The sequence below is a fragment of the Streptomyces boninensis genome, from assembly GCF_048572725.1.
Taxonomy (GTDB): domain Bacteria; phylum Actinomycetota; class Actinomycetes; order Streptomycetales; family Streptomycetaceae; genus Streptomyces; species Streptomyces boninensis.
In genome coordinates this window covers 5971212-6197047 of sequence record NZ_CP183837.1, presented here as the reverse complement: position 1 = coordinate 6197047, position 225836 = coordinate 5971212, and the positions used below count along the sequence as shown (strand labels likewise).

At 71.1% G+C, this 225836-nt stretch carries 209 protein-coding genes and 2 pseudogenes (2 of these 211 cut by a window edge); 101 read left to right on the top strand and 110 right to left on the bottom strand.

Annotated features, from left to right (window positions below):
- The 4 genes in view from ACNNMR_RS28470 to ACNNMR_RS28455 are tightly spaced (at most 19 nt apart) and all read left to right on the top strand, a layout consistent with a single transcriptional unit that may run on beyond the window.
- Window positions 1-1028, top strand: the 3' portion of a protein-coding gene (locus tag ACNNMR_RS28470) for a pyridoxal phosphate-dependent decarboxylase family protein (protein WP_419997531.1). 415 nt of this gene lie to the left of the window's left edge; 1028 of the gene's 1443 nt are visible here — the last part of the coding sequence; the start codon falls outside the window, past its left edge; its stop codon occupies window positions 1026-1028.
- A 19-nt stretch (window positions 1029-1047) separates the two neighbouring features.
- On the top strand, window positions 1048-2289 hold the full coding sequence (locus tag ACNNMR_RS28465) for a lysine N(6)-hydroxylase/L-ornithine N(5)-oxygenase family protein (RefSeq protein WP_420000505.1): 1242 nt from the start codon (window positions 1048-1050) through the stop codon (window positions 2287-2289).
- A complete protein-coding gene (locus ACNNMR_RS28460; RefSeq protein ID WP_419997530.1) occupies window positions 2286-2813 on the top strand; it encodes a GNAT family N-acetyltransferase in 528 nt (175 codons plus the stop codon). Before ACNNMR_RS28465 ends, ACNNMR_RS28460 begins: the two co-directional genes overlap by 4 nt.
- Window positions 2810-4603, top strand: coding sequence for an IucA/IucC family protein (locus tag ACNNMR_RS28455; RefSeq protein WP_419997529.1), 1794 nt, complete (start codon window positions 2810-2812; stop codon window positions 4601-4603). Before ACNNMR_RS28460 ends, ACNNMR_RS28455 begins: the two co-directional genes overlap by 4 nt.
- A 10-nt stretch (window positions 4604-4613) precedes the next feature.
- Here ACNNMR_RS28455 and ACNNMR_RS28450 read toward each other — a convergent pair whose 3' ends face one another.
- From ACNNMR_RS28450 to ACNNMR_RS28440, 3 genes are all read right to left on the bottom strand, one after another.
- Complete coding sequence (locus tag ACNNMR_RS28450; protein WP_419997528.1) at window positions 4614-5435, bottom strand: alpha/beta hydrolase fold domain-containing protein; 822 nt, start codon at window positions 5433-5435, stop codon at window positions 4614-4616.
- A 92-nt stretch (window positions 5436-5527) separates the two neighbouring features.
- The gene (locus tag ACNNMR_RS28445; RefSeq protein WP_419997527.1) at window positions 5528-6367 is read right to left on the bottom strand and encodes an SDR family NAD(P)-dependent oxidoreductase; all 840 of its coding nucleotides are present in this window, start codon (window positions 6365-6367) and stop codon (window positions 5528-5530) included.
- A gap of 113 nt (window positions 6368-6480) precedes the next feature.
- The gene (locus tag ACNNMR_RS28440; protein ID WP_419997526.1) at window positions 6481-7413 is read right to left on the bottom strand and encodes an IclR family transcriptional regulator; all 933 of its coding nucleotides are present in this window, start codon (window positions 7411-7413) and stop codon (window positions 6481-6483) included.
- Window positions 7414-7503: 90 nt separating this feature from the next.
- Here ACNNMR_RS28440 and ACNNMR_RS28435 point away from each other — a divergent pair, with 90 nt between their 5' ends.
- Complete coding sequence (locus tag ACNNMR_RS28435) at window positions 7504-8619, top strand: LLM class flavin-dependent oxidoreductase (RefSeq protein ID WP_419997525.1); 1116 nt, start codon at window positions 7504-7506, stop codon at window positions 8617-8619.
- On the opposite strand, the gene ACNNMR_RS28430 is transcribed toward ACNNMR_RS28435, so the two are convergent.
- Entirely contained in the window at window positions 8620-10494 is a 1875-nt protein-coding gene (locus ACNNMR_RS28430) for a S9 family peptidase (RefSeq protein WP_419997524.1), read from the bottom strand.
- Window positions 10495-10811: 317 nt separating this feature from the next.
- Here ACNNMR_RS28430 and ACNNMR_RS28425 point away from each other — a divergent pair, with 317 nt between their 5' ends.
- The 3 genes and pseudogenes from ACNNMR_RS28425 to ACNNMR_RS28415 all read left to right on the top strand — a co-directional run bounded on the left by ACNNMR_RS28425 (window position 10812) and on the right by ACNNMR_RS28415 (window position 13241).
- Window positions 10812-12077 (top strand): ATP-grasp domain-containing protein, encoded by a 1266-nt coding sequence (locus ACNNMR_RS28425; RefSeq protein WP_419997523.1) that lies wholly within the window; start codon window positions 10812-10814, stop codon window positions 12075-12077.
- A pseudogene (locus tag ACNNMR_RS28420) lies at window positions 12074-12550 on the top strand (MFS transporter); the annotation flags it as partial. The gene ACNNMR_RS28425 and the pseudogene ACNNMR_RS28420, both read left to right, overlap by 4 nt.
- 172 nt (window positions 12551-12722) lie before the next feature.
- Entirely contained in the window at window positions 12723-13241 is a 519-nt protein-coding gene (locus tag ACNNMR_RS28415) for an MFS transporter (protein ID WP_419997522.1), read from the top strand.
- Window position 13242: 1 nt separating this feature from the next.
- Here the strand turns inward: ACNNMR_RS28415 and ACNNMR_RS28410 are convergent, their stop codons facing one another.
- Window positions 13243-15669 (bottom strand): PQQ-binding-like beta-propeller repeat protein, encoded by a 2427-nt coding sequence (locus ACNNMR_RS28410; protein ID WP_419997521.1) that lies wholly within the window; start codon window positions 15667-15669, stop codon window positions 13243-13245.
- Between the two features lie 197 nt (window positions 15670-15866).
- On the opposite strand from ACNNMR_RS28410, the gene ACNNMR_RS28405 reads away from it, so the two are divergent.
- Window positions 15867-16610: an oxidoreductase gene (locus tag ACNNMR_RS28405; RefSeq protein WP_419997520.1), complete on the top strand. Its 744-nt coding sequence runs from the start codon at window positions 15867-15869 to the stop codon at window positions 16608-16610.
- A gap of 6 nt (window positions 16611-16616) precedes the next feature.
- Here ACNNMR_RS28405 and ACNNMR_RS28400 read toward each other — a convergent pair whose 3' ends face one another.
- The gene (locus ACNNMR_RS28400; RefSeq protein WP_419997519.1) at window positions 16617-17510 is read right to left on the bottom strand and encodes a LysR family transcriptional regulator; all 894 of its coding nucleotides are present in this window, start codon (window positions 17508-17510) and stop codon (window positions 16617-16619) included.
- Between the two features lie 74 nt (window positions 17511-17584).
- Window positions 17585-18364: a GTP pyrophosphokinase gene (locus ACNNMR_RS28395; RefSeq protein WP_419997518.1), complete on the bottom strand. Its 780-nt coding sequence runs from the start codon at window positions 18362-18364 to the stop codon at window positions 17585-17587.
- Between the two features lie 137 nt (window positions 18365-18501).
- Here ACNNMR_RS28395 and ACNNMR_RS28390 point away from each other — a divergent pair, with 137 nt between their 5' ends.
- The 5 genes from ACNNMR_RS28390 to ACNNMR_RS28370 all read left to right on the top strand — a co-directional run bounded on the left by ACNNMR_RS28390 (window position 18502) and on the right by ACNNMR_RS28370 (window position 23262).
- On the top strand, window positions 18502-19077 hold the full coding sequence (locus ACNNMR_RS28390) for a snapalysin family zinc-dependent metalloprotease (RefSeq protein ID WP_419997517.1): 576 nt from the start codon (window positions 18502-18504) through the stop codon (window positions 19075-19077).
- A gap of 160 nt (window positions 19078-19237) precedes the next feature.
- Window positions 19238-20167 (top strand): U32 family peptidase, encoded by a 930-nt coding sequence (locus tag ACNNMR_RS28385; protein ID WP_419997516.1) that lies wholly within the window; start codon window positions 19238-19240, stop codon window positions 20165-20167.
- Window positions 20168-20300: 133 nt separating this feature from the next.
- The gene (locus tag ACNNMR_RS28380) at window positions 20301-21440 is read left to right on the top strand and encodes a sugar ABC transporter substrate-binding protein (protein ID WP_419997515.1); all 1140 of its coding nucleotides are present in this window, start codon (window positions 20301-20303) and stop codon (window positions 21438-21440) included.
- The gene (locus ACNNMR_RS28375; RefSeq protein ID WP_419997514.1) at window positions 21437-22495 is read left to right on the top strand and encodes an ABC transporter permease; all 1059 of its coding nucleotides are present in this window, start codon (window positions 21437-21439) and stop codon (window positions 22493-22495) included. The genes ACNNMR_RS28380 and ACNNMR_RS28375 overlap by 4 nt, the downstream gene beginning before the upstream one ends.
- A complete protein-coding gene (locus ACNNMR_RS28370; RefSeq protein WP_419997513.1) occupies window positions 22492-23262 on the top strand; it encodes an ATP-binding cassette domain-containing protein in 771 nt (256 codons plus the stop codon). The genes ACNNMR_RS28375 and ACNNMR_RS28370 overlap by 4 nt, the downstream gene beginning before the upstream one ends.
- Here ACNNMR_RS28370 and metC read toward each other — a convergent pair.
- The 6 genes from metC to ACNNMR_RS28340 form a co-directional block, all read right to left on the bottom strand.
- Window positions 23259-24398, bottom strand: coding sequence for a cystathionine beta-lyase (gene metC / locus ACNNMR_RS28365; protein WP_419997512.1), 1140 nt, complete (start codon window positions 24396-24398; stop codon window positions 23259-23261). The genes ACNNMR_RS28370 and metC overlap by 4 nt on opposite strands.
- Complete coding sequence (locus ACNNMR_RS28360; protein ID WP_419997511.1) at window positions 24395-25639, bottom strand: MFS transporter; 1245 nt, start codon at window positions 25637-25639, stop codon at window positions 24395-24397. The genes metC and ACNNMR_RS28360 overlap by 4 nt, the downstream gene beginning before the upstream one ends.
- Window positions 25636-26859, bottom strand: a complete 1224-nt coding sequence (locus ACNNMR_RS28355; protein WP_419997510.1) for an ATP-grasp domain-containing protein — start codon at window positions 26857-26859, stop codon at window positions 25636-25638. The genes ACNNMR_RS28360 and ACNNMR_RS28355 overlap by 4 nt, the downstream gene beginning before the upstream one ends.
- Before the next feature lie 8 nt (window positions 26860-26867).
- On the bottom strand, window positions 26868-28112 hold the full coding sequence (locus ACNNMR_RS28350) for a radical SAM protein (RefSeq protein ID WP_419997509.1): 1245 nt from the start codon (window positions 28110-28112) through the stop codon (window positions 26868-26870).
- A 13-nt stretch (window positions 28113-28125) separates the two neighbouring features.
- On the bottom strand, window positions 28126-29313 hold the full coding sequence (locus tag ACNNMR_RS28345) for an ATP-grasp domain-containing protein (protein WP_419997508.1): 1188 nt from the start codon (window positions 29311-29313) through the stop codon (window positions 28126-28128).
- A 71-nt stretch (window positions 29314-29384) separates the two neighbouring features.
- Entirely contained in the window at window positions 29385-29990 is a 606-nt protein-coding gene (locus ACNNMR_RS28340; RefSeq protein ID WP_419997507.1) for a TetR family transcriptional regulator, read from the bottom strand.
- 107 nt (window positions 29991-30097) lie between these two features.
- Between ACNNMR_RS28340 and ACNNMR_RS28335 the strand changes: the two genes are divergently transcribed.
- A complete protein-coding gene (locus tag ACNNMR_RS28335; protein WP_419997506.1) occupies window positions 30098-31123 on the top strand; it encodes an NAD(P)-dependent alcohol dehydrogenase in 1026 nt (341 codons plus the stop codon).
- Window positions 31124-31154: 31 nt separating this feature from the next.
- On the opposite strand, the gene ychF is transcribed toward ACNNMR_RS28335, so the two are convergent.
- A complete protein-coding gene (gene ychF, locus ACNNMR_RS28330) occupies window positions 31155-32243 on the bottom strand; it encodes a redox-regulated ATPase YchF (RefSeq protein WP_419997505.1) in 1089 nt (362 codons plus the stop codon).
- A 187-nt stretch (window positions 32244-32430) separates the two neighbouring features.
- Here ychF and ACNNMR_RS28325 point away from each other — a divergent pair, with 187 nt between their 5' ends.
- The gene (locus ACNNMR_RS28325; protein WP_419997504.1) at window positions 32431-33087 is read left to right on the top strand and encodes a DUF6542 domain-containing protein; all 657 of its coding nucleotides are present in this window, start codon (window positions 32431-32433) and stop codon (window positions 33085-33087) included.
- On the opposite strand, the gene ACNNMR_RS28320 is transcribed toward ACNNMR_RS28325, so the two are convergent.
- A complete protein-coding gene (locus ACNNMR_RS28320) occupies window positions 33011-34012 on the bottom strand; it encodes a 4-hydroxy-3-methylbut-2-enyl diphosphate reductase (protein ID WP_419997503.1) in 1002 nt (333 codons plus the stop codon). The two genes, ACNNMR_RS28325 and ACNNMR_RS28320, sit on opposite strands and share 77 nt — an antisense overlap.
- 210 nt (window positions 34013-34222) lie before the next feature.
- On the opposite strand from ACNNMR_RS28320, the gene ACNNMR_RS28315 reads away from it, so the two are divergent.
- The 4 genes from ACNNMR_RS28315 (at window position 34223) to ACNNMR_RS28300 (ending at window position 37737) form a co-directional block, all read left to right on the top strand.
- A complete protein-coding gene (locus ACNNMR_RS28315) occupies window positions 34223-35539 on the top strand; it encodes an APC family permease (protein WP_420000504.1) in 1317 nt (438 codons plus the stop codon).
- 10 nt (window positions 35540-35549) lie between these two features.
- Window positions 35550-36761, top strand: a complete 1212-nt coding sequence (gene xseA, locus ACNNMR_RS28310; RefSeq protein WP_419997502.1) for an exodeoxyribonuclease VII large subunit — start codon at window positions 35550-35552, stop codon at window positions 36759-36761.
- A 10-nt stretch (window positions 36762-36771) separates the two neighbouring features.
- The gene (locus tag ACNNMR_RS28305; protein WP_419997501.1) at window positions 36772-37044 is read left to right on the top strand and encodes an exodeoxyribonuclease VII small subunit; all 273 of its coding nucleotides are present in this window, start codon (window positions 36772-36774) and stop codon (window positions 37042-37044) included.
- Between the two features lie 99 nt (window positions 37045-37143).
- Window positions 37144-37737: a malonic semialdehyde reductase gene (locus ACNNMR_RS28300; protein WP_419997500.1), complete on the top strand. Its 594-nt coding sequence runs from the start codon at window positions 37144-37146 to the stop codon at window positions 37735-37737.
- Window positions 37738-37779: 42 nt separating this feature from the next.
- Here the strand turns inward: ACNNMR_RS28300 and ACNNMR_RS28295 are convergent, their stop codons facing one another.
- Complete coding sequence (locus ACNNMR_RS28295) at window positions 37780-38334, bottom strand: DUF4245 domain-containing protein (RefSeq protein ID WP_419997499.1); 555 nt, start codon at window positions 38332-38334, stop codon at window positions 37780-37782.
- 197 nt (window positions 38335-38531) lie between these two features.
- On the opposite strand from ACNNMR_RS28295, the gene glpX reads away from it, so the two are divergent.
- Window positions 38532-39584, top strand: coding sequence for a class II fructose-bisphosphatase (glpX, locus tag ACNNMR_RS28290; RefSeq protein WP_419997498.1), 1053 nt, complete (start codon window positions 38532-38534; stop codon window positions 39582-39584).
- A gap of 59 nt (window positions 39585-39643) precedes the next feature.
- Here glpX and ACNNMR_RS28285 read toward each other — a convergent pair whose 3' ends face one another.
- Together ACNNMR_RS28285 and ACNNMR_RS28280 are read right to left on the bottom strand one after the other, a co-directional pair.
- Window positions 39644-40006, bottom strand: coding sequence for a WhiB family transcriptional regulator (locus ACNNMR_RS28285; RefSeq protein ID WP_419997497.1), 363 nt, complete (start codon window positions 40004-40006; stop codon window positions 39644-39646).
- Window positions 40007-40156: 150 nt separating this feature from the next.
- Window positions 40157-40867, bottom strand: coding sequence for a DUF1707 SHOCT-like domain-containing protein (locus ACNNMR_RS28280; RefSeq protein WP_419997496.1), 711 nt, complete (start codon window positions 40865-40867; stop codon window positions 40157-40159).
- A 134-nt stretch (window positions 40868-41001) separates the two neighbouring features.
- Between ACNNMR_RS28280 and ACNNMR_RS28275 the strand changes: the two genes are divergently transcribed.
- Both ACNNMR_RS28275 and ACNNMR_RS28270 read left to right on the top strand, forming a co-directional pair.
- Window positions 41002-42663, top strand: a complete 1662-nt coding sequence (locus ACNNMR_RS28275; protein ID WP_419997495.1) for a fumarate hydratase — start codon at window positions 41002-41004, stop codon at window positions 42661-42663.
- A gap of 118 nt (window positions 42664-42781) precedes the next feature.
- Window positions 42782-44806: a flavin monoamine oxidase family protein gene (locus ACNNMR_RS28270; RefSeq protein ID WP_419997494.1), complete on the top strand. Its 2025-nt coding sequence runs from the start codon at window positions 42782-42784 to the stop codon at window positions 44804-44806.
- 46 nt (window positions 44807-44852) lie between these two features.
- Here ACNNMR_RS28270 and ACNNMR_RS28265 read toward each other — a convergent pair whose 3' ends face one another.
- Complete coding sequence (locus ACNNMR_RS28265) at window positions 44853-45743, bottom strand: trypsin-like serine peptidase (protein ID WP_419997493.1); 891 nt, start codon at window positions 45741-45743, stop codon at window positions 44853-44855.
- Between the two features lie 100 nt (window positions 45744-45843).
- On the opposite strand from ACNNMR_RS28265, the gene ACNNMR_RS28260 reads away from it, so the two are divergent.
- From ACNNMR_RS28260 to ACNNMR_RS28250, 3 genes are all read left to right on the top strand, one after another.
- Window positions 45844-47235 (top strand): class II fumarate hydratase, encoded by a 1392-nt coding sequence (locus ACNNMR_RS28260; protein WP_419997492.1) that lies wholly within the window; start codon window positions 45844-45846, stop codon window positions 47233-47235.
- A 75-nt stretch (window positions 47236-47310) separates the two neighbouring features.
- Window positions 47311-48003, top strand: a complete 693-nt coding sequence (locus ACNNMR_RS28255) for a DUF402 domain-containing protein (RefSeq protein ID WP_419997491.1) — start codon at window positions 47311-47313, stop codon at window positions 48001-48003.
- 107 nt (window positions 48004-48110) lie between these two features.
- Entirely contained in the window at window positions 48111-50060 is a 1950-nt protein-coding gene (locus ACNNMR_RS28250; protein ID WP_420000503.1) for an ATP-binding SpoIIE family protein phosphatase, read from the top strand.
- Here the strand turns inward: ACNNMR_RS28250 and ACNNMR_RS28245 are convergent.
- Together ACNNMR_RS28245 and ACNNMR_RS28240 are read right to left on the bottom strand one after the other, a co-directional pair.
- Window positions 50057-51265 carry a hypothetical protein gene (locus ACNNMR_RS28245; RefSeq protein WP_419997490.1) on the bottom strand — a complete coding sequence of 403 codons (1209 nt, stop codon included), beginning with the start codon at window positions 51263-51265 and terminating at the stop codon, window positions 50057-50059. The two genes, ACNNMR_RS28250 and ACNNMR_RS28245, sit on opposite strands and share 4 nt — an antisense overlap.
- Window positions 51249-52091, bottom strand: coding sequence for a hypothetical protein (locus ACNNMR_RS28240; protein WP_419997489.1), 843 nt, complete (start codon window positions 52089-52091; stop codon window positions 51249-51251). The genes ACNNMR_RS28245 and ACNNMR_RS28240 overlap by 17 nt, the downstream gene beginning before the upstream one ends.
- Window positions 52092-52291: 200 nt before the next feature.
- Here ACNNMR_RS28240 and ACNNMR_RS28235 point away from each other — a divergent pair, with 200 nt between their 5' ends.
- From ACNNMR_RS28235 to ACNNMR_RS28210, 6 genes are all read left to right on the top strand, one after another.
- Complete coding sequence (locus ACNNMR_RS28235; protein ID WP_419997488.1) at window positions 52292-53224, top strand: SPFH domain-containing protein; 933 nt, start codon at window positions 52292-52294, stop codon at window positions 53222-53224.
- A complete protein-coding gene (locus ACNNMR_RS28230) occupies window positions 53170-53439 on the top strand; it encodes a hypothetical protein (protein WP_419997487.1) in 270 nt (89 codons plus the stop codon). Before ACNNMR_RS28235 ends, ACNNMR_RS28230 begins: the two co-directional genes overlap by 55 nt.
- Window positions 53440-53496: 57 nt before the next feature.
- Window positions 53497-54024, top strand: coding sequence for a PadR family transcriptional regulator (locus ACNNMR_RS28225; protein ID WP_419997486.1), 528 nt, complete (start codon window positions 53497-53499; stop codon window positions 54022-54024).
- The gene (locus ACNNMR_RS28220) at window positions 54021-54701 is read left to right on the top strand and encodes an ABC transporter ATP-binding protein (protein WP_419997485.1); all 681 of its coding nucleotides are present in this window, start codon (window positions 54021-54023) and stop codon (window positions 54699-54701) included. The genes ACNNMR_RS28225 and ACNNMR_RS28220 overlap by 4 nt, the downstream gene beginning before the upstream one ends.
- The gene (locus tag ACNNMR_RS28215; protein WP_419997484.1) at window positions 54698-57016 is read left to right on the top strand and encodes an FtsX-like permease family protein; all 2319 of its coding nucleotides are present in this window, start codon (window positions 54698-54700) and stop codon (window positions 57014-57016) included. The genes ACNNMR_RS28220 and ACNNMR_RS28215 overlap by 4 nt, the downstream gene beginning before the upstream one ends.
- Before the next feature lie 70 nt (window positions 57017-57086).
- Window positions 57087-58826 carry an alpha/beta hydrolase gene (locus ACNNMR_RS28210; RefSeq protein WP_419997483.1) on the top strand — a complete coding sequence of 580 codons (1740 nt, stop codon included), beginning with the start codon at window positions 57087-57089 and terminating at the stop codon, window positions 58824-58826.
- A 17-nt stretch (window positions 58827-58843) separates the two neighbouring features.
- Here ACNNMR_RS28210 and ACNNMR_RS28205 read toward each other — a convergent pair whose 3' ends face one another.
- From ACNNMR_RS28205 to ACNNMR_RS28190, 4 genes are all read right to left on the bottom strand, one after another.
- Complete coding sequence (locus ACNNMR_RS28205; protein WP_419997482.1) at window positions 58844-60181, bottom strand: AI-2E family transporter; 1338 nt, start codon at window positions 60179-60181, stop codon at window positions 58844-58846.
- A gap of 73 nt (window positions 60182-60254) precedes the next feature.
- Window positions 60255-60956, bottom strand: a complete 702-nt coding sequence (locus ACNNMR_RS28200; protein WP_420000502.1) for a transglycosylase SLT domain-containing protein — start codon at window positions 60954-60956, stop codon at window positions 60255-60257.
- A gap of 420 nt (window positions 60957-61376) precedes the next feature.
- Window positions 61377-62693 carry a PhoH family protein gene (locus tag ACNNMR_RS28195; RefSeq protein WP_419997481.1) on the bottom strand — a complete coding sequence of 439 codons (1317 nt, stop codon included), beginning with the start codon at window positions 62691-62693 and terminating at the stop codon, window positions 61377-61379.
- A 230-nt stretch (window positions 62694-62923) separates the two neighbouring features.
- Complete coding sequence (locus ACNNMR_RS28190; RefSeq protein ID WP_419997480.1) at window positions 62924-63724, bottom strand: isoprenyl transferase; 801 nt, start codon at window positions 63722-63724, stop codon at window positions 62924-62926.
- A 143-nt stretch (window positions 63725-63867) separates the two neighbouring features.
- On the opposite strand from ACNNMR_RS28190, the gene mgrA reads away from it, so the two are divergent.
- From mgrA to ACNNMR_RS28165, 5 genes are all read left to right on the top strand, one after another.
- Complete coding sequence (gene mgrA / locus ACNNMR_RS28185) at window positions 63868-64902, top strand: L-glyceraldehyde 3-phosphate reductase (RefSeq protein WP_419997479.1); 1035 nt, start codon at window positions 63868-63870, stop codon at window positions 64900-64902.
- Between the two features lie 438 nt (window positions 64903-65340).
- Window positions 65341-65883, top strand: coding sequence for a hypothetical protein (locus ACNNMR_RS28180; protein ID WP_419997478.1), 543 nt, complete (start codon window positions 65341-65343; stop codon window positions 65881-65883).
- A gap of 9 nt (window positions 65884-65892) precedes the next feature.
- Entirely contained in the window at window positions 65893-66663 is a 771-nt protein-coding gene (locus ACNNMR_RS28175) for a hypothetical protein (RefSeq protein WP_419997477.1), read from the top strand.
- Window positions 66664-66712: 49 nt separating this feature from the next.
- Window positions 66713-67114: a hypothetical protein gene (locus ACNNMR_RS28170; RefSeq protein WP_419997476.1), complete on the top strand. Its 402-nt coding sequence runs from the start codon at window positions 66713-66715 to the stop codon at window positions 67112-67114.
- A gap of 21 nt (window positions 67115-67135) precedes the next feature.
- Entirely contained in the window at window positions 67136-68137 is a 1002-nt protein-coding gene (locus ACNNMR_RS28165) for an NAD-dependent epimerase/dehydratase family protein (RefSeq protein ID WP_419997475.1), read from the top strand.
- A 13-nt stretch (window positions 68138-68150) separates the two neighbouring features.
- Here the strand turns inward: ACNNMR_RS28165 and ACNNMR_RS28160 are convergent, their stop codons facing one another.
- Window positions 68151-69260 (bottom strand): mandelate racemase/muconate lactonizing enzyme family protein, encoded by a 1110-nt coding sequence (locus tag ACNNMR_RS28160; RefSeq protein ID WP_419997474.1) that lies wholly within the window; start codon window positions 69258-69260, stop codon window positions 68151-68153.
- 15 nt (window positions 69261-69275) lie between these two features.
- Window positions 69276-69983 (bottom strand): creatininase family protein, encoded by a 708-nt coding sequence (locus ACNNMR_RS28155; protein WP_420000501.1) that lies wholly within the window; start codon window positions 69981-69983, stop codon window positions 69276-69278.
- Between the two features lie 77 nt (window positions 69984-70060).
- Between ACNNMR_RS28155 and ACNNMR_RS28150 the strand changes: the two genes are divergently transcribed.
- A complete protein-coding gene (locus ACNNMR_RS28150) occupies window positions 70061-71023 on the top strand; it encodes an ROK family protein (protein ID WP_419997473.1) in 963 nt (320 codons plus the stop codon).
- Here ACNNMR_RS28150 and ACNNMR_RS28145 read toward each other — a convergent pair.
- From ACNNMR_RS28145 to ACNNMR_RS28125, 5 genes are read right to left on the bottom strand one after another with little or no spacing between them, the layout of a single operon-like run.
- Window positions 71010-71843 (bottom strand): ATP-binding cassette domain-containing protein, encoded by an 834-nt coding sequence (locus ACNNMR_RS28145; protein ID WP_419997472.1) that lies wholly within the window; start codon window positions 71841-71843, stop codon window positions 71010-71012. The genes ACNNMR_RS28150 and ACNNMR_RS28145 overlap by 14 nt on opposite strands.
- Entirely contained in the window at window positions 71840-72652 is an 813-nt protein-coding gene (locus tag ACNNMR_RS28140) for an ATP-binding cassette domain-containing protein (protein ID WP_419997471.1), read from the bottom strand. The genes ACNNMR_RS28145 and ACNNMR_RS28140 overlap by 4 nt, the downstream gene beginning before the upstream one ends.
- Window positions 72649-73497, bottom strand: a complete 849-nt coding sequence (locus tag ACNNMR_RS28135) for an ABC transporter permease (RefSeq protein WP_419997470.1) — start codon at window positions 73495-73497, stop codon at window positions 72649-72651. The genes ACNNMR_RS28140 and ACNNMR_RS28135 overlap by 4 nt, the downstream gene beginning before the upstream one ends.
- Window positions 73494-74426: an ABC transporter permease gene (locus tag ACNNMR_RS28130; protein ID WP_419997469.1), complete on the bottom strand. Its 933-nt coding sequence runs from the start codon at window positions 74424-74426 to the stop codon at window positions 73494-73496. The genes ACNNMR_RS28135 and ACNNMR_RS28130 overlap by 4 nt, the downstream gene beginning before the upstream one ends.
- Window positions 74423-75955 carry an ABC transporter substrate-binding protein gene (locus tag ACNNMR_RS28125; protein ID WP_419997468.1) on the bottom strand — a complete coding sequence of 511 codons (1533 nt, stop codon included), beginning with the start codon at window positions 75953-75955 and terminating at the stop codon, window positions 74423-74425. Before ACNNMR_RS28125 ends, ACNNMR_RS28130 begins: the two co-directional genes overlap by 4 nt.
- A gap of 95 nt (window positions 75956-76050) precedes the next feature.
- Between ACNNMR_RS28125 and ACNNMR_RS28120 the strand changes: the two genes are divergently transcribed.
- Complete coding sequence (locus tag ACNNMR_RS28120) at window positions 76051-76875, top strand: IclR family transcriptional regulator (protein ID WP_419997467.1); 825 nt, start codon at window positions 76051-76053, stop codon at window positions 76873-76875.
- Complete coding sequence (locus tag ACNNMR_RS28115) at window positions 76872-77993, top strand: serine hydrolase domain-containing protein (RefSeq protein WP_419997466.1); 1122 nt, start codon at window positions 76872-76874, stop codon at window positions 77991-77993. The genes ACNNMR_RS28120 and ACNNMR_RS28115 overlap by 4 nt, the downstream gene beginning before the upstream one ends.
- Here ACNNMR_RS28115 and ACNNMR_RS28110 read toward each other — a convergent pair.
- Window positions 77920-79017 carry a DUF4185 domain-containing protein gene (locus tag ACNNMR_RS28110; protein ID WP_419997465.1) on the bottom strand — a complete coding sequence of 366 codons (1098 nt, stop codon included), beginning with the start codon at window positions 79015-79017 and terminating at the stop codon, window positions 77920-77922. The two genes, ACNNMR_RS28115 and ACNNMR_RS28110, sit on opposite strands and share 74 nt — an antisense overlap.
- 256 nt (window positions 79018-79273) lie before the next feature.
- Here ACNNMR_RS28110 and ACNNMR_RS28105 point away from each other — a divergent pair, with 256 nt between their 5' ends.
- From ACNNMR_RS28105 to ACNNMR_RS28095, 3 genes are all read left to right on the top strand, one after another.
- The gene (locus tag ACNNMR_RS28105; protein WP_420000666.1) at window positions 79274-80431 is read left to right on the top strand and encodes a hypothetical protein; all 1158 of its coding nucleotides are present in this window, start codon (window positions 79274-79276) and stop codon (window positions 80429-80431) included.
- A gap of 65 nt (window positions 80432-80496) precedes the next feature.
- Window positions 80497-81090 carry a Uma2 family endonuclease gene (locus tag ACNNMR_RS28100; RefSeq protein ID WP_420000500.1) on the top strand — a complete coding sequence of 198 codons (594 nt, stop codon included), beginning with the start codon at window positions 80497-80499 and terminating at the stop codon, window positions 81088-81090.
- Between the two features lie 13 nt (window positions 81091-81103).
- Window positions 81104-81514, top strand: a complete 411-nt coding sequence (locus ACNNMR_RS28095; RefSeq protein WP_419997464.1) for a DUF192 domain-containing protein — start codon at window positions 81104-81106, stop codon at window positions 81512-81514.
- Here the strand turns inward: ACNNMR_RS28095 and ACNNMR_RS28090 are convergent.
- The 3 genes from ACNNMR_RS28090 to ACNNMR_RS28080 form a co-directional block, all read right to left on the bottom strand.
- Window positions 81462-82214 (bottom strand): prepilin peptidase, encoded by a 753-nt coding sequence (locus tag ACNNMR_RS28090; RefSeq protein WP_419997463.1) that lies wholly within the window; start codon window positions 82212-82214, stop codon window positions 81462-81464. The two genes, ACNNMR_RS28095 and ACNNMR_RS28090, sit on opposite strands and share 53 nt — an antisense overlap.
- 191 nt (window positions 82215-82405) lie before the next feature.
- A complete protein-coding gene (locus ACNNMR_RS28085) occupies window positions 82406-83197 on the bottom strand; it encodes a DUF222 domain-containing protein (RefSeq protein WP_419997462.1) in 792 nt (263 codons plus the stop codon).
- A 49-nt stretch (window positions 83198-83246) separates the two neighbouring features.
- Complete coding sequence (locus tag ACNNMR_RS28080) at window positions 83247-83867, bottom strand: DUF222 domain-containing protein (RefSeq protein ID WP_419997461.1); 621 nt, start codon at window positions 83865-83867, stop codon at window positions 83247-83249.
- Window positions 83868-84938: 1071 nt separating this feature from the next.
- Here ACNNMR_RS28080 and ACNNMR_RS28075 point away from each other — a divergent pair.
- A complete protein-coding gene (locus ACNNMR_RS28075; protein WP_419997460.1) occupies window positions 84939-85325 on the top strand; it encodes a hypothetical protein in 387 nt (128 codons plus the stop codon).
- A gap of 37 nt (window positions 85326-85362) precedes the next feature.
- Here ACNNMR_RS28075 and ACNNMR_RS28070 read toward each other — a convergent pair whose 3' ends face one another.
- From ACNNMR_RS28070 to ACNNMR_RS28010, 13 genes are all read right to left on the bottom strand, one after another.
- Window positions 85363-86082, bottom strand: coding sequence for an OmpA family protein (locus tag ACNNMR_RS28070; protein ID WP_419997459.1), 720 nt, complete (start codon window positions 86080-86082; stop codon window positions 85363-85365).
- Between the two features lie 13 nt (window positions 86083-86095).
- Complete coding sequence (locus tag ACNNMR_RS28065; protein ID WP_419997458.1) at window positions 86096-86686, bottom strand: hypothetical protein; 591 nt, start codon at window positions 86684-86686, stop codon at window positions 86096-86098.
- Window positions 86687-86703: 17 nt separating this feature from the next.
- Window positions 86704-87300: a pilus assembly protein TadG-related protein gene (locus tag ACNNMR_RS28060; RefSeq protein ID WP_419997457.1), complete on the bottom strand. Its 597-nt coding sequence runs from the start codon at window positions 87298-87300 to the stop codon at window positions 86704-86706.
- Window positions 87301-87311: 11 nt separating this feature from the next.
- Entirely contained in the window at window positions 87312-87548 is a 237-nt protein-coding gene (locus tag ACNNMR_RS28055) for a hypothetical protein (protein WP_419997456.1), read from the bottom strand.
- 374 nt (window positions 87549-87922) lie between these two features.
- Complete coding sequence (locus ACNNMR_RS28050) at window positions 87923-88810, bottom strand: DUF5936 domain-containing protein (RefSeq protein ID WP_420000499.1); 888 nt, start codon at window positions 88808-88810, stop codon at window positions 87923-87925.
- A gap of 34 nt (window positions 88811-88844) precedes the next feature.
- Window positions 88845-89783 (bottom strand): type II secretion system F family protein, encoded by a 939-nt coding sequence (locus tag ACNNMR_RS28045; RefSeq protein ID WP_419997455.1) that lies wholly within the window; start codon window positions 89781-89783, stop codon window positions 88845-88847.
- Window positions 89784-89817: 34 nt separating this feature from the next.
- Window positions 89818-91158: a CpaF family protein gene (locus ACNNMR_RS28040; protein ID WP_419997454.1), complete on the bottom strand. Its 1341-nt coding sequence runs from the start codon at window positions 91156-91158 to the stop codon at window positions 89818-89820.
- Window positions 91155-91562, bottom strand: a complete 408-nt coding sequence (locus ACNNMR_RS28035; RefSeq protein WP_419997453.1) for a TadE/TadG family type IV pilus assembly protein — start codon at window positions 91560-91562, stop codon at window positions 91155-91157. Before ACNNMR_RS28035 ends, ACNNMR_RS28040 begins: the two co-directional genes overlap by 4 nt.
- Window positions 91559-93226 carry an AAA family ATPase gene (locus ACNNMR_RS28030; protein ID WP_419997452.1) on the bottom strand — a complete coding sequence of 556 codons (1668 nt, stop codon included), beginning with the start codon at window positions 93224-93226 and terminating at the stop codon, window positions 91559-91561. The genes ACNNMR_RS28035 and ACNNMR_RS28030 overlap by 4 nt, the downstream gene beginning before the upstream one ends.
- A gap of 12 nt (window positions 93227-93238) precedes the next feature.
- Entirely contained in the window at window positions 93239-93949 is a 711-nt protein-coding gene (cpaB, locus tag ACNNMR_RS28025) for a Flp pilus assembly protein CpaB (protein WP_419997451.1), read from the bottom strand.
- Entirely contained in the window at window positions 93946-94860 is a 915-nt protein-coding gene (locus tag ACNNMR_RS28020; protein WP_419997450.1) for a hypothetical protein, read from the bottom strand. Before ACNNMR_RS28020 ends, cpaB begins: the two co-directional genes overlap by 4 nt.
- 107 nt (window positions 94861-94967) lie before the next feature.
- Window positions 94968-96275 carry an Nramp family divalent metal transporter gene (locus ACNNMR_RS28015; RefSeq protein WP_419997449.1) on the bottom strand — a complete coding sequence of 436 codons (1308 nt, stop codon included), beginning with the start codon at window positions 96273-96275 and terminating at the stop codon, window positions 94968-94970.
- Window positions 96276-96372: 97 nt separating this feature from the next.
- The gene (locus ACNNMR_RS28010; protein WP_419997448.1) at window positions 96373-96561 is read right to left on the bottom strand and encodes a hypothetical protein; all 189 of its coding nucleotides are present in this window, start codon (window positions 96559-96561) and stop codon (window positions 96373-96375) included.
- Between the two features lie 93 nt (window positions 96562-96654).
- Here ACNNMR_RS28010 and ACNNMR_RS28005 point away from each other — a divergent pair, with 93 nt between their 5' ends.
- A complete protein-coding gene (locus tag ACNNMR_RS28005) occupies window positions 96655-97626 on the top strand; it encodes a GlxA family transcriptional regulator (RefSeq protein WP_419997447.1) in 972 nt (323 codons plus the stop codon).
- Window positions 97627-97647: 21 nt separating this feature from the next.
- Window positions 97648-98667: a DUF3558 family protein gene (locus ACNNMR_RS28000; protein ID WP_419997446.1), complete on the top strand. Its 1020-nt coding sequence runs from the start codon at window positions 97648-97650 to the stop codon at window positions 98665-98667.
- Between the two features lie 21 nt (window positions 98668-98688).
- On the opposite strand, the gene ACNNMR_RS27995 is transcribed toward ACNNMR_RS28000, so the two are convergent.
- The 4 genes from ACNNMR_RS27995 to ACNNMR_RS27980 form a co-directional block, all read right to left on the bottom strand.
- Window positions 98689-100143: a GntP family permease gene (locus tag ACNNMR_RS27995; protein WP_419997445.1), complete on the bottom strand. Its 1455-nt coding sequence runs from the start codon at window positions 100141-100143 to the stop codon at window positions 98689-98691.
- 103 nt (window positions 100144-100246) lie between these two features.
- Window positions 100247-100651 carry a RidA family protein gene (locus ACNNMR_RS27990; protein ID WP_419997444.1) on the bottom strand — a complete coding sequence of 135 codons (405 nt, stop codon included), beginning with the start codon at window positions 100649-100651 and terminating at the stop codon, window positions 100247-100249.
- Window positions 100648-101400, bottom strand: coding sequence for an IclR family transcriptional regulator (locus ACNNMR_RS27985; RefSeq protein ID WP_419997443.1), 753 nt, complete (start codon window positions 101398-101400; stop codon window positions 100648-100650). The genes ACNNMR_RS27990 and ACNNMR_RS27985 overlap by 4 nt, the downstream gene beginning before the upstream one ends.
- Entirely contained in the window at window positions 101397-102488 is a 1092-nt protein-coding gene (locus ACNNMR_RS27980) for a sugar kinase (RefSeq protein ID WP_419997442.1), read from the bottom strand. The genes ACNNMR_RS27985 and ACNNMR_RS27980 overlap by 4 nt, the downstream gene beginning before the upstream one ends.
- Before the next feature lie 124 nt (window positions 102489-102612).
- Here ACNNMR_RS27980 and ACNNMR_RS27975 point away from each other — a divergent pair, with 124 nt between their 5' ends.
- Window positions 102613-103875 carry an alanine racemase gene (locus ACNNMR_RS27975; RefSeq protein ID WP_419997441.1) on the top strand — a complete coding sequence of 421 codons (1263 nt, stop codon included), beginning with the start codon at window positions 102613-102615 and terminating at the stop codon, window positions 103873-103875.
- A complete protein-coding gene (locus ACNNMR_RS27970) occupies window positions 103875-105434 on the top strand; it encodes an N-acyl-D-amino-acid deacylase family protein (protein ID WP_419997440.1) in 1560 nt (519 codons plus the stop codon). The genes ACNNMR_RS27975 and ACNNMR_RS27970 overlap by 1 nt, the downstream gene beginning before the upstream one ends.
- Here ACNNMR_RS27970 and ACNNMR_RS27965 read toward each other — a convergent pair.
- Window positions 105431-106999, bottom strand: coding sequence for an FMN-binding glutamate synthase family protein (locus ACNNMR_RS27965; protein WP_419997439.1), 1569 nt, complete (start codon window positions 106997-106999; stop codon window positions 105431-105433). The genes ACNNMR_RS27970 and ACNNMR_RS27965 overlap by 4 nt on opposite strands.
- Window positions 107000-107118: 119 nt before the next feature.
- On the opposite strand from ACNNMR_RS27965, the gene ACNNMR_RS27960 reads away from it, so the two are divergent.
- The gene (locus tag ACNNMR_RS27960) at window positions 107119-108333 is read left to right on the top strand and encodes a pyridoxal phosphate-dependent aminotransferase (protein WP_419997438.1); all 1215 of its coding nucleotides are present in this window, start codon (window positions 107119-107121) and stop codon (window positions 108331-108333) included.
- A gap of 11 nt (window positions 108334-108344) precedes the next feature.
- Here ACNNMR_RS27960 and ACNNMR_RS27955 read toward each other — a convergent pair whose 3' ends face one another.
- Complete coding sequence (locus tag ACNNMR_RS27955) at window positions 108345-108884, bottom strand: potassium channel family protein (RefSeq protein WP_419997437.1); 540 nt, start codon at window positions 108882-108884, stop codon at window positions 108345-108347.
- A gap of 95 nt (window positions 108885-108979) precedes the next feature.
- Between ACNNMR_RS27955 and ACNNMR_RS27950 the strand changes: the two genes are divergently transcribed.
- The gene (locus ACNNMR_RS27950; RefSeq protein WP_419997436.1) at window positions 108980-111028 is read left to right on the top strand and encodes a thioredoxin domain-containing protein; all 2049 of its coding nucleotides are present in this window, start codon (window positions 108980-108982) and stop codon (window positions 111026-111028) included.
- 65 nt (window positions 111029-111093) lie between these two features.
- Here the strand turns inward: ACNNMR_RS27950 and greA are convergent, their stop codons facing one another.
- Entirely contained in the window at window positions 111094-111591 is a 498-nt protein-coding gene (gene greA / locus ACNNMR_RS27945; protein WP_419997435.1) for a transcription elongation factor GreA, read from the bottom strand.
- 184 nt (window positions 111592-111775) lie between these two features.
- Window positions 111776-112195, bottom strand: a complete 420-nt coding sequence (locus tag ACNNMR_RS27940) for a DUF4307 domain-containing protein (RefSeq protein WP_419997434.1) — start codon at window positions 112193-112195, stop codon at window positions 111776-111778.
- A gap of 118 nt (window positions 112196-112313) precedes the next feature.
- Here ACNNMR_RS27940 and mca point away from each other — a divergent pair, with 118 nt between their 5' ends.
- Both mca and ACNNMR_RS27930 read left to right on the top strand, forming a co-directional pair.
- Window positions 112314-113186, top strand: coding sequence for a mycothiol conjugate amidase Mca (gene mca, locus ACNNMR_RS27935; RefSeq protein WP_419997433.1), 873 nt, complete (start codon window positions 112314-112316; stop codon window positions 113184-113186).
- Between the two features lie 13 nt (window positions 113187-113199).
- A complete protein-coding gene (locus tag ACNNMR_RS27930; RefSeq protein ID WP_420000498.1) occupies window positions 113200-113430 on the top strand; it encodes a hypothetical protein in 231 nt (76 codons plus the stop codon).
- On the opposite strand, the gene ACNNMR_RS27925 is transcribed toward ACNNMR_RS27930, so the two are convergent.
- Both ACNNMR_RS27925 and ACNNMR_RS27920 read right to left on the bottom strand, forming a co-directional pair.
- Window positions 113417-116716, bottom strand: coding sequence for a tetratricopeptide repeat protein (locus tag ACNNMR_RS27925; protein WP_419997432.1), 3300 nt, complete (start codon window positions 116714-116716; stop codon window positions 113417-113419). The two genes, ACNNMR_RS27930 and ACNNMR_RS27925, sit on opposite strands and share 14 nt — an antisense overlap.
- Window positions 116717-116928: 212 nt before the next feature.
- On the bottom strand, window positions 116929-118752 hold the full coding sequence (locus ACNNMR_RS27920; RefSeq protein WP_420000497.1) for a phosphoenolpyruvate carboxykinase (GTP): 1824 nt from the start codon (window positions 118750-118752) through the stop codon (window positions 116929-116931).
- Between the two features lie 262 nt (window positions 118753-119014).
- On the opposite strand from ACNNMR_RS27920, the gene trhA reads away from it, so the two are divergent.
- The 3 genes from trhA to ACNNMR_RS27905 all read left to right on the top strand — a co-directional run bounded on the left by trhA (window position 119015) and on the right by ACNNMR_RS27905 (window position 122036).
- On the top strand, window positions 119015-119701 hold the full coding sequence (gene trhA / locus ACNNMR_RS27915; protein WP_419997431.1) for a PAQR family membrane homeostasis protein TrhA: 687 nt from the start codon (window positions 119015-119017) through the stop codon (window positions 119699-119701).
- Window positions 119702-119887: 186 nt separating this feature from the next.
- Window positions 119888-121372, top strand: a complete 1485-nt coding sequence (locus tag ACNNMR_RS27910) for an MFS transporter (protein WP_420000496.1) — start codon at window positions 119888-119890, stop codon at window positions 121370-121372.
- A 4-nt stretch (window positions 121373-121376) separates the two neighbouring features.
- Window positions 121377-122036, top strand: a complete 660-nt coding sequence (locus ACNNMR_RS27905; protein ID WP_419997430.1) for a TetR/AcrR family transcriptional regulator — start codon at window positions 121377-121379, stop codon at window positions 122034-122036.
- A gap of 20 nt (window positions 122037-122056) precedes the next feature.
- Here ACNNMR_RS27905 and ACNNMR_RS27900 read toward each other — a convergent pair whose 3' ends face one another.
- The 3 genes from ACNNMR_RS27900 to ACNNMR_RS27890 form a co-directional block, all read right to left on the bottom strand.
- Window positions 122057-122329 (bottom strand): hypothetical protein, encoded by a 273-nt coding sequence (locus tag ACNNMR_RS27900; RefSeq protein ID WP_419997429.1) that lies wholly within the window; start codon window positions 122327-122329, stop codon window positions 122057-122059.
- Complete coding sequence (locus tag ACNNMR_RS27895; RefSeq protein ID WP_420000495.1) at window positions 122326-122679, bottom strand: DUF6247 family protein; 354 nt, start codon at window positions 122677-122679, stop codon at window positions 122326-122328. Before ACNNMR_RS27895 ends, ACNNMR_RS27900 begins: the two co-directional genes overlap by 4 nt.
- Window positions 122680-122804: 125 nt before the next feature.
- A complete protein-coding gene (locus ACNNMR_RS27890; protein WP_420000494.1) occupies window positions 122805-123524 on the bottom strand; it encodes a GNAT family N-acetyltransferase in 720 nt (239 codons plus the stop codon).
- Window positions 123525-123656: 132 nt separating this feature from the next.
- On the opposite strand from ACNNMR_RS27890, the gene ACNNMR_RS27885 reads away from it, so the two are divergent.
- Entirely contained in the window at window positions 123657-124127 is a 471-nt protein-coding gene (locus ACNNMR_RS27885) for an SRPBCC family protein (RefSeq protein ID WP_419997428.1), read from the top strand.
- Window positions 124128-124238: 111 nt separating this feature from the next.
- Window positions 124239-125121: pseudogene (locus tag ACNNMR_RS27880) on the top strand (serine hydrolase domain-containing protein).
- A gap of 11 nt (window positions 125122-125132) precedes the next feature.
- On the opposite strand, the gene msrA reads toward ACNNMR_RS27880, so the two are convergent.
- Both msrA and ACNNMR_RS27870 read right to left on the bottom strand, forming a co-directional pair.
- Window positions 125133-125801 (bottom strand): peptide-methionine (S)-S-oxide reductase MsrA, encoded by a 669-nt coding sequence (gene msrA / locus ACNNMR_RS27875; RefSeq protein ID WP_419997427.1) that lies wholly within the window; start codon window positions 125799-125801, stop codon window positions 125133-125135.
- Window positions 125802-125826: 25 nt separating this feature from the next.
- Window positions 125827-126951, bottom strand: a complete 1125-nt coding sequence (locus ACNNMR_RS27870; RefSeq protein ID WP_419997426.1) for a hypothetical protein — start codon at window positions 126949-126951, stop codon at window positions 125827-125829.
- Between the two features lie 80 nt (window positions 126952-127031).
- Here ACNNMR_RS27870 and ACNNMR_RS27865 point away from each other — a divergent pair, with 80 nt between their 5' ends.
- The gene (locus ACNNMR_RS27865; RefSeq protein WP_419997425.1) at window positions 127032-128180 is read left to right on the top strand and encodes a cystathionine gamma-synthase; all 1149 of its coding nucleotides are present in this window, start codon (window positions 127032-127034) and stop codon (window positions 128178-128180) included.
- Between the two features lie 19 nt (window positions 128181-128199).
- On the opposite strand, the gene ACNNMR_RS27860 is transcribed toward ACNNMR_RS27865, so the two are convergent.
- The 3 genes from ACNNMR_RS27860 to ACNNMR_RS27850 are packed head-to-tail and all read right to left on the bottom strand — an operon-like array spanning window position 128200 to window position 129510.
- A complete protein-coding gene (locus ACNNMR_RS27860; RefSeq protein ID WP_419997424.1) occupies window positions 128200-128451 on the bottom strand; it encodes a hypothetical protein in 252 nt (83 codons plus the stop codon).
- On the bottom strand, window positions 128448-128954 hold the full coding sequence (locus ACNNMR_RS27855; protein WP_419997423.1) for a sigma factor-like helix-turn-helix DNA-binding protein: 507 nt from the start codon (window positions 128952-128954) through the stop codon (window positions 128448-128450). Before ACNNMR_RS27855 ends, ACNNMR_RS27860 begins: the two co-directional genes overlap by 4 nt.
- 31 nt (window positions 128955-128985) lie before the next feature.
- On the bottom strand, window positions 128986-129510 hold the full coding sequence (locus ACNNMR_RS27850) for a MarR family winged helix-turn-helix transcriptional regulator (RefSeq protein WP_419997422.1): 525 nt from the start codon (window positions 129508-129510) through the stop codon (window positions 128986-128988).
- A gap of 100 nt (window positions 129511-129610) precedes the next feature.
- Between ACNNMR_RS27850 and ilvA the strand changes: the two genes are divergently transcribed.
- The 3 genes from ilvA (at window position 129611) to ACNNMR_RS27835 (ending at window position 132859) form a co-directional block, all read left to right on the top strand.
- Window positions 129611-130882, top strand: a complete 1272-nt coding sequence (ilvA, locus tag ACNNMR_RS27845; protein WP_419997421.1) for a threonine ammonia-lyase — start codon at window positions 129611-129613, stop codon at window positions 130880-130882.
- A 127-nt stretch (window positions 130883-131009) separates the two neighbouring features.
- Window positions 131010-131993 carry an ATP-binding cassette domain-containing protein gene (locus ACNNMR_RS27840; protein WP_419997420.1) on the top strand — a complete coding sequence of 328 codons (984 nt, stop codon included), beginning with the start codon at window positions 131010-131012 and terminating at the stop codon, window positions 131991-131993.
- Window positions 131990-132859, top strand: coding sequence for an ABC transporter permease (locus ACNNMR_RS27835; protein ID WP_419997419.1), 870 nt, complete (start codon window positions 131990-131992; stop codon window positions 132857-132859). Before ACNNMR_RS27840 ends, ACNNMR_RS27835 begins: the two co-directional genes overlap by 4 nt.
- 15 nt (window positions 132860-132874) lie before the next feature.
- Here the strand turns inward: ACNNMR_RS27835 and ACNNMR_RS27830 are convergent, their stop codons facing one another.
- The 5 genes from ACNNMR_RS27830 to ACNNMR_RS27810 all read right to left on the bottom strand — a co-directional run bounded on the left by ACNNMR_RS27830 (window position 132875) and on the right by ACNNMR_RS27810 (window position 142262).
- Entirely contained in the window at window positions 132875-135160 is a 2286-nt protein-coding gene (locus ACNNMR_RS27830; RefSeq protein WP_419997418.1) for a glycoside hydrolase family 3 N-terminal domain-containing protein, read from the bottom strand.
- A 131-nt stretch (window positions 135161-135291) separates the two neighbouring features.
- On the bottom strand, window positions 135292-138672 hold the full coding sequence (locus ACNNMR_RS27825; RefSeq protein WP_419997417.1) for a S8 family peptidase: 3381 nt from the start codon (window positions 138670-138672) through the stop codon (window positions 135292-135294).
- Between the two features lie 128 nt (window positions 138673-138800).
- The gene (locus ACNNMR_RS27820; RefSeq protein WP_419997416.1) at window positions 138801-139481 is read right to left on the bottom strand and encodes an ABC transporter ATP-binding protein; all 681 of its coding nucleotides are present in this window, start codon (window positions 139479-139481) and stop codon (window positions 138801-138803) included.
- A gap of 15 nt (window positions 139482-139496) precedes the next feature.
- Window positions 139497-140936, bottom strand: a complete 1440-nt coding sequence (locus ACNNMR_RS27815; protein ID WP_419997415.1) for an ABC transporter permease — start codon at window positions 140934-140936, stop codon at window positions 139497-139499.
- A 75-nt stretch (window positions 140937-141011) separates the two neighbouring features.
- Window positions 141012-142262, bottom strand: coding sequence for an Ig-like domain-containing protein (locus ACNNMR_RS27810; protein ID WP_419997414.1), 1251 nt, complete (start codon window positions 142260-142262; stop codon window positions 141012-141014).
- A gap of 238 nt (window positions 142263-142500) precedes the next feature.
- On the opposite strand from ACNNMR_RS27810, the gene ACNNMR_RS27805 reads away from it, so the two are divergent.
- Entirely contained in the window at window positions 142501-142863 is a 363-nt protein-coding gene (locus tag ACNNMR_RS27805) for a hypothetical protein (RefSeq protein WP_419997413.1), read from the top strand.
- On the opposite strand, the gene hutH is transcribed toward ACNNMR_RS27805, so the two are convergent.
- From hutH to ACNNMR_RS27765, 8 genes are all read right to left on the bottom strand, one after another.
- The gene (hutH, locus tag ACNNMR_RS27800; RefSeq protein ID WP_419997412.1) at window positions 142813-144357 is read right to left on the bottom strand and encodes a histidine ammonia-lyase; all 1545 of its coding nucleotides are present in this window, start codon (window positions 144355-144357) and stop codon (window positions 142813-142815) included. The two genes, ACNNMR_RS27805 and hutH, sit on opposite strands and share 51 nt — an antisense overlap.
- A 69-nt stretch (window positions 144358-144426) precedes the next feature.
- Window positions 144427-145488: a diguanylate cyclase domain-containing protein gene (locus ACNNMR_RS27795; protein WP_420000493.1), complete on the bottom strand. Its 1062-nt coding sequence runs from the start codon at window positions 145486-145488 to the stop codon at window positions 144427-144429.
- A 167-nt stretch (window positions 145489-145655) separates the two neighbouring features.
- A complete protein-coding gene (locus ACNNMR_RS27790; RefSeq protein ID WP_419997411.1) occupies window positions 145656-146456 on the bottom strand; it encodes an enoyl-CoA hydratase/isomerase family protein in 801 nt (266 codons plus the stop codon).
- Between the two features lie 19 nt (window positions 146457-146475).
- Window positions 146476-147570 (bottom strand): adenylate/guanylate cyclase domain-containing protein, encoded by a 1095-nt coding sequence (locus ACNNMR_RS27785; RefSeq protein ID WP_419997410.1) that lies wholly within the window; start codon window positions 147568-147570, stop codon window positions 146476-146478.
- Window positions 147571-147729: 159 nt separating this feature from the next.
- Window positions 147730-148566 (bottom strand): biotin--[acetyl-CoA-carboxylase] ligase, encoded by an 837-nt coding sequence (locus ACNNMR_RS27780; protein WP_419997409.1) that lies wholly within the window; start codon window positions 148564-148566, stop codon window positions 147730-147732.
- Between the two features lie 30 nt (window positions 148567-148596).
- Complete coding sequence (locus ACNNMR_RS27775; protein WP_419997408.1) at window positions 148597-149535, bottom strand: alpha/beta hydrolase; 939 nt, start codon at window positions 149533-149535, stop codon at window positions 148597-148599.
- Complete coding sequence (locus ACNNMR_RS27770; RefSeq protein ID WP_419997407.1) at window positions 149532-150305, bottom strand: glucose 1-dehydrogenase; 774 nt, start codon at window positions 150303-150305, stop codon at window positions 149532-149534. Before ACNNMR_RS27770 ends, ACNNMR_RS27775 begins: the two co-directional genes overlap by 4 nt.
- Window positions 150302-151432, bottom strand: coding sequence for an LLM class flavin-dependent oxidoreductase (locus ACNNMR_RS27765; RefSeq protein ID WP_419997406.1), 1131 nt, complete (start codon window positions 151430-151432; stop codon window positions 150302-150304). The genes ACNNMR_RS27770 and ACNNMR_RS27765 overlap by 4 nt, the downstream gene beginning before the upstream one ends.
- Window positions 151433-151497: 65 nt before the next feature.
- Between ACNNMR_RS27765 and ACNNMR_RS27760 the strand changes: the two genes are divergently transcribed.
- The 5 genes from ACNNMR_RS27760 (at window position 151498) to ACNNMR_RS27740 (ending at window position 154881) form a co-directional block, all read left to right on the top strand.
- On the top strand, window positions 151498-152079 hold the full coding sequence (locus tag ACNNMR_RS27760; protein ID WP_419997405.1) for a PadR family transcriptional regulator: 582 nt from the start codon (window positions 151498-151500) through the stop codon (window positions 152077-152079).
- A 150-nt stretch (window positions 152080-152229) separates the two neighbouring features.
- Entirely contained in the window at window positions 152230-153819 is a 1590-nt protein-coding gene (locus tag ACNNMR_RS27755) for an acyl-CoA carboxylase subunit beta (protein WP_419997404.1), read from the top strand.
- A gap of 10 nt (window positions 153820-153829) precedes the next feature.
- Window positions 153830-154066: an acyl-CoA carboxylase subunit epsilon gene (locus ACNNMR_RS27750; protein ID WP_419997403.1), complete on the top strand. Its 237-nt coding sequence runs from the start codon at window positions 153830-153832 to the stop codon at window positions 154064-154066.
- A 61-nt stretch (window positions 154067-154127) separates the two neighbouring features.
- Window positions 154128-154265, top strand: a complete 138-nt coding sequence (mmpB, locus tag ACNNMR_RS27745) for a morphogenic membrane protein MmpB (protein WP_419997402.1) — start codon at window positions 154128-154130, stop codon at window positions 154263-154265.
- Window positions 154266-154281: 16 nt separating this feature from the next.
- Window positions 154282-154881, top strand: coding sequence for a Maf family protein (locus ACNNMR_RS27740; protein ID WP_419997401.1), 600 nt, complete (start codon window positions 154282-154284; stop codon window positions 154879-154881).
- Here the strand turns inward: ACNNMR_RS27740 and ACNNMR_RS27735 are convergent.
- Window positions 154862-155314 (bottom strand): hypothetical protein, encoded by a 453-nt coding sequence (locus ACNNMR_RS27735; protein ID WP_419997400.1) that lies wholly within the window; start codon window positions 155312-155314, stop codon window positions 154862-154864. The genes ACNNMR_RS27740 and ACNNMR_RS27735 overlap by 20 nt on opposite strands.
- 357 nt (window positions 155315-155671) lie before the next feature.
- Here ACNNMR_RS27735 and ACNNMR_RS27730 point away from each other — a divergent pair, with 357 nt between their 5' ends.
- Window positions 155672-157429 (top strand): acetyl/propionyl/methylcrotonyl-CoA carboxylase subunit alpha, encoded by a 1758-nt coding sequence (locus tag ACNNMR_RS27730; protein ID WP_419997399.1) that lies wholly within the window; start codon window positions 155672-155674, stop codon window positions 157427-157429.
- A 71-nt stretch (window positions 157430-157500) separates the two neighbouring features.
- Here ACNNMR_RS27730 and ACNNMR_RS27725 read toward each other — a convergent pair whose 3' ends face one another.
- Window positions 157501-158922: an MFS transporter gene (locus tag ACNNMR_RS27725; RefSeq protein ID WP_419997398.1), complete on the bottom strand. Its 1422-nt coding sequence runs from the start codon at window positions 158920-158922 to the stop codon at window positions 157501-157503.
- Window positions 158923-159039: 117 nt separating this feature from the next.
- On the opposite strand from ACNNMR_RS27725, the gene ACNNMR_RS27720 reads away from it, so the two are divergent.
- The gene (locus ACNNMR_RS27720) at window positions 159040-159609 is read left to right on the top strand and encodes a TetR/AcrR family transcriptional regulator (RefSeq protein ID WP_419997397.1); all 570 of its coding nucleotides are present in this window, start codon (window positions 159040-159042) and stop codon (window positions 159607-159609) included.
- Here the strand turns inward: ACNNMR_RS27720 and ACNNMR_RS27715 are convergent.
- Together ACNNMR_RS27715 and ACNNMR_RS27710 are read right to left on the bottom strand one after the other, a co-directional pair.
- On the bottom strand, window positions 159606-160580 hold the full coding sequence (locus ACNNMR_RS27715; RefSeq protein WP_420000492.1) for a DeoR/GlpR family DNA-binding transcription regulator: 975 nt from the start codon (window positions 160578-160580) through the stop codon (window positions 159606-159608). The two genes, ACNNMR_RS27720 and ACNNMR_RS27715, sit on opposite strands and share 4 nt — an antisense overlap.
- Before the next feature lie 161 nt (window positions 160581-160741).
- Window positions 160742-162193, bottom strand: coding sequence for an NAD(P)H-quinone dehydrogenase (locus ACNNMR_RS27710; RefSeq protein ID WP_419997396.1), 1452 nt, complete (start codon window positions 162191-162193; stop codon window positions 160742-160744).
- A 142-nt stretch (window positions 162194-162335) separates the two neighbouring features.
- Between ACNNMR_RS27710 and ACNNMR_RS27705 the strand changes: the two genes are divergently transcribed.
- The 7 genes from ACNNMR_RS27705 to ACNNMR_RS27675 all read left to right on the top strand — a co-directional run bounded on the left by ACNNMR_RS27705 (window position 162336) and on the right by ACNNMR_RS27675 (window position 169511).
- On the top strand, window positions 162336-163136 hold the full coding sequence (locus ACNNMR_RS27705; protein ID WP_419997395.1) for a purine-nucleoside phosphorylase: 801 nt from the start codon (window positions 162336-162338) through the stop codon (window positions 163134-163136).
- Between the two features lie 40 nt (window positions 163137-163176).
- Window positions 163177-164889, top strand: coding sequence for a phospho-sugar mutase (locus ACNNMR_RS27700; RefSeq protein WP_419997394.1), 1713 nt, complete (start codon window positions 163177-163179; stop codon window positions 164887-164889).
- Window positions 164886-165536 (top strand): PH domain-containing protein, encoded by a 651-nt coding sequence (locus ACNNMR_RS27695; protein ID WP_419997393.1) that lies wholly within the window; start codon window positions 164886-164888, stop codon window positions 165534-165536. The genes ACNNMR_RS27700 and ACNNMR_RS27695 overlap by 4 nt, the downstream gene beginning before the upstream one ends.
- Window positions 165537-165610: 74 nt before the next feature.
- A complete protein-coding gene (gene deoC, locus ACNNMR_RS27690; RefSeq protein WP_420000491.1) occupies window positions 165611-166579 on the top strand; it encodes a deoxyribose-phosphate aldolase in 969 nt (322 codons plus the stop codon).
- 7 nt (window positions 166580-166586) lie between these two features.
- The gene (locus ACNNMR_RS27685) at window positions 166587-168026 is read left to right on the top strand and encodes an aldehyde dehydrogenase family protein (RefSeq protein ID WP_419997392.1); all 1440 of its coding nucleotides are present in this window, start codon (window positions 166587-166589) and stop codon (window positions 168024-168026) included.
- A complete protein-coding gene (locus ACNNMR_RS27680; protein WP_419997391.1) occupies window positions 168019-168906 on the top strand; it encodes an aldehyde dehydrogenase family protein in 888 nt (295 codons plus the stop codon). Before ACNNMR_RS27685 ends, ACNNMR_RS27680 begins: the two co-directional genes overlap by 8 nt.
- A gap of 5 nt (window positions 168907-168911) precedes the next feature.
- Entirely contained in the window at window positions 168912-169511 is a 600-nt protein-coding gene (locus tag ACNNMR_RS27675; protein WP_419997390.1) for a uridine kinase family protein, read from the top strand.
- A gap of 93 nt (window positions 169512-169604) precedes the next feature.
- Here ACNNMR_RS27675 and ACNNMR_RS27670 read toward each other — a convergent pair whose 3' ends face one another.
- Complete coding sequence (locus ACNNMR_RS27670; RefSeq protein WP_419997389.1) at window positions 169605-170372, bottom strand: SigE family RNA polymerase sigma factor; 768 nt, start codon at window positions 170370-170372, stop codon at window positions 169605-169607.
- 178 nt (window positions 170373-170550) lie between these two features.
- Here ACNNMR_RS27670 and afsQ1 point away from each other — a divergent pair, with 178 nt between their 5' ends.
- From afsQ1 to ACNNMR_RS27645, 5 genes are all read left to right on the top strand, one after another.
- On the top strand, window positions 170551-171231 hold the full coding sequence (gene afsQ1, locus ACNNMR_RS27665) for a two-component system response regulator AfsQ1 (RefSeq protein WP_419997388.1): 681 nt from the start codon (window positions 170551-170553) through the stop codon (window positions 171229-171231).
- Entirely contained in the window at window positions 171215-172765 is a 1551-nt protein-coding gene (locus ACNNMR_RS27660) for an ATP-binding protein (protein ID WP_419997387.1), read from the top strand. Before afsQ1 ends, ACNNMR_RS27660 begins: the two co-directional genes overlap by 17 nt.
- Window positions 172762-173352: a GerMN domain-containing protein gene (locus ACNNMR_RS27655; RefSeq protein WP_419997386.1), complete on the top strand. Its 591-nt coding sequence runs from the start codon at window positions 172762-172764 to the stop codon at window positions 173350-173352. Before ACNNMR_RS27660 ends, ACNNMR_RS27655 begins: the two co-directional genes overlap by 4 nt.
- A gap of 85 nt (window positions 173353-173437) precedes the next feature.
- Window positions 173438-174022 carry a VanZ family protein gene (locus ACNNMR_RS27650; protein WP_419997385.1) on the top strand — a complete coding sequence of 195 codons (585 nt, stop codon included), beginning with the start codon at window positions 173438-173440 and terminating at the stop codon, window positions 174020-174022.
- A gap of 20 nt (window positions 174023-174042) precedes the next feature.
- Window positions 174043-174252 carry a PspC domain-containing protein gene (locus ACNNMR_RS27645; protein ID WP_419997384.1) on the top strand — a complete coding sequence of 70 codons (210 nt, stop codon included), beginning with the start codon at window positions 174043-174045 and terminating at the stop codon, window positions 174250-174252.
- Window positions 174253-174322: 70 nt separating this feature from the next.
- Here the strand turns inward: ACNNMR_RS27645 and ACNNMR_RS27640 are convergent, their stop codons facing one another.
- Both ACNNMR_RS27640 and ACNNMR_RS27635 read right to left on the bottom strand, forming a co-directional pair.
- Window positions 174323-174610 (bottom strand): hypothetical protein, encoded by a 288-nt coding sequence (locus ACNNMR_RS27640; protein WP_419997383.1) that lies wholly within the window; start codon window positions 174608-174610, stop codon window positions 174323-174325.
- A gap of 144 nt (window positions 174611-174754) precedes the next feature.
- Window positions 174755-175912, bottom strand: a complete 1158-nt coding sequence (locus ACNNMR_RS27635) for an adenosine deaminase (protein ID WP_419997382.1) — start codon at window positions 175910-175912, stop codon at window positions 174755-174757.
- A 157-nt stretch (window positions 175913-176069) separates the two neighbouring features.
- Here ACNNMR_RS27635 and ACNNMR_RS27630 point away from each other — a divergent pair, with 157 nt between their 5' ends.
- A complete protein-coding gene (locus ACNNMR_RS27630; RefSeq protein ID WP_419997381.1) occupies window positions 176070-176813 on the top strand; it encodes an alpha/beta hydrolase in 744 nt (247 codons plus the stop codon).
- Here ACNNMR_RS27630 and ACNNMR_RS27625 read toward each other — a convergent pair.
- Window positions 176802-178094, bottom strand: a complete 1293-nt coding sequence (locus tag ACNNMR_RS27625) for an MFS transporter (protein WP_419997380.1) — start codon at window positions 178092-178094, stop codon at window positions 176802-176804. The genes ACNNMR_RS27630 and ACNNMR_RS27625 overlap by 12 nt on opposite strands.
- 63 nt (window positions 178095-178157) lie before the next feature.
- On the opposite strand from ACNNMR_RS27625, the gene ACNNMR_RS27620 reads away from it, so the two are divergent.
- Complete coding sequence (locus ACNNMR_RS27620; protein WP_419997379.1) at window positions 178158-179147, top strand: LysR family transcriptional regulator; 990 nt, start codon at window positions 178158-178160, stop codon at window positions 179145-179147.
- Here ACNNMR_RS27620 and ACNNMR_RS27615 read toward each other — a convergent pair.
- From ACNNMR_RS27615 to ACNNMR_RS27550, 14 genes are all read right to left on the bottom strand, one after another.
- Window positions 179101-181797, bottom strand: a complete 2697-nt coding sequence (locus ACNNMR_RS27615) for a PEP/pyruvate-binding domain-containing protein (protein ID WP_419997378.1) — start codon at window positions 181795-181797, stop codon at window positions 179101-179103. The two genes, ACNNMR_RS27620 and ACNNMR_RS27615, sit on opposite strands and share 47 nt — an antisense overlap.
- Window positions 181798-181928: 131 nt before the next feature.
- A complete protein-coding gene (locus ACNNMR_RS27610; protein WP_419997377.1) occupies window positions 181929-182408 on the bottom strand; it encodes a phospholipase in 480 nt (159 codons plus the stop codon).
- A 197-nt stretch (window positions 182409-182605) separates the two neighbouring features.
- Window positions 182606-183883, bottom strand: coding sequence for a thymidine phosphorylase (locus ACNNMR_RS27605; protein ID WP_419997376.1), 1278 nt, complete (start codon window positions 183881-183883; stop codon window positions 182606-182608).
- A gap of 57 nt (window positions 183884-183940) precedes the next feature.
- Window positions 183941-184372: a cytidine deaminase gene (locus ACNNMR_RS27600; RefSeq protein ID WP_419997375.1), complete on the bottom strand. Its 432-nt coding sequence runs from the start codon at window positions 184370-184372 to the stop codon at window positions 183941-183943.
- The gene (locus tag ACNNMR_RS27595) at window positions 184369-185631 is read right to left on the bottom strand and encodes an ABC transporter permease (protein ID WP_419997374.1); all 1263 of its coding nucleotides are present in this window, start codon (window positions 185629-185631) and stop codon (window positions 184369-184371) included. The genes ACNNMR_RS27600 and ACNNMR_RS27595 overlap by 4 nt, the downstream gene beginning before the upstream one ends.
- On the bottom strand, window positions 185628-186743 hold the full coding sequence (locus ACNNMR_RS27590) for an ABC transporter permease (protein ID WP_419997373.1): 1116 nt from the start codon (window positions 186741-186743) through the stop codon (window positions 185628-185630). The genes ACNNMR_RS27595 and ACNNMR_RS27590 overlap by 4 nt, the downstream gene beginning before the upstream one ends.
- Window positions 186740-188398, bottom strand: coding sequence for an ABC transporter ATP-binding protein (locus ACNNMR_RS27585; RefSeq protein ID WP_420000490.1), 1659 nt, complete (start codon window positions 188396-188398; stop codon window positions 186740-186742). The genes ACNNMR_RS27590 and ACNNMR_RS27585 overlap by 4 nt, the downstream gene beginning before the upstream one ends.
- A 139-nt stretch (window positions 188399-188537) precedes the next feature.
- The gene (locus tag ACNNMR_RS27580; protein ID WP_419997372.1) at window positions 188538-189602 is read right to left on the bottom strand and encodes a BMP family lipoprotein; all 1065 of its coding nucleotides are present in this window, start codon (window positions 189600-189602) and stop codon (window positions 188538-188540) included.
- A 203-nt stretch (window positions 189603-189805) separates the two neighbouring features.
- On the bottom strand, window positions 189806-190864 hold the full coding sequence (locus tag ACNNMR_RS27575; protein WP_419997371.1) for a BMP family lipoprotein: 1059 nt from the start codon (window positions 190862-190864) through the stop codon (window positions 189806-189808).
- 89 nt (window positions 190865-190953) lie between these two features.
- Window positions 190954-192201: an amidohydrolase gene (locus ACNNMR_RS27570; protein ID WP_420000489.1), complete on the bottom strand. Its 1248-nt coding sequence runs from the start codon at window positions 192199-192201 to the stop codon at window positions 190954-190956.
- 116 nt (window positions 192202-192317) lie between these two features.
- Window positions 192318-193394: a hypothetical protein gene (locus tag ACNNMR_RS27565; protein ID WP_419997370.1), complete on the bottom strand. Its 1077-nt coding sequence runs from the start codon at window positions 193392-193394 to the stop codon at window positions 192318-192320.
- Window positions 193391-194329 (bottom strand): N-acetylneuraminate synthase family protein, encoded by a 939-nt coding sequence (locus ACNNMR_RS27560; RefSeq protein WP_419997369.1) that lies wholly within the window; start codon window positions 194327-194329, stop codon window positions 193391-193393. Before ACNNMR_RS27560 ends, ACNNMR_RS27565 begins: the two co-directional genes overlap by 4 nt.
- Before the next feature lie 17 nt (window positions 194330-194346).
- The gene (locus ACNNMR_RS27555) at window positions 194347-195669 is read right to left on the bottom strand and encodes a cytidylyltransferase domain-containing protein (protein WP_419997368.1); all 1323 of its coding nucleotides are present in this window, start codon (window positions 195667-195669) and stop codon (window positions 194347-194349) included.
- A gap of 38 nt (window positions 195670-195707) precedes the next feature.
- Complete coding sequence (locus ACNNMR_RS27550) at window positions 195708-197015, bottom strand: DUF6716 putative glycosyltransferase (RefSeq protein WP_420000488.1); 1308 nt, start codon at window positions 197013-197015, stop codon at window positions 195708-195710.
- A gap of 235 nt (window positions 197016-197250) precedes the next feature.
- Between ACNNMR_RS27550 and ACNNMR_RS27545 the strand changes: the two genes are divergently transcribed.
- A complete protein-coding gene (locus ACNNMR_RS27545) occupies window positions 197251-198231 on the top strand; it encodes a glycosyltransferase family 2 protein (protein WP_419997367.1) in 981 nt (326 codons plus the stop codon).
- Window positions 198228-199583 (top strand): polysialyltransferase family glycosyltransferase, encoded by a 1356-nt coding sequence (locus tag ACNNMR_RS27540; protein ID WP_419997366.1) that lies wholly within the window; start codon window positions 198228-198230, stop codon window positions 199581-199583. The genes ACNNMR_RS27545 and ACNNMR_RS27540 overlap by 4 nt, the downstream gene beginning before the upstream one ends.
- Before the next feature lie 145 nt (window positions 199584-199728).
- Here the strand turns inward: ACNNMR_RS27540 and ACNNMR_RS27535 are convergent, their stop codons facing one another.
- Complete coding sequence (locus tag ACNNMR_RS27535; RefSeq protein ID WP_419997365.1) at window positions 199729-201309, bottom strand: acyl-CoA mutase large subunit family protein; 1581 nt, start codon at window positions 201307-201309, stop codon at window positions 199729-199731.
- A gap of 263 nt (window positions 201310-201572) precedes the next feature.
- Between ACNNMR_RS27535 and ACNNMR_RS27530 the strand changes: the two genes are divergently transcribed.
- Entirely contained in the window at window positions 201573-202382 is an 810-nt protein-coding gene (locus tag ACNNMR_RS27530) for a L,D-transpeptidase family protein (protein WP_419997364.1), read from the top strand.
- Window positions 202383-202634: 252 nt separating this feature from the next.
- On the opposite strand, the gene ACNNMR_RS27525 is transcribed toward ACNNMR_RS27530, so the two are convergent.
- Together ACNNMR_RS27525 and ACNNMR_RS27520 are read right to left on the bottom strand one after the other, a co-directional pair.
- Entirely contained in the window at window positions 202635-203669 is a 1035-nt protein-coding gene (locus tag ACNNMR_RS27525; RefSeq protein ID WP_419997363.1) for a hypothetical protein, read from the bottom strand.
- Window positions 203669-204322, bottom strand: coding sequence for an RNA polymerase sigma factor (locus tag ACNNMR_RS27520; protein ID WP_419997362.1), 654 nt, complete (start codon window positions 204320-204322; stop codon window positions 203669-203671). Before ACNNMR_RS27520 ends, ACNNMR_RS27525 begins: the two co-directional genes overlap by 1 nt.
- A 313-nt stretch (window positions 204323-204635) precedes the next feature.
- On the opposite strand from ACNNMR_RS27520, the gene ACNNMR_RS27515 reads away from it, so the two are divergent.
- Both ACNNMR_RS27515 and ACNNMR_RS27510 read left to right on the top strand, forming a co-directional pair.
- Entirely contained in the window at window positions 204636-206087 is a 1452-nt protein-coding gene (locus ACNNMR_RS27515) for a VCBS repeat-containing protein (protein WP_419997361.1), read from the top strand.
- A gap of 118 nt (window positions 206088-206205) precedes the next feature.
- Window positions 206206-208695 (top strand): FG-GAP-like repeat-containing protein, encoded by a 2490-nt coding sequence (locus tag ACNNMR_RS27510; protein WP_419997360.1) that lies wholly within the window; start codon window positions 206206-206208, stop codon window positions 208693-208695.
- 36 nt (window positions 208696-208731) lie between these two features.
- Here ACNNMR_RS27510 and ACNNMR_RS27505 read toward each other — a convergent pair whose 3' ends face one another.
- Window positions 208732-210435 carry a beta-N-acetylhexosaminidase gene (locus ACNNMR_RS27505; RefSeq protein ID WP_419997359.1) on the bottom strand — a complete coding sequence of 568 codons (1704 nt, stop codon included), beginning with the start codon at window positions 210433-210435 and terminating at the stop codon, window positions 208732-208734.
- Window positions 210436-210626: 191 nt separating this feature from the next.
- Here ACNNMR_RS27505 and ACNNMR_RS27500 point away from each other — a divergent pair, with 191 nt between their 5' ends.
- The 5 genes from ACNNMR_RS27500 (at window position 210627) to ACNNMR_RS27480 (ending at window position 214693) form a co-directional block, all read left to right on the top strand.
- Window positions 210627-211109: a 2-oxo-4-hydroxy-4-carboxy-5-ureidoimidazoline decarboxylase gene (locus ACNNMR_RS27500; RefSeq protein WP_420000487.1), complete on the top strand. Its 483-nt coding sequence runs from the start codon at window positions 210627-210629 to the stop codon at window positions 211107-211109.
- Between the two features lie 170 nt (window positions 211110-211279).
- Window positions 211280-211675 carry a succinate dehydrogenase, cytochrome b556 subunit gene (gene sdhC / locus ACNNMR_RS27495; protein WP_420000486.1) on the top strand — a complete coding sequence of 132 codons (396 nt, stop codon included), beginning with the start codon at window positions 211280-211282 and terminating at the stop codon, window positions 211673-211675.
- 8 nt (window positions 211676-211683) lie between these two features.
- The gene (locus tag ACNNMR_RS27490; RefSeq protein ID WP_419997358.1) at window positions 211684-212151 is read left to right on the top strand and encodes a succinate dehydrogenase hydrophobic membrane anchor subunit; all 468 of its coding nucleotides are present in this window, start codon (window positions 211684-211686) and stop codon (window positions 212149-212151) included.
- A 26-nt stretch (window positions 212152-212177) separates the two neighbouring features.
- Complete coding sequence (gene sdhA, locus ACNNMR_RS27485) at window positions 212178-213932, top strand: succinate dehydrogenase flavoprotein subunit (protein ID WP_419997357.1); 1755 nt, start codon at window positions 212178-212180, stop codon at window positions 213930-213932.
- Entirely contained in the window at window positions 213932-214693 is a 762-nt protein-coding gene (locus tag ACNNMR_RS27480; RefSeq protein WP_419997356.1) for a succinate dehydrogenase iron-sulfur subunit, read from the top strand. The genes sdhA and ACNNMR_RS27480 overlap by 1 nt, the downstream gene beginning before the upstream one ends.
- Before the next feature lie 74 nt (window positions 214694-214767).
- On the opposite strand, the gene ACNNMR_RS27475 is transcribed toward ACNNMR_RS27480, so the two are convergent.
- A complete protein-coding gene (locus tag ACNNMR_RS27475) occupies window positions 214768-215349 on the bottom strand; it encodes a hypothetical protein (RefSeq protein ID WP_419997355.1) in 582 nt (193 codons plus the stop codon).
- A gap of 88 nt (window positions 215350-215437) precedes the next feature.
- Here ACNNMR_RS27475 and ACNNMR_RS27470 point away from each other — a divergent pair, with 88 nt between their 5' ends.
- From ACNNMR_RS27470 to ACNNMR_RS27460, 3 genes are read left to right on the top strand one after another with little or no spacing between them, the layout of a single operon-like run.
- The gene (locus ACNNMR_RS27470; RefSeq protein WP_419997354.1) at window positions 215438-216028 is read left to right on the top strand and encodes a hypothetical protein; all 591 of its coding nucleotides are present in this window, start codon (window positions 215438-215440) and stop codon (window positions 216026-216028) included.
- Between the two features lie 22 nt (window positions 216029-216050).
- Window positions 216051-218024 (top strand): M13 family metallopeptidase, encoded by a 1974-nt coding sequence (locus ACNNMR_RS27465; RefSeq protein WP_419997353.1) that lies wholly within the window; start codon window positions 216051-216053, stop codon window positions 218022-218024.
- Window positions 218025-218050: 26 nt separating this feature from the next.
- A complete protein-coding gene (locus tag ACNNMR_RS27460) occupies window positions 218051-218818 on the top strand; it encodes an SDR family NAD(P)-dependent oxidoreductase (RefSeq protein ID WP_419997352.1) in 768 nt (255 codons plus the stop codon).
- Here the strand turns inward: ACNNMR_RS27460 and ACNNMR_RS27455 are convergent, their stop codons facing one another.
- Window positions 218819-219718, bottom strand: a complete 900-nt coding sequence (locus tag ACNNMR_RS27455) for a transglutaminase domain-containing protein (protein WP_419997351.1) — start codon at window positions 219716-219718, stop codon at window positions 218819-218821.
- Window positions 219719-219846: 128 nt separating this feature from the next.
- Between ACNNMR_RS27455 and ACNNMR_RS27450 the strand changes: the two genes are divergently transcribed.
- From ACNNMR_RS27450 to ACNNMR_RS27435, 4 genes are all read left to right on the top strand, one after another.
- The gene (locus ACNNMR_RS27450) at window positions 219847-220251 is read left to right on the top strand and encodes a hypothetical protein (protein WP_419997350.1); all 405 of its coding nucleotides are present in this window, start codon (window positions 219847-219849) and stop codon (window positions 220249-220251) included.
- Window positions 220252-220255: 4 nt separating this feature from the next.
- Window positions 220256-220723 carry a thiol-disulfide oxidoreductase DCC family protein gene (locus ACNNMR_RS27445; RefSeq protein WP_419997349.1) on the top strand — a complete coding sequence of 156 codons (468 nt, stop codon included), beginning with the start codon at window positions 220256-220258 and terminating at the stop codon, window positions 220721-220723.
- 10 nt (window positions 220724-220733) lie between these two features.
- Entirely contained in the window at window positions 220734-221495 is a 762-nt protein-coding gene (locus ACNNMR_RS27440) for a TetR/AcrR family transcriptional regulator (protein WP_419997348.1), read from the top strand.
- A 130-nt stretch (window positions 221496-221625) separates the two neighbouring features.
- Window positions 221626-222123, top strand: coding sequence for a hypothetical protein (locus tag ACNNMR_RS27435; protein ID WP_419997347.1), 498 nt, complete (start codon window positions 221626-221628; stop codon window positions 222121-222123).
- 2 nt (window positions 222124-222125) lie between these two features.
- On the opposite strand, the gene ACNNMR_RS27430 is transcribed toward ACNNMR_RS27435, so the two are convergent.
- Window positions 222126-222650, bottom strand: a complete 525-nt coding sequence (locus ACNNMR_RS27430; protein ID WP_419997346.1) for a MarR family winged helix-turn-helix transcriptional regulator — start codon at window positions 222648-222650, stop codon at window positions 222126-222128.
- 79 nt (window positions 222651-222729) lie between these two features.
- Between ACNNMR_RS27430 and ACNNMR_RS27425 the strand changes: the two genes are divergently transcribed.
- Window positions 222730-223971 (top strand): MFS transporter, encoded by a 1242-nt coding sequence (locus tag ACNNMR_RS27425; protein ID WP_419997345.1) that lies wholly within the window; start codon window positions 222730-222732, stop codon window positions 223969-223971.
- Here ACNNMR_RS27425 and ACNNMR_RS27420 read toward each other — a convergent pair.
- Window positions 223958-225836 carry the 3' portion of a ThuA domain-containing protein gene (locus tag ACNNMR_RS27420; RefSeq protein WP_419997344.1) on the bottom strand. 1607 nt of this gene lie beyond the right edge of the window, so 1879 of the gene's 3486 nt are visible here — the last part of the coding sequence; its start codon lies beyond the right edge, outside the window; it ends in the stop codon at window positions 223958-223960. The two genes, ACNNMR_RS27425 and ACNNMR_RS27420, sit on opposite strands and share 14 nt — an antisense overlap.

Genomic DNA, 225836 nt, shown 5'->3' with positions numbered 1-225836 from the left:
CCGACGGCGTCTTCACCTCCGGCGGCACCCAGTCCAACCTCCAGGCACTGCTCCTCGCCCGCGAGGAGGCCAAGGCCGAAAACCTCTCCGACCTGCGCATCTTCGCCTCCGAGGCAGCCCACTTCTCCGTACGGAAATCCGCGAAGCTGCTCGGCCTCGGCCCCGAGGCGGTGATCCCCGTCCCGGTCGGCCCCGACCGGCGGATGCGGACGGTGGCGCTCGCCCGCGAGCTGGAGCGCTGCGCCGCGGACGGCCTGGTCCCCATGGCCGTCATCGCCACCGCCGGCACCACCGACTTCGGCTCCATCGACCCGCTGCCGGAGATCGCCGGGCTGTGCGAGCAGTACGGCACGTGGCTGCATGTGGACGCGGCGTACGGCTGCGGGCTGCTGGTCTCGCCGAAGCGCCGCTCGCTGCTGGACGGCATCGAGCGGGCCGCCTCGGTGACGGTGGACTATCACAAGTCCTTCTTCCAGCCGGTGAGTTCCTCCGCGGTGCTGGTACGGGACGCGGCGACGCTGCGGCACGCCACCTACCACGCGGAATACCTCAACCCGCGCCGCATGGTCGCCGAGCGCATCCCCAACCAGGTCGACAAATCGCTCCAGACCACCCGCCGCTTCGACGCCCTCAAGCTGTGGATGACGCTGCGGGTGATGGGGGCGGACGGAGTCGGCGGCCTCTTCGACGAGGTCTGCGACCTCGCGGCGGAGGTGTGGGAGCTGCTGGCCGCCGACCCGCGCTTCGACGTCCTGGTGCAGCCGCAGCTGTCGACGCTGGTCTTCCGCTACATCCCGGCCGACGCCACCACCCCCACCGAGATCGACCGGGCCAATCTGCACGCCCGCAAGGCGCTCTTCGCCTCCGGCGCGGCCGTGGTCGCGAGCACCGAGGTCGACGGCCGCCACTATCTGAAGTTCACCCTGCTCAACCCCGAGGCCACGGTCGCCGGCGCGGCCGCCGTGCTCGACCTGATCGCCGGCCACGCCGAGCAGTACCTGGGGGATTCCCTTGACCACGCATCCTGAGCCCGCGACGTACGACTTCATAGGCATCGGCCTCGGCCCCTTCAATCTGGGCCTCGCCTGCCTCAGCGAGCCGATAGCCGACCTGAACGGCGTCTTCCTCGAATCCAAGCCCGGCTTCGAATGGCACTCCGGGATGTTCCTGGACGGCGCCCACCTGCAGACCCCGTTCATGTCGGACCTGGTCACGCTGGCCGACCCGACGTCCCACTACTCCTTCCTCAACTACCTGAAGGAGAGCGGGCGGCTGTACTCCTTCTACATCCGCGAGAACTTCTATCCGCTGCGGGTCGAGTACAACGACTACTGCCGCTGGGCGGCGGAGCAACTCGGCGACAGCATCCGCTTCGGCACGACGGTGACGGAGGTGACGTACGAGAACGAGCACTACCTGGTCCACACCCGCGAAGGCGATACGTACCGCGCCCGCCGCCTCGTCCTCGGCACCGGCACCCCGCCGCACATCCCGGCCGCCTGCCGCGGCCTCGGCGGCGACGCAATCCACAACTCCCGCTATCTCACGCACAAGCGCGACCTGCAGGCCAAGGAGTCGATCACCATCGTCGGCAGCGGCCAGTCCGCCGCCGAGATCTACTACGACCTGCTCGGCGACATCGACACCCACGGCTACCGGCTGAACTGGGTCACCCGCTCCCCGCGCTTCTTCCCGCTGGAGTACACGAAGCTCACGCTGGAGATGACGTCACCGGAGTACATCGACTACTTCCACGCGCTGCCCGAGGAGACCCGCTACGGGCTCACCGCCGGGCAAAAGGGGCTCTTCAAGGGCATCGACGGCGATCTGATCAACGAGATCTTCGACCTGCTGTACCAGAAGAACCTGGGCGGGAAGGCGCCGACGCGGCTGCTGACGAACTCGGCGCTGACGGGGGCGACGTACGAGGACGGCACGTACACGCTCGACTTCCGACAGGAAGAGGCGGAGCGGGACTTCTCGCTGCGCACCGAGGGACTGATCCTCGCCACCGGCTACGCCTACACCGAGCCCGAATTCCTCAAGCCGGTCCGCGACCGCCTCCGCTACGACTCCCGCGGCAACTTCGACGTCGCCCGCAACTACGCGATCGACACCACCGGCAGCGGCATCTTCCTGCAGAACGCCGGCGTCCACACCCACAGCATCACCTCGCCCGACCTCGGCATGGGCCCGTACCGGAACAGCTGCATCATCCGCGAGCTGTGCGGCGGCCGGGAGCACTACGCCGTGGAGAAGGCCATCGCATTCCAGGAGTTCGCCCCGTGATATCCATCCGCCCCCTCGACCCGCTGACCGACTCCGAGCTGGTGCACGCCTGGGTGACGCACCCGAAGGCGGCGTACTGGCTGATGCAGGACGCCCGCCTGGAGGACGTCGAGCGCGAGTACCTGAACATCGCCGCCGACGAGCACCACGACGCCTTCCTCGGCCTGCACGACGGCGAGCCCGCCTTCCTGATGGAGCGCTACGACCCGGCGCACCGGGAGCTCGCGGGCCTGTACGAGGCCGAGCCCGGCGATGTCGGCATGCACTTCCTGGTCGCCCCCACCGACCGGCCGATCCACGGCTTCACCAGGGCCGTCATCACGGCGGTGATGGAGCAGCTGTTCGCCGACCCGCGCACCCGGCGGGTCGTGGTCGAGCCGGACGTACGCAACACCGCGGTGCACGCACTGAACGAGGCCGTCGGCTTTGTCCCCGCCCGCGAGATCGACAAGCCGGAGAAGCGCGCGCTGCTGAGCTTCTGCACGCGCGCGCAGTTCCTGGCCGCACGAGGAGTATCGACATGAGCCTTACGGGCATCTCCGCCGCCGTCGCCCACCTGACCCCCGAGCACTGGGAGCGGGCGAATCGCCTGCTTGTCAGGAAGGCGCTCGCGGAATTCGCGCATGAGCGGCTGCTGGCCCCGTCGCCGGCGGGCGGCAAGGTGGGCGCCTATGTCGTCCGCAGCGACGACGACCGCACCACGTACCACTTCACCGCCACCCGCCACGCCCTGGACCACTGGCAGATCGACGCCGACTCGATCACGCGCACACGGGATGGCGCTGACCTCCCGCTCTCGGCCCTGGACTTCGTCATAGAGCTGCGGACGGCCCTCGGCCTGACCGACGAGATCCTCCCGGTGTACCTGGAGGAGATTTCCTCGACCCTCTCCGGCACCTGCTACAAACTCGCCAAGCCCGACCGGCTCTCGGCCGCCGAGCTGGCGCGCGGCAGCTTCCAGGCGATCGAGACCGGCATGACCGAGGGCCACCCGTGCTTCGTCGCCAACAACGGCCGGCTCGGCTTCGGCATCCACGAATACCTCTCGTACGCCCCCGAGACCGCCTCCCCGGTCCGCCTCGTCTGGCTGGCCGCGCACCGCGACCGGGCGGCCTTCACCGCGGGTACGGGCATCGAGTACGAGTCCTTCATCCGCGCCGAGCTGGGCGCGGGCACGGTCGCCCGCTTCCGCGCCGGACTGCGCGACCGCGGCCTGGACCCGGCCGACTATCTCCTCATCCCCGTCCACCCCTGGCAGTGGTGGAACAAACTCACCGTCACCTTCGCGGCGGAGATCGCCCGCGGCTACCTGGTCTGCCTCGGCGAGGGCGACGACGAATATCTTGCCCAGCAGTCGATCAGGACCTTCTTCAATACGACCGCCCCGGAAAAGCACTACGTCAAGACGGCCTTGTCCGTCCTCAACATGGGCTTCATGCGCGGCCTCTCGGCGGCGTACATGGAGGCGACCCCGGCGATCAACGACTGGCTGGCCGACCTGATCGCGAGCGACGCGACGCTGAAGTCGACCGGCCTGTCGATCATCCGCGAGCGGGCGGCGGTCGGCTACCGCCACCTGGAATACGAGACGGCGACCGACCGCCACTCCCCGTACCGCAAAATGCTCGCCGCGCTGTGGCGGGAGAGCCCGGTGCCGGGCCTGGACGAGGACGAGCAGTTGGCGACGATGGCGTCCCTCCTGCACGTGGACGACGAGGGCGCCTCGCTGGCCGCCGCCCTGATCACCCGCTCGGGCCTGCCCCCGGCGGAGTGGCTGCGTCGCTACCTCCACGCCTACTTCACCCCCCTCCTCCACAGCTTCTACGCCTACGACCTGGTCTTCATGCCGCACGGCGAGAATGTGATCCTGGTCCTGAAGGACGGCGCGGTCCAGCGAGCGATCTTCAAGGACATCGCAGAGGAGATCGCCGTCATGGACCCGGACGCGGCACTGCCGCCCGAGGTCCGCCGCATCCGGGTCGAGGTCCCGGAGGGCCAGAAAATCCTCTCCCTCTTCACCGATGTCTTCGACTGCTTCTTCCGTTTCCTGGCGGCGAATCTCGCCACGGCGGGGATATTGGCGGAAGAGGCCTTCTGGCGGACGGTGTCGGAGTGCGTACGCGACTATCAGCAGGCACACCCGGAATTGGCAGATGCATTCGAACGCCACGACCTCTTCGCATCCGAATTCACCCTGTCCTGCCTCAACCGCCTCCAACTGCGCAACAATCAGCAGATGGTCGACCTGACAGACCCGGCTGGCGCACTCCAGCTGATCGGCACCCTGCGGAATCCCGTCGCGCACCCCGGCTGATCAGTCGCCTTCAGGCCCTCCGCCCCACGAAAGCGGCGACCCGGCTCAGCGCCGCCGCCGACCGCGGGTCGCCGTCGAGCAGCACCGGCCAGACGTGCGGGACGTCGGGTACGTAGTGCGCCTCCACCCGCACCTGCGCCCGGGCCGCGCGGGCGGCGAAGGCGGTGGCGTCGTCGAGGAGCGTCTCGCCCGTGCCGGCGAAGAGGAGCACCGGGGGCAGTCCCGCCGGGTCGGCGAGGAGCGGGGAGGCGAGGGGGGTGGAGTCGGCGGGCAGGCCCTGGAGGTAGGCATCGGCTGCCTCCAGGGCGGAGGTGCGGGACCAGAGTTGGTCGCGTTCGGCGTTGGTGCGGTAGGAGTCGGCGTCGGCCCGCAGGCCGAGCAGCGGCGAGAAGAGCGCCAGCCGGTCCGGCAGCGGGGCGGCGACGGTCCCGTCCCGTAGCGCGAGGGCGAGGGCGACGGCGAGCCCGCCGCCGGCCGAATCGCCGGTGAGTACGGGGGCTGCCCCCGCACCCGCACCCGCCGTCACCGCACGCCACACCGCGGCCGCATCGCGGAGCGCCGCCGGGAACGGGTGCTCCGGCGCCAGGCGATACTCCGGCACGACCACCCGCCGCCCGGTCGCCGTCGCCAGCCGGTGCGCGAAGCCGACCCAGCCCGCAGCCGCCCCCAGCCGATACCCGCCGCCGTGCAGATGGACGATCGGGGCCGCCGTCGCAGCCGTATCCGCCACGGGGCCCGGACCCACCCCCGGGTGCACCACCGCCGCCGGGACACCCCCGAACTTCTCCATCGCCCATGTCACATCCGCGGGCGGCGGGGTCGCCTGCGCCACAGCCCGTCGACGTACCAGCAGGTCATCGGTGGCCGGCCGCCCCGTGCGCTCAGGCGGCAGCCCCGCCCCCTCCGACGACGCCCCTGCTCCCCTCACCCCGACACCGCCCCCAAATCCGGCATCGGATACGGGAACTTGGCCCCCACTCCCCCGTCCACCGTCAGCACCTGCCCGCTCACGCACGCCGCCAGATCGCTGCTCAGGAACAGCAGCCCAGCCGCGATGTCCGACGGCAGCGCGACCCGGCGCAGCGGCGTATTCGCCACATTCTTCCGATAGCCCTCCTCCCCCAAGAAGGCCGACACCCGCGGCGTCCACACGATCCCGGGCGCGATCGCGTTGACCCGCACCCCGTACGGCCCCAGCTCCACCGCCGCGGACCTGACCAGCGACATCAGCCCGGCCTTCGCCGCCCCGTAGGCCGCGTGCTGCGCGGCGCCCGTCTCGCCCGACACCGAGGAGACGAACGTGAGCGCCCCGCCGCCGTGTTCGGCCAGGTGCCGGCCGCCGTACTGGACCGCGAGGAAGGCGTGGCGCAGCACGATGTTCTGCTGCCAGTCCCAGTCCTCGTCGCTGAGGTCGAGCAGGCTCCCGTAGCGGCTCATCCCGATCACATCGACGACGCCATGCACCCGCCCGAAGCGGTCCTCGGCCTCCGACCACAGCCGCGCGGCATCCTCCCGTACGGTCGCATCCGCCGCCCACGGCACCGCGCCGGTCTCCTTCCCGACCCGCGCCACCCGCGCCTCGTCCACATCCACGGCGAGCACCCGCGCCCCGCACTGCGTGAGCGCGTGCACGATCTGCCGGCCCATCCCCTGCCCGGCTCCCAGCACAACCACCGCCCGGCCGTCGAGGCGCAGCGCGCCGCCGTAGTCGGGGACTTCGTCCCCGTCGGGCACGGGCGGTACGGGCGTCTGGGACAGGTTCACGGTGCGCCTCCGCTTTCGAAATGCCGAAAACTCCGCAGAAGTTCCACGGGAGAATGAGGCAGCCGCCCTCAAGCCGCAAGAGCCGGGACGCGAAGAGCCGAGACGCGAAGACGCTACGACAGGGCCACGATCCGCCCCCCGGTCTGCTTCGTGATCCCCTGCGCGATCCCCGCCAGCCGCTCCCCCACCTCCGCGACCCGCCGCCCCGTCGCCCGCCGCAGCCCGTTCACCATCAGCGCCAACGCCACCGCCCCATGCGGATCATGCACGGCCGCGACCACCGACGCGATGCTGTACTCCCCCTCCGCATCGAGATCCACCAGCCCGTAGTCGCTGTCGACCAGCCCCATCGCCGCCTCGTCCAGCTCCCCGAGCAACCGCCCCGCATCGGCCGGCGCCTCAGCGAGCAGCCCCAGCACCGTCCCGATCTCCATCCGCGCGGGCCGGTCCACCGCCACCGAGTAGCCCCGTTCCCGTACCGCCGCAAGCGCCGCAAGCAGCCGCCCCCGCACCGCCTCCCGCGTGCCGGGCTCGAGCCGCGACAGCCACGACTCGATCCGCCCCTCGGGCGCCCAGGCGTAAAAGACCTGCCCCAACGGCGGTACCAGCGGCACCCGCTGCCCGGGCCGCACATCGGCGGTCGGAATCTGCGGCGTCCCCTCGGTGGCCAGGATGACCACGTGATCGCCGCCCCGGCCGTCCCGGCCATCCCGGCCACCCCTCACCAGCGCCGATATCACCGTCTCGCTCCCCAGCTCCCGCGCCAGCCGCGCCAGCTGCCCGCGCGCCAGATCCACCGCCGGGTTGCCGCGCAGCGCGGCATCGCCCAGGGCTACGGGACAGGCGCCGAGTTCGTACGTCTTCCGCGTCGGATGCCGGACCAGATACCCGGCGTCCTCCAGCGCCCGCAGCACGGACAGCAGCGACGCCAGGTTCACGCCGAGCGAGGACGACAGCTCGGAGAGCGTGAAGGAGCCGCCGGGGTGGGCCGCGAAGAAGTTCAGTACGGCGACGGCGCGGGTGGCGGCGAGTGCTGGACGAACCATGGGCGTGCCCCTTGCGGTTGACGGACCGACTCCCCACAATCCTTCCGCTCTCCGAAGCCACTTTCCATATGTCAAAAGTGAGGAGGCACCATGAAGCTCGACGTCCTGTACGAGGTCGACGTCCCCCGCCCCTGGCCAGCCCCGCACCCGCAGGGCCAGCGGCAAGCCGAGCAGCGCGCCTACCGGGAGGCGGTCGAGCAGATCAGGCTCGCGGACCGGGTCGGGTTCCACACCGTGTGGGCCGTGGAGCACCACTTCCGCGAGGGCCGGTCCCACATGCCCGCCTCGGAGGTCTTCCTCGGCCATCTCGCCGGGCTGACCGAGCAGATCAGGCTCGGCTTCGGCGTCACCCTCACCCCCTTCGGCTTCACGCCGCCGCAGCGCATCGCCGAGAAGGTCGCAACCGTCGACATCCTCTCCGGCGGCCGGGTGGAGTGGGGCACGGGACGCTCCACGCCGATGGAGCAGACGGCCTTCGGGGTGGACATCGCCACGTCGCGGGACGACTGGCGGGAGGCGATCGAGATCGTCTGCGGGATGTGGCGGGAGGAGTATTTCGCGTACGAATCCGAGCGCTTCAGCTTCCCGCGCCGCATGGTCACCCCGAAGCCCGCGCAGGACCCGCACCCGCCCGTGTGGATGGCGGCGACCTCCAGCGGCTCCTCGCAGGTCGCCGGGGCCAACGGGCTCGGCCTGCTGTCCTTCTCCATCATGCAGCCGCTGGAGGCGATGGCCGCACAGATCGCGGCGTACCGGGAGGCGGCCGCGGCCGTGCGGCCGCTGACGGATGTGACCACCAACAAGGTCGCCGCGTACACCCTCGTGCACTGCCCCGGCGGCCGCGGGCCCGTGCATCCCAAGGTCTGGGATTCGGTGGCGTGGTGGTACAAGAACCTCGCCATGTTCACCCTGGAATGGGAGCTGCACCACCTCACGGAGGAGGAGCAAAACCGGACCTTCCCGCTGCTCAAGCCGATCATCGAGGGCGATGTCCCGGTCGAGCGCTTCGACGCCGGGGACATGATCATCATCGGCGACACCGAGACCTGCGTCGAGAAGATGAAGCGCTATGCGGATCTCGGCGTCGACGAGCTCATCTGTTACGTGCAGTGGGGCTATCTGGAGCACCAGGACATCCTGCGGACGATCGAGATCCTGGGGAAGGAGGTGATTCCGGAAATGGAACGGTACCGGCCCGCGCGCTGATCAGAGCAGCTCCGGCCGCTGCCAGTCCGCCCCCAGCACATGGTGGTCGAGGAAGTTCAGGAAGGTCCCGTACCAGACGCGGGCATGGTTCGGTGTCAGGATCCAGTGGTTCTCATCCGGGAAGTACAGGTACTTCGCCGGGACTTCGTAGCGCTGCAGATCCTGGAAGAGCGCCGAACCCTGGCCGACCGGGACGCGGTAGTCCTTCGCGCCGTGGATCACCAGCATGGGGGTCCTGATCTTCTCCGCACCCAGGTACGGGTTGTTGGCCTCGTACCGGTCGGGGCTGGTCAGCGGGTCGCCGAAGATGCGCTGGAAGTACCAGGGGGCGTCCGTGTCGGCCTGGAAGGCCCGCAGGTCCCACAGGCCCGCGTGCGAGACGATCGCCTTGAAGCGGTCGGTCCGGGTGGCGACGCGGTTGGCCATGTAGCCGCCGTACGAGCCGCCGCCCAGCGCCGTACGCGAGGCGTCGATGTCGGCGCGGGCCTCGGTGGCGTCGGTGAGCGCCATGACGTCGTCGTACGGGCGGATGCCCCACTGGCCCCAGCCGCGCTCGTGGTTGTGCAGGCCGTAACCGGTCGACAGGGCCGGGTCGGGGAGCAGCACGGCGTAGCCGCGGGCGGCGAAGGGCCAGGGGTTCCAGCGCCAGGTCCAGCCGTTCCAGCTGCCCTCGGGGCCGCCGTGGACGGCGACGAGCAGCGGGGCGGGCTCGGCGGCCGACGCGCCTTCGGGGAGGACGAGCCAGCCGCGCAGCGCGAAGCCGTCGTCCGCCTCCGCGTGCACTTCGGTGAGGGTGCCGGGGAGGGCGTCGATGCCGCCGGGGGCGGGGAGGGCGACCGGCTCCTGGTCGGCGGCGGCGGCGTCGAGGCGGACCGGGCGGGGCGGGGAGTCGATGGCGTTGCGCAGCGCGTAGAGGGTGCGGCCGTCGGGGGCCACGCAGAGTGCGGCGTACGAGCCGGCGGCGGTCAGCCGGGTGACCGTGCCGTCGGGGTCGCGGCGGAAGACGGGGGCGTGGCCCTTCTCCGACGAGGTGAACCAGAAGGTGTCGTCCACCGGCGAGACCGCCACCCCGCCGGGGAAGTTGTCGAAGCCGGGCAGCAGGTCGGTCTCCTCGCCGCTCGTCAGGTCGATGCGGACGAGCGTGATGTCCCAGGGGGCTTCGTACGCGGGGACGGTCATCCGGGCGCAGGTCACCCCCGTGCCGTCGTACGTGAACTCCGGGCCCACGTACTCGTACCCATGCTGCTCGACGACCCGCAGCTGCTTGCCGGTCGCCGCGTCGGCGACCACGACCACGGTGCCGTTCTCGCCCGGCACCCGGCCGGGGACGAAGCGCGTGTACGCCACCCGCGTGCCGTCGGGCGAGAGCACCGCGTCCGCCGGCTCCTCCTGCCCGACGCCGTGCCCGCCGGCGTCGACCACGGGGCCGCCGGCGGCGGCGCGGACGAAGGCGTGCGGCTCGTCGGGGCCGAGGTCGCGGTCCCATACGCGGGTCGGGCCGGCCTCGTACAGGATCGCGGTCACCTTCGCGTCCTTGCGGGCCTTGTGGAGCTTCCCGTGCGCGGCCGGGTCGGCGGCGCCGGGGAGGAGCCCGGCGGTGTACGTGAGGGTGCCGGTGTCCCGGGCGGCGGCGAAGCCGGCGATGCCGCCCGGGTGGCGGGCGATGAGCTCGGCTTCGCCGTGGGCGGGGAGGGACCAGAGGGCGGCGCCTTCATCGTCGCCGTTGCTCTTGCTGTCGCCCGCGCCCGGATCGCTGTCCGGCCGCCCCGACAGGAACAGCAGCGCACCGTCCGCCGCAAACGCCGGCGCCGACTCCCCTTCTCCGACCGGGTCAGCCGCCGCGCCTCCCGCTCCCCCGCCGGATCCAGCTCCCACAGCCCGGACACGAACCGCGTCCCGTCCCCGGCGAGCGTCTGCACCGCGGCCACCAGCCGGGTGCCGTCGCGGGAGAGGGTCAGCGAGTTGACGCGGGGCTGGGCGACGAAGGCGGACAGGTCGTGGAACGCGCGTGAGGCGCTGGAGGACTCAGGCATGCGTGCGATTCTGCCTCAGTTGAGGCCCCCTTAGACGGCGGTCCGCGCGATGAGATCGGGCGGCTGCCGGAAGCGCCGCTCCCCCCTTAGAGATCAGGCTGAGTCATGCCCGGCGACCCAGGCGACCCCGGCGACCGGAACGCGCCCGAAGGAGCCACCATGTCCGACAGCCTCACCCCCACCGCACGCCCCCGCGTCCTGCTCATCGGCGGCAAGCCCGCGCATGTCCGCAAGGCCCTGGAGCTCGGCCTCGACGTGGTGCTCGCCCAGTACCCCGACGCGTACGAGAACGACCACTGGCCGCCCGGCGTGGAGAAGGTGCTGCGGCTCGATTACGGCGATCTCGACCAGCTCGTGCCGCTGGTACGGGAGTTGCACGAGCAGCGCCCCTTCGCGGCGGCCGTGTCGCTCTTCGAGCTGGGGCTGCTGCCGGCGGCGCGGGTGAGCGAGGAGCTGGGCCTCGGCGGTGAGTCGGTCGCCACTGTGGAGCTGCTGCTGGACAAGGGGCGGATGCGGCGGCTGCTGGAGGCGAAGGGCATCAGCCCGGTGGCCTCGGCGGTCGGCCGGTCGGCGCGGGATGTGCGGGCGTTCGTGGCGGTGCACGGGCTGCCGGTCATCGTCAAGCCGGTGCGGGAGTCGGGGAGTCTGGGCGTGCTGCGCATCGATGACGAGGCGGGGGTCGAGGCCGCGGCCGACCGTTACCGCTCGATCGACGACGGCCACTGGAACCCCGGGGACCTGGCCTTCGCCGACTCCTTCGACGAGTTCCTGATGGAGGAGTACCTGGACGGCCCGGAGATCAGCGTGGAGACGCTGTCGTCCGCGGGCCGGCACGTGATCATCGCCGTCACCGACAAGGAGATCGGCGGCGCCGGCTTCGTGGAGACCGGGCACTCCCAGCCCAGCCGGCACCCGGCCGCGGCGCTGCGCGAGGCCGCCCGGCTGGTGACGGACTTCCTCGACGCGGTCGGCCTGCGGAACGGCCCCGGCCACACCGAGGTCAAGCTGACCTCGCGCGGTCCGCGGATCGTCGAGTCGCACAACCGCGTCGGGGGCGACCGGATCAACGAACTCACCGAGATCACCACCGGCGTGGACATGGAGCGGCACGCGCTGGCCGCCGGGCTCGGCCTGCTGCAGCCGCCTGCCACCTCCCCGTCGCCGCGGGGCGGCGCGGCCATCCGCTTCCTCACGCCGGAGCCGGGCCGGGTCGCGGAGGTGACGGGCAGCGACGCGGTACGCGCGGACCCCGTCTTCGTCGAGCTGCAGCTGAAGGCCGGGCCCGGCACCGTAATCCCGCCGCTGACCTGGAACGAGGAGAAGACAGGTCACGTCATCGCCCGCGGCGCCACCGCCACCGAAGCACTCACCAACGCCGGTCGGCTGGCCGCGGCGATCCGCATACGGACGGAGCCAGTCGCATGAGCACGGCACCGCCGGGCGGGCGCGGCCCGGCCACCGACGAGCCGCAGCCGCGCTTCCGCGACGCCCTGCGCGGCCTGCCCGCCCGGGTGTGGGTGGTCAGCCTCGGCATCCTGGTCAACCGGGTCGGCAACTTCCTGCCCGTCTTCATCGTGCTCTACCTGACCGGGCGCGGCTATTCCGCAGGCGCCGCCGGCTTCGTGCTGGGCGTCTCCGGCCTCGGCAACGTCCTCGGCAACACGCTCGGCGGCTACTTCGCCGACCGCCTCGGCCGCCGCCCGACCATCGTCCTGTCGGCCACCAGCACCGCCGCGCTGACGGCGCTCGTCCCGTACCTCACCGGCCTCCCGGCCATCGTCACGGTGGTCGGCCTCATCGGCGTGACGTCCCAGATCTACCGCCCGGCGGCGGCCGCGGTGCTGCTCGACGCGGTGTCGACGAACCAGCAACGCCTCGCCGCCTTCGGCGTCTTCCGCTTCGCGATGAACGTCGGCGCGGCGCTGGGCGGCGTCATCGGCGGGGTGCTGGCGGGGACGTCGTACACGGCGGGGGCCGCGGCCGTCCGGCAAGGAGCAGGGGGCCGCGCCGCCCCGCCCGCCCGGCTACCGGCAGGCGCTCACCGACCGCGCCCTCCTCCGTTTCCTCCTCATGACCGTGGCCGCCGAATTCGTCTACATCCAGTCCACCGTCGGCCTCCCCCTCCACGTCAGCGGCGCAGGCCTGACCGAACGCGACTTCGGCCTCCTCATCGGCCTCAACGGCCTGCTGGTCCTGACCCTGGAGCTCCCCACCACCGCCGCGATCGCCCGCTACCGCCCGGAACGCGTCCTGGCCATCGGCAACCTCCTCATCGGCGCGGGCCTCGCCCTGACCGGCCTGGTGACCGACTTGCCCCTGCTGGCGACCACGGTCCTGATCTGGACCCTCGGCGAGATGCTGACCAGCTCCGTCTCCATGGCCTACCTGGGCAGCCTGACTCCCCCGCACCTGACCGGCCGCTACCAGGGCCTGTACGGCGCCGCGTACACGATCGGCACCGGCACCGGCCCGCTCCTCGGCGGCGCCGCGTACGCCTTCGCGCCGTGGACGCTGTGGGCGCTGGTCGCCGCGGCCGCGGTGCTGGCCGCACAGCTCAGCCTGCCGCGCCGCCGGTCCGCGGCGGGCTGAGCTAGTACGCGCTCAGCACCCGCCGCGCCACCCGCCGTACGTCCGCGTCGAGCTGGGACTTGGACGGGTGGTGCCAGCGCTTGTGGTCGACGTACAGAAGCAGGTTGCCCTGGCGGACGGTCAGCGTGTGGTGCCGGCTCTTCTCCCCGGTGTGCTCGAAGGTGAAGGTGTCGAGGCGGGCCTCGTCGCCGAAGCCGGAGAGCTTCTCGCCGTCCGTCGAGGCGATCTCGTCCTTGGCCTGCTTCTCCGCGCTCTCCCCGGTCAGCGGCGAGTCCGGCACCGCCTTCACCCGTACGGTCAGGCTCGGCGCCCCGTCCGCATCCGACTCCCAGACGCAGCCGCTGACCCGGCCGTCGGCCCCGCCCTTGGACGTGGTGTCCAGCGCCTTGATCCCCGGCACCAGCGCGGCACTCTCCGAACGCAGCCGAGAACAGACGGACTTGACCTCATCGATCTCACCCCCGACCGGCTCCGCGAGCCGCCGCGCGGCCGCGGGCACATCGGCGCCGAGCCGCTCCAGCACATCGGCCGCCGCCACCCGCGCCGCCGCCTCCACGCGGTGCTGCGGCGGCACTTCACCCCGCCGGTAGTCCAACGACGCCTCCGTCATTGCCTTCACCCGCACGGTCACATTGCGGTAGCGAACCAGGATGTCGGCGCGGGATATACCGTCCTCCACCGTGCCGTACGCATTCGACTTCGCCTCGTCACCCAGGCCCGTCAGCGGGTGCGCGTCGGCGAGGATCTTGCCGGCGTCGCGCTCAATCTTGACCTTCCCTTTCCCGGTCCCGGTGGCCCGGAACGCCTTCTTCGCCACCGCGACCGCAGGCGTCAGCTTGCGCGAACTGCCCGGTGACGGCACGGTGTCGGGATCCTTGTCCCCGCCTGGCTGGTGCGCGGTGACCGTCACGTCCAGCTCCCGGTCCGCGCCATCGGGCGCGAACCGCTCCACCCAGGCGCAGCCTTCGGGCGGCGGCAGCTTCTTGCGGTAGACGAGCATCGCCTTCCGCGCCGTGGGCGAGACGGCCTCGCAGGCGTTGGCGACCGCATCAGGACGCAGGTCGCCCTTGCGCCAGCCGCGCTTCTTGGTTTTGGTCCCGTCCCACTGCCGTATCGTCTCGGCGTCGTACTTCCGGCTGTCGCCGCCCGAGCGCGGCAGCGGATACGCGACGACGCTCACCTTGCCCGACGGCTCCGGGCGGCGGAGGTAGATCCGGTCGTCGTCCCAGGCCGCGAACATCGTCTGCACCCGAGCGTCCGGAATCCGGCCGATGATGCGCTCCTTGCCGTCCCGCAGCCCGTACGTCATCAGCCACGACACCGTCCGCCCCGGCTTCGCTCCCTTCACCTCCCGCGCGGCCAGCAGCTTGTCCTTCCAGACCCCGAGCACTGTCGCCTCGTCCTGACGCTGCTGCCACCGCACCTTCCCGGTGCGCAGGTCGTACGCGTACAGCGCGGGGTCTCGCGCATAACCCATGACCAGCGTGTTCCCCTTGATGAACGGGCCGACGGTCCCGCGGCTGCCGGCGGCCCCCTGGCTCGCATCTCCCTGGCCCGCAGCGGACGAGTACGTCAGCTCCTTGCCGATGGTGTGCACGGGCTTGCCGTCGCCGTCGTACGTCTGCATGACCCGGTGGCCCTCCCGGCTGACGTCCAGGACCAGCGGGTCGTCGGAGACGATGCCGTGCAGATCGTCGCCGTCGGCCCGGTCCGCCTCCGTGCGCCATACGGGCTTGGCGCCCGCTCCCTCGTACAGCACCAAGTGGTCGGGGGCGCCGTCGTCGGCGGCGGTCCCCCGCGAGGCCTCGCGGATGGCGAGATGGGTGCCGTTGTGGTCCACCTGGTCCACGCACGCCTCGCTGCTCTTGAGCCGGGTGCCCAGCGACTTGCCGTCCCGCGGGCGGAATTGCTGCACGCTGTAGCAGTCGAGGGTGACGGTGAGGGCCTCGTCGCCGAGGCTGACGCTCCACTCCGTGTATTCACCCGCATTGCCGACCCGCTTCGCCCACTTGACCTTGCCGTCCTCAAGGTCCACCACACCGGCGTACGTGCATCCGCCCTTCCCCTCGGCGTCGAAGAGCATCCCGACGAGCCCGCCCTCGCTGGGCTTCCCCGACGTTACGCAGACGCCGCTCGTCCCCTTGGGCAGCTCAAACGTCCACCGCTTCTTGCCCGTATGCGAGTCGTATCCGAGCAGGTCACCGTCGTCCTCCACGCCGAGGACGCCGCGCCCGACCAGCACGATCCCGCCGTCGTCCTCCGACGCGACGCGCCTCTCCCACACCTTCTTCAGCGCCTTCGGCTGCGTGGGCCGGTCCGGGCCCTCCTCCCCGCCTCCGCCGCCGGTGCAGGCACCGCCCGCCAGCAGCGCGCACAGCATCGCGATCGCCGTGGCCGCCTGGCTGCGCGTACGCGCGCGTCGAGCCATGAGTGATGTCCCCCCGATTCCCCCTGGTGTTGCGGCCGGAGGGTAGTGGGGGCGCGGGCTCGGCCGTCAACCTCCTTCGGCCTCAGCCGAATAGGGACTCCCTATAGCAGCTGCTGCATTTTCGTCTTTGCCCCTACCGAATTCCCATACGTACCGTGAAACAGCTCGACGGATACGTAAGGGAAAGGACCGGCAGAATGCAAGAACTCGCTGGAAAGCGCGCCTTGATCACGGGCGGCTCCCGCGGAATCGGCGCGGCCATAGTGCGCCGGCTCCTCGACGCGGGCTCCGAGGTGCTCACCACCGCCCGGTCGGCGACGGGCACGGTCCCGGATGGTGCCGCCTTCGTCGCGGCGGATGTACGGACCCGGGCCGGTGCCGAAGCGATCGCCGCCGCCGCGCGGGAGACGCTCGGCGGCGTGGACCTGCTGGTCCACAACGCGGGTGGGGCGGGTCCGTACCCGGGCGCGCTGGCCATCACCGACGACGTCTGGCAGGACGCGCTCGACCTGAACTTCCTCGCCTCGGTGCGGCTCGACGCGCTGCTGGCACCGGAGCTGCGGGAGCGGCGCTCGGGGGTCATCGTGCACGTCTCGTCGGCCGCGGTCCCCACCTCCGCGCCGCCGTTCCTGCACTACACGGCGGCGAAGGCGGCGCTGGAGAACTACAGCCGGGGGCTGGCGGCGGAGTTGGCCCCGTTCGGGGTCCGGGTCAACACCGTGTCTCCCGGCCGCACCGCCACCCCCGGCGGCGAAGCCACCCGGGAGCAGTGGGCGCGCCTGAACTCGGGCCCCGGCCAGGACGTCACCAGCCCGCCGCTGGGCCGGGACGGCCTGCCGGGCGACATCGCCGACGCGGTGCTGTTCCTCATGTCGGACCGGGCGGGGTGGCTGACCGGGAGCAATCTGGTGGTGGATGGCGGCGAATTCCCGCGGGGCTGAATTAATTCAGGCAAAGGCAGGAGACTCGGCGGCGGACCAATTCTCCTGCCGCAGGAATTCGAGCAGCGCGCTCTCCGCCGGACCAGCGGCCTGCCGCAGCACCGCAATGACGGGCTGGGACACCGCCGGCGTCACCGGCCGTACGAAATCCTCATAGCCGTGCGGCACCGCGGACGCCGGCACCAGCGTGACCCCGATCCCCTGCGCCGCCCACCGCGCCGCCGTCGCCGTCTGGGACACCCGCGCGGCCGTGGCGGGGGTCAGGTCGCCCGCCCGCAGCACGCTCTGCAGTACGGCGTCGAGCGCACTGTCGCGGTCGAACCGCACCCACGGCTCCCCCGCCAGCTCCCGCAGCCCGACCCGCTCCGCGGCGAGCAGCGGATGCCCGGCGCCCAGCACCACGACGAACTCCTCGTCGCCCAGGTGATGGGCGTCGGCCGGGCTCTGCTCGCACGCCGCCATCAGGGCGAGGTCCAGCACGCCGCGGCGCCCCAGCTGCTCCAGCTCGGCGGAGCTCGGCTCCTCGAAGACGGTGACCTCAAGACGCGGCGAACGCCGCCGCAACGCCGCCAGCGCCCCCGGCAGCTGCCGCGTGCCGAAGCCCATCTGCACCGCGACCACCAGCTCACCCACCAGCTCGTCGGCCCCAGCCCGCGCCGTCGCCCGCGCCCGCCGCGCCGCACTCACCGCGACCTCGGCCTCCCGCAGGAAGGCCCGCCCGACCACAGTGGGCACCAGCCCGCTGGGCGTACGGGCGAAGAGCTGCACCCCGAGCTCCCGCTCGAGCCCGCGGATCTGCTGCGATACGGACGGCTGCGCCACCCGCAGCACCTCGGCGGCCGCGGTGACCGAGCCTTCGGCGGCTACGGCGAGCGCGTACTCGTACTGTCGGAGGCTCATCGACGTCCGTCCCTCTGTCATGGCTGCTGTAAGCGTGACAACAGGGGACGCCCCGCGATTACTCCACGCCACCCTCACCTACCGGCGCGCCCCTCGCCGCCGGCGTCCGCGCGGACGGTGTCCCACAGGCGCATCAGGAGCTGCTCGTCCTGGTCGGGTGCGTCGTCCTCGGCGCGCTCGCTCTCGGCGCCGCGCACCTCCGTGTGCAGCTCCTCCATGCGCTGGTCGAGCTGTTCGGCGAGGTGGGCGGCCTCGGTGAGGCTGGCGACCAGGCCGGGTGGGACGTGGCCGTCGTACTTGTAGTAGATCTTGTGTTCCAGGCTGGCCCAGAAGTCCATGGCGATCGTCCGGACCTGCACCTCGACCGTTACGGGGACGGGGCCGGTGCTGAGGAACACCGGGATCTCGATGAGCGCGTGCAGGCTCTTGTAGCCGTTGGGCTTCGGGGCGGCGATGTAGTCCTTGACCTTGAGTACGCGCACGTCCGTCTGTGAGGTCAGCGCCTCCATGACCCGGTACGTATCGGCGATGAAGCTGCACGTGACGCGCACCCCGGCGATGTCCTGGATGCCCGCCCGGATCGCCTCGGGCGTGGGCTCGATGCCGAGCCGTGCCACCTTCCGCAGGATGCTCTCCGGCGACTTGACCCGGGAGCCGACGTGCTCGATCGGGTTGTACCGGTGCAGGTGCAGAAACTCCCGGCGCAGGATCGACACCTTGGTCAGCACCTCGTCGACGGCGAACTCGTACTCCATCTCGATGCGCTGGAAGTCCTTGCGCAGTCGGCGCGCGAACGCCACATCCGCGGGCTTGGGCGGCCCACCGCCGGAACGCTGCGTCGGGTCGTCGGCCACGGAGGGCTGCTCCTCACGGTCTGGTGGACGTCGAGTCGCGACCGTACACTCGCTCCGGCTCTGACCCACAAGTCATCAGGGCCATCCGCAGTAACCCTCGGAACACACGGACTTCAGACCACAGGAGGGCACCCCCCATGCTGCGCAAGCTAGGACTCGGCATAGCCACCGCTGTCGCCGCGCTCACCCTCACGGCGACCGCCACCGCCGCACCTGAAACCGCACCGGAAGCCGCACCCGCCCCCGCCGCCCCGACCGTGCTGCATTACGACGACAGCCAGGCCGCGGAGTTCAAGGACGCGGTGGCCGCGGGCGTCAAGGTGTGGAATGACAACCTCGAGAACGTCCAGCTGGAGAAGGCCGGTTCGGGCGAGCAGGCGGAAATCAAGATCGTCGCCGACGACGGCTGGCCGCGCGCCGAGCTCGGCCCCGTACGCCCGGGCGGGCAGGCCACGGTGTGGTTCGGCCGCCAGGCGGTGAACGAGGGCTACGACACCACCCGCATCGCCTCCCACGAAATGGGCCACAGCCTGGGCCTGCCGGACATGAAGCCGGGCCCCTGCTCATCGCTGATGTCCGGCTCCACGGCGGGCGTGGACTGCACCAACCCCCAGCCGAACGCGGAGGAAAAGGCGGAGGTCGAGGCCAACTACGGCAGCGGCGCCGCGGCAGACACCCCGTTCAGCGGCCGGATCGTGGTGGACGGCCCGTAAAGCGCAATGGATAGTCCCGGTGGTGGTGACGGCCGCCCACTGGCCGCCACCACCACCGCTTCCCTCTTCTCCGCACGTTGACGGGCCGTCATTCGCTGCCTACCGTCCAAACTCGTCAATGTCGAACAAAGTTCGACATGTCGAACGAAAGAAGGCCCAGATGGACGGCATGGAGAAGGCCCGGCAGTCGCTGTCCGCGCTCGGGCTGCCGGAGCGGGATCTCGGGGAGTTACCCGACTCGGGGAAGCGGTTCGCGGATGGCGCGCAGTTCCGGGTGGAGATCCCGTCGGTCGAAGGACCGGGGCCGTTCCAGGCGGTGCTGGAGGAGGCCGAGCGGCTGAGCGTGCGCGTACACCGCATCAGTCAGGGCAGCGGCATGATGCTGCTCTCCGACGCGGAGATCGGGGAGATGGTGGCGCTCGGCCGCCGCCGCCAGGTCGAGGTGTGCCTCTTCGTCGGGCCGCGCGGCGGCTGGGACATCGGCGTGCAGGCGGCGTCGGCCGCGGGCGGCGGCGCGGCGGCGGTGCTGCGCGGCGCCGACCAGCTCGCGTACGGGATCGAGGACGTCATCCGCGGCTGCGAACTCGGCGTGCGCAGCGTGCTCGTGGCCGACATCGGGCAGCTGTGGGTCCTCGGCCGATTACGGAAGTCCGGGGACCTGCCGCAGGACCTGGAGATCAAGGCGTCGATATCGATGCCGACCGCCAACCCGGCGGCCGCCCGGGTCCTGGAGGACCTCGGGGTCACCACGATCAATCTGCCGGTCGACCTCACCCTCGCCCAGATGGCGGCGATCCGCGGCGCCGTCGACGTACCGCTCGATGTCTACGTGGAGGGCGCCGACGACTTCGGCGGCGTGGTCCGCTACTACGAGATCCCGGCACTCGTGCGGGTGGCGGCTCCCGTGCACCTCAAGTTCACGGTACGGAACGCGCCGTCGCTGTATCCGTCCGGCGCGCACCTCGCCGACGTGGCCGTGGCGACCGCCCGGGAGCGGGTACGGCGGGCGGCGATCGGGCTCTCCGTGCTGCGCCGGCACTATCCGGAGGCCGCGGACGTAGGCGCGGTGGGGCAGACGGCGGAAGCCTGAATAGGGGCTGAGCCGTAGCCAATTCAGTGTCTTGACGGCCCATCAGGCCAGCCTTACGTTCAGGTCCACCAAACCTGCCGAACGATGTCCGAAATATCGGACAGCGTGGGTGGCCAAGCACGCCGGAGTGGTCATGAAGAAGATCGATCCGCAGGTGGAAGAGGCCGTAGACACCCTCGGCCTGAACGGTCTGGCCAGACGGCGGCTGCTCACCGGCGCCGGAATGATGAGCGCCTCAGCGGCCGCCGCGGCCTTGCTCTCCGCCTGTTCGTCCAGCAACAAGAGCGACGACGAGAAATCGGGCGGCGGCGTCGGGGATTTCCCGAAGACGCCGAAGTGGCGGTTCGTATTCGTCAATCACGTCACCACGAATCCCTTCTTCACCCCCACCCAGTACGGCGCCGCCGACGCCTGCGCGCTCCTCGGCGCCTCGTACCAGTGGACGGGCTCGAAGGACTCCAGCGTCCCGGAGATGGTCAGCGCCATGTCCTCGGCCGTCTCCGCGAAGGCCGACGGCATCGCGGTCGCGGTCGTCGACAAGAACGCCTTCAAGTCGCCCGTCGACAAGGCCCTGGACGCCGGCATCCCGACGGTCTCGTACAACGCCGATGGCGCGAAGGGGAATCCGGGCACCAACCGGCTCTGCTACATCGGCCAGGACCTCTACGAATCCGGCGTCCAACTCGGCAAGCGCATCGCCTCCGTGATGCCGGACGGCGGCGACGCGGTCGGCTTCATCGCCACCCCCGGCGCGCTCAACATCCAGCCGCGCATCGACGGCGCCACCGACGCCATCAAGGCCTCCGGCAAGTCCATCGACTTCAAGTCGGTCGCCAGCGGCGCCGAGCTTCCGAAGGAGCTGTCGACCATCGATGCGTACGCCCAGGGGCACAAGGACCTCAAGGGCATGTTCGCGGTCGACGCGGGCTCGACGGAGAGCATCGGCAAGGTCGTCAAGAAATACGGCCTCAAGAAGAAGGGCGTGGTCGCGGGCGGCTTCGACCTGAACCCGAACACCCTCACCGCCATCAAGGCGGGCGACCTCGACTTCACCATCGACCAGCAGCCCTACCTCCAGGGCTTCCTGACGGTCCTCTACCTGTGGACGTACAAGCTGTCCGGCGGCCTGGTGATGCCGAGCATCACCGACACCGGCCTGCTCTTCGTGACCAAGGACAACGTCGACCCGTATCTGAAGACCAAGACGCGATTCGAGGGATCCAGCACCAAGCAGCAGCTCCTCAAGCGCTCCGGCGCCATCGGGCACGCATGAGCGAGAGCGCGACCCGGGAGACCATCGGCGGGGAGCCGCCCGTAGCGGCGGCCGGCACCCCGCCGATACGGCAGCACGGCCCGCTCCGCCTCGCCTTCGAGGCCTTCGTCATCCGCCGCGAGGCCACCATCCTGATCGTCGCGGTGGGCCTGCTGCTGTACTTCTGGTCCAACAACTCGGACTTCCTGGCCCGCAACAACCTGGTCAACCTCTCCCAGCAGACCGCCCCGTACGCGATCATCGCGGCGGGGATGGTGCTGCTGCTGGTGAGCGGCGAGATCGACCTGTCGGTGGGCGCCGTCTTCGCGCTGTCGCCGTTCCTGATGCACTACATGGTCGACTATTACGGGGTGTATCCCCTGGTCGCGATCATCGGCTCGGTGCTGGCCGGGGCCGCGATCGGGCTGGTCAACGGCTTTGTGGTGGTCGTGCTGAAGGTGCCGTCCTTCGTCGCGACGCTGGGCATGCTCTTCCTCGTCCTCGGCATCATGCTGACCACGTCGCACGCCTACCCCGCGCAGATCCCGGAGGCGGCGCACGGGATACGGGGCTGGTTCGGGCAGTCGGACTGGGCGGAGCTGATCTGGTGCCTGATCATCGTCGCCTTCTTCCACGTGGTGCTCACCCGCTCGCGCTGGGGCCTGCACACGGTGGCCACCGGCGGCAATCCGCTCGGGGCGAGTGAGGCGGGCATCAAGACCGGCCGTATCAAGACGGGGAACTTCATGGCCACGAGCGCGCTTGGGGCCTTCGCCGGGATCCTCGAGGCCTTCCGCGTCGATTCGATCGACCCGACGTCGGCGGGTGCGGATGGCGCGGCGCCGATGTTTGCGGCGGTCTCGGCGGCGGTGATCGGCGGTACGGCGCTGGCGGGCGGCTCGGGAACGGTGGTGGGGGCGCTGCTGGGGGCGCTGGTGCTGGCGGAGCTGCGCAACGGCTTCAACCTGATCGGCATCAACGCCAATCCGTTCAACATCATCCTGGGCGCGGCGATCATCCTGTCGATGGTGCTCAACGTGTATCTGTCGAGGCTGCGAAGGGCGGGGAGACGATGACGCTGACGACGCCGGACCCGCCACCGGCCCTCTCCGTAGAACACATGGCGAAGGGCTTCGGTGCGGTGACGGCGCTACGGGACGTGAACCTGCGCCTGCACCGGGGCGAGGTGCTCGCGCTGGTCGGCGACAACGGCGCCGGAAAATCCACCCTGTTGAAGATCCTCTGCGGCTTCCACCGTCCCGACTCCGGCCGCATCCTCCTGGACGGCGAGGAGGTGACGCTCAAGTCGGTGGACCACGCCCGCTCGCTGGGCATTGACGCGGTGTATCAGGACCTGGCGCTGGTGAATGAGCTGACCGTCTACCACAACATGTTCCTGAACCGGGAGAAGATCCACCGCACCCGCCTTCTCCACAACCGCGCCATGCGCAAGGCAGCCCAGCGGCACCTGGACGCGATGGGCGTGAACATCCCGTCGGTGGATGTCGAAGTGGCGAAGCTCTCCGGCGGTCAGCGCCAGGCGATCGCCGTGGCCCGCTCGGTCTACTCGGAGGCGCGGATCCTCCTCCTGGACGAGCCCCTGGCGGCGATGGGCGCCAAGGAGGGCGCCCTGATCCTCGACCTGGTCAACGACCTCAAATCCCGCGGCGAGGTTTCCGTCATCATCATCGCCCACAACTACGCCCAGGTCTTCGAGGTCTGCGACCGCGTCAACCTCCTCCAGCACGGCGAAATCACCTTCGACAAGCACACCTCGGAGACCTCGGTGGCCGAGCTGACCGACCTGGTGGTGGAGGAGTACCGGAGGTCGCGCACGACCTAGCCCGATCTCCCCGGACTTATGGCACGCAGCCCCGCATCCAGGTCCGCCTTCAGCTCGTCGAGATCCTCGAAGCCCGCGTGGATACGCAGCAGCGGCCCCTGGCCCGACCACGTGCCCGGCAGCCGGTGCCCGGCCGGGTCGGCGGGGACGATCAGGCTCTCGAAGCCGCCGTAGCTGTGGCCGATCCCGAACAGCCGCAGCCGCGCGAGCATGGCTTCCGTCGCGGGTTTGCCGAAGCCGCGGTCCAGCTCGACTCCGAACAGCCCGGCCGCGCCGGTGAAGTCGCGGCGCCACAGTTCATGGCCGGGGGCGCCGGGCAGGCCGGGGTGGAGCACCCGCGCCACTGGTGGCTGTTCGCGCAGCCAGCGGGCGAGTTCGAGCGCCTGATCGTGGTGCGCCCGCATCCGTACGGCCAAGGTGCGCAGGCCTCTCAGGCCCAGGTAGGTGTCGTCCGCGCCGGCGCACTGCCCCAGCCTGATCGCGGAGCTACGGACGGCGGCGAAGGTCTCCTCGGTGCACACGATGGCGCCGAGAACGCTGTCGGCATGCCCGGTCAGATACTTGGTGGCGGAGTGCACCACCACGTCCGCGCCCAGGCTGAACGGCTGGAGGAAGACCGGTGTGGCCCAGGTGTTGTCGACGATCGTGACGATGCCGCGGGACCGGCAGACGCGGGTGATCGCCGGGAGGTCCTGGATCTCGAAGGTGAGGGAGCCCGGGGATTCGAGGCAGACCAGGCGGGTCTCCGGCCGGAGCAGACCTTCGATATCCGCACCGATGGTGGGGGGATACGGCTCGGCCACCACATCGAACGCGGCCAGGGACTCGCAGAACCTTCTCGTGGGCTGGTAGGCGGAGTCAGGCACAAGAACGTGGTCCCCGCTTCGTACGAAAGCCAGGATCGCCGTCGTGGCGGCGGCCAGGCCCGAGCAGGTGGCCACGGCCGCCCAGCCGCCTTCGAGCTCCGCCAGCGCCTCCTCGAAGGCGCGGGTGGTCGGGGTGCCGAAGCGTCCGTAGACGGGCATGTTGCGCTTGAGCGGGTCGGCCTGGGAGGCCTCCAGTTGCGCCAGGCTCTCGTACAGGACCGTCGAGGCGCGGTGCACCGGCGGATTGACGTAACCGTGCTGCTCCCTCACCGCGCCACCCCGACTCCGGCGGCCTGCCCCTGCCGTACGGGACCCGCCGGTCCGCGGCCGCCGAACACCAGCGCCCCCAGGGCGGCCAGCGCACACTGCAGCGCCACCGCCAGCCAGAACCATCCCAGCCGGTCCGCGGCCTTGCTCTGCGCGAAGACGAACCCGCCGACGACTCCCGCCAGCATGCCGCCCACACCGGCGGTCAGCCGCTGGACGCCGAAGGCGAAGGCGGGGCTGTCGGGCAGCCGCTCCAGCAGCTCCAGGTCGCTGCGCAGGAAGAGGAAGACCTCACCGAGGGAGAACAGGACGGTGCCGGCCAGGAGGGCCGCCAGGTGTCCTGCCGACATCGCCGCAGCTCCGGCTCCCATGAGGGCGAAGGAGCCGGACAGCAGGCGGCGGTAGCCCGCGCGGGCGATCAGCCCGGAGAGCGGTGGCTGGAGCAGCACCACGATGGCGCAGTTGACCAGCAGGACCCAGCCGAGGGATCGCAGGGCCGAGGTCTCCGCGGCGTACAGGCCGATGAAGCTCTGGAAGAAGAAGTACAGATAGAAGGCCAGGACCGTGAAGACCATGGGCTGCAGCGCGCCGCGCAGCTGCCTGACCGAGGCGCCCGTACGGGACGGAGCACTCCGCTCGGCTGCGGTCAGGTCGGCGGAGGTCCGGTCGAGCGGACGGGGGCGCAGGGTGACCTGGTGCGCGACGGTGATCACCGCGAACAGCGCGGCCACCGTGCACAGCATCATCAGCGGGTCGCTCTCCAGCAACAGCGCGGCGAGCAGCGGGCCGAGGCCCATCCCGGCGTTGAGCGCGGCGGAGCTGACGCCGAGGAACAGCGGCCGTTTCTCGTCCGGCACGGAAGCGACGATGTAGGCCTTGTTCGCGGGGAGGTAGAGCGCGGGCCCCGCGGCCACCAGCAGCACGGCCGGATAGGCGATGGCGGGCAGCCGGTCCGCCAGGCCGAGCAGGAGCAGACCCGTGGTGCGCAGCAGGAGCGCACCGACCATCGTCCGCTTGAGCCCGATCCGTGCGACCACCCAGCCGCCGGCGATGCTGCCGGCGAACTGGATGAAGGTGGCCGCCGCCACCAGCCCCCCGGCGAGCCGGATGTCGAAGCCGGCCCACTTGACCATGAGCACGCCCAGAAAAGGCGTGACCATGTAGCTGCCGAGCGCCACGACGAAGGAGAGCACGATCAGGGACTTCAGGCTCCGCGGGAGGGCGGCGAAGGCCCGCCGGTTCACCGCCGCCACCCGGTCGCACCGGCGAACCAGGCGGCCACCTTCTCGACATTCGCCTCGACATCGTCCTCAGTGGCGCCGTCGACGACGTAACCGGCCAGGTACAGCCCCGATTTCACCCCACCCTGGAACACCTCGCCGACCCGGCCGGTCAGCGACGCCTCGCGCACACACTCCGGCTCGCCCCCCTCGGGCAGACTGATCAGCGTGCCGTTCGACGGCGGGATGCAGAGGCCGCCCACCGGCGTATAGCGGTGGTCCGTGACGGACGGCGGCAGGCCGCACTCGGCGTACAGCCACTCCTTGTCGGGGTCGACGCCGAACGAGTGCCGGACCACCGAGCCCATCACGCCGCCGCCGGTACGGCTCGCGATCTCGCAGAACACCACCCGGTCCTCGGGCGTGATCCACAGTTCGCAGTGGAACGCGGTGTTGGCCGGGGTCGGGAGGGTCCCCAGCACCGCTGCCGCCGCGTCGACCAGCGGCCGGTACCGCGGGTCCTGGGGCGACAGCGGGATATTGGCCACCCAGTCATTGCTGCGGAACGACAGGCAGTCGTTGAGATAGCGGTAGGGGTGGGCGAGGACCAGCTGCCCGTGCAGCACGAGGCCGTCGACGTGGTACATCTGGCCGGGCACGAAGGACTCGATCTCACTGGCCCCCCGCCATGGACTGGCCAGATAGCGGTCCAATTCCCGCTCGCTGTGGATGATCCGGGCCCCCAGCGAGCCGGACTCCGACACCGGTTTGATCACTACGGGATAGCCGTGCGCCTCGGCGAACTCGACCGCCGTGTAGGCGGAGTCGAGGAGCCGGTAGGCGGGCAGGCCCACCGGGCCCGGCGCGTGGACAGCGGCCAGATGGTCCTTCATCAGCACCTTGTCGCGAAAGGCCAGGGCGCTCTCCGCCCGCTGGCCGGGCAGGTCGAGGAGGTCCCGCAGCTGGGCCGCCCGCAGCACGTCGGCCTCGGCGCGGGCGAAGACCGCTCGGGCGCCGTGCGCGCGGGCCAGCCGCAGCGCCGTCTTCTCGACGAGCTGGTTGACGTCGTAATCGTCGAATCCGTAGACGTGCGCGTGCGGCAAATGGCGGCGGTAGCCCTCCTCGTAATCCCGGGTCGTCAGGATCAGCGGTTCGATCCCGGATCCCGCGAGCCACTGGTCGTAGGGGGTTCTGTGGTGCGGAGTCTTGGCGAAGATGACCACACTGCCCATGGATGAGCTCATGAACTCCCTCAGCGCGCGGTCTCGACGATGGGCAGCCGGCGCCGCTCGGGAACCCGGGCGACCAGCCCCAGCTCCTCCGAGAGCTCGCGGGCGAAGCAGCCGTTCTTGTACGTGCCCGCGAGCCGCTTCGCCGTGAACGCCTCGATCGCCTCGTGGTCGAACTCCAGGTCGTACGTCACGTCCTGGCCGTCCGCCGAGGTCGTACGGGTGAGGATGCCGAGGTGCGGCTCGAAGGTGTTGACGCAGCCGACGACGTCACCGATCCGCTCCCGGAGCCCGTCGGCCGACTCCTCAAGGGTCCTGACCTCGCCGGGGATGGCCGCGAACAGCTGCCGCCCGGCCCGGCACCAGCCGACCTCCCCGGGGAACTCCATGACCTTGACGCCGAAGGTGCCGAAGTCCTCGCTGACGCCGAGCTGGAAGTCGAACCGCACATTCTCGTGCAGCCACTTGAAGTCCCGATAGGCCTGCTCGATCTCCACGCGCTCCAGCTGGAGGTCAGGATGCCGGCCGCCATGGTCGGCGAAGTTATTGAACCGGACCGTCTCCACGCCCAGCTTGCTGAAGTACTGCGCGTAGCGGAGCAGCGCCTCCCGCCCGTTGTTGTGGCGGCCTATGGTGACCCCTATATTCACGCGGAACGGCTGCCCCGGGTGATTCTGGTTGTATTCCTCGATCCGCCGCAGGACCTCCTCGGTGTTCGCGCCGGAGAACACCCCCTTGATGGGATAGCTGCCGTCGTCGATCACCGCGAGGTTCTCGTCGATCACGCCGTGATAGGTGATGGAGATCGTGCCGTAACCGCTCTCGCGAGCCAGGTCGAGGAGCTCGACGTAGTTGTCCGCGAGCAGCGGCCGACCGCTCGTCCAGGCGTCCCCATTGGCCATCGTCTCGGTCGGCGTGTGGTCCTCCTCCTGCCGGAACTCCCGGTTGTGGGCGGGTCCGTACAGGCGCATGAAGGCGCCGTCGTACGCGAAGCTGTCGACGTACCGCGGATAGACCTGGTATCCGCGGGACTGCAGGCCGGAGAGCAGTAACGGACCCTCCTCCATCGAAAACGACTTGTCGTAGACCTTTTCGTAGTTCACGAACCAGCAGTGCGTGCACTTCTGCCCGCACGTATTCTTTCCGACCTTGGTGTCGAGGTCGAGGTAGATGTGGATGTCCTCGGGGCGGAGCGAGCGGAAGGGTGTGGTGAAGGGCGTGTCACCATGGAAGTCATAGGCGATGGGTAAGTTTCCAGCGGAAGCCAAGGCACTTTCCTCTCTATTGTGTGGTGACGATCCGGAGGGCGATGAGTTCTTCGACGGCCGCACGGCAGGCTGCGGCGTCCGCCGCGATGACGGTGGCGTGACCGAGCCGGTTCGCGGAGGAGCTCAGGGGTGCGACGGTGTCTCCCGGCCGCACCGCGACGTCCCATTGCACGATGGCTCCGGCGGCCAGTTCCGGCTGCGCGGCGACCCGGGTCACCCGGCCGGGCGGTGCGGTGATGAACACGGTGGCCGCGGCCAGGGTCCCCGCCGCTGCCGTCGGCTTCGGCAGCTCGGCGTCCAGGGGCCAGCCAACGGCCACCCGCCGCCAGTCGACCCCGGTGGTCAGCCGCACCAGATCCGCGATCCCGTCCCCGCCCAACCGGGTGTGGGTCTCGATGACGGTCACCTTGCCGCCGTCCAGCTTGACCTCGGTGTGGCTCGGCCCGTCGGTGACGCCGAGGACGTCGAGCAGCTCCACGACCGCCGCCCGGACGAGCTGCTCGCCCGCCGGGTCCAGCGACGGCGCCGGCATCGTGTGGCTGAGCTCGACGAAGCCGGCGGTCGTCCGCTTCTCGGCGATCCCGGTCACGGAGTGCCGCCCGTGCCGGGAGAGCACCTCGACGCTGAACTCCGTACCGGCGACGAAGCCTTCGAACAGGGTGGCCGGGCCCAGGCGGCCCGGCGGGAAGCCGACGAGGGAGGAAAGGAGCGTCACGGACTGGCTGCCGACGCCGTCCACCGGCTTCGCGATCACCTGCGCCCCGCCGTCGAACAGCCGGGCCACGGCGCGCCGGTCCGCGCCCGAGGCGAACGGCGGATTGAGGTGGGGCGCATGGCGCTCAAGGATCTGCCGCATCCGCAGCTTGTCCCGGGTGGCCCGGACGGCATCAAGCGCCGTCCCCGCGACACCGAGCCGCGCCGCCGTAACGGCGGCGGGTTCCAGCCCGAGCTCGGTCAGCGAGACCACGGCCATGACATCGAGCGGCCGCAGCACGCGGCGGGTGAAGGCGAACAGCGTGGCCGGGTCCTGGAAGTCGACGAAGTACGCGGTGCGGGTGCCGGGTCCCGACCACGCCCGCCGACCGAGCCCCGAAGCGCCTGGCTCCTGCATATGCAGCACATTCACCGGAAGCGCGGCAGCAGCCTCGGCCACGACCGGATTGGCCCCGACCACGACCAGGAGGGGCTCAGGAGTGGGCACGATACGACCTCGCCTTCGGCTGCTGCACTCCCTCCGTTCGGAGCCGGCTCCCGAGGCGGTTCGGTCCTATTTCAGACAGGCCGGCACGTGCCGGTCCCCGCGGTGGCGCTCTGGACGACGTCGCGGAGCAGGGTGCGGCGCTGGTCGTGTACGTCATCAGGTTCTTGGCTGCTGGCCGCGTATACGTTGCTGACCGGCGACCAGGCCATGGACATGGCGATGACCATGGCCATGATGTCGAACGGGTCACCTGCGCGGACCCTCCCGGCGGCCTGGGCCTCGGCGATGGCCGCGAGTTTGCGGTCGTCGTAGTGCTGGTGGGTCTCGACGAGGTGCCCCGCAGGCCGGCGCTCCAGTCGGGTCCAGGTCGCCAGTCGGATGAGGTCGGGGCGGCGCAGGTATTCGTCGTAGAGACGGACGGCCCAGTCCGCGAGATCGTCGGCGTCGATGGGCACGACGTTGGTGATGCGCTCAAGCGAGCCGAGGAAGATCGCGTCGAAGAGCCGTTCTTTGTCTCCGAAGTAGGCGTAGAGCTGCGCCTTGTTGGTGCGCGCTGCCTTCACGATGCGCTCGATGCGCGCCCCGGCGATGCCGTGCTGGGCGAACTCTTCGGTGGCGGCGTCCAGGATGCGCTGGTAGGTCGCGGCGCCGCGCGCGGTCTGGGGCTGTTCCGGCATGCCGGCAGCTTACCAAACAGAACAGTTGGTTTGCCTTGCCGTACGGACGTGCTTAGACTCCGGGACAGACCGAACAGTCTGTTTAGAAGGAGTGAGAAGGAGTGAGCATGCGAATCACCACCGGATGGCAGGCGTCCGGCCCGACGACGGCACTGCGGCGCACGTCACTGGAGCGCCGCGACCTACGCCCGGATGACATCGCGGTGCGGGTCGACTATTGCGGCGTGTGCCACAGCGACCTGCACGCCTTGACGGAAGCGCCCGTGGTGCCCGGCCACGAATTCACCGGCGTGGTGACCGGCATCGGACGAGAGGTGACCGCCTTCTCAGTCGGCGACCGCGTCGCGGTGGGCAACATCGTCGACTCCTGCGGCGAGTGCCCCATGTGCGAAGCCGGACAGGAGAATTTCTGCCACTCCTTCCCGACTCTGACCTACGGCGGCACCGACCGGCAGGACGGGTCGACCACCCTGGGCGGCTACTCCCGTGAGTACGTCGTACGCGACACATTCGCCTACCCGCTCCCCGCCGGCCTCGACCCGGCCGCGGCCGCCCCGCTGATGTGCGCCGGCGTCACCGTCTGGGAACCCTTGCGCCACCTCGGCGTGGGCCCCGGCAGCCGCGTCGCCGTGGCCGGGCTCGGCGGCCTGGGCCACCTCGCCGTCAAGATGGCCGCGGCACTCGGCGCCACCACGACCGTCATCAGCCGCACCCCGGGCAAGCGTGCCGACGCCCGCAGGCTCGGCGCTCACGACCTCATCGACTCCACCGACACCCAGCACATGGCCACGGCCCGCGACACCTTCGACGTCGTCCTCGACACCATCTCCGCCCCGCACGCCCTCGCCCCGTACCTGAAGCTGGTGGCGCTGGACGGCACCCTCAGCCTCCTAGGGCACCTGGGCCCGGTCACCGTCGAGACCACAGACCTGCTCATCGGCCGCAAGAAGCTCAGCTCCGCGGGCAGCGGCGGCCGCGCGGCGACAGCCGAGATGCTCCAATTCTGCGCCGACAAGAGCATCTCCGCCGATGTCGAAGTGCTCCCGTCAGCACAGGTGAACACGGCCCTCGACCGCCTCCGCCGCAACGACGTCCGCTACCGCTTCGTACTCGACATGTCCGACCTGGACTGAAGGGCGCGCAGACGGATCCCCCCGTCAGCCACTACACATTGAACCGGAACTCCACCACATCCCCGTCCTGCATCACGTAATCCTTCCCCTCCATGCGCGCCTTCCCCGCCGCCCGCACATCCGCCACCGAGCCCGCGGCGACCAGGTCCTCGTACGAGATGACCTCGGCCTTGATGAAGCCCTTCTGGAAGTCCGTGTGGATGACGCCCGCCGCCTCGGGTGCCGTGGCGCCCTTGCTGATGGTCCAGGCGCGGGCTTCCTTCGGGCCGGCGGTGAGGTAGGTCTGCAGGCCCAGGGTGTCGAAGCCGACGCGGGCCAGCGTGGCCAGGCCGGGCTCCTCCTGGCCCACCGACTGGAGCAGCTCCAGGGCCTCGTCCTCCTCCAGCTCCGCCAGGTCGGCCTCCAGCTTGGCGTTGAGGAAGATGGCCTCCGCCGGGGCGACCAGGGCGCGCTGCTCGTTCTTGAAGGTCTCGTCCGTCAGCTCGTCCTCGTCGACGTTGAAGACGTAGAGGAAGGGCTTGACCGTCAGGAGGTGGAGGTCGTGGAGGGGCTCTGCCGGCTCCGTGCCCTGCCTGATGCCCGCCGAGAAGAGGGTGCGGCCGTCCTCCAGGATCGCCTGGGCCTCCTCGACCGCCTTGACCTTGGCCGCCAGGTCCTTCTTGATACGCGACTCCTTCTGCAGCCGCGGGAGCACCTTCTCGATCGTCTGGAGGTCCGCCAGGATCAGCTCGGTGTTGATCGTCTCGATGTCGTTCTTCGGGGAGACCTTGCCGTCGACGTGGACGACGTTCTCGTCCTCGAAGGCGCGGATGACCTGGCAGATGGCGTCGGACTCGCGGATGTTCGCCAGGAACTTGTTGCCCAGGCCCTCGCCCTCGCTCGCGCCCCGCACGATGCCCGCGATGTCGACGAAGTCGACCGTGGCGGGGAGGACGCGCTGGGAGCCGAAGATCTCGGCCAGCTTCGTCAGGCGGGCGTCCGGGACGCCGACCACGCCCACATTCGGCTCGATGGTGGCGAACGGGTAGTTGGCCGCCAGCACGTCGTTCTTGGTCAGGGCGTTGAACAGGGTCGACTTGCCGACATTCGGCAGACCGACGATTCCGATCGTGAGCGACACGTTGGCGACTTCCCGGAGAGTGGATGAGGAGAGTGGATGAGATTCGAGGGAGCTCATTCAGTTCGAGCAGTCCTTCATTCTACGGGCGCGCCGTATCCCCTTCCCCGGGTGACCCCACCCCCGACACAGCGGGTGCAATTCGTGCATGTCAGAGGTTTCCCGGCATCCCGCGGCCTACGGTGGGGAGGTGCAGCATCACAGTACGGGTACGCGCAAGCACGGAACGCAGTCGAACCCCGGCCACGAAGCGGGTTCCCGGCTGCCCCGGCAGGCGCCGCCGCAAGCATCCCCACCTTCCCCCGCTCCGTCGCCCACCACCTACCGCGCCGCCCGCCAGCGCCCCGTCCCCACCGCCATCGAGCGGGTCCTGCACCCGCCCGGACCCCGCCTCACCGCGCTCGGCAGCGGGCTGCTCGCGGTCGGCGCGATGCTGCTGACCGGGCTGCTGGTGCAGTGGTCGGGCGAGCGGCTGCCGGTCTTCTACGGGTGCGTCTTCGTGCTGGTCACAGGCGCCGCGGCCGTCTGGGTACGGCCCGCCGACCTGGTCACGGCGCCGGTGGCGGCGCCGATCGCGTTCGCGGCCGGGCTGCTGGCGGCGCAGGGCAGCGGCGCCGGCGGGATGGTCGACCGGGTCATGGCGATCGGCACCGACCTGGCGCTGCAGGCGCCGTGGCTGTACGCGGGGACGATCACGTCCGTGGGCGTGGTGTTCGTGCGCTGGCTGGCGCTGCTGGCCGTACGGCAGGCCCGCAGGCGCCAGCGGTCCGCTACGAGTCGCCGCTCACCCGCTCCGCGGCCTCCGCGCGAAGGTCACGGCGGAGCTCCTTCGGGAGCGAGAAGGTGATCGACTCCTGGACCGGCTGGACGATCTCCACGTCGCCGTAGCCACGCTCGGCCAGCCAGTCGAGGACGCCGTCGACCAGGACCTCCGGCACCGACGCGCCGGAGGTCACGCCGACCGTGCGGACGCCGTCCAGCCAGGCCTCGTCGATCTCGTCGGCCCCGTCCACCAGGTACGAGGCCGAAGCCCCGGCGCCCAGCGCGACCTCGACCAGGCGCTTGGAGTTCGAGGAGTTCTGCGAGCCGACGACGATCACCAGGTCAGAGTCGGCGCCGACCTGCTTGATCGCGACCTGCCGGTTCTGGGTGGCGTAGCAGATGTCGTCGCTCGGCGGGCTGAGCAGGTTCGGGAACTTCCGCTCCAGCGCGTCGACCGTCTCCATCGTCTCGTCCACGGAGAGCGTGGTCTGCGACAGCCAGACGACCTTGTTCTCGTCGCGGACCTGCACGTTCTCCACGTCGCCGGGGCCGTCGACCAGCGTGATGTGGTCCGGGGCCTCCCCCGACGTGCCGATGACTTCCTCGTGGCCCTCGTGGCCGATCAGGAGGATGTCGTAGTCCTCCTTGGCGAAGCGGACGGCTTCCTTGTGCACCTTGGTGACCAGGGGGCAGGTGGCGTCGATGGACGCGAGCTTGCCGCGCTCGGCCTCCTCGTGGACGACCGGCGCGACGCCGTGCGCGGAGAAGACGACGATGTTGCCCTCCGGCACCTCCTCCGTCTCCTCGACGAAGATGGCGCCCTTCTTCTCCAGGGTCTTGACGACGTACTTGTTGTGGACGATCTCGTGGCGGACGTAGACCGGCGCCCCGTACTGCTTCAGGGCCTGCTCGACGGCGATGACCGCGCGGTCCACGCCGGCGCAGTAGCCGCGCGGGGCGGCCAGTAGGACACGGCGGGCTTCAGCGGCGGGAGCACTCATGCTGCCCATGGTACGGAAGGCCGCGCCGCTACCGGGCCGCCCCACCCGGCCGGCTCACCAACCCCCCAGCGGCCCACCCGGCGACCACCCAACGGCCCGCCCGGCGTTGCCGCCCCCGCCCCCGCATCCCATGATCAAGGAGTGCCGCCCCGTACCCACCAGCCGCCGCAGCCAGGCCTCCACCGCGAGCTCACCTTCCGCGACCTGGTCGTCTACGGCATGCTCTTCATCGCCCCGATGGCCCCGGTCGGCGTCTTCGGCGCCCTCGACGCCGTCAGCGGCGGCGCGGTCGCGCTCGTCTATGTCGCCGCCACCATCGCGATGGGCTTCACCGCCTACTCGTACGCGCAGATGGTCCGGGTCGTGCCCTCCGCCGGCTCGGTCTTCGCGTACGCCCGCGTGGGCCTCGGCCCGGGGCCCGGCTTCATCGCCGGCTGGATGGTGATGCTCGACTACCTGCTCATCCCGGCCGTCGCCTACCTCTTCTCCGGCATCGCGATGAACGCCCTCGTCCCAGCCGTGCCCGCCTGGGCGTGGACCGCGGCCGCGATGGTCATCACCACCGCGCTGAACATGGCAGGCGTGCGCACCGCCGCCAAGGTCGGCTTCGCCGTCCTGGCGATGGAGGTGCTGGTGCTCGCCGTCTTCGTGGTCTCCGCCCTGGTGGTGCTGGCGCGCGACGGCGCGCAGCGCGGGTGGCTCACGCCCCTCGGCGGCGGCAGCGGCTTCGAGATCGGGGCGGTGCTGACGGGCGTGTCGGTGGCGGTGCTGTCGTACCTGGGCTTCGACGCGATCGCGGGCTTCGCCGAGGAGGCCCGCGGCGGCTCCCGGCGGGTCGCGCGGGCGCTGCTGGTGTGCCTCGTCTTCACCGGGCTGCTGTTCGTGCTGCAGACCTACCTCGCCGCGCTGCTCGCCCCCTTCGACGCATCCGACCTGCAGAAACACCCGGACCGGCAGGACACCGCCTTCTACGACGCGGCCGAGGCCGGCATCGGCCACTGGATGCACAACCTCGTCGCGGTCAGCAAGGCCATCGGCGCCGCCTTCGCCGCGCTGGCCGCGCAGGCGGCGGCGTCCCGGCTGCTGTTCGCGATGGCCAGGGAGCGGCGGCTGCCGGCCGTGCTGTCCCGGGTGGACGCCGGGTCCGGGACGCCGCGCCGGGCGCTGGCCGTGTCGGCGGTGCTGGCCGCGGTCGCGGCGATCTGGGCGTCCCGTACGGGCGACGGGCTGTCCCGGCTGGTGACGCTGGTGGACATCGGGGCGCTGTCCGCCTTCGCGCTGCTGCACGCCTCCGTCATCGCGTACTTCTACGGCCGCAGGACCGCCGAGCGCTCCCCCGACGCGCCGCCCACGCACCTGGTCAAGCACGCGCTGATCCCGGTCGCCGGCATCGTCATCTGCCTCGCGGTGATCACGAAGGCCGCGTTCGAGGCGCGGGTGGTCGGCGCCTGCTGGCTGGCGGTGGGCCTGGTCGTACTGGCGCTGCAGCACACGCGCCGCGCCAAGCCCGGCGGGAGTGTCGGCGCCGGCGACTAGCCTTCGGTGCATGGCTCTGAACACGCCCGAGACCGCGATGCCCGTCGGCGAGGTCTCGCGGAAGATCGGCGGCTGGATCGACCGGCTCGGCGCGGTCTGGGTGGAGGGACAGATCACCCAGCTGTCGCCGCGCCCGGGCGCGGGCGTGGTCTTCATGACGCTGCGCGACCCGTCGCATGACATGTCGCTGTCGGTGACCTGCTATCGGCAGGTGTACGACCAGGTCGCCGATCTCGTACGGGAAGGCTCCCGGGTCGTCGTCTTCGCCAAGCCGGTCTGGTACGCGCCGGGCGGGCGGCTCTCGCTGCGCGCCGCCGAGATCCGGCCGGTGGGCGTCGGCGAGCTGCTCGTACGGCTGGAGCAGCTGAAGAAGGCGCTCACGGCGGAGGGGCTCTTCGAGCCGTCCCGCAAGAAGCCGATCCCCTTCCTCCCCCGCCTGATCGGACTGGTCACCGGGCGGGCGAGCGCCGCCGAGCGCGATGTCATAGAGACCGCGAAGCACCGCTGGCCGGCGGTCCGCTTCGAGGTGCGCCCGGTGCCGGTGCAGGGCGTGCACGCGGTCACGCAGGTGGTCAAGGCCGTGCAGGACCTCGACGGCCATCCCGACGTGGACGTGATCATCGTGGCCCGCGGCGGCGGCAGCGTCGAGGACCTGCTGCCGTTCTCCGACGAGCAGCTGATCCGGGCCGTGGCCGCGTGCCGTACGCCCGTGATCTCCGCGATCGGCCACGAGCCGGACAACCCCCTGCTCGACTACGTGGCCGACCTCCGCTCCCGCACCCCCACCCACGCCGCCAAGGACGCCGTCCCGGACGTCGGGGAGGAGCACCAGCGGATACAGCAGCTCCGCGACCGCGCGCTGCGGGTGGTCACGACCCGCCTGGACCGGGAGTTCGACGGCCTCGAGGACTGGATGAGCCGCCCGTCGATGGCGGACCCGCGGTGGATCGTCGACGACCGCGAGGAGGAGGTCGCGGGCCTGCTGGACCGCAGCCGCCGCCACCTCGGCCATCTCCTGGCCGCGGCCGACGCCGACCTCACCCACACCCGCGCCCGCGTCGTCGCCCTCTCCCCCGCCGCCACCCTCAAGCGCGGCTATGCGGTGTTGCAGCGCGCCGACGGCTCTGCCGTACGGGCCCCGGACGAGGTCGCGGCGGGCGAGGAGCTGCGCGCGCGGGTGGCCGGGGGCGACTTCGGCGTGACTGTCTCAGGTGACTCGTAGGGTGGCGGACATGACCAAGGCACAGGCTGACGCACAGGCGACGGGCACCCTCGGCTATGAGCAGGCGCGGGACGAGCTGATCCAGGTCGTGCGCCGGCTGGAGGCGGGCGGCTCGACGCTGGAGGAGTCCCTCGACCTGTGGGAGCGGGGCGAGGAACTGGCGAAGATCTGCCGGCAGTGGCTGGAGGGCGCGCGGGAGCGCCTGGACGCGGCGCTGGCGGCGGATGACGAGGAGCTGGAGGACGACGAGGACGGAGACGCGGGCGACGACGAGGAAGTGTGAGGTCAGCCACCGGACCGAGGCTTTGGTTGAGACTTAATCTACTTATCGCCTAGCCTTAAGGGTGTACGAGCCATCCAGTTCTAAGGCAGCCCCCGCACCATGAGCACTCTCGCCCTCGACCCCGCCGCCCAGGACCTCCTCTTCCGTGAGGCGCGCACCGCCAACTCCTTCACCGCCGAGCCCGTCACCGACGAGCAGCTGCGCGCGGTGCACGACCTGGTCAAGTGGGCCCCCACCGCCTTCAACCAGCAGCCGCTGCGCGTCGTCCTCGTCCGCACCCCCGAGGCCCGCGAGCGCCTCGCACCGCTGATGGCCGACGGGAACCGCGCCAAGACCGTGGCCGCCCCGGTCATCGCGATCCTCGCCGCCGACTACGAGTTCCACGAGGAGCTGCCTGCCCAGTTCCCGGCGGTTCCGCAGGTCAAGGACATGTTCTTCAGCGAGCGCCCGGTCCGCGAGGCCTCCGCCACGCTGAACGGCACCCTGCAGGCCGCGTACTTCGTGATCGGCGTGCGCGCCGCCGGCCTGGCCGCGGGCCCGATGACCGGCTTCGACGCGGACGGCATCCAGAAGGAATTCCTCGACGCCGACCACCGCCCGATCGCGATCGTCAACATCGGCCACCCGGCCGAGGACGCCTACCGCCCGCGCTCGCCGCGCCTGGACTTCGACGAGGTCTACCAGGTCGTCTGAGACCCTGCCGACCTGCCGTAAGACCCCCGTGGCCGCCGCCGCTCAGTCCTTCTTCTGGGGCTCGAGCGCGGCGGCCATCTTCTTGAGGTCCTTCATCGGCGCCGTACCGGAAACGACCGTCGTGACGCCGTCCTCCTGGTGCACCAGGCCATCCCGCTCCGGCCCGTCGTACACCTTCCAGTCCCGCCCGCCGAGCCGCTCGGCGGCACGGTCCGTCTCGCGGGCGCCGTGCGTCTTGTCCTCGATGAACGGCACCGGCTTCTCGTCCGCCTGCTCCACGCCCACGTACTCGTCGTCGGGCGTCAGGAAGCCGAGGTGCCAGGTGGTGCCGTAGTCCTCGCCTTCCTTACGGAACGTGACCGAGGTCGGGCGCCACTCCTTGCCCAGGCCCTGCGGCACGACCACCGGGTACGGCGAGACCCGCTTGGCCTGGCCCAGCTCCTGGGTGTACGAGATCGTCCCCACCGCGTCGCCGGCGTCCCTGCCCTCGCCCTTGGGCACCAGGAGCAGATAGAAGGCGAACGCGACAAGGCAGCTCACCGCCAGTGACAGCAGCAGATTCCGAACCGTCTGTTTACGCGCACGTTCACTTGCCACGGCACCATCGTCCCCCATGCCGGACCCACCCCGGAGCCAGGGGTGGCCCAGCCCCTTCCCTCACCCCTTCCCCCGCCCGCCCCGCTCGACTGCTCATCCGTGACCCAGTCTGCTCATACTGGCAATAAGCCGATAAAGTCTTAAGCACCCTCGCCTCCGGCCGTCCCCTCGGAGCCGAACTGAGAAAGGTTCCTGCAATGCCTGAGACGACGTCCCACGCCACCGCCCACCACCTGCCGTCACAGCTGGAGGTGAGCCCGGAGGCCCCGGACAGAAACCTGGCCCTTGAGCTCGTACGGGTCACCGAGGCGGCCGCCATGGCGGCCGGCCGCTGGGTCGGCCGCGGCGACAAGAACGGCGCCGACGGCGCCGCCGTAAAGGCCATGCGCACCCTCGTCCACACCGTGTCGATGAACGGCGTAGTCGTCATCGGCGAGGGCGAGAAGGACGAGGCGCCGATGCTCTACAACGGCGAGCGGGTCGGCGACGGCACCGGCGCCGAATGCGATGTGGCGGTGGACCCGGTCGACGGCACCACCCTCACCGCGAAGGGCATGGGCAACGCCGTCTCCGTGCTGGCGGTCGCCGAGCGCGGCTCGATGTTCGACCCGTCCTCGGTCTTCTACATGGACAAGCTCGCCGCAGGCCCCGAGGCCGCCGAGTACATGGACATCACCGCCCCGCCCGCCGTGAACATCCGCCGCATCGCCAAGGCCAAGGCCTGCTCCCCGCAGGACGTCACGGTCGTGGTCCTGGACCGCCCCCGCCACGACGGGATCGTGAAGGAGATCCGCGAGACCGGGGCCCGGATCAAGTTCATCGCGGACGGCGACGTGGCCGGCGCGATCATGGCGGTGCGCGAGGGCACCGGCGTGGACCTGCTGCTCGGCATCGGCGGCACCCCGGAGGGCATCATCGCCGCCTGCGCGATCAAGTGCATCGGCGGTACGTTCCAGGGCAAGCTGTGGCCCAAGGACGACGCCGAGCACGGCCGCGCCCTGGACGCCGGCTACGACCTCGACCAGGTGCTGATGACCGACGACCTGGTCTCCGGCGAGAACGTCTTCTTCGTCGCCACCGGCATCACCGACGGCGACCTGCTCCGCGGCGTCCGCTACAACGCCGACCGCGCCTTCACCCAGTCCCTGGTGATGCGCTCCCGCAGCGGCACCATCCGCCAGATCGAGTCCGAGCACCGGCTGTCGAAGCTGCGTGCGTACAGCGCGGTGGACTTCGACCGGGCGAAGTAAGCGAACGCAAACCGGAGGCCGGGCCCGCACCATTGCGGGCCCGGCCTCCGCTGCGTTTGTCAGCCAGCCTGCGCGATCCGCTGCGACTGCCGCAGCTCCGCCTCCCGCCGCCGCCGGCGGGCGATCACCACGCGGCGCTCGGCCGCGGTGAGCCCGCCCCACACGCCGTACGGCTCCGGCTGCAGCAGCGCGTGCTCCCGGCACTCGACCATGACCGGGCAGCGCCCGCACAGCCGCTTTGCGGCGGCTTCCCTGGCCAGCCGGTCGGCGGTGGGCTCCTTGGAGGGGGCGAAGAAGAGCCCCGCCTCATCGCGGCGGCAGACCGCCTCCGCGTGCCAGGGGCCGTCGTCGGCGCGTGAGCGGGCGCGCTGGTGCGGCACGACGGCGTCCTGCAGCGGCTGGTGATGCGGGAGTTGAAGCACGATCACTCCTGACGACAGCGTTGGCGATCCAGGCAGATTCAGGCAGCTTGCGTACGAGAATGTGCCTGTCGTCCTACCCGCTGTGCGTGCCCCTATTCACGCCGTGAGGGGCCGATGACGACCTGCATCGGCCCTACCGGAAGCGATAGTTCAGTGCCCCAGGTGCTTGCGCAGGTGATCCTTCAGGTCCTTGATCAGCTTGCCCCGCTTGGGCTTGGCGTCGACGCCGCCGAAGCAGGCGAAGCCGCTGATCACCACGACCGGAGCGCCCGGCTCCGGGGATTCGTTGCTGCGTACGTCGAAGCCGCCGAAGATGCCGGATCCGGTGCTGCGCAGCGTGACGTTCTCCGGCACCCGGACCTCGACGCCGCCGAAGACCGCGACGGCCTTGATGACGATCTCGGGGTGCTCGAAATACGCCTCGGTGAGATCGATATCCACCCCGCCGAAGAGGGCGAACGCGTTGATCCGCCGCCCCACCCGCCAGCGCCCCTTGCGGCTGGCGCCGCTGAAGATCGCGACCAGGTTGTCCGCCTCGGCCGGCGCCGCGGAGTGCGGCGCACCGGTGTACGCGGCGGGCGCGGGCCCGGTCACCGGACGCTCCCCCGCCGCCGGGAGGTCGCGGACGATGGGCTCCAGCTCGCCGTGCGTCTTCGCGGCGTAGACCCGGTCGATCCGCTCGGAGTGCTCATCGGCGTCCAGGCGGCCCTCGGCGAGGGCCTCGCGCAGGATCTCGGCGACCCGGTCGCGGTCCTTGTCGGAGGCGCGCAGCTCCGCCCCGACGGCAGGCGGCCGCGGCTCCTGCTTCTGCAAGTCGGTCGCGGGCTGCTTCTCGAGCGAAGGCTTGGCGGTATCGTCCACGGGCCCAGCCTACCCAAACGCGATACATCGCGAAAGTGGCCGCTGCGCCCAACCTCACAGCCGCACTGTCGGCCCCCCCGCTCTACCCTGGTATGCGCCAGTCGCCGCCGCCTGCGTACCCAACGAGGACCCTCATGCCTGAGTTCAGCTACACCGACCTCCTCCCTCTCGGCGAGGACCAGACCGAGTACCGCCTGGTCACCGCGGACGGCGTCGCGACCGCCGAGGGGCCTGACGGGCGTACGTTCCTCAAGGTCGAGCCCGCGGCGCTGCGCAAGCTCGCCGCCGAGGCGATCCATGACATCCAGCACTACCTGCGCCCCGACCACCTGTCCCAGCTGCGCCGCATCTGCGACGACCCGGAGGCGTCGCCGAACGACAAGTTCGTGGCGCTGGACCTGCTGAAGAACGCCAACATCGCCGCGGCCGGCGTGCTGCCGATGTGCCAGGACACCGGCACCGCGATCGTGATGGGCAAGCGCGGCCAGAACGTGCTGACCGAGGGCGGCGACGAGGAGGCCCTCTCCCAGGGCATCTACGACGCGTACCAGACCCTCAACCTCCGCTACTCCCAGATGGCCCCGCTGACCATGTGGGAGGAGAAGAACACCGGCTCCAACCTCCCGGCCCAGATCGAGCTGTACGCCACGGACGGCGGCGCGTACAAGTTCCTGTTCATGGCCAAGGGCGGCGGCTCCGCCAACAAGTCCTTCCTCTACCAGGAGACGAAGGCGGTGCTGAACGAGGCCTCCATGATGAAGTTCCTGGAGGAGAAGATCCGCTCGCTGGGCACGGCGGCCTGCCCGCCATACCACCTGGCGATCGTCGTCGGCGGCACCAGCGCCGAATACGCCCTGAAGACCGCGAAGTACGCCTCCGCCCACTACCTCGACGAGATCCCCGACGAGGGCTCGGCCGACGGCCACGGCTTCCGGGACAAGGAGATGGAGGAGAAGGTCTTCGAGCTGACGCAGAAGCTCGGCATCGGCGCCCAGTTCGGCGGCAAGTACTTCTGCCACGACGTCCGCGTCGTCCGCCTCCCGCGGCACGGCGCCTCCTGCCCGGTCGCCATCGCCGTCTCCTGCTCGGCGGACCGCCAGGCGCTCGCGAAGATCACGCCCGAGGGCGTCTTCCTGGAGCAGTTGGAGACGGACCCGGCCCGCTTCCTCCCCGACACGACGGACGAGCACCTGGAGGAGGAAGGGGACGTCGTTCGGGTCGACCTCAACCGCCCCATGGACGACATCCTCGCCGAGCTCACCAAGTACCCCGTCAAGACCCGCCTCTCCCTCACCGGCCCCCTCGTCGTCGCCCGCGACATCGCGCACGCGAAGATCAAGGAGCGGCTCGACGCGGGCGAGGGGATGCCGCAGTACCTGAAGGACCACCCGGTCTATTACGCGGGCCCGGCCAAGACCCCCGAGGGCTACGCCTCCGGCTCCTTCGGCCCCACCACGGCGGGCCGCATGGACGCGTATGTGGAGCAGTTCCAGGCCGCCGGCGGCTCGAAGGTGATGCTCGCCAAGGGCAACCGCTCCCAGCAGGTCACCGACGCCTGCGACGCCCACGGCGGCTTCTACCTCGGCTCCATCGGCGGCCCCGCCGCCCGCCTCGCCCAGGACTGCATCAAGAAGGTCGAGGTGCTCGAGTACGAGGAGCTCGGCATGGAGGCCGTCTGGAAGATCGAGGTCGAGGACTTCCCGGCGTTCATCGTGGTCGACGACAAGGGCAATGACTTCTTTACGGACCCGGGCCCGGCGCAGCCGTTCGTGACCTCGATTCCCGTCCGGTCATAAAAGTAGGCCTACTGGCCCCGTTCGCCCGCGCGCTCCCGGGTGAACGCTATCCACATGCCGCGCGTCCGTATCCACCGGGCGCGCGGCCCGCGTTTGTCTCCGGTCCGTGGATACGTCCGTGGATACGTCAGCCCTCACCCGCCGTGGCTTCGCCACCGGGACCGCCGCGGCAGCCGCCGCCGCCGCGGCCGTGGCGCCCGCCGCCGCCGCTGCCCCCGCACCCGCCGCCGCCCGCCCGTCCGGCAGCGCCTCCGCCGCCCAGTCCGACTGGGACACCTGCCTGGCCGTCGCCCGCGAGGTGCTCCAGATCGGCGCCGACGGCAGCGACACCAAGCGCCGCCACCTCGAAATCCTCATCGACAAGGGCCTGCCCCACACCCGCAAGGTCCCCCGCAAGCGGGTCCTCGTCATCGGCGCGGGCCCGGCGGGCCTGACCGCCGCGCTGCTGCTGAAGCAGGCCGGGCACCAGGTCACCGTCCTGGAGGCCAACGGCAACCGGGTCGGCGGCCGGGTGAAGACGTTCCGCGACTTCGCCGACCCGAAGCAGTACGCCGAGGCCGGCGCCATGCGGATGCCCGACGCGCACCCCCTCGTGCTCGCCCTCGCCGACAAACTCCGCGTCCCCCGCCGCCCGTTCTACCTGCGCGACATCCGCCCCGGCAGCGGCGACCCGCTCGACCCGCCGTCCGCCGTCGAGCACCGCTCCCGCGACGGCCACGGTCTGCTCCGCTACGGCCCCGACCGCACCAGCTACCGCGACCCGGAGCCGGCCGACAACACCTGGCTCGTCGTCGCGGGCCACCGGATGCGTAAGTCGGAGTACCTGAAGAAGCCGCGCACGATCAACGCCGCCTTCGGCGTCCCGGCGAAGTACCTCGACGTCCCGGCAGGCGCGATCCTCGCGAAGGCGCTGGCGCCCGTACAGGACGAGATCTCCACGGTCGGCCGCGACGGCCGACGGGTCGAGAAGCCGATGCCGCAGCTGCTCAACGGCTGGGCCCGGGTGATCCAGAAGTACGGGCACCTGTCCACCGAGACCTTCCTGCGCAACGCCGGCCTCGACACCCGCACCATCGACCTGGTCGGCACCCTCGAAAACCTCACCGCCCGGCTCCCGCTCAGCTTCCTCCCGGCCTTCGTCGACACCACGCTGATCCGCCCCGGGATGCGCTTCTGGGAGTTCGCCGGCGGCACCTCGGCCTTCACCGACGCGCTGTACGCCAAGGTGAAGGACGTCGTACGCCTCGACCGCCGGGTCACCCGGATCACGTACGGCGACGCGCTCAAGGACGACGGCGTGCGGGTCACGGCCGTCTCCGAGGGCCGCAACGGGCCCATCGAGCAGGAGGACTTCAGCGCCGACGAGGTGATCGTCACGATCCCGTTCTCCGGCCTGCGCCACGTCCACCTGCGGCCTCGGCTGCCGTACGCGAAGCGGCGCGCCGTCATCGAGCTGCACTACACGTCGGCGACGAAGGTGCTGCTCGAATTCTCCCGCCGCTGGTGGGAGTTCGCCGAGAGCGACTGGAAGCGGGAGCTGGAGGCGATCCAGCCGGGCCTGTACGCCAAGTACCGCGGCGGCGTGGAAGGCCACACCGGCAGGCTGCTCGGCGCGCACCCGTCGACGGGCGGGCGGGTGTCGGAGGAGCAGCAGGCCGGGTTCGCCGCCCGCCGCTGGGCGGGACGCAATCAGCCGGAGGCGGTGCAGGCGTACGGCGGCGGCTCGATCACCGACAGCCCGAACCGCTTCATGTACCACCCGTCGCACCCGGTCCCCGGCAGCGAGGGCGGCGTCGTGCTGGCCTCGTACACCTGGATGGAAGACGCGCTGCGCTGGGACCCGCTGCCGGACACCGAGCGCTATCTGCTCGCGCTCGCCGGGCTGCAGGAGGTGTACGGCCGCCGGATCGAGGTCTTCTTCACGGGCGTCGGCCGCACCCAGTCGTGGATGCAGGACCCGTACGCGTACGGGGAGGCCTCCATCCTCACTCCCGGCCAGCACACCGAGCTCTTCCCGGACGTGCAGCCCCGGATCGGCCCGCTGCACTTCGCCGGGTGCCACACGTCACTCAAGCCCGCCTGGATCGAGGGCGCGCTGGAGTCGGCGGTGCGGACGGCGCTGGACGTGCACATGGGGAGCTGACGGCCTCGACCGCCTGACCAGGCCTGACCGCGGAGCTGCTCCGCGGTCAGGCCTGGTCCTCGTAAAGCCCCTTCGCCCGCTTGTCGAAGACCGCCGACCACAGCACGTCGGCGCCGTCGTCGAGCACCACGCCCGTACGGGATGCGTCCTCCACCACGGGCCGGCCGCTGGACACCCCGGTCTGCCGCCCGCGCGGGTCGTACCACGGGCCGCCGCTGGCGCCCTGGGTGAGGCGGCAGGGGCTGACCTCCTCGCCGCCGGGGAGCAGCGCGTCCTTGACGGGGGTGGGGCGGCCGGTGCAGTACTGCAGGCGGGCACCGTCGTAGGGCTTCTCGACGGGGTAGCCGAAGATGGAGCGGCCGCCCTTGGCGTGCCGGAAGACCGGCTTGGGGCCGCCGGTGACGTCCTGGACGCGGTGCCCCGCACCGTCGTCGTGGGTGGTGAGGAAGGTGTAGTCGGCGTCGTGGGCGTGCCGCACGGTCCACTCGGGCGCGACGGCGGCGGACTCGACGGGGTAGGCGCCGTACGGGGCCGCGCCGTCGCGGTATCCGGGCACGAACAGCACGCGCTCCATCCAGCCGCCCTCGTCGTGGTTGAAGACGCAGTGCGCGGCGGTGGCGAGGACGTTGCGGTCCGGTGCGTCGACGACGGCGGCGCTGCAGGTGCCGATCTTCCCGCTCGGCGAGAGCATGAACAGCCGCCCGATGTGGCTGACCTTGTCCGCGCTCCCCCGCCACGGCTTGCCGCCGGCAGGGCCGGGTTGCGCGACGGCGGCGTCGGCGGCCCGCATCCGTTCCGCGGTCCAGAACGCGCGGGTGCCGTCCGGGTTGCCGGACAGCAGCGCGGGCGGCGGTGCCGAATGCGCGGCGGCGGGCAAGGGGGCGGCGGGCAGGAGGGCGGCGGCGACCGCGGCGGCGACGGCAATTCCCTTGAGCACGGCGGCACGCTAATCGCCCGGAGGAGCCGATCCCCGGCCCGACAGGCGCCGACGCCGCTCCCGCATCCGATTGGCGGATCCCAGCCGTAAAGTCGACGACATGACCACCGAGTACCGCATCGAGCACGACTCCATGGGCGAGATCCGCGTCCCCAAGGACGCCAAGTGGCGGGCGCAGACGCAGCGCGCCGTCGAGAACTTCCCCATCTCGGGCCAGCGCCTGGAGCGCGCCCACATCGAGGCCCTCGCCCGTATCAAGGCCGCCGCCGCGAAGGTCAACGCCGAGCTCGGCGTCCTCGACAAGGACATCGCGGCCGCCATCCAGGAGGCGGCCGACGAGGTCGCGAAGGGCCGCTGGGACGACCAGTTCCCGATCGACGTCTTCCAGACCGGCTCCGGCACCTCCTCCAACATGAACACCAACGAGGTCCTCGCCACCCTCGCCTCGGAGAAGTCGGGCGCCGCGGTCCACCCCAACGACCACGTCAACGCCAGCCAGTCCTCCAACGACGTCTTCCCGTCCTCCATCCACATCGCCGCCACCGCCGCGGTCACCCACGACCTGATCCCGGCCCTGGTCCACCTCGCCGAGTCCCTGGAGCGCAAGGCGGACGAGTTCGCGACGGTCGTCAAATCCGGCCGTACGCACCTCATGGACGCCACCCCGGTCACCCTCGGCCAGGAGTTCGGCGGCTACGCGGCCCAGATCCGGCACGGCATCGAGCGCCTGCACACCAGCCTGCCGCGGCTCGCCGAGCTCCCCCTCGGCGGTACGGCCGTGGGCACCGGCATCAACACGCCCCCCGGCTTCTCCGCCGCCGTGATCGCCGAGGTCGCCCGCGCCACCGGCCTGCCGCTCACCGAGGCCCGCGACCACTTCGAGGCGCAGGGCGCCCGCGACGGCCTGGTGGAGACCTCGGGCCAGCTCCGTACGCTCGCGGTCGGCCTCACCAAGATCTGCAACGACATTCGCTGGATGGGCTCGGGCCCGCGCACCGGCCTCGCCGAGATCCACCTCCCCGACCTCCAGCCGGGCTCCTCGATCATGCCGGGCAAGGTCAACCCGGTGATCCCCGAGGCCGTCCTGATGGTCGCCGCGCAGGTCACCGGCAATGACGCCACCGTCGCCACGGCCGGGGCGTCCGGGAACTTCGAGCTGAACGTCCAGCTCCCGGTGATGGCGAAGAACCTCCTGGAGTCCATCCGCCTCCTCGCGAACGCCTCCCGCCTCCTCGCCGACCGCACCGTCGACGGCATCACGGCGGACGCGGACCGGGCCCGCGAATACGCCGAGTCCTCCCCCTCCGTCGTCACGCCGCTCAACCGCTACATCGGCTACGAGGAGGCCGCCAAGGTCGCGAAGAAGTCCCTGGCCGAGCGGAAGACCATCCGCGAGGTGGTCGAGGAAGAGGGCTATGTGGCCCGTGGACTGCTGACCGCAGCGCAGCTGGACGAGGCGCTGGACGTCCTGCGGATGACCCGCCCCTACTGAATTCTCCCGGGGGATACCCCCCGGACCCCCTATTCGGGCGATCCTCTGTGCGATGTGCCAGCGTAATATCTAGGGATGACAGCCGCGGACACCTTGCCAGAAACCGGACAGCCCGCTGCCGGGCGCTGGACGCCAGGGGAGCACATCCTCTGGCGCTATCGCGGCAATGGCTCCGACGCGCTGCACATCTGCCGCCCGGTCACGGTCGTCCACGACGGCCCCGACCGGCACGGCCGCGACCTGCTCGCGGTCTGGATGGCGCCGGGCACCGAATGCGTACGGCCGGTCATCGACGACGGCACGCCGCTGCACAAGGAGCCGCTCGAGACGCGGTACACAAAGCCGCGCCGGGCGGCCCGCTCGCGCTGGTTCGGAGCGGGGGTGCTGAAGCTGGCGCGGCCGGGTGAGCCGTGGTCGGTGTGGCTGTTCTGGGAGCGGGGCTGGCGCTTCAAGAACTGGTACGTGAACCTCGAGGAGCCGCTGACCCGCTGGTCCGGCGGCGTCGACTCCGAGGACCACTTCCTGGACATCGCGGTCTATCCGGACCGCAGCTGGCAGTGGCGGGACGAGGACGAGTTCGACCAGGCGCAGCGGACCGGGCTGATGGACGAGGCCACCGCGCGGCAGGCGCTGCGCGCCGGTGAGCAGGCGGTCGCGGCGATCCGCGCGTGGGGCTCGCCGTTCACCGACAGCTGGCAGCACTGGCGCCCCGACCCGTCGTGGTCCACGCCGCGGCTTCCGCTGGACTGGGATCAGCCGGCGAAGTGAGCGGGCCGCGCGCCCGCGCGCGACCCTTTTCGTGGAGATGGTGTGCTGTTTCCTGCGGGAGACGCCCCCGAACCCCCGAGCGCGCGCGAGACTTCGTGAGCCTCTTGATGCGCCCGGGTGTATCAAACGTAGGATCGCCTTCCACAGGATCGATTCACCGACCAACGAGCTCAACACCCCGGACATACATCAGAATTGAGCGCCAGCCCAGCCAGCCGGACGGACGGTACGAACAGGTGACGGAGCGCGAGGAGCAGACCGCCGCCCGGGCGGAGGTGCCCGAGCCGCGGACAGCGCTGCGCGCGGACACCGCCGTCGACCTGCCGCGCCGGCACCCGGCCGAGGAGCTCCCCGAGCCCGCCGAGTCCGCACGGCTGCGCTTCGTCGGCTCCGCCACCCGCCGCATCGCCCGCGGCATGGACCTGGACGAGATCGTGCTCGGCCTGTGCCGCTCCGCCGTGCCGGCCTTCGCCGACGGCATCCTCGTCTATCTGCGCGAGCCGCTGCCCGTCGGCGATACGCAGCCGAGCGGGCCGTTCCGGCTGCGGCTGCGGCGCACCGGGCGGCAGGCGGGCGATACCTCCGATGACGACGCGCTGATGGACCCGTCCGCCGCCGAGCTCGCCGACGTCGTGGATGTCGTACGGGCCGGGGCTCTCGCCGAGGTGCTGCGCGGCGTCCGCCCGGTCTTCGGCGACACGATCGCCGCCCGCGGCGCGCTCACCGAGCTCCTCGGCCGCGGCAGCCCGCTGGCCGGCCCGTCCCGCAAGAGCTCGCCCGCCACCGGCCGCCGCGTCATCGTCGCCCCGCTGCGCGGCCGCCGCCGCGTGACCGGCGTGGCGGTGCTGGTCCGCGGCCCGGAGCAGCCTCCGTACGAGCACGACGACCTGCTCGTCGCCGCCCAGCTGGCCACGCATACGGCGCTGGGCGTCGACAAGGCGGTGGTGTACGGGCGGGAGGCGTACATCGCGGATGAGCTGCAGCGCACGATGCTCCCCGAGTCGCTGCCGCAGCCCAACGGCGTGAAGCTCGCGAGCCGTTACCTGCCGGCCGCCGAGACCGCGCGGGTGGGCGGCGACTGGTACGACGCGATCCCGCTGCCGGGCTCGCGGGTCGCGCTGGTGGTCGGCGACGTGATGGGCCACTCGGTGACCTCGGCCGCGATCATGGGCCAGTTGCGTACGACGGCCCAGACCCTCGCCGGCCTCGACCTCCCCCCGCAGGAGGTCCTGCACCACCTCGACGAGCAGGCGCTGCGCCTCGGCGACGACCGCATGGCCACCTGCCTGTACGCGATCTACGACCCGATCGGCCGCCGCCTCACCCTCGCCAACGCCGGCCACCCACCACCCGTCCTCCTCCACAGCGACGGCCGCGCCGAGGTCCTCGACGTGCCCCCGGGCGCCCCGATCGGCGTCGGCGGCATCGGCTTCACGTCGGTGGAGCTGGACGCCCCGGTCGGCTCCACCCTCCTGCTCTACACGGACGGCCTGGTCGAGTCCCGCATCTGCGACGTCTCCACGGGCATCGACCGCCTCTGCGAACGCCTCACGGAAACGTGGCACCGCACCTACGCCGACCACAACCACCCCCCGGCCCTGGAACCCCTCTGCGACGAGGTGCTGGACGTCCTGGGCCCCGGCGACCGCGACGACGACATCGCCCTCCTGGCCGCCCGCTTCGACGGCATCGCCCCGAGCGCCGCCGCCCAATGGGTGCTCGACCCACAGGCCCAGTCCGCGCGAGAGGCCCGCAAGCTGGCCCGCGAGGCGCTGGCGGGCTGGGGCCTGGCGGACCTGGAGGACGCGGTGGAGCTCCTGGTCAGCGAGGTCGTGACGAACGCGGTCCGGTACGCCCAACGGCCGGTCACCCTGCGGATGGTGCACACGGACCGGCTGCGCTGCGAGGTCGTCGATGACGTACCGCAGCTGCCGCGGATGCGGCGGGCGGGCCCCGCGGACGAGGGCGGGCGGGGCATGTATCTGGTGAACCGCGTGGCCCAGCGGTGGGGGGCGGAGCGGCTCAGCGCGGGCAAGGTCGTCTGGTTCGAGATCTAACGCTCGCACCTCGGCAACGCCGGCAGCTCGCCCGCCTGGACCACCGCGTTGACGGCCGTCGACTCCGCGGACTTCGCCTCGCCCTCCGCGTACGACACCCCGATCGCGTCATCCCGCGCCTGCGCGTAGCCGTACTGCGGCGTGACCCTCGTGTACGAGCGGGAGCGGAGGTCCAGCGCCCATGCTGCCTCCGTCGAGCGCCAGGTCACCAGGTCGCCGCTGACCTGGACCTGGTCCATGCCGTTGACCGCCTCGGAGGCATCCGCGACCAGCGTGGCCGGGGTCTTCCAGCCCGGGCGCCAGACGCGCAGCTCCGTGCCCTGCTTGCCGCCGACCCACGCCCAGGTGCGGCCGTCCGAGCCGGCCACCCGCACGCCGCGCAGCCTGGCGATCGGCGGCGGCAGCTCGGCGGGTTTCAGGCTGTCGAGGGATGCCGCGGCCAGGTGGATGTCCGTGCCGCCCTTGCCCTGGGCCTGGGGCCACACCAGGACGCCGCCCGCCGCGAAGGGGACGTCGGCCACGCCCTTGTACAGGGTCGTGCGCTTGCCGCCCTTGCCGAGGTCTTCCGCGTACACCGCCGACTTCCCGCCGCCGATCCCCTGCGCCCAGAAGACCCGCCCCGAGCGCACCACCGGCTGCACGAAGGGCCCGGGCACGGCCTGCCCCTCCCCGTCCCGGTCCGCCCGCGCGACGACCTTCGACTTGCCGCTCTGCGCGTCCCAGGCGACCAGCTCCCACGGGCTCTGCGCCTGCCGCCCCCGCACGAGGTCGTACGCCAGCCAGCGCCCGTCGTAATCGGCCGCGTCCACCTGGTCCTCGACCGGATCGCCCAGCTCGGCGACATCCCGCCGCTCGCCGCTCTCCGGCACGAACTGCAGCGTCCGCTCGCCCGCATCCGTCGACTGCACCACCGCCCACGCCGCGCCAGGACCGACGGCGGTGAGCACCTCGCGGGCGCCGTCCGCCGCCGGGTCGATCTCGCCGTCGCCGAGCGCCTTCCGCCACCCGGCGGGCAGCTTCACGGCGCAGGCCCGCTCGCCGCGCTGCGGCGGCCCGGTGGGGGCGGCGGAGGTGGTACGGGCGGGACTGGACTCGGCCGCCCGGTCCTTCTTGCCGCCGCCTCCTGACGAGCAGCCCGCGGCGAGGCAGAGGCTGACGCCCGCCAGGAGCAGGGCAGTTGCTTGTGCTTTACCAGACGTACCCACGGCCACCCATGATGGTGGTGATGGTGTCCGACGAGATAGTGGCCGTACGCGGCACACTCGCCGCCCACGAGATCACCGACGTCGGCACCCCGCCCACCGGGTCGCGGTACTGCACGGTCTTCGCGCCGTCGTCGCTGTGCCCGTCGACCGACACCCAGTGGAAGATCTCCCGGTTCGGGTGCCCGACCAGGTGCGGGCCGCCGACGACCTCCCAGGCGTTGCCGGCGATGGCGTAGTCGCCCGCCGTGTTGTGGGTGATGGCGTCGCGGAAGGCGGTCTTATTGGCCGCGGTCGGGGTGTACGGGAGCGCCCGCGGCGCGTAACCGGCGCCCGGGAGCCGGTGGTTCAGCACGTCCGGGATCGGATAGCCGGTCGGGTTCGGGACGTCGGCGTTGATGCCGTACCAGGCCGTGCCCGCCGTCGTGGTGTTGAGCGCGTTGCCCGCCGAGGTCTGCGAGCGGCCGCCGACCTCGTCGTGCGCGGACTGGGTGATGACGAGCGTGGCCGGGCCGCAGTAGTAGGAGTTGATCTGCGACTGCTGGATGGCGCCGGAGGACTTGATCGCCTTGGTGCCGTACGCACCCGCGGACGCGGCCGCGGCGCCCTTGGCGTCGGCGGCCTTGGCGGCGAGCAGCTTCTTCTGCGCGGCGGTGAGCCGCTGCTCGGGCAGGGTGTCGGTGGCGGCCTTGTAGGCGCCGACGGTGTCGCCGGTGTCGCCGGTGCCGCCGTCCGCCGGGGCCGCGCTCGCCGGCGTGGCGCTGAGGATCGCGGCGGCGGCGAAGATCCCGCCGCAGATGCCGCAAGCCAGAGTTCTTGCTCTGGACATCGCTGTCTCCTGTCAGGTCGTGGGGTGACGCAGGGGACGTGCAATCGCTGAGACGGAGTCTGACTGGAGTAGACCACTCCGTGAAGAGGGGCTGGCATGTTCTCGTCACAAGACCCAAAGATCTTTCATGCCGCTGAAAGTTGAGGTAAAGTGATATCACTTTGCTAGAGCGCGACCATCGTCAAAGAAACGGGGCCCGCATGACCACGACCACCGAAGACTCCCTCCCCATGCCGAAGGCGGAGGTCCACGAGACCCCGGCGCACAGCATCACCGGCGGCCTCGCCCTCCTCCTCGGCCTCATCGGCACCCTGCTCGGCATCGGCATGACCATCACCGGCATCGCCCTCGCCACCCGCGACCACGTGGGGACCGGCGTCCCGCTCATCGTCGTAGGCGCGCTGCTCTTCTTCGGCTCGATCATCGCGATGTCGGGGCTGAACATGGTCGCCCCGGGCGAGGCCCGCGTCGTGCAGCTCTTCGGCCGCTACACGGGCACGATCCGCGACGACGGCCTGCGCTTCGTCAACCCGCTCACCTCGCGGCAGAAGATCTCCACGCGGGTGCGGAATCACGAGACGGCTGTCCTGAAGGTCAACGACGCGTACGGCAACCCGATCGAGCTCGCCGCCGTCATCGTCTGGCAGGTCGAGGACACCGCGCAGGCGGTCTTCTCCGTGGACGATTACGTCGAGTTCGTAGGCACCCAGACCGAGACCGCGGTCCGGCACATCGCCATCGAGTACCCCTACGACGCCCACGACGAGAACGAGCTCTCGCTGCGCGCCAACGCCGAGGAGATCACCGACAAGCTCGCCGCCGAGCTGACGCTGCGGGTCCAGGCCGCCGGTGTGCACATCATCGAGGCCCGCTTCACCCACCTCGCGTACGCGCCGGAGATCGCCGCCGCGATGCTGCAGCGCCAGCAGGCCGGCGCGGTGGTCGCGGCCCGGCAGCAGATCGTCGACGGCGCGGTCGGGATGGTCGAGTCGGCGCTGGCCCGGATCACCGAGCAGGACGTGGTCGAGCTGGACGAGGAGCGCAAGGCCGCGATGGTGTCCAACCTGATGGTCGTGCTGTGCGGCGACCGCGCGCCGCAGCCGGTCGTCAACGCGGGGTCCCTCTACCAGTGACGAAGCAGCGCAAGCAGGTACTGCTGCGGCTCGATCCCGCAGTCCACGACGCGCTCGCGCGCTGGGCGGCGGACGAGCTGCGCAGCACGAACGCGCAGGTCGAGTACCTGCTGCGACAGGCCCTCGCGGGCGCGGGCCGGCTCCCGAAGGAGACCGGACCGCTCCCGCGGCGGGGACGGCCGCCCCGTACCGACGACGCGGAAGGCAACGATTGAGCCACTAGACACCCCGTCTATACACACTAGGTATACACACCATGTAGAGTCCTCCGCATGACCATCGGGCACACCCTCCTCGGGCTCCTGGAAGAAGCGGGGCCCCGCCATGGATACGACCTCAAACGGGCCTTCGACCAACGCTTCGGCCACGACCGGCCGCTGCACTACGGGCAGGTCTACTCGACCATGTCCCGCCTCCTGAAGAACGGCCTCGTCGAGGTCGACGGCATAGAGGCCGGCGGCGGACCCGAGCGCAAGCGGTACGCCATCACCGACGCCGGCATCACCGACGTCGCCGCCTGGCTGCAGACCCCGGAGAAGCCCGAGCCGTATCTGACCTCCACCCTCTACACCAAGGTCGTCCTCGCCCTGCTCACCGGCCGCGACGCCGCCGAGCTGCTGGACACCCAGCGCGCCGAGCATCTGCGGCTGATGCGCGAACTGACCAAGCGCAAGCGCAGCGGCGAGCTGGTGGACCAGCTCATCTGCGACCACGCCCTGTTCCACCTCGAGGCCGACCTGCGCTGGCTGGAGCTCACCACGGCCCGACTCGACAAGCTCGCCGCGGAGGTACGCAAATGACCGGCGCCGCACTGCTCGCAGCCGGGGGGCTGCGCAAGTCCTACTCCGGCACCGCCGCCCTGGACGGCGCCGACTTCGCGATATTGCCCGGCGAGACGGTCGCCGTCATGGGCCCGTCGGGCTCCGGCAAGTCGACGCTGCTGCACTGCCTGGCCGGGATCGTGCCGCCGGACGAGGGCACCATCACGTACGAGGGCCGCGAACTGTCCGGGATGTCGGACGGGGAGCGCAGTGCGCTGCGCCGCAGCAAGTTCGGCTTCGTCTTCCAGTTCGGCCAGCTCGTACCGGAGCTGACCTGCGTCGAGAACGTCGCCCTGCCGCTCCGCCTCACCGGCCTGAACCGCCGCGAGGCCGAACGCGCCGCCAAGCCCTGGCTGGAACGCCTGGAGGTCGACGACGTCGCGCACCACCGCCCCGGCGAGATCTCCGGCGGCCAGGGCCAGCGCGTCGCGGTCGCCCGCGCGCTCGCCACCACGCCGCGCGTCCTCTTCGCCGACGAGCCGACCGGCGCCCTGGACTCGCTCAACGGCGAGCGGGTGATGGAGCTGCTCACGGCCGCCGCCCGGGAGACGAACGCCGCCGTCGTCCTCGTCACGCACGAGGCCCGGGTGGCCGCGTACGCCGACCGCGAGGTCATCGTCCGCGATGGCAAGACCCGCAGCATGGAGCACGTGTGAGCCTGCGACAAGACCTCAGGATGGGGCTCTCGTTCGCCTTCCGCGGCGGCAAGGAGGGCTGGACCCGCACGCTGCTGACCGCCGTCGGCGTCGGCCTCGGCGTCGCGCTGCTGCTGCTGACCACGGCGATCCCGGCCGCGCTCGCGGCCCGCGACCAGCGCGGCAACGACCGCAGCGACCTGCAGCCCCAGCAGCTGAAGCACCCCACCGCGACCAGCATGCTGGTCGGCACCGCCGACACCACCTTCGGCGACCAGGACGTCCGCGGGCGCCTGCTGCAGCCCGAGGGCGCGAAGGCGGAGCCGCCGCCGGGCCTCGACCGCTTCCCGGGGCCCGGCGAGATGGTGGTCTCCCCGGCGCTCGCCGACCGGCTGAAGGACGGCGACGCGGGGCTGCTGCGGGAGCGTATCCCGTACAAGATCAGCGGCACCATCGCCGACGCGGGACTGGCCGGCGGGCCCGCCGAACTCGCCTACTACGCGGGCAGCGACACCCTCAAGCAGGGCGCCGACAACGTCCAGCGGATCAGCGGCTTCGGCAACGACGCGGAGGGCAGAGGCCTCGATCCGGTGCTGCTCCTGCTCGTCCTGATCGTGTTCATCGCGCTGCTGATGCCGGTGGCCGTCTTCGTGGCCGCCGCCGTCCGCTTCGGCGGCGAGCGCCGCGACCGGCGGCTGGCCGCGCTGCGCCTGGTCGGCGCGGATGCCGCGATGACCCGCCGGATCGCGGCGGGCGAGGCGGCGGCGGGGGCGCTGCTCGGCCTCGTCTTCGGCACCGCTTTCTTCCTCGCCGGGCGGCAACTCGTGGGCGGCGTCGCCGTCATGGACGTGAGCGTCTTCCCGGCCGACCTCAACCCGGCGCCCTGGCTCGCCGCCCTCGTCGCCCTGGCCGTCCCGGCCGCGGCGGTCGGGGTCACGCTGTTCACGCTGCGGAATGTGGTCATCGAGCCGCTCGGTGTCGTACGGGCCGCCAAGCCCAGGCGCCGCCGGCTGTGGTGGCGGGTGCTGCTGCCGGTCGCGGGCCTGGCCGCGCTGCTGCCCCTGATCGGCAAGGGCGACGACGGCGGCAGCTTCAACGCCTACCAGGTCACCACCGGCGTCGTGCTGCTGCTCACCGGCATCACCGCGCTGCTGCCCTGGCTGGTCGAGGCCTTCGTCGCCCGCCTGGGCCGCGGCAACCGCGCCCCCGTCTCCTGGCAACTCGCTGTCCGCCGCCTCCAGCTGAGCAGCGGCACCGCCGCCCGCCTGGTGAACGGCATCGCGGTCGCGGTGGCCGGCGCGGTCGCGCTGCAGATGCTCTTCACCGGCGTCGAGGGCGACTACACCAAGCAGACCGGCGAGGACCCGCACCGCGCGCAGATGACGGTGAATTCGAGCGGGCCCGCGGCCCGCCACCTCACCGAGCGCATCGCGGACACCAAGGGCGTACGGGAGACGGTGACGCTGGACGGCTCCTCCCTGGCCCGTACGGCGAAGGCCGAGGACAGCATCAGCCTGACGGTGGGCAGTTGCGCCGCGCTGCGCGAGCTCGCGCGGCTGCCGTCCTGCAAGGACGGCGACTCCTTCGCCGTCAAGGGCGGCTATGCCGCGGAGAGCACCAAGAAGATCGCGGTGCCGGGCGCCCGCGCCTATGTCGACCCGTCCTACGAGTACGCCGACGGCAAGGCCGTCCCCTGGCGGATCCCGGAGGACGTCCGCCAGGTGACCTCCCGCCCCGACCCGTACGGCATGGAGGGCAGCGGGCTGCTGACCACACCCGCCGCCGCCCGCGGCCTGTTCGCGTCGGGCGGGATGACGCGGGAGGTCTGGGTGCGTACGGACCCGGCCGTTGGCGATGCGCGGGACCGGGTGCGTACGGCCGTGGCCGAGCTCGACCCGCTGGTGATGGTGCAAACCCTGGAGAGCACGGAGGAGTCGGGGCAGTACGCCGGCATCCGCACGGGCTTGCTGGTCGGCGCGGTCTGCGTGCTGCTGCTGATCGGCGCCAGCCTGCTGGTCGGCCAGCTGGAGCAGCTGCGCGAGCGCCGCAAGCTGCTGTCGTCCCTGGTGGCGTTCGGCACCCGGCGCAGCACGCTCAGCCTCTCGGTGCTGTGGCAGACGGCGATCCCGGTGACGCTCGGCCTCACGCTCGCCACCGGGACCGGGGTGGCGCTGGGGGCGGTGCTGCTGCGGATGGCGTCGACGCCGGTGGCCGTCGACTGGCCCGCGATCCTGACCATGGCGGCCGCGGGGGGCGCTGTGGTCGGGGCGGTGACGCTGCTCAGCCTGCCGCCGCTGGTCCGGATGATGCGGGCGGAGGGGCTGCGCACCGAGTAGGAGGGGAGCCATCGGCCCGGTAAGCGCTGCTTACCGGGCTCTTCCCTTACCTTCGTTTAACGTTGAGATCATGTGGCAGAAGATCGTGGCGGCGGCGAAACGCCCCTATTGGGACCGCCCGGACCCAAGGTGGCGGGTCCGCCGCTGGCCGGATCTCTTCGCCTTCTGCATCGCCAACGTCTTCTTCTGGCTCTCCCTCACCCCCTCCCTCGTCCCCCGCCCCTGGCTGCTGCAGGGCGTGATCGGCGGCATCACCGCGGCGATCGGATACGGGCTCGGGGCGGTGCTCGCCTGGTTCTTCCGCCGCGTACTGGCCTGGCGCGACTGGCAGCCCAGCGAGCAGGCCCGCGCCCGCGGCTGGCAGGTGGCGCTGGTGCTCACCCCGATCATGGCCGTCTGGCTGATCTCCGAGTCCGCCCACATGCAGCGCCAGCTGCGCGAACTGCAGTCGCTGCCGCCGTCGATGCCCTGGCACACCCCGATGATCGCGCTCATCGCCCTCGCGGTCCTCGCGCTGCTGGTGGTGATCGCCCGCTCCATCCGCCTCGCCACCGGCAAGCTCATCCACTGGCTCGACCGGGCCCTCCCCCGCCCCCTCGCCGTCGGCACCGGCCTGGTGGTGTCGGCGATCCTCGTCACCTTCGGCGTACGGGACGTGGTCTTCGACCGCGGCGTCATCGACATCGCCGACTCCATCGCTGCCAAGACCGACGCCTCCACCAAGGAGGGCATCACCCAGTCCGGATCGCGTTACGTGTCCGGCAGCCCCGACTCCCTGATCCCGTGGGACGACCTCGGCTTCCAGGGCCGTAACTTCACCGGCGCGGTGCCGAGCAAGGGGCAGATCGAGAAGGTCACCGGCGAGCCCGCCGTGGACCCGGTCCGGGTGTACGTCTCCTCCGCCCACCCGGAGGCGTTCAGCGACGAAAGCCCACAGGAGCCGTTCCGGGCGCAGGCCCGCCTCGCCGTCCGCGAACTGGAGCGCACCGGCGCCTTCGACCGCCAGGTCCTCGCCATCGCCGGGACCACCGGCACCGGCTGGGTCAACTCCACGGTCGCCGAGCCGCTGGAGTACATGTACGGCGGCGACACCGCCTTCGTCGCCATCCAGTACTCGTACCTGCCCAGCTGGGTCTCCTTCCTCGTCGACAAGGAGAAGGCGGGCCAGGCCACGCGGGCCCTGGTCAAGGCCGTACAGAAGCGGGTCGACACGATGCCCGCGGAAGAGCGGCCCAAGCTGGTGGTGACCGGCGAGAGCCTCGGCGCGTACGCCATAGAGGCCACCTTCGGCAGCGCCGAGCAGCTGGTCGCGCAGATGGACGGGGCGCTGCTGCTCGGCCCGCCGAACTTCGGCCCGGTCTCGACGGAGATCCGCAGCGACCGCGACCAGGGCAGCCCGGTGTGGCGGCCGGAGTTCGACGAGGGCCGGCACATCCGCTTCGCGCAGTTCCCGGAGAAGGACTTCAAGCGGCTCAAGGGGCCGTGGCGGCACCCGCGGGTCGTCTACCTCCAGAACGCGTCCGACCCGGTGGTCTGGTGGAGCTGGGACCTGGCGCTGCAGCGCCCCGAGTGGGTGGACCCGCCGCTGGGCCCGGACATCACGCCGGAGGTCAACTGGTTCCCGTTCGTCACCTTCTGGCAGACCTCGGTCGACATGGCGGTGTCGTACGGCGTGCCCGCCCCCCACGGCCACCGGTACGGGGACGGGCCGGTGGACGGCTGGGCGGAGGTGGTGCCGCCGAAGGGCTGGTCGGCGGAGGACACGGAGCGGCTGAAGAAGTTCTTCGACGACCGGGAAGCGCCGTACTGAGCCCGTACGGCCTCCGGCTACGCCTTCCCGTCCGACGGCGGCGCCTCATCCGCCGGTGCGGGCCCGGCGGGTGACACTTCGACGATCGTCGCGCCGTGCGGCGCCACCCCCGTCGGCTGCCGTTCTCGCGCATAGGCCCGCAGATAGCCCACGGCCGTGTTGAGCACCGCCACCAGCGGCACCGCGACGACCGCACCGGCGATCCCGGCGACCAGCGTGCCGGTCGCCACCGCGAGCACCACCGCGAGCGGATGCACCCGCACCATCCGGCCGAGGATGAACGGCTGCAGCACATGCCCCTCGATCTGCTGCACCAGCAGCACGACGCCGAGCGCGAGCAGCGCGGTCACATAGCCGTTGGTGACGAAGGCGACGACCACGGCGAGGGAGCCGGACACGAGCGCACCCACGATCGGCACGAACGCGAACACAAAGATCAGCACCGCCAGCGGCACCGCCATCGGCACGCCGAGGAAGTAGATCCCGACGCCGATGAAGATCGCGTCGATCAGCGCCACCAGCACCGTCCCGCGTACGTACCCGGTCAGCGTCGCCCACACCCGCGGCCCGGCGCCGGCGACGGCCTCGCGGGCGTCGCGCGGCACGATGTTCAGGCACCAGTTCCAGATCCGCTTGCCGTCGTACAGCAGGAAGATCGTGGTGAAGGCGGCGATCGCGGCGCCCGACAGGAACTCGACCAGATATGAGACGCCTTCGATGCCCTTGGAGGTGAGCTCGCTGGTGTTCTCGCCGAGCCAGTCGCTCAGCGTGTTGCCGATGTCGTTGATCTCGTCCTTGCTGACGTGGAACGGCCCGTCGATCAGCCACTTCTGGCCGTCTTCGATGGCCTGCTGCACCCGGTCGGTCAGCTGGTCGGCGTTCTCCATGACCTGCCAGACCACGAACCAGCCGACCAGCCCGATCGCGACGAAGCCGGAGATGAAGGTGACCGCGGTGGCCAGCCCCTGCCCTACTCCTATCCGCCGCAGCCGGGCTACGGTCGGCTGCAGCAGCGCGGTGATCAGCAGCCCGGCGGAGAACGCAAAGATGACGAGGCTGATCGTGCTGACCACCTGCATCAGCACCCACAGCACCCCGGCGAACACCAGCAGCCGCCAGCCGGCCTCGGCGGCCACCCGCATCCCCCACGGGATCGCGTGCGCCGGCTCGTGCCGTACAACGGGGGCCGGCGGCGGGCCGGGAGCGGGCTCGGGCTGCTGAGGTCCGGCGTCCGCCTTGGCTTCCCGGCTCAGGCCGCGCTCGGCGTCCCTGCGCTCGGTCGCGGCCCGGCGGCTCTCCGCGAACCGGGAGGCCCGGCCGCTCATCCCGTCGAACCAGTCCGACATCTTTGACATAGGGCAGACCGTACACAACAGATCCCCCTGATCGTTGAATGATCAGGGGGATCTGGGGGTCTGGAAGCAGACCTCAGTACCAGTTGTTGGCCTGCCAGAAGGACCACGCGCCACACGGGCTGTCATAGCGCGAGTTCATGTAGTTGAGGCCCCACTTGATCTGTGTGGCCGGGTTGGTCTGCCAGTCGGCGCCGGCGGAGGCCATCTTGGATCCGGGCAGCGCCTGGACGAGGCCGTACGCCCCGGAAGACGGGTTCGAGGCCTTGTAGTTCCAGCTGGACTCGTGGTCCACGATGTTGCTGAAGCACTGGAACTGGTCGGCGGGCACCATCTTGCGGGCGATCGCCTGGACCTCTGCGGTGGTGTACGAGCTCTGGACGGGGATGTCCGAGCGCTCGGCCGACCGGCTGGCGGTCTTGGCCTGCTCGCGCTCCTTGGCCTCCTGCTCGGCCGCCTCTTTCTTGTCCTCGGCGGCCTGCTTCTTGGCCTCGGCGTCCTCGGCTGCCTTCTTCCGGGCCGCTTCCTCTGCCGCCTTACGGGCCTGCGCCTGAGCAGCGTCGGCCTGGGCGTCCGCCTGCTTGGTCAGGGAGGCGGTCTGCACGCCCACCTGAGACTTCGCAGGTATGTCGGAGAGGAGCGTCGCGTCTGCTGCGGTTGCCTCGATGTCGTCCGACGAGGAGTCGTTCTGCGCTCCGGCAGCGACACCCACGACGGCGCCGACCGAGGTGACCGCGGTGGCGGACGCCACTGCGAGTCCCCGGACCGATACCGGCATCCGGTTCACACACATTCCTTCCAGCGTCGCCCGCTGACGGTGACCTCGCGGGCGCAATCGTGCCCCTGGCGCAGGCCTCCCTGGTGCGTTGGTCACGGGAGGCGCGGGCCCGGTGAGGGACCTCCCGGTGTGAAGGGAGGGCCCGCGTGGTTCTCGGGCGGCGTACGGCGACTCTGTTCAGTTGACGGTGCTTTGGTGCTGAAGACGCAGGGGTGCCGTACGCGGGGCCTGACAGGAGGAAGACTCTGCCGGAAGCGGACGCGTTAAGGCAATTCTCCGTTGAGTGGGAAAGCTCACATGCTGTTTGACGTACGAGATGTGCGGGAACCGGGGCGTAGCACTGGGCGCAACAGCTAAGCTGCTGCGCCCAGTTGAGGCTGCGGCGATACGCCGAGGCGTTATGTCCGGATAGCCGCCAAGCTAGACCCGGCCATCTTCGAGCATTTCGGTCACCAGCGCCGCGATCGGCGAACGCTCCGACCGGTTCAGCGTGATGTGCGCGAAGAGCGGATGCCCCTTCAGCTTCTCCACGACGGCGACCACGCCGTCGTACCGGCCCACCCGGAGATTGTCCCGCTGCGCCACATCGTGGGTGAGCACCACCCGGCTGTTGGCGCCGATCCGCGACAGGACCGTCAGCAGCACGTTCTTCTCCAGCGACTGCGCCTCGTCGACGATGACGAAGGCGTCATGGAGCGAGCGCCCGCGGATGTGAGTGAGCGGCAGCACCTCGAGCATGCCGCGCGCCGTCACCTCCTCGATGACGTCCCGCGAGGTGACCGACGACAGGGTGTCGTAGACGGCCTGTCCCCATGGGCTCATCTTCTCGGCCTCGGTGCCCGGCAGATAGCCGAGCTCCTGCCCGCCGACGGCGTACAGCGGCCGGAAGACCATCACCTTCTCGTGCTGCCGCCGCTCCAGTACGGACTCCAGCCCCGCGCACAGCGCCAGCGCCGACTTGCCGGTGCCGGCCCGCCCGCCCATCGAGACAATGCCCACATCCGGGTCGAGGAGCAGATCGAGCGCCACCCGCTGCTCGGCGCTGCGGCCGTGGATGCCGAACGCCTCGCGGTCGCCGCGCACCAGCTTCACCCGGCCGTCGGGGGTGACGCGGCCCAGCGCGTTGCCGCGCTCGGACTGCAGCACCAGGCCGGTGTGCACCGGCAGCCCGTCCGCCTCCGGGACGCTGACGATCTCGTTCTCGAAGAGCTCGTCGACCTGCTCGCCGCTGAGCATCGTCTCGGCCATCCCGGTCCAGCCGGATTCGGTGATGGCGAGTTCGGCGCGGTACTCCTCGGCGGCGAGGCCGACGGAGGACGCCTTGATGCGCAGCGGCAGGTCCTTGGAGACGACCGTGACGTCGTACCCCTCGGCCTGCAGATTGCGGGCCACGGCGAGGATCCGGGAATCGTTGTCGCCCAGTCTGAAGCCGGTCGGCAGCACCGCCGTATCGCTGTGGTTGAGCTCCACGCGCAGCGTGCCGCCCAGCTCGCCGATCGGGATCGGGGCGTCGAGGCGGCCGTGCCGGACCCGGAAATCGTCCAGCAGGCGCAGCGCCTGCCTCGCGAAATAGCCCAGCTCCGGGTGGTGTCGTTTCGCCTCGAGCTCCGTGACCACCACGACGGGAAGCACGACCTCGTGCTCGTCGAAGCGGATCATCGCCCTGGGGTCGGCCAGGAGGACGCTGGTGTCGAGGACGTAGGTGCGCCGGTCATCCGGCTTGCTGCTTTTCACCACGGGTGGACGAACCCCCTTGCAAGAGGTTGCGATGCTCGCGTTCGGTGGACCGGGTCCTGCCCCGCGTGCAGCGCAGCACGGGCCGGACGCCGGCCCTCCGCGTCGTCGTGGTGCAAAGGGCCTCCCGGGCGGGGGCTCTTGGGCCACCCGCTACCAGCGATATTCCCTCGAACACCGACGCATATGCAATGCCCTTCATAGGGCGATCGGGTTACGTGTCGCTTAAGAGATCACAGACCGAGGCGGCGGTTGCGCACGGAGTAGTCCCGCAGGGCCCGCAGAAAGTCCACCCGCCGGAAGGCCGGCCAGAAGACATCGCAGAAGTAGTACTCCGAGTGGGCGCTCTGCCAGAGCATGAAGCCGCTCAGCCGCTGCTCGCCGCTGGTACGGATCACCAGGTCCGGGTCGGGCTGGCCGCGGGTGTAGAGGTGCTCGGCGATGTGCTCGACCTCGACGGTCTCGGCGAGCTCCGCCAGCGGCGTGCCCTGCTCCGCGTGGTGGGCGAGCAGCGAGCGGACGGCGTCCGCGATCTCCTGCCGGCCGCCGTAGCCGACCGCGACATTGACCAGCAGCCGCGGCTTGTCCTGCGCGGGCAGCACGGCCGTCGCCTGCTCGGCTTCCTTCAGTACGGACTGGGTACGGCTCGGCAGCAGGTCGAGCGCGCCCACGTGGTGCACCCGGCAGCGGCCGTCGCCTGCCAGGTCCCGTACGACGTCCTCGATGATGCCGAGCAGCGGGACCAGCTCGTCCTCGGGACGGTCCAGATTGTCGGTGGACAGCAGCCACAGCGTGACCACCTCGACGTCGGTGCCGGAGCACCACTCCACCAGCTCGCGGACCTTCTCCGCGCCGGCCTGGTGGCCCTGCGCGGCGGTCATGCCGTCGGCGCGGGCCCAGCGGCGATTGCCGTCGAGGATGACGCCGATGTGCTTGGGGATCCGGGTGTGGTCGAGGCGCCGTTCGACGCGCCGCTCGTACAGCCGGTAGGCGAGCTCACGCAGGGACTGGCGGGGGTTCGGCGCGTGTCGCATCGACTCATGCATCCCGGGTGTGCCCCTCCGAAAGCCAGGTTTGGGTGTCCCTGAAGGCGCCCACCCTACTGGGCGGTGCACCGCATTAACCCGGCGCCTGCCGGAACCGGAGCGGGCGCCACCGTGATAGAGAGATTTTCGTGATGAACGGTTCCCACTTTCTGCCATCAGACTCCCGATATGACGCCATGCGGTACCGCCGTACGGGTCGCAGCGGCCTCAAGCTCCCCGAGATCTCGCTCGGCCTCTGGCACAACTTCGGCGACGACCGGTCGCTGGAGTCGCAGCGCGCGATCCTGCGCCGCGCCTTCGACCTGGGCGTCACCCACTTCGACCTGGCGAACAACTACGGTCCGCCACCCGGCTCCGCCGAGCTGAACTTCGGCAAGCTCTTCGCGCAGGACTTCCGCCCGTACCGCGACGAGCTGATCCTGTCGACGAAGGCCGGCTACCTGATGCACCCCGGCCCGTACGGCGAGTGGGGCTCCCGGAAGTACCTGCTGTCGTCGCTGGACGCCTCGCTGGCGCGGATGGGCGTCGATTACGTCGACATCTTCTACTCGCACCGCTTCGACCCGGACACGCCGCTCGAGGAGACGATGGGCGCGCTCGCGTCCGCGGTGCAGCAGGGCAAGGCGCTGTACGTGGGCGTGTCCTCGTACAGCAGCGAGCAGACGGCGGAGGCGGCGCGGATCCTGCGCGAGATGGGCGTACGGCCGCTGATCCACCAGCCCTCGTACTCGATGATCAACCGCTGGACCGAGGACGACGGGCTGCTCGACGCACTCGAGTCTGCGGGCATGGGCTGCATCTCCTTCGCGCCGCTGGCGCAGGGGATGCTCACGGACAAGTACCTGCACGGCATTCCGGAGGGCTCGCGCGCCTCGCAGGGCAAGTCGCTGAACCCGGACCTGCTGACGGAGGAGAACGTCCGGCGGCTGCGCGGCCTCAACGACATCGCCCAGCGGCGCGGGCAGTCGCTCGCGCAGATGGCGCTGCAGTGGGTGCTGCGGGATCCGCGGATGACGTCGGCGCTGATCGGTGCGTCGAGCGTGGCGCAGCTGGAGGCGAATGTCGCGGCGCTCGGCGGGCCGGCGCTGTCGAAGGAGGAGCTGGCCGAGATCGACACCTTCGCGGTGTCCACGGACGGCGTGAACATCTGGGCGGGCCGCAGCTAGGGGCAAAGAAAACGGGCCGGTCCGAGGGGGGGATTCGGACCGGCCCGAGGGGGGGACCTCAACCATAACCCAGTGTGAAGGTCGACGCGTACTCAACGGGCGGGTTACCTCGAAACGTGCTGACCCGGTAGCTCTCCGTATACGGACGGCTCAGCCACGCCGGTCCACCTCGCAAGCCCCCACCACCCGCCCTGACCACCGCAAAAGCCCGTAAAACCGGCCGCCCCACACCCTCGCAACCCGGGCGCGCAACCACCGCGCACGACGCGCTCACGCACCACGGGGCACCCCTCCAATCGAGTGCCCGGCGTGTCGCCCCGTCCCCACCGGGCGGCCGACGGCCGCCCCGCGCCCTGGCCCGCGCATCGCGCGCCCAGCCCGCGGGTGGTTTGCGCGGGCGACACGTGTACCGGGGTCGCAGCGGCGCAGCCTCCCCGCGTGCAACGCCGCATAGTTCGCCTCCTTTCCCGCCCCCTCGCCTCCGCCGCGCTCGGCGCAGTCGCGCTGGCCGCCGCAGCTCTGGGCGCCCCCGCCATAGCCGCGCCCGCCGTGCCTGCGCCCGCCGACGGGTGCGCCTACACCGGTCGCGAGCTGCCGCTCGACGATCTCGGCGAGCTGGCTCGGCGGGGTGATGTCGGTGCTGCGGTGCGGCAGGCCTGCCGGGAGCAGCCGCCGGCGGCACCGCGCAGGCCCGCGCCTCCGCCTCCGCCGCCACCTGCGCCGCGGACTCCCCCACCCCCACCGCCGCCGAAGCCCGCGCCGCCGGCGCCCGCGCCCACCCCCACCAAGCCGCCGCCGAAGCCCAAGCCCAAGCCCGCGCCGACCGTCTCCTTCCGCCCCGCCTATCACGCCCCGCCACAGCCGGAGGCCAAGCAGGGCACCTCCCCCGTCACCCGGACCCTCCTCCTCGTCGCCCCCGCCGTACTCGCCGCCGCCGCACTCGCCGCGGGCGGCGGAGGCGGCTCCGCGGCCAACCGATAGGAGCCCCCAATGTCCGACTGGCTCAAGCTGCTGGTCGCCATGGCCGCGGCCACCGCCGTCGTCGTGCTGATCGCTGTCATCCGCGACCGGCGGCGTCCCGAGGACGAGGATCCCGACGAGACGCCCGACGTCATCGAGTACATGACGATGATGGTCGGCGTCGTATACGCCATCGTGCTCGGCCTCGCCATCGCCGGCGTCTGGGAATCGCGCGGCGAGGCGCAGCAGACCGTGCAGCGCGAGGCCTTCGCCCTGCACGAGGTGAGCGAGCGCGCAGCGGCCTATCCCGCCGGGCAGCGCGATGCCGTACGAGCGAGCGTCGACGCATACGTGGCGTACGCCGTCAAGAAGGAATGGGACCCCGCCATCGCCGAGGGCGGCGGACTCACGCCCCGCGGCGACCGGCTCATGGAGGACGTACGCAAGCAGGTGAGTGCGTACGAGCCCAAGACCGAGTCGCAGAATCGCGCCGCCTACGCCCTCGGCGACCAAGCCGCGCAAGCCGCGCAGGCCCGGCAGGAGCGCGGGCTCGGGACCGATCCGACGATGCCGCCCGTCGTGTGGGTGGGCCTGATCATCGGGGCGATCGTCTCCATCGGCATGGTCTTCGCGCTGCAGATCCAACGGTCGGCGCGGGAGCTGGTGCTGGCGGGGCTGTTCAGCGCGCTGATGGCGTTTCTGCTCTTCCTCGTCTGGGCGTGGAACCACCCCTACGGGGGCACATCAGACGCCGGGACGATGACGGAGCCGTTCACAACGCTGTTCCCTGGCTCTGGATAGGCCATCTGTCCCGGCCTACCGTGGAGTTGGCAACCGGAGGTGGGGCGGCATGGCCGACTGGTGGTCCGTCGAGGTCTTCGACGGGCAGTCGTCCGCGCTCGCGTGGCGGGACTCGTACGAGTACGCGCTCGTCGAGTCCGCGGTCACGCACGGGGCGCTGATGTGGGAGTGGCACGTCCACTCGTGGGGCATCGTGCTGGAGATCTCCTTCCGGGAGGAGGCGGACTGGGAGCGCTGGCGCGGACTGCCCGGCGTCCAGGCCGCGCTCGACGCGGTGCCCGACCCGGTCTCCGGGCTGCTGCTGCACCGCGGCCGCGGCGGCACCAGCGGCAGCTTCGTACCCCGCCGCCCGCGCCCGGCACCCAGCGCGGCGGCGGCGGAGCTGCCCGAGCCGGAGCCGCCGCAGACCAGATATCTGCTGTCAGCAGTAGACCCTTCCCCGATCCTGTAGCGGGCAGGCAGAGTCGGCGGCATGAAGCTGCTGATTCTGGGTGGTACGGAGTTCGTCGGGCGCGCGGTCGCCGAGGAAGCGGAGGGGCGCGGGTGGGAGGTGACGGTCTTCCATCGCGGGCGGTATCCAGCGCCGGAGGGGACCGCGTCGCTGATCGGTGACCGGGTCGCGGAGGGCGGGCTCGAAGCGCTCGCCGAGGGCAGCTGGGACGCCGTCGTCGACACATGGTCGCGTGCGCCCGCTGCCGTACGGGACGCCGCCCGGCTGCTCGCGGAGCAGGGAGTCGGGCACTACGCGTACATCTCCAGCCGCTCCGTCTACCCCATGGAATCCACCGCCGCCGGCGCCGACGAATCCGCCGCCGTGGTCGACGGCTCCCCCGACGACACCGGCAGCGACGACTACGCCCGCGCCAAGCGCGGCGGCGAGCTCGCCGCCGAGGCCGCGTTCGGCGAGCGGGCGCTGTTCGCCCGCGCGGGCCTCATCCTCGGCCCATACGAGAACGTCGGCCGGCTCCCGTGGTGGCTCACGCGGATGCGCCGCGGCGGCGAGGTCCTCGCCCCCGGCCCGTACGACCTGCCGCTGCAGTACATCGACGCCCGCGACCTCGCCGTCTGGACCCTGGACGCGGTCGAGCGCGGGCTCGGCGGCCCGTACGACGTGGTCAGCGCGCCCGGGCACGCCACCATGGGCGAGCTGCTGGAGGAGTGCGTGAAGGTGACGGGGTCGGATGCCGTGCTGCGGTGGTACGCGCCCGAGGCGGTGCTCGCGGCCGGGTTCGAGCCGTGGACGGAGCTGCCGGTGTGGCTGCCGCCGGGCGAGCTGCACGACTACCTGCACCGCGGCGACACCAGCACGGCCCGGAAGGCGGGCCTGCGGTGCCGGCCGGTCGCGGAGACGGTGGCCGACACCTGGGCGTGGCTGGAGTCGATCGGAGGCGAGGCGCCGCAGCGGGGAGACCGGACGCGGAAGGGGATCGATGCGGAGCGGGAGGCGGAGTTCCTGCGCGCGAATCCGCTCTGATCAGCCCGTCAGATCACCCCGTCAGGTCGCCTTCCCGCTCGTTGACCGCCGCGTAGTGGCGCAGCTTGTCCTCGTCCACCCGTACGCCGAGGCCCGGTCCCTCCGGGACGACCAGGCTGCCGTCGATGAGCGGGATCGGGTCCGCGATGTCGTCGGCGTGCAGGTAATACATGCTGTCGATGGCCCGGTTGAGCACCGGAGTGCTGGCCACGACGGCGAGGTGCGCGGCGGTGGCGATGCCGAGTTCGCCGCCGCTGTGCAGGTTCATGCCGAGCCCGAAGGTCTCGCAATGGGCGGCGAGGGCCTTGGTGGGGGCGATGCCGCCCCACTTGTAGACGTCGCCGTGGATGACGTCCACGGCGCCGAGGCGCATCGCGGGGGCGAAGTCCTCGAAGCGGACGACGCACATGTTGGTGCACAGCGGTATGCGCACCTTGTCGCGCACCTGGCTCATGCCCTCGATGCCCACGCACGGGTCTTCCAGGTATTCGAGGTCCAGCTCCTCCAGCTTGATGCCGGCGCGGATCGAGTCGGGTACGGACCAGGCCGCGTTGGGGTCGACGCGCAGTTCGGTGCCGGGGAGGGCGGCGCGCAGGGCGCGGAGGTTGGCGACGTCGCCGTCGACGTCCTTCGTGCCCTTCAGCTTCACCGCCCGGAAGCCGCCCTCTGCGACGACCCTTGCCGCGTGCTCGGCGAGCGCCTCGGGCGTGCCCCCGTCTGCCCGCGTGACCAGCGCGGTCAGCGGCACCTGGTCGCGGACCCGGCCGCCGAGGAGGTCGGTGACGGACTGGCCGGTGGCCTTGCCCATGGCGTCCCAGCAGGCGACGTCCAGGGCGGCGATGGCGGCGTAGCCGAGGTAGCCGTGGAAGAACGGCACCATGTGCTGCTTGCGCTGGAAGGCCTCCAGCGCGAAGGGGCTGGCGCCGATCAGGTCGGGCGCCAGCTTCCGTACGAGCGCGGCGACCGGCTGTCCCCACATCGTCTCGCCCCAGCCGTCGACGCCCTCGTCGGTGCGGATCCGCACCACGGTGCGGGTTTCGCCCGTCTTGGTCTCGAAGGAGCTCGTGAAGGGGCTCTTCAGCGGGAGATTGACGACCCAGGCGTCGACGTGCGTGATCTTCATGTGCGGGGTGGCTCCTCAGTCGGTGGTGGCTGCGGCAAAGGCGCGTATGGCCTGGGCGAGTTCGTTGGCGCGGGCGGACAGCTCCGCCGGATCCGGGTCGGCGGTGGACGGGTCGTCCGTGGCCCCGCCGACGCGCGCCCACTCGCCGTGCCGCTCGGCGGTGAGGCCCGGGTGCGGCGGGGCGTCGAAGAGGGCTGGGGGGTCGGCGGGGGTGCGGGGGGCGATGGGCGTACGGACCAGGTCCGGGTGTGCGGCGAGCATCAGCGATGTCTCGTAGCGGCCGGCGTGGCCCGGATTCGCGGGCTCGCCCAGGCTCCAGTACGAGCACGCGGCGAAGCTGCCCTCCGCGCGCAGCGCGTGCTCCTTCACCGCGAGCCGCATGATCTCGTCGTTGCCGCCGTGCCCGTTGACGATCAGGACGCGCCGGAAGCCGCTCTCGGTCAGCGAGCGCAGGACATCGGCGAGGACCGCCTTCAGGGTGTCCGCCGACAGCGACACCGCCGCCGCAAAGAGGTGGTGCGGGCTGTGCCCGTACGGCAGGGCGGGGAGGCGTACCACGGGCGGGCCGTCGTCCGTGAGCAGCTCTGCCGCCCGGTCCACCACCGCCGTGACGAGCATGGTGTCGGTGCCCATCGGCAGGTGTTCCGCATGCTGCTCCTGCGACCCGATGGGCAGCAGCGCGACCGCCTCACGGCCCGCCTCCCGCACCTCCCGCCAGACCATCTCCGTCAGCTGAAACGCTCTCGGTTGAAACACTGCCGGTCTACCTCCTCACATCGCGCCATGACAGAGTCGGGCGCATGGCCGGCGACTACCCACCCCTGCGCTTGGTGCCGGATCCCCCGGCACCGGCCCCCGTGCGCCCGCTGCTGGGCGCGGTCGAGGTGCTGCCGGGGCGGGTGCACGCGGCGCTCGTGGACCGCTCCGGGGAGCTGCTGCGCCGCACCGCGGCCGGCTTCGAACCGGCGGCGGGCGACGCCGCGGGGGTGGACGCGGCCGTACGGCAGGCGGCCCTGGAGTGCTTCGAGGGCCGCGAGCTGATCGGGGTCGGGGTGGCGGCCACCGGCATCGTGGACCCGGAGCGCGGCGCGTTCATCGAGGTCAACGACGTGCCGGCGCTGGCCGGCTACCCCGTGGCCGATGTGCTGCGGCAGGCGCTCGGGGTGCCCGTGCACGTCGAGCACCGGGCCCGGCTGCAGGTGCTCGGCGACCGGTGGTTCGGGGCGGGCCGGGGCCTGGCCTCGTTCGCGTCGGTGGCCACCGGCGAGGTGCTCGGCGTCGGGATCCTGTACGACGGCGAGCTGCTGGCCCCGCACGGCGGCCGCAGCGGCGCCCATATGACGGTGGTGGCCGGCGGCGAGCCGTGCACCTGCGGGGCGCGCGGCTGCTGGAAGACGGTGGCCACGACCCGCTGGCTGCGCCGCCGCGCGCAGGCGGCCGGGCTCGGCGCCGGTGTGACGCTGGCGGAGCTGGCGTCCCGGGGCGCGCAGGCCGGCGATGCGCGCGAGGTCGTCGACGAGTACGCGGACAACCTCGCCCTCGGCCTGGTGAACATCCAGCAGTTCTTCGCCTCCGGCCTCTTCGTCCTGCACGGCGAGGCCGTGGAGGGCGGCGAGCCCTTCCGCGCCCGGGTGGAGGAGCGGCTGCGCCGCGACAGCGGCTGGTCGACGGCGGCCCCGCCGCGCGTCGTCCTCGGCGAGGCGGGGCAGCCCGACGACGTGGCGCTGCTGGGCGGCGCGGGCCTGGTGCTCACGCACCGCTAGTCCAGCTGCGCGCCTTGTACGCATCCGGCCGCGGCACCGCCGCCAGCAGCTCCCGCGTGTACGGGTGCTCGGGCGCCCCCAGCACCGCGGCGGTCGCCCCGCACTCCACCACCGCACCCCGCCGCAGCACCGCGACCCGGTCCGCCACCTGCCGTACGACGGCGAGATTGTGCGAGACGAAGACATAGGTGAGCCCATGCCGCTGCTGCAGCTCGGCCAGCAGCTCCAGGACCTGCGACTGCACGGACACATCCAGCGCGCTCGTCGGCTCGTCCAGCACCACCAGCCGCGGCGCCGGCGCCAGCGCCCGCGCGATGGAGATGCGCTGCCGCTGCCCGCCGGAGAACTCGTGCGGATACCGGTCCTGCACCCCCGCCGCAAGACCGACCGACGTGAGCAGCTCCCCCACCCGCTCCCGCAGCCGCCCCCGCGCCGCCCGCCCGCGGTAGGCGGGGTCGTGGGTGACCAGCGGCTCGGCGACGATGTCGGTGATCCGCATCCGCGGATTCATGCTCGAGTACGGGTCCTGCAGCACGACCTGCATCCCGGCCCGTATCTCCCGCATTTCGGCGGCGGACAGGCCGGCGAGGTCGCGGCCCTCGAAGCGTACGGTCCCGGCGGTCGGCTCCAGCAGCTTCAGCAGCAGCCGGGTGAGCGTCGTCTTCCCCGACCCGGACTCGCCGACGAGGGCGAGGGTCTCGCCGTCCTCGACCGTCAGCGTCACATCGTCCACGGCGGTGGTACGGGCGCCGCCCGGGCCGCGGAACTCCTTGGTGAGCCCGTCCAGTTCAAGCAGCGGTGTGACAGGCGGTGGCGTCATGGCGTCGGCTCCAGTCGCGGGGTGGCGGCCAGCAGGTCGCGGGTGTAGGGGTCGCCGGGCGCGTCGAAGACCGGGCCGACCTGGCCGTGTTCCACGAACTTGCCGCCGTTCATGACCACGACCCGGTCGGCGGTCTCCGCGACCACGCCGAGGTCGTGCGTCACCAGCACCACCGCCATGCCGTGCCGGGCCCGCAGGTCCGCCAGCAGGTCGAGGATCTGCCGCTGCACGGTGACGTCGAGCGCGGTCGTCGGCTCGTCGGCGATCAGCACCCGCGGCCGCCCGACCAGCGCGGTCGCGATCATCACGCGCTGCCGCAGCCCGCCGGACAGCTCGTGCGGATACTGCCGCGCCCGCAGTTCGGGGTCCGGGATGCCGACCTCGTCGAGGGCCCGTACCGCCTCCGCCCGCGCCTCGGCCCGCGACGCGCCGCGGTGCCGCCGCAGCACCTCGGCGACCTGGGCGCCGACCCGCTGCAGTGGGTCGAGGCTGGTCATCGGGTCCTGGAAGACCATCGCGATGTCGTTGCCGCGGACTTCGCGCAGCTGCTTCTCCGGCAGCGCCAGCAGGTCGCGGCCGTCGAGGAGGATCTCGCCGCCCGCGTAGGTGCACGGCGGCTCGGGGTTGAGCCGCAGCGCCGAGAGCACGGTGGCGGACTTGCCGCTGCCGGACTCGCCGACGACGGCCAGGGTCTCCCCCGCGTACGCCCGCATGCTCACGCCGCGGACGGCGTGCACGGGCCCGTCGGCGAGCTCGAAGTCGACGTGCAGGTCCCGGAATTCGAGAACAGGGGTCTGGGTCTCAGTCATCGGCGGTACGCCTTCGGGTCCGCGACGTCGCGCAGGGCGTCGCCGGTGATGTTGATGGCCAGGGAGGTGAACATCAGCGCCAGCCCGGGGAAGACCGCGACCCACCACGACGTGCCCAGGTACAGCTGCCCGTCGGCGAGCATCGAGCCCCAGGTGACGGTCTCCTTCGGCACGCCGAGGCCGAGGTAGCTGAGCGACGCCTCGGCGACGATCGCGGCCGCGATGTGCAGGGTGGCGATGGTGGCGAGCGGCGGCAGCACATTGGGGAGCAGATGCCGCCGCATGATCGTCAGGTCCGTGACGCCCGTGGCCCGGGCCTGGGTCACATAGTCGCGGGTGCGCAGTGACAGCACCTCGGACCTGACCACCCGGGCGTACGACACCCAGCCGGTGAAGCCGAGCACCAGCACCACATTCCACAGCCCGGAGCCGAGGAAGCCGACGATGGCGAGGGCGAGCAGCAGCGAGGGGAAGGCGAGTTGGATGTCGGCGAAGCGCATCAGCACCCGGTCGAGCCAGCCGCCGCGGAAGCCCGCGAAGAGACCCGCGGCGGCCCCGACGACACCCGCGAGCAGCGCCGCCCCGATGCCGACGAGCAGCGAGACCCGGGAGCCGTAGATGACGCGGGAGAGGAGGTCGCGCCCCAACTGGTCGGTGCCCAGCGGATGCGCGATGCTGCCGCCGTCCGACCAGGCGGGCGGCTTGAGCCGGGCGAGCAGGTCCTGCTTCGCCGGGTCGTCGGGCGCGAGCAGCGGCGAGAAGGCGGCTGCCACCACGAGCAGCGCGAGGATGCCGAGGGCGACCAGGGCGAGCCGGTTGCGGGTGACGGTGCGTAGGAGAGTCATGACTGGGCCCGCACTCTCGGGTCGAGGAGGCTGTAGGAGAGGTCGACCAGCAGGTTCACGATCACGAAGGCCGCCGCGAAGAACAGCACCGCCGCCTGCACGAGCGGGAAGTCCCGGTTGGCGATGGCCTCGACGGTCAGCCGCCCGATGCCCGGCCAGGAGAAGACCTGCTCGGTGAGGATCGCCCCGCCGAGCAGCCCGCCGAACTCCAGGCCGATCACGGTGACGGTCGGCAGCGAGGCATTCCGCAGCCCGTGCGCGAGCACCACCTTCGCCGGGCCGAGACCCTTGGCCTTGGCCGTACGGATGTGATCGGAGCCGAGCACGTCGATGAGCGAAGACCGCAGCAGCCGGGCGATGACGGCGATGGAGTAGACGGACAGGGTGACGGCCGGCAGCACCAGGTGCGCGAAGGTGCCGTATCCGGAGGCCGGAAGGACCTGCAGCTGTACGGAGAAGAGCAGGATCAGCAGGATCCCGATCCAGAACGGCGGCGTGGACTGGCCGAGCAGCACCGCGGTCATCACGCCGGTGTCGCCGGCGCGGCCGCGGCGCATCGCGGCGTAGATGCCGGCCGGGATGGCGATGAGGAGGCTGAGGACGAGAGCCCCTGCGGCGAGTTCGAGGGTGGCGGGGATGCGGTCGGAGATGACCTGGCTGACGGGCTCGTTGTAGACGAGCGAGTCGCCGAGGTCGAACCGCAACAGGCCCCACAGGTAGTCGCCGTACTGCGCGAGCGTCGACTGGTCGAGCCCCAGCTGATGCCGCAGCGTGGCCTCCTGCGCGGCGGTGGCGTCCGGGGGCAGCAGCTGCTTGACCGGGTCGCCGGAGAGCCGTACGAGAAGGAAGGCGAGGGTGGCGGCGGCGAAGAGGACGCCGATCGCGGTGAGGAGCCGGATGGCTATGTGACGGGCGAGGGAGGCGCTCATCGCGGCTTCACCTCGGCGCTCTCCATCGCCAGCGACCCGTTGATGATCGGCGTCCATCTCACCCGCGTGGTGCGGGCGAGGATGTTGTCCTGCTGATAGAGGGACACGAACGGGGCCTCGGTCTTCATCAGGCGCTGCAGCTCACTGAACGCGCGCTCCCGGTCCTCGGGCTTCATGGACAGCTCCTCGGCGTCGACCAGCCGGTCCGCCTCTTTGGAGGTCCAGCGGCTCTGCCGCCGGTCGTGGCGCACGTTCGACTGCAGCATCGAGGAGCCGTCGAGCGTCCACACGGTGGAGGCGGCGAGGTACATGGGGCCGAGCGCACGCCGGTTGTCGGAGGTGAGCCGGGCGGAGAAGGTGCCCGGGTCGAGCAGCTCGACGCGGGCCCGGATCCCGGCCCGCCGGAGCAGCCCCGCGATGGCCTCGGCGACCTGCCCGTCGGTGTTGGAGGCGGCGAGGGTGGTGCTGATGCCGTCCGGATGCCCGGCGTCGGCGAGCAGCTGCTTCGCCTTGCGTACGGAACGCCGGAACGGCTCGATGGACTTGTCGAAGCCCACCGCCCCGTGCGGGATCATCGCGGGCACCTCGCGGGCCTTGCCGTCCAGCACGGCCTTGATGAGCAGCGGCACGTCGATCGCGTGGTTGATCGCCTGCCGCACCCGGCGGTCGCGCAGCGGGCCGGCCTCGGTGTCGAGGTTGAGATAGGCGGTCCTGATGCCCGGGTGGCTCTCCAGCTCGACCCCGGCATAGCCGGACAGCTGCCGGGCCGCGTCGGGGGTGAGGCCGGTGACGATGTCGACCTCGTCGCTCTGCAGCGCGGCCAGGGCGGAGGCCGGGTTGGGCAGCGGCCGGAAGACGAGGCGCTCGGCGCCGGGCCGGCCGTGGAAGTGGCTTTTATTGGCCCGCAGTTCCAGCTCGCGGTCGCGTCTGAAGGAGCTGAAGCGATACGGCCCGGTGCCGACCGGCCGTTTGGCGAAGGCGGCGTCGCCGACGTCGGCTATGTGCTTCGGCGGCACGATCACCCCGCCGAACAGCGACAGCTTCGCGGGCAGGATCGGATCGTGCAGCTTGGTGTGCACGTCGACGGTGTACCGGTCGACGACGCTGACGGACGTCACGTACCGCAGCTCGACGATCGGCGACCGCGTCTTGGGATCGAGGATCCGCTCGATCGAGAACTTGACCGCCTCGGCGTCGAATTCCTCCCCGTTGTGGAACCGCACCCCCTTCCGGAGCCGGAACCGCCACACCGTCTTGGACCGCGCCTCCCAGGACAGGGCCAGCCGCGCCGCCAGCCGCCCGCGCACATCGCGGGTGGTGAGGGTGTCGAAGATGTTGACCAGGACATTCATGGACACCATGTCGCCCTGTTTGTGCGGGTCGAGCGTGATCGGATCGGCCGTCTGCGCCACCCGCAGCGTCCCGTCCCCTCCCGCACCCGAGGCCGTACCGCACCCGGTGAGCACCGCGGGGGCGGCGACGGCGACCCCGGAAAGACCAGCCAGCCGCAGGGCGTTACGGCGTGACATCGGTGGATTGGCCACGATCTGCCCTTCGCGAGATGTTCCATTGAACAGTGCGAGCGTTCCGTTTACCGGAACGTTGATGCGTTAAGCTATGCGCCATGCCGAAGCCGGTCAAGACCTCCGCCTCCACAAAGGGCGCCCCCGCAAAGGGCCCCGTGGACAAGGCGCTCGAGGTCCTCGACGCCCTGGTCCAGCCGGACTCCCCGCACCGCCTCGCCGACCTCGCCACCCGCACCGGCCTCCCGAAGCCAACCGTCCACCGCCTCCTGCAGTCCTTCGCGGACGCGGGCTACGCGACCCCGGCCACCGGCGGCTCGTACCGCCCGGGCCCACGCCTCCTCGCCCTGGGCGCGACGGCCCTGGCGAGCAGCCGCGAGCTGCAGCTGGCCCGCCCGGTCCTGGACGACCTGCGGCTGCGCACCGGTCATTTGGCGCATTTCTCGGTACGGGACGGGGCCGCCGCGGTGCATGTGGCGCACTCGGAGCCGGCGTCCGCGTACCGCATGGGCGTCAGCGCGGGCGGCGAAGTCCCGCTGTACTGCTCGGCGGTGGGCTGGGCGATGCTGGCGGGGCTGCCGGCGCCGGAGGACTTCCTGGGCGGCTTGGAGCCCTTGCCGGCCAGGACGCCGCGGACGCCGACGGATCCGGCGGCGGTGCTGCGGGGGCTGGCGGAGGTGCGCGAGCGCGGCTATGCGGTGGACGACGAATACGCAGAACAGGACGTGCGCGCGATAGCGGCGCCGGTGGTCGGGCCGGGCGGCGAGGTGGCGGGCGCGGTCGGGATCGTGGGGCTGACGTTCACGCTGGACGAAGGGAGTGTGGCGGTGCTGGGGCCGATGGTGCGGGCCGCTGCGGGGACGATATCGGCGGGGTTGCGAGGGGCTTCGGGTGCGAGCCTGGGCGTGGTGCGGGGGGAGGCGTGAGTACGGAACAGCCGGGGCCGATCACCGGTCTGCTGACAGCCGGCCGCCGGGCCCGTATCTACTCCGGGGCGGCCTGGTCGGTGGGCACTGCCGCCGGGCCGGAGGCGCGCGGCCACTTGGGGACGAGAAGCTGGCCGTCGAGAGCGGAGCTCGACGGCACGGAGCTGTGGGACCTGGCCTCCGTAACAAAGCCCATCGTCGGCCTGGCCGCCCTCCGCCTCGCCGAGGCGGGCGCGCTGGGGCTGGACGACACGCTCGGCGGCTACCTTCCGGAATACCGCCGCGTACCCGGAAAGTCGGACATCACCGTCACCCAACTCCTCGCCCACACCTCAGGGCTGCCCGGCGGCACGCCGCTGTGGCGCGACCACGCCGACCGGGCCGGCCTGCTGCGGGCGCTGCGCGAACTCCCGCTGCGCGGGGCGCCCGGCACGGTCGTCGAGTACTCCTCGGCGGGCTTCATCCTCCTCGGCCTGATCATGGAACAGGCCACCGGCACCCGCCTCGACGAACTCGTCACCGAACAGGTCTGCAAGCCCCTCGGCTTGCACGAAACCGTCTTCGCCCCGACCGGCCCGGCCCGCGCCCGCGCCGTCTCCACGGAATGGTGCACCTGGCGCGGCCGCCTGATCACCGGCCAGGTGCACGACGAGAACGCCGTAGTACTCGGCGAAGTCGCCGGCCACGCGGGCCTGTTCGCCCCGCTGTCGGACGTGGAACGCCTCGGCCAGGCCCTGGCAGCAGGCGGCGAGGGCCTGCTGAGCGACACCGCCTTCGCCCGCATGACCGCCTGCCACACGGAGGGCCTGCCCCTCCGCCGCTGCCTGGGGTGGCAGGGGCGGGACGCGGTCGGTTCGCCGGTGGGGACCGCGATGGGGCCGGAGTCGTACGGGCATACGGGCTTTACGGGGACGAGCGTGTGGGTGGAGCCGGCGCGGGGCGGCGAGCCGGGCCGATACTGCGTGCTGCTCACCAACCGCGTCCATCCGAGCCGTGAAGGCCGCCGCTTCCCGGCGGTGCGCCGGGCGTTCCACCACTGGGCGGCTACGCCCCGAACCCCCGCACCCGGAACTGCATCACGCGATACGGCCAGTCCTCGTTCGTATTCCACTGGCTGACCGCCAGATGCAGATCATCGAGCGTCGACCCCGGAATGATGTACCCGCCGTACAACTGCGCCACATGCGTATCGTCCTCATTCCCCCACTCGCCCCCGTTGATGAAGGTGGCGCGCTTGGCCTCGTGGAGGTTTGAGGTGGGGGTGTCCATGACCATGCCGTCGATGCGGTAGTCCCCGGCGTTGAACCAGGTCAGGATCCACTTCCCGCCCAGCGGCCGCAGGCAGAGCTCGCCGAACTTGCCGTCCAGCACCGGCGTCGGCGGATTCCCCCAGGCCCAGTTGCCGTCCTTGTAGCCCCACGGCTCGTACGCCCCCGGGTCGGCGATGCTGCCGCTCTTCACCCGCTGCAGGATCATGGCCTTGTCGCGCTGGAAGCCGGATGAATAGACGTATACGTAACCGTCGTCGCCCTCACCCCAGGTGAGCATCTGGAACAGGCCACCATGCAGGTCGGGCGCGAACTTCGCGCCGGTGTGCTGCCAACTGGCGCCGTTGTCGTCGGACTTCCAGATCTCGGTCCAGACGACCGTGCCGAGACCCTTGTTCACCATGACGTGCAGGTACATGGTGTTGCCGATCGTGATCACATCGGACGGCAGCACAGTGGAGAACTCGGGGTTGTCGTGCTCGTACTCCCACAGCTGCTGCGCCGCGTCCCCGCCGACGGCGCCCGACCACTTCACGCCGGAGGGCAGGTCGGCGGCGGAGGTGGTGGAGTACAGCGCGACCGGCGAACGCCACCAGCCGGCGCCGACCTTGGCGCCCTCGAAGGTGTCGCCGAAGACGAAGAGGTTGCGGCCGTCCGGGGTGCGGACGGGGATGCCGAGGTCGGTGGCCTCCATGCGGTAGGCGGTGGTGAGGCCGGGGCCGGTGAGGTCGGCGACCTTGTTGACCTGGAGGGCCTTGGGCTTGGCCTTGGGCTTGGGCTTTGCCTCACCGCCCCAGGCGGTGCTCGCACCCAGCACTCCGGTGCCGCCGGCCAGCGCGCCTGCGGCGGCCTTGAGGAACGTGGATCGCTTCACGTTACTGCCCTTCCCGTGGGGGTGAAATCGATTTCAGGGGAGGTCTGCGAGTGACCCTTCCACCACTGGCGGCGCAGCGTCAACAGGGTTGGCCGATCGGCGCATTACCCGTGCGTACCATCCCCGATACGATGCCGCTGGAAGCGAGGCCGGTAGCGTGACCGCCCGACCGGGTCGTCCCGTCGAGGAATTGGACGAGGACGGAACCACCCGATCCGAGCCGCAGTCCCCCGTCCCCGTCCGTCTGTGGTGCCGAATGGACCGCTCTGACCCTGACCCCGCCCCCCGCTCCTCTGTCACGGCGGCTGCCGAAGCAGCAGCGACAGCGACAGCTGCGGCAACGGCCTGGGACGACCCGGCCACGCGTCGCGTCATCCGCGTACGAGTCGCACGGGCCGCCGCTCTCCAGGTGCTGCTGCTGGGGCTGGTGCTCGCCCCCTTCGTCATGCCGCGCAGCACCCCCGGGTGGGCGGCGGTGCTCGCGCCGATGGTGAGCCTGTGCGCGGTATACGGAAGCTTCGCGCTGCGGCGCCGGATGGTGCTGACCAGCCGCATGCGCAGCCTGCTGAAGATGTACCCGTGGCGCCCGTACCGCGGCGAGGACATCGCGGCGAGCTGCGGCACGGGCTTCGCGTTTCCCGACCCGGCACCGCACGGGGGCGGCGACGGAGGCCGTATCACCGTCGAACTCTCCGACGTCCCCGGCGCAATCTGGTGGCTGGAACGCCTGGACCCGTCCGCCCCCGCCGACCTCCGGGCCGACCTCAGAGCCGAGCTGGACGACCTCTGGTACGCGGGCGACCCCCGCTACGCCGGCGTCATCGCCCTCCCCGGCCCGTACCACCCCACGAACCTCTTCCAGCCCGGCTCGTACGGCGACCGCCGCGGCGAGGACCCGCTGACCGACCGCGGCGGCAGCGAGGCCGACCGCCGGCTGGCGCGGCTGTCGCGCGTGCGGATCGCTGCCGGGCAGCGGACGCCGCGGCCGGAGAATGTGCTGCTGCGGCCGCTGGGGGCGGCGGCCGGGAGGCTGCCGGCGTACGGGGTGGCGCTGCTGGCGGGGGTGATCGCGGCGGGGGTAGGGCTGGCGGTGCTGAAGCTGCCGGGGTGGGCCGGGCCGGCCGGGTGGGCGGTGGCTGGGCCTGCGGCGGTGACGTTGGTGTGGGCGACGCATCAGTACGGGCAGCGGCGGGGTTGGTCGGTGGTGGGTGGGGTGGTTTGGGTGGGGTTGGGGTGGTTGTCGGTGGATGGGGGTGGGGACGACTCCGCGGTGCGGACCGTGGGCGTGCTGCTGCTGGCGGGGGCGGTGGCGGGCAACGCGTATGCGGGGCATCGGCAGCGGGCGGGGGCGCGGCGAGGAGTGCGAGCACCGGAGCTAGGCGCTGACGTGCCGGGTTCGCCTCGGCGACCTTGACGAACACTTACCGTTGAACCGGATGGCTACACGGGTCCACCGCTGCGGCGGGGAGGAGCGGCATGATGACCGTCGTGGACTGCGACAGGATCGAGACGGCCGACAACGGCGAAGCGCACACGCTGGACGAGATGTTCGGCTGGCTTGAGCGGATGCCCGTCCCCGAGGGATTCAAGGCGGAGATCGTCGGGGGAAACATCTACATGGCACCGCAGCGCGATGTGCACTGGCAGATCATTCGACGGATCGTGCGGGCCCTCGAAGACCAATTCGGTCCCCAAGTAAACGTGACATCCGATGTCCGCATCGACTTCCCTGGGCACCTCAACGGCTTCTGCCCCGACGTTGCCAAGATCCGTGACGGAGCGGGCAAGGACTCGAGTGGCTGCTGGCACCACCAGGACATCGAGTTCGTCGCCGAAGTGATCTCGAAGGGCACCGCGGGCAACGACTACGGCCCGAAGAAGGCCGCCTACGCCGCCGCAGAGGTCCCGGCGTACTTGATCGCGGACCCGTACCAACGCAAGTGCCACCTGTTCAGCGTCCCGAAGAACGGCGAGTACGAGACCGAGATCGTGGTCACGTTCGGAGCCAAGTTGGACCTCAGCCCGGCTGGTTCGGAGTTCACGCTCGACACCGGCACGTTTCCTGTGCGCTGAACAGGAGGCGTGGATGGGCCGCTGGAAGGACGGCCGGGGAGAGCTGGCGTTCACTCCGTTCACCGGAAGCGCCCCGCTGCGGATTCCTCTTGAGATCGCCACCTCCTATCGCGCGCGCACCCGCGGCCTGCTCGGCCGCACCGGCATCGACGGCGCCATCCTCCTCACCCCGGCGAGCGGTGTACACACCTTCCGCATGCGGTTCGCGATCGACGTCGCCTATCTGGACCGGAAGCTCCGCGTGCTCGCCGTCCGTACGATGCCGCGGGGCCGCCTCGGGCGGCCTCGGCTGCGGGCGCGGCATGTGCTGGAGGCGGAGGCCGGAGCGATGGCGGGGTGGGGGCTGCGGGTGGGGGTCCAGGTGTCGGTGGTTACGCCAGCCCCGCCCCCACCAGCACCCCGGCGAACGCCCCCGCCACCATGAACGGCCCGAACGGCAGCGCCGTCTTCCGCCCGGCCCGCCGCATCAGGATCATCGCGAGCCCGACCACCGCCCCCAGCACAAACCCGGCAAACGTACCGACGAACAGCACCCCCCACCCGTACCAGCCAAGCACCGCCCCGCACACGAGGGCGAGCTTCACATCACCGAAGCCCATCCCCCTGGGGTTGATCAGAAAGAGCACGAAGAAGAAGGCGAACAGCACCGCCGCCCCGAGCACCGCCCCCAGCCACGACCCCTCGCCCGCCCCCAGCAGCGCAACCACGCCGAGCAGGGCGAGCACACCACCGGCGAGCGGCAGCGTCAGCACGTCCGGCAGTCGCTGCACACGCAGGTCCACCAGGCACAGCAACGCCGCCACCGGCAGGACGAGCAGCCAGACGATCAGCTCCGCCCGGGCTCCGAGGACGGCGCCGAGAGCACCGGAGGCCAGGGTGGCGGCGAGAGTGGTGGGGAGGGGGCTGGGGCCGTAGGACTCCGCGCAGTCCCGGCAGCGCGCCGGGCCGATCCATCCGGCCACGGCCCCGGCACCGGCACCGGCCGCGCCGAGTGGGTGCCCGCCAGGACACTCCACGCGCCACGCCTCCCCCGGCTCGACGCCGAGCCGATACGCGGCCCTGGGCAGCAGCAATCCGACGCCGGCGCCGTAGGCCGCGCAAAGAAGAGCGATGAGTACCTGCACGCCAGCGAGCGTACAGAGCGGCATAGCCGCATCGCCGAGTTACGTCCGGCCTCGGTGCGGGTGGGATGGCGGGCTGCGGGGAGGGTGTGGGCGGGCAGGCGGCTTGGGCTGCCGGGTGGCGGTGGCAGGACGGGGGAAGTCGCGGCGCAGAGGGCGGCTGGATGGGGCGTGGGCAGCATGGTGCGTCCGTCCTATTCGAGGGCGGGGTGGTAGTCAGGCGGCCGTGCCGGGGGTGGGGCGGCGCCGGGATGTGCGAGCTCCGGGGCCTTGATCCTGGGCCTGCTTCTCCCTCTGTTGGTGGGCGTGATGTGCCATTCGTAGCGGTGGACGTCGTGGTGGTGGGTGGTGCAGAGGAGGGCGAGGTTGGGCAGGTCGGTGGTGCCGCCGTGTTGCCATTCGGTGATGTGGTGGACTTCGCACCAGCGGGGTGGTCGGTCGCAGCCGGGGAAGATGCAGCCGCGATCGCGTTCGATGACGGCTTGGCGTTGGTGGTGGGTGACCACGCGTTGGCTGCGGCCGAGGTCGAGGATGGCGCCGTCCGGGTCGGTGATCAGGCGGCGGAGTTGGCTGTCGCAGGCGTAGGCGCGGGCGGTGTGGGCCGGGAGCAGGGTGCCCCGCTCGGTCTCGCCGGGTGCTTGGCTGATCCCGGTGAGGGTGGCGTGGTCGATACGGACGATGACCTGGGGGCGGATGCCGCCGGAGGCGGGCAGCTGACCGGTGGCCAGCGCGAGCCGTGCGAGGTCGGTCAGGGCGGCGGCGCGCTGCCGCCCCCGCTCGATGAAGTCCCCGGTGAAAGTGGTGGGTTCGACCAACAATGCACCCCCGGTGGCGCCGGGCAGCGTCGGCTGGGGATTGGGCAGGTCGTCGGCGCCTGCCTCGCCCGTCGGGCTGTCGGCGGTGTCGCCGCGGGCGTCGTTGGTGCCACCATCGATGGCGTCGGTGCTCGCGGGGGTCTGCCGGTGGCGTTCGGTGGCGGCCTCCAAGGCGATGCGCAGGATTTCGGCATTGGCCTCGGTGAGCCGGCCGCGGATGTCACACAGTCCGGCGACGGGCTGGGTGATGGTGGGCGCGCTCCGGGACCAGCGTGTGGATGAGGCGTTTGGACCAGGTGTGCAGGTGGGTCTGATGCACCGGGTCGCTGCCGTCCGCGCCAGCGGCCTTGAGCAGGAACTCCTCGGCCGCGGCCACCTCTTGCGGCTGGGCGTCCAGGCCGATGCGCTCGGCGGTGCGGGCGACGACCTTGGCCTGGTCGAGGGTGACCGCCCCGGCACCGACGGCCGCCGCGGTGGCGGGCAGCCGCACCAGGGTGGCCGCGTCCGCCACCGCCTCGCGGGCCCGGGCGGGCTCCATCGCGCGCCGGGCCCGCAGCCAGGTGGCCGTATCCCGGCAACCGCCCATCTTCACCGGCCCGTCGGCGGCGGCGAACTCTCCCAGCCGCCGCAGCGCTTCGGCCCGTACCCGATCAGCCGCCGCCAACAACGCCAGGGCGTCCTCGCCCAACTGCCGTAACGCGTCCTCGTCCTCGCCATAGCCGCCGTCGATCGGCTTGACCCAGCCGCCCGGCTCGGCCGCCAGCCGGTCGAGGACTCCGGCCAGCTCGTCCAGCTCCGGCTGCCGCACCCCGCGGGTGCCGCCGAAGCTGGACGAATCCATGGCCACAATGCTCACACTATGTAAACGACGCAGGTCGAGCTATGGTTCCTGGTAACGCAAAGCAATCTCAAGATCTTTTACCTCTCGCGTCCGCCCACCCGCCCGCCATCCCGAGCCGCACCCGGCAGGCCGAAGCCGCCCCGCCTCCCCACTCCTCCCGCAGCCAGCCATCCCACTGGCACCGAGCCCACCCGCAACCCGGCGACGCGGCCGCCACCATCCGATACCAACCCACCCGCCCGGCCGGGCTCACAAGCCCAGCACTTCCTGCGTACCTCAGCCTAGGAAGCCATGCAGCTCGCACCGCCCCGCAGGAAACCAGCAGACGACTGCGTCGAATCCGGTCAAAGAAACCCGAGCGCCGGCGATCCACAAACCACCCGAAGAACCAGTCGAAAGAATTACGCACACCAGCCGTCCCGCGTCAATGCGCGCCAATTACCCACACGTTCGGCTGACTTGAATAGGGATCGATGTCCGGGCGTGGCTACGATTACTGCCACAATCCGAAAATGACCCCAGGGGGACCCTCCATGGTCAGCTCATCGCACGAAGCCCTGCATCGAATCTTCCAGGAGGACACCGGGTTACTTATCCGCGCCACCGAACGGCTGCTGGATATCGAATTCCCCGAGCCGACGGAGATCACCGTCGTGAACTCGGATCTGACCGAACTGGCTCGCGTCGAGCCGCGCGTGGACACCCTGCTGCGCGTGGACACCAAGCGGGGCGACTTCCTACTGGCGATCGAGGCCCAGAGCTACAGAGATCCTGATAAGCCAGGCGCCTGGGCGTACTACCTCGCGTACTTGTACGCCCGCTTCCACTGCGAGCCGGTACTGCTGGTGCTCTGCCAGGACACCGCGACCGCCCGATGGGCCGCCCGCCCGGTGTCGTTGGGCCTGCCAGGACGGCCCTCGATTCTGGTGCAGCCCCTGGTACTGGGACCGGACAACGTGCCCGTGATCGAGGATGCGGCCGAGGCAGCCCGAGATGTGCCACTCGCGGTGTTCTCGGCGATTACGCATGGTAAGGGTGCGGCCGCTCCTGCCGTACTGGAGGCTCTGGCGCATGCCCTGGACGCCGTCGATCCGGACCGCGGCGATCTTCGCAGAGTACGTCGAGCTCGGCCTCGGCGACTCCCCCTCACGACAGATGTGGAAGGACCTGATGAGCACCCTGAGTTATTTCTTCCAGTCCGAGGCAGCACAGCAGGTCCGCGCAGAGGGGCGCGAGGAAGGGCGCCTGCTGGCCAAGGCCGAAGGCGTCCTGTCCGTCCTGGAGCACCGTGGCGTCTCCGTCCCGGCGACGGTTCACGAGCGGGTGCTTGCCTGTACGGACATCGCCCAACTCGACGTCTGGTGGAACCGCGCCTTCACGATCAGCGACGCCACGGCGCTCTTCCGGTCCGAGGCCGGAGACGATGCCGGGGAGGACGAGCCTGCAGACATCGGCTGACTCCACAGGCCACTGGCACATCCGCCGCGCCGTCAGGTCACTCCGCCCGCGGGAAGGTGACCTCGACGCGGCGGTTCTTCTTGCGGCCTTCCTCCGTCGCGTTGTCCGCGATCGGGTAGTCCTCGCTGTAGCCCCGGACCTGGTACGTGATGTTCGCGCTGTCGGCGGCGTCGATCGTGTTGACCAATTCCTTGTGGACGGTGTTGGCGCGCGCCTTCGAGAGCGCCTTGCCATGCGCGTACGAGCCGAGATTGTCGGTGAAGCCGAAGACCCGGACGGTGTCGGGCCGGTTCTTCTTGATCTCGGCGGCGATGGCGGCGATACGGGCCTTGGCGTCGGCGTTGAGCTTGGGACTGTCCTTGGGGAACAGCACCTCGGCCTGCAGCGAGATGGTGATGCTCGTCGGCGTATCGGAACGACGCTCCTCGCCTCCTTGCGTCTCAACGACGGAGACGATGTCCAGCACCTTCGGATCCGCGAGCTTCGCGCCGTCTTCGAGCTTGAGGTCGGGGTCGTCGGGGTCCGTTTTTACGGGGGGTGGGGCCTGGGTGTTCGTGCCCGGTGGTGAGGACGGGATCGGGGCTGGTGAGGAGGGGTCGTCCTGGGCGGTGGCGGAGGGGGTCACCGCGGGGGTGGCGAGGAGGAATGCGGTGAGGGCAGTGACGGTCGCCAGAGCTTGGGGGGCGGGACGGCGCGCCGCCAGCGCCGCCGCGCGGGCGGCTTCGGGTGGGGTGACTTGAGTGGGCTCGGTCGGCATGGGTGAGCTCACCTCAGTCGGAGATGGGGATGGCGGTGGGCGGGAAGGTGGGGAGCTGGAACTCGATCTCCTTGGTTTTGGTGGGTGGGGCGGGGAATTGGATGTAGACGTCCAGCTCCTCGCCGGCATCGAGAGTGACGATCCCCGACGTGCAGAGGCAGCGCTTCTCCGTGTCGCGGAGGACGTAGTAGCGCTTCTTGCCGCTCTTGTCCACGAGCGAAGCACCGGCGAGCGAGTTGCCGCCCATACCTTCTTCGATGCCGCCCCAGTTAGCGGTATCCGTGAACGGCTTCGAGCTCGTGTTCTTCATCTGGCCGTTCACCGTCACGAAGCCGCCCGAGTCTCGCTTCAGCTCAAAGACCCTGAGTTCGACGCCACCCTTGCTCTTGATCTCGGCTACCGGCTCCTCGTCCTGCCCCCCGGCCTTGTCACCTTCCTGACCGCCTGCCGTTCCCCCGCCTTTGGACGACTCGGATGAACCGGACTTCTTGTCACCGTCATCACCGCCACCACCACCGCAACCCGCGGCCGAGACGGTGAGGCCTGCCGCGAGCAGAACGACGGCAACTCCCCTACCTGCCTTCGCCATTCGCCACATGCTCATGTCCGGTTCCTTCGCTGTCAGTCGACAAGGTGCACTGAAAAGAGGTCTGAGGGCTTCGGGAAGAGATCCAGGTCGCCGGGGTCGATGGTCCAGTCGCCGCCGCCGTCACATTCCAGCTCCAGGGGCGGCTCTTTCTCGTCGCCTTCCTCCGGAGGTTCACCCAGCTTGCACTTGGACTCGATCACTGCCGTTGCCGTCGCCTCGGCGTGCTTGTCCTCGGTCCCGGGGACGAGCGAGTCCCCGACCACACCTTTGGTTCTCACGCTCACCTTGAAGCCGTCGTCGGGTGCGTAGACACGGTCGCAGGCGGTGGTGTCAGCATCGTTCTTGGCAGCAAATTCCTGGGCTGCGGCGCAGGCAGGGCCGTATTCGATGCCCTCGCCACCGATGATGTCCCCCCACTGGCCGGGGTCGGTGATGGCTTCGAGCAGCCCCTTCCCCAGCTGGTCGCGAGCGTCCTGCGCGGCAGCCAGAGCAGCGGCGTCGGCCGCACCCTGCGCATCGTTCCGCGTGGCCGCCGCCTGGCCAACAGCGAAGTACGCGACCGCAAGGAAGAGTAGAGCTCCTATCGCAGCGATGTAGATAGGGAAGGCCTGCCCACGATCATCGCGCAACCGGGCAAACGTCAGGTGATCTTTGCGATCTGCGCCTGAATCTTGTTCAGGATCTCGTTGCCCAACCCCGACCGAATCAACACCAACACAATCACCACCGCCACAGCGATGATCCCCAGATACTCCACCGCCGTCTGCCCCCGGTCGAACGGCCTCCGGTATCTCCTGCCAAGCCGCTCCCCCACCCCCGCGGTCCATCGCTCGGTGGCGGTCCATGACCTGAGTAGCGCGTCGTAGGGCTTCCACATGCGGTCTACCTCCGGCGTCGGCCAACGCGTTGTCGTGCACCAGCCCCTGCCACCCGGGTCTGCGGCACCAATTCTGGCGCCTAAAGGCCGACTTGGCTCTAGGAACGACCACTTCCGCGGATCTGCGCGACCGCTCCCGAGCCGCGCACTTTACTCCTGTAACTACCCAGTTGCGAGTCCAGCGGGGGAAGCGCCGCTGCCACAGCTCGCCCACTGCCCCCACCTCCCCACCGCTTGGGACCAGTTGACTGCTCACTCGGAGTCGCCTGGCGCCTACTCTCCCACACATCGTTGCTTACGCGAAGATGTGCGGCACTGACTCCTCGGACTCACTTGGACACGCTGTGTCCACTTCGCGAGATCAAATCTCCCGCCTACTCCCCCGTCAGGAAGTCGAACTCCGAACCGGAGCCCAGATACACCGCCGTAATCAGCAGGATGATCGTCGCCGGCACCATGAAGCTCGTAATCAGCAGAGTCGCCTTCGGGATCGCGCGAGCCGCGCGGCGGCGGGCGTTCTGGGCGTCGGTGCGACGCTGGTCCTCGGCGATCTGGATCAGGGTCTCCACGATCGGGGCGCCCAGATCCTCGCCCTGCTGCAGGGCCGTGACGAACTGGGCCACCTGGTTGGAGTCGTTGCGGCGGCGGAGTTCCTCGAAGGCCTGGCGGCGGCTTACGCCCATGTCCATCTGGCGCAGGGTGATGCGGAGTTCGTCCGCCCAGGGGCCCTGGTATTTCTCCGATACGCGATCCAGTGCCTGGCGGAAGCCCAGGCCTGCGCTCACCACCACCGCCAGCACGTCCAGGAAGTCCGGCAGCGTGCGCTCGATCACCTCCCGGCGCTTGCGGATCGCCGCCCAGATGCCCACCTCGGCCCAGCCCCAGCCGAAGCCCGCCAGAAAGATCGCCACCAGCCACTCATCCACCGACAGCATCGCCAGCGCCCCGGCCCCGCCGATCACCGCGTAAACCGCGCGCCGCGCCGCATAGCGGTCCAGGGTCAGGCCCGCCGGGTTGCCTGCCTGGTCGATGCGGCGGCGTTTGCGGTCGACTCGCTTCGGACCCATCAGGCGCAGCACCAGTGGCGCAAGGCGCATGCCCAGGCGGTCGATCAGCGAGCCGGTGGGGGTGGTCCTGGTCGCTCCCACCTCCAGGGCCAGCTGGAGGTCCGTGGGCAGCTTCACCTCCGCCCGGTAGATGCGGATGCCATACAGCACGCCGTAGACGGCCAGTGCCACCACCGTCGCCAGCAGGAAGGCCATACCCGGGCCGGTCAGGCTCATCTCGTCCGCCCTCTCATACGTCGATCTTCGACAGGCGGCGGATCAGGAAGACGCCCAGGGCGTAGAGGCCTACCGATATCAGCACCGCGATCTGGCCCGCGGTGGAGCCGCTCATCCGGTCGATCGAGCCGGGCATTATCTGGTCGGTGAGGAGCAGCGCGCCCAGGCCCATCACCGGGACCGTGTAGCCCGTCAGCGTCACCTGGGAGAGCTGGGTGCGGACCTCGCGGCGGGTTTCCTTGCGGTCGTTCAGCGTCACCGTGAGGTTGCGGAGGGACTCCACCACCTGGCCGCCGGCCTTGTTGGACAGGACCAGGGTGGACACGAGGACCACCAGTTCGCGGGACGGCAGTCGGGACTGGAGATCCGACAGGGCGTCGTCCAGGCTGATGCCCAGGGCCAGTTGGTCGGTGACCCGGCTCAGCTCCTCGCCTGCTGGGGCCTCCAGCTCCTCCGCCGCTATGCCCAGTGCGGTACGTAGAGCCAGGCCCGCCTGAGTCGCGTTGGCCAGGATCCGGGACAGGTCCGGCAGCTGGTTGATGAAGGCCTCGATGCGCTTCTGGCGCTGCCATTTCAGGTACGCGTGGGCGCACCACAGGGTGAGCACCGCGGCCAGGACCCCGAAGAACGGGGCGAAGATCGCGTCGAAGACCAGCCAGATGACGGCTACCGACGCCGTTACGTACACCGTGAACTCGCCGACCGTCACGTCCAGGCCCGTCACCGCCAGGCGGTGTTCCAGGCGGCGGCCAAGGCGCGTGCGGCGGACCCTGGTGTCCACCTTTGCGAAGCGGCTGCGGGTCGGGTCCTGGCCGCCGGTGTCGGAGAGGCGGTCGATCAGTTCGGCGCGCTGGGTGTGGCCCTTCGCGTACTGGTGGACGCCGGTCACCACCAACGCCGCGGCCAGGAAGGCTATGCAGAGGGTCAGGACCTTCAGGTCGTCGTGGCTCATGTCGCCCGCCCCCTGATCGAGACCCGCCACCCGGTCATGTGCCCGCCTCCCTGATCGACAGGTGGTCGTCCGACGTCGCCACGCCGAAGGCTGCCGGGACCGGCTCCGCCGCGTAATACAGGCGGTCGGCTGTACGGCGCGGCAGCGGCGAGTAGTCGAAGCGGCCGCGGACGATGCGGTCCGGGCCCACCGGGAGGGGCTTGAAGCGGGCGATCGTGGCCAGTTGGAAGGTCTCGCGGCCACGGGAGGACAGGGCCACGATCTCGTCGATCTTGCGGGTGCCGTCGGTGTGGCGGGAGAGCTGGATGATGACGTCCACTGCGCTGTTGATCTGGTCGCGCAATGCCTCGAAGGGAACCTCCACGTCCGACATCGACGCCAGGGTCTGCAGGCGCATCAGGGCATCTTCCGCGCTGTTGGCGTGGACCGTGGCCAGCGAGCCGTCGTGGCCCGTGGACATGGCCTGGAGCATGTCGAGGGTTTCGCCGCCGCGGACCTCGCCGACGATGATGCGGTCGGGGCGCATGCGGAGGCTGTTGCGGACCAGGTCGCGGATGGTGATGCGGCCCTTGCCCTCGACGTTCGGGGGGCGGGATTCGAGGCGGATGACGTGGGGCTGCTGGAGCTGGAGCTCGGCGGCGTCCTCGACCGTGATGATGCGTTCGCCCTCGGGGATCAGCCCTGACAGTGCATTCAGCAGCGTCGTCTTCCCGGCGCCCGTCGCGCCCGACACGATCACGTTGAACTTCGCCCTGACCAGGCCGTTCAGCAGGAGGAGCAGGTGCTCGTCCAGGGTGCCCAGGTCGACCAGTTCGTGGAGTTGGTACGAGCGGGGGAAGCGGCGGATCGTGAGAGTGGGACCCGTGAGGGACAGGGGCGGGATGATCACGTTCACGCGCTCGCCCGACGGGAGGCGGGCGTCGACCATCGGGTTGGACTCGTCCACGCGGCGGTTCACCGTGGAGACGATGCGTTCGATGGTCTGCATCAGCTGGTCGTCGCTGGCGAAGCGGAGCGGCATTTGCTCTACGCGGCCGCCGCGTTCCACGTAGATGTGGTCGGGGCCGTTCACCATGATCTCGGTGATGGAGGCGTCCTCCAGGAGCGGCTCCAGGATGCCCAGGCCCAGGGCCTCGTCCACGACCCGGCGGATCAGGTGGGTGCGTTCGTTGGTCGAGAGGACCGGGCCCTCGCGGCTCAGGATGTGGCCGAGTACGCGCTCCAGCCTCGCCCGGCGCTCGGCCGGGGCCAGCGAGGACATCTCGGCGAGGTCGATCTCCTCCAGGAGCTTCGCCCGGTACGTCGGGACCAGCGTCTCGCCGTGGCCCTCGTGCGGGCGCTGGTCAGGGGTGGTCAGGCGGGCGCGCAGGCTCATTCGGTGTCCTCCCCCTTGGGCATCGTGGAGGTACGGCTCACCGAGCCGAAGTCGCCGATGCCGGGCAGGAGCGACGGGATCTTCACCGTGGCCGTCACCTTGACCTCCTCGTCGCCGTCCGCGACGCCGAAGTCCGCGCCGTCCGCCAGCCAGCCGCTCATGGACGCGCTGCCCGCCGCGGCGGCGCCGGTCACCGGCTCGTCCACCGATTGGCTACGGGCCGCGGCCCTGGCCGCGGTGCCGGCCTGCGAGGCGGCGTACGCGGCGATGCCCAGCTGGACGGCGGCCAGGGCCAGGAAGAGCAGGATCGGCAGAAAGCCGATGAACTCGATGCTGACCGAGCCGCGGTCGCGCTTCTCTCCTCCGGCCTGCCCGCTCATCCCCTTCCCGAAGACCCGCCTCATCCCCCGCCCTCCTCATCCGCCGCCCCTGCCTCCCCGGTGACCGTGAACGGGAAGTTCACGCCGCCGGGGAACAGGACCGGGACCTTGAGGCCGACGGTCGCCTTCGTCACGCCGCCGGAGGTGCTGGTGGATACGTTGGCGCCCTCCTGCCACGCCCCCGGCAGGTCCTCGTTCGCGGCCGCCCCGGCGTCCTTGCCGACCGCGGCGGCGCGGGCGGCCATGTCGGCGGAGTTGCCGGCCAGGGTAAAGGTGTAGCCGACCAGGACGAACTGCCAGACCAGGATCAGCACCAGCGCGATCAGCGGCACCATGCCGAGGAATTCGACCGTGACCTGGCCGCGGTCGCTGCGCCAGGCAGCCTTGGCGCCCTTGGCGCCCTTGGACGGCGCCCCGGGCGGGAGCTGTGGCGCGGTGCGGCCGCCGAGCTGCGGCGGCGTCTGCTGCTGGGGCTGCCGGTCCGGCTCCGGGGCGTCCTGGGCCACCGTCAGGCCCAGCTCTCCCGCCGCCTGCCACAGGGCCTGGCGGATGCTCGACCGGTGTTCCAGGTCCTGGAGGCGGCCCGCGTCTATCAGCGGCTGGAGTTCCTTGAAGGCGGCCGGGACGGTGGTGCGGGTGATGCGGGTGCCCGTGGCTCTGGAGATGATCGAGGGCTGGATTTCGGTGTTACGGGTGTGCCGGTTGACCAGGATCGTGGTGTCCTCGGCCTTGCGGATCTGCAGCCGGTCCCAGAGGCGGACCAGGCGCTTGGCGCCCCGTACCGCGATCACGTCGGGGGTGGTGACCAGCAGGGCGATGTCGGCCAGTTCGATCGCGGCGGCGTTTGCCGTGGTCATCTGGGTGCCGCAGTCGACGATCACCACGTCGTAGCGGGCCCGCAGCGCGCTCACCGTCTGGCGGGCGGTGCGGTCGTCCAGGTCCTCGCCGCGTTCGCCCTCGGCAGGAGCGAGGAGCAGGCCGAGGCCGGTGTGGTGGGTGAAGACGGCGTCCTGGAGGACGCGCGGGGTGATGTCCTTGATGGCGGCCAGGTCGGCGAGGGAGCGGGTGAAGCGGACGTCCAGGTACGAGGCCACGTCGCCCGACTGCAGGTCCAGGTCGACCAGCGCCGCCTGCCGGCCCGCCGCCTGCGCGGCGAGCGCCAGCTGCACCGCGGCGACCGTGGTGCCGACGCCGCCCTTCGCGCCGCTGACCGTCACGACCTTGCCGCCGATCCCCGCGTACGCCTCCGGGGCGCCGCCGCCGAGATGGCGCCGTACGCCCGTGGACCATTGCGCGGCGGCCTGCACGCGGGCGGCGAGTTCGTCGTACGACAGGGGCAGGCCGACCACGCCGCGGGCGCCCGCGTCCATGGCGCCCGAATAGCCGGCCGGGCTGGTGTCGCCGGTGAGCAGGACGACGCCGACGGCCGGGAAGCGCAGCGCCAGCTCGCGGATCAGCTCCAGGGCCGGGACCGGGCCGATCCGCTCGTGGAGCAGCACGACTTCGGGCAGCTCGTCGATGGTGCCCGCGGCGCCCGCGGCCTGCCCGAGCGTGTCGAGGAGGGTGATCGAGTCGCCGGCCGGCGGCTGCGGGTCGGCGTCCGGGAGCTGGTGCAGCAGCGAGGCGGCGGCGCGGGCGGCGTCGGGGTCGCCGATGGCGGGGAGGATGCGGATGCGGGCGGGGTTCATCGCCTGGCCCCCTTATTTGTCGCCGTCGAGGGTGTACGTCCGCTCGCCCGGCGCGATGTCCGTCTCGCTGCCGGGGGCGACCAGCGCCAGCCGTACGTGGGTGGCGAAGGACTCGGCGTAGGCGACCCGTTGGGCGTCCTTCGTGTCCAGCGCGAAGGTGATCGGGACGGCCTCGCCCTCCTCCGCGCGTGGGTCGTCGTCGCCGGTGCGCTTGAAGGGGGTGAGCTTGCCTACGTCGATGACCTGGGCGTTGGCGACGATGACCTTGGAGACGGACTTCTCCCGGTCCTGGCGGCCCTCGAAGGTCGCGAAGATGTTGACCGTCGCGCCCGGGTTGATCTTCCCCGCCACGCCCGTGGAAGCGTCGATCATGATGGCGATCTCCTGCTGCCCGGCCTGGAGCGACGGGCGGTCGGCCATCATGTCGTCCTGCAGCAGCGAGCCCTTGCGCAGCTTGGCGGCGGCGACCTTGCCGTCGAGGTGGCGGAGGGTGGTCACCGCGGTGCCGGGCAGCCAGCGCTTCGGCATCGTGGTCTTGGTGAACTGGTCGGCGGAGAGCGGCTCGTACGCGGGTATGTCCGACTTCAGCTCGTACGCCGTGGTCTCGTCGCCCACCTTCGAGTCCACCTCGTTGATCACGGCGAGCACGCCGACGAAGGCGCCGAGGGCGCACAGGACCGAGAGCAGCACCAGGATGATGCCGCGGCGCTGGCGTGAGTTCATCCTCGACCTCCGGGTGGTACGGGCTTGAGGTGGCCGGCGGCCGTGGCGGTGGGTGCGGTCGGGGTCTGTGGTGGTGGCGCCGTCTGCGCGGGTGGCGCGGGCGGCGGCAGCGCCGTCTGGCAGCGCACGCAGCGGTCGCCGATGATCTCCAGCCGGCACCAGGGGCACTGGTCGCGCCGCACCGACGCCACCACGTGCTGCAGCACGGACGGATCGGTGATGCCGGCGGCGAACTCGATCACCTTGCCGGTGGCCCACCAGCCCGCCGAGTCGGCGGGCAGCGGCACCGCGGCGACGCCCTCCACCTGCCAGGACGGCACCAGCGTCCGCTCGATCCACTCGCTGACCAGGTGGCCCTGGGCGACGTACAGGCCGGTGGCGAAGGTGGGCCCGGGCAGCGTCACGCCCTCGGCGACCTTGACCAGCTCCGGCTTGGGCCCGGCGAGCACGGCGAACTGGCCGCCGGGCAGCCACGACTTGACGTGCGCGGCGAGCTGGGCGAAAGGCGTGCCGGGGACGCGGTCCAGGCGGGAGACGCTGCCGAGGACCGCGCCCGCGTAGAGATAGTGGGTGAGCAGGCGGGCGGCGGAGGCCACCACGCCTGGGGAGAACGCGGCGGCCAGATGCGCCAGTTGCCTGGCGAGCACCGCCACGGCGAGCGGCGGCAGGTCGATGGGCAGCAGCACGATGCGGTCGCTCTCCAGCACCGACCGCACGGTGTGCAGCCGCCGGACCACGGGCGCGGGGGCGCCCGCCGCGTACACGACGATCAGGAAGCCGTGCTGCTCCAGCACCGCCGAGGTCTCGCCGAGCGCGTCCTGAAGCGACTGCGTCTGCGGCGGTGCGACCACGCGGACCTGTCCGCCCGGCAGCACCTGATCGGCGCTGGTGACCGCGATCGCTGTCGGCACAATCAGCCGCCCCTCCGCTGGTCCCTTCGCATGTTCTGGCCGCAGCCAGATAATGACACACAGTTACGCAACGGGGTTAGGGATCCGACTAGTTCGGACCTGCGCGCTTACCAGGGCAGGTCCCGTACCTGCTGCACGCACAGGACGATGAACAGCAGGCCGGCCGCGGTCAGCATGCCGTTGCTGAGCCAGCCGTTGCGCCACTCGCCCGGCGTGCGGTCGGTGTTGAGCAGCCAGACCAGGGTCAGGGCGAGGAAGGGCATGAAGAAGGCGCCCAGGACGCCGTAGATGATGACGAGCTGGAAGGGCTGGTCCCACCAGAGCAGCACCATCGGCGGGAACGTCAGCCACAGCACGTACCCGCGGAAGGGCAGCGAGCGCTCGCGCAAGCCCTCGGCGACCGCGGCGACCGCGGTCTCGCCCTCGGCGTCCGCTACGGCGCCGGCGCGCCGCTTGCGGTAGTGCTCGACGAAGTCGGCGAAGAGCAGGCTCACGCCGTGCCAGACGCCGATCAGCGACGTGAACGACGTGGCGAAGAAGCCGATCAGGAAGAGCTTCGCCGTGACCTCGTCGAAGCGCCTTTCGAGGATGTCGGACAGGCTGAGGAGGCCCTTGTCGCCTTCCGCCAGGGCGATGTTGGAGGCGTGCAGCAGCTCGGCGCCGACGATCAGCATGGCGACGACGAAGATGCCGGTGGTGACGTAGGCGACGCGGTTGTCGAGCCGCATGACCTTCATCCAGCTGCTGTCGGTCCAGCCCTTGGCGTTGACCCAGTAGCCGTACGCGCCCATCGTGATCGTGCCGCCGACGCCGCCGATCAGGCCGAGGGTGTACATCGTCGAGCCGTCCGGGAGGACCGGGAGCAGCCCCGCGAAGGCGTCGCCGATGTTCGGCGAGACGCGGATCGCCACGTACACGACGATCACAAACATGGCGCCGACCAGGACCGTCAAGACCTTCTCGAAGACCGCGTACCTGTTGAACCAGACGAAGGCCAGGCCGACCAGGCCGCAGATGATCGCCCAGTATTTGAGCTCCATGCCGCCGAAGAGGGCGTGGAGCGGGAGCGCCGAGGACGACATCGCCGTGGCGCCGTACACGAAGCCCCAGACGACGACGTAGATGACGAAGTAGACGGTGGTCCAGGAGCCGAGGGTGCGCCAGCCCTCGAAGAGGGTGCGGCCGGTGGCCAGATGCCAGCGGCCGACCGCCTCGGCCAGGGAGATCTTCACGAGGCAGCCGATGACGGCCGCCCACATCAGGGTGTAGCCGAACTTGCTGCCCGCGATGAGCGTGGCCACCAGGTCGCCGGCGCCGACGCCGGTGGCGGCGACCACGATTCCCGGGCCTACGTGGCGCCAGCTCGCCTTGCGCATCGACAGCTCGGCGCCGCCGGTGTCCGTCGTCCTGGCCATGCGGCCTCCACGTCACTCGTCCCCATGCGCTTGTTCGCCGCATGATCCAACGTGGCGGGGGTTGCGACAAGGGCGTGAGTGCCAGGAGTTGCGGCGCTCAGGCGGCCAGGTCGTGCTGCGGGTGGGTGGTTTGCCGTGGTTCGTTACGACCCTCCGCCCGGCGGAGCTGCCGGTCGATGCGCAGGTCGCGGAGGTGGCCGACGATCGACGGGGCCAGCAGCACGGCCGCGAAGGCCAGGAGGGAGAGGACGTAGATGACCGTGTCGAAGGCTGTGTTTGTGTTCATGCCGCTATGGTTCCGCGTTCTTGCGTACGCAACGAGTGGCAGCCCTGCCGCAAGGCATCGAATTACTGCCACTTCGGCGGTAGGCTGGCTGCCATGCTGAAAAACGTCGCCTGCGTCCTCACCCACGACGTCAACGCCTTCGAGCTCGGCGTCATCTGCGAGGTCTTCGGGATCGACCGCAGCGACCAGGGGCTGCCGGTCTACGACTTCGCCACCGTCGCCGGCGAGGAGCCGCCGATCCGGCTGCACCCGGGGATGACCGTCAGCGTCAGCGACGGTCTCGACCGCATCGCCGAGGCGGACCTCGTCGCCGTGCCCGCCGGGCAGCAGTACCCCTCGCGGGAGTTCCCCGAGGAGCTGCTCAAGGCGCTGCGGGCCGCCGTCGACCGGGGCGCGTATGTGCTGTCCGTGTGCACCGGCGCGTTCCTGCTCGGGCACGCCGGGCTGCTGGACGGGCGGCGGTGCACCACGCACTGGCGGTACGCGGACGCCATGGCGCGGCTCTACCCGCGGGCGGAGCTGGAGCCGGGGGTGCTGTACGTACAGGACGGGCAGATCATCACCTCCGCCGGGACCGCCTCCGGGATCGACGCCTGCCTCGCGCTCGTACGGCAGGAGCAGGGCAGCAAGGTCGCGAACGCCATCGCCCGCCGCATGGTGGTGCCGCCGCACCGCGACGGCGGGCAGGCGCAGTACATCCAGCGGCCGGTGCCCGAGCAGTGCGGGGACGACGCGGTCGGGGAAGCGCTGACGTGGATGCAGAACCATCTGGACGAGGAGTGCACCGTCGAGGAGCTGGCGGGGCGGGTGCATCTGGCGCCGCGGACGTTCGCGCGGCGGTTCCAGCAGGAGACCGGGACCACGCCGTACCAGTGGATGCTCGGTCAGCGGGTGCTGCTCGCCCAGCACCTGCTGGAGGAGACGGACTTGACGGTCGACGCGATCGCCGCCCGGACCGGATTCGGCAATGCCGCCACGCTGCGGCACCACTTCATGCGGCGGCTCGACACGACGCCGAACGCGTACCGGCGCACCTTCCGGGGGCCGCAGTCGGTGGGCGCCTGAGGGTCCACTAGGGTCCCCCGGGTGATTGACAACAACACCAGCAACACCAACAACATAGTTCGCCGCTCGTTACTCGCCGCGGGGGCACTGATGCTCGCGCTCGCGACCGCCTGCAGCAGCGGGGGCGACTCGTCGCCGTCCGCCGACGACCAGACGGAGACCAGCAGCCCGAAGCCGAAGATCAATGACCCCGCCGTGAAGCCCGCCGCGCTGCGGACCACGGATCCGTGCGCCCTGCTGGGCACCAGAACGCTCGGCGAGCTCGGCACCATCGTTCCCGACAGCCAGTCCTCGCCCGAGTGGGCCCAGTGCAGCGCCGACGTGAAGGACGCCGGCGGCAAGACCATCGAGATGGTGCTCCGCGTCGGCGACCAGCTGACCCTCGTGGACGAGCCGACGAAGAAGCTCAAGGGCCTCCCGCTGGTCCTCGATGACGACGACGCGCCGAAGCAGTGCTGGGCGTCGGTCCTGACGTCGTACGAGACCTCCCTCGCCGTCACCTTCCAGGTCGAGTACGCGGGCGGCGACGCCTGCGCGGCCGGGCAGAAGGCGCTGGGCAAGGTCGTGGACCAGCTGCGCGCCAAGCCGCCGCAGTACCGGCAGCCGGCCAAGTCGGTGCTGACCACCGACCCGTGCCAGGTCGCCGACAAGGGGGCGCTGCGCAGCGCGCTCGGGCCGAAGACCTTCGTGGAGCCCAAGGACCTGCACTCCTGCGATGTGTGGAAGGGCGACGACACGACCTATCCGCAGGTGTCCGTACGCCTCTTCAAGGGCCTGCGCCCGGACCGCGAGGACGGCGCGCCGGTCCGGCTCGGCGGCGGCGTGACGGCCATCGCGGCGAAGGACACGGACCTGACGATCAGCTGCGACGTGTCCTGGCTGCGGGTGGAGACGCCGACCCCGGACGAGGCCCCGGGCTATGGCGAGCTGGTGTCCGTGACGTACAGCGATGACACGGACAGCAAGCTCGACACGGCGACCGCCTGCAAGAAGGCGACGGCGGTGGCCAAGACCGTGGTCCCGTCCCTGGACCGGACGTAGCTTCCTGGACGACGTAGCTTCCTAGACGACGAGGCTGACGAGCGCCGCCACCCCGAAGCCCGCCACGGACAGCACCGTCTCCAGCATGGTCCAGGACTTCAGGGTGTCGCGCTCGGAGATGCCGAAGTACTTCGCGACGATCCAGAAGCCGCCGTCGTTGACGTGCGAGGCGAAGATCGAGCCGGCCGAGATCGCCATGATGACCAGGGCGAGGTGGGCCTGCGAGTAGTCGCCGTTCTGCAGCAGCGGGGCGACGATGCCGGCGGTGGTGACGATCGCGACGGTCGCCGAGCCCTGGGCGACGCGCAGCACGACCGAGATCAGCCAGGCGAGCAGGATGACCGGCAGTCCGGCGCTGTTGAAGGCGTCGGCGAGGGCGTCGGCGATGCCGCTGCCCTGCAGGACGGCGCCGAAGACGCCGCCCGCGCCGACCACGAGGAGGATGTTGCCGACGGGCTTGAGCGACGCCGTCGACACCGTCTCCAGGGACTTGCGGGACCAGCCGCGGCGGATGCCGAGCAGGTAGTACGCGAGCAGCAGCGCGATCGTCAGCGCGACGAAGGGGTGGCCGAAGAACTCGACGACCGACCGGAAGGTCGACGGGTCGAACGCGATGGAGGAGAAGGTCGCGGCCAGGATGAGGATCAGCGGGGTGCCGATGATGAACAGCACGGTGCCGAGCGACACCGGCGCCTCGTCCGCCTTGTCCAGACCGCGGTCCGCGGCGACCGCGGCCTTCGCCTCCTCGGCGGCCTCCACCATGTCCTGCGGTACGGGCACGAAGAGCCGGTTGCCGATCCACGTCGAGTACACCCAGGCGGCGATGACGGACGGGATGCCGACGACGATGCCCATCAGGATGATCCAGCCGAGGTCCACGTTCAGCAGCCCGGCCGCGGCCACCGGACCCGGGTGCGGCGGGAGGAAGGCGTGGGTCATGGAGAGTCCTGCGAGCAGCGGCATCGCGTACAGGATGATCGACTTGCCGCTGCGCTTGGCGGCCGCGTAGACGATCGGCGCCAGCACGAAGATGCCGACGTCGAAGAAGACCGGGATGCCGAAGATGAGGCCGGTCAGGCCCATGGCGAGGGGGGCGCGCTTCTCGCCGAAGAGTCCCAGCAGGCGGGCGGAGAGCGCCTCGGCGCCGCCGGAGACCTCAAGGATCGCGCCGAGCATCGTGCCCAGGCCGATGATGATCGCTACGTGCCCGAGGATGCCGCCCATCCCCGACTCGATCATCGAGACCGCGTCGGACTTCTGGACGGTGCCGAAGAGTTCGGTGACGGAGAGGCCGGCCGCGAGGCCGCTGACTATGGAGACGGCGAGCAGGGCCACGAAGGGCTGTAGCCGGACCTTGATGATCAGGAAGAGCAGCAGGGCGATGGACAGCGCCGCGACCGTGAGCAGGCCGGCGGTGCCGTCGATGATGGTGAGCAGGCCGCCGGTGTGGGGTGGTGAGTCGGCTGCGATGAGCATGGGGGGCTCCGTGAGCGGGTTTTGGGGCAGGGGGGACCGCGGGACGGCGCGGTGGGCGCCGTCCCGGCGGGGTTGAAGCGGGGGTCGTCTCGCAAGTGCAAGATCAGTCGACGACCGCCAGCGCGTCGATCTCGACCAGCAGGCCCGGGGGCAGGCCGACATAGATGGTGGTACGGGCGGCGGCCGGCGCCTTCAGATCGGCGAAGTACTCGTTCCAGATCTCGTTGAACTCCGGGAAGTGCGCCACATCCGTCAGATACACGCGGATCATGATGGCGTCCTCCCACGAGGACCCGGCCTCCTCCAGGACCGCCTTGACGTTGGCGAAGGTCTGCAGGGTCTGCTCGCGCAGCGTCGGCCCGGCGGGGGTCGGCGCCTTGCCCTCCTCGGCCGGCAGGAAGCCGACCTGCCCGGCGACCTGGAGCAGGTTGCCCTTGCGGACGCCGTGCGAGAACTTCGCGGGCGGGGCGGTGTGGGTGGCGGGGGTGTAGGACGTCTTGTCGCTCATACGGGGTGGGTTCTCCCTGAGTAGTCGTCGCTGATCGCCTCCGCGGTGCGGCGCAGCTGCGGGAAGAGGGCGAGGAGTTCGTCCGCGGAGACGACCACGTTCGGCGCCGACAGGGAAGCCGCGGCGACCGTACGGCCCGCGGCGTCCCTGATGGGGGCGCCGATGCAGTTGATGGACTCCTCGTGGCCGCCGAGGTCGGTGGCCCAGCCCTGCTCGCGCACCTTGGCCAGCTCCTTCAGGAAGGCTTCGGCGTTGGGTGTCGAACGGGGCGTGTATGTGGGGTAGTCGAGCCGCTCGGCGACTGCGCGCCGCTCCGGCTCGGGCAGGTCGGCGAGCAGCAGCTTCGCCACGGCCGCGACGGTGATCGCGACGGGTTTGCCGATACGGGAGTACATCCGCACCGGGTAGCGGCTCTCGACCTTGTCGATGTAGAGGACTTCCTTCTCCTCGTACACGGCGAGGTGCACGGTGTGGCCCGTGGCCTCGTTGAGCTTCACGAGGTGCGGGTGCGCGATCTCCCGTATGTCGAGGTTCTCGACGGCCTCTTGCGCGAGGGCGAAGAGCCGGGCGCCGAGCCGGTAGCGCTGGTCTTCCTGCCGGTAGACGAGCCCGTGCTCGTGCAGCGTGCGCAGCAGCCGCATGGCGGTGGACTTGTGCACGCCGAGCCGGGTGGCGACCTGCTCAAGCCCGGCGGGCCCCTCGGCGAGGAGCGGAAGGATCGACAGCGCGCGATCTACGGTCTGGCTCACGGCACCACGCTCACTGTCTCGCTCCTTCGCTCGGTCCACCCGGGGGCCAGACGCAGTGTCTCCCACGCCTGCTCACCGAGGCCGGCCAGCTCATCGGCGAGCCGCCTGCCGGGGGGCGGCGCGAGGTCGCCGGGGACGGTGAGCGCGGCGGCGGCCCAGAGGTGCCCGTGGCGGAGCCGGGCGGCGAGGCCGAGCCCGCGGAGGGTGGCGTCGAGGAAGCCGGCGGCGAAGGCGTCACCGGCGCCGACGGAGGCGATGACGTCGACGGTGGGGGCCGGGATCCGCACCGTGTGGTCCGCGGCGAACGCCGTGGCACCTTCCGCCCCCTGCTTCACCACCAGCACCCCCGGCTCCGGCAGGAGCGCCCGTACCGCGGCCGGATCCGCGGCGCCCCACAGCGCCATCGCCTCGTCGTCGCCCACGAAGACCACATCGCAGCGGCGGGCCAGGCCGAGCAGCACCTCGGGGGCGGACCCGGTGGCGTTGGTCGCCCACAGCCCGGCCCGGTAGTTGACGTCGAAGGACAGCAGCGGCCGGCCGGTGCGAGGCCCGGTGAGGGCCCGTAGCAGAGCGAGGCAGCCGGTCGAGAGCGCGGCGGTGATGCCGGTGAGGTGCAGAATTCGCGCGGCGTCGAGGACACCGGGGTCGACATTGGTGGGCGCCATCGCGGAGGCGGCGGAGCCGGCGCGGTAGTACGCGACCTCGTGCGTGGAGGAAGGAGCAGCGCCCTCCCCGCCCTCCGGGAGGGCGGACCGCTCTCCAGCCGTACGGAAATACACCCCGGTCGGCCGCCCGGCATCCCGCGCCACCGCGGACACATCCACCCCGGCCGCCGCGATCCCCGCGAGCAGATGATCGCCGAAGCCGTCAGCACCGACCCGGCTCACCCACCGCACCCGGCGGCCCGCGGCCGCCATCGCACAGGCGACGTTCGACTCGGCCCCGCCGATGCCGCGATCGAAGGACGGCACGTCCGCGAGCGGCCCAGGGCGGGTCGGACGGAAGGCGACCATGGACTCGCCGAGGCAGGCCACGTCGAAAGGCTCGCCCGACCCCGCACCGGCCTGCCGCACCACGTCACCCTCCACGCGTACTCCCCACTCCGTCCCGTACCGGGCACCATTGACCCGCCGTTCGCCGGGATGTTAGACAGCGGTGAGCGATACACGCAATGGGTGTTGCACATTCTGCAACGCAGCAGATGGAGGACGCATGACAGCCGCAGACGAGCGTCTCGACTACCGGTTCAAGGGCCTGCCCCCGGACGCGGACGGCCGGACCGCCGGCGAGCTGGCCGCCGAGCGGCGCTCGCTGTTCACCGGCGGCTTCACCACCCCCGTGCTGACGCTCTCTGCCACCGCCCTGGAGCACAACCTCACCGCTCTCGGCCGCTTCGCCGCCGCCCACGGCCTCGCCTTCGCCCCGCACGGCAAGACGTCCATGGCCCCGCAGCTCTTCGACCGCCAACTCGCCCACGGCGCCTGGGGCATCACCCTGGCCGTGCCGCACCAGGTGCGGGTGGCGCGGGCGCACGGCAGCAAGCGGATCTTCATGGCGAACGAGCTCGTCGATCCGGCGGCGCTGCGGTGGCTGGCAGGTCAGCTCGACGCCGACCCGGACTTCCGCTTCATCTGCTACGTCGACTCCGTACGCGGCGTCGAGCTGATGCAGGCCGCGCTCACCGACGCCGACGCCGGCCGCCCCGTCGACGTCGTCGTGGAGCTCGGCGGCGGCTTCGGCGCCCGGACCGGGGCCCGTACGGAGGCGGACTGCGCCGCCATCGCCGACGCCGTCGCGGGCGCGGACAAGCTGCGGCTGGCCGGCGTCGCCGGGTACGAGGCCGAGGTGCCGGATGCGGACGGCGAGTCGGTCCGCGGGTATCTGCGGCGGCTGGTGGCGCTCACCGCCGAGTTCGACAAGGCCGGGCGCTTCGCCTCGGCCGGCCTGGACGAGATCGTGCTCAGCACCGGCGGCAGCGCCTGGTTCGACGCCGTGGCCGACGTGCTCGCCGACGTGCCGGAGCTGTCCCGCCCGGTGCTGAAGCTGCTGCGCTCGGGCGCGTACATCTCCCACGACGACCTCCACTACGCCCGCATCACCCCGTTCGTACGGGTCCCCGACGAGGGCTCGCTCGAGCCCGCCTTCCGGCTGTGGACGCAGGTCGTCTCGAAGCCGGAGCCGGGCCAGGCGTTCCTCAACGCCGGCAAGCGCGACGCCGCTTACGACCTCGACATGCCGGTGCCGGTGACCATCCGGGATGCCGACGGCAAGGAGCGGGCGGCGGACGGGCTGACCGTACGCAAGCTGTCCGACCAGCACGCCTGGGTCGACATCGCGGACGGCACCGGCCTCGAGGTCGGCGAGTGGGTCGCCCTCGGCCTCTCCCACCCCTGCACCATCTTCGACAAGTGGAAGATGATCCCGGTGACCGAGGCCGACGGCACGGTCAGCGAGCTGGTGAGGACGTACTTCTGATGGGTCTCCTCATACGCGGCGCCGACATCGTCGACGGCAGCGGCGGCGCCGCGTACCGGGCGGATGTCCGTATCGAAGACGGCCGCATCGCCGAGATCGGCCAAGGGCTCTCCGGCGGTCGGGGCAGCCTCGACGCCGACGGCCTCGTCCTCTCCCCCGGCTTCATCGACATGCACGCCCACAGCGACCTCGCGCTGCTCCGCGACCCGGAGCATGTGGCGAAGGTCGCCCAGGGCGTCACGCTCGAAGTCATCGGCCAGGACGGCCTGTCGTACGCGCCGGTGGACGACCGCACGCTCGCCGAGGTCCGGCAGCAGATCACCGGCTGGAACGGCGACGGCTCGGACATCGACTTCGACTGGCGCACGGTCGGCGAGTACCTCGACCGACTGGACCGGCAGGGCATCGCGGTCAATGCCGCGTACCTGATCCCGCAGGGCACGGTGCGGATGCTGGCGGTGGGCTGGGAGGACCGGCCGGCATCGCCTGAAGAGCTCGTACGGATGAAGGACCTCGTCGCGCAGGGCATGGCGGAGGGCGCGGTCGGGCTGTCGTCCGGCCTCACCTACACCCCCGGCATGTACGCGCCCACCGCCGAACTCACCGAGCTGTGCCGGGTGGTGGCGGCGTACGACGGCTACTACTGCCCGCACCACCGCTCGTACGGCGCCGGTGCGCTGCAGGCGTACGAGGAGATGGTCGGGCTCACGGCGGAGGCCGGCTGCGCGCTGCACCTCGCGCACGCCACGATGAACTTCTCGGTGAACAAGGGCCGCGCCCCCGAGCTCCTCACCCTCCTCGACAAGGCCCTGGAGGACGGCGCGGACATCACCCTCGACACATACCCCTACCTCCCCGGCTGCACCACCCTCGCCGCGATGCTCCCCAGCTGGGCGACCGAAGGCGGGCCCGAGGCGACGCTCGCCCGGCTGCGGGACGACGCGTCGGCCGAGCGGATCCGGCACGTGATGGAGGTCGAGGGCGCGGACGGCTCGCACGGCGTGCCGATGACCTGGACCGACCTGGAGATCTCCGGCGTCGGCAACCCGGACCTGGCGTCCTTCGTCGGCACCCGCGTCCCGGACTGGCAGACGGCCCGCCGCATCATGACGGAGGACCGCCTCGGCACCACGATCCTGCAGCACGTCGGCCACGAGGAAAACGTCCAGGCGATCATGCGCCACCCCGTCCACACGGGCGGCAGCGACGGCATCCTCCAGGGCGACAAGCCGCACCCGCGGGCGTACGGGACCTTCCCGCAGTACCTCGGCCGATACGTACGGGACCTGGGCATCCTCGGCCTGGAGGACTGCGTCCACCACCTCACGGGCCGGGCGGCGGCGCGGCTGCGGCTGCCGGACCGGGGCCTGGTGCGCGAGGGCTACCGCGCCGACCTGACCCTCTTCGACCCGACGACGGTGGCGGCAGGCGCCACCTTCGACGCGCCGCGGACGACGCCGCTGGGGATCCCGCATGTGCTGATCGACGGCGAGTTCGTGATGCGCGACGGCAAGCGGACGGACGCGCTGCCGGGGAAGTCGGTGCGCCGGACCGCCTAGAACCGGTCCGGATCCGCCTTCGCCCAGTCCGCCGCCCACTCCCCCGGCGGCTCGGCGAGCAGTTCACCCGGCTCCAGCCAGTCGTAGAGCTGCGTCCCGGAGCGCACCACCGCGGGGGCGATCCGGCGGCGCAGGTGGTTCGGGTGGAGTTCCTGCGGGTGGCTTACGCCCATGGCGGCCATGATCTGCTGGGCGCTGCGGACCGTCGCGCGCTGGTAGCGATAGGCGCGCTCGGTCTTGATGGTGACGTCCAGGCCGCGGACCCGGCGCGGGTCCTGGGTGGTGACGCCGACCGGGCAGTGGTTGGTGTGGCAGCGCTGGGCCTGGATGCAGCCGACCGCGAACATCATCGCGCGGGCGGCCATCGCGAAGTCCGCGCCCTGCGCGACGCGCTTGACGATGTCGCCGCCGGTGGCCACCTTCCCGGAGACGCCGATCCGGATCCGGTCCCGCAGGCCCGCGCCGACCAGGGAGTTGTGGACGGTGATCAGCCCGTCGGTGAGCGGCGTGCCGATGTGGTCCATGAACTCCAGCGGCGCCGCCCCGGTGCCGCCCTCCGCGCCGTCGACGATGATGAAGTCGGGCGTGACGCCCTCCGCCAGCATCGCCTTGCAGACAGCGAGGAACTGGGTCCGCGACCCCACGCACAGCTTGAATCCCGCCGGCTTGCCGCCCGCCAGCTCCCGCATCTCCGCGACGAAGCGGACCAGCTCGCGCGGGGTGGAGAAGACCTGGTGGTACGGCGGCGAGATCACCGTCCGGCCCTCGGGCACATCCCGTACCCGAGCGATCTCCGCGGTGACCTTGCGGCCCGGCAGCACCCCGCCGATGCCGGGCTTCGCGCCCTGGGAGAGCTTGAGGGAGACGCACTTCACCTGGTCGTACGCCGCCTTCTCGGCAAATTCGGCGGCGTCGAAGGCGCCGTCGTCCGTGCGGCAGCCGAAGTAGCCGGTGCCGATCTCCCAGATCAGGTCGCCGCCGTGGCGCAGGTGGTAGTCGGAGATGCCGCCCTCGCCGGTGTCGTGCGCGTAGCCGCCGCGGGCGGCGCCCGCGTTCAGGGCGAGGATGGCGTGGGAGGAGAGGGCGCCGAAGCTCATCGCGGAGACATTCAGCAGCGCCATGTCGTACGGGCGGGTGCAGTCCGGGCCGCCGATCCGGACCCGCGGCGGGTCGTCGGGGACGGGGACCGGGGCCATGGAGTGGACCAGGAATTCGTAGCCGTACGCATAAAGGTCCAGCTCCGTGCCGAACGGCTCCTCCGCCGCGGTGCCCTTGGCGCGCTCGTACACGATGTCGCGGGTGTCGCGGTCGTACGGGCGGCCGTCGTAGTTCCGCTCCACGAAGTACTGCTGCATCTCCGGGCGGATCTGCTCCAGCAGAAACCGGAAGTGGCCGACGACGGGATACACGCGCAGCACGGAGTGGGCGCGCTGGAGCAGATCCCACACGCCCAGCCCGGTCAGCGCCAGCAGGATCCCGGCGGGCAGCCACCACCAGACCGAGACCAGGCCGGCGAGGGCGACGGCCGCCGGCGCGGCAAAAGCGACCAACCAGAAAACAGCCACGGAAGGGAAGCTATACGGGCAGAGCGGGCGGCAGGGGGACCGGCTCGGCCGGTGAGCCATCGCTCACACCTGGGGAATAACGACGGGCGGGATGCGCTACGCGCCCGTAGGGTGACGGCATGCAGGTGATCCAGTCAACGAAGCTCGCCAACGTCTGCTACGACATCCGGGGTCCGGTGCTCGAGGAGGCGATGCGGCTGGAGGCGGCGGGTCACCAGATCCTCAAGCTCAACATCGGCAACCCCGCCCCCTTCGGCTTCGAGACCCCGCCGGAGATCCTCGAGGACATGCTCCGCAGCGTCGGCACGGCGCACGGCTACGGCGACTCGAAGGGCATCCTCCCGGCCCGCCGCGCGGTGATGCAGCACTACCAGACGCAGGGCATCTTCGACCTGGACGTCGAGGACATCTTCCTCGGCAACGGCGTCTCCGAGCTCATCCAGATGTCGATGAACGCCCTGCTCAACGACGGCGACGAGGTCCTGATCCCGGCCCCGGACTACCCCCTGTGGACGGCCTCGGTATCGCTCGCGGGCGGCACGGCGGTGCACTACCGCTGCGACGAGCAGGCCGACTGGATGCCGGACCTGGACGACATCGAGCGCAAGATCACCGACCGCACCCGCGCCCTGGTGATCATCAACCCGAACAACCCGACCGGCTCCGTCTACGACGACGAAATGCTCCGCGGCCTGACGGACATCGCCCGCCGCCACAAGCTGGTCCTCTGCTCGGACGAGATCTACGACAAGATCCTCTACGACGACGCCACCCACAAGCCGACGGCGACCTACGCCCCCGACCTGCTGACGCTGACCTTCAACGGCCTCTCGAAGGCCTACCGGGTCGCCGGCTACCGCAGCGGCTGGCTCGCGGTCTGCGGCCCGAAGCAGGACGCCCGCAGCTACCTCGAGGGCCTGACCATCCTCGCGAACATGCGCCTGTGCGCGAACGTCCCGGCGCAGCACGTGGTCGCCACCGCGCTGGGCGGCCGCCAGTCCATCAAGGACCTGATCCTCCCGGGCGGCCGACTGAAGGAGTCCCGGGACGTCGCGTACGACCTGCTGACCCAGATCCCGGGCGTGACCTGCGTAAAGCCAAAGGGCGCGCTGTACATGTTCCCGCGCCTCGACCCCAAGGTCTACAAGGTCAAGGACGACGCCCAGCTGGTCCTGGACCTGCTGCGGGAACAGAACATCCTCCTGGTCCAGGGCACCGGCTTCAACTGGCCCGAACCCGACCACCTGCGGATCGTCACGCTCCTGGACAAGGACGGCCTGACGGACGCGATCACCCGGATCGGGACGTTCCTGGACGGGTACAGCCAGCCGTAGCAGCGCCGTAGCTAGGACTTGTCATCGCGCCGCACGCGCGCGCTCAGCAGCTCGCGCACGCGGCGGCTGAGCGCCGTCACCCCCGCGGTGAGGAAGACGAAGCTGTAGAAGACCTGGATCACGGTCACGACGCGGGCGGTCTGCCCGGTGGCGACGACATCGCCGTAGCCGATGGTCGCTAGGGTGACCACGGTGAAGTACAGGGCGTCGATACGGGTGTTCAGGCCCGTGAACTCGCCGGGATGCCGGGCGAGGACGTAGTACGTGGCCGAGAAGACGTACACCGACAGCCACATCACCAGCGGGAGCACCAGGCCGGGATGAGTGCCGGGCCGGTCGGCCAGCACGTCGTTGATCTGCCAGATCAGCAGCACGGCGATCACCACGAGGGCGACCGAAAGGAACATCCAGCTGAGAACCGGCCGTTCGGGTCCAAGCCGGTCGAGGGGCAGGGCGAAGTAGGCAGCCGTCATCACGACCGCCAGCCCACCCGCCAGCCACACCCGCCCCCGGTCGGAGAGCGCGCCCCTGCCCGCCCGTGAGGTGCCCATGGCTGCCATGCAAGACGCTGCGTCGCCCGCGTGCCCGCCGGCAGGGCCGAACGGGTGGCCCCCGCAGCCAGCCCCGGGCGTGCAACGATGCCCGTATGAATCGCTTGGCCGACACGCAGTCGCCGTACCTCCTCCAGCACGCCGACAACCCGGTCGACTGGTGGCCGTGGTCGGAGGAGGCCTTCGCCGAGGCGAGACGGCGGGATGTGCCCGTGCTGCTGTCGGTCGGGTACTCCGCGTGCCACTGGTGCCATGTCATGGCCCGGGAGTCCTTCGCCGATCCGGATACCGCCGCCGTCATGAACGCCGGGTTCGTCAACATCAAGGTCGACCGCGAGGAACGGCCCGATGTTGACGCCGTCTATATGGAGGCGGTGCAGGCGGCCACCGGGCAGGGTGGGTGGCCGATGACGGTGTTTCTCACGGCGGAGGGCGAGCCGTTCTACTTCGGCACGTACTTTCCGCCGGTGCCGCGGGGCGGGATGCCCGGTTTCCGGCAGGTGCTCGATGGCGTACGGGCGGCGTGGACCAATCGCCGCGACGAGGTCGGCGAGGTGGCCTCGCGGGTTGTCGAGCAGTTGGCGGCACGGGAGTTGCGGGTGGAGCGTGAGGGCGGGGGGCCGCCCGGTGAGGCGGAGTTGCATGCGGCGCTGATGGGGCTGACGCGGGAGTTCGACGCGGTGCGGGGCGGGTTCGGCGGGGCGCCGAAGTTTCCGCCGGCGATGGCGCTGGAGTTCCTGCTGCGGCATCAGGCTCGTACCGGATCCGAGGGCGCGCTCGAGATGGTGCGGGCCACCTGCGAGGCGATGGCGCGGGGCGGGATCTACGACCAGCTCGGGGGCGGGTTCGCGCGGTACTCCGTCGATGCGGAGTGGGTGGTGCCGCACTTCGAGAAGATGCTTTACGACAATGCCTTGCTGGCGCGGGTGTACGCGCATCTGTGGCGGGCCACCGGCAGCGGGCTCGCGCGGCGGGTCGCGCTGGAGACCGCGGAGTTCCTGGTGCGTGAACTGCGTACGGAGGAGGGCGGATTCGCCTCCGCGCTGGACGCGGACTCCGACCGGGCGGACGGGACGCATACGGAGGGGGCGTACTACGTGTGGACGCCCGAGGAGCTGCGGGACGTGCTGGGCGAGGAGGATGCCGGCCTGGCGGCGGCGTTCTTCGGGGTGACGGAGGACGGGACCTTCGAGGAGGGCGCCTCCGTACTGCAGCTCCCCGACGGGGAGATGCTCGCGGACGCGGCCCGCATCGAGTCCGTACGGGAACGGCTGCTGGCGGCGCGCGACCGGCGGCCGCGGCCGGGGCGCGACGACAAGGTGGTCGCGGCGTGGAACGGGCTCGCGATCGCGGCGCTCGCGGAGATCGGCGCGTACTTCGAGCGGCCCGATCTGATCGAGGCGGCGACGGGCGCGGCGGATCTGCTGGTACGGGTGCACATGGACGATGCGTCGGGGCGGCTGGCCCGTACCTCGCGGGATGGGGTCGCGGGCGCGTCGGCGGGCGTGCTGGAGGATTACGCGGATGTGGCGGAGGGGCTGCTGGCGCTGACCGCGGTCACCGGGGAGCCGGCGTGGCTGGAGCTGGCCGGGCTGCTGCTGGACACGGTGCTGCGGCACTTCAGCGGGGGTGAAGGGGCGGCCGAGGGCGGCGCCTTCCACGACACCGCCGACGACGCCGAGTCGCTCATCCGGCGGCCGCAGGACCCGACCGACTCCGCGACCCCGTCCGGCTGGACGGCCGCGGCGGCGGCGCTGCTGTCGTACGCCGCGTACACCGGCTCCGGGCGGCACCGCGAGGCGGCCGAGCGGGGTCTGGGGATCGTCACGGCGCTGGGGCCGCGGGCGCCGCGGTTCATCGGGTGGGGGCTGGCGGCTGGTGAGGCGGCGCTGGACGGGCCGCGGGAGGTGGCGGTCGTGGGTCCTGACGGGGATCAGGTGACCGATGAGCTGCATCGGACGGCGCTGGTGAGCACGGCGCCGGGGGCGGTGGTGGTGCGGGGGGAGCCTGGGGTTGGTGGCGTACCGCTGCTTGCGGATCGGCCGCTCGTGGGCGGGGCGCCGGCCGCGTATGTCTGCCGGCGGTTCGTGTGCGCGGCGCCGGTGACCGATGCGAAGCAGCTGGAGGAGCAGCTGCGGGGCTGAGGCATGCACGGAGCCCCTGGTCAGGCGTGACCAGGGGCTCCGTACAGAGAAAAGTGGCGGCCGGCCTAGCCGGAGAACGGCTTCGCCTCGATGATCTTCACCATGGCCTGCTTGCCGTTCGGCAGCTCGTAGGCGGCCTCTTCGCCGACCTTCTTGCCGTTCACGCCCGAGCCCAGCGGGGACTGCGGGGAGTACGTCTCGAAGTCGGAGCTCGCGTACTCGCGCGAGGCCAGCAGGAACTCGAGGGTGTCGTCGGGGTCGCCGTCGAAGGCGATCGTGACGACCATGCCGGGGGCGACCACGCCGGTCTCGGCGGGAGCCTCGCCGACCTGCGCCTTCTCGAGCAGCTGGGTGAGCTGGCGGACGCGCAGCTCCTGCTTGCCCTGCTCTTCCTTGGCCGCGTGGTACCCGCCGTTCTCCCGCAGGTCACCCTCCTCGCGGGCAGCCGCGATCTTCGCGGAGATCTCGGCGCGTGCGGGACCCGACAGGTAATCCAGCTCGGCCTTGAGCTGGTCATACGCCTCCTGGGTCAGCCAGGTGACGTTGTCGCTGGTCTGGGTCACAGGTGCTCCTTGTCGGTGGATGGTTCTGGATCTCTGCTCAATATGGGCTGCTCGTTACGGGCTGATCGTGACGGGCTGAGCCCGGCCGTGCTCGATAACACGGATCGCCCTACCCAGAAGGTCTGCGCCTTCAGCGGTGGGGCGAAACCACGATCGTAACAATTCCGGCAGCGGGCCGGGGGATCTACTCTCCCGCGGCCTTGCAGCCGATGAGCTCCACGCTCGCCGCCCGGTCCGTCGTACGCATGGGGACGGTCACCACGGCGCTGCTGCCCTGGTCCGCGGCCACGGTGACGTCCTTGCGGCCGACCTCGGCCTTGTCGGAGGACAGGGCGCGCAGGGTGCACACTCCGGTGGCGTCGGCGTCCTTGCTCACCTCGACGCGGGCGCTGACCTTGCTGTCGGAGACCGGGTCGAAACCGATCAGCTGGCCGGAGACGTCCTGGCTGGAGACGTACGAATAGCCGAACCAGCCGATGACGGCGACGCCCACGACGCCCAGCACCAAGCCGATGATCTTGAGGCGGCGGTCGGCGCGGGCGTCGGACGAGCCGGCGGCGCGGCCGTAGCGCCCTTCGGGCAGGTCCTGGCGCACGGCGGTCATCGCGGGCTCCCGGGGGGTGTGGGTGGGGGGTGTGGGCGGGGTGTGCGGAATTTGTTGTCAGTCCTTTCCGTCACTATAGAAGCCGTGGTTTCCGACCAGCGACCGAGGATCAGATCTTGTGAGTGAGCAACTGCGACTGATGGCCGTGCACGCGCACCCCGACGATGAGTCGAGCAAGGGTGCCGCCACCATGGCCAAGTACGTGTCCGAAGGAGTGGACGTGCTGGTCGCCACCTGCACGGGGGGCGAGCGAGGTTCCATCCTCAATCCGAAACTCCAGGGCGATGCGTACATCGAGGAGAACATCCACGAGGTGCGCCGCAAGGAGATGGACGAGGCGCGCCAGATTCTGGGCGTCAAGCAGGCCTGGCTGGGCTATGTGGACTCGGGGCTGCCGGAGGGCGACCCGCTGCCACCGCTGCCCGAGGGCTGTTTCGCGCTGCAGGACGTGGACGTGGCGGCGGGGACGCTGGTGAAGCTGATCCGCGAGTTCAAGCCGCATGTGATGACGACCTATGACGAGAACGGCGGCTATCCCCACCCCGACCACATCATGACCTACAAGATCTCGATGGCCGCCTTCGAGGCCGCCGGGGATCCGGAGAAGTATCCGGAGGCCGGCGAGCCCTGGCAGCCGCTGAAGATCTATTTCAACCAGGGCTTCAACCGCCCGCGCACCGAGGCGCTGCACCAGGGCCTCCTCGACCGCGGTCTGGAGTCGCCGTACGGGGAGTGGCTGGAGCGGTGGAAGGAGTTCGAGCGCAAGGAGCGGACGCTGACGACGTTCGTGCCCTGCGCCGACTACTTCGCGGTCCGGGACAAGGCGCTCATCGCGCATGCCACCCAGATCGACCCCGACGGCCCGTGGTTCCGGGTGCCGCTGGAGATCCAGCAGGAGATCTGGCCCACGGAGGAGTACGAGCTGGCGAAGTCGCTCGTGGACACATCCCTCCCCGAGGACGACCTCTTCGCAGGCATCCGCGACAATTGATGGCGTGACTCCCGTGAACAGTTATCTGGCAGCCGACCTCCTGCCGCTCGCCAAGGAAGTCGACGAGGACAAGGTCACACCCGGCCTCCTCGGCTTCGTGGTCTTCGCCCTGCTCGCGCTGGCCGTGTGGCGGCTGATGAAGTCCATGAACCGGCATATGGGCCGGGTCGACTTCAAGGAGCAGCCGGAGCCGGGCAAGGGCGACGCCGCCGACAAGGGCTTGGGCTCCGCTAAGCCGGAATAGGCACCCCCATCACCTCGCGTGAGTGGCGGCTCGGGACCATGCCGAGCCGCCATGCCTGCCAGCCCGTTTCCGGCTCCACGCCGCGGTCCAGGATGACCTGGAAGGCCTCGGCGCTGTCCTCCAGCGACCCGTCGCCTGCCCGGCCGGCCGACGGGGCGGCCTGCAGCTCCCGTATCACCTCGGCCAGCTCCTCCTGCGCGACCGCCGCGCCCACCACGGAGCCGCCCGGCGAGGCGAAGGGCAGCAGGGTGCAGCGCATGAAGCGGGCCCAGGCGGCGCCGCGCCGGTCGCCATAGCCGTCGAAGAGCTCCACCGCCTCGTCGACCAGCTGCAGCGCCTGCGCCGAGCGGCCGTTCCCGGCGTCGATCACCGCCAGCTCCAGGCAGGACCAGGCCTCGCCGTGGGCCACGCCGACCCGGTGGAAGTCATTGCGCGCGTCCTGCAGCAGCTGCCGGGCGAAGCCGCTGTTGCGCAGGGACCCCGTCTGCTGGGCCCGCAGGTCGCGGGTGACCCGGGCGGAGTGGTGCCGGGCACAGGCGAGGCCGTAGACATCGCGCATCCGGCTGAACATGTTCCGCGCCTTTTCCAGCGCCCGGACCGCGCCGTCGTAGTCGCTGCGCTCCTCGCGGGCCTGGCCCAGGTAGTACAGGGTCCAGGCCTCGCCGCGGGCGTCCTCATTGTCCCGGTGCCTGGACAGCGCGCCCTGGAGCTGTTCCACGGCGGCACCGGCGTCGCCGCCGACCAGGCGGGCGCGGGCGAGCTGGGTGAGCGCCCAGGCCTCGCCGCGGGCGTCGCGGGTGCGGTGGTACTTCTCGAGGGCGTCCCGCAGCTCCACCTCGGCATGGTCCACCTCCCCCATGCGCAGCAGCACCTGGCCGAGCTGGAAGTGCGCCCAGGCCTCGCCGTGCACACTCTCGCTGCGCCGGTGCAGGTCGAGCGACTCCAGCAGCAGCCGGCGGGCCTCGGCGAGGTCGGCGCGGTCGCGCTCGACGGCGGCCAGGGCGTGCAGCGTCCAGGCCCGGTCGCCGCCCATCGCCTCGCCCTGCTGCATGTCCAGCGCCTCCCGCAGCCGGGCGCGGGCCTCGGGCAGATTGCCCTGCTGCTGCAGCGTGATGCCGAGGTCGCGCAGCGCCCGCGCGGCGCCCGCGGAGTGCTGCGCCTCGCGGTACAGGTCGACGACGGAGGACAGCGTGGAACGGGCCGTGTCCAGCTCGCCGAGCTGCCGGGCCGCCACACCCGTACGCCACTGGACCGAGCGCACCAGCAGCCCCACCTCTTTCCTCGACTCCATCGCCGCCTTGGTCAGCTCATTGAGCTCGCCGAGCCGGTACAGGTCGCCGCGCAGCAGGCAATAGTCCGCCAGGGCGCCGAGGAGATTGAGCACGACCGTCTGGTCGACGTCCTCGGAATGGCGCAGCGCGGCGGTGATGAAGCTGGTCTCGTCGTCCAGCCAGCGCAGCGCGGCGTCCAGGGAGGTGAAGCCGTGGTGCCCGAACTGGTCGGCGCGGGTGGACGTACGCCCGTCGACCAGCCGGATCACCGAGTCGGCCAGCTCGCCGTACGAGCGCATCAGCCGCTCCTGGGCCGCCGCCCGCTCGGCCGGGTCCTCCTCGTCCAGCAGCCGGGACTGGGCGAAGCGGCGGGTGAGGTCGTGCAGCCGGTAGCGCCCGCTGCGGACGTGCTGGATGAAGCCGACGCGGGCCAGCGTGGTCAGCTGCTTCTCCGCCTCCTCCTGGTCGGCGCCGAGCAGCGCGGCGGCCGCGGCGGCGCCGAGGCTGGCCCGGCCGGCCAGCGCCAGCCGGCGCAGCAGCCGCCGGACGGACTCGGCCTGGTCGGCATAGCGCAGCCAGAGCGCCCGCGTCACCGGCTCCACCGGCCCGTAGGCCTCCAGCTCTTCGGCGAGGGCGGCCATATTGCGGGCGGCGAGCGAGGTGCCCGCAATGCGCAGCGCCAGCGGCAGCCCGCCGCACAGCTCGGCGACCCGGTCGCCGGCCTGCGCGTCGTACGGACCGGAGTCGGGGGCAGCGGCCTGCGCGCCCGCTCCCTGGGCGGCCTCGCGCAGCACCTCCTCCGACGCGGCGGAGTCCAGCGGCGGCACCTCCAGCTCGCGCACCCAGGCGTGCAGCGGGCCGAGGTCCACCGGCTCCTGCGCGGTGACCAGCACCAGCGACTCGGACCGGTCGGGGATGAGCATGCCGATCTGGTCGGGGTCGGTGGCGTCGTCCAGGACTATCACCACCGGGATGCCGGTGAGGTGCTGGTGGTAGAGCTCCACGAGCCGCTTCAGGTGGGCGTCGGGCGCCGGGCGCTCGCGGAAGAGCAGCTGGTCGCGGGGCGCACCGAGCCGGTTGAGCAGATGCAGCAGCGCGTCCCTGGTGGGCAGCGGCTGCTCGCCGAGGCTGTGCCCGCGCAGGTCCACCACGCAGGCGCCGCGGAACTGGTCCTTGAGGTGGTGCGCGGCCCGTATGGCGAGTGTGCTGCGCCCCGCGCCCGGCGGGCCGTGCAGCACGACGACGGTGGGCTTGGTCTCCGTGGACGCCCGGGCGTGGTGCACCCACTGGGCGATCTGGGTGAGCTCCCCTTTGCGGCCGGCGAACGGGCCCTCCGGCTCCGGCAGCTGTTTGAACGACTGCTCCAGCGCCGCCCGCTGCTTCGCCGCCTGGCTGCGGTCGGCGCCGCGCAGCTGCGGCTCCCGGTCCACGGCCGGGCGGGGCGTGGGCACCGGGCCCTGCCCGGACCCGGAGGAGCTGCCGCGGGTGGAGGCGGCGAGCATCCGCTGGCGGTCGAAGAAGGGCCGCACGCCGCGCACTTCGAGCGCGGTCAGCCACTGCAGCCGCAGCTGTTCGGGCCCGCCGGGCTGCCCGCCGGCGCCGGCCCGCCGGTGGCCGGACCACTTGTGCGCCACCAGCTGCAGCAGCACAACGGCTAATGCCCCGGCCACTGCCACGGCGGCCGCGGTCTGCACTGCCCGGCCCGCCGACTCCCCGGCGTCCGCGGCCATCACCATCGACACCACGGCCGACACGCCGACAGCCGCGCTCACCGGACCGAGCACCTCGCCGCGGAAGCGCTCGCCCAGGGTGCGGCTGTCGACCTGCGACTCATCGAGCGCGCGCACATACGCCTCGTACTCATCGGCGGAGCTCAGCGCTATCTCGTCCAGGGCCTGCCGCGCGCGACCGAGCAGCACGACGCCGTCCGTACGACCGCCGGAGCGGCGCACCTCCTCGTCCACCGCACGGGCGAGGAGAAGCTCGGCTTCTCCTCGATGGCTCTCGCGCAACATGGGCCCCCCTCAAGCGATCAGTCCAACTCGTTGACGCTTCCCAGTCTTTCGCCTTCGATGCCTTTCCGACATCCCCCTGTGGATGCTCGCCCTTCCCGGGGGAAAACCCCCGGACCCCCAGCGGAAAAGCCGACGTGGCGGGCCACGACGTCGTTGTCGTGATCCGCCACGCGGTGCGCCGGACGAGTGCGCGCCCGGTACGTTCGGCTACGTCACCCCAGTCGCTCCACCAGCGCCCGGTACTCGTCCCACAGCTCCTTCGGCGTGTGGTCGCCGAAGGTGTTCAGGTGCTCGGGGACCAGCGCCGCCTCCTCGCGCCAGACGTCCTTGTCGACGGAGAGCAGGAAGTCCAGCTCCTCCTCCGACAGGTCAAGCCCTGCCACGTTCAGCGAGCCCTTCGCCGGCAGCACGCCGATCGGCGTCTCGACGCCCGCGGCCTCGCCGTTCAGGCGGCCGACGATCCACTCCAGCACCCGGCTGTTCTCGCCGAAGCCCGGCCACACGAACTTGCCGGCGTCGTTCTTGCGGAACCAGTTCACGTAGTAGATCTTCGGCAGCTTCTCCGGGTCCGCCGAGGCGCCCACGCGCACCCAGTGCGCCATGTAGTCGCCCATGTTGTAGCCGCAGAACGGCAGCATCGCGAACGGGTCGCGGCGCAGCTCGCCGACCTTGCCCTCAGCTGCCGCGGTCTTCTCCGACGCCACATTCGCGCCCATGAAGACGCCGTGCTGCCAGGAGAACGACTCCGTCACCAGCGGCACCGCCGTGGCCCGGCGGCCGCCGAAGAGGATCGCCGAGATCGGCACGCCCTTCGGGTCCTCCCACTCCGGCGCGATGGTCGGGCACTGCGCGGCCGGGACGGCGAAGCGGGCGTTGGGGTGGGCGGCGGGGCGGTATCCATTTGCTTCGCGGGCCGACGACGGCGTCCAGTCGTTGCCCTTCCAGTCGGTCAGGCGCTCCGGGGTCTCCTCCGTCATGCCCTCCCACCAGATGTCGTTGTCCTCGGTGAGGGCGACATTGGTGAAGACGGTGTTGCCCCACAGCGTCTTCATCGCGTTGGCGTTGGTGTGCTCGCCGGTGCCGGGGGCGACGCCGAAGAAGCCTGCCTCGGGGTTGATGGCGTACAGGCGGCCGTCCTCGCCGAAGCGCATCCAGGCGATGTCGTCGCCGATGGTCTCGACCGTCCAGCCCGGGATGGTCGGCTCCAGCATGGCGAGGTTGGTCTTGCCGCAGGCGCTCGGGAAGGCGGCGGCCACGTACTTGGCGGCACCGCGCGGCGGCGTCAGCTTCAGGATGAGCATGTGCTCGGCCAGCCAGCCCTCGTCCCGCGCCATGACGGAGGCGATACGCAGGGCGTAGCACTTCTTGCCGAGCAGGGCGTTGCCGCCGTAGCCGGAGCCGTACGACCAGATCTCGCGGGTCTCCGGGAAGTGCGAGATGTACTTGGTCTCGTTGCACGGCCAGGCGACGTCCGCCTCGCCCGCGGCCAGCGGGGCGCCGACGGTGTGCACGGCCTTCACGAAGAAGCCGTCGTCGCCGAGCTCGTCCAGGACGGGGCGGCCCATCCTGGTCATGATGCGCATCGACGCGGCCACGTACGCCGAGTCGGTGATCTCCACGCCGAGCGCGGACAGCGGCGAGCCGAGCGGGCCCATGCAGAACGGCACGACGTACATGGTCCGGCCGCGCATCGAGCCGCGGAAGACGCCTTCGGCGCCCGCGAAGATGTCCCGCATCTCCTGCGGGTCCATCCAGTTGTTGGTGGGGCCGGCGTCCTCTTCCTTCTCGGAGCAGATGTACGTCCGGCTCTCGACGCGGGCGACGTCGGAGGGGTCGGAGGCGGCGTAGTAGGAGTTCGGGCGCTGGACCGGGTCCAGCTTCTTGAACGTGCCCTTCTCGACGAGCTCTTCCGCCAGGCGCTCGTACTCGGCCTCCGAGCCGTCGCACCAGACGATCCGGTCGGGCTGGGTGAGATCCGCGATCTCCTGAACCCAGGTCAGCAGGCCTTGGTGCTTGGTCGGCGCGTCCTGATCCATGAGAGTCGCATTGCTGCGAGCCACGATCGCTCTCCAGAGTGTTGAGGGTTTGAGGGATACGTGCCGTTGTATCCCCATTTGTTAACCGCCGCCCCTTGGGGGCTGCGACCCGGTCGCTGCTCAGAAGGTGCTCATCTGAGCTCGACCGGTGCCGACCGTGCGCTCATTTGATGATGAGACAGCTCAGACGTTATGTCCAGGGGGCGGTGGCGTGAGCAGGACCACGCGAGGGAGAGGGGTCACCTACGGGCGCGTAGGTAGCATGAGCAGGGTGACAAGCCAGGTGATTGACGACGTCCGGGCGGCCGGCGCCGCCGTCAAGCCCAAGCTGCGCGGGTGGCTGCACGCCGGGATGTTCCCGGCCGTGCTGTTCTCCGGCGTGCTGCTCACCGCCCTGGCCGAGAGCCCGCGCGGCCGTGTCGCCTGCGCCGTCTACACGCTCAGCGCCTGCCTGCTGTTCGGCGTGAGCGCGCTGTATCACCGCGGCAACTGGTCCCCGCGGGTCAATGGCGTGTTCCGCCGGCTGGACCACGCCAACATCTTCCTGATCATCGCGGGCACGTACACGCCCTTCACGATCCTGCTGCTGGACGGCGGGCGGCAGCAGGCGCTGCTGTGGTTCATCTGGGCGGCCGCGGCCGCCGGAATCGCGTTCCGGGTCTTCTGGGTCGGGGCGCCGCGCTGGCTCTACACCCCGTGCTACATCGCGATGGGCTGGGCGGCGGTGTTCTTCCTGCCCGACTTCATGCGCGCCGGCGGCATCGCGGTGCTGGTCCTGGTGGTCATCGGCGGGCTGCTCTACAGCGCCGGCGCGGTGATCTACGGCCTGAAGCGGCCGAATCCGAGCCCGCGGTGGTTCGGCTTCCACGAGGTCTTCCACGGCTTCACGCTGGCGGCGTTCGTCGTGCATTACGTGGGAGTGTCGCTGGTGGCGTACACGCACCCGTGAACGGGCCCACCGCCTGAGAACCCAGAAAGCCCCCGGCCGCCAGGCCGGGGGCTTTCGCGTTATCCACAGGGACTTTCGCACACTCACGGAAGTCGCTACCTTTTGAGAGTGACTTCCACTTTTCCGAGAGACGATGCGGCCGCGACGGGCGACCGCAAGCGCTGGTGGGCCCTCGCGGCCCTGGTCATGAGCGTGCTCGTGCTCGGCTTCGACCTGACCATCCTCAATGTCGCGCTGCCGACCATGGCCGCCGAGATCGGCGCCGACACCCGCGACCTGCAGTGGATCGTCGACTCGTATGCGGTGATCTTCGCTGCCTGCATGCTCCCCGCGGGGTTGCTGGGCGACCGGTTCGGGCGGCGCCGGATGCTGGCCGTCGGGCTGCTGATATTCCTCGCCGGCACGCTCATCGGGCCGTTCGCGGACGGGCCGGGGCCGGTGATCGCGGCCCGCGCCGTGATGGGGCTCGGCGGCGCGCTGATCATGCCGCTGGCCCTGTCCGTCATACCGTCCCTCTTCGAGGGCGAGGAGCGGACGAAGGCCGTCGGGGCGGTCACCGCCGGCATGGCGCTGGGCATGCCGCTCGGGCCGCTGCTGGGCGGGTGGCTGCTCGACCACTTCTGGTGGGGCTCGATCTTCGTGCTCAACATCCCGCTCGTTGCCATTGGCCTCGCCGCCTGCCTGGCGCTGATCCCGGAGACCCGGGACCCGTCCTCACCGCGGGTGGACCTCATCTCCACGGCGCTCAGCGTGCTCGGGCTCGGCGCGCTCGTCTTCGGCGTCATCGAGGCGCCCGCGGAGGGCTGGGGCGATCCGATGGTCGTCGGCGCGCTCGCCGCCGGAGTCGCGCTGCTCGTGCTCCTGGTCGTACGGGAGCGGCGGGCGTCGCGGCCCATGCTGGAAGTCGCGCTGCTCGGCAACTCCGGCTTCGGCTGGAACGCGCTCGTCGCCGTGCTCGCCACCTTCGTGATGTCGGGGCTGCTGTTCCTGCTGCCGCCGTATCTGCAGGCGGTGCTCGGCAATGACGCGTTCGGGACCGGGCTGCGGCTGATGCCGCTGATGGCCGGGATTTTGGTGGCGGCACGCTCCTCGGGGCCGTTCATCGCACGGTACGGGCAGCGGGTGGTGGTCGGCGGCGGCATGACCGTCTTCGCGTTCGCGCTGCTGCTCGGCAGCCGCAGTGACGCCTCCGACGGTTACGGGACCGCGGCGCTGTGGCTGTCCGTCACCGGTTTCGGGCTCGGCTTCACGATGGTGCCGACCATGGCCGCGGCGCTCGGCGCGCTGCCGACGGACCGGGCGGGCAGCGGCACCGGGCTGCTGACCACGCTGCGGCAGGTCGGCGGCGCGATCGGGGTGGCGCTGCTCGGCTCGCTGCTGAACTCCGTCTACACCGACCGCGTGGACACCGCGGGACTGCCGCCCGGCGCGGCCCGCACCGCCGAGGACTCCGTGATGGCGGCGCATGCGGTCGCGGAGCGCCTCGGCTCCGATGCCCTCGCGGCATCGGCCGACTCGGCGTATGTGCGCGGCATGAGCCTGGTGCTGCTGGTGTGCGGGGCGGCGGCGCTGGTCACGGCGGTGGCGGCCGCCGTGTTCCTGCCCGGGCCCCGGTCCCGTAGCAAGGCGGAGACGGAGGAGCCCGACGAGCCGGTGAATGCCCGACAATGACCTCATGGCCGCTCCCCGCACACCCGCGTCCACGCCAGCGCCCACCGCCCCCGCGCCGCACGTCCCCTCGGCGCTGGAGGCGAACCTCGGCCTGCGCGAACGCAAGAAGCTGCGCACCCGCGAGTCGATCCGGCAGGCGATGTACCGGCTGGTGACGGAGCAGGGCTTCGAGTCGACGACGATCGAGCAGATCGCCGCGGCCGCGGAGGTCTCGCAGAGCACGGTCTTCCGCTATTTCCCGACCAAGGAAGACATCGTCCTCTCGGACGAGTACGACCCCCTGCTCCGCGACGCCTTCCGGGCCCGCCCCGCGGAGGAGCCCCCGCTGGTCGCGCTGCGGCGGGCGGTGACCGGCACGATGCGGGTGCTGCACCTCGAGATCGCCGAGGAACTGTCCCTCCGCCTGCGCCTGGTCCGCCACAACCCCCAGCTCCGCGCCCGCATGTTCCAGGGCATGGACACCAGCGCCAACGTCCTCCTCCCCGTCCTCGCCGAACGCACCGGCCGCCCCGAAGACGACTTCGAACTCCGCGTAGTCCTGGGCGCCGTCATGGGCGCCCTGACCCAGGCCCTCTTCGACTGGGTCGACCGCGACGGCGTAGACGACCTCGGACAGACGGTCGACCGCGCGCTGGAGGTGCTGGAGCGGGGGCTGGAGCTGTAGGGGGCGCCGGGCTGCCCCGGCTACAGCGCGTCGTAGGGCGGCAAGACGCGGACCACGATGATCAGTGGTTCGCGGGGCGCCATCAGGTAGTAAAACCAGCCGCCAGCAGCGTCCAGGCGGCGCAATCCGCCATGGCTGGGGCCATCACCGAGGTCGCTGACATCAACCCCCATACTGGCGAGCTCGACGAGCTCGCCGGCCAGGCGTTCCACCTCGGCCACCACATGGTCGGGGATGCCGCCCACCACATGGTCACGATCGGGATCGTATTCCCAGCGCCAGTCTGCGCTCACCGGAGCGGAATGCCGAGTGCGGCGTGGGCCTCGTCGAGGATCCGGCCAATCGCAGAGGCAGCCTGCCGCGCCTGGTTGGCATCGCCAGTCGCGGCTGCGTCCTCACAGCGGCGGAGTTCTGTCGCCAGGTGCGGATGGCGCTGGATGTAGACATAGACGCCCCACTGGGCGACAAACCGCCGGAGCGGCCCCAGTTCGGAGCCCTGCCGCGACTGGTCGGCCGCCCGGTCCAGCTCTTTGGTGAAGGCCGGGAGGGCGGCAGGCGCGATCTGGCTGATGGCCTCCCGCAGGGCGGTAACGGTGCCCGGCGGCTGCGGGATGAGTGGCTGCCCGGCGGCGGAGGTATTCATTGCTGCTCCCATGGGCGCGATTCTGATCCCACAAGGAAGCGTATCGGGCGAACACCCGGACCCACCGCTCGAACGGGTGAGGGAGGATCGGTTCGCCACACATCGGCCGTCAGGCCACCGGGCCGTCACGGTGTGCTGAAGCCGCGGAAGGTTACGGGCCTGCGGGTTTTGAAGCCGAGGCGTTCGTAGAGGGCGAGGGCTGGGGTGTTTGTCTCGGCGGCGTGGAGGAAGGGGCGTTCGGCGCGGGCCAGGATGCGGGTGGTGAGGGCGGCGATCAGGCGGGCGGCGTGGCCCTGGCCGCGGGCTTCGGGGGCGGTGCAGACGGCGCTGAGCTCGGTCCAGCCCGGCGGGCGGAGGCGTTCGCCCGCCATGGCCACCAGTGCTCCGCTCGCGTCGCGGATGCCGAGGTAAGTGCCGAGCTCATGCGTGCGCGGCTGAAACGGCCCCGGCTCGGTCCGCGAGATCAAGGCCAGCATCTCGGGCACATCCGCCGGGCCCAGCTCGACCACCCCGTCGCCGCCCGGCTCGTCATCCGGGCTGCTGCCGCCCGGCCAGACCAGCTGGCGCCCTTCGAGCGTGAACACCGGCTCCCAGTCCCCCGGCGGCATCACCGGACAGCTGAACATGTCCGCGAACGCACCCCGCCCGCCGAGCAGCCGCGCCAGGTCGGCCCACGCCCCCGGATCCTCATCGGCCCCACTCACCGCGGAGAAGGTCGCGACCTCCGGCACGTACGACACGGCCCGGCCGTACCGCCGCGCAAGGTGCGCATGCTGCCCCCGCAGCGACGCCCCCACGGGATCGTCGAGTACGCCCTCGTCCCCGCCGGCACCAGCGCGTCCCATGGTCACGAAGCCGACCCTACCGCTCCGTTCACCCCGCTCACCCGTTCACCCGTTTGCCCCGGACCGAGTAGCGACGGACCGGGAACGGCGTTTCCCTCGACATACGGGCAGGCAGGCCGGAGGGAACGAAGCATGGCGCGGAACCGCTGTCTGATCCTGAGCTCACCGTCCGAGGTGTGGCACCTGCTGTCCGACGGCTTCCGTTACGGGGAATGGGTCACCGGCACGCAACAGGTCCTGGCCGTCGACCCGAACTGGCCGCACGTCGACTCCCGCCTCATAGTCCGGGTAGGCGCCGGCCGCCTCACCCTCGACGACACCAGCACGGTCCGCATCTGCGACCCGGAACGCCGCCTGGAACTGGAAGCAAAGGCAGGCCCCTTCGGCGCCGCCCGCATCTCCATGACCATGACCCCCTGGGGCGAACACACCCTCTTCGACCTCGACTGGCACCCCCTCCGAGGCCCCGGCACCCGCATGCACGGCCTCCCCACCGAATACCTCATCAAGGTCCGCAACGGCATGATGCTCACCAAACTGGCCCGCATCGCCGTACGCGAACACGCCGCCCGCCACCCCGGCGCCACCTGCCCCGGCGCATGACGGCTGCTGAACCGATCGCTGAGTTGAGAGGTACAGCCGGTGATGTGACCCGTAGACACGCTCGCTTCTGTCCGTCACGGTCTGGGGAACCACCGGCTGAAGGGGGCAGCGATGACCGGCCGACCCGAATTCCGTGGCAATGCGCTATTGGTGCGTGGTGAGTCGGTGCTGTACGAGGTCAGCCAGGGATACGCGGATATCGAGAGCGGTACGCGTTGCACAGCACGCACCCGCTTTCAGATCGCGTCGGTGAGCAAGCAGTTCACAGCCGCGGCGGTCATGCTGCTCATCGAACGGGGTGCGGTCGCGCTGGACGATGAAGTGGGCCGCTGGATCCCGGGCTGCCCGCCGAGCTGGCGCGGAATCACCGTGCATCACCTGCTCACCCACACCTCAGGACTGGGGCACTGGCGCGACTTTCCCGGCCTTGACCTGACCGCGCGGCTGCCACCCGACGAGGTGCTGAAGGCGTTTCAGCAGTCCGCGCCACATTTCCCGGTGGGCTCTGCCTGGCACTACAGCAGTCCTGCGTACGTGCTGCTCGCCCACCTCGTCGAGCGAGCCGGCAGTGAGCCGTACCGGGACCGGGGTGGCCACCGGTTACGACGGGACCACCGTGACAGCGTCGTTCGAACTGGACTCGGTGGGAATGGGCGCTGGTGACATCTGGTCCACCACGGGCGACCTGCTCCGCTGGGACCAGGCCTTGGCCGCCGGTGAACTCCTCAGCAGCGAGTCACGCCGTCTCATGTTCACGCCACACGCACGTACCGGCGCAGAACAGCGGCTGGACAGCTACGGCTACGGCTGGCAGATCGGACGGGTCGCCGGGCACGCGGTGCGCTGCCACAGCGGGGACAACGCCGGGTTCACCTCGTTCAACGCCTGGTTCCCAGAGCTCTCCGCATACGTCATCGTGCTGACGAACAACCACGAGATCGACTCCAGCGACCTCGCCATCCGGCTCACCGAGGATCGGATCACGAGCACCTGACCAACCAGCGCTCACCCATCCGCCTTCGCCACACCGACCGGACAGGACACACCCGTCCCGCCCAGCCCGCAATACCCCGCCGGGTTCTTGTCCAGGTACTGCTGGTGGTAGCCCTCCGCCGCGTAGAACGGCCGCTCCGACGCCGGCAGCAGCTCCGTCGTGATCTCGTCATAGCCCGAAGACGTCAGGACCTTCTGGTACGACTCCCGCGACGCCTCCGCCGCGGCTGCCTGTGATGCGGTGTGGGTGTAGATCGCGGAGCGGTACTGGGTGCCGACGTCGTTGCCCTGGCGGTGGCCCTGGGTGGGGTCGTGGGATTCCCAGAAGACCTTCAGGAGGGTTTCGTACGAGACCTGGGTCGGGTCGTAGACGACCCGCACCGCCTCCGTGTGGGCCGTCATGCCGGAGCAGACTTCCTCGTACGTGGGGTGCGGGGTGTGGCCGCCCTGGTAGCCGACCAGGGTGGTCCAGACGCCCTCGGTCTGCCAGAAGCGGCGTTCGGCGCCCCAGAAGCAGCCGAGGCCGAAGTCGGCCACTTCGAGGCCGGGAGGGTACGGGCCCTCCAGCGGGTTGCCCAGGACCGTGTGCCGGTCCGGCACGGCGTACGCGCGCTCCGCGCGGCCGGGCAGGGACTCCTCCGGCGTGGTGAGCCGGGCGGGGCGGCGGTAGGACGCGAACATGCCTCTCCTCCAAAAACAGCTGGCTTTACGGCAACGAATCCTTCGTCGTCGGCATTCCGCGGCCCCCCTCGTGCCCGGCGATGGCGAGGGCCCGGTAGCCGGCGTACTCCCCGGCCGGGTTCTCGCCGTACGACCACGGCACGGCCCCCACGTGGCCGTCCACGTGCCGCACCTGCTCCAGCGCCTCGTCGTAACGCTCGGCCCTGACCAGGAACCACAGCAGCAGGTGCCGGACGTGCGGCAGCATCGGATGGTCGGCGGGGGCGTGCGAGACTGCGTACATCGCGCCCGCGATCGCCTGCTCCACGACCGCGCTCTGGTAGAGGCCCTGGACCATGTTGGCTTCCGGCAGGTGCTCGTACACCGCGAACAAAGGCAGCGCGGGCAGCAGGCTGCCCTCCGGCGCCGAGCCCGCCGCGCGCTCCGCGAAGTCGTAGGCCACATCCCGCGAGCCGTGCCACTTCTCGCAGGCGTACAGCAGCGCGGCCAGGTGCGCGCCCATGTGCTCCGGCGCGCGCGACTCCGTCTGCGCCCACAGTTCCTCGAAGTCCGCCTGGCGGTACGGGAGTCCGCGGGCGACGGCCAGCTCGATGATGTACGGGATGGGGCTGCCCGGCGACAGCAGCTTGGCCTCGTCCGCGACCTTGCGGGCCTCTTCCAGGATGATCTTGTAGTCGGCCGCCTCCGGGCCCGACAGCCACGCCTGGCGGATCAGGAACTCCGCGAACACCTCGGCCCCGCCCGCGTCCTTCGGCGCCTCCGCCCGCCAGGTGCGCAGCCACGCGCCGCCCTCGCCGGGCCGCTGCGCCAGTTCGTACGCCGCCGCGCCCGCCAGGGTCTGCACCCGCTGCCAGCGCAGCTCCCACTCCCCGGAGCCGGTCAGCGCCAGCAGCCGCGCCGCCGGATGCCAGTCGTGGTCGCTCATCACCTCGTCGAGGACCTCGGCCAGCTGCGGGTCGGGCCCGGGGAGGCGGATGTCGAGCTGCTCGGCGGGGACGAAGCCGTACGCGGCCGCGGGGTCGACCGGCGCGCCGCCGGAGCGCCCGGCGCCCAAGCCACGGCCGGCGCGCAGGCCCCCGCGGCCGCGCACCAGCGTCGCCGCCACCCAGCCGAACATCGCGACGGCCATCAGCACAAGCAGGAATTCCATGGGGAGGGCTCCGACTCCATCGGGTTCTCCCTCCAGCAAACCAGACGTCCGCCCGGATCGGCGGACTACCCTCGGTGCGCATGACCGACCAGCACGCAGCATTCGAGACTCTCGCCATCCACGCGGGACAGGAGCCGGACGCCGCCACGGGCGCCGTCGTGCCGCCCATCCACCAGGTGTCCACCTTCAAACAGGACGGCGTCGGCGGCCTCCGCGGCGGCTACGAGTACAGCCGCTCCGCCAACCCGACCCGCACCGCCCTGGAGGAGAACCTCGCCGCCCTGGAGGGCGGCAGGCGCGGCCTCGCCTTCGCATCGGGGCTGGCGGCGGAGGACTGCCTGCTGCGTACGGTCCTCACCCCGGGCGACCATGTGGTCATCCCGAATGACGCGTATGGCGGCACCTTCCGGCTGTTCGCGAAGGTGGCGACGAAGTGGGGCGTCGAGTTCTCCGTCGCCGACACCTCCGACCCGGCGGCGGTGCAGGCGGCGCTCACCGGCCGTACGAAGGTGGTCTGGGTGGAGACGCCCAGCAATCCGCTGCTCGGCATCACCGACATCGCGGCGGTGGCGGGCATCGCGCATGGCGCCGGGGCGCTGCTCGTCGTCGACAACACCTTCGCCAGCCCGTACCTGCAGCAGCCGCTCGCGCTCGGCGCGGATGTCGTCGTGCACTCCACCACCAAGTACATGGGCGGCCACTCGGACGTCGTCGGCGGCGCCCTGGTCGTCTCCGACGACGCGCTCGCCGAGGAACTCGCCTTCCACCAGAACGCGATGGGCGCCATCGCCGGGCCCTTCGACTCCTGGCTGGTGCTGCGCGGCATCAAGACCCTGGCCGTACGGATGGACCGGCACTCGGCCAACGCCACCCGGGTCGCCGAGATGCTCACCGCCCATCCGCGGGTCAGCAAGGTGCACTACCCGGGTCTCGCCGCCCACCCGGGGCACGAGGTCGCGGCGAAGCAGATGCGCGGCTTCGGCGGGATGGTGTCCTTCCAGGTCGCGGACGGGGAGGAGGCGGCGGTCGCGGTGTGCGACCGGGCGCGGCTCTTCACGCTCGGCGAGTCGCTGGGCGGCGTCGAGTCGCTGATCGAGCACCCGGGGCGGATGACGCATGCGTCGGCGGCCGGGTCGGCGCTGGAGGTGCCGGCGGATCTGGTGCGGCTGTCGGTGGGGATCGAGTCGGTGGATGATCTGCTGGCGGATCTGCGGCAGGCGCTGGGATAACAGCCCTTGGCACCAGCGTTCACCAGCTGTCGAAGTCCGGCGTGGTCGTCGACGGCGGTTCGGCGAACGGGTCCGCCACCTGCACCCACACCGCGAAGGTGATCAGCACCGCCGCCGCCAGTACCCACACCACCAGGCGGGCCACCCGGCGGCGGCGGAGCACGCGGCGGCCGCGGGTGATGGCGCGTTCGGCGAGGTAGAGGGGGATGGGGGCGTACGGGTCCTGCAGCAGTCTGCGGACCTGTGCCTCGCTCTGGTCGGCCCTGGTCATGGCGTCGCCGGTTCCGGTTGCTGCGGGGTGCCGGAGCCCGAGGACGGGGACGAGCTCTCCGGCGGCGGCGCCAGCACCGCCCCGCACGCCCGCCACAGGATCGCGGTCACCCGCTCCGGCGCCAACGCAAGCGCAGCGGCGGTCTGCTCCTCCGCGACGCCCTCGTAGAGCCGTAACACCAGCACCATCCGCTCCTGCGGGGTGAGCCGGGCGAGCACGCCGTGGGTCCGGGTGCGGCGGCGCCAGGCGGTGCGCGCGTACCGGGCGATCAGCTCGGACCTGGCGACCTCGTACGGATCCTCGCCCCGCAGCCGGTCCCAGCGCGCGTACGTGCCCGCCAGCGCGGCAATCAGCAGCTGCTCGGCGGCGGGGGAGGCGTCGGCGCCGTCCTCCCCCGTAAGTAACCTCGCAGCGTGCAGCAGCCGCCCTGCCGCGCCCGCCACGAACGACTCGAACTCCCGGGCACGGCGGCGCTCCTGGGCCACCCGCCGTCTGGCCGTCACGCCACCATCTGACGGCAGCGCGCGGCCGGGGTCAAGAGGCCTGCGGCCCCTGTGGGGCGGCTGGGGCGGCAGCCGCCGTGCGGTTCGTGATGGTCGCGTTGAAGCGGGTCAGGAGCGCGGTGAACTGCTCGCGCTCCTCCTCGCTCCACTCCTCGGTGATCTGCGCCATCAGCTCGCGCCGCGACTCGCGCACCTCCCGCAGCCTGGCCAGCCCGCGCGGGGACAGCTGCAGCACCACCGCACGCCCGTCGTCCGGGTGCGAGGTGCGCTTGACCAGGCCGGTGTCGACGAGTGGAGCCACCTGGCGGGTCACCGTCGAGGAGTCGATGCCCATGCCCGCGGCCAGGGCCTTGACCCCCATGGGGCCCTCCTGGTCGAGGCGGTTGAGCAGCAGGTAGGCGGCGCGGTCCATGGAGTTACGGACCTGTCCGAGGCCGCCGAGCCGGGTTTGCTCCGCGCGCCTGGCGAAGATCGCCACCTGGTGCTGGAGCGCGTCCAGCAGCATGGCATCGTCCGCTGCAAACGTGTCGGATGTGGTGTTGGTGGGCGAGGGCATGGCCGGTGCTCTCTTCGTGAAGGCTCGATGTGTGTCGCACAGCGTACGCGGCCGGGCCCCGGGCCGTACCTGCCCTGCGCAATGCTGCGAAACTGGCGTTATGAACCACCCGCCCGCCGAGGCCAGCCCAGCCCCGTATGCCGGCGACCAGGGCGTCACCCTGGACGACGTCAAAACCGCCCAGAAGACCCTCTCAGGGGTCGCCCGCGTCACCGCCCTTGAGGGCAGCAGGCACCTGTCGTCCCTGGTCGGGGCCCCGGTCCTGCTGAAGTGCGAGAACCTGCAGCGCACCGGCTCCTTCAAGCTCCGCGGCGCCTATACGCGCATTGCCGGACTCCGCCCGGACGAACGCGCCCGCGGCGTGGTCGCCGCCAGCGCGGGGAACCACGCGCAGGGCGTGGCGCTGGCCGCGAGCCTGCTCGGCGTGCGCTCCACGGTGTTCATGCCCGTCGGCGCCCCGCTGCCGAAGGTCGCCGCCACCGTCGATTACGGCGCCGAGGTGAAGCTCACCGGGCATGTCGTCGACGAGACGCTGCGGGCCGCGCAGGAGTACGCCGAGGAGACCGGCGCCGTCTTCATCCACCCCTTCGACCACCCTGATGTGGTCGCGGGGCAGGGCACGGTCGGCCTGGAGATCCTGGAGCAGTGCCCCGAGGTGTCCACGATCGTGGTCGGCATCGGCGGCGGCGGGGTGGCCGCGGGCATCGCGGTGGCGGTGAAGGCGCTGCGCCCGGACGTGCGGGTGGTCGGGGTGCAGGCGGAGGGCGCGGCCGCGTATCCGCCGTCGCTGGCGGCCGGGCGGCCGGTGAGCCTGGACGCGGTGGCGACGATGGCCGACGGGATTCAGGTGGGGCGGCCGGGGGACGTGCCGTTCAAAATCATTGGCGATCTCGTGGACGAGGTCCGTACGGTCTCCGAGGACGCGCTCTCCAGTGCGGTGCTGCTGTGTCTGGAGCGGGCGAAGATGGTCGTCGAGCCGGCGGGGGCGTCGCCGGTGGCGGCGCTGCTGAGCGATCCGGAGGCCTTCGCGCCGGGTTCCGCCGGCGGGGGCGGCCCGGTGGTCGCGGTGCTGTCCGGGGGAAACGTTGACCCTCTGCTGCTGCAGCGGATCCTGCGGCACGGCATGGCGGCGGCAGGGCGCTATCTGTCGCTGCGGCTCCGGCTGCCGGACCGGCCGGGGGCGCTCGCCACGATGCTCGGGGTGTTGTCAGTGGCGGACGCTAACGTCCTGGATGTGAGCCACGTTCGTACGGATCCGCGGCTGGGGCTCACCGAGGCGGAGGTGGAGCTGCAGCTGGAGACTAAGGGGCCGGAGCACTGCACGGCTGTGCTGACCGCGCTGGGGGAAGCCGGGTATCGCGTCATCGGCTGAGGCCCACAACTCCGTTCAGACTCACGACTTGACGCGATATATCGCGTCGGTCTAGCCTCTTCCTGTTGCCTTATCCCGCCCTTATGTAGACATTTGTATTCAAACCCCAACGACTGGGAGAGCTCACATGCCAGGCGCCATTTACGCCGAAGGTCTGGTGAAGCACTTCGGCGATGTGAAGGCCTTGGACGGCGTAGACCTCGATGTCCCCGAAGGCACGGTCCTCGGTCTCCTCGGCCCCAACGGCGCCGGCAAGACCACCACAGTGCGCGTGCTGACCACCCTGCTGCAGCAGGACTCGGGCTATGCGGAGGTCGCGGGCATCGACGTCGCCAAGCACCCGAACGAGGTGCGCCGGTCCATCGGCCTCTCCGGCCAGTTCGCCGCCGTCGACGAGTACCTGACGGGCCGCGAGAACCTCCAGATGGTCGGCCAGCTCTACCAGATGCCGAAGGCCGCGGCGAAGGTACGGGCGGGCGAGCTGCTGGACCAGTTCAACCTCGCCGACGCCGCCGACCGCCCCGCCAAGACGTACTCCGGCGGCATGCGCCGCCGCCTGGACCTCGCCGCCGCGCTGATCGTCAAGCCGCCGGTGATGTTCATGGACGAGCCGACCACCGGCCTCGACCCGCGCAACCGGCAGGCGCTGTGGGAGGTCATCCAGGACCTGGTCAAGGGCGGCACCACACTGCTGCTGACCACGCAGTATCTGGAGGAGGCCGACCACCTGGCGCATGACATCTGCGTCATCGACCACGGCCGCGTCATCGCCCGCGGCACCTCCGACCAGCTCAAGTCCCAGACGGGCGGCGAACGCGTCGAGGTGGTGGTGCACCAGCGCGACCAGATCGAGAACGCGAAGGACGTGCTCACCCTGCGCGGCAAGGGCGAGGTCACCATCGACGACCACACCCGCAAGCTCACCGTCCCGGTGATCGGCGGCGCCAAGCTGCTCGCCGACGTCATCCGCGATCTGGACGAGCGCGGCGTGGAGATCGACGACATCGGGCTGCGCCGCCCGACGCTGGACGACGTGTTCATCTCCCTGACCGGCCATGAGGCCGAGGTCGAGGAGCCCGAGGATGCAGCAGTGAAGGAGGACGCCAAGTGAGCGCCCCCACCACCCAGGCGGCCACGACGCTGGCGCCCGCGCCGCGCGGCGGCATCGCGGGCTCGGTCCGCGACTCGCTCGTCGTCGGCAAGCGTAACCTGATCCGGATGACGCGGATCCCGGAGATGATCCTGTTCGGGATCATCCAGCCGGTGATGTTCGTGGTGCTGTTCACGTACGTCTTCGGCGGCTCGATCAGCATTCCGGGCGCCGGCGTCAGCGCGGCCGCGTACAAGGAATTCCTGATGGCCGGCATCTTCGCCCAGACCGTCACCTTCGCCACCGCGGGCGCCGGCGCGGGCATCGCGGAGGACATGCACAAGGGTCTGATCGACCGGTTCCGGTCGCTGCCGATGGCGCGCGGCGCGGTGCTCACCGGCCGTACGCTCGCCGACCTCGTGCAGACGGCCGTGACGCTGGCCGTGCTGGCGGTCGTGGCCCTGATCGTCGGCTGGCGCACGCACGAGAACTTCGGCAAGGTGCTGGCCGGTTTCGGGCTGCTCCTGCTGCTCGGGTACGCCTTCACCTGGATCGGCGCGCTGATCGGCCTGTCGGTCCGGACGCCGGAGGCGGCCACCTCGGGCGGCCTGATCTGGCTGTTCCCGCTGACCTTCATCTCGAACGCCTTCGTGCCGGTCAACGGCATGCCGACGTTCCTGCAGCACGTCGCGGAATGGAACCCCTTCAGCGCCACGGTGGCGGCGGCCCGCCAGCTGTTCGGCAATACGATCGAGGGCGTACCGAAGTCGGTGACCGGGGCCTGGCCGATGGAGCATCCGGTGCTGGCGTCGCTGATCTGGTCGGTCCTGATCATCGTGGTCTTCCGGACCCTGGCGGTGCGCAAGTACCGCAGCGCGGCGGCCTGACCCGACCGCCTCGACTCAGGTGATGGTGAGCTCGGCCGTGGACTTCGCGGCCGAGCTCACGCCTGCGTAGAGCTCCATTTCGCCGGGTTCGACGAGGAATTCGCCGCGAGTGTCGTTCGTCCAGAAGCCGAGGTCGCCCGCGCCCAGCCGGAAGCGGACCGTCCGCGACTCCCCTGGCTTCAGCGTGACGCGCTCGAAGCCGCGCAGCCGGCGGACCGGCTGGACGATCGATGCGACCAGGTCGCGGACGTAGAGCTGCACGACCTCGTCGCCGGTGCGGTCGCCGGTGTTACGGACCGCCACCGCCACCTCGACCGACTTGCCCGCCCGCAGGGCTGACGCCGCGATCGAGTCCTGCGCCGGGCGCGGCTCGCCGACCTCGAAGGTCGTGTACGACAGGCCGTGGCCGAAGGGGAGCTGCGGGCCGGGCGGCAGGTCCACGTACTTGGAGACGTACTTCTCGTTCGGCTCGTCCGGGTCGTACGGGCGGCCGGTGCTCTCGTGGTTGTAGTGGATCGGGATCTGCCCGACCGAGCGCGGGAAGGACACCGGGAGCTTGCCGCCCGGGTTGACCTCGCCGAAGAGCACGTCGGCGATGGCGTTGCCCGCCTCAATGCCCGGGTGCCAGGCCAGCAGCACGGCCGGCGCGTCCTCCAGCCAGCCGCCGACCGTCAGCGGCCGCCCGCACACCAGCACCACCGCGAACGGCTTCCCCGTCTTCGCCACCGCCGCGATCAGCTGCTCCTGCTCGCCGGGCAGCGAGATGTCGCTCCGCGACGCCGCCTCGCCGCTCAGCTCCGACGCCTCGCCCACGACCACGACGGCCACATCCGCCGCCTTCACCGCGGCGACCGCTTCGGCGCCCTCCTTGGCGTACGAAACCTTCGCCCGGGGAGCCGCGGCCCGGATGCCGTCGACCACCGTCACCGGCGGGAACTTCACCCCGTCAGGCCCCTTCGCCCCACCGGGCCCCACCCAGGTCCCCAGCAGATCCTCCGAGTCCGCGAAGGGCCCCACCACCGCCACGGACCCGGCGGAGGCGGCCAGCGGCAGCACCCCGCCCTCGTTGCGCAGCAGCACCATCGACCGCGCGGCCGCCTCCCGGGCCGCCTTCCGCGCGGCCTTCGACGGCTTGGTCACCTCGCCGTCCACATCCACGTACGGATCGTCGAAGAGCCCGAGCCGGAACTTCAGCCGCAGCACCCGCGCCACCGCGTCATCCAGCCGCCGCTCATCGATCCGCCCATCGGCCAGCAGATCCTCACCATGGTCGGCGAGCGCGGTGGACACCATCTCCATGTCGAGCCCGGCGGAAAGCCCCTTCGCCCCCGCCTCCGCGGGATCCGCGGCGAAGCCGTGCGCCAGCATCTCCTGGACGCCGTTGTAGTCGGTGACCACGACGCCGTCGAAGCCCCATTCGCGCTTGAGGATGCCGGTCAGCGTGTGCGCGTTGGCGTGCTGCGGCACGCCATTGAGGGCGTTGAAGCTCGCCATCACCGTGGCCGCACCCGCGTCCACCGAGGCCTTGAAGGGCGGCAGATACAGATTCCGCAGCCGGGACTCCGATACGTCCACGGTGTTGTAGTCGCGGCCGCCCTCGGCGCCCCCGTACGCCACATAGTGCTTCGCGCACGCCGCCAGCCGGTCCTTCGCCTTCAGGTCCGCGTCCTTGCTCCGGCCCTGGTAGCCGCGGGTCTTGGCGGCCGCGAGGACGGCGGTGAGATACGGGTCCTCCCCCGCGCCCTCCGCGATCCGGCCCCAGCGCGGATCCCTGGCGACGTCCATCATCGGCGAGAACGTCCAGTGCACGCCGTTCGACCGCGCCTCCGCCGCCGACACCTCGGCGTCCTTCTCCGTAACCGCCGGGTCGAAGGACGCCGCCTGCGCAAGCGGAATCGGGAAGGTGGTCCAGTAGCCGTGGATCACGTCGAGGCCGAAGACCAGCGGGATGCCGAGCCGGGACTCCTCGACGGCGATCTTCTGCAGGGCGTTGGTGTTCTTCGCGCCGAAGACGTTGAGTACGGACCCGAGCCGGCCGGTGCGGGCGAGCTCGGTGGCGCGGGCGTTCTGGCCCTCGCCCGGGCCGGTGTCATTGGTCCAGGTCAGCTGCTGGAGCTGGCCGAGCTTCTCGGCGGTGGTCATGCGGCCGAGCAGGGCGCGGATCCGGGCCTCGTACGGGCTGCGGGCGGCGGGCACCCGCGCGGGCGCCGCGGCCGCCTCCGCCTGAGTCACCGCCATGCCCGACGCGGCGGCCGTACCGCCAAGTGCCGCAAGCAACGTACGCCGCCGGATCTCGCCCATGCGTTCATCCTTAAAACGGAACGTGGCACTAATAGCTGTGCCGTACAAGGATCTTGAAGGGCGAAGCTAACACCGCGGCCCCGGCGTCGCCAGTACGTCGCCGGGGCCGCGGGTCTTTCTCTGCGCGACTGCTACTTCGCCACGTAAGCGCCGTAGATCGTCTGGGTCAGCGAGCCGCCCTTCTTGTCCGTGGCCTTCGCCTTGAACGAGACCGTCTTGCCGGCCGCCGGGGTCTTCACCTGCACCGCGCCCTTCTTCACGGTGAGCTTCGACCAGCTCCTGCCGCCGTCGTACGAGGCGTACACGGTCAGCGACTTGAGGCCGGAGCCCGCCGCCGCGCCCTGCACCGTCACCGGCACGGTCAGCGTCTTGCCGGCCGTCGCCGTGCTGTCCGGCGCCAGGTCCGGCGAGAAGCGCACCGCCGAGGCCGGCAGCTTCGTCTTCTTCGACGTCTTCGCCGAGGTGAAGGACCAGCTGGAAGTGACCTTCGGGGACACCGCGGCCACCTTCGAAGCCGCCCGGTCGACCGTGGCCGTCAGCGTGTACTTCGCCTTGCCCGACGGCAGCTTGAACGACAGCTCACCGAACGGCGGCTCCTTGCTGGAGGCCAGCTTCTTGCCGTTGCGGTAGAGCGTCGTCGTCGCCTTGTCGTAGAGCGAGCTGCCGGTGTGGTTCTTGCCGTCCGCGAAGAGCGGCACCGTCGGGGTGAGGGTGTTGCCCGTGCGGTACAGCCCCTGGCTGCTGTTGAGCTTCGGGCCGAAGACGCCGACGTTGAAGGTCTTCTCGTAGCTCTTGCCCGCGGCGTAGGCCTTGACCGGGATGTAGTACCAGGCCTGCTGCTCCGGGAAGCCGTCGTCACCGGGCACGTTCTGCTCGAACTCCAGGCCCCACTGCACGCCCTTGGAGCCGCCCAGGTAGACCTCGCTGGTGAACGGCAGCTTGCGCTGGTACGAGACCGAGCTGCCGCCCGACGCCCCCGGGACCCGCGGCATCGCCGACAGATACCCGGTCTTGCCCGTGGCCGAGGACCCGAGCACCGCCGTCACCTTCGCCAGGTCGCCCTTGCCGAGGTGCCTGGTGAAGCCGGTGGCCAGCTTCGTGCCCTTCATGCCGTACGCGAGCTGGTACTCCGGGCCGTCCTTGCCCTTCTGGAAGAAGGCCGGGAACTGCTGGAACAGCGTGCCGGTGGTGTCCGCCGCGCCGACATGACCGCTGCTGAAGCCCGCATAGCTGTCCATCCAGATGCCGAAGCCGATGCCGCCGTTCTTGCCGTGCACGTGGAAGTCCGGTGCGGCGAAGGTGGCTTCCGCCTCCTTGTCGGGGACCGTAATGTCCACCGGCTTGGCGGTCCTGGCGTCCAGCGTCACGGTCTGCTTCTTGCTGACGTTGATGTTCGGGGCGCCGAGCCAGTCGCCGCCCTTCCACGGCTCGTCCTCGCCGCTGGCGACGGGCAGCAGCGCCGACATCGCGTACCGGCCCTTCGGGAGCCGGACGGTGACCGTCTCCTTCTGCGGCAGGTCGATGAAGCCGCCGAACGGGCCGCCGCCCGTCGGCCCGCCCTCGTACGCGAAGAGCGTGGTCTCGAAGCCGGCCGTCGGCTTGCCGTCGCGGTCCAGGTTCTTGAAGGTCACCTCGTACGACTCGACCTCGCGCTCCACGCCGCCCGCGGTGCGGACGGTCTGGCCGCCGCCGGTGGCGGTGATGTACGCGCTGTAGAAGCCGTTGACGCTGCCGCCGAGGCGGGTGTCGGCCGTGAGGGCGGCCTCGGCGGTGCCGCCGGCGGGGACGGTGACCGTCTTCTTGTTCAGCTTGAACATGCCGGCCGGGGCCGCCTTGCCCTTCGGGTCGAGGCCGCTGACGGCCAGCTTCAGGGTGACGTCCTTCTTGCCGGTGTTGCGGTACGTGACCGGCTTCGACACCGGCTTGTCGTCGCCGTGCGGCCACAGCTGCTGGCCGAAGCTGACCGACACCGGGTCCGCGTACACGGTCTGCTTGATCGCCTTGGCCACGTCGACGCGGCCGGAACCCTGCTGGATCGCGGTGTACGTGCCCGCCTTGGTGGAGGCGGTCAGCGCGCCCTTGAGCTCGGCGCCCGTCCAGTCGGGGTGCTGCTGCGCCAGCAGCGCGGCGGCGCCCGCGACATGCGGGGTGGCCATGGACGTACCGGAGATCGTCAGATAGCCCGGCGGCTTCTGGCCGACCTCCTGCTCGATGACGCTGCCGGGGGCGGCCGCCGCGGTGATGTCCACGCCGGGCGCGGTGAGGTCCGGCTTGACCGCCAAGTCGCCGACGCGCGGGCCGCGGGAGGAGAACTCGGCGATCTTGTCCTTGTCGTCGACGGCGCCGACGGTGAGCGCGGCGTCGGCGCTGCCCGGGGAGCCGATGGTGCCGTTGCCCAACTCGCCCTCGTTGCCCGCCGCGACGGCGAAGAGGACGCCCTTGTCCTTGGAGAGCGCGTTGACCGCGGCCTCCAGCGGGTCCAGCTCGGGGGTGTCGGTGCCGCCGAGGCTGAAGTTGATGACGTCGGCGCCCTCGCCGACCGCCCACTCGGCGGCGGCGATGATGCCGGAGTCCTCGCCGTAGCCGTCGTCGTTCAGCACCTTGCCGGCGATGAGCTTCGCGCCGGGTGCGACGCCCTTGTACTTGCCGCCCGACTCCTTGCCCGTGCCGGCGGCGATGGAGGCGACGTGGGTGCCATGGCCGTAGCGGTCCTTGGCGTCCGGGGAGTCGGAGAAGTTCTTCTCGGCGACGACCTGGCCGGCCAGGTCCGGGTGGGTGGCGTCGACGCCGGTGTCCAGCACGCCGATCTTGATGCCCTTGCCGTCGTAACCGGCCTTCCACGCGGCGGGCGCGCCGATCTGCGGGACGCTCTTGTCGAGGCTCGCCTTGCGGACCGCGTCGAGCCAGATCCGCTTGACGCCGGAGGCGGCCGCCTTCGGCGCGGGCGAGTCGGCGGGGCCGCGGGTCAGAGCGGCCCAGGAGGCGCCCGCGTCGGACTTGTTGACCCGTACGGCCTCGGCGCCGATGGCGGGCAGCTTGCGCTTGACGGCGGTGCCGGGGGCGGCCTTCAGGTCGGCTTCGGCGGCCGGGGTCTTGCCCTGGTACGCGACGATGACGCCGAGGCTCTTGGCCTGGGCGCGTACGTACTCGGGGCGGCTGAGCGTGGTGACGTCGAACAGCCGGCGGTCCAGGGTGCCGTTCGCGATCAGCCGGCCGGCGTCCAGCGGAATCGCGTAGCTGTGGCCCTTCACCTTTTGCAGCTGCACCGGAATCTTCGCGCGCCCCTCCCCCGGGCGTACGGAGACGGCGTTGCCCTTGGCGTCGACGCCTATTCGGTCTCCGGTGAGCAGCGTGACCCACTGCTGCGCGCGGCCCTGCCCGGCGGCCGGCGCCGCCTTCTCCGCGGCAAAAGCGGGGCCCACGTCTGCCGACGTGAGCCCCGCGGTGACCGCGACCGCCGCCGTGACGGCGGTGATGGCAGCCAGGGATCTCTTGACTTGTACCCGTTTCACCACAGGTTCCCCTCCTGGTCGCAGGCGCCCGCAGTGGTCAGCGGCGGGCGACACGGTGCCCATGAGTAAACACCCGGAACTCGTGGAACAGGACAGTCCAATTGGGGAGATGCGTACGGCCTGTCCCGCTACACCGCCTTTTCGGTCACCTTCAGCCGACCCTTCTTGATCACGGCCAGCCGCGGCGCCCGCCGGGCGATCGCGCTGTCGTGGGTGACCAGGACGTAGGTGAGGCCGCGGTCCTTCCACAGCCCCTCCAGCAGCGCCACGATCTCGTCGCGGGTGTCCTCGTCGAGGTTGCCGGTCGGCTCGTCGGCGAGCAGCACCCGCGGCTCCTTCACCAGCGCGCGGGCGATCGCCACGCGCTGCTGCTGGCCGCCGGACAGCTCGCTCGGCAGATGCCCGAGGCGCTCGGCGAGGCCGACGGACTGCAGGGCAGCGGCGGCGCGTTGCCGCCTGGCGGCGGGCTTGATGCCCAGCGGTACGAGCGCGGTCTCCACGTTCTCCTGGGCGCTGAGCGTCGGGATGAGGTTGAAGCTCTGGAAGACGAAGCCGATGCGCTCCGCCCGCACCTTGGTCAGCTTTGCCTCGCCGAGCCTGCTGAGGTCCGTACCGTCGAGCATGACGGACCCCTCGGTCGGCCGGTCGAGGGCGCCGAGCATCTGCAGCAGCGTGGACTTGCCGCCGCCGGTCGGTCCCTGGACGACGAGCTGGTCGCCCTGGCCGATGGTGAGGTCGACGCCGTCGAGGGCGTCGATGGTCTGCTTGCCGCGCTGGTAGCGCTTGGTGACACCGGTCAGTTGATACACGTTTGCCTTCTCCTCCTACTCGACCCGCCGCAGCGCGTCCGCGGGCCGCAGCCGCGCGGCCCGCCACCCGCCGAAGCACCCGGCGACGATCCCGCCGGCCACGGCGAGCCCCACGGCCAGCACGATCACCGACAGCGTGACCGGCGCCTTCAGCGCAATGTCCACACTCTGATTCGCGCCCTCCCCGAGCGCCTTGGCGAAGCCGCCGCCCGGCCCCTGGCCCTGCGGGCCTTCGCCGCCGGGCGTCATCGTCGCGGTGAGCGTCGGTGCCACCGTCGATACGATCCACGCCCCCGCCAGGCCGAGCCCGATGCCCAGCGCGCCGCCGAGGACGCCGTTGGCGAAGGCCTCGCCCATCACCTGCCGCACCACCCGGCCGCTGCGCCAGCCGACCGCCTTGAGGGTGCCGAACTCCCGTACCCGGCGGGACACGGCCGACATCGTCAGCAGCCCGGCGAGGAGGAAGGCGGCGACCAGGACCGCGATGGAGAGCCATTTGCCGATGTTGGTGGCGAGGTTGGAGGCGGTGGAGAGGTTGCCAGAGACCTGCTCGGCGAGGTCGGAGGCGCTGGTGACCGTGGCCCCGTCGACGTTGTCCGAGATCGCCTTCTTGACGGCCGCGATGGAGTCGGACGAGTCGGCCTTCACGTAGACCTTGGAGACCTTGCCCTTCATGTCGGAGTCGGCGAGCTTCTGGGCCTGGGCGAGCGGGATGTAGACATTGGAGGTCGAGGCGCCGGTGTCGGCGGTGGCGATGCCCGCGACCGTGAACTTCTTGCCCTTGATGGTGACCTTGTCGCCGACCACGAGGTCCTTGTCCTTCGCGTACGCGCTGTCCACCACGGCCTTGTACGCGTCGGTGTCGGTCTTGGCGAAGTTGTCGCCCTTGCCGACCTTCGACGAGGACAGCGGGCCGACGCTCAGCGCACTCACGTCCACGCCCATGACGGTGAAGGTGTCGGTCTCGATGTCGGCCCCGCCGCCGCCGACCCGCGGGCCGCCGCCGGAGCCGGGCTTTCCGTTGCCGCCCTTCATCTCGCCGGGCTTGAAGTCCCCGGTGAACTTGATGTCGTTGAGGGCCAGCGCCCCCACCGCCGTCGCGACGCCGTCCTGGGCGGCGACCTTGTCCACGACCGAGTCGTCGAGGTTGTCGAAGCCGCCCAGCGGCATCAGCCGGTCGTCGGTCTGCGAGGCCTTCTCGCCGTCGTCGCGGCCCTCGATCTTGAAGCGCTGCGGCCCGGAGCCGCCCTCCTCTGCCTTCGCCTCCTTGGCGACGGTGAGGTCGGTGCCCACGCCGTACAGGGAGTGCAGCACCTCATCCTGGGCATCACGCATCCCGGTGGACACGGACGAGACCGTGATCACAAGGCCGATGCCGAGGGCCAGGCCCAGGGCTACGACCAGAGCCGCCTTCCGGCGGCGGCGCAACTCGCGCCGTAGGTAGGTGAAGAACATGGCGGCGAGCGTAAGGAGCGACTTTTATCGTCCCCTTACGCCCGCCTAAGACAAAGATGAGAGTGTCACTCCGCGTCAGCGGATCGCGCTGCCGGCCGTCCACTCCGACCAGCTCATGTTCCAGCCGCTGAGGCCGTTGTCCGCCTGGATGTCCTTGTCCGGCGAGTTCTTGACCTCGACGATGTCGCCGACCTTGGACTTGCCGTAGAACCAGGCGCCCGGGGTGCCGGAGTCGCCGGCGCCCTTCACGTCGGCCAGGCCGACGCAGCCGTGGCTGGTGTTGGCGGAGCCGAAGATGCCCTTGCCCCAGTAGTTGCCGTGGATGAAGGTGCCCGACTGGGAGAGCCGCATCGCGTGCGGGACGTCGGGGATGTCGTACTCGCCCTTGCCGTCGTCGTCGGTGAAGCCGACGGTCGAGCCGTCCATCCGGGTCTCCTTGTACATCTCGGAGACCACCATCTTGCCGTTGTACGTCGGGTTCTCCGGCGAGCCCGCGGAGATCGGGACGGTCTTGATGACCTTGCCGTTCTCGGTGACGGTCATCTTCTTGGTCTTCACGTCGACCGTGGAGACCATCTCGGAGCCGATGGTGTAGTTGACCGTACGGTCCTGGACGCCGTAGACGCCCGGGGAGCCCTCGACGCCGTCGAGGTCCAGCTTCAGGGTGACCTTGGTGCCGGACTTGAAGTAGTTCTGCGGCCGCAGGTCGAAGCGCTGGTCGCCGAACCAGTGGCCGACGAACTTCTCGCCGGTGCTGGCGTTGGCGGTGATCTTCTTCTCGACGGCGGCCTTGTTCTTGATCGGCTTGTCGAACTGGATCGACGGGTACATGCCGACGCCGACCGTCTCGCCCTCCATGTTGTTCTGGAAGGAGCCGATGAAGCTGTTCTTCGGCGAGACCGTGGTGAAGGCGGCGTGCTCGGTGCTGTTGCGGCCCTCGGAGTCCTTGGCCTTCGCGGTGATCTCGTAGTCGGTCGCCCGCTCCAGCTGGCCGTCGGGCTTCCAGCTCTTGCCGCCGCTCGCGATCGTGCCCTCGACCAGCTTGCCGGTCTCGGTGTCCTTCAGGGTGACCTGCGTCAGCTTGCCGCCCTTGACGGTCACCTTGGTGTCGCGGTTGATGCCGACGTTGTCGGCTCCCTCTTTCGGGGATATCGATATGTCCGCTTGCGAGGCATTCTTCGCCGCGGCGTCGTCGACGTCGTTCGTACTCTTCCCCTTGGCGTCGCTATCGCCACCCCCGCAAGCGGTCAGCGCCATCGCCGCGAGCACCACGGCAGCGGCGCTGCTCAGTGCGGTACGACGCCTACGGGGAAGCTCTTTCGACATCAACACGCTCTCCGTCACCACTCGACCACCATCGGTACACATGAGCCATCGGCGAGTAATGCCCGGCTCAACCGCATATACGCGAAAGTACTCCTGTCCGTTCCGCCCCGGGAAAAACTGTGGGCCAGGCCACGTATCGACGCAGGATTGCGGTGTCACTACCATCGGCCTCTTACGCCGCGGGCCGCGCACTCGCATGCGCGCCCCGTCTGCTGTCGCACAAGGAGACGCCAGCCACGTGTCCGCAAGTTCCCGCTCCACCCACCGACGTGACCGTCGGCCGCTGCTCGTCCCCGCCGGAGCCGCGGCGGCCCTGCTCACGGGCCTGTTCTTCATCCCCTCCGCGACCGCGGGCCCCGACGGCGGCGCGGCCCGTACCGCCGCTGCCGCCGCCAACGACAAGGCGGAGGACGGCGTACGGCAGGCCGCGCGGCATTCGTCGCCCGGGGTGTCGCGCGCCGGCCTGGACACGGGCTCGTATCTGGCCGGCGGGGCGACATGCCTCGTCGTGGGCTCCGGGATGGCGGTGTACGTGCTGCGGCGCAACCGGTCAGGCCAGGGGGCCGGTGACGGTCTCGGCGGCGTCGGCCAGTCGGCCTGACCGTACGAACCCTTCCGCCGCCGCCAGATCGGGCGACAAGAAGCGGTCCTCGCCCGGGCCTTGGACGCCCGCGTCGCGGACCGCGCGCAGGATCGCGGTGGTCGCCGGGGCCGGGGTGAGGCCCTCGCGGAGCTCGACGGCGCGGGTGGCCGCGTAGAGCTCGACGGCGAGCACGCGGGTGAGATTCGCCACCGCGGTGCGGAGCTTGCGAGCCGCGGACCAGCCCATGGAGACGTGGTCCTCCTGCATGGCGGAGGACGGGATGGAGTCCGCCGACGCCGGTACGGCCAGCCGCTTCAGCTCGCTGACGAGGGCGGCCTGCGTGTACTGCGCGATCATCAGCCCCGAGTCCACGCCCGGGTCCCCCGCAAGGAAGGCGGGCAGGCCGTGGCTGCGGTTCTTGTCGAGCAGCCGGTCGGTGCGGCGCTCGGCGATGGAGGCGAGGTCGGCGACGGCGATGGCGAGGAAGTCGAGGACGTACGCGACCGGGGCGCCGTGGAAGTTGCCGTTGGACTCGACGCGGCCGTCGCTCAGCACCACCGGATTGTCGACGGCGGCGGCCAGCTCCCGGTCGGCGACCAGGCGGGCGTGCGCGAGGGTGTCGCGGCCCGCGCCCGCGACCTGGGGGGCGCAGCGTACGGAATAGGCGTCCTGGACGCGGGGGGCGTCGTCCTGGTGGTGGCCGGTCAGGCCCGAACCGTCCAGCACCTTGAGCATGTTGGCGGCCGAGGCGGCCTGGCCCGGGTGCGGGCGGATGGCGTGCAGCTCGGGGGCGAGGACCTTGGCGGTGCCGAGCAGCGCCTCCAGGCTGAGGGCCGCGGTGATGTCGGCGGAGGTGTAGAGGCTCTCCAGGTCGGCGAGGGCCATGACCAGCATGCCGAGCATGCCGTCGGTGCCGTTGAGGAGGGCGAGACCCTCCTTTTCCCTGAGCTCTACGGGCGTGAGGCCGTGCTCCGCGAGCAGTTCACCGGCCGGCTTCACGGTCCCGTCGGGGCCCTCCGCGTCGCCCTCGCCCATCAGCGCGAGCGCGCAGTGCGACAGCGGCGCCAGGTCGCCGGAGCAGCCGAGGGAGCCGTACTCGTGCACGACGGGGGTGATGCCCGCATTGAGCATCCCGGCCATGGCCTGGGCGACCTCGGGCCGGACGCCGGTGTGCCCGGAGGCGACGGTCTTCAGGCGCAGGAACATCAGGGCGCGGACCACCTCGCGCTCCACGCGCGGGCCCATGCCGGCGGCGTGCGAGCGGACGATGTTGCGCTGCAGCTGGGCGCGCAGCTCCGGGCTGATGTGGCGGACGGCGAGGGCGCCGAAGCCGGTGGAGACGCCGTAGACCGGCTCGGGCTTCGCGGCCAGCTCGTCGATGGTCTTACGGGCCGCGCCGAGGGCGTCCAGCGCGTCGCGGGTGAGCTCGACCCGGGCGCCGTCCCGGGCTACGGCGATGACGTCGGCGGCGGTGACGCCGGAGGATCCCAGGGAGACGGAATGCATACTCATATTCAGGAACCTTAGGGTCTGTAATTCTGTGTGTCACGACCGGGGGCGGGTTGCGCCTGTTACACCTGGCTACGTCCGGCCGCGGAACGCCCGCCGCTCACCCTCGCTGCCTCGGGGCGCCGTATCGGCGAGCCGCACCACCTTCTCGTCCCGCCCCGCCACCACGGGCTTCGCCGCCCGGGCCGCCTTGGCTTGGTACTGGGCGGCGTCCGCGAGCCGGAACAGCCGCCGCGCGCTGCGCACCGCGCCGATCGGGTCCCCCGTCGAGGCGATCCCGCACGCCACCCCCTCGCCGAGCTCCAGCTCCGCGGCCCGTACGCACAACTCCTCCGCGGCCCGCACCACCTCGTCCGCCGCAGGGCCGACCGCGAGCAGGCAGAACTCGTCGCCGCCGAGGCGGGCGGCGAGGGTGCCGGGGAGGCTGGCGCCGTAGAGGGAGAGGAGCGAGCCGAAACGTTCCAGCAGGCGGTCGCCGGTGGCGTGGCCGAGCGAGTCGTTGACCTGTTTGAGGCCGTTCAGGTCGCAGACGGCGAGGGTGACGACGGTGCCCTCGCCGCGATGACGCCGGATGGCGTCCTGCAGCGTCGAGTCGACGGCGCGCCGGTTGGCGAGCCCGGTGAGCGGATCGGTGAAGGCGAGCCGGTGCGCCTCTTCGAGCCGCTCGGTCTGCGCCACACCCGCGGCCACGACGGCCGCGAGCTCACCCGCGAAGTCGGTCTCGGCGGCGCTGAAGACAGGTGCCTCCGGCGGCCGGGCGACGTACAACTCGCCCCAGGCCCGCCCCCGCGCGATCAGCGGCGCGATGACGCAGCAGCCACGGTGGCGGCGGGTGAGGGCGGCGGCGCGAGGGCTGTCGGTGGGGGTGTCGGTGGCGATCACGACCCACGGCCGCGGCGGCGACCCCGCGCCATCGTCCGGCCCCGCGATCTCGGGGAAGTCGTGCACCGCGTACGACTCGTCCTCCGGGAACTCCTCCTCCCCCGGCGCCCGCTCGCCCGCGTTCACCAGCACCCGCAGCCGCCCCCGCTCGCGCTCCCACACGGAGATCGCGGCGAAGCTGCCGCCCAGCGCGGCGCGCGCCGACTCCGCCGCGGCGCGGAGGGTGTCGCGGGCCGTGCCGGCGGCGGCCATCGCGCGGGCGAGCTCTACGACGCCGCGGAGGCGCTCGGCTCCGGCGCTCTGGGCGCTCTGGGGGTCCACACCCTCCAGCGTAGGAACGATTGCCACGATTCGGACACTGGACACCCTGCGGTCACCCGCCACCGCGGCGCGGCACGGCCAACCGCCCTACTCCCGGCTCACTCCCCCGGCCACTGCGGCTTCCGCTTCTCGTTGAACGCCGCGACGCCCTCCGCCCGGTCCCCGGAGAAGGCGGTCGTACGCCAGGCCGCGTCTTCCAGGTCCAGACCCGCCTGCAGATCCTTCCCCCACCCCAGCCGCATCGCCCGCTTCGCCGCCCGCACGCCCACCGGCGAATTCCCGGCGATGGTGGCGGCCAGTTCCAGCGCCTCCGTACGGTCCTCGCCCTGCGGCACCAGGACATCGACCATGCCCATCGCATGGGCATCCGCCGCCTCGACCCGCCGCCCGCTGAAGATCAGCTCCGCCGCCCGGGCCGCCCCCACCCGGCGCGGAAGCAGCTGCGTGCCGCCGCCGCCCGGCACGACGCCGACCGTCACCTCGGGCAGCCCCACCACGGCCGACGCATCGGCCACGATCACATCGCAGGACAGCGCGATCTCGTACCCGCCGCCCAGCGCGAAGCCATGCACCGCCGCGATCGCCGGCATCGGCAGCTCCAGCACCCCCGTGTACGCCGCGCGCGCCCGCGGCCGCTGGCGGCGCAGCTCGTCATCGGTGAAGGAGTTCCGCTCCTTGAGGTCCGCGCCCACGCAGAAGGCGCGCTCATGCGTCGAGGTCAGCACGACCGCCCGTACGGACGGATCCGCGGCCAGCGCGGCCGTGGCCTCGGTCAGCGAGGCGGCCATCGCGGTCGACACCGCGTTCATGGCCTTCGGCCGGTCCAGGATCAGCTCGGCCACATGGCCGTGGCGGCGTACGAGCACATGTTCGCCGTAACGCTTCTCGCTATCGCTCATGGAGCGAGAAACTACCCGCTCACTCCCGCCGCGACAGCATCCACGGCTCGACCACCCCAAGGCCGCGCACCGGCCGCTGCCACATCGGCTGCAGCGCGAAGCGGTACTTCTCCGCGATGCCCTCCTCCGCCTCCTTGGCGGCCTGCGCCTCCGACTCCGGCGCCGCCCCCTCGCGGCGCAGCTCCTCGGCGAAGGCGCCGTCCACCAGGACCGCGTCCCGGGGCGCTATCGAGGTCAGCCGGGCCGCGAGGTTCACGGTCGTGCCGAAGACGTCTCCCATACGGGTGGTGACGGTCCCGAAGGCCATCCCCACCCGCAGCTCCGGCATCGTCTCGTCGTTCGCCATCGTCTCGATCAGCCGCAGCCCGATCTCGGCGGCGGTGCCGGCGTCGTCGGCGGAGTACAGCACTTCATCGCCGAGGGTCTTGATGAGCCGCCCGCCGTGCGCGGCCACCAGATCCGCGGCCGTGGTCTCGAAGGCCTCGACCAGCTCGCCGAGTTCCTCCTCCTCCATCCGCCGGGTCAGCCGAGTGAAGCCGACGAGGTCCGCGAAGCCGACGACGAGGCGCCGCTCGCCCATCTCCTCGTCATCGGCGGCCCCGATGACCCGCCCGGTGGCCGCTGCCAGCTGCCGCCGCCACACGTAGACAAGAAACTCTTCCAGCTCCGGCAGCAGCAGCTCGACCAGCGGATACGTCATCTCCATCCGGGTCATCCCGGGCTCCTGGGGCTCGGTGAGGCCCTCCAGGAAGGAGTCGATCTGCCAGTCGGCGAGCCGCGCCGTGGTCTGCCCGGTGGACCGCGCCACCTGCACCGCCATGCCCTCGCTGAGCAGCCCGGCCTCGACGAGACCGGCGAGCCGCCGCAGGGCGAGGACATCCGCCTCGGTCAGCGCCTTGGCCTGGCCGATGTCGGCGAAGCCCATCGCGCGCCAGAAGCGGGCCGCGAGATCCATCGGCACACCGGCGGTACGGGCCGCCTGGAAGGCGGTATAGCGGCGCGGGGCGCCGAGGATGAGCTGCTCGAGCTTGAGCGCGACGGGGTCGTCATCGAGCCCGCCGGCGTCGGCGGGATCCTCGGCGGGCGTATCGCCCGATGGCTCGGTGCCGCTCACCGCCCCACCCCTGTCACGTGCGTACTCACTGCGCTTGGCGAAACCGTCCGGCGGCGGGCTCCCCTCACGGGCGTCCGCGAAACCGAACAGCGATCCCCCACGATACGGGAAATGTGGCCCAGCTCACTCACCTGGCCCGAATACCCCCGGCTCAGCCCGTCAGATCCCGCGCACATGCACAATGTCGCCCGCCCCCACGGGCCGCTGCAGGCCGTCCGCGGTGGCCAGCACCAGCCGCCCGTCGCCGTCGATCGCCACCGCCTCGCCGGTCAGCTCCTCGCCGCCGGGCAGCTCGGCGCGCACGTCGCGGCCGAGGGTCGAGCAGCCGGCGGCGTACGCCTCCATCAGCCCGCTCGCGGCCGCGTCGCCGCCGGCCTGCTTCCAGTCGCCGTACCAGCGCTCGAGCGACCTCAGTACGGAGCGGAGCAGCGGGTCGCGGTCGACGCCCTTGGCGCCGGCGAGGGCGAGGGAGGCGGCGGTGGGGACGGGGAGTTCGTCGGGGGCGAGGGTGACGTTGATGCCGATGCCGAGGACGATGGCGTCGTCCCCGGCCCGCTCGGCGAGGATGCCGCCGGTCTTGCGCTCCTCGCCGTCGACGGTGACGAGGAGGTCATTCGGCCACTTCAGCGCCGTATCGACGCCGGCGGACCGGGACAGCGCGGTGGCCGTGGCCACGCCGGCGAGCAGCGGCAGCCAGCCCCATCGCTCGACCGGCACACCCGGCCGCAGCAGCACGGAGAAGAACAGTCCGGAGCGGGCGGGCGCACTCCACGTACGCTCCAGCCGCCCCCGGCCCTTCGCCTGCTCCTCGGCGACGAGGACGGCTCCCTCCGGCTCGCCGGCGGCGGCCCGCTCGGCGAGATCGGAGTTGGTGGACCCGGTGACCTCGACGACATCGAGGGCGGTCCACAGCGAGCCGGGCCGGAGCAGCGCCTGACGCAGGGCGTCGGCATTCAGAGGCGGGCGTTCCAGGTCGGACCAACGGTTAGCGGTCATACGCCCCAGCCTAGAGCCGCCCCCACCCCCTCAAGAACCCACCCGCCGCCCCCTCAAGAACCCGCACACCCCAGCCCGCGCCTCGGCGCCCTCCGGCAGCTGCCCTGCCAGCCCGAGAAAGCCGTGAAACATGCCGTCGTAGCGGCGATGCGTGACCGGCACCCCGGCCTCGCTGAGCGCCCAGGCGTAGGCCTCGCCCTCGTCGCAGAGCGGGTCGCAGGCGGCGGTGACGATGTGGGCGGGCGGCAGGTCTGCGTGGCTGCGGGTGCGCAGCGGGGCGGCGTAGGGGTCGGCGGCGTCACCGGCGCGGGGGAGGTATTGCCGCCAGAACCAGCGCAGATGGGCTGCGGTGAGGAAGCAGCCGTCGGCGTTGCGGCGATACGAGGCGGTGTCCTGGGCGGGGTCGAGCTGCGGGTAGATCAGGGCTTGGCGGCTGATCGGGGGGCCGCCGCGGTCGCGCGCGAGGAGGCAGCAGACGGCGGCGAGATTCCCTCCGGCGGAGTCGCCGGCGACGGCGGGGGCGGTGCCGTATTGCTGGGCGGCCCAGCACACGGCGGCGTAGGCGTCCTCGGCGGCGGCGGGGAAGGGGTGCTCGGGGGCGAGGCGGTAGTCGACGGATATCAGGGGGCGACCGCTGCCGGCGGCTAGGGCGCGGGCGGTGGCGTCGTAGAGGTCCAGATCGCCGAGGACGAAGCCGCCGCCGTGGAAGTAGACGATGGGGGCGGGGGCTTCGCCGCTCTCGTACGGGCGATACACCCGCACCGGCACCTCGCCCTCCGGGCCCGGGATCCGCAGGTCGGTCGCCTCGGCCACCTCGGGCCCGCGCTTCGCGCGTCCGCCCGCGGCGAGGATCTTGCGGGCCTCGGGGGCGTCGGTGACCGACCCGCCGAGGTCGGGGAAGGCCGCGCTCAGCGCCTGCACCAGGGGCCGGGCATGCGCCGCGAGCCACGCCGCGCCGGACGCGGTCATGCGTCCTGCTCCGGCTGTGCTGATGGCAGCTTCCCCGCCGACCAGCCCCCGTCCACCGCGATCTCCGCCCCGGTCAGATACCCCGCCGCATCCGACGCCAGAAAGGCGACCATCCCCGCCACATCCTCCGGCACCCCCACCCGCCGCAGCGCTACCCCGGGATGGTTCCCGGCTCCGCGCGGCGGCACGACCCCCGCCACCATCGGGGTGTCGATCATCCCCGGGTGCACGGAGTTGACCCGGATCCCGTACTCCCCGAACTCCAGCGCCGCCGTCTTGCTCAGCCCCCGCAGCCCCCACTTCGAGGCCCCATAGCCACCCGTACGCGCAATGCCCATCAGCCCGGCGACCGACGAGACATTGACGACGGACCCGCCCCCGGCCTCCCGCATCGGCCCGAGGCATGCCCGCATCCCGAGGAACGGCCCGGTCAGATTGATCCGCAGCACCCGCTCGAAGGACTCCGGCGCCTCCTCCGCCAGCGCCCCACTCGCGTACACACCCGCGTTGTTGACCAGCACATCCAGCCGCCCGAAGGCTTCAAGCGCGACATCCACGGCCGCGGCCCACCGCGACTCATCCGTCACATCCAGCCGCACATACCGAGCCCTGTCAGCCCCGATATCCGCGGCCACCTTCCGCCCCTCGACATCGAGCACATCCCCGAGCACGACCCGTGCCCCGAGCGATGCGAACAGCCGCGCCTCGGCCTCCCCTTGCCCCCGCGCGGCGCCGGTGATCAATGCGGTCTTCCCCGCCAGCGAGATCATCCCTGGCCCCCTCGGAAATGCGGGATGACGTGCTCGCCCCACTGCCGCAGCGTCTCCAGACACGCCTCCTGCGGGACGGTGCCCATCTGCACCAGGCACATGACCTCGTCGACCCCGGCCGCCCGCAGCCGCTCCACGTAAGCGATCGCATCGGCCGCAGTGCCGTACGCATGCTCGGGGTTATAGACGGCCGTCGCACTCGGCCGCACCGGAATGCGCGCCTCGTGCAGCCGCGCCTCCACCTGCTCGGCGCCGCGCCGCATCAACTCGGCCTCACTGCCCGCATCGCCGCTGACCGCCTCGTCGGGGACGCCTCCGCCCCCGTACCAGTGCGAGATGGCCTGCGCGAAGAACCGCTGCCCGCGGATGCCGATCGCCCGCGCCTCCTCCCGGTCGTCCAGCACGATCGTCGGACACAGGGCGGAGAAGTGATCGTTGACGACATCCGACACGAAGGCCGACCCGTCGCGCTCCGCGACGCACTTGTCGTAGAAGCGCCGCATCGACGCCACCTCATCCGGCCCTGCGAAGCCCATCACCAGTGCCCCAAGGCCGAGTTCCGCGGCCCGCGCCAGGGTCTGCTGCTTGCTGCAGGCCAGGAAGAGCGGCGGATGCGGGGCCTGTACGGGCCGCGGCAGCACCGTGTGCGGCTCGATGTCGAGCAGCTCTCCGTGCCACTCCAGGGCCTCGTCGCGCCACGTCGCGCCGATGATCCGCAGCGCCTCCTCGACCTCCGCCTGAGTACGCTCCGGGTCCACCCCGCACAGCGAGGTCTCCTGCGGGGTCGCGCCCCGCCCGGCGCCCAGGTCGAGACGGCCGCCGGAGAGCACGTCGAGCATGGCGGCCCGCTCGGCGACCCGCACCGGATGGTTGAAGTTGAAGGGCATGCAGACCACGCCGTGGCCGATCCGGATCCGCGAGGTCTTCGCGGCCACCCAGCTCAGGAAGATCTCGGGCGCGGACATGTGCGCGTACCACTTGAGCGCATGATGCTCGACGGCCCAGACCCGGTCGAAGCCCATCTCCTCGGCGAGTACGGCCTGTTCCACGCAGTCGTGGATGACCTGCCGCTCGTGCTCGGGAGAGGGGTTCGCCAGCTGCGCCTCGAAGATGACGGAGAACTGCACAGCACCTCCAGGGAATTGCGTCGGGACCCTTGCGCCGGTGCGGTGGCGATATTTCAATTAGTCATATGACGAGCCGTCAGGTCAAGACCTCCGACGACCCCGAACTCCCGGCCACCGCCTGGGCGGTGCTCGGCCTGCTCTCGTTCCCGGGCGAGCGCTCGGGCTACGAGCTCAAGAAGTGGGCCGACGCCTCCCTGGCCTTCTTCTACTTCACCCCCGCCATCAGCCAGATCTACGCCGAGCTGCGCCGCCTGGAGGCCCGCGGCTACGCGACATCCCGTATCGACGAGGCGACCGGCCTGCGCTCGACGCGCCGCTACGCCATCACGCCCCCCGGCCGCGAGGCGCTGGCCCGCTGGGCGGCGGAGACGGACCCGGGCCCGGCGGTCCTGAAGCACCCGCTCCTGCTCCGGGTCTGGCTCGGCCACCTCGCCGAGCCGGAGCGGCTGCGCGCGCAGCTCACCGCCCATATGGAGCGGGTACGGGCGGCGCTGGACGAGATCGAGCGGGCCGAGCGCGTATCGCAAAAGATCGGCGACTGGCCGTACCCGGAAATCGCCCTGCGCTGGAGCGAGCGCCGGCAGCGGGCGGAGCTGGAGCTGGCGGAGGCGATGCTGGCGGATCTCGAGGAGCTGTGGGGCGGCTAGCCCCAGCCGCCCCTTGCCGCCCCACTCCTACCGGCGGGCGCGGCACGGGGCAGGTGTGTCCAACGCCGCACCGCCATCAGGGCTGCGCGCCGATACGCTACCTCTCGGTAGCGCACGCACCCCCCGATGACGAGCAGGAGCTGCACTGTCATGGCCGAGCCGACCATCGACATCCACACCACCGCCGGCAAGCTCGCCGATCTCCGGCAGCGCGCCGAGGAGGCAACCCACGCCGGCTCGGCCAGGGCGGTGGAGAAGCAGCATGCGAAGGGCAAGCTCACCGCCCGTGAACGCGTGGAGCTGCTGCTGGACGAGGGCTCCTTCACCGAGCTCGACGAGTTCGCGCGGCACCGGTCCACGAACTTCGGCATCGAGCAGAACCGCCCGTACGGCGACGGCGTCGTCACCGGCTACGGCACGGTCGACGGCCGCCCGGTCGTCGTCTACTCGCAGGACTTCACGGTCTTCGGCGGCTCCCTCGGCGAGGTCTACGGCGAGAAGATCGTCAAGGCCATGGACTTCGCGATGAAGACCGGCTGCCCGATCATCGGCATCAACGACGGCGGCGGCGCCCGCATCCAGGAGGGCGTGGTCGCCCTCGGCCTCTTCGCCGAGATCTTCCGCCGCAATGTGCACGGCTCCGGCGTGATCCCGCAGATCAGCGTGATCGTCGGCCCGTGCGCGGGCGGGGCGGTCTACTCCCCCGCGATCACCGACTTCACGATCATGGTCGACCAGACCTCGCACATGTTCATCACCGGGCCCGACGTCATCAAGACCGTCACCGGGGAGGACGTCGGCTTCGAGGAGCTGGGCGGCGCCCGTACGCACAACACCACCTCCGGCGTGGCGCACCACATGGCGGGCGACGAGAAGGACGCCTTCGAGTACGTGAAGGGCCTGCTCTCGTACCTCCCGTCCAACAACCTCACCGACCCCCCGGCGTTCCCGGAGGAGGCCGACCTCGAGACGTCCGCCGACGACCTCGAACTCGACGCCCTCATCCCGGACTCGGCGAACCAGCCGTACGACATGCACACGGCGATCGAGGGCGTCCTGGACGACCACGAGTTCTTCGAGACGCAGGCCCTCTTCGCGCCGAACATCCTCACCGGCTTCGGCCGCATCGAGGGCCAGCCGGTCGGCATCGTGGCGAACCAGCCGATGCACTTCGCCGGCTGCCTGAACATCGACGCCAGCGAGAAGGCCGCCCGCTTCGTCCGCACCTGCGACGCCTTCAACGTCCCCGTCATCACCTTCGTGGACGTCCCCGGCTTCCTCCCGGGCACGGACCAGGAGTACGACGGCATCATCCGCCGCGGCGCCAAACTGATCTACGCGTACGCCGAGGCCACGGTGCCGCTGATCACGGTGATCACCCGGAAGGCCTTCGGCGGGGCGTACGACGTCATGGGCTCCAAGCACCTGGGCGCCGACCTCAACCTCGCCTGGCCGACGGCGCAGATCGCGGTCATGGGCGCGCAGGGCGCGGTCAACATCCTGCACCGGCGCACCCTCGCCGCGATCGAGGACGCCGGGGAGCAGGAGACCAAGCGCCAGGAGCTCATCCAGGATTACGAGGACGCGCTGCTGAACCCGTACGCGGCCGCGGAGCGCGGATATGTCGACGCGGTCATCGCGCCGTCCGAGACCCGGCGGAACATCGTCCGCGGCCTGCGCGTGCTCCGTAACAAGCGCGAGGCGCTGCCGCCGAAGAAGCACGGCAACATCCCCCTGTGAGGAGCGCCGCATGAGCGACCACGGCATGACCCCGGAGACCTTCCGCGTCCTCCGCGGCAACCCCACCCCGGAAGAACTGGCCGCCACGCTGGCAGTGGTCCAGGCCCGCGCGTCGGGCACCCCGGGCGCCCTGTCCCCGTCGACCCGCCCCACGGACGAGTGGGCCTCGCGCACCCGCGCAATGGCGGCCCGCCGCGCCGCCGCGCCCGGCCCGTCCGCGTGGCGCACAACGTACTGGCCGTCCTAGGGGTCAGGATGAGTACGCATACTCAGGCGCCACCCGCACCCCCCACCGCAAGGTGGATCGCATGCTGTGGTCCGACCCCCGGGATGAACCCCCCAAAGAACTGCGCGAGACGCAGGCCATGATGCGCCGCGCCAGCCGCCTCCTCGCGGCAGCGATCATCGCCGTCGGCCTGCTCGCTGTGCTTGGCCTGCTGCAATGAGGCCTAGGCTGAGCGCATGCCAGAACGTCGTCTCGTACTCGCCTCCGCCTCCCCCGCCCGCCTGGAGCTCCTGAAGCAGGCCGGCTTCGACCCCCACGTGATCGTCAGCGGGGTCGACGAGGACGCCCTCTCCGCACCGACACCCGGCGACCTCGCAAGGATTCTCGCCGAGGCGAAGGCCTCCGTCGTCGCCCGGAAGGGCAGCGCCGAGGGCGCCCTGGTGATCGGCTGCGACTCGGTGCTGGAGCTGGACGGCGAGGCGCTCGGCAAGCCCGCCGACGCCGCCGAGGCGACGGCTCGCTGGAAGGCGATGCGCGGGCGCGAGGGCGTGCTGCAGACGGGGCACTGCGTGATCGACACCGTCTCCGGCCGGGACACCTCGGCCACCGCCTCCACCACCGTCCGCTTCGGCGAGCCGACCGACGACGAGATCGCCGCCTACGTGGCCACCGGCGAGCCGCTGCACGTGGCGGGGGCGTTCACGCTCGACGGCAGGGCGGCGCCGTTCATCGACGGCATCGACGGGGACCACGGCAATGTCATCGGCCTGTCGCTGCCGATGCTGCGCCGGCTGCTGCGCGAGCTGGACGTGGAGATTACGAAGCTGTGGGTGTAGGCGCGGCCTCCGCGCCACTCGCGCCACCCGCGCCGTTCTCGCCGTGGTTGATCAGGCTGAAGACCAGCAGCCCGAGGATCACCATCATCACCACGAAGATGGCCCAGCCGAGCAGCCCCACGGCCACCGCCCCGATCACGCCGTGCACCACGGCGGCGCTGATCAGCAGGATCCGCGCGAAGGTGCCGGGGGCCCGGTCCCGTACGACCGTGAGCAGCAGGACGATCCCGACCGCCAGCAGATAGATGCCGAACACGACACCCGCCACTCGGGTGGCGTTTGCCATGACCGACGTATCGAGGCCCGCAAGCGACATGTGCTGCTCGCTCAGCAGATGGCCGAGGAGGAAGTTGAGCAGCGCCATGCCGACGCCCTCGACGACCAGCACCCCGGACGTGATCGCGGCCACCGTGCGCCGGAGCCCCACCTGCATCGCCGCCTCTCAGAACTGTTACCAGCGGTATAGTCCGGGCGTGACGCTACTAGCGGGTAATGGAGTCTCGCAAGGGTCCGTACCCGCGGAGATGGTCCGGGCAAAGAATCCACCCGTCGTTAGTAGAGGTTCCACAAAACTGGGCCCCTCCCTAGCGCGTCGCTATACAGAGACCTTGGCCACACCAGCTTCCCGAGCGCACCGCCCACAAAGCGGCGTACCTTGGAATCTCCGGGGTTCCGGCCCCGGCGCGCTGTCCGGATCACGCTCTGTGTGGGCAAGCTCACGCCCAGGGCCGACTCACCGCACGGTGTCGCCTGTACCTAAAATCGCGGTTGTTCCAAGGAGGGAGCCAACGTGCGCAAGGTGCTCATCGCCAACCGCGGCGAAATCGCTGTCCGGGTCGCCCGAGCCTGCCGGGATGCCCAGATCGCGAGCGTGGCCGTCTACGCCGATCCGGACCGGGACGCGCTGCATGTGCGCGCCGCCGACGAGGCGTACGCGCTGGGCGGTGACACCCCGGCCGCGAGCTATCTGGACATGGACAAGGTGTTGAAGGCCGCCGCCGACGCCGGCGCGGATGCCATCCACCCGGGCTACGGCTTCCTTTCGGAGAATGCCGAGTTCGCCCAGAAGGTCCTCGACGCCGGTCTTACGTGGATCGGCCCGCCGCCGCAGGCCATCCGCGACCTCGGCGACAAGGTCGCCGCCCGGCACATCGCGCAGCGCGCGGGCGCCCCCCTCGTGGCGGGCACCCCCGACCCGGTGTCCGGCGCGGACGAGGTCGTCGCCTTCGCCGAGGAGCACGGCCTGCCGATCGCCATCAAGGCCGCCTTCGGCGGCGGCGGGCGCGGCCTGAAGGTCGCCCGCACGCTGGAGGAGGTCCCGGAGCTCTACGACTCCGCGGTCCGCGAGGCGGTCGCCGCCTTCGGCCGCGGCGAGTGCTTCGTCGAGCGCTACCTGGACAAGCCGCGGCATGTGGAGACCCAGTGCCTGGCCGACCAGCACGGCAATGTCGTGGTCGTATCGACGCGGGACTGCTCGCTGCAGCGCCGGCACCAGAAGCTGGTCGAGGAGGCCCCGGCGCCGTTCCTGTCCCAGGCCCAGAACGACGAGCTCTACGCCGCCTCCAAGGCCATCCTGAAGGAGGCCGGTTACGTCGGCGCCGGGACCGTCGAGTTCCTGGTCGGCCTGGACGGCACCATCTCCTTCCTCGAGGTCAACACCCGCCTGCAGGTCGAGCACCCGGTCACCGAGGAGGTCACCGGGCTCGACCTGGTCCGGGAGATGTTCCGGATCGCCGATGGCGAGGAGCTGGGTTACGGCGACCCCGAAATCCGCGGTCACTCCTTCGAGTTCCGTATCAACGGCGAGGACCCGGGCCGCAACTTCCTCCCCGCGCCCGGCACGGTCACCGTCTTCGACCCGCCAGCCGGTCCCGGCGTGCGCCTCGACGCGGGCGTGGAGTCCGGCAGCGTCATCGGCCCGGCCTGGGACTCCCTGCTGGCCAAGCTGATCGTTACGGGCGCTTCGCGCCGGCAGGCCCTGCAGCGGGCCGCCCGGGCGCTGAGCGAGTTCACGGTCGAGGGCATGGCCACCGCCATCCCCTTCCACCAGGCGGTCGTTGCGGACCCGGACTTCACGGCCGACCCGTTCAAGGTCCACACCCGCTGGATCGAGACCGAGTTCAACAACACCATCCAGCCCTTCGCCGGCGCCGCCACCGACGCGGACACCGACGAGGAGACCGGCCGCGAGACCGTCGTGGTCGAGGTCGGCGGCAAGCGGCTGGAGGTCTCGCTGCCCGGCGGGCTGGGCATGACCATGGCCCGTACGGCCGCGGCGGCCGGCGCCCGCCCGAAGCGCCGCGCGGCGAAGAAGTCCTCCGCCGCCGCCTCGGGCGACGCCCTCGCCTCGCCGATGCAGGGCACGATCGTCAAGGTCGCGGTCGAGGAGGGCCAGCAGGTCAACGAGGGCGACCTCGTCGTGGTGCTGGAGGCCATGAAGATGGAACAGCCGCTGAACGCTCACAAGGCGGGCACCATCAAGGGCCTGTCCTCGGAGATCGGCGCGTCCGTCACCTCCGGCGCGGTGATCTGCGAGATCAAGGACTGACGTAACGGCAGCACGCAGACGGCGGCGCGGCCCGGATCCCCTCCGGGCGGCGCCGCCGTCTGCTGTACGGGTCAGCGCCTCGCGGGCGCCCGTACCGCCGCCATGAACAGGAACGCCACCACCGAGAACACCGCACCGCCGGTGAACGCCGCCGAAGCCCCCGTCGCAAAGCCTGGGCCGGAAGGCCCACTCGCGGCCGAGCCGAAGACGGTCACCAGCACGGCCAGCCCCAGGCTCCCGCCGAGCTGCTGCATCGTCTGCAGCAGGCCGGACGCGGAGCCCGCGTCCTCCGGCCGTACGCCGCTGAGTATCAGCGTGTTGATCTGCATCATGGTCAGCCCGATGCCCACGCCGATGAGCACCATCGGCCCGAACAGGCCCTCCCAGTAGCCGGTCCCCGCGGTCAGCCGCCCCATCCAGGCGACGCCCGCGGTGTTCAGTGCCGTACCGATCAGCGCCACCCGCTTCGGGCCGAACGCCGCCTGGGCGCGCGGCGCGAGCCGGGCGGCGGCGAAGAGCGGGACGGTCATCGGCATGAAGGCGAGGCCGGCGCGGAGCGGGCTGAAGCCGAGGCCGGCGGACTGCAGGTACTGGGTGGAGAAGTAGAACGTGCCGAACATGCCTGCCGGGATCATGAGCATCGCCGCGTACGACAGCGCCCGGTTGCGGTCGGTGAACAGCCGCAGCGCGACGAGCGGCTGCCGCACCCTCAGCTCGGTGGCGAGGAAGGCGGCGAGCAGCACGGCGGCCGTGGCGAAGGCGCCGAGCGCCAGGCCGTCGCCCCAGTCCTCCTCGGCGGCGCGGATAAAGCCGTACACGAGCACGGTGACGCCGAGGGTGCCGGTCAGGGCCCCGGTGGCGTCGAACGAGCCGCGCCGGCGCGGGGTTTCGGTGATGTAGCGGGGCGCGAAGGCGGCGATGGCAAGGCCGATCGGGACGTTGATGAACAGCACCCAGCGCCAGTCGATCCAGTCGGTCAGCGCCCCGCCGACGATCAGGCCGATGGAGGCGCCCGCGCCGCTGATGGAGGAGAAGACGCTCAGCGCCCGGCCGCGCTCTGCGCCCTCGGCGAAGGTCGTCGTGATCAGCGCCAGGGTGCTCGGGGCGGCCAGCGCGGCGGCGGCGCCCTGCAGCGTACGGAAGACCAGCAGCCACTCGCCGCTGGGCGCGAAGCCGCCGAGCAGCGAGGCGGCCGTGAAGGCGAGGACGCCGATGACCAGGGCGCGGCGGCGGCCGATGCGGTCGCCTATGCGGCTGCCCAGGAGCAGCAGGCCGCCGAAGGCGAGGGTGTAGAGGTTCAGCACCCAGGACATGCCGGTGGCGGAGAAGTGCAGGTCGGTGGCGACGTATGGGAGCGCCACGTTCACGACGGTGGCGTCGACGAGGAACATCAGCTGGGTGGTGACGATGGCCGCGAGGGCGAACCCGGGACGGTGCGGCGGGCGGCCGGGGGCCGCCTTGGTGCTGGTGGTGCTGTGTACAGATGTGGACACGGAGGTGCCTCCAGCAGAACAATGGTAAGCGGAGGGGAACTCCGGTAACTATACGGAGGCTCCCTCCGTTTCCGCAATGGCATTCTGTGTACGCGGAGACGAGGAAGGGTGGTGCCCATGGCGACGGCGCAGGGCAGGCCGATGCGCGCGGACGCGCGGCGTAACTACGAGCGCCTGCTGGCGGAGGCCAGGGCGGCGTTCCTGGAGCGCGGCACGGAGGCCTCACTGGAGGACATCGCGCGCGCCGCGGGCGTGGGGATCGGCACTCTCTACCGGCACTTCCCGGACCGCTTCGCGCTGATGGAGGCGGTGTTCGAGGGCGAGGTGGCGGGCCTGGAGGCGGATGCCGCGCTGCGCGCCGACGGCGAACTCAGCGCGTTCGACGCACTCATGGCCTGGCTGCGGGGCTACATGACATGGGTGACCACGTTCCGGGGCGTGGCCACGGCGCTGCTGAACGAGGGCCGGATGGCCAACTGCCACGCTCAGCTGATGAGTACGGCAGATGGCCTGGTGCAGCGCGCCCGGGAAGCGGGCGAGCTGCATCCGGACGCGACCACGCGCGACGTGCTACGGCTGGCGAACGCCATCAGCTACGCCGCCGAAAAGGCGGCGACGAAGGCCCCGGACGACACAGACGTCGCCGAGCGGCTGCTGAAGCTCGCCGTGGAGGGACTGCGCGCCTAGCGCCTGCGCGGCGCCAGATCCGCCACCCGCCCCGGCGGTACCTGCTCCGTCAGTCCGGCTCCGCGCAGTGAGGGCGCCGGGCCCGGGCCGCCGTTCTGCTGCCGGCCGGCTCCGCTGCCGCGCTGGCCAGGGAGGCTCACGCCGCCGCGGCGCTGCTGCTGGCGGGCGGCCGAGGACGGTCCGGACGGGCCCGCCGGCGCCTCCGGCGACTGCGCTCCCGGAGCGGACACCGCCGCCACCGACAGCTGCACGCCCTGGTCGGCGAGCGCCTGCAGCTCCGTCGCGGCGCGGTCGTCGTCGCCCGGCGGCTCGTCGGTGACCAGCCGCGTGATGATGTCCGTGGGCACGGTCTGGAACATCGTGTCGGTGCCGAGCTTGGTGTGGTCGGCGAGGACCACGACCTCCGCGGCCGCCTGCACCAGCGCCCGGTCCACGCTCGCGGAGAGCATGTTGGACGTGGAGAGGCCGCGCTCGGCCGTAAGACCGCTGCCCGAGAGGAACGCGCGGGTGACGCGCAGCCCTTGCAGCGACTGTTCTGCGCCACTGCCCACGAGCGCATAGTTCGAGCCACGCAGGGTGCCGCCGGTCATGACGACCTCGACGCGGTTGGCATGGGCCAGCGCCTGGGCCACCAGGAGGGAGTTGGTGACGACGGTCAGGCCCGGCACCCGGGCCAGCCGGCGGGCCAGCTCCTGGGTGGTCGTACCCGCGCCGACCACGATGGCCTCGCCTTCTTCGACGAAGCCGGCCGCGAGATCGGCGATGGCCGTCTTCTCCGCGGTCGCTAGATGGGATTTCTGCGGGAAGCCGGACTCCCTTGTGAAGCCGCCCGGCAGCACCGCACCGCCGTGCCGGCGGTCGAGGAGTCCTTCGGCCTCCAGCGCCCGTACGTCGCGACGCACGGTCACTTCAGAGGTCTGGACCACGCGGGCGAGCTCACGGAGCGAAACGGCCCCGTTGGCGCGCACCATTTCGAGGATCAATTGGCGACGTTCTGCAGCGAACACGAAACTGACAGTAACGCGGGCGACCGACTGCTTTCAGCTGTTTGCGCCGATTAACGGAAGCTGTCCATACGCGGCGCCAGTTGGTGGTATACGCGCCAACTCACCCGCGCCGGCCCCAACTGCCGCTACAGCTCAGCGGCTTCCGCCTTGCGGCCGTGCAGCTGCCTGGCCACCTCGGCGATCGATCCTGACAGGGAAGGATAGACCGTAAAGGCGTTTGCGATCTGTTCCACCGTCAAGTTGTTGTCAACCGCGATCGAGATGGGGTGGATCAACTCGCTGGCCCGCGGCGCCACGATGACGCCGCCGACGACGATTCCCGTCCCGGGGCGACAGTAAAGCTTCACGAATCCATCGCGGATCCCCTGCATCTTGGCCCGGGGGTTGCGAAGGAGCGGAAGTTTCATCACCCGCGCATCAATGCGCCCCTCGTCAATGTCGGCCTGCTGGTAGCCGACGGTGGCGATCTCGGGGTCCGTGAAGATGTTGGCCGAAACGGCCTTCAGGTGCAGCGGTGACACGGAGTCACCGAGGAAGTGGTACATCGCGATCCGGCCCTGCATGGCCGCCACCGAGGCGAGCGCGAAGACGCCGGTGACGTCGCCCGCCGCGTAGACGCCGGGGGCCGTGGTCCGCGACACCTTGTCGGTCCAGATGTGGCCGGATTCCTTCAGCCGTACGCCCGCCTCCTCCAGCCCCAGACCAGAGGCGTTGGGGATCGCGCCGACCGCCATCAGGCAGTGGGTGCCGGTGATGACGCGGCCGTCCTGCAGCGCCACCTCGACCTTGTCGCCGACCCGGCGGACGGCGGAGGCGCGGGAGCGGGACATGACGTTCATGCCGCGGCGGCGGAAGACGTCCTCCAGTACGGCGGCGGCGTCCGGGTCCTCGCCGGGCAGCACGCGATCGCGCGAGGAGACGAGGGTGACGCGGGAGCCGAGCGCCTGGTACGCGCCGGCGAACTCGGCCCCGGTGACCCCGGACCCGACCACGATGAGCTCCTCAGGCAGCTCCTCGAGGTCGTAGACCTGCTTCCAGTTCAGGATCCGCTCACCGTCGGGCAGCGCGTCGGGCAGCTCGCGGGGCGTGCCGCCGGTGGCGACGAGGACGGCATCGGCGATGAGCTCCTGGGTGGAACCGTCGGCGGCCGTGACCGTCACCTTGCGGGAGCCGTCGGGCGCCTGGGTGGCACCGATCGCGCCGCGCCCGCGCATGACCTTGGCGCCGGCGCGGGTGACGGCGGCGGTGATGTCATGGGACTGGGCGAGGGCGAGACGCTTCACGCGCCGGTTGACCTTGCCGAGGTCGACGCCCACCACTCGCGCCGCGGTCTCCTCCGGCGGGGTGTCGTCCTCGACGATGATGCCCAGCTCCTCGTACGAGGAGTCGAAGGTCGTCATCACCTCGGCGGTCGCGATCAGCGTCTTGGACGGCACGCAGTCGGTCAGCACCGACGCGCCGCCGAGGCCGTCGCAGTCGACGACGGTCACCTCCGCGCCGAGCTGCGCGGCCACCAGGGCCGCTTCGTATCCGCCGGGGCCGCCGCCAATGATCACGATCCGAGTCACATGCTCCATTGTCGCGCAGCGGATGGCGGTGCTCCGCGTTGGGGGTTCCGTACGAGGGTGTCGGGCGCGGTGTCGTAGGAAGTGCCTGGATGCGGACCAGTGCGGGGTGCCGGGCATGACCACGGGCGTCTACGCGCGTAGGATCGTTGCCGTGAACGCATCGCAGACCACCCCTGACAGCGCGGCCGCCGCCGCCCGCCTGCGCGAGCTCACCGGCGCGGAGACCCACGACGTCGCCCTGGTGATGGGCTCCGGCTGGGTGCCGGCCGCCGACGCGCTCGGCGCTCCCGCGGCCGAGTTCCCCGTGACCGAGCTCCCCGGCTTCCCGCCCCCCGCGGTGGCCGGCCACGCCGGCAAGATCCGCTCGTACGAGGTGGGCGACAAGCGGGCCCTGGTCTTCCTCGGCCGCACGCACTTCTACGAGTCCCGCGACGTGGCAGCGGTCGCGCACGGGGTGCGCACGGCGGTAGCTGCCGGGTGCAAGTCGATCGTTCTGACGAACGGGTGCGGGGGGCTCCGCGAGGGCATGCGTCCTGGTCAGCCGGTGCTGATCTCGGATCACCTGAACCTGACGGCGGCGTCGCCGATCGTCGGCGCGAATTTTGTGGATCTTACGGACCTGTACTCGCCGCGGCTGCGGGCGCTCTGCAAGGAGGTGGACCCGTCCCTGGAGGAGGGCGTGTACGCCCAGCTGCCCGGGCCGCATTACGAGACGCCGGCCGAGATCAGCATGCTGCGGGTGCTGGGCGCCGACCTGGTCGGCATGTCGACCGTCCTGGAGGCCATCGCCGCCCGCGAGGCGGGCGCGGAGGTCCTGGGCATCTCCCTGGTGACCAACCTCGCCGCCGGGATGACCGGTGAGCCGCTCAACCATGAAGAGGTGCTGCAGGCCGGCCGGGACTCCGCCTCGCGGATGGGCGCGCTGCTCGCGGACGTGCTGCGCCGGGTGTAGCCGCCGGGCAGGTGCGAGGGTAAGAACCAGACCGCCGACCATGGCAACGGAAGAGACCAACGTGACCACGGACAACGCCCTCACCCAGGCGAAAGCCTGGCTCGCCGAGGACCCGGACCCCGACACCCGCGAGGAGCTCGCCCAGCTCATCGAGGCCGGTGACGAAGCCGCCGTCGCCGAGCGGTTCGGCGGCACCCTCCAGTTCGGCACCGCCGGACTGCGCGGCGCCCTGGGCGCAGGCCCCATGCGCATGAACCGCGCCGTGGTCATCCGAGCGGCAGCGGGCCTCGCCGCGTATCTCAAGCAGCAAGGCCACGACGGCGGCCTCGTCGTCATCGGTTACGACGCCCGCTACAAGTCCGCGGACTTCGCCACCGACACCGCCGCCGTCATGGTCGGCGCCGGCCTCAAGGCCGCGCTCCTCCCCCGCCCCCTCCCGACGCCCGTCCTCGCCTACGCCATCCGCCACCTCGGCGCCGTGGCCGGCGTCACCGTCACCGCCAGCCACAACCCCCCGCAGGACAACGGCTACAAGGTCTACCTCGGCGACGGCTCGCAGATCGTCCCGCCGGCGGACGCCGGCATCGCCGCCGAGATCGCCGCCATCGGCAGCCTCCACGACATCCCGCGCCCCGACGACGGCTGGGAGGTCCTCGGCGGCGAGGTCCTCGACGCCTACCTCGAGCGCGCGAAGAGCGTCGTCACCCCGGGCGGCCCCCGCGACCTCTCCGTCGTCTACACCCCGATGCACGGCGTCGGCGGCACCACCCTCGCCGCCGCCTTCGAGCGGGCCGGCTTCCGCGCCCCGCTCGCCGTCCCGGAGCAGGCCGAGCCCGACCCGGACTTCCCGACCGTCGCCTTCCCCAACCCCGAAGAGCCCGGCGCCATGGACCTGGCCTTCGCCAAGGCCGCCGCCGCCGACCCGGACCTCATCATCGCCAACGACCCCGACGCCGACCGCTGCGCCGTGGCCGTACCCGACGCGGGCGCCGCCGACGGCTGGCGCATGCTCCGCGGTGACGAGGTCGGCGCGCTGCTCGCCACCCATCTGGTGCACAAGCGCGTCCGGGGCACCTTCGCCGCCTCGATCGTCTCCTCCTCCCTCTCCGGCAAGATCGCAAAGGCCGCCGGCCTGCCGTACGAGGAGACCCTGACCGGCTTCAAGTGGATCGCCCGCGTCGACAACCTGGCCTTCGGTTACGAAGAGGCGCTCGGCTACTGCACCGACCCCGGCGGCGTACGCGACAAGGACGGCATCACCGCCGCCCTCTGCGTCGCCGAGCTCGCCGCCGAGCTGAAGGCCGCGGGCCGCACCCTCCAGGACCTCCTCGACGACCTCGCCGTCGAGTACGGGCTGCACGCCACCGACCAGCTGTCCGTACGCGTCGACGACCTCGCCCTCATCGACGCGGCCATGCGCCGCCTGCGCGAGCAGCCGCCCGCCGCGCTCGCGGGCCTCGCGGTGACCCGCGCCGACGACCTCACCAAGGGCACCCCCGAGCTGCCGCCCACCGACGGCCTGCGCTACTACCTCGCCGGCGACCGGGACCGCGGCATCGAGTCCGCCCGCGTCGTCGTCCGCCCCAGCGGCACCGAGCCGAAGCTCAAGTGCTACCTGGAGGCCGTGCTGCCGGTCGCCTCCCCGCGCGAGCTCGGCGCGGCCCGTACGGCCGCCGCCGACGTGCTCGCCGAACTCAAGTCGGACCTCGGCAGGGCTGCCGGAATCAGATCTGAGGCAGAATCGGCGGCATGAGCACGAACGAGCCTTCGACTCCGCAGCCGCCGCAACCGCCGCAGACTCCGGAGAGCCCGCAGTACGCCGACCGCGTCTTCCGCTCCGTCGGCGGCGTGATGGGCGGCGTGCTGCTGCTCGCCCTCGCGGCCTGGCTCGGCATCGACGCGCTGGTCAGCGGCACCGGGCGGACCCGGCTGCTGTCGGTCTCTGCGCTGGTGTGCGCGGTGCCGCTGATCGTCGCCTTCACCGTCCGCCCGGCGGTGTACGCGGGCGACGACCGGCTCAAGGTCCGCAATCCGTTCCGCACCATCACCCTGCCCTGGGGCGCCGTGGAGACCGTACGGGCGCACTTCAGCAGCGAGGTGCTCACCAAGGACGGCACGAAGTTCCAGCTGTGGGCCGTCCCGGTGTCCATCCGCGCCCGTAACCGCGCCAACCGGCAGGCCGCGAAGGCGGGCGCCAACGACGTCGTCTCCGTGGCGTCGGCCGGCGACAAGCCGCACCGGGCGCCCGCCGACCAGAGCATCGACGATCTGCGGGAGCTGGCGGAGCGCAACGGCGGGCGGGAGAGCGCGCAGGGGGACGCCCAGGTGAAGTGGGCGTACGAGATCATCGCGCCGGCGGTCGTCGGGGCTCTCGCGCTGCTGGTGCTCGCGCTGGTGTGACCTAGCCGTCCGGCTTCCTCGGGGTCACCCCCTCCCCAAGACGCTACGCGTGTAGATATGCTCGTCTTGTGAGCATGTCTCGTACCGCGTCCCCGGCCGCATCAGACTCCGCCCCCTTCGCCGAGGTGACCGCTTCCGACAGCGCGCTGCGCCGCTTCCTGCACGGACTGCCGGGCGTCGACCCGGTGGGCCTGGAGGCCCGTGCCGCGTCCCTGGGCACCCGTTCCATCAAGACGACGGCCAAGGCGTACGCCCTTGACCTCGCGATCTCGATGATCGACCTGACGACGCTCGAGGGTGCGGACACCCCGGGCAAGGTCCGGTCGCTGGCCGCGAAGGCGGTCAACCCGGACCCGACCGACCGCGAGACCCCGAAGGTCGCCGCCGTCTGCGTCTATCCGGACATGGCGGCCGTCGCCGCCGCCGGCGTCAAGGGCAGCGGCGTCAAGGTGGCCTCCGTGGCCACGGCCTTCCCGGCCGGGCGTGCCGCCCTCCCGATCAAGCTGGCGGACACGAAGGACGCCGTCGCCGCGGGCGCCGACGAGATCGACATGGTGATCGACCGCGGCGCCTTCCTCTCCGGCAGGTACCTCCAGGTCTTCGAGGAGATCAAGGCGGTCAAGGAGGCCACCGGCACCGCCCGCCTGAAGGTCATCTTCGAGACCGGCGAGCTCTCGACGTACGACAACATCCGCCGCGCCTCCTGGCTGGGCATGCTGGCGGGCGCCGACTTCATCAAGACCTCGACGGGCAAGGTCGCGGTGAACGCCACCCCGGCGAACACGATGCTGATGCTCCAGGCGGTCCGCGACTTCCGCGACCAGACCGGGGTACAGGTCGGCGTGAAGCCGGCCGGCGGGATCCGTACCGCCAAGGACGCGATCAAGTTCCTGGTGCTGGTGAACGAGACCGCGGGCGCGGACTGGCTGGACAACCACTGGTTCCGCTTCGGCGCCTCCAGCCTGCTCAACGACCTGCTGATGCAGCGCCAGAAGCTGGCCACAGGGCGCTATTCCGGTCCCGACTACGTGACGGTGGACTGAGCGAGATATGACTGCCAATCCCTTCGAGTACGCCCCCGCCCCCGAGTCCCGGTCGGTCGTCGACATCGCGCCGGCGTACGGCCTCTTCATCGACGGCGAGTTCACCGACGCCGCCGAGGGCAAGGTCTTCAAGACCGTCTCCCCGGCGACCGAGGAGGTCCTCTCCGAGATCGCCCAGGCGGGCGAGGCCGACGTGGACCGGGCCGTGCAGGCCGCCCGCCGCGCCTTCGGCCCCTGGTCGGCCCTCCCCGGCGCCGAGCGCGCCAAGTACCTCTTCCGCATCGCCCGGATCATCCAGGAGCGCTCCCGCGAGCTGGCCGTCCTGGAGACCCTCGACAACGGCAAGCCGATCAAGGAGACCCGGGACGCGGATCTCCCGCTGATCGCCGCCCACTTCTTCTATTACGCGGGCTGGGCCGACAAGCTCGACCACGCGGGCTTCGGCCCGAATCCCCGGCCGCTGGGCGTCGCGGGCCAGGTCATCCCCTGGAACTTCCCGCTGCTGATGCTGGCCTGGAAGATCGCCCCGGCGCTGGCGACCGGCAACACGGTCGTCCTCAAGCCCGCCGAGACCACCCCCCTCTCCGCCCTCTTCTTCGCGGACATCTGCCGCCAGGCGGGCCTCCCCAAGGGCGTCGTCAACATCATCCCGGGGTACGGGGACGCGGGCGCCGCCCTCGTCGCGCACCCGGACGTCGACAAGGTCGCCTTCACCGGCTCCACCGCCGTCGGCAAGCAGATCGCCCGTACGGTCGCCGGCTCCAAGAAGAAGCTCACCCTCGAACTGGGCGGCAAGGGCGCCAACATCGTCTTCGACGACGCCCCCATCGACCAGGCGGTCGAGGGCATCGTCAACGGCATCTTCTTCAACCAGGGCCAGGTCTGCTGCGCCGGCTCCCGCCTCCTCATCCAGGAGTCGGTCGCCGACGAGGTCCTGGATGCCCTCAAGGCCCGCCTGTCGACCCTGCGCCTCGGCGACCCGCTCGACAAGAACACCGACATCGGCGCGATCAACTCCGCCGAGCAGCTCGCCCGCATCACCGAGCTCGCCGAGGCCGGCGAGGCCGAGGGCGCCGAGCGCTGGACGGCGCCGTGCGAACTGCCCGCGGACGGCTACTGGTTCGCCCCGACGCTCTTCACCGGCGTCACGCAGGCGCACCGCATCGCCCGCGAGGAGGTCTTCGGCCCGGTCCTCTCCGTCCTCACCTTCCGCACCCCCGCCGAGGCGGTCGCGAAGGCCAACAACACCCCGTACGGCCTCTCCGCCGGCATCTGGACGGAGAAGGGCTCCCGGATCCTGTCCGTCGCGGGCAGCCTCCGGGCCGGGGTCGTCTGGGCGAATACGTTCAACAAGTTCGACCCGACGTCGCCCTTCGGCGGCTACAAGGAGTCGGGTTTCGGCCGCGAGGGCGGCCGCCACGGTCTGGAGGCGTACCTCGATGTCTGACGCACGACTTGGGGTCCTCAAGACCTACAAACTCTTCATCGGCGGCAAATTCCCGAGGTCCGAGAGCGGGCGCGTGTACGAGGTGACCAGCAGCAAGGGCGAGTGGCTGGCCAACGCCCCCCAGTCGTCCCGCAAGGACGCCCGCGACGCGGTCGTCGCCGCCCGCAAGGCCTTCGCCGGCTGGTCGGGCGCCACCGCCTACAACCGCGGGCAGGTGCTCTACCGGGTCGCGGAGATGCTGGAGGGCCGCAAGGACCAGTTCGTACGGGAGGTCGCCGACGCCGAGGGCCTGGGCAAGTCCCGCGCCGCGGCCGTCGTGGACGCGGCCGTGGACCGGTGGGTCTGGTACGCGGGCTGGACCGACAAGATCGCGCAGGTGGCGGGCGGCGGCAACCCGGTCGCGGGCCCGTACTTCAACCTCTCCACGCCCGAGCCGACCGGCGTGGTCGCGGTCCTGGCCCCCCAGGAGTCGTCCTTCCTGGGCCTGGTCTCGGTCGTCGCCCCCGTCATCGTCACGGGCAACACCGCCGTCGTCGCCACCAGCGAGTCCGCCCCGCTCCCCGCGCTGTCTCTCGCCGAGGTGCTGGCCACCTCGGACGTCCCGGGCGGCGTCGTGAACGTCCTCTCCGGCCGTACGGCAGAGATCGCCCCGCCGCTGGCCGCGCACCAGGACGTCAACGCCATCGACCTCACCGGCGCCGACCCGGCCCTCGCCAAGGACCTGGAGACAGCCGCCGCGGACAACCTCAAGCGGGTGCTGCGGGCCGGGCCGCACGACTGGTCGCAGACCCCGGACACCAAGCGCCTGACGGCCTTCCTGGAGACCAAGACGGTCTGGCACCCGACGGGGTCCCTGGGCGTCGGCGGCTCCGCATACTAGAGGGCATGCCAGCACGCGTCATCCTCCTCACCGGCCCCTCCGGCTCCGGGAAGTCCCGCCTCGCCGCCGAGGCGGGACTGCCCATCCTGCGGCTCGACGACTTCTACAAAGAGGGCGACGACCCGACGCTGCCGGCCATGGGCGGCGGCATTGGCACGGACTGGGACCACCCGGCCTCCTGGAACGCCGGGGCCGCCATCGAAGCCATCGAGGAGCTCTGCGCCACCGGCCGCACCGACACCCCGCTCTACGACATCTCCACCAGCTCGATCACCGGCCACGAGATCTTCGACCTCAAGGACGCGCCGCTCTTCGTCGCCGAGGGCATCTTCGCGGCCGAGATCGTACGAGAGGTGGCCGACCGCGGGCTGCTGGCCGACGCGATCAGCCTGCAGATCGGCGCCGGGCGCACGTACCGCCGCCGGCTGCTGCGCGACCTGCGGGAGGGCCGCAAGGCGCCGCATGTGCTGCTGCTGCGCGGCTGGCGGCTGATGCAGGCCGAGCCGGCCATCACGGCCCGGCAGGTGGCGCTGGGCGCGCACGCTTGCAGCAAGCGGGAGGCGCTGGCCCGTATCGCCGCGGCCAAGGAAAAGATCCAGGCATGACGAAACGGGGCCAGTCAGACCCCCCGGCTGTCCGGCCCCGCCTCGTCCTTATCCCCCGTGTTACCCCCCGAGGGCTCCCCCACCCCCGGTCTGTCAGGCGACCAGCTCGCCGAAGGACTCTTCCTGGTCCCGGCCGAAGCTGAGCGCCTCGTCTTCGCGCAGCCGGCGCAGGGAGCGCCAGATGCTGCTCTTCACGGTGCCGACGCTGATGTTCAGCACGTCGGCGATCTCCGGGTCGGTACGACCCTCGTAGTAGCGCAGCACCAGCATCGTGCGCTGCAGCTCCGGCAGCTTGGCCAGCGCCTGCCACAGCACGGCGCGCAGCTCGGTGCCGCGCATCGCGTCCGTGTCGCCGGCCGTCTCCGGCAGCTCCTCGGTCGGGTACTCGGCGAGCTTGCGCCGCCGCCAGGCCGAGATGTGCAAGTTCGTCATGGTCCGCCGGAGATATCCCCCTACGGCGGCCTTGTCGCTGATCCGGTCCCATGCCCGGTAGGTCGAGAACAGTGCCGACTGCAGCAGGTCCTCGGCCTCGAAGCGGTCACCCGTCAGGTGATACGCGGTGGCGTACAAGGAGGCGCGACGCTCTTCCACATAGGCCGTGAACGCCGCTTCGGCGCTCGCGTCCTTGGCCGGGCGCCGCTCCCCCGGAACCTCCTTGTACGCCTCCGCGTCTCCTCCCCCGGATCCCCCGTGTCCCCCGATTTCCCCGTTACCCCCCGGGGTCTTGCCGGTGCCCTCGATGGCCACCATGTACGGCGGGCGGCGGACGGCGCCGTTGTGCGTGGTGCCGCGGACCCGGCCCGCATTGTGCAGGCGCGTACGAACTGCTGCGCTGATGGTGCTTTCGTGCGTAGCGTTCATGGCGCCTCCCCCGTCGGTGGAGCTGGTTTCTGCTGACCTGGAAAAGACTGCCCGGTGACTTTCATCGGCCTGTCTGCCGACTGTCACAGGCTTGCAACAGGCCTCTCGGAGGAGGTCTGGTGGAGGTCTGGCGGAGCCGAGGTCGAACCCTGGCGCCGATTGGGCCAGAATGACGCGCGTGCCTTCACTTCTGCTCATCGAGGACGACGACGCCATCCGTACGGCGCTGGAGCTGTCGCTGTCGCGACAGGGCCACCGCGTCACGACCGCGGCGACGGGTGAGGACGGCCTGAAACTGCTCAAGGAGCAGCGGCCCGACCTGATCGTGCTGGACGTGATGCTGCCCGGGATCGACGGCTTCGAGGTGTGCCGGCGGATCCGGCGGACCGACCAGCTGCCGATCATCCTGCTGACCGCGAGAAGCGACGACATCGACGTGGTGGTGGGCCTTGAGTCCGGCGCCGACGACTATGTGGTCAAGCCCGTGCAGGGCCGGGTGCTGGACGCCCGGATCCGCGCGGTGCTGCGGCGCGGGGAACGGGAGAGCTCCGACTCCGCCACGTACGGCAGCCTCGTCATCGACCGCTCTGCCATGACCGTCACCAAGGACGGCGAAGATCTGCAACTGACGCCGACCGAACTGCGGTTGCTGCTCGAACTCAGCAGACGGCCCGGACAGGCGCTGTCCAGACAGCAGTTGCTGCGGCTGGTCTGGGAGCACGACTATCTCGGCGACTCGCGGCTCGTCGACGCCTGCGTGCAGCGGCTGCGGGCGAAGGTCGAGGACGTACCGTCGTCGCCGAGCCTGATCCGTACGGTGCGCGGTGTGGGCTATCGACTGGATGCGCCGTCTGCGTGATCACAGCAAGGACAGTCAAGTGAGTACTGACCCCGGGCGGCTGCGCGGGTGGGCGTCCGGGATTCTGCGCTGGGTGAGCCTGCGGCTGCGGCTTGTCATCGTGTTCGCGCTGGTGGCGCTCGTGTCGGCGGTGTCGGTGGCCGGGATCGCGTACTGGCTGAACCGGGACGCGGTGCTGAAGCGGACGCAGGACGCCTCGCTGCGGGACTTCCGGGAGTCGCTCAAGGACGTCACCGACGCGCTGCCGCTGACCGCGGACTGCCGGGATCTCGAGGACGCCGCCCGCAAGCTCGCCACCAGCAGCCAGAACTACGAGGTGCTGATCCGCGCCGACCGCGGCGACGCCCCGCGGTGCACGGCCTACTCGGACAAGGGCGTGTTCAAGGCCGCCGACGTGCCGGCCGCGCTGCGCACGGCGGTCAATGACCGGCGTACGGACGGCACGGCGCCGTACCACCTGTACTGGCAGCGGATCACCATGGGCGACCGCCCGTATCTGATCGGCGGCGCCCGGGTGGACGGCGGCAACTGGACCGGCTACATGCTCAAGTCGCTGGACGCGGAGCGCAAGGACCTCAATTCCCTCGCCTGGTCGCTGTCCATCGCCACGGCCCTGTCGCTGATCGGCTCCGCGCTGCTCGCCCAGGCCGCCGCCTCGACCGTGCTGCGGCCCGTGCAGCGGCTCGGCGACGCGGCGCGGCGGCTCGGCGAGGGGAAGCTCAACACCCGGCTGCGGGTGACCGGCACCGACGAACTGGCCGACCTGGCGCGGACCTTCAACCAGACCGCGGCCCGGCTGGAGAAGCAGGTCGACGAGCTGAGCGAGCGGGAGAAGGCGAGCCGGCGGTTCGTCGCCGACATGTCCCATGAGCTGCGTACGCCGATGACCGCGATCACCGCCGTGACCGAGGTGCTCGAGGAGGAGCAGGACAACCTCGACCCGATGGTGGCGCCCGCCGTGCAGCTGGTGGTCAGCGAGACGCGGCGGCTGAACGACCTGGTGGAGAACCTGATGGAGGTCACCCGCTTCGACGCGGGCACGGCGAGGCTGGTGCTGGATTACGTGGACGTCGCCGACCAGGTGACCGCTTGCATCGACGCCCGGGCCTGGCTGGACGCCGTGGAGCTGGACGCGGAGCGCGGGCTGAATGTGCGGCTCGATCCGCGGCGGCTCGACGTGATCCTGGCGAATCTCATCGGCAACGCGCTCAAGCACGGCGGCTCGCCCGTGCGGGTCGCGGTGCGGCTGGTGGGCGAGGATCTGGTGATCGAGGTCAAGGACAACGGCCCCGGCATCCCCGAGGAGGTGCTGCCGCACGTCTTCGACCGCTTCTACAAGGCGGACGCGTCCCGGGCCAGAAGCGAGGGCAGCGGGCTCGGCCTGTCCATCGCGGTGGAGAACGCCCGTATCCACGGCGGCACCATCACCGCGGAGAACCTCCCCGAGGGCGGCGCGGTCTTCACGCTGCGGCTGCCCAGGGACGCCTCCGCGGCGGAAGAGGCCCTGGAGCGGGAAGGGCGTGACGGGCGGTGAGGATCGTACGAAAGCAGGTCCTGATGACGCTCGCCGCCACCGCCGCGCTCGCGCTGCCGCTGCTGGCCGGCTGCGGGATCCGGCCCACCTCCGTGCCCGTGGACGCCGGCGAGGCGCCCGCGCGGGCCGAGTGCGGGGCCGAGGAGCGCGAGACCCCGGCGGCGCCGCGGGAGCAGGGCGAGGAGCTGCGGCAGGTCTTCCTGGTCTGCGGGCCGGTGATCTCGACCGTACGGCGCAGCGTCCCCGGCGCGCAGAACGGCGACCGGGACTCCCGGCACGCGGCCGCGGAGGCGCTGCTGGCGGAGCTGCAGCGCAAGCCGACCGACCAGGAGGAGGACGACGGGTACACCACGAGCGTCCCCGACACCCTCTCCGTAGCCGATCCGCAGCCCGATGACCCGGTGGCCGCGGTGCGGCTGAGCCGGGATCCGGACGACATCGGCGACCCGGCGCTGGCGCAGCTGGTGTGCACCTTCGCGGGCGAGGACGGCAGCGTGCGGCTCGGCGGTCCGAACCGGCCGGAGCTGACCTCGTACGCGTGCGGCGGCGACGTGCTCGCCGACCCGTCGCGGGTGCGGGACAGCTGACCTGCGGGAGGGCTTCGGGGAGCGCTACGGGGAGTGACGTACGCGACGGGAACCACGCGGGCGGATGGCGGCGTCGTGACCTAACGTGCAGCGGCATGCATCGGCGGAGCTGACCGCCAGGAGTTTTCGCGCGGCGGGGGCCGTGCTCATCGGCGTTCATCTGGCGGCCGTCTGGTGGGTCGCACTGCGGCCCGCCTCGGTGCCCTGGGTGTACGCCTCGAACCTGACGCCGCTCGCCACCATCCGGATCGAGCTGGAGGCCGGCGGCTGGCAGGCGCTCCGCTCGATAGGCGGCTCGCTGCTGCTCCTCGCCCCGCTCGGCTTCCTGCTGCCGCTGGCCCGCGGCCGGCTGCTGTCCTCGCCGGTGGGCTCGCTGGTGCGGACCTCGCTGGCCGGGCTGATGCTGTCGGTGGTCATCGAGCTGCTGAAGACCGGGATTCCCGGGCAGGTCGCGAATGTGGACGCGGTGCTGCTGAATGTGGCCGGCGTCGCGATCGCGCATGCGGCCGTGGTGCCCGCGGTACGGGCGTGGCTGCGGCGGTCGCACGGCACCGCGGGCGGCTCTCAGGGGAAACCCCGAGAATTCCCAGGGTCCGGATCGCTCCCCGGGGCGACGCAGCAGCGGGACCTGCGGCCGTACGGTGGTATTACCGTCAAGGAGACGGGATAACGACCTAAGGAGTCGCAGCCATGGCCGCACTGACCCGCCCTCGCGAAGGCAGGGTAATCGCCGGCGTATGCGCGGGCCTGGCCCGGCGCTTCGGCATTTCCGCGAATGCGATGCGGATTATCTTCCTGGTTTCCTGCCTGCTGCCGGGACCGCAGTTCCTGATCTATCTGGGAGCGTGGGTGCTGATGCCCCGGGACGACAAGGCGCAGAGCTACCAGTCCGCCTGGTAACACCCGACAGCTGACAATGCGAGGGCCGCGCACCTGGTGGGTGCGCGGCCCTCGCCGTTGTGCGGGGCCCTTACAGGGCGCCGCCCAGCACCTGGTTCGGCACCTCGGTGAGCTCGTTGTCACCGGTGAGGCCCTCCGCGCCGCCGACCACGGAGCCGAGGTTGTCCCCGACCGGGACGTCGCGGGTGACCGCGGACGGCTGCACGTTGCCGACCTTGACGTCGTCGAGCGCGCCGGCGACGCCGCCCACGGGCAGCGAGTCCACCGGGCTCACAGGCGCCGCGGACGCGGAGCCGGCGGCGCAGGCGGCCAGGGCCGCACCCAGGACGGCGGTGCCGAGAATCTTGCGGGAGTTCATGGAATACATCCTCGTCATCATGGTTTGAGGGCGCTTCAAGGCACTTCAAGCTAGCCAGGGCCAGGAACGGGACGCAATCACCTGCCGACATGGTTGCGGCCGTACGGAAATTGCCCCGTACGGCCGCATCCGCATTTTGTCCGATCAAACGTTCCCGGGTGAAGAAGTGCTGGTCACCGCGGTCTGCTGGAAAAGCCATTCGGAGCGCAGCTCGGCATAGCCGGGCTTGATGACCTCGTTGATCATCGCCAGGCGTTCATCGAAAGGAATGAATGCCGATTTCATGGCATTGACCGTGAACCACTGCATGTCCGCGAGCGAGTAGCGGAAGGTGCGCACCAGGTGCTCGAACTCGCGGCTCATCGACGTGTCGCTCATGAGCCGGTTGTCGGTGTTCACGGTGGCGCGGAAGTGCAGCCGGCGGAGCAGGCCGATGGGGTGCTCGGCGTACGAACTGGCCGCCCCTGTCTGGAGGTTGGAGCTGGGGCACAGCTCCAGCGGGATGCGCTTGTCGCGGACGTACGCGGCGAGGCGGCCGAGCTTCACGCTGCCGTCGTCGGCGATCGTGATGTCGTCGATGATGCGCACGCCGTGGCCGAGGCGGTCGGCGCCGCACCACTGCAGTGCCTGCCAGATGGAGGGCAGGCCGAAGGCCTCGCCGGCGTGGATGGTGAAGTGGTTGTTCTCCCGCTTCAGGTACTCGAAGGCGTCGAGGTGCCGGGTGGGCGGGTAGCCGGCCTCGGCGCCGGCGATGTCGAAGCCGACGACGCCCAGATCGCGGTAGCGGTTGGCGAGTTCGGCGATCTCCAGGGCGCGGGCGGCGTGCCGCATCGCGGTGAGCAGGGCGCCGACGCGGATCCGGCGGCCGGCCTGCTGCGCCCGGCGCTCGCCTTCGCGGAAGCCCTCGTTGACCGCCTCGACGACCTCTTCGAGGCTCAGCCCGGCGGTGAGGTGCTGCTCGGGGGCGTACCGGACCTCGGCATAGACGACGCCGTCGGCAGCCAGGTCCTCGGCGCACTCGGCGGCGACGCGGACGAGGGCGTCGCGGGTCTGCATGACCGCGCAGGTGTGCGCGAAGGTCTCGAGATAGCGCTCCAGTGAGCCGGAGTCGGCGGCTTCGCGGAACCACATGCCGAGCTTTTCCGGGTCGGTCTCCGGGAGGCTCTCGTAGCCGGTCTGAGCGGCGATCTCCACGATGGTGGCGGGGCGCAGGCCGCCGTCGAGATGGTCGTGGAGCAGCACCTTGGGCGCGCGGCGGATCTGGTCCGGGGTGGGAATCACTCCCTGGGTCTCGCTTGTCATCTCCGCACCATAGCGCCGGGGCGGGCGGATGGCTACGCGCGTAGAGGTGCCGCGCGTCAGGTGACCTGGGGGTGGGCTGGGTATGGCATTCAGATGGCGGGTGTGGAGCTTTCCGGGCTGTTCCCCGGAACAGCGGCTTTCTGACAGGGTGTTGTTCATGACGCAGGCGAGCGTGTCGCGTGAGGCCAGGCTTGGGCGGGGGCGGACGGAAGGGTCCGTTCAGGCGGCGGTGTTGATGTTGCCCGCGGGGAAGGTCGAGGGCAGCGGGCGGCCCTCGCCGCTGGCGGCGGCGGCCATGCGGCCGCTGGGGCGGCGGCTGGCGCGGGCCGGTCGCGAGGACGGGCTCGCGGTGCATGTCGTGCACTACCGGTGCAGCGGGTGGAACGGGTCGGCGGCGGATCTCGCGTCCGACGCGGGGTGGGCGCTTGATGAGGTGGTGCGGCGGTACGGGGATGTGCCGGTGTGTCTCATCGGTACCGACATGGGTGGGCGGGCGGCGCTGCGGGCGGCGGGGCATGAGGCCGTTCATGCGGTGGTGGCGTTGGCGCCTTGGCTGCCGGAGCAGCCGGGGGCTGCGGAGCCTGTGCGGCAGTTGGTCGGGCGGCAGGTGTTGATCGCGCACGGCACGAATGATGAGCGGACGGATCCGGAGCTGTCGTACCGGCTCGCGGAGCAGGTGAAGAAGGTGAATCCGGAGGTGTGCCGCTTCGAGGTGCACTCGGATCGGCATGGGATGCACCAGCATCGGGCCGAGGTGGCGGCGCTGGCCGTGGACTTTGTGATCGGGGCGCTGTACGGGCGCGGGTTTTCGCGGCCCGTGGCCGACGCGCTGGTGGCTCCGCCGCCGTTGGGACTGCGGATGCCGTTGGCCTCCGGCTTTGGGGCAGCGTTACGACACTGAGGCCCGGGCATCTGTTCCGCGCTGCGCGCGGATATCGCGCCTGCGGCGCTCGTCCTCAAACGCCGGACGGGCTTGAATCGGTGCCCGCACCTTCGCCCGCGCCCGGCTCGTCCCGTACAGCGTGATCGCGCCCACTCCCGCCAGCGCCGCCAGGCCCAGCGTCACCACGCCGCCCCAGCCCGCCGCGTGGAACGCGAGCGCGCCGACCGTCGCACCCGCGCTGGAGCCCGCGTAGTACGCGACCTGGTAGAGGGCCGACGCCTGCGCGCGGCCCGTGGTCGCGGTGCGGCTCACCGAGCCGGAGGCGACTGCGTGGCCCGCGAAGAAGCCTGCGGTGATCAGGACCAGGCCGAGGAGGACGGCCAGGAGGGAGTCGGCGAGGGACAGGAGGAGGCCGACGACCGCCGTCAGCGCGCCCAGGTAGATCGTGCCGCGGCGGCCGAAGCGGCCCGCCAGGTGGCCGGCCGCCGAGGACGAGGCCGTGCCTACCAGGTAGATGACGAAGACCGAGCCGATCAGGCCCTGGGAGAGGTTGAAGGGGGCCTCGTCCAGGCGGTAGCCGATCACCGTGTAGACGGCGCCGAAGACGACCATGAAGAGCATGCCGATGGCGTACAGGCGCAGCATCAGGCCGTCGGCGAGGTGGGTGCGTACCGTCGCCGCCAGGGCGCGGGGGCGGAGGGGGGACGGGGTGAAGTTGCGGGCGGCGGGGAGGAGCAGGCGGAAGGCCACCGCGCAGAGCAGCGAGAGCGCCGCGACCGCGGCCAGAGCCACGCGCCAGCCGGCCGCCTGGGTCACCCAGCCGGTCAGGATGCGGCCGGTCATGCCGCCGATGCTGTTGCCGGCGACGAAGAGGCCGATCGCGGTGATGACGGACTCGCGGCGGACCTCCTCGCCGATGTAGGCGATGGCGGAGGCCGGGATGCCGGCGATGGCGATGCCCTGCAGGACGCGGAGCGCGATGAGGGTGGTGTGGTTCGGGGCCAGCGGCATGACCACGGCCAGGGCGACCGCTACGGCGAGCGCCGCCGTCATCAGCCGGCGGCGGCCGATGCGTTCGGAGACCGCGCTCAGCGGGAGTACGGCGAGCGCCAGCGCCAGCGTCGTACCGGAGACCGTCCAGCTGGCCGAGCCCGGGGCGACGCCCAGGTCCGCGGAGATGGCGGGGAGCAGCGCCTGGGTGGAGAAGAGGAGGGCGAAGGTGGCGACGCCGGAGGAGAAGAGGGCGAGGGTCATGCGGCGGTAGCCGGGACCGCCTGGGGACAGCTTGCTGGCTGGCATGTCCTCGACCGTACGAGGCCGGGGTTGATGCGTCCAATGCATGGAATTGCGATAATCGATGCTGTGGTGCATCAAGCGAGGTCACAGGCGTCTCTGTCACGGGGCCGCAATAGTAAAGTCACTTTCGTTACGGACGAGCGCGAGGAGCGCGAGGACTGGGCGGCCCTGCTGGCGCCGCGGCTCGCGCAGTTCGCGGCCGTGGCGCGGCATGAGCATGTGACGCGGGCCGCCGCGGAGCTGGGCGTGCCGCAGTCGAGTCTGAGCCGGGCCATCGTGCGGCTGGAGGAGGACCTGGGGGTGGCGCTCTTCGCCCGGCACGGGCGGACGGTGTCGCTCACCCCTGCCGGGCGGGACTTTCTGGCGTCCGTGGAAGGCGCCTTGGGCGAGGTGGGGCGGGCGGCCGAGTCCGTACGGGCCGATGCCGATCCCGCGTACGGGAAGGTCGCCTTCGGGTTTCTGCACACGCTCGGGCCGGAGACCGTGCCGGAGTTGATCCGGGGGTTTCGGATCGAGCATCCGCGGGTGCGGTTCACGCTGGTGCAGGGGTACGGGGAGTGGCTGATCGAGCGGCTGCGGGAGGGGGAGCTGGATCTTTGTCTGGCGTCGCCGGTGCCCGATGCGCCCGATCTGCGGGCGCGGCGGCTGGCGGAGCAGCGGCTGCGGCTCGTCGTGCCGGACGATCACCGGCTGGCGGCGCGTAAGCGGGTGCGGCTGGCGGAGGCGGCGGAGGAGGTCTTCGTGACGCTGGAGCCGGGGTATGGGATGCGGCGGATCACGGATGATCTGTGTGCGCAGGCCGGGTTCACGCCGAAGATCGCCTTTGAGGGGGAGGAAGCCGAGACGCTGCGGGGGCTGGTGGCGGCGGGGTTGGGGGTTGCTCTGCTGCCGCCGCCCGCGGTGGCCAGGCCGGGGGTCGTCGAGCTGACGATCTCCGCGCCGCGGGCGGTGCGGGAGATCGGGGTGGCGTGGGTGGCCGGGCACTCCGACCCGCCGCCCGTGGCCGCCTTCAAGCGGTTTCTGCTGGGGCGGAAGGGGCAGCTGCTGGCGGGGTAGCGCTCGGCGTCACCGTGCCCGCCGCGCCGTCGACCGTGATCGTGGCGCCGTCCTTGATCAGCTCCGTCGCGCGGGCCACGCCCACCACCGCCGGGATGCCGTACTCGCGGGCCACCACCGCGCCGTGCGAGATCGCGCCGCCCATCTCCATCACCAGGCCGCCCGCGGTGAGGAACAGCGGGGTCCAGCCCGGGTCGGTGGACGGGCAGACCAGGATCTCGCCCGGGTTGAGGTGGACGCCGACCGGTTCGTGGACGACGCGGGCGGTGCCGGTGACCGTACCGGCGGAAGCGGGCGTGCCGGCCAGCCCGCCGGCCTCGGCGGTGACCTCGCGGGCCGCCGACGCCGCGCCCAGCGCCTCCGCGTCCGTGCCGTCGGAGAGCAGCACCCGCGGGATGTGCTTGCGGCGCAATTCGCGGTCGTACGCCTCGCGGTGGCGGGTCACCAGCGGGCGCAGGTCGGTGCCGCGGAGGCCGGCGCGAGCCTGCTCCAGCGATACGTAAAAGATGTCCTCCGGGCGCTCCAGCACCCCCTGCTCCACCAGGTGCTCCCCCACCGCCTTCAGGTGGGTGCGCAGGCCCGCGAAGGCGCGGATCATCGTGGACTTCGGCAGCTCGCGCAGCCCGGCCAGCTGCCGGGTCCGGTCGAGTGCGAAACGCAGCACTGGGGCGAGCCTGGGGTCCGCCCGTTCCGTCACCTCCTCGATGGTCCGCTCGGCCTCCTCCGCGCCCTTGGCGAACAGCACGTCGGGGGCGAGGTCCGGGTCGTCGAGGCGCAGGTAGTTGGCGAGGACGCCGAGGATGTGGGTGGGGTCATCGGACCAGCGGGGCATGCCGAGGTCGATCTCGGCGACGGCGCGGTGGCCGTAGTCGGCCATGAAGGCGTCGAGTTCGCGCTGGACGGTGGCGGGGAGGGCGGTCAGCGCGGCCAACTCCGCCGCCGGGGTGTCGCGGAGGGTGCGGGCCGCCACCGGGTCCGCCTTGATGCGGGTGGCGGCCTGCCACAGGGCCAGGTCCATTTCGGTGGTGACGTTGTGCGGGAGGCTGCGCAGGACGTTCTGCAGCTCGGCGCGGTCGGTGGGATCCGTGACCAGGAGCCGCGCCAGCCCGAACATCAGGTACCCGGCGGCGAAGTCGGGCACGATCGCGTACACGAGGGGGAAGAGCTTGCTGCCGAGCAGCCGCTCCACGTGGTCGAGGCGGGTGGCCGGCGAGGCGTCGGCGGGCAGCCGCAGCAGGGCGTCCAGGGTCGCGGGGAGGCGGTCGGCGCGGCGGAGCGCCGTGCCCGGGTCGATGAGCGCCCCGGCGATCTGCAGCGGCAGCTTGTAGCCGCCGGCGACGGACTTGGGGAGGGCGCGCAGCGTCTTGAGGAGGGTGCCGCGGCGGTGGCGTACGGAGAGGCGGGGGTCGGTGAGCAGGTGTCTGATCACGGTGGCGGAGCGGGCTTCGGCGACGTCGAGCGCGCGCGGCAGCATCTCCCGGCCGAGGCGGCTGCGGAGCGCGTCGGTGATGTCGGCGTAGATCCGGCCGCCCGCCTCGACGATGCCGAGCGACGAGCCCGCGGTCGGGCTGCGGCCGCCGGGGTTGGTGCGGCTGCTGCGGGTGAGGAGCTGGAAGGCGTCCACGCCCATGGGAGTGAACGGGCGGTAGACGCCCTGGGCGACATTGACGGAGAGGTAGACGCGCAGGCCGGGCTGGTCGCTCTCCGGGGCCGGGTAGAGGGTGGTGACGGGGCGGGCCTGGAGCAGCCAGAGCTTGCCGTCCTTGTCGATCGCCCACTCGGTGTCCTGCGGGGCGCCGTCGTAGAGCCGCTCGGTGCGGGCGCCGAGGCGGGTGAGGTCGGCGAGCTGGGCGTCGGTGAGGGTGTCTTCGGCGGCCTCGGCGTCGATCTGTTCCGTACCGCCCTCGGGGAGGCCGCGGATGAGGGTGGTGCGGTGGCCGGGGCGGCGTTCGGTGATGCGGCCGGTGGCGGTGTCGACGACGAAGCGGTCCGGGTCGACGGCGCCGGAGACCACGGATTCGCCCAGCCCCGGGCTGGCGTCGATGACGGTCTCGTGGCGGCGGCCGGTCACCGGATTCGCGGTGAACATGACCCCGGCGACGGCGGCCGGCACCATCCGCTGCACGACGACGCAGAGGCGTACGGCGGCGTGGTCGATGCCGTTCGCGGCGCGATAGGCCACGGCCCGGTCGGTCCACAGCGACGCCCAGCAGCGGCGGACGGCGTCGACGACCGCGTCCTCGCCGACGACGTTCAGGTAGGTGTCCTGCTGCCCCGCGAAGCTGGCGTCGGGCAGGTCCTCGGCGGTGGCGGAGGAGCGTACGGCCACGGGGCCTTGGGCGGCGGTGTCGGCGACGGCGGCCACGATGTCGTCGGCCACGTCGGCCTGGAGGATCAGTGCCCGGGCGCGCTGGGCGAGGCGGGCGAGGGCGGCGGTGTCTGTGGGCGCGGTGGCGGCCAGTTCGGCGAGTACGGGCCCGAGCCCGGCGCCCGCGGCGACCCTCCCGTACGCCTCCGTCGTCACGCACACGCCGGGCGGGACGGGGAGCCCGGCGCGGGTCAGGATGCCGAGGTTGAGCGCCTTGCCGCCGACCAGCGGCAGCATGTCATCGGCGATATCGGCGAAAGGCAGCACAAGAGGGGCGTCCATGCGTGAATCATCCCGCTTGCGGCGTGCCGGTGCGCTCTGGAGCCGGCTGACGAGTGATCGGCGCGGTCGCAGAGCGGCCGGGACCGGCCCTGCCGCACTACGACCGCGACTTCACAACCGTGGTCTACCGGTCAGCCGACCGGGACGGTCTCCTGCTGGCCCGCGACCCTGACGGCCTGGTAGTACGTCCAGGCGAGGCCGTCGCACGCGGTCCCCGTCGCTCCGCTGTAGCCGTTGCAGACGCGCTTGAGGTCCTCGTAGAAGGCGCTGTCGAGGCGGTCCTTGTTCGCGGGGAAGGCGCCCATGGCCTTGTAGTTGCGGTAGCCGAAGTCGTGCCGTATGCAGCTCTTCTCAAACGGGAACCCGAACGGGTTGTCGGGCGATGAGGAGCATTTGTCCGTCGACCAGTCGAAGTTGTACGCGGCGTACTTGCCCATCTCGGCGCGGGCGGCGTGGAACGCGTTCGCGCTGCTCGCGCTGGTCTGGGTCCAGCTCGACAGCAGCTGTGGCTTGTCGGACGGGGCGGCGGCGGCTGGGCCGGCGGAGCCGAGGGCGGCAAGAAGGGTTGCGGACGCCACCGATAAACCGGCGATGAGTCTGGTGCGGCGCATTCAGAACCTCCGTGGCGGGTCCGGTCGGGACCCGGATAGCGCATGGGCATGTCAGGTGTGACTGCGCCGGTTAGCTACCCCTCCGCGGAGAAATCTGAACCCTTTCACGGAGATCCTTGTCCGCGAACTACCTGCTCGTATGCGGCAGTTGGGCTTCCGTTTACTCGCCTTACTCGCCTTACTCGCCCACGCCCGCCTCAGCCAATACGGTCCAGGACCACCGGCCGCGGCTCGTACGCGGTTCCGGCCGGCGCGATGTCGTATGCGTCCGGCAGGGACTGGAGCGCGTACTCGAACTTCTCCGGGGTGTCCGTGTGCAGGGTCAGCAGGGGCTGGCCCGCCGTCACCGACTCCCCCGGCTTGGCGTGCAGTTCGATGCCCGCCGCCGCCTGGACCGGGTCTTCCTTGCGGGCCCGGCCCGCGCCGAGGCGCCAGGCCGCTACGCCGACGGCGTAGGCGTCGAGGCGGGTCAGGATGCCGGACGACGGGGCCGTCAGCACCTGGGTCTCGCGGGCCACCGGCAGTGCGGCGTCCGGGTCGCCGCACTGTGCCGCGATCATGCGGCGCCAGGCGTCCATGGCCGAGCCGTCGGCGAGGGCCTTTGCCGGGTCGGTGTCGTGGAGGCCGGCCGCGTCGAGCATCTCGCGGGCCAGGGCGAGGGTCAGTTCGACCACGTCCGACGGACCGCCGCCGGCCAGGACCTCGACCGACTCGCGGACTTCCAGGGCGTTGCCGGCCGTCAGGCCGAGGGGGGTGGACATGTCGGTGAGGAGGGCGACCGTGCGCACGCCGTGGTCCGTGCCCAGGCCGACCATCGTCTGCGCCAGCTCGCGGGCGTCATCGAGGGACTTCATGAAGGCGCCGGAGCCGACCTTCACGTCGAGGACGAGGGAGTCCGTACCCTCGGCGATCTTCTTCGACATGATCGAGGAGGCGATGAGCGGGATGGACTCCACGGTGGCCGTGACGTCCCGCAGCGCGTAGAGCTTCTTGTCCGCGGGAGCGAGGCCGTCGCCCGCCGCGCACACCACCGCGCCTACGTCCCGCAGCACCGCCAGCATCTCGTCATTCGACAGCAGCGCCCGCCAGCCCGGGATGGACTCCAGCTTGTCCAGCGTGCCGCCGGTGTGGCCGAGGCCGCGGCCGGAGAGCTGCGGGACGGCGGCGCCGCACGCCGCGACCAGGGGGGCCAGCGGCAGCGTGATCTTGTCGCCGACGCCGCCCGTCGAGTGCTTGTCGGCGGTGGGGCGGTCCAGAGACGAGAAGTCCATCCGCTCGCCCGACGCGATCATCGCCGCCGTCCAGCGGGCGATCTCCGGGCGCTCCATGCCGTTGAGGAAGATGGCCATCGCCAGCGCCGACATCTGCTCGTCGGCGACCTCGCCGCGGGTGTACGCGTCGATGATCCAGTCGATCTGCTCGTCCGTCAGGCGGGCGCGGTCGCGCTTCGCGCGGATTACCGAGATTGTGTCCACGGGGACACCCCTTTCAGGTTCGTGACGCCGTCCACGCGCTTCGTCAGCGCGAACGGCTCAGCGCTGCAGGTCCTCGGGACCGAACGCGTCCGGCAGGATCTCCGACATCGGCCGTACGCCGTGCGCCGTGTCGACCAGCAGGTCGGGGCCGCCGTGCTCCCACAGCAGCTGCCGACAGCGGCCGCACGGCATCAGCACCCGGCCGTCGGCGTCGCAGCAGGTGAACGCGGTGAGGCGGCCGCCCCCTGTCATCTGCAGCTGCGAGATCAGCCCGCACTCGGCGCACAGCGCCACGCCGTAGGCGGCGTTCTCCACATTGCAGCCGCTGACGATCCGGCCGTCCTCGGCGAACGCCGCCGCGCCGACCGGGAACTTCGAGTACGGGGCGTACGCCCGGGACATGGCAGCCCTGGCCGCCTCCCGCAGCGCGGTCCAGTCGACCGGCTGCGTCTCGGCCGGCGTCGCCGGCCGCGTCCCCGGCTCCGTCATCCGCCCTCCCCCTTGCGGTACGGGCGGCCGTTGGCCTTCGGCATCCGCAATCGCTGCGAGGACAGGGCCAGGACGAGCAGCGTCGTGATCGGCGCGGCCATCGCCACGAACTGGCTCGGCACCTCGTCGACCGCGAGATACCACCACAGCAGCAGCGCGGCGACGACGGCGCCGACCGCGGCCGGGACGTACTTCCTGCGGATCGCCTGCCACACGACCATGGCCGCCAGCAGCACGACGAGGAAGAGCAGCAGGGCGTGCACGTTCTCGCCGCCGGAGCGGACGTTGAGGCTGTCCGTATAGCCGAAGAGGAGCGCGCCGAGGGCCATGCCGCCGGGCATCCAGTTGCCGAAGATCATGGCGGCGAGGCCGATGTAGCCGCGGCCGCCGGTCTGGCCCTCCTGGTAGATGTTCGCGGCGACCTCGGAGAGGAAGACGCCGCCGAGCCCGGCCAGCGCGCCGGAGATGATCACGGCGATGTACTTGTACTTGTAGACGTTCACGCCGAGCGACTCGGCCGCGATCGGGCTCTCGCCGCAGGAGCGCAGCCGCAGGCCGAACGCGGTGCGCCACAGGATCCACCAGGTCAGCGGGACCAGCAGGATCGCGATGATGGTGAGCAGCGAGAGGTTGGTGACGAGGCCGCCGAGGAAGCCGGCGATATCGGAGATCAGGAACCAGTGTTTCCCGTTGAGGTCCTTCAGCCAGTCCGACAAGCCCGGCACCGTGATCGATTTGATCGGATCGATCGTCGGCGACTGCTTCGCGCTGCCGCCGGCCTCGGCGAAGGTGAACTTCGACAGGTACTTCGTGGCGCCGAGCGCCAGGATGTTGATCGCCACACCGGAGACGATGTGGTTCACGCCGAAGGTCACCGTGACGATCGCGTGCAGCAGGCCGCCGAGCGCGCCGCCGATGAGGCCCATCAGCACGCCGGTCCACGGCCCCCACTGATAGCCGGCCCAGGCGCCGAACCAGGTGCCGAGGATCATCATGCCCTCGAGCCCGATGTTGATCACACCGGCCCGCTCGGCCCACAGCCCGCCGAGCCCGGCGAGGCCGATCGGCACCGCGAGCCGCAGCGCGCCGGAGACCTGGCCGACGGAGGTGATGTCGTGCGCACCGGTGATGAGGCGTACGGCGGAGGCGAGGGCGAGCGCACCCGCGATGATCAGCATGATCCACGGCAGCGAGAGCTTGCGGCGGGTCGGGCGGCCGGGCTGCGGCGGGGTCTTCGTCGCTACGGTCGTGGCGCTCACACCGACACCTCCTCACGGTTGTTCTTGGCGGCGGCGGCGAGCTCCGCGCCCACCCTGCTCTGCTGGCGGCGCAGGCCGTAGCGGCGGACGGTCTCGTACGAGACGACCACCGAGATCACGATCAGGCCCTGCATGATCGTGGCGATCTCCTTCGGATAGCCCTCGTAGTCCAGCGACGTGGACGCCTTGTCGAGGAAGGCGATCAGCAGCGCGGCGAAGGCGATGCCGACGGGGTTGTTGCGGCCGAGCAGGGCGATGGTGATGCCGGTGAAGCCGATGCCGGTCGGGAAAGACTGGCTGTACGTGTGCGTCTCGCCGAGCAGGATCGGCATGCCGGCCAGGCCCGCGACCGCGCCCGAGATGAGCATCGAGGTGAGCACCATGCGCTTGGCGTCGACGCCGCTCGCGGCGGCGGCGGACTCGCTGGCGCCGGTCGCCCGGAGGTCGAAGCCGAAGCGGGTGCGGCCCAGGACGAACCAGTAGACGATGCCGAGCGCGGCGGCCACGAAGGTGAAGCCGTAGACGTCGCCCGCCAGGTCGTTGACCTTCAGCCCGGGGAACCAGCCGGACTCCGCGATCTCGCCGGTCGTCAGGTTGTTGCTGCCCTCGGGCTGCACGCCGAACTGGGCGGGGAGGGTGAGCCAGGCGATCAGGCTGGTGGCGATGGCGTTGAGCATGATGGTCGAGACGACCTCGCTCACGCCGCGGGTCGTCTTCAGGATGCCCGCGATGCCCGCCCAGAAGGCGCCGACGAGCATCGCCGTGACGACGATGACGAAGATGTGCAGCGGCCCGGGCAGCGTGACCTTCGCGCCGACGAGCGCGGAGACCATCGCGGCGAGGCGGTACTGGCCGTCGACGCCGATGTTGAAGAGGTTCATCCGGAAGCCGATCGCCACCGCGAGGGCCGCCAGGTAGTACGTGCCCCACTGGTTGACGATCAGGACCTGGATGTCGACGTTCTGGGCGTAGTCGATCATCAGCTTGAACGGCTCGAACGGGCTCTTGCCCGAGGCGAGCAGCACGATCGCGCTGAGCAGGACCGCGACGAGGAGGGCGAGGGCGGGGCCCGCTACCGCGAGCAGCAGCCGCTCTTTGTCAAAACGCTTCATCGGGCCTCGTCCTCCGGGTCCTGCGTATCCTGCGTAGCCTCCGTGTGCTCCAGGTGTCCGCTGGCCGCGCCCGTCATCGCCGAGCCCAGCTCCTCCGGCGTCACCGTCGCCGGGTCGGCATCAGCGACCAGACTGCCGCGGTAGATCACCCGCAACGTGTCGGACAGGCCGATCAGCTCATCCAGGTCCGCCGAGATCAGCAGCACCGCCATGCCCTCGCGCCGGGCCTCGCGGATCTGATCCCAGATCGCGGCCTGCGCGCCGACGTCCACGCCGCGGGTGGGGTGGGCGGCGATGAGCAGCTTCGGCTCGTGGCTCATCTCGCGGCCGATGATCAGCTTCTGCTGATTGCCGCCGGAGAGCGAGCCGGCCGTGACGTCGATGCCGGGCGTACGGACGTCATAGTCCGCGACGATCCGCTCGGTGTCGGCGCGCGCGGCCTTGATGTCGAGGAGGACACCCCGGGAGTTGGGCTTCTCGGTGACGTGGCCGAGGATCCGGTTCTCCCACAGCGGGGCGTTGAGCAGCATGCCGTGGCGGTGCCGGTCCTCGGGGATGTAGCCGAGCCCGGCGACGCGGCGCCTGCGGACCGGCCAGGAGGAGACGTCCGTACCGTCGAGGACGACGACGCCGGAGTCGGGCTTGCGCATGCCGATGATCGCGTCGATCAGCTCGGTCTGGCCGTTGCCCTCCACGCCGGCGATGCCGAGGACCTCGCCCTTGCGGATGGTGAAGGTGATGCCGTCCAGGAGGAGGCGGCCCGCAGCGACGTGCTCCTCGATGATGTCCGTATCCGCGGTGGGCGCCTGGCCGCTGCTGCCGACCGTGTCGACCGCGGCGATGCCGCCGTCCTCGGCCAGGGTCAGCTCCTTGACCTCCAGCATCGGTACGTCCGTCACCGTCGACTCGCGGGTCTCCGGGGTCGGCAGCTCGCTGCCCACCATCAGCTCGGCGAGCTGCTTGCGGGTGACGTCGGCGGGCTTGACCGTGTCGACCGTCGTACCGCGCCGGATGACGGTGATGTCGTCGGCGACGCTCAGCACCTCGCCGAGCTTGTGCGAGATGAAGATGACGGTGAGGCCCTCGGACTTCAGCTCCCGCAGGTTGTCGAAGAGCGCGTCGACCTCCTGCGGCACGAGGACCGCGGTCGGCTCGTCGAGGATCAGCGTGCGGGCGCCGCGATAGAGGACCTTGAGGATCTCCACGCGCTGCCGGTCGGCGACGCCGAGGTCCTCGAGGAGGACGTCGGGCCGGACGTTCAGGTGGTACGCGTCCGAGATCTCGGCGATCTTCCGCCGGGCCGCGCCGCCGATGCCGTGCAGCTTCTCGGCGCCGAGGACGACGTTCTCCAGCACGGTGAGGTTGTCGGCCAGCATGAAGTGCTGGTGCACCATGCCGATGCCGTGCGCGATGGCGTCCGCCGGACCGGCGAAGGTCACGGTCTCGCCGTCGACCGCGATGGTGCCCTCGTCCGGCTTGTGCATGCCGTAGAGGGTCTTCATCAGCGTCGACTTTCCGGCGCCGTTCTCCCCGACGATCGCGTGGACGGTGCCCTTGGCCACGGCGATGTGGATGTCGTGGTTGGCGACGACGCCGGGGAAGCGCTTGGTGATGCCCGCGAGCTCGACGGCTGCGGGAGGACTGGACGCGTTGATGGCGACTCTCCTGGGGGAAAAGGAGGTTCGGGGCTGCCTGCGACGGTAGTCGCAGGGGGGAGATGCTACGCGCGTAGCACCCCGAGATCCACAGCGGGCGCACCCGGATGCATGGTGGGCGCGCCCGCTGCTGCGTATGTTACGGCTTGTCCTTGACGGTGATCTTGCCGGAGTCGATGTCCGACTTGGCCTTGTCCACCGCCTTCACGACGTCCGTCATCTTCTGGTACGCGGGGTTGGTGTCGGTCAGCGCGACGCCGCCCTGCTTGAGGTCGTAGCGGACCTCGCCGGACTGCGGCTTGCCGTCCTTCACCGACTTGATGAGGTTGAAGACCGCGCCGGAGACGTTCTTGGTGGCCGAGGTGAGGATCTTGTCCTTGTACTGGGCCAGGGTCTTCTGCTGGTACTGGTCGGAGTCGACGCCGATCGCCCACTTGCCGGCGCCGGCGGTGGCCTCGATGACGCCGGTGCCCGCGCCGCCGGCCGCGTGGTAGATCACGTCGGCCTTCTGGTCAAGCTGACCCTGGGCCGCGTCCTTGCCGAGGTCCGGCTTGGAGAACCCGGTCATGTCCGGCGGCTGGGTCAGGTACTTCTTGACGACCTTGACCTTGGAGTCGGTGTCCTTCACGCCCTGGACGTAACCGGCCTCGAACTTCTTGATCAGGGTGGTTTCGACGCCGCCGACGAAGCCGACGGTGTTGGTCTTGGTGGCCTTCGCGGCGGCGACGCCGGCGAGGTACGAGGCCTGCTCTTCGTGGAAGAGCATGTTGGCGACGTTCTTGCCCTTGGCCTCGGCGTCGTCGACGATCCCGAAGGTGGTCTTCGGGAACTTCTTGGACACATCCGCGATCGCCTTGGAGTAGACGAACCCGACGCCGATCACCGGGTTGTGGCCCGCACGGGCCAGCTCGGTGAGGCGCTGCACCTTGTCGGCGTCCGACTCACCCTCGGTGGGCTCGAAGAACTTGCCCTTGTCCCCGAGCTCCTTCTTGGCCCGCTGCAGACCGGCATAGGCGGCGTCGTTGAACGACTGGTCGCCACGGCCGCCGATGTCGAAGGCGAGCGCGACACCCTTGCCGCCGCCCTTCCCGCCTTCCTTGCCGCCACTGCCGGACGTGCTGGAGCTGTCGCCGCAGCCGGCTGCGGTCACTGCGAGCGCCGCGGCAGCGGTGGCCGCGACGGCTATGTGGGTTATGCGACGCAAGAGAGGCTTCCCTTCTCCCTCGAAAGCGCCCCTACCGGCGCTGGCTTCGCGGCATAGTAACGCGCGTAGACCCGCGTGCAGAGGGGCCGGACCTGGCGTTATCGGATCGTCGCGAAAGTTGCGACCCGATGTAACACGCCAAACAGGTCCCACGGTTCCGGCTTGCGGAAACCGTGGGACCTGAGGTCCGTGCGCGCCCCTTGCTACGGCGTCGTGCTTACCTTGATCGAGCCGTCTTCGATCTTCTTCTTGGCCTCGTCGACGGCCTTTACCGCGTCTGTCATCTTCTTGAAGGCCGGGTTGGACATGGAGAGGCCTACGCCGCCGTCCTTGAGGTCGTAGCGGATGACGCCGGACTGGGGCTTGCCGTCCTGGACGGACTTGATGAGGTTGAAGACCGCGCCTTCGGCGTCCTTCGTGGCGGATGTGAGGATTTTGTCCTTGTATTTGGCGAGGGCCTTCTGCTTGTACTGGTCGGCGTCGGCGCCGATGGCCCACTTTCCGGCGTCGGCGGTTTCCTGGATGACGCCATTGCCGGCGCCGCCGGCCGCGTGGAAGATGACGTCGGCGCCCTGGTCGAGCTGGCCGTTCGCGGCGTCCTTGCCGAGGTCGGGCTTGCTGAAGCCGCCCATGTCCGGGGGCTGGGTCAGGTACTTCTTGACCACCTTCACCGACGGGTCGGTGTCCTTGACGCCCTGGCTGTAACCGGCGTCGAACTTCTTGATCAGGGAGGTCTCCACGCCGCCCACGAAGCCGACCGTCTTGCTCTTGGTCGTCTTGGCCGCCGCGACACCCGCCAGGTATGAGGACTGCTCCTCCGTGAAGACCATGTTCGCCACGTTCTTCGCCTTTACCGAGGCGTCGTCGACGATGCCGAAGGTGGTCTTCGGGGACTTTGCCGAGGCTTCCTTCACCGCGGGCGCGTTCGCGAAGCCGACCGCCACCACCGGGTTGTAGCCCTGCCGCGCCAGCTCCGTGAGGCGTTGCGCCTTGTCGGCATCCGACTCGCCGTCCGTCGGCTCGACGTCCTGGACCTCGATGCCCAGTTCCTTCTTCGCCTTTTCCAGGCCCGCGTACGAGGCGTCGTTGAAGGACTGGTCGCCGCGGCCGCCCACGTCGTAGGCGAGCGCTGCCTTGATCTTCTTGTCGCCGTCGCCGCCGGAGCCCGATCCGGTGCTACTGCTGCTGCCGCACCCCGCGAGCGTGGTGACGACCGCCGCGGCCGTCATGCCCGCGAGTGCGATATGGGTAAGCCGCCGCACAAGGCCGCCCTTTCTGTCCGAAAAGCACCGTATAGGCGCGTTTCGGCGCAGCCTAGCCCGGCGGATGCACGGCCGCGCGGCGAGAGCGGTCAGCTCCGGCGGGCGGTGTCCAGGAGGGCGGCCTCGGTGAAGAGCTCCACGCCGACCTTGATCGCGGCCTCGTCCACGTCGAAGTCCCCCGCATGGAGATCGCGCGCGGCTCCGGTGTCACCCGGCGGACGGACACCCAGTCGGGCCATGGCCCCGGGGACCTGCTCCAGATACCAGGAGAAGTCCTCGCCGCCCAGGCTCTGCTCGGTGGGCTCGACCGCGCGCGAGCCGCGGCGGGCGGCCATGGCGTCCTGGAGGAGGTCGGTGGTGGCGGGCTCGTTCACCACCGGGGGCACGCCCTGGATGTAGCGGATGGACGACTTGGCGCGGTGCAGCGTGGCGACCTCGTCGATGGCGGCGTGCACCAGGTCGGGGGCGGCGCGCCAGGTGGCGAGGTCGAGGCAGCGGACGGTGCCGGAGAGCTCGGCGTGCTGCGGGATGACGTTGGGGGCGTGGCCCGCTTCGATACGGCCCCAGGTGACGGCCAGGCCCGAGCGGGTGTCGACGCGGCGGGCCAGGACGGCGGGGACGTCCGTGACCACCCGCGCCGCCGCCGTGACCAGGTCCGTCGTCAGATGCGGGCGCGCCGTGTGGCCGCCGGCGCCGTCGAGGGAGACCTCCAGGCGGTCGCAGGCGGAGGTGATCGGGCCCGTACGAAGACCGATCCGGCCGGCCTCGACCCGCGGGTCGCAGTGCAGCCCGATCATCCGGCCGACGCCGTCCAGCACGCCCACCTCGATCAGGTCGGTGGCGCCGCCGGGCAGCACCTCCTCGGCGGGCTGGAAGATCAGCCGTACCGGCCGCGGGAGCGTCCCCGCGCGCGCCATCTCCGCCAGGACCAGCCCGGCGCCGAGCACCACCGTGGTGTGCACGTCATGGCCGCAGGCGTGGGCGCGGTCGGCGAAGGTCGAGCGATACGGGACGGTCTTGGTGTCGGGGATCGGCAGCGCGTCGATGTCCGCGCGCAGCGCCAGCATCGGGCGGGGGCCGTCGGCGGCCGACCAGGCGCCGTTCTTCGTACCGATGTCGCAGATGAGGCCCGTGCCGGCCGGGAGTACGCGCGGAGCCAGACCCGCCTTCTCCAGGCGGTTCTTGATGACCGTGGTGGTACGGAACTCCTGATTGCCGAGCTCCGGGTGCCGGTGCAAGTCACGGCGGAAGTCGATGAGTTCGGCGCGCAGCACATCAGGCAGCGCGCCGGGCGCTGGCGCGTCGGCGGCTGCCTCCGGGTCGGTCTCGGGCGACATCAAGTAGCTCACCCTGGAAAGCGTACGGGGCTTCGAGGGGCAACTGGTGCACGATCAACAAAGATTCAGCCTGTTGGGGGTTAACGCGCTAGCGAGATGGGTATGCTGCGCTACCTTTATGCAGTTGCGGCCGGGATGGACAGTTGTACGGCACTAGCCCCACCGTTCTGTTCCGCCGTCCCCGCCACCGTGGAGAGGAAGCCGTGCGCCCGCGGTGAGGCTCCCACGGTCAGCCACTCCTCGGCCACCTGGCACACCGCCACCTGAACTCCGGTCCCCGCAAGGGCCAGCGGCAGCGTGTGCAGCACGGTCGAAGGGAAGCTGACGATCGTACGCCCGATGGGGCCGCGGCGCGCCACGATCTCCAGCGGGAGGTCGGGGCGGACGATCTCCAGACCGGTGCGCCGCGAGATCTCGCGGAGCTTGTCCTCCTTCTCCCTGCGGTGCGCGAAGTAGCGGGTGGCGCCGTGCGCACGGGCGAGGGTGGCGACCGCGTCCTGGTAGCAGCCGGGGTCCACGACACCCGTCTCCACCAGGGACGTTCCGACCAGGTCGCTCCCCCGGGTCAGCCGCGGCGGGCCGAACCTGGCGCGGGTCCAGGCGAATTCGTTCGCCGTGCACACCACGCCCTCCGGCGGCTCGACCGGCATCGAGGTGAAGACCTCGACCCGGCGCCCCCGGCCAGGGGTCAGACGGCGGCGCGCGGCACCCGACACGGGAGCGAAAGCGAGTGCACGCGCCCCGCCGCCACCGCGCCCGCTGCGGTGCCAGCGGACGAACCGCTCCCCCCTGGCCAGTTGTGCGACGAACTCCATCGTCGCCGTGCCGTCGTCGACGACCACGATGTCCTTGGCGCGGACGAGCGTCAGCAGCGTCTGCACGTACCGGGAGAACGGGTCGCCGAGCACGACGCGGCGCGCGGCGCGCAGCGGCCTGGCCAGGGCGGAGATGGTCTGCAGCGGCCCGCCGTGGCCGCTGGGGCCCGCGCCCCGCGCGTCCATCCAGCGGACCTCGAACCCCTCGTCCCGGGCCAGCGTCGCCATCCGGCGCAGCTGGCCACGGGACATGGGGTCGTGCGGCGGGAGAACGACGACCGTGAGCGGCGTCGTCTCTCCCCCCACGTACGCCCATTCCAGGACGTTCAGCAGCTGGACGGGGCTCTCGACCAGCGCCAGGGTGTCAGCAGCGGTCATACGCCGACCGGCTCCCGCTCGGCCCCGGCCTCGTCGGCCTCGGCCACGACGCCCTTGACCCGGCGGAGCTTCGCCATCGGCTTGAGCTCGGAGTCGTAGACCTTCTTGATGCCGTCGCCCAGCGACGCCTCGATGGTGCGGATGTCGCGCACCAGGCGGACCAGGCCCTGCGGCTCGACCGAGGCGGCCTGGTCGGAGCCCCACATGGCGCGGTCGAGGGTGATGTGCCGCTCGACGAAGACGGCGCCCAGCGCCACCGCGGCGAGGGTGGTCTGCAGGCCCGTCTCGTGGCCCGAGTAGCCGATCGGGACGTTCGGGAACTCGGCCTGCAGGGTGTGGATCATGCGGAGGTTGAGCTCCTCCGCCTTCGCCGGGTAGGTGGAGGTGGCGTGGCAGAGGACGATGTTCTCGGAGCCGAGGACCTCGACCGCGTGCCGGATCTGCTTCGGCGTCGACATGCCGGTGGAGAGGATGACGCTCCGGCCCGTCTCGCGCAGGCGGCGGAGCAGGTCGTCGTCCGTGAGGGAGGCCGAAGCCACCTTGTGGGCCGGGACGTCGAACTTCTCCAGGAAGGCGACGGCCTCCTCGTCCCACGGGGAGGCGAACCAGGAGATGCCGGCCTTCTTGCAGTACGAGTCGATGGCCTGGTACTCGTCCTCGCCGAACTCCACCCGGTGCCGGTAGTCGATGTAGCTCATCCGGCCCCAGGGGGTGTCGCGCATGATGTCCCACTGGTCGCGCGGGGTGCAGATCTCCGGGGTGCGCTTCTGGAACTTCACCGCGTCGCAGCCCGCTTCGGCGGCCGCGTCGATCAGCTTGTAGGCGTTCTCGAGGTCGCCGTTGTGGTTGATGCCGATCTCGCCGGTGACGTACACCGGGCGGCCGGGGCCGACTACGCGGTCGCCGAGGGCGCGGAAACGCTGGGGGGTGGTCATAAGTCCAGTTCCTTTGTTCAGTGGGTGGTGCTGTGGGGGACAGAAGCCGGGCCGGCCAGGGACGGGCCGAGCAGCCATGAGGCGATCTCACGGATCGCCCCGCTGCCCCCCGGTGTGGTGGTCACGGCGCGGGCTGCGCCGCGGACCACGGCATGGGCGCCGGCGACCGCGACGGGCCAGCCGACGAGGCCGAAGCAGGGCAGGTCGTTCACGTCGTTGCCGACGTACAGCACGCGCTCGGGTGCGATGTCCTGCTCCTCGCACCACTTCTTGAGCGCCTCGTCCTTGCGGTCGATGCCGTGCAGCACGGGGATCCGCAGCTTGCGGGCCCGGGCCGCGACGACCGGGTTGACCTCGGTGGACAGGATCAGCAGCGACATCTCCGCCTTGCGCAGAGCGGCGATGCCGAGCCCGTCACCGCGGTGGACGGACACGTATTCGCGGCCGTCCTGATCGACCAGCACCCGGTCGTCGGTCTGGGTGCCGTCGAAGTCGAGGACCACGGCGTCGATGTCGTCCCACCGGGGCAGGGCGGTCTCGTCGCGGCGGTCGAGGAGGGGCGCCAGGGCCTGGGCGCGGTGCAGGTCGTGCGGGTCGTCGATCTCCAGGACGCGGGCGGGGTCGGTGCGCACCGGGGCCGTACGGCCGAAGAAGCGGTGCTTGTGCTCGCGGAAGCCGTCGGCGCGCATCCCGTACGCGGCGCCGGTCTCCAGGAGGTCCTGCGGCCGGTCCTGGCGGCGGGGGCGGCGGGACTTGTCGTGGTTGACGCCGTAGCCGTTGGCGCGGGTGGCGGTCTCGGTGACGGTGGCGGCCGGGGCGCCTTCCTTGAGGACCGTCGTTTGCGTACGGGCCTCGGCCGGCGGCTCGTCCGCCTCGTCGCGCCATACGAAGCCGTGGAAGGGCGCGACCGTGAGGGCCGTATCCGCGCCGTCCTCCAGGATCGCTCCCGCCACCCCGTCCACGTCCTCCGACGTCAGGAACGGGCTGGTGCACTGCGCGAAGACCACGACGTCCGTCTGCTTGCCGGTGAGCGCCTCGAAGGCGTCCATCGCGTGCAGCACCGCCGCCTCGCTGGTGGCCGTGTCGCCCGCGATCGCCGGGGGCCGCTGCACCACCTGGGCGCCCGCGCCGCGGCCGGCGGCCGCGATGGCCGGGTCGTCGGTGGAGACCACCACGTCGGTGACCAGCCCCGCGTCCCGGCAGGCCCGCACCGCGCGGGCCACCAGGGGGACGCCGCCGACCTCGGCGAGGTTCTTGCCCGGCACCCCCTTGGAGCCGCCGCGGGCGGGGATGACGGCGAGGACGGTGGGCGGGGCTTCTGACGGATGCGGCGGAGTCATCGGGGTCTCCTCGTTCCTGGTGGGGGGTGGTACGTGAGTCACAGCGCCCCCAAGCGGCGGATCAGCGGGGCGACCCGCTGGACGCCGCCGCGGTAGGCGCCGCGCGCGGCCCTGCGGACCACGTCGCGGCTTGCGCGGCGGAGCGCGGACTCGGTGGCGTCCGGCGCGGCGAAGGCGCCGGGAAGCGGGGCGCCGTCGGGGCCGAAGCCGTAGCGGGCCAGCAGCTTCGGTACGTAACCGGGGGCGCTGGAGGGCGTGTAGTACGGGGCGAGCGGCGGCAGCGCGTCCCGCCGTACGAGCCCTGCGACCCGGTCGCGGGCGGCGTCGAAGGCGCGCTCGTACTCCGCGTCGGAGGCGCCGGGCGTCACGCCCTGCCCGCGCACCCACTCCGCGTCCGGCTCCGGGACGTGCCCGGCGTCCAGGTCGTCCCAGGAGGCCAGCAGCCCGGAGCCGAGGAAGTGGTGGTTGCCGAGCACCTCCCGTACGCCCAGGTCGGTGAGGACCGCGGTCGGGACGCCGCGGTGCAGCGCCTCCAGCGCGGCCGTGGAGCTGACCGTGACCAGCAGGTCGGTGCGGTCGAGAACCCCGCCCATGTGCCCGTACGCGAGGCGGCAGTTGGCGGGCAGGCCGCCGGGGAGCTTCGCGGCGAGGCGCTGGTACGGCAGCTCCTCGATGTGCGTGGTGTGCTCGCCCGGGCGGGAGCGGAGCTTGATGAGGACCTCGCGGTCCGGGTGCTTCTTCGCGTGCGCCGCGGCGCGCTTAAGGAGGTGCAGCCGGTCGGCGCGGTTGTCAGGCACGGAGGGCTGGACGGCGAAGACGACGGTGTACGGGCGGTCCTCGGCCGACTCGGCGGGCTTGTACGGGGCGCCGCCGAGGAACGGCAGCGCGCACTCGGTGACGCTGCCGGAGGCGGCGCCGAGGCCCTCGTAGACCGCGCGGAAACGTTCCGCGTCATGGCGGCTGTTGGCCAGCACGAGGTCGGCGCCGTGCCGCAGCACGAGGCCGTCGGCGAGCTTCTCGTAGACGACGCCGACATAGCCGGTGACGAGCGCGGGGCGGCTCGCGTCGGCCGCGCAGGAGTACTTGAGGCCGTGCAGCAGCGCCTGCACGGCGCCGCCGACGCAGGCGAGGATCACCGCGTCGTAGCGGTCCCGGCGGGCTTCCCGTACGAACTCCGGCCCGGTGACCTCGCGCAGGAAGTCGGCCCGCAGGCCGACCTCATCGAGCTGGCGCACCGTCGGCGTGGCCCGGCCACGCAGCAGATACCCGCCGAGGGACCCGCCGGGAGCTATGCGGCGAGCCGTCGCCGCGCCCCATTTCCAGCGGGTGTCGGAATCTGCGATCACAGCCACGCGAAGATCCGCGCTGAGCTGCTGGTCCGAATCGGTGAGCACGACCTGAACGCTAGAAAGGCATTCCGCTTCCCGGCCCAACGCAACTACAACAACGGGTTAACAACACCCCGCCGTGAAGCGAATCGGCCCGCCCGGCAAGCGGGTTAACCACTCCGTCGCACTCCGTTCACCTTCGCTTCCGAGGGAAGTCAGAAGCGAAGCCGCCCCGGCTTCTAAAGTCGCCTCCGTGGTTAAGCTCTCCGTCATCGTGCCGTTCTACAACGTCCAGTCGTATGCGCCGGACACTCTTCGGAGCCTTCGCGCAAATGCTCGGGAGGACTTCGAATTCATTCTCGTAGACGACTGCTCCAGGGACGCGACTCCCGAGATCCTGGAGCAGGCCACCCGCGAGCTGCCCGGGGCCGTTTTCGTACGGCACGAGCGCAACGGCGGCCTGGCCACGGCCCGCAATACGGGCATTGACGCCGCAACCGGTGAATACCTCACCTTCCTCGACGGGGACGACTGGGTGGCGCCCGGGTACTACCGGCAGCTGGTGGCCTCGATCGAGGGGCTGAGCTGCGACTTCGTCCGCACCGACCATGTGCAGTTCACCGGGAAGAAGCGCACGGTCGGCCGCGTCCCGCACGGGCTGCGCGACATCGTGATGAAGCCGCGCGACGCGATCCTGCCCGCGGACCGGTCGACGTCGGTGGATTACGCGTACGCCTGGGCCGGCATCTATCACCGGCGGCTCGCGGAATCCGGCGTGCTGCGCTTCAAGGACGGGCTGCGTACGGCCGAGGACCGGCCGTGGATCTGGCGGCTGCACCGGGAGGCGGAGACCTTTGCGGTGAGCAGTCTTGCCGGGGTGTTCTACCGGCGCGGGGTCTCGTCGTCGCTGACTCAGATCGGTGATGTACGCCAGCTCGACTTCATCCGCGCATTCGACCAGGTGCTCGAAGAGACCGCCAAGGACCGGGACGCGGAACGGCTGCTGCCGAAGGCGGTACGCACCTATTGCGCGGTGATGGCGCACCATCTCGATTCCATCGAAAGGTTCGAACCCTCAGTGGCACGGAAATTGCGGACGCTGAGCGCGGCCGCCATGCGGCGCATGCCGCAGCGGCTCCTCGCGGAGACCCTCGACGCCCTCGGCGACAAGCGCGCGGCCCGGCTGCGCAGGGTGCGCAGGACGCACCCGGTGACGCTGGGGGTGGCGTCGTGACCACCCAACTCTTCGTCGCCTCTACGCAATACGCGCTGGCCACCGCTACCGCTGCGGTGCGGGCCGGGCTGTTCGGCGCGCGGGCTGACCACCGGCGCATTCTGGTGATCAGCAATACGACCAGCACGCCCGAGCTCAGCCCCTCGCTCGATCAGATGCCGGGCTTCGAGTCCATGCGTCCTGACTACGACGCGGTGCACTCCTGGAACGACTTCATTCGCCCCTTCCACCCCTCGGGCTGGACCCCGCGCGAGCAGGACGCGCAGATGTGGGAGCGGGCGCTGCGGCAGGAGTGGGGCCTCGGCGACGCCCCCATCGAGGTGATCTGCGAGTCGCTCCAGGTGCCGCCGGCGGCGGCGCTGGCGACGATCTTCTCGGACCGGCCGATGCATGTGTACGCGGACGGGCTGATGAGCTATGGCCCGACCCGTAACAAGATCGACCCGATGATCGGGTCACGGGTGCGGCGGCTGCTGTATCTGGACCTGGTGCCCGGCCTCACGCCCATGCTGCTGTCGGAGTTCGGGGCCGAGCCGGAGGTCGTGCCGGGCGAGGCGATGGCGGAGATACTGCGGGAGATCGAGGCTTCGGTGGCGCCTACGGAGGTGTCTTTCGCCGAGCCGCCGGTGCTCATCCTCGGGCAGTATCTGTCGGCGCTGGAGATCCTCACGGCCGAGGAAGAGGCCGAGATGCATGCGCGCATGGTGCGCGGCGCGGTCGCGCTCGGGCACCGGCAGATCTGCTTCAAGCCGCATCCGTCGGCGCCGGTGAGCTGGTCGCGGACGCTGGAGCGGGAGGCGGAGGCCGCCGGCGCGGAGCTCACCGTTCTGGATGAGCCGGTGCTGGCTGAGGTGCTGTATCAGCGGCTGAAGCCGGCGCTGGTGGTCGGGTGCTTCTCGACTGCGCTGATGACGGCGTCGCGGTTGTACGGACTGCCGGTGGCGCGGTACGGGACGAAGGCGCTGCTGGAGCGGATTACGCCGTATCAGAACAGCAATCGGATTCCGGTGACGCTGGTGGATGCGCTGTTGCCGGATCTTGAGGATGCGCGGGCCGTGCGGAAGTGGACGTTTCCGTCCGCGGAGTTCGCGCGTGGTGAGCTGACCGGGCTGGTCAATACGGTGGGCTTCGCGATGCAGTCGAAGATCTATCCGGAGCTGCGGCCGGCGGCTGAGCGGTGGCTGGCGGGGAATCTGTCGGCGCGGACGTGGCGGTATTTCAAGCGGCGGCGGCTTACGGCGCTGGGGTTGCCGGGGGCGGTGCCGCAACAGTTGGCGTTCATCCCGCGGAATCCGACGGTGCGCAGGCTTGCGCGGTCGGCGCGGCGCTTGCAGCGGGCGGCGCTGGGCTGACCCTGGCCCGCGCTGCGCGCGGATATCGCGCCTGCGGCGCTCGTCCTCAAACGCCGGACGGGCTTGGATTCGGCGCAAGTCACGCCGCTCCCAAGCCCGGCCGGCGTTTGAGGCCGAGGCGCGGAGCGCCGATGGGCGCAGCGCGTCAGAAGACGTCCGACGGCGCGTGCTGGCCCCACACCTCTCGCAGCGCGTTGCTGACCTCGCCCACCGTCGCTCGCGCGCGCAGCGCCTCCCGCATCGGGTAGAGCACGTTGTCGCTGCCCTCCGCCGCCTTCTTCAGCTCCGCCAGGGCATGGTCGACCACACCCTGGTCCCGCTCAGCGCGCAGCTTCGCCAGGCGCTCCACCTGCTGCGCCTCGATCGCCGGGTCGACGCGGAGCGGCTCGTACGGCTCCTCCTCGTCCAGCTGGAAGCGGTTGACGCCGACGACGACGCGGTCGCCCGCGTCCGTCTCCTGGGCGATCGCGTACGCGCTGCGCTCGATCTCGTTCTTCTGGAAGCCGTTCTCGATCGCGGCGACCGCGCCGCCGTGGTCCTCGACCCGCTGCATCAGGTCGAGCGCGGCCTGTTCGACGTCGTCCGTGAGGGACTCGATGACGTACGAGCCCGCGAAGGGGTCCACCGTCGCCGTGACATCCGACTCGTACGCGATGACCTGCTGCGTGCGCAGCGCCAGCCGGGCCGCCTTGTCCGTCGGGAGCGCGATCGCCTCGTCGAAGGAGTTCGTGTGCAGCGACTGCGTGCCGCCGAGCACCGCCGCCAGGCCCTGGACCGCGACCCGGACCAGGTTCACCTCGGGCTGCTGGGCGGTGAGCTGGACGCCCGCCGTCTGGGTGTGGAAGCGGAGCATCAGGGACTTGGGGTTCTTGGCGCCGAATTCGTCGCGCATCACCCGCGCCCAAATGCGCCGCGCCGCACGGAACTTCGCGACCTCTTCCAGGATCGTCGTACGGGAGACGAAGAAGAAGGACAGCCGCGGCGCGAAGTCGTCGACGTCCATGCCCGCCGCCACCGCCGTGCGGACGTATTCGATGCCGTCGGCCAGCGTGAACGCGATTTCCTGCGCGGGCGTCGCGCCCGCTTCCGCCATGTGATAGCCGGAGATCGAGATGGTGTTCCACTTGGGGATCTCGGCCTTGCAGTATTTGAAGATGTCCGCGATCAGGCGGAGCGAGGGCTTCGGCGGGAAGATGTACGTGCCGCGGGCGATGTACTCCTTCAGGACGTCGTTCTGGATGGTGCCGGTCAGCTTGTCGGCCGGGACGCCCTGCTCCTCCGCCACCAGTTGGTACAGCAGCAGCAGGATCGCCGCCGGGGCGTTGATCGTCATCGACGTCGAGACCTTGTCCAGCGGAATGCCGCCGAACAGCACCCGCATGTCATCGATCGAGTCGATCGCCACGCCGACCTTGCCGACCTCGCCGTGGGCGAGGGGAGCGTCGCTGTCGTGGCCCATCTGGGTCGGGAGGTCGAAGGCCACCGAGAGGCCCATCGTGCCGTTGGCGATGAGCTGCTTGTAGCGCTCGTTCGACTCCGTGGCCGTGCCAAAGCCGGCGTACTGGCGCATCGTCCACGGGCGGCCCGTATACATCGTCGGGTAGACGCCGCGGGTGAACGGAAAGGCGCCGGGAACCCCCAGCTTCTCCTCCGCGTCCCAGTCGCCGAGGGCGTCCGGGCCGTAAACGGGCTCGATCGGCAGACCGGACTCCGACTGTCGTGCCATGGCTCCAGGGCCTCCGCTTCGTAATGCGTCATTGCGTCGCAGCGTCATCGGCAGCGCTATTACCGACACGGACTGTAGCGGCACTCCGTGCCATGGAAGGAGGTCAGCACGCTGGGACCTTCCTCACAGCTGTTTGCGGGGTTAGGTTCGGCTTCCGGTAGGGGAGGGAAACCTGCTGGCAGGAACGGGGAGAGAAAACGGGGGGAACAGTGATTTCCAGGATATCCAGGGCGCGGCGTGCTGCCGTCGGGCTTGCCGCGGTTGTGGGGCTGATAGGGGGCGCGGCGGCCGGGTGTACGGGGACGGCCGGTGCGTCGCCGGAGGCGAAGGACAAGGCGTCGTCCTCCTCGGCCGCGCCCGAGAAGAGCGGCAAGCCTTCGCCCACCAAGAGCGGGAAGCCGTCCTCGCCCTCCGCCAAGCCCGGGCCGGACAAGCCCAAGCCCAAGATCCTCATGGCCGTCGGCTCCAAGAGCAAGCAGGTGCGTGAGCTGCAGGCCCGCCTGCGCGGCATCGGGCACTTCGACCGCTCCCCCACCGGCTACTACGGCTCCATGACCGCCGGCGCCGTCAGCTCCTTCCAGGGCAAGCGCGGGCTGGCGAAGACGGGGCGTACGGACACGGTCACCTGGGCGCGCCTGGTCGGCATGACCAAGAAGCCCGACCGCGACGCCCTCTACCCGCCCACCACCAACTCGCTCGACAAGCCGGACAAGCGCTGCCTGACCGGCCGGGTGCTGTGCATCAGCAAGACCAGCGACACGCTGCGGTGGATGGTCGACGGCAAGGTGGTCGAGGCGATGGACGTCCGCTTCGGGTCGCAGTACACGCCGACCCGCGAGGGCACCTTCAAGGTCTTCCAGAAGAGCCGGTACTGGACGTCGACGATCTACCACACGCAGATGCCGTACGCGATGTTCTTCAGCGGCGGGCAGGCGGTCCACTACTCGTCGGACTTCGCGGCCCGCGGGTACGCCGGGGCCTCCCACGGCTGCGTGAATGTCCGGGACGAAGCAAAGCTTTCAGCGGTGTTTGCGCAGGTCAAGAACGGTGACCGGGTCGTGGTGTACCGGTGAGGCGAGGGGGCGTACGACGGGGGTGTGACGTTTTTGAGTGCGGTGACGCAGTAAGAGATGTGCCGACTGGTCATCGGCAATAGCGGAGCCAGGTTCCCCCCGTACCTGAGGCTCCGCGCTTGAAGGCGCGGGCGGAGTGCGTTCCCCCAACTCCGCCCGCGCCGCTTCATTCCTCCCCCTCAAGCGCGCCTGCGCGCGGACATGCGTGAGCGACCGCCTGCGGCGGTTCGAGACGGAGAGAGCGGAGACGCGTTACGTGCCCGCGTCGGACTTCGTCGGCTCCGGCGAGGTGGTGGCCGAGGAGCTGGGGGCGTAGCCCGAGTCCGAGGGGGCATCGCTGGAGGGCTCAGGGCTTTCCGGGCCCGACGGCTGGGGGGAATCCGACGGGCCGCCCGACGGGTTCGAGCCCCCCGTCGACCCGACCCGCTGTTCGCAAAATGCCGTGATGGCCTTCTCGCCGCCCGCCGCCTTCTTCAGGTCGCGCATGGCCCTGCGGTCCGGCTCGTCGCCCTTGCCGGCCTGGGCGTTCAGGTAGGCGCGGCACAGCTGGTCCAGGATCTCGTCGTTGGACGGGCCGTCGCCGTGGCCGTTGCCATTGCCGCCGCCGGGGCCGCCCTGGCCCGGGTCCGGGTTGCCGCCGCCCGTACTGCCCTGCGAGGGGTCGTGGGACGAGCCGCCGCCGTCGGCGCGGGAGGGCTTGCCGGAGTCCTTGTCGGAGTCCTTGCCCTGCGGGTTCGGGCCGCCGGGGTGGCCGGAGGCGCCGCCGGAGGGCTGCATCGAGCCGTCGCCGGAGTCGGAGGGCTCCGGGTGCTCGCCGCTCGGGGTGGAGGTGGCCGCCGGCGTCGACGGGCCGAAGGGCGAGGGCAGCGACACCATGCCATTGGCCGTCATCGCCACGCCGCCCGCCGTGCACAGCGTCAGCGCCACCGCCGCCAGCGCCCGTACGGGACGCGGCCGGAACCGCGGGGCGCCGCTGTCCGCGTGCCGCGAGCGGCCGCGGAAACGGGACCCTGCCGCCGAGCGGGAGGCGCGGAAGGCGGCCAGCGCCGCCTCCTCACCGGGCAGCGAGCCGTCGCCGCCGGTGCGCTGCTCGCCGGCCCGTGCGGCCGTCTGCAGCAGGCCCGCGAGGCGGTCGGCATCGGCGCGGTCGCGGGGCGATTCCGGCAGGTTCCAGGGGGCGGGCATGGCTGGACCGCCTCGGAGCAGCTGCTCCGCGGCTTCCTCGTCGAGCCATCCGTAACGATCGTCGTCGGCGGGCTCGGCGCCATGGGTTGGGTAGTCCGCCATCACATTCCCTTAAGCGTCCGCGCCGCGTTTTCTGTCACACCGCCGGAAACGCGGCCGGGCATTTCGCGGGAAACACCGCCGTTCTCACCGGCCTCTTCCGCCTCCGCCTGCGCCAGCGCCTCGGCCAGCTGCTTCAGGCCCCGGTGGGCGGCGGTACGGACCGCGCCCGGGCGCTTCCCCAGCAGCTCAGCGGTCCTTTTCACATCCATCCCCATCACCACCCGCAGCACCACCACCTCGGCCTGTTCACGGGGCAGCTGGGCGATGAATTCGAGGGTGCGGCGGGTGTCCTGGGACGTCATTGCCTCGGATGCGGTGTCCGAGGCGGCGGCCCACTCCGTGAGTTCGGTCTCATCGCCGCCGGGGGCCGGGCGGCGGGCGCGCATGCGGACGTGGTCCACGGCGCGATTACGGGCGATGCGGGCGCTCCAGCCGCGGAAACGGTCGGCGTCGCCGCGGAAGCTGCCCAAGTCGCGGGTTATCTGCAGCCAGGTCTCGGACGCTATGTCCTCGGCGTCGGCATCGCCGACGAGGGTACGGACATAGCCGAGCAGCCGGGGATGCACGGCGCGGTAGACAGCGCGGAACGCCGTCTCGTCCCCATCCTGCGCTGCGTGCACCGCGGCGGTGAGCGCCTCGTCATCTGTGTGCACTGCGGTCAGCTTCCGTACCCCCAGGCCCGGCTCCCTGTCCGAAACCGGTGCTGCGTGTAATGCACCGCACCGGTCGGGTGCGGCGTAGGCACGCTACGGGCATCGCAGCCGCCAAGTCCAGGGGACCGTCCGCGGACGGTATCCCAGACCCCCTGTGAAGGCGTGGTGACAAATCCGGGCCCTGTGACGCTGAGAAGGATACGGGCCCGGCTCTGCCTGGCCCGGGCGATACGACGGCCGGAGTTGCTCCTGTGGGGGGTAGCGGCTCCGGCCGTCCTTTGCGTTTTTACGGGACCGACGGGCCGGAGGCTACGTGAGAACGACGAGCTGGATAGCAGTGGGTGCGCTCGTGCTGGGCAGCGGGATGGGCGTGCTGGGACTTACGGCCGCGGCGGCCGCTCCGTCGTTTTCCCCGGGCAGCGGGATACGGGCGGCGGCGGACCACAGCGACGACTTCAACGGCGACGGGCGGGCGGACCTCGTCACCGGCACCCCCACCGCGGCGGCGGACGGCCAGGCCAACGCCGGCACCGCGACCGTGGTGCCGGGCGCGGCGGGCGGCCCGGCGGCCGGGGCCCGTAAGACGCTCACGCAGGACAGCCCCGGAGTGCCCGGCGCCTCCGAGGCCAACGACCTCTTCGGCGCGGCCACCGCGTGGGGCGACGTGAACGGGGACGGCACCGCCGACCTGATCGTGGGCGCCCCCGGCGAGAACAGCGTCGTCACCGACCGCGGCGGGGTGACCGTGCTTGACGGGCCCGGGCTGAGCTCCGGCACCTGGCACACCATCGGCGACAGCCACCAGGGCACCGGCGCCCGCTTCGGCTCGGCCGTGGCCGCCGGGGACTTCAACGGCGACGGCCGCGACGACGTCTTCGCGGCGGGCGAGGGCCGCGGCGCCAACGGCCTGTGGTGGGTCCGCGACAGCGCCTCCGGCGACGAGCAGGCGGGCGATGTGGCGGCGGCCGAGATCCGGTACGCGGACGCCGCCGCCGGGGACTTCAACCGGGACGGCTACGACGACGTCGTGCTGAACTTCCGCGACGAGTCGACCGGCGCGGCGAAGCTGGCCCTGTTCAAGGGCACGCCGGCCGGGCTCGACAGCATCTACTCCGTGTCGGCGCAGGGCGGCCGCGCGGTGGCCTCGGGCGACGTCAACGGCGACGGCTTCGCCGACCTCGTCGTCGGCCAGCCGTACACCGCCGAGTCCGGCGCGCACAGCGGCGGCCAGGTGACGGCCGTGTACGGATCCGCGGCCGGGCTCGGCAGCTCCCGTACGACGCTCCACCAGGAGTCGTCCGGGATGCCGGGCGCCGCCGAGGCCGGGGACGCGCTCGGCGCCTCGCTCGGCATCGGCGACACCAACGCCGACGGCCGCGACGACGTCCTGGCCGGCTCGCCGGGCGAGGACCTCACCCGGGACACCAAGGACTACGCCGACGCGGGCACCGCACTGCTGCTGCGCGGCGGCGCGTCCGGGCTCACCGGCTCCGGCGCGCTGTCCGTACACCAGGACGCGGAAGGCGTATCGGGTGCCGCGGAGGCCGCCGACCAGCTCGGCTCCGGCGCGACGCTCGCGGACTTCGCGGCGGACGGCCGCGCGGACCTGGCGATCGGCGTCGGCGGCGAGGACGCGGGCAACGGGACCGTGCTGCAGGTCGACGCGACGACGGCCGGGGTGTCGCTGCCGGGGGCCGGCTATTACGGCGTGACCGAGCTCGGCACGCCCGCCGGGGCGCGGCTCGGGGATGTGCTGGCGCCGTGACGTGCGCGGTTGCCTGAATTTCTGACCGAGTCCGTACAACCATGCGGGCTTCTGAGCTGTCTGGATCCGTGCGCGACCCCCCGCCCCTGCGCGCGATTCCCTCAGCGAGGAGCACGTGTTGAGCAGGACCAGGCGCAGAAAACCGGCGTCCCGAAGACTGGTGTGGCTCGCCCTGGCGGCCGCCCTGGCGAGCGGCGCCGGCGTCACGGCGTACGCCGCGGGTGATGCCGATGACACCGGTGCGGCGGCAAAGGCGGAGCGCCCCGCGGACACCCACAGCGTGCCGCTGAGCGACGCGGGCATCGTGGCCAAGCGGGACACCGCGCCGTTCAGCTCCGTCAGCCTCACCTGGCAGCGCTCGGACGCCGACCTGCACGGCACCGCCCAGATCCGTACCCGCAGCGCCGCCTCCGGCGACTGGTCGGGCTGGCGCAGCCTCGGCGACAAGACCGAAGCCGGCGCGGAGGGCCGGGAGGCGGCCGAGGCGAGGCTGCGCGGCAGCACCGAGCTGACCTGGACCGGCGCGGCCGACGGCGTCGAGGCCCGGATCGTCGGTGCCGACGGCAGCACCGCCGAGCAGCTGCCCGCCGGTCTGACCCTGGAGCTCATCGACCCGGGTACGAAGGCGGCCACCGAGGCGCAGGCCGCCCCGGACTGCAACCCGCCGACGTCGCCGCTCGACCCGGCGCCCGACTCCCCCGTGGCAGCGCCGAACGTCATCTCGCGCGCCGCCTGGGGCGCGAACAACAACCTCGAGTGCCCGCCGTCGTACGGCACCGAGGTCAAGGCCGTCGTGGTGCACCACACCGCGACCACCAACAGCTACTCCTGCGCGGGCAGCGCGGCGCAGGTGCGCGCCATCCAGCAGGCGCACTTCGCCAACGGCTGGAACGACATCGGCTACAACTTCCTGGTCGACAAGTGCGGCCGGATCTTCGAGGGCCGCGGCGGCGGCACCACCCAGCCGGTGGTCGGCGCCCACGACGTCGGCTTCAACACGGACACGGTCGGCATCGCGTACATCGGCGACACGACGACGGCGAAGCCGTCGCGGGCGGTGCACGACGCGATCGCGCGGATCGCGGCGTGGCGGCTCGGGCAGTTCGGGTACGACCCGGAGTCCTCGGTGAAGCTGACGTCCGGCGCCTCCGACCCCGGCTCGAAGTACCAGGAGGGCCAGTCGGTCACCCTGCCGCGGATCTTCCGGCACCAGGACACCTTCAAGACCGAGTGCCCGGGCGCGAAGCTCGCGCCGCAGATCGGGCTGATCCGGTCGCTGGCGGGCGCGCCGGGGGCCGGGCACGCCCTGGCCACCAGCGACGTGAGCGGCGACGGCCGCGGCGACCTGCTCGCCGGTGTGCCGCGGGCCGGGTCCGGTGCGGGCGCGGTGGCGGTCGTGCCGGGCGGCGACAGCGGCCCGGTCGCCGGGTCCCGTAAGACGATCACGCAGGCCTCGGCCGGCGTCCCCGGCGCCTCCGAGGCGGGCGACGCCTGGGGCACCTCGCCGGTCTGGGCCGACGTCAACGGCGACGGCAAGGCCGACCTGATCACGGGTGCGCCGGGCGAGGACGGCGCGACCGCGGAGACCGCCGACACGGGTGCGGTCACCGTCCTTTACGGGCCGGGGCTGACCTCCGGCGCGGGGTACGGCGACCACCCGGGCGGCGCGAAGGCGGGCTCCGCCGTCGCCGCGGGCGACTTCAACGCCGACGGCAAGGCCGACCTCTTCACCGCGGGCACCGGCCAAGGCGGCCTGTGGTGGACGCGCGACTCCGCCGCCGGCGCGGTGAAGTCCGGGAAGCTCACCGGCGCCGCGGGCGCGCTGTCGTACGCGGCCGCCACCAGCGGCGACTTCAACCGCGACGGCTACGCGGACGTGGCGGTGAACTACCGCGACCAGGCCGGCAAGGGCAAGGCCGCCTGGTTCAAGGGCTCGGCGGCGGGCCTCGGTTCGCCGGTGGCGCTCGCCACCCCGGGCGGCCGCTCGCTCGCGTCCGGCGACCTCAACGGCGACGGCTACGGCGACCTGGTCATCGGCCAGCCGTACACGGCCGAGTCCGGCGCCCACGCGGGCGGCCAGGTCACCGTGGTCTACGGCTCGTCCGCGGGCCTCGGCAGCAAGGTCACCAAGCTGCACCAGGCCAGCACGAGCGTCCCCGGCACCGCCGAGGCCGGCGACGCCATGGGCGCCTCGGTCGCGGTCGGCGACGTGAACCTCGACGGCTACGCGGACGTCCTCACGGGCACCCCCGGCGAGGACATCACCCGCTCCGGCAACCGCTCCAACGCGGGCGCCGCGATCCTGCTCCGCGGTGCTTCGGCCGGTCTGACCGGCTCCGGCTCGCAGGCCTTCAGCCAGGACACGTCGGGCATCCCCGGCGTCACCGAGACCGACGACCGGGTCGGCTCCGCGGCCACCCTGACCGACTTCTCCGGCTGGGCCCGCACCGACCTCGCGATCGGCGCCGAGGGCGAGGACGCGTACAACGGCACGGTGCTGCAGCTCGACAGCGGCAGCGGCGGCGTCTCGACGGCGGGCGTGTACTACGGCCGTACGGAACTGGGCACGGCCGCCGGAGCACGGGTGGGGGCGGTGCTGGCGCCGTAGCCGGCTCCCCGAAGCAGCGGCGGGCGGGGTACGGCCTCAGGGCCGCACCCGCTCCGCCAGCTCCTTGAAGTCCGCCCACGAGGCGGACGGCTTCCGCGGGTCCCAGACCTTCTGGGACATGGCGGCCAGCGGCATCTGGATGCCGTCGGCCACCTGCTTCGTGGTCTGGGCGTTCGCGAGGTCGCCCCAGACCGCGAAGCGGGCGCCGAGGATCTGGTCGGGGCCCGCGTAGCGGCCCGGGACCGGCTTGCTGCCGCGGAGGACCGCCGGGGTCCATTCCTCGTAGATGCGCTTGCCGGTCGGGTACGTGAAGTCGTTCGGCTCGCCGAGGACGTAGTAGAGGTACTCGTCGTTGAGGTTGACCACCTTGCGGCCCTCCTCCAGGTACGGCAGCGGCTCCCGGGCGTTGATCTCCTTGCCGGTCCAGTACTCGACCTCGCGGTCCTTCGGAGTGGCCACCTTGCCGCCCTCGGTGAAGCCGTCGTTCCAGGCCTTCAGCGTCTTGCCGGCCTTCTTCAGCGGCGCGGCGCGGTCGTTCAGCCAGCCGGCCGCCAGGTCGGCGATCTTCGCGTCCGGGCCGTATTCGGACTTCGCCTTCGCCGCCAGCCGCGGATACGTCAGCTCCGGATTCGACGCCGCCAGCGCCAGATACTCGTCGCCCCCGAGGTGCCAGTACTTGCCCGGGAACAGCGGCTCGAACTCCTTCAGCAGCTCATCGACCAGCTTCGCCGACCTCGGGTTCGCGATGTCGATCGCGCCCCGCACCGGCGCCCCGCTCGCGCTCTTCAGCTGCAGGTCGGGGTGGGCGTCGAGGACCGCGCCGAGGTGCCCGGGCGAGTCGATCTCGGGCACCACGGTGATGTGCAGCGAGGCCGCCGTCTTCACCAGATGCCGCACCTCGTCCTTGGTGAGGTGCTCCTTCGACACGATCTCCGGGTGCTCGTCGCTCTCCACCCGGAACGCCTGGTCGTCGGAGAAGTGCAGCCCGAGCTGGTTGAGCTTCAGCTCGGCCATCTCGTGCAGCCGCGCCTCGATCCAGTCGGCGGTGAAGTGCTTGCGCGCGATGTCGAGGTTCAGGCCGCGCTGGGCGCGGTCCGGGGCGTCGTCGATGGTGCCGGGCGGCAGCGCGCCGCCGCGCAGCGCCTGGAGCAGGGTGCGGGTGCCGTAGAAGACGCCCGCATCGTCGGGAGCGGTGATGGTGACGCGGCCGTCCTTGTTCTCGATCCGGTACGCCTCCGGGCCGCCGCCCTGCGCGGGCCGCAGCTTCAGCTCGACGTCGCCGGTGCGCGCTGGGCCATCCGAGCGGTGCACCTTCAGCTCGCCGGCCAGCCGGCGGGACTCGTCCGCGAGGGACCCGGCGCCCGGAGCGACCACCTTGGTACCGGGGCTGGGGCGCCAGGCCGGACCGTCGCCGGCGTCGAAGTTGCGCACCGCGGGGACGGTCCGCGGCGCCTTCACCGGCTGCTGCGCCGGCACCGTCGACACCCCGGGGACCGGCGCGGCGCTCCCCGCCCGGTCCTCCGACTCGCCCGTCCCGACGGGGTCCGGGGCCGATGGCACGGTCTGGGCCGGGGTTTTCTTCCCCGGATCGCCGGCCTCGACCGCGTAGGCCACGGCGGCGACGGTGAGGAAGAGCGCGACGGCCAGCCAGGTCACGTACGGCCGGTGATCGCGCAGCAGTGCGGGGCCGGGGAGCACCCGTCCCAGCTTCGTCTGCAGTTTCGTCCACGGCTGCCGCATGCAGTCCACACCTCCGGGGGCGAGGGTAGGGCCCCTGGAGGCTGAGCGCCCGTCCACCTCGCGCCTTTAAACCTCCACATCCGGGTGAAGTTCTCCGGCCGGACGGCCGGAAGGTCCGATTCCGGCACTACGGTGGCGCACCGCTGCCCACGTCCGTAACCCCTTGTGCGCATCCCTAGAAGGAGCCGACCCTGGACGGCCTCGCCACCCTCAACACGGCCCCGCCGCCCGCCGCGGAGGCCGCGCTCGCCGCCTGCTGCGCCAGCCACCGCTGGGCGCGGCGGATCATCGAGCACCGCCCGTACCCCGACGTGCCCGCGCTGCTCGCGGCCGCGGACGAGGCGAGCTACGACCTCACGCCCGGCGACCTCGCCGAGGCGCTCATCGGCGAGGCGGCGCCGGTGCCCGCGGCCGGACGGCCGTCGTCGCGTACGGCGCTGCGCGCGGCCCACGCCGCGTACGAGAGCCGCTTCGGCCACGCCTTCGTGCTGTGCCTCGACGGCATCCCGGTGGCCGAGCGGCTCGACCAGGTGCTCGCGGGCATCCGCACCCGGCTGGCCAACGAGCCGGACGAGGAGCGGGCGGTCGCCGCGGAGGAGCTGCGGCGGCTGGCGCGGGCCCGGTTGGGGCGGCTGGTCACGACCGATTCGGGGCGCCTGATCCCCTCAAGCTAGGCATTTCCCTAGGCCAGACGTGCCTGATCAGTCACACTCGGCACCCCCTGACCGGGGAGCCGACAACCCGTCGATACGATGGCCCGTGGCCGGTGGACCGTACCCGGCCGGGCTGAAGACCGACCCTTCTGTGCCTCTTAAAAGATGTGCCGGCAAGGCCCCTGTCCCGTATCCGGAGGAAATCCGTGCCGGCTGGAACGCTGTATCGCGGCCGCGAAGGCATGTGGTCCTGGGTGGCGCATCGCGTCACCGGCGTCCTCATCTTCTTCTTCTTGTTCGTCCACGTCCTGGACACCGCTCTCGTCCGCGTCTCCCCGGAGGCGTACGACGATGTCGTGGCCACGTACAAGACGCCGATCGTGGCGCTGCTGGAGTACGGCCTCGTAGCCGCCGTGCTCTTCCACGCGCTCAACGGCCTGCGTGTCATCGCCGTCGACTTCTGGTCGAAGGGTCCGCGGCTGCAGAAGCAGCTGCTGTGGACCGTCGTCGGCATCTGGGTCGTGCTGATGGCGGGGGCCCTCTACCCCGTCCTCGGGCACGCCTTCCGCGAGCTGTTCGGGAGCTGAGCGCCACCATGACCACCTCTGACATCAAGCTGACGGGCTCCTCCTCGGAGATCTCCCCGGAGGACCCGGCCCCGGTCATCGAGGCCCCCCGGGCCCGTACCGCGAAGACGCCGAAGGCCACCCGCGGAAACTTCGAGATGTACGGCTGGCTCTTCATGCGCCTGTCCGGCATCGTCCTGGTCGTCCTGGTGCTGGGCCACCTGCTGATCCAGCTGGTCCTGGACGGCGGCGTCTCGAAGGTGTCCTTCGCCTTCGTCGCCGGCCGCTGGGCCTCGCCGTTCTGGCAGGCCTGGGACCTGATCATGCTGTGGCTCGCGATGCTGCACGGCGCGAACGGCCTGCGCACGGTCATCAACGACTACGCCGAGCGGGACCAGACCCGCTTCTGGCTGAAGATGCTGCTCTACGCGGCCACCGTCTTCACCGTTCTCCTGGGCACGCTGGTGATCTTCACCTTCGACCCGAACATTCGCTGACCCGGGACCGAGGTTCGAGAACTCCCATGCAGATCCACAAGTACGACACCGTGATCGTCGGCGCCGGCGGCGCGGGCATGCGCGCGGCCATCGAGTCGACGAAGCGCAGCCGCACCGCGGTGCTCACCAAGCTCTACCCGACCCGCTCCCACACCGGCGCCGCCCAGGGCGGCATGGCCGCCGCCCTCGCGAACGTCGAGGAGGACAACTGGGAGTGGCACACCTTCGACACGATCAAGGGCGGCGACTACCTGGTCGACCAGGACGCCGCCGAGATCCTGGCGAAGGAGGCCATCGACTCGGTCCTGGACCTCGAGAAGATGGGCCTGCCCTTCAACCGCACCCCCGAGGGCCGGATCGACCAGCGCCGCTTCGGCGGCCACTCCCGTAACCACGGCGAGGCCCCGGTGCGCCGGTCCTGCTACGCCGCGGACCGTACGGGCCACATGATCCTCCAGACCCTCTACCAGAACTGCGTGAAGGAGGGCGTGGAGTTCTTCAACGAGTTCTACGTCCTCGACCAGCTGATCACCGAGTTCGACGGGGTCAAGCGGTCGGCGGGTGTGGTGGCCTACGAGCTGGCCACCGGCGAGATCCACGTCTTCCAGGCGAAGGCGGTCATCTACGCGTCCGGCGGCACCGGCAAGTTCTTCAAGGTGACGTCGAACGCGCACACCCTGACCGGCGACGGCCAGGCGGCCTGCTACCGGCGCGGGATTCCGCTGGAGGACATGGAGTTCTTCCAGTTCCACCCGACCGGCATCTGGCGGATGGGCATCCTGCTGACGGAGGGCGCCCGCGGTGAGGGCGGCATCCTCCGTAACAAGGACGGCGAGCGCTTCATGGAGAAGTACGCGCCGGTGATGAAGGACCTGGCGTCGCGTGACGTCGTGTCGAGGTCCATCTACACGGAGATCCGGGAGGGGCGCGGCTGCGGCCCCGAGGGCGACCACGTCTACCTGGACCTGACGCACCTGCCGCCGGAGCAGCTGGACGCGAAGCTGCCGGACATCACCGAGTTCGCGCGTACGTACCTCGGCATCGAGCCGTACACGGACCCGATCCCGATCCAGCCGACCGCGCACTACGCGATGGGCGGCATCCCGACGAACGTCGCGGGTGAGGTGCTGGCGGACAACACGACGGTGGTCCCGGGCCTGTACGCGGCCGGCGAGGTCGCGTGCGTGTCGGTGCACGGTGCGAACCGCCTCGGCACCAACTCGCTGCTCGACATCAACGTCTTCGGCCGCCGGGCCGGCATCGCGGCGGCGGAGTACTCGGCCACGGCCGACTTCGTCGAGCTGCCGGAGGACCCGGCCCGCTTCGTCGCCGACGAGGTGGAGCGGCTGCGCGACGCCACCGGCGACGAGCGGGTGTCGGACATCCGGCGCGAGCTGCAGGAGTGCATGGACGCGAACGTGATGGTCTTCCGTACGGAACAGACCATCAAGACCGCCGTCGAGAAGATCGGCGAGCTGCGCGCCCGCTACAAGAACGTCTCGGTGCAGGACAAGGGCAAGCGCTTCAACACCGACCTGCTGGAGGCCATCGAGCTGGGCAACCTGCTCGACCTGGCCGAGGTCATGGCGGTCTCCGCGCTGGCCCGCAAGGAGTCGCGCGGCGGCCACTACCGCGAGGACTTCCCGAACCGCGACGACGTCAACTTCATGCGCCACACGATGGCGTACCGCGAGACGGAGGCGGACGGCAGCGAGTCCATCCGGCTCGACTACAAGCCGGTCGTCACGACCCGCTACCAGCCGATGGAGCGTAAGTACTGATGAGCACTCCGACGATGGACAAGGTGGAGGCGGAGGCCGCGGCTTCGGCCCACACGATCACGGCCACCTTCCGGATCCGCCGCTTCAACCCGGAGGTCGCGGCCGAGGCGGTCTGGGAAGACTTCACGATCGAGATCGATCCGAAGGAGCGCGTCCTCGACGCCCTCCACAAGATCAAGTGGGATGTCGACGGCACGCTGACCTTCCGCCGCTCCTGCGCCCACGGGATCTGCGGCTCGGACGCGATGCGTATCAACGGCCGCAACCGGCTGGCGTGCAAGACGCTGATCAAGGACCTGAGCCCGGAGAAGCCGATCTCGGTGGAGCCGATCAAGGGTCTGACGGTCCTGAAGGACCTGGTCGTGGACATGGAGCCGTTCTTCCAGGCGTACCGCGATGTCATGCCCTTCCTGATCACGTCCGGGAACGAGCCGACGCGCGAGCGCCTGCAGTCGGCGGAGGACCGCGAGCGCTTCGACGACACGACGAAGTGCATCCTGTGCGCGGCGTGCACCTCCTCCTGCCCGGTCTTCTGGAACGACGGCCAGTACTTCGGCCCGGCGGCGATCGTCAACGCCCACCGCTTCATCTTCGACTCGCGCGACGAGGCGGGCGAGCAGCGCCTGGAGATCCTGAACGACCGCGACGGCGTGTGGCGCTGCCGCACGACCTTCAACTGCACGGACGCGTGCCCGCGCGGCATCGAGGTGACGAAGGCGATCGCCGAGGTCAAGCAGGCCCTGATCAGGCGCCGCTTCTGACCTCACGCCCGGCCTGGACCCGGGAATCCGCGACACCGCGGATTCCCGGGTCGACTGCTTCCGGGGCCGCCGCCCTACGCCGGATTCTTGCGGGCCGAGGTGACCTGGCAGGAGTAGACGAGCCGGTCGTTGGTGGTGTGCGACTGCTCGACGGTGAGCTTCCGGTCGCCGCCCGGGGTGACCGTCGCGCTCTGCAACTTGGAGCCTATGGTCCGGCTGGCGACGGTCGAGTTGGCATTCTGGCCGACCTTGAACGTCACGGTGTAGCTGTACGTGAAGCTGACGTCCGCGGACGCGTTCTGGATGTTCACGTCGAAGCTCATGATGCCGCGCTCGCGGCTGTAGCGGCAGTTCTGCCCGATGACCTCGCTCAGCGCATCCGAGTTGTACGTGGGTGGCGTGCTCGGGACGGCAGACGGGGAGCCTGCGCCCCCGCCGGAAGTGCTGCCGCCGGAGGTGCTCCCTCCGGAACTCAGCCCACCGGGGGTGGACAGAGACGGCCCGCCCGACGGCAAGGTGGGGACGTCACCCGGACCGTCCCCCATGTCGCCGAGTCCTCCGAAGGCCTTGTCCTCGACCTGGTCGGTGCAGCCCGCCAGGACGGCCACCGCGGCCAGGGCCAGACCGGCAGCACCGATCGCACGGCTGGTGCGCATGAAGATTGTCCCCCGATATTGAAGCTTCAAAGTCCCGGTATGCTACCGGACTTCAGCGTGCATACGTTTGACACGGGGGACGGGACTCATGAGCCAGGCCTGGCCGCAGCAGCCACAGCAACCGAATCCGTACGGCGGCCATCCTCAGCAGCCGGCGTACGGATATCCGCAGGCCGCGCCGCCGGTGCAGCCCGGCCTTGCGTACCAGCCGGGCTTCCCGCCGCCCCCGCCCCGCCGCGGCAATCCGGTGGGGGCGTTCTTTCTCGCGCTGCTGGTCTCGGTCGTGCTCTCCGGCATCTACTCCATGATTCTGCTCGCGAGTTACGAGGACCTGTCCAAGGTCGGGCTGAAGACCTCGTATGTGATCTTCGGACTTGTCCTCGCGCTGGCGGTCGGCGCCGTGGCGGGCAAGGTGGGCGGCCCTAGCACCGGCGCGCATATCTGTGCCGCGGTACTGGCCGCGCTCGGCGCCTTCTTCGGCTTCACCAATGGCTATGTGGCCATTCTGATCGATGCCGCGGACTTTGATCTCCTCGGGGACATGCTGGAGGAGAAGCCCTTCTTCCCCGCCGAAGCTTGGTGGAAGGGTCTCAAGGCCGCCATCGCCCTGCCCGGCATCTTCCTGGCGGCCATCGGCACCTGGGGTATGGCCCACCTGACGGGCAAGCGCCGCGGGTGACCGCGTCGCTTAGAGTGCACGGATGAGCATTCTGGACGACGCACGGGCGGGCATGGACCGCGGTATCCGGCCGCAGGACGACCTCTTCGGCCATGTGAACGGCCACTGGTTGCAGACCGCGGAGATTCCCGGCGACCGGTCCTCGTGGGGTCCGTTCGTGCAGCTTGCCGATACGGCCGAGGAGCAGGTCAGGGAGATCATCCAGGAGCTGGCGGAACAGGCCGGCGACCCGGCCGCCGCGGGAGCGGTGTCCGGCGACGCCCGGAAGATCGCGGCCCTGTACGCCTCGTTCATGGACGAGGCGGCCGTCAATGCCCGCGGGATCGCCCCCGCGCGGCCGCTGCTCGACGCCGCGGGCGGGCTGGCGGACACCCGGGAGCTCGCCGCGTTCCTCGGGCGGCTGGACCGGGTGGGCGGCTCCGGGCTGTTCGGCGTGCACATCGACACCGATGACCGGAACTCCGACCGCTATCTCTTCAACATCCGGCAGGGCGGACTCGGCCTGCCCGACGAGTCGTACTACCGCGACGAGAAGTTCGCCGAGGTCCGCGACGCCTACGTCGGCTACCTCACCGAGCTGCTCACCCTCGGCGGCCACGCCGGCCCCGCCACCGCGGCGCGGTCCATCCTGGCCCTGGAGACCCGCCTGGCCGCCGGGCACTGGGAGCGCGCCGAGACCCGGGACGTGCAGAAGACGTACAACCTCACCAGCCTGGACGAGCTGACCGCGCTCGCGCCGGAATTCGACTTCCTCGGGTATGTGACGGCCCTCGGGGGCAGCGCCGCCACCATTGCCGAGACCTGCGTCCGCCAGCCCTCGTATCTCGGACATCTCTCCGCGGTGCTGGCCGAGACCCCCATCGAGCAGTGGCGCGACTGGGCCGTCGCCCGGGTGCTGCGCGCCTGTGCGCCGTATCTCGACGACGCGTCCGTCCGCAACGACTTCGGCTTCTACGGCCGCACCCTCAACGGGACGCCCGAGCTGCGGCCGCGCTGGAAGCGGGCGGTCGCCTTCGTGGAGCAGTCCATCGGCGAGGCCGTGGGCAAGGAGTACGTCGCCCGGCACTTCCCGCCCGCCTCCAAGGCGATGATGGACGAGCTCGTCGCCAACCTCCTGGAGGCGTACCGGCGCTCGATCGCCGCGCTCGACTGGATGACGGAGGAGACCAAGCAGCGGGCCTACGAGAAGCTCGACACCTTCCGCCCGAAGATCGGCTATCCGGACACCTTCCGCGACTACTCCGCCCTGGAGGCCGACCCGGGCGACCTCCTCGGCAACGCGCATGCGGCCGCCGCCTTCGAGACCGACCGGCAGCTCGCCAAGATCGGCGCGCCGGTCGACCGGGACGAGTGGTTCATGACCCCGCAGACCGTCAACGCCTATTACAACCCGGGCACCAACGAGATCTGCTTCCCCGCGGGCATCCTGCAGAAGCCGTTCTTCGCCCCGGATGCCGACCCGGCGGAGAACTACGGCGGCATCGGCTCGGTCATCGGCCACGAGATCGGCCATGGCTTCGACGACCAGGGCGCGCAGTACGACGGCGCGGGCAACCTCAACGACTGGTGGACGGCCGCGGACAAAACCGCCTTTGAGGAAAAGTCCAAGGCCCTGGTGAAGCAGTACGACGGCTTCTCGCCGCGCAATCTTCCGGGCGAGTTTGTCAACGGCGCGCTCACCGTCGGGGAGAACATCGGCGACCTGGGCGGCCTGACGATCGGGCACACCGCCTACCTCATCGCCCTGGCCGGCGATCCGGCACCGGAGCGGGGCGGGCTGACAGGGGCTCAGCGGCTCTTCATGAACTGGGCGTACTGCTGGCGCGCAAAGCGCCGCAAGGAGCAGGAGCAGCAGTTCCTCACCATCGACCCGCACTCGCCGCCGGAATTCCGCGCCAACATCGTGCGCAACCTCGACGAGTTCCACGAGGCATTCGGCACGGCGGAGGGCGACGGGCTGTGGCTGGCGCCGGCGGAGCGCGTGCACATCTGGTGAGGCGCCGCGGTTGATACGGTGCCCGGATGCCTGAAATCGCAGCTCAGACCACCCGTCGTGGCGTTCTCGTCACCGGCGCCTCCCGCGGCATCGGCCGCGCCGTCGCCACCGCCTTCGCCGCCGCGGGCGACCGGGTCGCGGTGCACTACGCATCCCGGCGGGCGGACGCCGAGGCCACGCTGGCGGGGCTGGACGGGGAGGGTCACGTACTCGTCGGCGGCGATGTGTCGGATCCGGCGGACGCCGCCCGTATCGTCGATGAGGCCGTGGCCGGGCTCGGCGGTGTGCTGCACGTGCTGGTCAACAACGCCGCGGTGAATCTGCCGCATCCCATCGCCGAGACCTCGTACGAGGACTGGCAGGCGGCGTGGGAGCGGACGGTGGCGGTGAATCTGCTGGGTACGGCGAATGTGTCGTATCGCGCCGCCCGCCACATGATCGAGGCGGGGGTGCCGGACGGCCGGATCGTCAACATCGGCTCGCGCGGGGCGTATCGCGGCGAGCCCGACCATCCGGCGTACGGGGCCACGAAGGCGGGCGTGCACGCGCTCGGGCAGTCGCTCGCGGTGGCGCTGGCGCCGCACGGGATCGCGGTGGCGTCGGTGGCGCCGGGGTTTGTGGCGACCGAGCGGGTCGCGGACCGGGTGACCGAGGAGACGCTGCGACAGAGCCCGTTCGGGCGGGTGGCGCGGCCGGAGGAGATCGCGGCGGCGGTGCGCCACCTCGCCTCGCCGGAGGCGACCTGGTCCTCGGGCACCGTGCTGGACGTCAACGGGGCGTCGTACCTGCGCTGATCAGGGGCGCAGGGTGACGAGGCGCTCCCCCGTGTACGTCGTGTGCGACGTGATTGTCCGCGGCACCCGCAGCCCCTCGTTCTCCGCGTACAGCCGACGCGCCGCCACGAAGTCCCCCTCCGCGCCCGCCGCCGCGGCCGCGTCGAGCAGCGCGTAGTCCGCGGGCCCGACCAGCTCCAGATCCGCGTCGGCCAGCCCCCACCCGTCCCACGGCAGCACCTCGACGCCGTTGAGCGCGGCGAGGTCCTTGACCACATTGCACTGGACCTCCGGCAGGCCGGTGAGGTTCACGACGCTCACGCCGAAGGTGGCCGGGTCCGCCCGGCCCGTACGGCAGCGCCGCCAGGCGTCGCCGCCGACGAGGAAGCGGTCGCGCGGCACGTCGTACGGATCGAAGTCCAGCTCCCACTGCCAGGCGGCGGCCTCGTCCGGCAGCACCTGCGGGTCCGTCAGGGTCCAGCCGCGCGCCTCGTCCCACCATTCCGTCACCCAGTGGTCGTCGTGGAAGCCGGGCATGAAGTACGTGCCGAAGCCGCAGCGGATCCGCGCCGGCGTGCCCGTATGCCGCAGCAGCGCACAGTGCAGCAGCGCGAAATCGCGGCAGGTCCCCGCGAAGCGGTCGGCGGGCGGGCGCGGGGCCTTCGCGAGCGGCTCGCCGCCGCTGCGCTCCCGGTCCAGCGCCAGGATCTCGTCGGCATACCGCGTCTCGGCCGCCGCCGCCTTGCGGTCCGCGGCGAGCTCGACGCCGTAGCGGTCGGCGGCTTCCTCACGGTGGATGACCAGGCCCCGCACGAGCCGCGCCAGCGCCGCGGGCTCCGCCGGCAGCCCGGAGTCGTCGAAGTCGCCGGGGTCGGAGGCGGCGGACTGAGCGGTGCAGAAGGCGCGTTGGCTGCTGTCCATGCCCGGGACCGTACGCCCTGCCCCAGGGACAGAGTCCATGCGTCGCCAAGTTGAACACGTTCAAGAAGAGGGCTACAGTCCTACTCGTAGCCTCTTTTGAACACGTTCAAGAAAGGGCGTGGCAAGGCATGGACCTCACCGTCACCACCTATGTCGCCTACACCGGCATCAGCATCGGCCTGACCGTCTGGGTCGCCCGCACCCTCAGCCGCAACGGCCAGGTCTTCCTCGCCGACGTGCTCCGCGGGAACGAAAAGCTCGCCGACGCCGTCAACCACCTGCTGGTGGTCGGCTTCTACCTCGTCAACCTCGGCTTCGTCGCCCTCTACCTGAAGACCGCCGACGCCGTCGACGACAGCCGCAGCCTCGTCGAGGCGCTCTCGATGAAGCTCGGCGTCGTGCTGCTCGTGCTCGGCGCCATGCACCTCGGCAATGTCTACGTCCTCAGCCGCATCCGCCGCCGCGGCCTGCTGGAGCGCGAGCAGGTGCCTCCGGTCGAGCCGGACGCCTGGACCGACGCGGCGCGGGCGTGACGACGTGACCACGCCCGCCGCCAGGGCCACCGTTCACGGGCTGACCGTCCTGTACGACGCCGACTGCAAGCTGTGCACCTTCGTACGGAACTGGCTGTCGGGCCAGGCCCAGCTCGTGCGCCTCACCTTCGTCCCCTGCGGGTCGCCCGCCGCCCGCCGCCGCTTCCCCGGCCTCGACCACGCCGCCACCCGCGAGGAGATCACCGTCGTCGGGGACCGCGGGCAGGTGTACAAGGGCGCGTCCGCCTGGGTCGTCTGCCTGTGGGCGCTGGCGAAGTACCGCCCGCTCGCCCACCGGCTCAGCTCCGGCGCCGGCGCGCAGGCCACACGGGCGGCGGTGCTGGTGGCGGCGCGGTGGCCGGGCGCGGCGGCGCGGTGGGGCGGGGGCGCGTACGGCGACGGCTGGCGCTACGACCCGGCCAGCGGCTGGTCCCGCGCCTGCCCCGACGGGTCCTGCGCGCCCGCCGACTAGGCTCGACCCCGTGGACGACGCAGTGCCGACCGAGAAGACCCCTGGCCCGCTCCCCAAGGGCGAGCAGACCCGCACCCTGATCCTGGAGACCGCGCTGCGGCTCTTCCAGGAGCGGGGTTACGACAAGACGACGATGCGGGCCATCGCGAGCGAGGCGGGGGTCTCGGTCGGCAATGCGTACTACTACTTCAAGAGCAAAGAGCACCTGATCCAGGGTTTCTACGACCGTATCGGCGAAGCCCACGCCGCAGCGGTCCAGGACGTGCTCGCCCGCGAGACCGACCTCGCCGCCCGGCTCGAAGGCGTGCTGCTCGCGTGGCTGGACATCGCGGCGCCGTATCACGAGTTCGCCGCGCAATTCTTCAAGAACGCCGCCGATCCGAACAGCCCGCTCAGCCCCTTCTCGCCCGAGTCCGAGGAGCCGCGCGAGGCGACGATCGAGCTGCACCGGCAGGTGCTGGCCGGGTCCAAGGCCGCGCTCGTGCCTGAGCTGCGCGACCTGATGCCGCAGTTGATGTGGCTGCATCAGATGGGCATTGTCCTGTATTGGGTCTTTGACCGGACCGAGGACTGCGAGCGTACGCGGCGGCTGGTGCAGCGGTCCTCGCCCATGGTGGCGCGGGCCATTGATCTCTCGCGCTACCGTCTGCTGCGGCCGCTGGTGCGGGAAGTGGCGGAGATCCTGCACGACTTCATTCTCCCGGCGGCGGGGGTCGTCACCGGCGCGAAGCCGGCCGCGAGGCGGAAGACGCGACGGCGCAAGGAGGGTTGAGCCCCAGGGGCGTATGGGGGGTTTCCCCTACCCGACTCGGGGGCCACCCGGATCGTTCCAACGGCGCTGGATCTCTAGGTTCATGGGTGGGATCGCGGACAGCGGTTCCTACGCCACCCCGGAGGCCCTCGTGACCACGAAGCAGCGCTCGCAGCAGCAGTCGCCCCGCCGCGCGGCCGTCGCCGCGTTCGTCCGTTTCGTCGTCTGTGGGGGCGGGGTCGGGCTGGCGTCGAGTGGGGCGCTGCTGCTGCTCGACGGGCGGATGTCGCTGGTCGTCGCCAACGCCCTGGTCACCGTGGTGTCCACGTTGCTCGCCACCGAGCTGCACGGCCGCGTCTCGTTCCGCAGCGAGCGGGGCGGCTGGGGCGTACACCTTCAGTCGGCGCTCACCGTCGCGGTGAGCTACGCCTTTACGACCGGCGCACTGCTCGCCCTGCACGCAGTGCAGTCCGCGCCCTCGGCGCTGGTCGAGCAGGCCGTGTACCTGGGTTCGTCGGCGCTGGCCGGGCTCGGCCGCTTCGCGGTGCTGCGCGCGGTGGTCTTCGCGGACCGCCGGACGCAGCCGGCGGCGGCGCCGGCCGCACCTGCCGCACCGGTCGCGAAGCCGGAGCTGGTGATGGCCGCCTGAGCTCAGGCGTCCTTCGCCTCCGCCACCACCATCACCCGCCGCAGCAGCTCCGCCAGCTGCCGCCGCTCGTCCTTCGACAGCACCCCCAGCAGCCGCGTCTCCTCATCGAAGCTCGCGTCCATCGCCCCCAGCCACGTCGACCGCCCCGACTCGGTCAGCTCCACATCGACCCGGCGGCGGTCGGTGGCCGAGGGCGTACGGCGAACGAAGCCGCGCCGCTCCAGCGCGTCCAGCCGACCCGTGACCGAAGCGGGCGCGAGATCGAGGTCCGCCGCGAGCTCCGAGGGAGCCGCGCTGCCGCCACGCCCCGCGAGGTGGTGCAGGGTGTCGAACTCGTGCCGCTCCAGGCCGTAGTCGACGAGCGCCTGCTGCCGCACCCGGGTCAGGTGCGCGCGCAGCCGCTTCATGCGGATCACGGCCGCCTCGATGTCCGGGTCGAGGTCGGGCAGCACCGGCAGCCAGCGTTCGACGTGGCCGTCGGTCCAGTCGCGGGTGGCCAGGGGTGGCTGTGCCGGCTCCTCCTTCATGCGTGCATCGTACGACGCCTCCTTCGGCATCAGATAATTCGTTGACGAATAGTTCGCCACCGAAATACATTTGCCTGCCATGACGCCGCACCCCCTCCGCTCCCGCCGCTTCCAACTCCTCTTCGCCGCCCGCTCCCTCTCCCTCCTCGGCGACGCCGTCGTCCCCGTCGCACTCGCCATCGCCGTCTGGGAGGCCACCCGCTCCAGCGCCGCGCTCGCGCTGCTCCTCGTCTGCGCGATGGCGCCGCGGCTGCTGCTCCTGCCGGTCGGCGGGGTGGTCGGCGACCGGCTCAATGCCCGTACCATCGCCGCCGCCACCGCCGTCGTACGGGCCGCCGCGCAGCTCTTCGTCGGCGTGCAGCTGCTCGGCGGGGATCCGCAGCTGTGGCAGCTGGCGGTGGCGGAGGGGGTCGGCGGGGTGGCGACGGCGTTCGCGATGCCGGCGTTCGCGCCGCTGGTCACCGGGACGGTGGCGGCGGAGCAGCGGCAGCAGGCCAACGCGGCCATCGGCGCCGCCACCAGCGCCGCCCGGCTCGGCGGGCCGCCGCTGGCGGGGCTGCTGCTGTTCGCCGGGGCGGGCGAGGCGTTCATCGCGGTCGGGCTCGGGTTTGCGGTGAGCGCGGTGCTGATGGCGGCCATCACGGTGCCGCATGTGGTCCAGGACCGGCGGCCGTTCCTCGCCGACCTGCGGCAGGGGTGGTCGGAGGTGCGGTCCCGCGACTGGTACTGGTCCAGCCTGATCGCCCACTCCGTGTGGAACGGCGCCGCCGCCGTCTTCGCCACCCTCGGCCCCGCCGTCGCCATGGAGGACCTGGGCGGCAAGGCCGCCTGGGTCGCCATCACCACGGCCGGCGGCATCGGCCTGCTGCTCGGCTCCCTGCTGGCCGGCCGCGCCCGCCCCCGCCGCCCGGTGCTGACGGGGAACCTGGGCCTGGCCGCGTACGCAATCCCGCTCGCGCTGCTGGCGCTGCCCGCCCCGGCGCCGGTGGTCGTGGCCGGATACGGGATCGCGCAGGCGGGCCTCGGCTTCCTGAACCCGGTGTGGCAGACCACGGTCCAAGACGCCATTCCCGCCAACGTCCTCGCCCGCGTGACAAGTTACGACTGGCTGCTTTCCCTCGCCGCCATGCCGCTCGGCTACGCGCTCGCGCCCCTCGCCGCGGACGCCTGGGGCCGCGGCGCACCGCTCACGGTGTCCGCGGCGCTCGTGGCCGCCGCCTGCCTGGGCACCGCGCTCGTGCCGGGGGTGCGCCGCTTCACCGCTGTCACGCCTGGAAGCGCCGCACCCCGGCAGGAGCCGGCCCCAGTCAGCTCACAGTGACCCGTACGGCCCCGGTCGTCGTATCGCCGGTGTCGTCCGTGACCGTGAGATGCGCGGTGTACGTCCCCTTCCTCGAGTACGTGTGCTTCGCCGACGCCTCGCCGTCCGCGGCCGAGTTGTCGCCGAAGTTCCAGTGGTGCTTGGCGGCCGTACGGCCCGGTGGCAGCGTCACCGTGCCCGCCAGGGACACCTCCAGCGGCGCCGCGCCGTCGGCCGGGGTCGCCGCGACCGAGACCTTGGCTTCGGACTCCTTCTCCGCGCCCGGCCCGTTGAAGTGCAGCCAGTCGAGGGCGAGGAGGTCGGGGCCCGTCTCCGTCCAGTCCGGGTTGGTGAAGACCGCGTAGATCTTCTTCACCCCGCCCGGGTCGGTCAGATCCGCCGTCGGCGAGATGACGTTTCCGTAGCCGCCGGTCGGCGGGATCGCGGCCTTGCCGAGCAGCGCGCCGTCGGGGGCGTCAGCGCGGAACTCCACGTCGCCGCCGATGCCGCCGGACGCCGCGCCGACCGTCACCGAGTCGATGCCGGTGAGATTCCCCGGGTCGAGAACGATCCAGTCACCGTGCTCGATCTCGCCGAGCCGCTTGCCGCCGGAGGCGTCGTCGCGGCTCACCGTCTCGGCGCCGCCGTGCGCGCCGCCGGTGGCATTACGGTGCTCGGCCTCGCGGAACTTCTGCCGCAGCGTGAGCGCCGACGAGCCCACGAGCGAGGGCACGCCATCCGCGCCCTTGTCCTCGTACTGGGCGCTGATCCCGTAATAGAGATTCTGGCCGGGCCCGTGGCTGTCACCGGGATCGGTCTTGATCTCCCCTTCGCACCCCGTGTAGTTGTCCAGCGGGTGGAGGTGGCTGTCATGGCCGAGCTGCGACTGGACGACGACCCTTGAGCAGTCGATGGGCGCGCCGTCCTCCGCGTCCTTGACCTCGACCTTGAACGGGACCGTATCGCCGAAGTCGAACAATCCGCCGTCCGGCGGCCCGGTGATCGTCACCTCGGGGCGGGTATTGCCGACCGTGATCTTCTGGCTGGCGATGCCGGTCAGCTCGGGCGGCCCCTCGACCGTCAGACTGGCGTTGAACTGCCCCTTCGTCTCGTACGTGTGGGTGGGATTGGCCTCGGTGGAGTCGGTCGTGCCGTCGCCGTCGAAGTCCCAGGCGTACGTGACCGGCTCGCCGCCCGGCGCGCCGGAGCCCTCGCTGGAGAACTTCACGGTCAGCGGCCCGGGCCCGGAGTCGGGGGACGCCGACATCTTCGCTACGGGCGGGCGCCCCTCGGCCACGTAATCGATCCGGTAGATCCCGGCGCCCTCGTTGCTGCCGCCGCGCCCGGTGCCGCTGCCCTCGCCGAAGTCGATGACGTACAGCGAGCCGTCCGGGCCGAAGTGCGCCTCGAAGGGCTGGATCCAGTCCATGTCCTCGAAGACGCCGTTGATGGACTGCAGGTCGCCGGCCTTGGCGTCCGGGAAGCGCGGGTCGTCGAACTTCTGGCCCTTCTGCTGGATCGAGAAGGTCTTGAACCACTTTCTGGTCAGCTCAAAGGTCAGCCACTTGTTCTCGAAGTACTGCGGGAACTTGGTCTTGCTGTCGAGCTTCGGGTCGTAGTCGTACACCGGACCGCTCATCGGGCCCCCGCCGCCGGTGCCGAGCTCGGGGAACTCCTCGGAGGCCGAGTAGGCGTACCAGACGGTGGCGGGCTTGGCGGCCGGGAGGTCGGTCTTGCCAGTGTTGTTCGGGGAGTCGTTCTTCAGCGCGCCGCAGTCGAACTTCGCCTTTGAGGTCTTGGTGGCGAAGTCGTAGTCGTTGAAGGGGGTGTTGTTGCCCACGCAGTACGGCCAGCCGTGGTTGCCCGGCTCGGTGAGCCGGGTGTAC

Excerpts from the sequence above, each read along its gene's own strand:
- ACNNMR_RS28455 (WP_419997529.1), top strand. The coding sequence starts at position 2,810 with ATGAGCCTTACGGGCATCTCCGCCGCCGTCGCCCACCTGACCCCCGAG.
- ACNNMR_RS28440 (WP_419997526.1), bottom strand. The coding sequence starts at position 7,413 with ATGGTTCGTCCAGCACTCGCCGCCACCCGCGCCGTCGCCGTACTGAAC.
- ACNNMR_RS28435 (WP_419997525.1), top strand. The coding sequence starts at position 7,504 with ATGAAGCTCGACGTCCTGTACGAGGTCGACGTCCCCCGCCCCTGGCCA.
- ACNNMR_RS28425 (WP_419997523.1), top strand. The coding sequence starts at position 10,812 with ATGTCCGACAGCCTCACCCCCACCGCACGCCCCCGCGTCCTGCTCATC.
- ACNNMR_RS28415 (WP_419997522.1), top strand. The coding sequence starts at position 12,723 with ATGACCGTGGCCGCCGAATTCGTCTACATCCAGTCCACCGTCGGCCTC.
- ACNNMR_RS28410 (WP_419997521.1), bottom strand. The coding sequence starts at position 15,669 with ATGGCTCGACGCGCGCGTACGCGCAGCCAGGCGGCCACGGCGATCGCG.
- ACNNMR_RS28405 (WP_419997520.1), top strand. The coding sequence starts at position 15,867 with ATGCAAGAACTCGCTGGAAAGCGCGCCTTGATCACGGGCGGCTCCCGC.
- ACNNMR_RS28400 (WP_419997519.1), bottom strand. The coding sequence starts at position 17,510 with ATGAGCCTCCGACAGTACGAGTACGCGCTCGCCGTAGCCGCCGAAGGC.
- ACNNMR_RS28390 (WP_419997517.1), top strand. The coding sequence starts at position 18,502 with ATGCTGCGCAAGCTAGGACTCGGCATAGCCACCGCTGTCGCCGCGCTC.
- ACNNMR_RS28385 (WP_419997516.1), top strand. The coding sequence starts at position 19,238 with ATGGACGGCATGGAGAAGGCCCGGCAGTCGCTGTCCGCGCTCGGGCTG.
- ACNNMR_RS28380 (WP_419997515.1), top strand. The coding sequence starts at position 20,301 with ATGAAGAAGATCGATCCGCAGGTGGAAGAGGCCGTAGACACCCTCGGC.
- ACNNMR_RS28375 (WP_419997514.1), top strand. The coding sequence starts at position 21,437 with ATGAGCGAGAGCGCGACCCGGGAGACCATCGGCGGGGAGCCGCCCGTA.
- ACNNMR_RS28370 (WP_419997513.1), top strand. The coding sequence starts at position 22,492 with ATGACGCTGACGACGCCGGACCCGCCACCGGCCCTCTCCGTAGAACAC.
- ACNNMR_RS28355 (WP_419997510.1), bottom strand. The coding sequence starts at position 26,859 with ATGAGCTCATCCATGGGCAGTGTGGTCATCTTCGCCAAGACTCCGCAC.
- ACNNMR_RS28340 (WP_419997507.1), bottom strand. The coding sequence starts at position 29,990 with ATGCCGGAACAGCCCCAGACCGCGCGCGGCGCCGCGACCTACCAGCGC.
- ACNNMR_RS28335 (WP_419997506.1), top strand. The coding sequence starts at position 30,098 with ATGCGAATCACCACCGGATGGCAGGCGTCCGGCCCGACGACGGCACTG.
- ACNNMR_RS28320 (WP_419997503.1), bottom strand. The coding sequence starts at position 34,012 with ATGGGCAGCATGAGTGCTCCCGCCGCTGAAGCCCGCCGTGTCCTACTG.
- ACNNMR_RS28315 (WP_420000504.1), top strand. The coding sequence starts at position 34,223 with ATGCTCTTCATCGCCCCGATGGCCCCGGTCGGCGTCTTCGGCGCCCTC.
- xseA (WP_419997502.1), top strand. The coding sequence starts at position 35,550 with ATGGCTCTGAACACGCCCGAGACCGCGATGCCCGTCGGCGAGGTCTCG.
- ACNNMR_RS28305 (WP_419997501.1), top strand. The coding sequence starts at position 36,772 with ATGACCAAGGCACAGGCTGACGCACAGGCGACGGGCACCCTCGGCTAT.
- ACNNMR_RS28300 (WP_419997500.1), top strand. The coding sequence starts at position 37,144 with ATGAGCACTCTCGCCCTCGACCCCGCCGCCCAGGACCTCCTCTTCCGT.
- glpX (WP_419997498.1), top strand. The coding sequence starts at position 38,532 with ATGCCTGAGACGACGTCCCACGCCACCGCCCACCACCTGCCGTCACAG.
- ACNNMR_RS28275 (WP_419997495.1), top strand. The coding sequence starts at position 41,002 with ATGCCTGAGTTCAGCTACACCGACCTCCTCCCTCTCGGCGAGGACCAG.
- ACNNMR_RS28260 (WP_419997492.1), top strand. The coding sequence starts at position 45,844 with ATGACCACCGAGTACCGCATCGAGCACGACTCCATGGGCGAGATCCGC.
- ACNNMR_RS28255 (WP_419997491.1), top strand. The coding sequence starts at position 47,311 with ATGACAGCCGCGGACACCTTGCCAGAAACCGGACAGCCCGCTGCCGGG.
- ACNNMR_RS28250 (WP_420000503.1), top strand. The coding sequence starts at position 48,111 with ATGCGCCCGGGTGTATCAAACGTAGGATCGCCTTCCACAGGATCGATT.
- ACNNMR_RS28240 (WP_419997489.1), bottom strand. The coding sequence starts at position 52,091 with ATGTCCAGAGCAAGAACTCTGGCTTGCGGCATCTGCGGCGGGATCTTC.
- ACNNMR_RS28235 (WP_419997488.1), top strand. The coding sequence starts at position 52,292 with ATGACCACGACCACCGAAGACTCCCTCCCCATGCCGAAGGCGGAGGTC.
- ACNNMR_RS28225 (WP_419997486.1), top strand. The coding sequence starts at position 53,497 with ATGACCATCGGGCACACCCTCCTCGGGCTCCTGGAAGAAGCGGGGCCC.
- ACNNMR_RS28220 (WP_419997485.1), top strand. The coding sequence starts at position 54,021 with ATGACCGGCGCCGCACTGCTCGCAGCCGGGGGGCTGCGCAAGTCCTAC.
- ACNNMR_RS28210 (WP_419997483.1), top strand. The coding sequence starts at position 57,087 with ATGTGGCAGAAGATCGTGGCGGCGGCGAAACGCCCCTATTGGGACCGC.
- ACNNMR_RS28205 (WP_419997482.1), bottom strand. The coding sequence starts at position 60,181 with ATGTCAAAGATGTCGGACTGGTTCGACGGGATGAGCGGCCGGGCCTCC.
- ACNNMR_RS28200 (WP_420000502.1), bottom strand. The coding sequence starts at position 60,956 with ATGCCGGTATCGGTCCGGGGACTCGCAGTGGCGTCCGCCACCGCGGTC.
- ACNNMR_RS28190 (WP_419997480.1), bottom strand. The coding sequence starts at position 63,724 with ATGCGACACGCGCCGAACCCCCGCCAGTCCCTGCGTGAGCTCGCCTAC.
- mgrA (WP_419997479.1), top strand. The coding sequence starts at position 63,868 with ATGAACGGTTCCCACTTTCTGCCATCAGACTCCCGATATGACGCCATG.
- ACNNMR_RS28175 (WP_419997477.1), top strand. The coding sequence starts at position 65,893 with ATGTCCGACTGGCTCAAGCTGCTGGTCGCCATGGCCGCGGCCACCGCC.
- ACNNMR_RS28170 (WP_419997476.1), top strand. The coding sequence starts at position 66,713 with ATGGCCGACTGGTGGTCCGTCGAGGTCTTCGACGGGCAGTCGTCCGCG.
- ACNNMR_RS28165 (WP_419997475.1), top strand. The coding sequence starts at position 67,136 with ATGAAGCTGCTGATTCTGGGTGGTACGGAGTTCGTCGGGCGCGCGGTC.
- ACNNMR_RS28160 (WP_419997474.1), bottom strand. The coding sequence starts at position 69,260 with ATGAAGATCACGCACGTCGACGCCTGGGTCGTCAATCTCCCGCTGAAG.
- ACNNMR_RS28155 (WP_420000501.1), bottom strand. The coding sequence starts at position 69,983 with ATGGTCTGGCGGGAGGTGCGGGAGGCGGGCCGTGAGGCGGTCGCGCTG.
- ACNNMR_RS28150 (WP_419997473.1), top strand. The coding sequence starts at position 70,061 with ATGGCCGGCGACTACCCACCCCTGCGCTTGGTGCCGGATCCCCCGGCA.
- ACNNMR_RS28145 (WP_419997472.1), bottom strand. The coding sequence starts at position 71,843 with ATGACGCCACCGCCTGTCACACCGCTGCTTGAACTGGACGGGCTCACC.
- ACNNMR_RS28140 (WP_419997471.1), bottom strand. The coding sequence starts at position 72,652 with ATGACTGAGACCCAGACCCCTGTTCTCGAATTCCGGGACCTGCACGTC.
- ACNNMR_RS28135 (WP_419997470.1), bottom strand. The coding sequence starts at position 73,497 with ATGACTCTCCTACGCACCGTCACCCGCAACCGGCTCGCCCTGGTCGCC.
- ACNNMR_RS28130 (WP_419997469.1), bottom strand. The coding sequence starts at position 74,426 with ATGAGCGCCTCCCTCGCCCGTCACATAGCCATCCGGCTCCTCACCGCG.
- ACNNMR_RS28125 (WP_419997468.1), bottom strand. The coding sequence starts at position 75,955 with ATGTCACGCCGTAACGCCCTGCGGCTGGCTGGTCTTTCCGGGGTCGCC.
- ACNNMR_RS28120 (WP_419997467.1), top strand. The coding sequence starts at position 76,051 with ATGCCGAAGCCGGTCAAGACCTCCGCCTCCACAAAGGGCGCCCCCGCA.
- ACNNMR_RS28105 (WP_420000666.1), top strand. The coding sequence starts at position 79,274 with ATGGACCGCTCTGACCCTGACCCCGCCCCCCGCTCCTCTGTCACGGCG.
- ACNNMR_RS28100 (WP_420000500.1), top strand. The coding sequence starts at position 80,497 with ATGACCGTCGTGGACTGCGACAGGATCGAGACGGCCGACAACGGCGAA.
- ACNNMR_RS28095 (WP_419997464.1), top strand. The coding sequence starts at position 81,104 with ATGGGCCGCTGGAAGGACGGCCGGGGAGAGCTGGCGTTCACTCCGTTC.
- ACNNMR_RS28080 (WP_419997461.1), bottom strand. The coding sequence starts at position 83,867 with ATGGATTCGTCCAGCTTCGGCGGCACCCGCGGGGTGCGGCAGCCGGAG.
- ACNNMR_RS28075 (WP_419997460.1), top strand. The coding sequence starts at position 84,939 with ATGCCCTGGACGCCGTCGATCCGGACCGCGGCGATCTTCGCAGAGTAC.
- ACNNMR_RS28070 (WP_419997459.1), bottom strand. The coding sequence starts at position 86,082 with ATGCCGACCGAGCCCACTCAAGTCACCCCACCCGAAGCCGCCCGCGCG.
- ACNNMR_RS28065 (WP_419997458.1), bottom strand. The coding sequence starts at position 86,686 with ATGAGCATGTGGCGAATGGCGAAGGCAGGTAGGGGAGTTGCCGTCGTT.
- ACNNMR_RS28055 (WP_419997456.1), bottom strand. The coding sequence starts at position 87,548 with ATGTGGAAGCCCTACGACGCGCTACTCAGGTCATGGACCGCCACCGAG.
- ACNNMR_RS28050 (WP_420000499.1), bottom strand. The coding sequence starts at position 88,810 with ATGGCCTTCCTGCTGGCGACGGTGGTGGCACTGGCCGTCTACGGCGTG.
- ACNNMR_RS28045 (WP_419997455.1), bottom strand. The coding sequence starts at position 89,783 with ATGAGCCACGACGACCTGAAGGTCCTGACCCTCTGCATAGCCTTCCTG.
- ACNNMR_RS28040 (WP_419997454.1), bottom strand. The coding sequence starts at position 91,158 with ATGAGCCTGCGCGCCCGCCTGACCACCCCTGACCAGCGCCCGCACGAG.
- ACNNMR_RS28035 (WP_419997453.1), bottom strand. The coding sequence starts at position 91,562 with ATGAGGCGGGTCTTCGGGAAGGGGATGAGCGGGCAGGCCGGAGGAGAG.
- ACNNMR_RS28030 (WP_419997452.1), bottom strand. The coding sequence starts at position 93,226 with ATGAACCCCGCCCGCATCCGCATCCTCCCCGCCATCGGCGACCCCGAC.
- cpaB (WP_419997451.1), bottom strand. The coding sequence starts at position 93,949 with ATGAACTCACGCCAGCGCCGCGGCATCATCCTGGTGCTGCTCTCGGTC.
- ACNNMR_RS28015 (WP_419997449.1), bottom strand. The coding sequence starts at position 96,275 with ATGGCCAGGACGACGGACACCGGCGGCGCCGAGCTGTCGATGCGCAAG.
- ACNNMR_RS28010 (WP_419997448.1), bottom strand. The coding sequence starts at position 96,561 with ATGAACACAAACACAGCCTTCGACACGGTCATCTACGTCCTCTCCCTC.
- ACNNMR_RS28005 (WP_419997447.1), top strand. The coding sequence starts at position 96,655 with ATGCTGAAAAACGTCGCCTGCGTCCTCACCCACGACGTCAACGCCTTC.
- ACNNMR_RS27995 (WP_419997445.1), bottom strand. The coding sequence starts at position 100,143 with ATGCTCATCGCAGCCGACTCACCACCCCACACCGGCGGCCTGCTCACC.
- ACNNMR_RS27990 (WP_419997444.1), bottom strand. The coding sequence starts at position 100,651 with ATGAGCGACAAGACGTCCTACACCCCCGCCACCCACACCGCCCCGCCC.
- ACNNMR_RS27975 (WP_419997441.1), top strand. The coding sequence starts at position 102,613 with ATGACAGCCGCAGACGAGCGTCTCGACTACCGGTTCAAGGGCCTGCCC.
- ACNNMR_RS27970 (WP_419997440.1), top strand. The coding sequence starts at position 103,875 with ATGGGTCTCCTCATACGCGGCGCCGACATCGTCGACGGCAGCGGCGGC.
- ACNNMR_RS27960 (WP_419997438.1), top strand. The coding sequence starts at position 107,119 with ATGCAGGTGATCCAGTCAACGAAGCTCGCCAACGTCTGCTACGACATC.
- ACNNMR_RS27955 (WP_419997437.1), bottom strand. The coding sequence starts at position 108,884 with ATGGGCACCTCACGGGCGGGCAGGGGCGCGCTCTCCGACCGGGGGCGG.
- ACNNMR_RS27950 (WP_419997436.1), top strand. The coding sequence starts at position 108,980 with ATGAATCGCTTGGCCGACACGCAGTCGCCGTACCTCCTCCAGCACGCC.
- ACNNMR_RS27940 (WP_419997434.1), bottom strand. The coding sequence starts at position 112,195 with ATGACCGCCGTGCGCCAGGACCTGCCCGAAGGGCGCTACGGCCGCGCC.
- ACNNMR_RS27925 (WP_419997432.1), bottom strand. The coding sequence starts at position 116,716 with ATGTTGCGCGAGAGCCATCGAGGAGAAGCCGAGCTTCTCCTCGCCCGT.
- ACNNMR_RS27920 (WP_420000497.1), bottom strand. The coding sequence starts at position 118,752 with ATGGATCAGGACGCGCCGACCAAGCACCAAGGCCTGCTGACCTGGGTT.
- trhA (WP_419997431.1), top strand. The coding sequence starts at position 119,015 with ATGAGCAGGGTGACAAGCCAGGTGATTGACGACGTCCGGGCGGCCGGC.
- ACNNMR_RS27910 (WP_420000496.1), top strand. The coding sequence starts at position 119,888 with ATGAGCGTGCTCGTGCTCGGCTTCGACCTGACCATCCTCAATGTCGCG.
- ACNNMR_RS27905 (WP_419997430.1), top strand. The coding sequence starts at position 121,377 with ATGGCCGCTCCCCGCACACCCGCGTCCACGCCAGCGCCCACCGCCCCC.
- ACNNMR_RS27895 (WP_420000495.1), bottom strand. The coding sequence starts at position 122,679 with ATGAATACCTCCGCCGCCGGGCAGCCACTCATCCCGCAGCCGCCGGGC.
- ACNNMR_RS27890 (WP_420000494.1), bottom strand. The coding sequence starts at position 123,524 with ATGGGACGCGCTGGTGCCGGCGGGGACGAGGGCGTACTCGACGATCCC.
- ACNNMR_RS27885 (WP_419997428.1), top strand. The coding sequence starts at position 123,657 with ATGGCGCGGAACCGCTGTCTGATCCTGAGCTCACCGTCCGAGGTGTGG.
- msrA (WP_419997427.1), bottom strand. The coding sequence starts at position 125,801 with ATGTTCGCGTCCTACCGCCGCCCCGCCCGGCTCACCACGCCGGAGGAG.
- ACNNMR_RS27870 (WP_419997426.1), bottom strand. The coding sequence starts at position 126,951 with ATGGAATTCCTGCTTGTGCTGATGGCCGTCGCGATGTTCGGCTGGGTG.
- ACNNMR_RS27865 (WP_419997425.1), top strand. The coding sequence starts at position 127,032 with ATGACCGACCAGCACGCAGCATTCGAGACTCTCGCCATCCACGCGGGA.
- ACNNMR_RS27860 (WP_419997424.1), bottom strand. The coding sequence starts at position 128,451 with ATGACCAGGGCCGACCAGAGCGAGGCACAGGTCCGCAGACTGCTGCAG.
- ACNNMR_RS27850 (WP_419997422.1), bottom strand. The coding sequence starts at position 129,510 with ATGCCCTCGCCCACCAACACCACATCCGACACGTTTGCAGCGGACGAT.
- ilvA (WP_419997421.1), top strand. The coding sequence starts at position 129,611 with ATGAACCACCCGCCCGCCGAGGCCAGCCCAGCCCCGTATGCCGGCGAC.
- ACNNMR_RS27840 (WP_419997420.1), top strand. The coding sequence starts at position 131,010 with ATGCCAGGCGCCATTTACGCCGAAGGTCTGGTGAAGCACTTCGGCGAT.
- ACNNMR_RS27830 (WP_419997418.1), bottom strand. The coding sequence starts at position 135,160 with ATGGGCGAGATCCGGCGGCGTACGTTGCTTGCGGCACTTGGCGGTACG.
- ACNNMR_RS27815 (WP_419997415.1), bottom strand. The coding sequence starts at position 140,936 with ATGTTCTTCACCTACCTACGGCGCGAGTTGCGCCGCCGCCGGAAGGCG.
- ACNNMR_RS27810 (WP_419997414.1), bottom strand. The coding sequence starts at position 142,262 with ATGTCGAAAGAGCTTCCCCGTAGGCGTCGTACCGCACTGAGCAGCGCC.
- hutH (WP_419997412.1), bottom strand. The coding sequence starts at position 144,357 with ATGAGTATGCATTCCGTCTCCCTGGGATCCTCCGGCGTCACCGCCGCC.
- ACNNMR_RS27795 (WP_420000493.1), bottom strand. The coding sequence starts at position 145,488 with ATGGCCGCCGCCGGCACGGCCCGCGACACCCTCCGCGCCGCGGCGGAG.
- ACNNMR_RS27790 (WP_419997411.1), bottom strand. The coding sequence starts at position 146,456 with ATGAGCGATAGCGAGAAGCGTTACGGCGAACATGTGCTCGTACGCCGC.
- ACNNMR_RS27780 (WP_419997409.1), bottom strand. The coding sequence starts at position 148,566 with ATGACCGCTAACCGTTGGTCCGACCTGGAACGCCCGCCTCTGAATGCC.
- ACNNMR_RS27775 (WP_419997408.1), bottom strand. The coding sequence starts at position 149,535 with ATGACCGCGTCCGGCGCGGCGTGGCTCGCGGCGCATGCCCGGCCCCTG.
- ACNNMR_RS27770 (WP_419997407.1), bottom strand. The coding sequence starts at position 150,305 with ATGATCTCGCTGGCGGGGAAGACCGCATTGATCACCGGCGCCGCGCGG.
- ACNNMR_RS27760 (WP_419997405.1), top strand. The coding sequence starts at position 151,498 with ATGACGAGCCGTCAGGTCAAGACCTCCGACGACCCCGAACTCCCGGCC.
- ACNNMR_RS27755 (WP_419997404.1), top strand. The coding sequence starts at position 152,230 with ATGGCCGAGCCGACCATCGACATCCACACCACCGCCGGCAAGCTCGCC.
- ACNNMR_RS27750 (WP_419997403.1), top strand. The coding sequence starts at position 153,830 with ATGAGCGACCACGGCATGACCCCGGAGACCTTCCGCGTCCTCCGCGGC.
- mmpB (WP_419997402.1), top strand. The coding sequence starts at position 154,128 with ATGCTGTGGTCCGACCCCCGGGATGAACCCCCCAAAGAACTGCGCGAG.
- ACNNMR_RS27740 (WP_419997401.1), top strand. The coding sequence starts at position 154,282 with ATGCCAGAACGTCGTCTCGTACTCGCCTCCGCCTCCCCCGCCCGCCTG.
- ACNNMR_RS27735 (WP_419997400.1), bottom strand. The coding sequence starts at position 155,314 with ATGCAGGTGGGGCTCCGGCGCACGGTGGCCGCGATCACGTCCGGGGTG.
- ACNNMR_RS27720 (WP_419997397.1), top strand. The coding sequence starts at position 159,040 with ATGGCGACGGCGCAGGGCAGGCCGATGCGCGCGGACGCGCGGCGTAAC.
- ACNNMR_RS27715 (WP_420000492.1), bottom strand. The coding sequence starts at position 160,580 with ATGGTGCGCGCCAACGGGGCCGTTTCGCTCCGTGAGCTCGCCCGCGTG.
- ACNNMR_RS27710 (WP_419997396.1), bottom strand. The coding sequence starts at position 162,193 with ATGGAGCATGTGACTCGGATCGTGATCATTGGCGGCGGCCCCGGCGGA.
- ACNNMR_RS27700 (WP_419997394.1), top strand. The coding sequence starts at position 163,177 with ATGGCAACGGAAGAGACCAACGTGACCACGGACAACGCCCTCACCCAG.
- ACNNMR_RS27695 (WP_419997393.1), top strand. The coding sequence starts at position 164,886 with ATGAGCACGAACGAGCCTTCGACTCCGCAGCCGCCGCAACCGCCGCAG.
- deoC (WP_420000491.1), top strand. The coding sequence starts at position 165,611 with ATGTCTCGTACCGCGTCCCCGGCCGCATCAGACTCCGCCCCCTTCGCC.
- ACNNMR_RS27685 (WP_419997392.1), top strand. The coding sequence starts at position 166,587 with ATGACTGCCAATCCCTTCGAGTACGCCCCCGCCCCCGAGTCCCGGTCG.
- ACNNMR_RS27680 (WP_419997391.1), top strand. The coding sequence starts at position 168,019 with ATGTCTGACGCACGACTTGGGGTCCTCAAGACCTACAAACTCTTCATC.
- ACNNMR_RS27675 (WP_419997390.1), top strand. The coding sequence starts at position 168,912 with ATGCCAGCACGCGTCATCCTCCTCACCGGCCCCTCCGGCTCCGGGAAG.
- ACNNMR_RS27670 (WP_419997389.1), bottom strand. The coding sequence starts at position 170,372 with ATGAACGCTACGCACGAAAGCACCATCAGCGCAGCAGTTCGTACGCGC.
- ACNNMR_RS27660 (WP_419997387.1), top strand. The coding sequence starts at position 171,215 with ATGCGCCGTCTGCGTGATCACAGCAAGGACAGTCAAGTGAGTACTGAC.
- ACNNMR_RS27645 (WP_419997384.1), top strand. The coding sequence starts at position 174,043 with ATGGCCGCACTGACCCGCCCTCGCGAAGGCAGGGTAATCGCCGGCGTA.
- ACNNMR_RS27640 (WP_419997383.1), bottom strand. The coding sequence starts at position 174,610 with ATGAACTCCCGCAAGATTCTCGGCACCGCCGTCCTGGGTGCGGCCCTG.
- ACNNMR_RS27635 (WP_419997382.1), bottom strand. The coding sequence starts at position 175,912 with ATGACAAGCGAGACCCAGGGAGTGATTCCCACCCCGGACCAGATCCGC.
- ACNNMR_RS27630 (WP_419997381.1), top strand. The coding sequence starts at position 176,070 with ATGACGCAGGCGAGCGTGTCGCGTGAGGCCAGGCTTGGGCGGGGGCGG.
- ACNNMR_RS27625 (WP_419997380.1), bottom strand. The coding sequence starts at position 178,094 with ATGCCAGCCAGCAAGCTGTCCCCAGGCGGTCCCGGCTACCGCCGCATG.
- ACNNMR_RS27615 (WP_419997378.1), bottom strand. The coding sequence starts at position 181,797 with ATGGACGCCCCTCTTGTGCTGCCTTTCGCCGATATCGCCGATGACATG.
- ACNNMR_RS27610 (WP_419997377.1), bottom strand. The coding sequence starts at position 182,408 with ATGCGCCGCACCAGACTCATCGCCGGTTTATCGGTGGCGTCCGCAACC.
- ACNNMR_RS27600 (WP_419997375.1), bottom strand. The coding sequence starts at position 184,372 with ATGACGGAGCCGGGGACGCGGCCGGCGACGCCGGCCGAGACGCAGCCG.
- ACNNMR_RS27590 (WP_419997373.1), bottom strand. The coding sequence starts at position 186,743 with ATGAAGCGTTTTGACAAAGAGCGGCTGCTGCTCGCGGTAGCGGGCCCC.
- ACNNMR_RS27570 (WP_420000489.1), bottom strand. The coding sequence starts at position 192,201 with ATGTCGCCCGAGACCGACCCGGAGGCAGCCGCCGACGCGCCAGCGCCC.
- ACNNMR_RS27565 (WP_419997370.1), bottom strand. The coding sequence starts at position 193,394 with ATGACCGCTGCTGACACCCTGGCGCTGGTCGAGAGCCCCGTCCAGCTG.
- ACNNMR_RS27560 (WP_419997369.1), bottom strand. The coding sequence starts at position 194,329 with ATGACCACCCCCCAGCGTTTCCGCGCCCTCGGCGACCGCGTAGTCGGC.
- ACNNMR_RS27555 (WP_419997368.1), bottom strand. The coding sequence starts at position 195,669 with ATGACTCCGCCGCATCCGTCAGAAGCCCCGCCCACCGTCCTCGCCGTC.
- ACNNMR_RS27535 (WP_419997365.1), bottom strand. The coding sequence starts at position 201,309 with ATGGCACGACAGTCGGAGTCCGGTCTGCCGATCGAGCCCGTTTACGGC.
- ACNNMR_RS27525 (WP_419997363.1), bottom strand. The coding sequence starts at position 203,669 with ATGGCGGACTACCCAACCCATGGCGCCGAGCCCGCCGACGACGATCGT.
- ACNNMR_RS27505 (WP_419997359.1), bottom strand. The coding sequence starts at position 210,435 with ATGCGGCAGCCGTGGACGAAACTGCAGACGAAGCTGGGACGGGTGCTC.
- ACNNMR_RS27490 (WP_419997358.1), top strand. The coding sequence starts at position 211,684 with ATGACCACCTCTGACATCAAGCTGACGGGCTCCTCCTCGGAGATCTCC.
- sdhA (WP_419997357.1), top strand. The coding sequence starts at position 212,178 with ATGCAGATCCACAAGTACGACACCGTGATCGTCGGCGCCGGCGGCGCG.
- ACNNMR_RS27480 (WP_419997356.1), top strand. The coding sequence starts at position 213,932 with ATGAGCACTCCGACGATGGACAAGGTGGAGGCGGAGGCCGCGGCTTCG.
- ACNNMR_RS27475 (WP_419997355.1), bottom strand. The coding sequence starts at position 215,349 with ATGCGCACCAGCCGTGCGATCGGTGCTGCCGGTCTGGCCCTGGCCGCG.
- ACNNMR_RS27470 (WP_419997354.1), top strand. The coding sequence starts at position 215,438 with ATGAGCCAGGCCTGGCCGCAGCAGCCACAGCAACCGAATCCGTACGGC.
- ACNNMR_RS27465 (WP_419997353.1), top strand. The coding sequence starts at position 216,051 with ATGAGCATTCTGGACGACGCACGGGCGGGCATGGACCGCGGTATCCGG.
- ACNNMR_RS27460 (WP_419997352.1), top strand. The coding sequence starts at position 218,051 with ATGCCTGAAATCGCAGCTCAGACCACCCGTCGTGGCGTTCTCGTCACC.
- ACNNMR_RS27455 (WP_419997351.1), bottom strand. The coding sequence starts at position 219,718 with ATGGACAGCAGCCAACGCGCCTTCTGCACCGCTCAGTCCGCCGCCTCC.
- ACNNMR_RS27450 (WP_419997350.1), top strand. The coding sequence starts at position 219,847 with ATGGACCTCACCGTCACCACCTATGTCGCCTACACCGGCATCAGCATC.
- ACNNMR_RS27430 (WP_419997346.1), bottom strand. The coding sequence starts at position 222,650 with ATGAAGGAGGAGCCGGCACAGCCACCCCTGGCCACCCGCGACTGGACC.
- ACNNMR_RS27425 (WP_419997345.1), top strand. The coding sequence starts at position 222,730 with ATGACGCCGCACCCCCTCCGCTCCCGCCGCTTCCAACTCCTCTTCGCC.